The sequence below is a fragment of the Rathayibacter sp. PhB152 genome (assembly GCF_003751395.1).
GTDB lineage: Bacteria > Actinomycetota > Actinomycetes > Actinomycetales > Microbacteriaceae > Rathayibacter > Rathayibacter festucae.
Genome location: NZ_RJUT01000004.1, coordinates 397,250 through 620,625, shown reverse-complemented (window position 1 = coordinate 620,625; position 223,376 = coordinate 397,250). Strand labels below are relative to the sequence as shown.

Here is a 223,376-nt window from a genome sequence, read left to right as displayed (position 1 = left end):
GCCGTGCCGTCCAACCTGCTGGTCGTCCCCACCGACACCGCCTCTTCTCTCGAGAAGCGACTGGGCCGTATTCGGAACACCACCGTGGCCGTCGACGCCGCGACCGTCCCGCAGGGGGCGGCGGTGCCCGCGCTCGGTGCGGCGACGCTCGGCTACTCGGACGGCTCCACGAAGAAGCTCCCGGTCGACTGGTCTGCCGCCGATCTCGCCGCCGTCGACACGTCCACGCCGGGGACCTACCAGGTCAGTGGAACCGTGCGACAGCGCGACTACGCGGCACCCTTCATCCGTGCCGAGGCCGACCCGAACATCCTCCGCTGGAAGGACCGGTACCTCTTCATCTCCACGGACGACCGCGGCGACAACCAGCCCGGCATGTTCCTGCGGAGCTCACCGACCATCGACGGCCTTCGCACCGCGGCCGACAGCATGGTCGTGGCACAAGGCACAGCCGGCATCGCCGGCTGCTACTGGGCGCCCGAGCTGCACGATCTCAATGGAGAGCTCTACATCTTCTACTCGCCCTGCATCGGCGCCATCGACTGGCAGCGAGTGACGTCCTACGTGCAGAAGCTCAAGACCGGCGGCGACCCGACACGTCTCGCTGACTGGGAGACGCCTCGCCCCGTCCTCAAGCAGGACGGCACGGCGCTCCAGCGCGATGCTCAGCACCCCGGCATCAGCCTCGACATGACGGTCTTCCAGGACGGCGGCCGCACCTACGTGTCCTGGTCGCAGCGCTACGTCACCGGCGGTGTCATCGGCGACGCCGAGCTCTGGATCGCCACCATCGATCCCGCGAACCCGTGGCGCCTCACCAGCGAACCGCGCAAGCTCGTCACCGCCTCCTACGGCTGGGAGACCAACCTCACGAACGTCGCGGAAGGAGCGACGGCCATCACTCACGACGGGAAGGTCTACCTGACCTACTCGGGATCGGGAACCGACCGCACGTACGCCGTCGGCCTCCTGACCGCCCCGTCCGGCGCCGATCTCACCGACCAGACGGTCTGGGCCAAGTCCGACGCTCCGCTCCTGAAGAGCGACCCGGCCGCGAACCTGTGGGGCCCCGGACACAACAGCTTCACGGTCGACGAGGACGGCAACGAGGTCCTGGTGTTCCACGCCCGCTCGAACGGAAGCAGCAACCGCGACACCTACCTCCGCCGGATCCACTGGGCCGCCGACGGGGGACCGGTCCTCGACATGAGCGCCGCGGAAGAGGTACTCACCGCGAATCGCACGGTCCGCACCACCATCACCGTCCAGGCGTCGGCCGTCACCGTGACCGCGACCGCCACGACGCGCTGCATCTCCGGCAGGGCCGTCGTCACGATCACCACCCGCAACGCCGGCGCCGGCACCGCGGACGTCGCCTGGGTCACCCCCTGGGGCGCGCGCAGCCAGCAGATCGGTGCACAGAGGACGGGCACGCTGGCGACCACCACCCGGGCCGCCTCCCTGTCGGCCGGGACGCTCGAGGGAACCGCCACGGTGAACGGAGCCGCCACTCCGGTGACGGCGACCTACCCCGCAGCACGCTGCAGCTGAGACGACCGAGAGGGGGTCCGTCCACGTCGAGTGGGCGGGCCCCCTCTCGGCGTTCCCGGACACCGCGCGCGCCGGTGGCACCGCGCAGCGAAGGACGACTCGGACCGGAGCTGCAGTGACACGCGTGATGATTCTCCGCTCTCCTGTCCGAGTCGGTCGGCGAGGCCCTCTCGAGAGCGGGCAGGAGAGACACCGAGAATCGGAGGACGAGCGTGATCTCGCGTGGATTCTCGGACGGGACGCAATGGCGATGGCAATAGCAAGGCAAATGGCAATGGCGGTGAAGGATGTCGAGCATCCGAGTGATTCCGGAATGCGCCGCGGGCGCGCCCTCGACCATTCCGGAATCGTGACGCGGCAGGAGAAGACGGAAGGCCCCGGCCCGGCGAAGCGACCTCGCGCTGAGGTCGCTCGCCGGGCCGGGGCCCGCAGGTGGATGTCTCGGACTACATTCCGTCGGACAGCATCGACTGCACGAGCTTCACGTGGCGCTCGAAGCCGAGCTCGGTGTACTCGGGGTTGTAGTTCAGGCCGTAGGGCCACATGTGACCGCCGCCGCAGTTGATGGTCGCGGTGGGGCCGTCCCAGGTGCGCAGCAGCGGAAGGGCAGAGGTCCAGCCGTTGTTCTGGCAGCGGTCGACGAAGGCGTCGTAGCCGACTCCGACGGTGTGCGAGAGCTCGTGCAGGGCCGTCCCCTCCTGCATGTAGCCACGATCGGCGCCGAAGCGGATGGTGCCGTTCGGGTTCGCGTCGGCGGTGGGCACGCCGGGCACGTAGTAGACGGTGTAGAACCGGTCGATGTTCGAGAGACGGTTGTAGCGCGCGACCGCCCGATCCATCGCGTCGGTGATCCGGGCGTAGGCGTCGAGCTCGTCGGCGGAGGGGTTCGCCGAGCGGACGAGGGCGTAGGTCATCTTCTGCACGGTCGGGTCGGTGATGCTCCACCGCTGCACCTTCGAACCGGTGCAGGTCCACTGCTGGATCGCGGCGCCGTCGGTCTGAGCGAAGTCCTTGTCGTCGAGGCAGAGATTGCTGTGCCGGTTGAGGATCTGGCTGGATCCGCCGCCGACGTCCGTGATCTGCCACTGCTGGTTGGTGGCTCCCGTGCAGGTCCACTGCCGCACCTCGGCGCCGGGAGTGGTTCCGAAGTTGTAGTCGTCCAAGCAGAGGTTGCTGAAGACGTTCTTGATCTCGGCATAACCGGTCCCGAGATCGCGGATCTGCCAGCGCTGGTTGGTCGCTTCCGAGCAGCTCCACTGGCGGACTTCGGCACCCGGCTGAGTGACGAAGTCGAAATCGTCCAGACACATGCTGCTGTGCTGATTGCGGATCTCCTGGGCCGCGCCGACCCCGACGGGCGCAGTCGCGGCCTCGGCAGGAGCGGCGAAGCCGAGGGTGGTCAGGCTCGCGATCAGCGCGGCCGTCATCGTTCCGAGTAGGCGTGTCTTGATGGTGGACTTCACTGTCCTGGACATGCAATGCCTTTCAGGTTCTTCGGCCGCCCTATCGGGTGGTCGACGTACTGATCCGGTCCACCGCGGATACGGTGAGAAGATCATTGATCCGGCTTTCCGGCGCATTCTTCAGAAGGTCGAAAGACGCGACTCGACGCGATGGAGAGGCCGGCCTCCGGGTCTTTCGAGGACGAGCGGATTGTTATCGTGAACACTCCTCCTGGTCCGATCTTGTGCGTGTCGGACGACTGCTGTCAAGCCGGAATGACGCCCCGACTGGGGGACAAGTCTTCATTCCGAGCGCCATTCGGCTTTGTGGCCGATGGGCGTCCGATACGCGTTCCGAATGCCGACAAGTGTCCGTTATTCGCGGGACGGATATTTAACTTGTTACCGTGAACATTTTGTTGCTACGGTGAAGCCGCCGCCACCGGGACGACACTCCTCCGTCCGCGGCCGGCCGATGGTTCGAAGCAGAGCCCGAGAGGATGCGTCACTGATGACGTCACGACTTCCGCGTCCCGGACGCCCCTCCGCCGAGTCGACCCGCGGCCGACGACGCAGGACCGGCTGGCCGACCCTGGCGGTCGCCGCACTGCTGCTGACCGGGGCGATGACCCCGCTCGGAGCGGCCGGCGCGGCGACCATCGTGCCGGAGCCGCTCCTGCGCTACAGCTTCGACGAGAGCGGGACCTCGTCTGCCGTCGGGTCGGCGATCCCTGACGGGGCGATCGTCGCGGACGGAGCCTCGAGTCCGCACCCCGGAACCGTCGTCGGGTCCGGAGCCCGCTCGGTCGCCGGGCCCTCCGGTTCCGCCTCCGATCGCGCGCTCTCCCTCCCCGGAGGCGCGAGCGGATCGATCGCCGCCTCCCTCCGGATCGCCCCGGGGCTGATCCCGGCCGGCACGGTGGACGTCACGATGTCCGCGTGGCTGCTCTGGAGCGGCTCGCCGGAGTGCACCTGGCCCTTCACCCTGGGGTCGGGCGTCTCTGCGCACCTGCTCGCGACCACGCAGTGCGGCGCGTCCGCCTACGGGGCCCTCACGAACGGCACCGAGGTGCGCGCGTCCGCTCCGGCTCCGGTCCCCGCCGCCCGCTGGGTCCACATGGCCGTCGTCGTCGACGGCGGCGACTCCGTCTCGACCTACCTCGACGGCAGCCTCGTCGGGCGTGGGGTGACGACCTCCACCGCGGTGGCCGCGATCGGCTCCAGCACCTTCTCGGGCTACCTCGGCAAGTCGTTCTACGGCGCCGACGCCTTCTGGGGCGGTGCACTCGACGACGTCCGAGTGTGGTCCTCCGCACTGTCCGCCGAGCAGGTCCAGCAGAGCGCCGCGGATGTCCACTCGGCGCTCGCGACCAAGGACGCGGCGGTGTCGGTCAGCGGCACGTCCGCTGTCACCGCGGATCTCTCGCTCCCTGCCGGCGGTGCGAACGGATCGACTCTCACCTGGTCCTCCAGCGCTCCCCGCACGGTCTCCAGCACCGGAGCGGTCACCCGGCCGGCCGCCGGCAGCTCCGATGCCGTCGTGCAGCTGACCCCGACCGCCACCCACGGGGCGGCGACCGTCATCGGCTCACCGATCACCGTCACGGTGAAGGCGTTCGCCGCCGGCGACAGCGTGCAGGCCGAGCTCGCTCGCGCTGTCGCCGACGCCGTGCGCAGCGACCCGGCGCTGCAGGGGCCGGTCCGCGGCAGTCTCTCGCTGCCCGACTCGGGAGCCGAGCTCGACGCGGTCGCCTCCCGAGCGGGAGCCGCGGACGCGGTGATCGAGTGGTCCTCCTCCGTTCCGACCGTCGTCAGCGCCGTCGATGAGGGCGCGGAGCCGGACGTCGTCCGGAAGGGCTCGGTCACCCGCGGGAGCACCGACACCGCCGTCACCCTGACCGCCACCGTGCGCGTCGCCGGGACGACCCCGGTCACGGTGTCGCTGCCGGTCACGGTGCTCGCCGCCTCGCCTCTGGACCCGACCGACCTGGACGCCTACCTGTTCGTCTACTTCACCGGCGACAGCGTCGAGGGCGAGAAGCTGCGCTTCGCGACGTCCGACGGCGACAACGCCCTGCAGTGGAAGACCCTCAACGACGCCCAGCCGGTCCTCACCTCGACCAAGGGGACCCAGGGGCTCCGAGACCCGTACATCCTGCGCTCGGCTGAGGGCGATCGCTTCTTCCTCCTCGCGACCGACCTCTCCGTCGGCCGCTCGGGCTGGGGAGACGCGACCAGCAACGGCAGCCGCCACCTGGAGGTCTGGGAGTCCACCGATCTCGTGAACTGGGGCGAGCAGCGCCACGTCGAGGTCAACGTCCCGAACGCCGGGATGACCTGGGCGCCCGAGGCGACCTACGACCCGGCCATCGACGCCTACGTCGTCTACTGGACCTCCTCGATGTACCTCGACGACGCGCGCACCCGGCCCGACGGCAACGGGCCGCAGATCGTCACCTCGATCACCCGCGACTTCCGCACCTTCACCGAGCCCGAGCCGTGGTTCGCCTCCGCCGACGTCGCCGGGCTGAACAAGGGCAACGGCCTGATCGACGCGACGGTGCTCAGGGAGGGCGATCAGTACTACCGCTTCACCAAGGCCACCCAGTCCTCCGGGTGCCCGTCGCCGGACATCATCGGCCAGCGCTCCAGCGACCTCCGCGCCACCACCGCCTCCGGCGCCTGGAGCCTCATCGACACCTGCATCGGCCGCACCGCCGGCACCCCCGAGGTGGAGGGTCCCGAGATCTTCCGCGCCAACCCCGGCGACACCAGCGGCTACCGGTACTTCCTCTGGGTCGACAACTACGGGGGAGTGGGCTACATCCCGCTCGCGACGAACTCGCTCGAGGGCGACATCCAGTGGACGTACCCCGCCGCGTTCTCGCTGCCGAGCTCGCCCCGGCACGGCTCCGTGGTGTCGATCACGGCGAAGGAGCGCGACGCGCTCGCGGCGAAGTGGAACCCGGCCCTCCTGGTCACCTCGGTGAAGCCCGTCGCCGCCACCGCCCCGGTCGGCGCCACGACGGTGGCACTGCCCGCCACCGTCTCGGCCGGCTTCCGGGACGGTCACAGCGAGACCGTCGGCGTGACCTGGCGCACGGCCGACCTCTCAGGGCTGAAGAAGGCCGGCGACAGCGTCCAGGTGACGGGACGGCTGCAGAACTCGTCGGCGACCCTCGCCGTGGCGACGATCACGGCTACGGCGCCCCCGGCGGCCCCCGCGATCGCGGCGACGGCCACGGCGTCGACCCGCTGCGTGCAGGGCACGGTCGTCCTCTCGGTCGTCGCGACGAACCCGAACGCCTTCCCGGTGAAGATGGTCGTCACCTCGACCTCGGGCTCGAAGACGTTCGCGGAGGTGGCCGCCGGCAAGAGCGTCACCCACTCGTTCACGACCCGCACCGCTGCGCTGCCCGCCGGCTCCGCGACCGCCACGGCCACCGCGTTCGTCGCGGGCAAGCCGGCCACCGCGACGGCCACGGCGCCGTACGCGGCGGCGAGCTGCGGCTGAACCCTGTTCCTTCCACGACCCGACCGACCACCCGACACCACTGAACCGGACGGCGAAGCTGCCGTCTCGAGAACGGAGAACACCCGCATGCAGAACCACACCTCCACGGCTCGCTCCTTCCTCCTCCGCGGCGCCGCCGGTCTCGCCGGAGGCCTGCTCCTGCTCGGCGTCGCCGGCACCGCCTTCGCCGACGAGCAGCAGGGCGCGGACGACGTCGACGTGAACGTGCAGATCGCCCCGCTGACCGGCGGCGGCGCTCTCTCGATGACCGTCGCGAGCGACTCCACCGCCCTGACCGAGAACGGCTCGAACAGCGTCGTCCGCCAGTTCACCGGCACCCTGCCCACGGTCACCGTCACCGACACCCGCGACGCCGCGGACATCCCCGCCGGCGCCGGCTGGTACGTCCTCGGCACCGCCAGCGACTTCACCTCGTCCACCGGCGACACCATCGGCGCGGAGAACCTCGGCTGGGCGCCGAACCTGATCGACGGCGGCGACTCCGGCCTCGTCGCCGAGGGCGACGTCGTCGACACCGCCCTCGACGGCGGCCCCGACGGCGTCGGCCTCGTCGACCAGGAGCTCCTCGCCATCACCAACGACAGCGCGGGCGTCGCCGAGGAGGGCTCCTGGACCGCGAACGCGGCCCTGACACTCAAGACCCCCACCACCGTCGACGCCGGCGACTACAGCTCGACGCTCACCCTCTCCCTCTTCGAGTAGGCCCCGTCATGCTGGTCGAGTAGCCGCCATGGGCGGCGTATCGAGACCCACCTCGCCCACCACGGTGGATCTCGACCCACCCGCTCCGCGGCCTCCTCGATCAGCACGCCGACGTCCCCGCCCGCCACCGCCCGCCCCTTTCCCCCAGGGATGACCTTGCGCTCACCGCACCCCCGATCACTCGGCCTCCGCTCCTGATGGCAGCCTTCCGCCCTGACGCGGTTCCCATCACCTGCCGCTCCTGCGCCGCCGGCCGGTCCCTCGACGCCCTGATCCTCATCGAGCTCGCGCGAGGCGTGAACTGCGATGAATCGCGCCTGCTGTCGGCTCTGGCGGTTCGAGTGGATCACCGGATCGGCCTCGTGCAGTTGCGGTCACGACTCCGCGAGCTCACGAACCGAGGCATGGTGCTCCTGGAAGGACACCGTCGAACGATGCTGCTGCGCATCGCGCAGTTCTCGATCACGCGTGCCGGGCGGGACTCCCTCGCCGCTCACGCGCGAGCGCTGGACCTCCTCGCGGAGGAGATCCATGTCGCGCTCCTCACCCGGCGCTGACGGCGACGCCGCCGAACCCACGCGCGCACCGAGGTCGGGACGGGGCCCGTGGTCGCCACGGTGCGGTGACAGGGCCCCGCGCGGTCGCCGGTCAGCCCGCAGGGCGGCCGCTCGTGCCCGTCCAGCAGCCACCGATGCGGCCACTCCTGCTGCCACGAAGAGCCACCGAGGCAGCCCATCGTGCTGGTCGAGTAGCCGCCTCCAGCGGCAGATCGAGCGGAGGGAGCGCCTTCGGTGCCGGCGCAGGGCGGGGAAGAGACAGCCGTCCTCACGCTGGGCGGGTCTCGATACGCCTCTTCGGGGCTACTCGACCAGCATGTCTGCGGACGTCTCTTCCCAGTAGACCCACCCGTTGGTCGAGTAGCCGCCTTCGGAGGCGTATCGAGACCCCACATCGCCGAGACATCCGGGAGCGAGTCTCCTCCACACTCGTCGATCCGACGGCGTTGTCCCCGATCAGCCCATGGTTCCGGTCCCGGTGTCGGTGGCTCCTGCTTCAATACGCGTATGTCAGAAGATGAGAATGCGGCAGCACTCGCGGAGGTGCGCGACTGCTTCACCGACGCCGCCGCCACCGAGCGCGCCGCATCCCCGACGCGCCTGAGAACCGCGGAACGCATCCACCGCGTCGCGCTCACCGTCCCGGAATCGTTCGCTCGCGGCACGTCCCGCAGTGAGACCCGGGACCTCGTCGAGCGCTCCATCCGCGCCGAGCTCGCGGTAACGCTCGGCGTCTCCGAGCGAGACGTCTCGCGCCGCCTCGAGACCGCGCAGATGCTGATGGAGCACCTGCCGCTCACTCGCGCCCTGCTCAGGGACGCGCGGATCCTCTGGGAGGCGGGCGAGGCGATCTGCAGAACCGCGATCAGCCTTCCCGAGGCCTCCCGCGCGGCCCTCGACGAGCGCGCGGCCGACGCCGCGCTCACGATGACGACGACCCAGCTGCGCCGCGCCCTGAGTCGCTGGCGCGAGGAACTGCACGAGCAGCCCCTTGCCGAGCGCCACTCCCGCGCCACGCTGGACCGCGCGGTCTGGGTCACACCGGATGTCGACGGCATGGCCACGCTCTGCGTCCACGCTCCCGCGCCGGCGGTGACGGGCGCGTACGACCGGCTGCGCCGCATCGCGCGCACCCTCCGCGATGACGGCGACCCCCGCACCCTGCAGCAGCTCAGCGCGGACGCCGCGGTCGATCTGCTCTGCGACGGCGACATCGCCGGCACCACCCCGGACCCCGAGCACCGACCCGACCCGACCTTCGTCCCCGGAGTGCGGGCCGAGGTGCGCCTCACCCTCGCCGCCTCGACCGCGGTCGGTCTCGACGATGCGCACGCGGATCTCGACGGCTACGAACCGGTCCCCGCACCGATCGCGCGCGAGCTGATCCGCACCGCAGCCTCCTTCACCCGCGTCCTCACCGACTCCGATACCGGCGCGGTCGTCTCCGTGGGCCGCACCTACCGCGTCCCACCGCCGCAGATGCGCCTGCACCTGCAGCTGCGGGACCAGACCTGCCGCTTCGCCGGCTGCACCCGCCCCGCCAGCACCAGCGAGGCCGACCACACCCTCGAGTGGCGCAACGGCGGAGAGACCTCCCTCGAGAACCTCGTCTCGCTCTGCACGTCCCACCACCACATCCGGCACGGCGACCAATGGACCTACGTCACAAGCGGTGACGGGACAATCGTCTGGACGAGCCCGACGGGCCGGCGGATCAGCAGCCAGCCACCGGCACTACCCGGGCGTCCGCCCGACCCGCCACCGAAGCCCCGCTTCGACGACGTACCCGCACCGTTCTGACGACCGTGGATCTCGATACGCCCGCTGCGCGGGCTACTCGATCAGCATGCACCGCGCGGGACGTCGGTGTGAGCCCGTACGTGCTGCACGAACCGCACTCAGGGTGCGCTGGCGCACGTCCGCACAGGCTGGTCGAGCAGCGCGCAGCGCGTGTCGAGACCCACGTCGTGCAGAGCGGTGGATCTCGAGACGCCCGCTGCGCGGGCTACTCGATCAGCATGCATCGCTCGCAGGACGCGTCCGTGTGAGCCCGCACGCGCTGCCTGAACCGCGCGTTGGGTGCGCCGGCGTGCGTCTGCACATGCTGGTCGAGTAGCGCGCAGCGCGTATCGAGACCCACGTCGTGCAGGGCGGTGGATCTCGAGACGCCCACTCCGCGGGCTACTCGATCAGCATGAATCGCGCGCGCAGGACGTCGGTGTGAGTCCGCACATGCTGGTCGAGGAGCCCGAGGGGCGTACCGGGACCCGCCACGGTCAGGCAGGCACCCGCTCAGGCTGCGACACGGGGGACTCGGCGGGTACGGCGGCGGCGGCGACCGACGCCGGGTCCTCGCCGCTCCGCAGGGGGAGGAGGCGGAAATGCTGGCGGTAGGGGCCCTTCTCCGGAGTGTTGCTGTACTTCGCCGGGCGGGTCTGCACGTCCCAGTTGCCGCCCTGGAGGCCCTCCTGGGCGGCGTCGACCCGGACGACCGTCCTCGTCGACGCAGGGACCTCGTGCCAGTGCCGGCGGTCGGCCAGCTCGTCCGGGCTGTACGGCTGAGCGTTGAAGAACATGCTCCCGGCCGACGCGCTGCCGCCGCACGTGCCGTCACCGAGGGTGCCGTCGCCGGCCAGGACGAGCACGCCCGCGCCGCCGCCGTCGACGAGGGCGGCCCAGCGGGTGTCGGCCTTGTTCGCGCTGTCCTGCGGCCGGCTGTAGCGGGTCGGCTGGTCGGCGACGGCACCGCTCCAGCGGCCGAAGAACGCCGACGCCCGGCGGTCGGCGGACGACTCGTGCGGGCCGCGGCCGTGCCAGTGCAGGGTCGAGAGCTCCGGCGCGAGGCCGAACGTGGTGCCGACGACCTGCGGGTTCGGCGTGCCCTCGACCGGCGAGAAGGTGGAGAGCACGTCGACCTGGCCCGTGCCGTGGATCGTGTAGACGATCGACTGCGGAGAGGTCGTCACCCGGCCGCTCGGCCGGAACGGCACCGCCGTGGTCACCGACCCGTCGACCGTGATGCGGACGGCGCCCGGCGTCTCCTCGACGTCCACCCGATCGATCGCCCACTCCTCGCCGACGCCGCGCCAGGGCAGCGACGGCTCCGGGCGCTCCAGCCGGATGTCCGGGATCGAGAGCTCGGGGTCGTTCGGGGTGCGCCAGAAGTTCGGCAGCAGCGGCGCGGCGAGCCGCTCGCGACCGCCGTAGCGGAGCGAGGTCAGGCGGCCGGTGGAGCGGTCGACGGTCGCGGAGAACGCGGGCCCGCGCACGACGGTCGCCGCGCCCTCCTCGGTCGCGGTCACCGGCGGCAGATCCCGCGGTGCCGGGCGGCGGGCGGGCGAGGTGTCGACGGGCAGCTCGAACTGGGCGCGCGCGACGACGTGTCCCTCCTCCGCCCAGGCGGTGGGCGCGGCGAGGGCCAGCTGCACGTCGAGGCGGTACTCGCGCGCCGCGTCCTGCGCAGCCGGCTCCGGCAGCAGGTAGGGCAGCGTGACCCGCCCCTCCTCCTGCGGTCCGATGGCCCACTCCACACCGGGCAGCGAGCCCTGCTGCACCGGATCGCCGTCCGCCGACACGGTCCAGTGCACGACGTAGCCGTCGAGCCCGGTGAACAGGTGCTCGTTCGCGACGAGGAGCTCGCCGGCGCGCAGATCGACCGCGGTGACGGAGACCGGCTGGTAGGCGAGCGCCGCCTCGGCCAGCTTCGGGGTCGGCGTGCGGTCGGCGAGGACGAGGCCGCTCATGTGGGCGCTCTCCTGGTTCGGCTCGTCGCCCCAGTCGCCGCCGTAGGCGAGGAACTCCTCCTCGGGCCGATCGGGGCGCGGCCAGTACAGGCCCTTGTCGGCCCAGTCCCAGAGGAAGCCGCCGGGCATCGAGCGCGGGTCCTCGCGCGCGGCCGCCCAGTACTCCTCGAGGTAGCCGGAGGTGTTGCCCTGGCTGAAGGCGTACTCGACCAGCAGGTAGGGCCGCGGATCCCGGCGCGAGCGCTCGGCGAACTGCGCGACCGGCGGGTAGAAGTCGCCGTCGAAGTCCGAGAGGCCGGCCGGGACGACCCAGGTGCCGGAGCCGACGGGGTCCTGGTAGCTGACGGGGCGGGTCGGGTCGTGCTCCTTCGCCCACTCGTACATCGCCTGGAGGTTCGCGCCGACTCCGGACTCGTTGCCGATCGACCAGGCGATCACGCTGGGGTGGTTCTTGTCCCGCTCGACCATGCTGCGCATCCGCTGGAGCAGGGGCGCGCGCAGCTCCGCGCGGTCGCCGGGCAGGAAGGGCGTCCCGTCGTCATCGATGCGGTTGATGTGCGTCTCGTTGTTCGCCTCGTCGACGAGGTAGAGCCCGTACTCGTCGGCCAGGTCGTACCAGCGCGGGTCGTTCGGGTAGTGCGAGGTGCGGACGGCAGTGATGTTGCTCTGCTTCATCAGCCGGATGTCCGCGATCATGTCGTCGCGGCTCAGCGTGCGGCCGGTGCGCGGGCTCCACTCGTGCCGGTTGACGCCGCGGAGCGAGACCACCCGGCCGTTCACGAGCAGCACGCCGTCCACGATCTCGACGCGGCGGAAGCCGACCCGGACGGCGACGCGCTCGAGGACGGCGCCGGTCGCGTCGCTCAGCTCGACGACGAGCGTGGAGAGCTCCGGGGTCTCCGCGGACCAGAGTCGCGGGGACGAGACGGGGATGCTCGCCTGGTTCTCCGCGCGGCCGTCGGCGTCGAGAACGACCGTCCGACTCTGTCCGCCGACCTCCGCCGCACCCGGCGCGGTGCCGTCGAACAGCCGCATGGTGAGCTCGAGACCGGCCGCGGACGCTCCGGTGCGCGCGTCGATCGCGACCGAGACCTCGACCGACCCGGCGGTGAACGTGTCATCGAGCGGCGTGCGCACCGTGACGTCGCGGATCATCGCCGCCGCGCGCGAGAGCAGCCGCACGCTCCGGAAGATCCCGGAGAGGCGGACGTTGTCCTGGTTCTCGAGGTAGGAGCCCGTGCACCAGCGGTGCACCTCGACGGCGAGGACGTTCGAGCCGGCCCGCACGTGCTCGGTGACCTCGAACTCGCCGGTCGTGTAGCTGTCCTCCCGGTAGCCGAGGCGCTGCCCGTTGAGCCAGACCGAGTATGCCGACTCCACGCCGTCGAACTGGAGGAAGGTGCGGCGCTCGGCCCAGCCGTCCGGCAGCTCGAAGGCGGTGCGGTACTGGCCGACCGGGTTGTAGAGGGTCGGCGCGTTCGGGTAGTCGCCGCGCGGGTCCGGCTGCTCGTGCCGCCCGTTCGCGCCGGTCCACGGCAGCACGAGATTGGTGCCGATCGGGAAGTCGTAGCCGTGCAGCTGCCAGCTAGCGGGGACGGGGACGGTCGGCCAGGCCGAGTCGTCCCAGTCCTCGGCCGCGAAGCCGTCCAGGCGGGCGGCCGGGTTCGGCGCCCAGTGGAAGCGCCAGTCGCCGTCGAGGCTGTGCGCGAGCGGCGTGCTCGCGCGGTCGCCCTCCAGTGCGGCGTCGAGCGTGGCGAAGGGGGTGAGCACGGCGTGCGCCGGCTCCGTGCCCCACTCGAACACGTCGGGGTCGTTCCACTCCTGGGCGAGGGTCATGCGGTGCTCCTTGAGGTGCGTCGTGCGGAAGGCGTGAGGTGCCGAGCGCCGGGCGCCTGGTGCGGCGTGCGGCGTGCTGCGTGCTGCGCGGTGACAGCGGAGTCCCCTCCCGCCGCCCGGGTCGCGGGCGAGGGGAGGGGACGGGTGAGCCGCTACTGGTCGTAGGCGCTCTGCCAGATCTCGGCGTAGCGGTCCGCGCCGAGGCTGGTCAGGGCGTCGAGGTAGGACTGCCAGTCGGCGTCGCTCTCGGGGTCGCGGACGCCGGTGACGAACTCGGCGGTCGCCGTGGCGACGCTGCTCTCGACGTTGGCGGTGAGGGTGGAGAGCTCGCTCGCGTCCTCCGAGGGGACCCAGATGTTCCAGTAGGGGAACATCGCGTCCGACTCCTTGCCGGCGTACTGGTCGGTCGCCTCGAACAGGCGGCGCTCGAAGCCCGCCTCGGTGTAGATGTCGAGCGGCTGGACCTGGCTGGCGCGGAACTCGGCCGTATCGAACACCTGGGCCATCGGGCCCCAGTTGCCGTTGTAGTCGGCCTCGTTCGCCTCGTCCATCTTCGTGTCGACGAGGGACGGCTCGAGGCTCTGGTCGAGCGCGATCTCGCCCTCCTCGGGGGCGCGCCAGCCGATGCCCTCCTCGCCGAACTCACCGCGGACGTGGCCCTCCGGCGAGAACAGGTAGTCCATCATCTCGACGATGACCTTCTGCTCCACCTCGTCGGCCGCCTTGGTCACGACGAAGGTCGCACCGGGGACGCTCGGGAGCAGGAAGGTGGCGTTCTGGCCGCCGGGGCCCGTCAGCGGCGGGAGCAGGTCGTACTGCGTGTCGCGCCCGTCCTCCTGGCCGATGGTCACGGCGAAGCCGGGGTGGATGGCGGTGAAGCCGCCGATGAGCACGCCCTGCGCCGCGTTGCCGGTCGCGGTCATCTGGTCGCCGCCCTGCGAGAAGGTGGCGGGGTCGATCAGGCCGGCGTCCCACAGCTTGCGGAGGAACTTCAGGCCGTCGCGCCAGCCGTCCTGCATGGTCTGCAGCTGGACGGTGTCGCCGTCGAGCCCGAGCGAGACGGGCTGCCCGTTCGCGCCGGAACCGGTGTTGAACGCGTTGTAGATGAAGGCGTTCATGATGTACGGCACCAGCGACTGCTGGGTGCTGCCGGTCAGCGGGATCTCGTCGGCCTGGCCGTTGCCGTTCGGGTCCTGGGTCTTGAAGGCCTGCATCACCGCGAAGAACTCGTCGGGCGTGGTGGGAGCGGCGAGGCCGAGGGTGTCGAGCCAGTCGGTGTTGATCCAGAACTTGTAGGGGTAGGAGCAGTGGTAGCAGTCGTTCCACTGCGGGAGGCCCCAGATCGTCCCGTCCGGGGTCTCGGTGAGCTCCTTGAAGCCCGGCTCCGCGTCGAGGGCCGCCTTGATGTTCGGGCCGTTCTCGTCGATGAGGTCGTTGAGCTGCACGAGCAGGCCCTGGTCGCCGTAGCGCTGGAGCTCGGCGCGGCTGAACTGCGAGGCCCACGGGACGAGCATGTACGCCTCGGGCAGGTCGCCGCCGGCGAGCGAGATCTGCCGCGCCTCGGCCGCCTCGGACGCACCGTACGAGGTGGTCTCGAACTGGATGTCGACGTCGAACTTGTCCTCGAGGACCTTGGTGAACGAGTTGGTGTTCAGGTCGATCTGCGCGCCCTGCTCGCCGAAGATCCGGATGACCTTGCGGTCCGCCTCCGGGCTCTCGCCGGTGCAGCCGGTGAGCCCGATGATCGCGGTGGTGAGGACGGCGCCGAGGAGGAGGTGCTTCCTCCGCGCGGCGACTCTGCCGTGCTGTGTGCGAGAGAACTGCTGTGTGCGAGAGAACAAGGTGTTTCCTTCCATGGGTGAGAGAGCCGCGGGGGAGTTCCGCGCGACCGGGGGGAGTCGGCCCTGTGCGGGCCGTGCTCGGGGTGCTCAGCCCTTGACGGCGCCGAGCATGATGCCCTTGTTGAAGTACCGGGCGACGAAGGGGTAGAGGATCATCACCGGGACCGTCGAGATGACGATCAGCGAGTACTTGAGGAGATCCGCGAGCTGCTGGCGCTCGATCTGCGCGGCCGCGTCCATGCCCGGTGTCGCCTGATTGAGGATCAGGACGTTCCGCAGCACGAGCTGCAGCGGATAGAGGCTCGGATCGCGGAGATAGAGCAGGGCGTCGAAGTAGGAGTTCCACTGGTAGATCGCGTACATCAGCGCGACCACCGCGAGCAGCGGCTTCGAGAGCGGGAGCACGATCGTCCAGAGGAAGCGCAGATCGCTCGCGCCGTCCAGCTGCGCCGCCTCGTACAGCTCGTCCGGGATGGAGGAGCGGAAGAAGACGACGGCGATGATCACCTGCCAGACGCCGACGGCCTGGGGGAGGATCAGCGCCCAGCGGGTGTCGAGCAGGCCGAGCTGCTGCACCACCAGGTAGGTGGGGATGATGCCGCCGGCGAAGAGCATCGTGAAGATGACGCCGAGGGTGATCCCGCCGCGGCCCCAGAAGTCCTTCCGCGAGAGCGGATAGGCGATCGCGACGGTCAGCGCGAGGCTGACGAAGGTGCCGGCGGCCGTGTAGAGGAGCGAGTTGGCGAAGCCGGTGACGATCGTCGAGTCGCCGAGGGCGCGCTCGTAGCCCTCGAGGGTGAAGTCGATCGGCCAGAAGCTCACCCGGCCGGACGAGACGGCCAGCGGCGAGCTGAACGAGCTGGCCAGGATGTAGAGCAGCGGCAGGAGGACTGCGAGCAGGAACGTCGTGAGCAGGACGTAGACGGCGATCATGAAGACGCGGTCGACCATCGGGTCCTTGATCCGGGTCGCGCGCTGCCGGCGGCGCGGCGGCCGGGCGGCCTCGCCGTCCTCGTGAGCGGTGGTCGATGGCGTGTCGAGTGCGGTCACCAGAGCCCCTGTCCCGTGATCCGCTTCGCGAGCGAGTTGACGCCCAGGAGCAGGACCAGATTGATCATTCCGTTGAAGAGCCCGATGGCCGCGGCCTGACTGAAGTCGGCGTTGAGCAGACCCACCTTGTAGACGTAGGTGGGGATGATCTCGGACTGCGAGAGATTGAGGGAGTTCTGCAGGAGGAAGGCCTTCTCGAATCCGATCGCCATCACATTGCCGACGCCGAGGATCAGGATGGTGATCGCCGTGGGCATGATGCCCGGGATGTCGACGTGCCAGATCTTCTGCAGCCGGCTCGCGCCGTCCATCCGGGCGGCCTCGTAGAGCGAGGTGTCGATGGAGGAGAGGGCCGCGAGATAGAGGACGGCGGAATAGCCGGTCGTCTGCCAGACGTCGCTGAAGACGTAGATGTGCCGGAAGAAGTCCGGGTCGCCGAGGAAGTCGATCGCCCCGAGTCCGAAGAACGACGTGACGTCGCTGACCGGGCCGAGCTTGGGCGAGAGGAACAGGATCGTCATCGAGATCACGACGACCGTGGAGATGAAATAGGGCGCGTAGGTGACCATCTGCACGGTCCGCTGGAAGAAGCGCAGCCGCACCTCGTTCAGGGCCAGCGCGAGCAGGATCGGGAACGGGAAGCCGGCCAGCACCACGTACGCGGAGAGCAGGAAGGTGTTCTTCAGCAGCGTCCAGAAGATCGGGTTCGAGAAGAACCGCTCGAAGTGCTTGAGGCCCACCCAGGGGCTGCCCCAGACGCCGTCGATGACGTTGTAGTCCTTGAACGCGATGATCGCGTTCGACATCGGCACGTACTTGAAGACGAGGAAGTAGAGCAGCGGCGGCAGGATCAGCAGGTAGAGCTGCCAGTGCCGCCGGAAGCTGCGCCGGGCGGCGCGGAAGCCGCGGGCGTTCGAGCGGCCACGGATCGACGCCGGGCCGCCGCGGACGGGCGCCTCCGGGCCGGGGGCGCCGGGCACGGTCGAGCCGGGGACGGTGGTCCCGGGCGCGCCGGTCAGCGGCATCACCATGCCGTGCCGACCGGTGTCGGGAGGAGGGGCGGACGGGTCGCCGTGCAGGCGTCGCGTGCCCCAGGTCGGGTCGTCATGTCGAGAGCATCCAATCGCCGGTGATTCGGAACGAGGACGAGACTAAGCAGCCGATAACTCCCGTGTCAATAAGAAAACGAAACGTTTCGTGTACTTCTCGAGCGATGCCTGGAAAAGACGGGGGCGGTGATCCTTTCGAAAGTCGAAGAAGAGGCTATTGCGAAAGTTCTGGCTTTTTTTGCGAAAGCGGGCGAAGGTGGATCCGCGATAATCCGATGAATCCGAGAACGGCCGAGTCTGCGCCGTCCATGCTGGTCGAGCAGCGCGCAGTGCGCATCGAGACCCACGCTCTGCAGGACGGCGGATCTCGATACGCCCGCTCCGCGGGATACTCGATCAGCATGGAGGGGGCCCACGCCGCGGGCTGCGGGGTCGGCATGCAGGGCACGCTGCGCGGGCTGCTGGGTCGGCATGCACGGCGCGCTGCGCGGGGCGAGTGCATCGCAGCCCCTCCATGCTGGTCGAGTAGCGCGGAGCGCGTATCGAGACCCGGGCTCCGGCGGACGATGGATCTCGATACGCCCGCGGCGCGGGCTGCTCGATCAGCAGGAAGGGGCAGCCGCTCGGGCTGCTCGATCAGCGGGCGGGGGCCGCCCCGCGGGCTACGCCGGCGGCTGCTCCGGCATCGCCGCTGTGCCCGTGGCGCGCAGGCGCTCCTTGACGAGCTCCGGGAAGAGGGGGCGGCCGTAGAAGTAGCCCTGGGCGCGGTCGGCGCGCAGGGTCGTCAGCAGCTCGTGTGCGGACGGCGTCTCGACGCCCTCGACGATCGTGTGCATGTCGAGGTCCGAGACCAGGTTGATGATCGAGCGGAGGATCGTCGCGTGCCGGGGGTTCTCCTCGTCGGCGAGGAAGACGCGGTCGATCTTGACGATGCTCAGCGGCACCGTCAGCAGCGCCGCGGCGGCCGCGTGCTCCTGGCCGTAGTCGTCGAGCGCGATCGCGATGCCGTCCGCGGTGAGGGCGCGCACCCGCTCGATGACCGCCTCGTCGACGTGCCCGATCGAGCCCTCCGTCAGCTCCAGGCACAGCTGGATGCCCTGCTCGGCGGTCCGGTGCGCGCCGATCACGTCGGTGACGCCGTCGTGCATCAGCTGCTCCGCCTCGATGTTGACGCTGAGGAACGTGACCGACGGATCGATCGCACGGAACTCGATCATGCAGGCCACCGCCTGGTCGACGATCTGCACCGTCAGCTCGTCGAGCACGCCCAGCGAGCGCGCGATGTCGACGAGGGTGATCGGGCTCAACGCGGTGCCGTCCGTCCGGGTGTAGCGGGCCAGCGCCTCGAAGCCGACGATGCGCCGCTCGGCGACGTCGATCACGGGCTGGAAGGCGACGCGCACGGTCCCGTCGGCGACGGCGGTGCGGACCTCGGCGACGAGGTCCATGCCCTGCGCCTCGGCCCCCTGCGGATCCTCGCCCTTGCGTTCCTTCTTCGTCTCGTACATCCGCTCGTCCGCCTCCTGCATCACCCGGTCGAATGAGCCGCCGTCGACAGCGACCGGGGCGCCGATGCTGATGCGGGGGTGGAGCTCGGCGTCGCCGACGACCAGGGGCCGCTCGACGGCGCGCGCGATCCGGAGCGCGACGGCTCCGGCGGTGATCGAGTCCAGGAGGACGGCGAACTCGTCGCCGCCGATGCGGGCGACGACGTCGTCCCCGCGCACGCTCTCGCGGATGCGACGGGCGACCTCCTGCAGGACGGTGTTGCCCGTCGAGTGGCCGTGGGTGTCGTTGACGGCCTTGAAGTCGTCGAGATCCATGAACAGCACCGCGCGCTCCTCCTGGTCGCTGATCGCCGCGAACTCCTCGTACAGACCGCGGAGGTTGCTGAGACCGGTGACCGAGTCGGTCGTGGCCTGGTCGCGCAGCACGCGAGTGCTGCGGCGATCGTAGAGGGCCTGGGTCGCGATGTGCGCGAGGGCGAGGAGGGTGCGGTGCTCGAGCGCGGTGAAGCCGCCGGAGTCGGGGCGCCGCGTCAGGACCACGTGACGCAGTCCCAGGCCGGGCGTGGCGATCGGCGCCGACAGCTCGAACGCGCGCCCGGGAGTGGCGGAGATCCGCGTGCTCGCTGACGGGATGGCCGTGCGGGCCGCCCGCTCGAGCGTCTCGAAGATCGCCTCCTGGTCGCCCCACGGCAGAGCGAGCGCCGCCTCGATCAGGCCGTTCAGCTTGCGCTCGATCCGGGCGCGACGCAGGTACTGGCTGACCACGGCGACCGCCAGCGCGACGATCAGGAGCGTGTTCGCCGAGCGGATCTCGAGGCCGGCGCCGAGCTCGATGCGCTCGACCCCGGCGGAGAGGTGCGCGCCGTAGGCGAGGGCCACCAGCACGATGTTGAGGCCGAGCGCCAGCAGCACCCGGTCGGGCCGGAGCGCCGGCCGCGGCACGTCGCTGACGTCGGCCAGGGTCAGCCAGGCCTGCAGGTACTCCGCTCCGATCGAGAGCAGTCCGTAGGCCAGCACCGCCGGCACCGCTGCGAGGACCGGCCACCAGCCCGTCTGCGGGAAGAGGGAGAGGACGAGCAGGAACGCCCCGCCCGACAGCGCGGCGAGTCCGGTCCAGTAGACGACAGCGGCCCAGGGGCGCCGCGAGATCAGCTGGAACAGCGCGATCGCGAGCACCCACAGCAGCAGCGCCTGGACGCGCGGCACGTCCTGGGCCAGGAAGGCGAGCACCGACACGCCGACCCCGAAGGTGACGGTGCCGATGCCGGAGGCGAGCTCGAGCCGGAACGAGGCCGTGATCCACATCGCGGCGAGCAGCACCAGGAAGGCGAGCCAGAGCCCGGGGAGCGCCGGTGCGTGCGGGACGAGCAGGACCAGCGTCAGGAGGAGGCCCGCACCGCCGACGCCGAGCCGGAGGGCGCGCACCGAGCGCGGTCCGCTGCGCTCCGAGAGCGCGTCGGGCACCACCACGGGCTCCTCGGCTCGCGCCGAGGAGAGTCCTGCCGCCGTGTCGCTCATGCGTTGGCCACCCCTTCCCGCGCGTCGGCCGTCCCACGACCCGGCGCGTGACCACTGTGGCAGAGCGGCGGTGCCTCCGCCCGCGCGCACGACCAGGTGAGGGAAGACGAGTCCGCGGACCGCCCTGTGGAGGAGGCCGGGTCTCGATACGCCCCTCCGGGGCTACTCGACCGGTATGATCGCCGGCGAACCCGGGTCGGCCGCACCGCATCCCTGCTGATCCAGCAGCGCGCGGAGCGACGCTCCCTGCTGATCGAGCAGCGCGGAGCGATGGCCCATGCTGATCGAGTAGCCCGCGGAGCGGGCGTATCGAGATCCACCCGCGCGAGAAGTCGAGTCTCCGGCCCGCCCCGACCCGCCTTCGCATCCGGGCCGGTCGCTCAGTCGTCCGTGGCGAGGACCCGCACGTCCCACGGGCCGAGCTCGAGCTCGGTGCCGGCGGGCAGCTCGGCTCCGGTCAGCACGTCGGTGGCGGCAGCCGGCAGCGGGTACATCGAGGGCTCCCAGGACCAGTTGTGGACGAAGCGGATCCGCTCGCCGTGGCGGTTGGTCGCGCTGGTGACCGTCTGCGACGCGGTCGCGCGGCGCCACCCCGAGGCGGCGTCGCCGACGGCCCAGGACATCAGGGCCCGCGCCAGCTCGAGGTCGGGCACGGTCCCGACGGTCGTGACCCGGCCCGCGCCGTGCGCGCGCGTCGTCACGGCGGCGAATCGGCCGTGGTGCGGGTGGACGTAGCGCACCAGTACCTCGGCGTCGTCGGGCTGCAGGCCGTCGGCCCAGAGGGTGGCCGTCGCGCCGGCCGGCAGCGGGAAGCCCGATTCCGCGACGACCGGCAGCGGGACCGCGAGGTTCGCGAACTCGTCGTAGTGGACACCGGCGGCCTCGGCGAGGAACGCCGGCTTGCGCTGCAGCCGGGCCCGCGCCTCCTCGTCCTCGTAGCCGGTGCGCACGCCCACGACCAGATGCCCGCCCGCATCTGCGTACGCCTCCAGCCACTGCAGCTGCGCGTCGTCGGCGATGGTGAACGCCGCGGCGATCAGCACGGGATGCGCAGCGGCGAAGGCGGCAGGGGTCGTCTCGGTCAGCTGCGAGGGGTGCACCGTGTTCGACTGCAGCCCCGCGTCGAAGGCGCCGCGCGCGAAGGAATCGAAGACGGTCTGGAAGGTGCGCGTCGACGCCACCGGCACGCCGCGGGCGGCGCCGGTGCCCTGCGTCGGGTCGCTGAACGAGGGGTACTCCTCGAGTGCCCACTTGCTCTCGTTCGAGAACAGGATCGCCACATCGGAGTCGGGGGTCAGCTCGGTCACCCGGTCGCCGGCGGCAGCGAAGTCGGCGCCCAGCGCGGCGATCTGCTCGTAGACGCGGCCCGGCTCCTGCGAGTGCGGCAGGATCCCGCCCCAGTAGGTCTCGGCGCCGTGGTGCAGCGTGTGCCAGTGCCAGTACTCGATCATCGTCGCGCCCCGCGAGACCAGTGCCCAGGCGGCCTGGCGCCACTGCCCGTCGTAGCCGGGCTCGTTCGACCACGGCATGCCGATCGCCTGCGCGTCGGTCTCGGTCACCAGGAACGGCGCCTGCTTCGATCCGTACATGCGGTCCGCGGTGGCGTAGAGCGCCCAGGTGCCCGAGGTCGTCCAGTGCTGATCGAACACCCGCGCGTCCGGCAGCTCGAGCCCGTCCTGCATCCGGTAGTAGGGATTGCCGGCGGCGATGTCGAGGGAGCGCACGAGCTCCTCGTCCTGCACCGTCCGGCGCTCGTAGGAGATGCAGGTGGTGACGAACTGGTCGTCGCGACCGGCCCGCGCGGTGATCTCCCGGACCATGTCGGCCTGCCAGCCGATGAAGTCCGTGGTCAGCGAGGCCTGGAAGCGGCGCCAGGCCAGGTCGTACTGCGGCTGCTGATTGGCGTCCGGGGTCCAGAGGTCGGCCCAGGTCGACAGGCGGTGCGACCAGTAGGTCAGCCCCCACTCGTCGTTGAGCGTCTCGACAGTGTCGTAGCGCGCGCGCAGGTGGTCGACGAAGCGCTGGAAGACCTGCCGGTTGTGGAAGATCTCGTTGCCCGGCTCGTTGTCGACCTGGAAGCCGATCACCGCGGGATGCGCGGCGTAGCGCTCGACGATCCTCCGGATGAGCCGCTCGGCGTGGAAGAGGAAGGCCGGGTGCGAGTAGTCGATCTCCTGCCGGGCTCCCCAGCCCATCGGCCGACCGCTCGAGCGCTCGACGTTGATCTCGGGGTACAGCCGCGCGAGCCACATCGGCGCCGCGTAGGTCGGCGTGCCCAGCACGACCGCGATGCCGTGCTCGTGGGCCGCATCGAGCACCGGCTGCAGCCAGTCGAGCTCGAAGACGCCGTTCTCGGGCTCCCAGGTCGACCAGACCGACTCGCCGACGCGGACGATCGTGAAGCCCGCGGCCTTCATCAGCCGGAAGTCCTCGGCGAGGTCGCGGCGGCCCAGCCGGGAGCTCGGCTGGTACTCGTGGTAGTAGGCCGCGCCGAACAGGATGCGGTCGGTGAGGTGCTGCATGGGAGGGCCTTTCGGACGTTCGGGAGAGGAGTGGCGGAGGAGGGCGGTGGGGGCGTCAGCCCTTGACGGCGCCCGCGGTCAGCCCGTCGAGCAGCTGCTTGCGCAGCAGGAAGAACACCAGGATCGTCGGCACCGAGGCGAGGACCGCGCCCGCCAGGACGAGGTCGTAGGAGCGGTTCTCCGACGCGAAGAGGATGTTCAGGCCCAGCGGGATCGTGTACTGCGACGAGTCCGAGAGCAGCACGAGCGGCCAGAGGAAGCTGTTGTAGCTCTGCAGGAAGCCCCAGACGCCCAGCGCTCCGAGGGAGGGGCGCAGCAGCGGCAGCACCACGCGCCAGAAGGTGCCGAACTCGCTGTTGCCGTCGATCCGGGCGGCCTCGATGATCTCGTCCGGGATGGACTGGACGATGAACTGCTGCATCATGAAGATCCCGAACGCGGGAGCGACCCACGGCACGATCAGCGCGAACCACGGGTTCGAGAGCCCCGCCTTCACGATCAGGATGAACAGCGGCACCAGGATCACGACGAACGGCACCGACAGCGACGAGAACATGATCGTGAAGAGCACCTTCTTGCCGCGGAAGGCGAACTTCGCGAAGCCGTAGCCCGCCATCGCGCAGACGAAGACCGAGACCGCGGTCGCGAGCAGCGAGGTGCCGACGCTCATGCCGAACCAGGCCCAGAAGGGCTGCGTGGTCAGCAGGTTGACGTAGTTGTCGGTGGTCGCCGGGTTCGGGACGAGCGACGGGGGAGTGGAGAAGATGTCGCCGCGGTTCTTGAACGAGCCGCTCAGCGCCCACAGCAGCGGGAACACGAAGACGAGCAGCAGGGCCGAGAGGGTGACGTAGAGCAGTCCGCGGCGGGCGCGCTCGCCGCCGCTCGCCCGGCGCTGCCTCCGCGGAATGCGGCGCTCCGGAGCGTCGGCGGTGACGATTCCCGTGGTGGCGGTCATGAGGTTCTCCCGATGGCGAGGGCGCGGTTGAGGATCTGGCTGACGGCGAAGACGAGCACGAAGAGCACGACTCCGGCCGCGGCGGCGTAGCCGAACTGCTGGCGTTCGAACGCGGCGCGGTAGATGAACATCGAGACGGAGAGGGTCGCCTCGCCCGGTCCGCCCCGCGTGAGCAGGTAGGGCTCGTCGAAGAGCTGGGCGGCGCTGATGAAGGAGGTGACGACGACGAACGCGGTCACCGGGCGGATCGCGGGGAGCGTCACGGTGCGGAACTTGGCGAGCACGCCGGCGCCGTCGAGCTCGGCCGCCTCGTACAGCTCCTTCGGCACGGCCTGCAGTGCGGCGAGGAAGAAGATCGTCAGGTAGCCGACCGTGCGCCAGAGCAGGACGAAACCGATCGCGACCTTGGCCAGCGTCGGATCGCCGAGCCAGTCGATGTCGCCGAACCCGAAGACCGCGCGGATCAGCGAGTTCAGGAGTCCGTAGCTGCGGTCGAAGATCAGGCTGTAGATCAGCGCGATGACGATCGGCGAGAGCACCATCGGGATGAAGAAGGTGAGCCGGAACAGGTCGCGCGCCTTGAGCCCGCGGGCGTTCAGGCCCTGCGCGATCAGCAGCGAGCACGGCACGATGAGGAACACCGCGATCAGCGTGTAGATCAGCGTGTTCACCAGCGCAACGCCGAAGCTCGTGTCGCCGAGCAGGTTCCCGTAGTTGGCCAGCCCGACGAACTCGGGCGAGCCGAGGCCGACCCACTCCGTGAGGCTGAGGTAGATCGCCGCACCGACCGGGACGATCATGAACAACGCGTAGAGCAGGTAGAACGGCGCGATGAAGAGGTACGGGGCCCGGCCGCCGGAGGTGTTCAGGCGCTTCCGCTTCGCGGCGCGCCGGGCCTCGAGCGGGGAGCCGCCGCGGCCGTCCTGAGCGGAGGCGGGCGCCCCGGCCGTGGTGAGAGTCGACATCATCGATCCTTAGCTGCGGGCCTGGCCGCGGAAGTCCTCGGCCGTGGCGCGGAGCGCCTGCGCCGGGGAGAGGGTGCCCTTGTAGGCCTGGAGGAGGTAGCCCGACAGCACGGTCGTGAGGATCTGCTGGTCCTGGCTCTGGAAGAGCGACGGGACCTCGTCGATGATCTCGCCGTAGACGTCGAAGAGCGCCTGGCCGCCGAAGTAGTCGTCGGTGATCGTCGCGAGCTCGGGGTCGTCGTAGACCGAGCGCAGCGTCGGCAGATAGCCGAGGTCGCGGTAGCGCTTCACCTGCTGGGCCGGGTCGAGGTAGGCGGCGAGGACGAGCTCGACCGCGGCGTCGCTGTTGGCCTTGCCGCTGACCGCCGCGAAGCCGGTGCCGCCGCCCACGGCCGTGCGGCTGCCACCGTTCTCGAAGCGGGGGAGCGTCTTCACCCGCCAGAGGCCGGCCTGCTCGGGCACGTTCGGCTTGATGCCGTAGCTCGAGTACCAGGTGGGCATGTCGACCCCGAGGATCGAGCCCTGCTTCAGGCCGCTCTGCATGCTCGGGCCGTAGTAGTCGGCGACGGTCGTGAAGAAGCCGGAGGCGAGTCCGTCGACCGCGAACTGCAGCGCCTCCTCGGCCTCCGGAGTGGCGAGGTCGAGGTTCCCGTCGCGGTCGAAGAGCTGTCCGCCGCGCTGCATCAGCAGCAGCTGATAGCCCTGCACGACCTGCGGCAGATCGCTTCCGACGGAGAGCGCGCCGAAGGACACGCCCTCCCGCGCGCTGATCTCGCCGCCGACACGGGCGAACTCCTCCCAGGTCTCGAGGTCGGTCGGCACGCCGAGGCGCGCGAACTCGTCCTCCCGGTAGTAGTAGACGGCGAGCGGCGTGTCGGAGTCGAGCGCGTAGAGGGCGCCGTCCTTGCTGAACGCGTCGACGCGGGCGGCGATCAGGTCGTCTCGGTAGGGGGCGGTCGCCTCGGTGAGGTCGACGAGCAGCTCGGGCGCGATCGAGCCGCGGAGCGTGCGGGCGAAGTTCGCGACCTCGATGCCGACCAGGTCCGGCGTGCCGGACCCGGCGACCGCCTGCGCGATCAGCTTGGTGACGATGTCGGTCGCGCCGATCTTGGTGACATCGAGCGAGTAGGAGAAGTCGGTGCGCGCATCGGCGAGGGCGAGCGCCTCCGAGAAGAACGTCACGTAGCCGTCGTCGTGCGTCCAGAACGAGAGGTCGACGGCGCCGGACTCGACGGCCGCCTGCGGACCGGTCGCGGCGCACGAGGCGAGCAGGGAGGCGAGGGCCGCCGAGCCGCCGGCGGCGGCGCCGAGACGGAGCAGCCCGCGGCGCGAGAGCGCGGGGGACAGTGGGTGCATGGAAGAGCTCCTTCGGAGAAGGGGGAGGGACGGGCCGGCGGGCGCGCCGGAGGGACCGCGCGGAGGCGGCTCGTGCTGACCGCACGGACGGCGGTGGGAAGGGACGGGGAGGGATGAAAGGGGGGAGCCGCGGGCCGAGAGCCGGGACGGGGAGCTACGGGACGGGGGAGCTACGGGACAGGGGGAGCTACGGGACAGGGACGGGCGGCGCCGGCGCCAGCGCCGCGCGCTCGGGGTTCGCAGGCCCGCTGGACGCGCGGACGATCAGCTGGGCGGGCACCGAGCGGTGCCGCTCGGTCGGCGCATGGCCGTCGAGGGTGCGGATCATCCGGTGCATCGCGATGCGCGTGACCTCGGCGAAGTCCTGCTTGACCGTGGTGAGCGGCCGGTGCAGGAACTCCGAGATCGGGTCGTCGTCGAAGCCGACGACGCTGAGGTCCTCGGGGATGCGCAGGCCGGCCGCCTCGGCGGCGTGGATCGCCCCGACGGCCATCTGGTCGTTGGCGGCGAAGACGGCGGTGACGTCGCGGCGGTGCAGGATCGACGCCATCGCCTCCGCCCCCGAGCGCGGGCTCCAGTCGCCGCTCAGAACGGGCGGCTCGGCGGCGTCGGCGTCGGCGAGGGCGGTCCGCCAGCCGTCGATGCGACGGCGGGTGGCCGACCAGGTGCCGGCGCCGGCGATGTGCCAGACCGTCTCATGGCCGAGGGCGAGGAGGTGCTCGGTGGCGCTGCGGGCGGCCCCGGCCTCGTCGGTGCCCACGACGAGCTCCTCGGGGCGGTGCGCCTCGCTCGGGTGGTCGAAGCTGAGCACGGTGACGTCGGCGGGGATGGTGAGGCGCGGATGCCCGAAGTCGACCGGCTCCGAGAGGATGATGCCGTCGACGCCCTGATCCACGAGGGCGTCGACCGCTTCCTGCAGCTCCGCGCCGCTGTTCTCCGCCGTGCGCACGACGCTGAGGGAGTAGCCGGCGGCACGAGAGGCCTGCTCGACGCCGTCGAGAATCGCGGACGGACCGTAGAGCGAGGTGCTCATCGTCACCATGCCGATCCGGCGGCTCCGCTGGGTGACCAGGGCTCGGGCCGCGGCGTTCGGCCGGAAGCCGAGGGTGCGGATCGCCGTGGCGACGCGCTCGCCGATCTCGGTGGAGACGTGCGCCTCCCCGTTGACGACGCGGGAGACCGTCTTCTGACTCACGCCGGCGGCGCGGGCCACGTCGGCCATCGAGACCCGGCGACCGCGGTCGTCCGGCTGCGGCACGGCCTTCGATGCGTCCACGTCGCAGCTCCTTCGCTCATCCTCTGACCCGAGGTTGACAGCGCAGTCAACTGCGCGGTCCGACGAGTACAACACGGTTTGACTGCGTAGTCAATCGCGCCGTGGAAGGCCGTGCATGCTTCACACGACGAGGAAGGGCGGATGCCTGCTGATCGAGCAACCCGCGCAACGGAGATCCATGCTGATCGAGCAGCGCGCGCAGCGGGGATCCATGCTGATCGAGCAGCGCGCGCAGCGGGGATCCATGCTGATCGAGCAGCGCGCGCAGCGGGGATCCATGCTGATCGAGTAGCCCGCGCAGCGGGGGATCCATGCTGATCGAGTAGCCCGCGCAGCGGGCTTATCGAGATCCACCCGCGTCGGAAGGCGGGTCTGCAGACCACCCCGCTGAGGACGGTGGGTCTCGATACGCCGCCTGCGGCGGCTACTCGACCAGCATGCAACGAGCACGCCCGCATGCGGCCGCCGAGCGCGGATGCATGCTGGTCGAGCAGTCCGCGCAGCGGGCAACCATGCAGATCGACCAGCCCGCGCATCGGGGAACCATGCTGATCGAGTAGCCCGCGCAGCGGGCGTATCGAGATCCAGCAGCGTCAGACGGCGGGTCTGCCCGCCGATCTCGCGGGTCAGCCGCCGAGGGTCACGCGGAGGATCTTCTCGCTGCTGTTGTTCGGGATGCTGTCCTTGTCGCCGGTGTTGGAGGTCGTCATCCAGAGGCCGCCCCGGCCGTCGGGCTCGACGGTGCGCAGGCGGCCGTAGGTGCCGACGAAGGCCGAGGTCGGGGTGGCCAGCGCGTCGCCGGTGATCGGGGCGCGGTACAGGCGGGTGCCGCGGAGGCAGGCGATGTAGACGACGTCGCGGACGACGGTCAGGCCGGAGCAGGAGCCCGCGGAGGTCGGGTACGTCGCCTTCGGAGCGAGGAAGCCGGCGGTGCCGCAGCTGCCGCTGGTGCCCTCGCAGGCCGGCCAGCCGTAGTTGCCGCCGCGGACGATGAGGTTGGTCTCGTCCATGACGCTGTTGCCGAACTCCTGCTCCCACAGGCGGCCCTGCGAGTCGAAGGCGAGCCCCTGGGGGTTCCGGTGGCCGTAGCTCCAGACGGCGTTCCCGAACGGGTTGTCGGCGGGGATGCTGCCGTCCGGGTTGATCCGCAGGATCTTGCCGCTGAGCGAGTTCAGGTTCTGCGCGGTGGCGGTGTTCTGGCCGTCGCCGGTGCTGACGTAGAGCTTGCCGTCGGGGCCGAAGCGCAGGCGTCCGCCGTTGTGGTACTTGTTCCGCAGGATCCCGGAGGCGAGGACCTGCACCGTGCTCGTGTCGAGGCGGTCGCCGACGAGCTTGAGGCGGATCACCCGGTTGTCGGTGGGGGAGGTGTGCATCACGTACAGCCACTGGTCGGTGGCGAACGTCGGCGACACCGCGATGCCCAGCAGACCGCCCTCGCCGTCCGTGCTCTGCACGTTCGGCACGGTCCCGAGGCTGGTCTTCACGCCGGTCGTGGGGTTCAGACGGACGATGTCCTGCGCGTCGCGGCGGGAGTAGAGCACGGTCCCGTCGGGGACGGTGGTCAGCCCCCAGGGGATGTCGGTGTCGGTGGCGACCTGGGTGACGGTGCAGAACGCGGTGCTGCAGGCGCCGCCCGTGGTCACCGCGGCGGCGGCGCTGCGAGCAGAGGTGTTGCCCTGGGCGTCGACGGCCGCGACAGTGTAGGAGTAGGCGGTGTTCGCCGCGAGGCCGCTCTCGGTGAACGTCGTGACCGGCGCCGTCGTGCCGCTGCCGGCGACCGTGCCGACCTGCGCGGAGCCGCGGAAGACGGTGTAGCTGCGCACCCCGACGTCGTCGGTGCTCGCGGTCCAGGTGAGGGTGACAGCGGTGCCGGACGCCCTCGCGGTGAGCCCGGTCGGGCTCGTCGGCGCCTGCGTGTCGGTGCTGCACTGCGGGACCGTGATCGCGACGGTGGCGCTGGCCTGTGAGACGTTGCCGGCGGCGTCCCGGGCGTTCACGTAGAGGCCCCACTGCGCGCCCGGCACCACATCGAGGCCGGTCGACAGGACGTTCCCGGCGACGGACTTCATGAACTGGCCGTCGTGATACACGTCGTATCCCGCCACCCCGACGGCGTCCGTGGACGCGTTCCAGGAGAAGGTCGCCGTGCGGCAGGCGAGGTTCGTCACCCGCGGGCTCCCCGGCGCGGACGGGGCCGTCGTGTCCGCGACGACCGCGCTGGTCCGCCATTTCTGCCAGTCGCCGCCGGCGCAGGCCGCGATCTGCACCGATGAGCGGTTCGCCGTCTTGCGGTCCTTCACGCTCAGGCAGAGGCCCGAGGCGACGGCGCGGATCGTGCCGTCGCTCTCGACCCGCCAGCGCTGTCCGTCCCCGCCGACGCAGTCCGAGATCTGCACGTCGGCGCCGGCCGTCGTCGCGCGGTTGCGCACCTCCAGGCACTTCGCGCCGCCGTAGACGGTGATCTCGCCGGTCGTGGCGATCGTCCACTTCTGGTTGGCGCCGCTGTTGCAGTCGTAGAGGACCACGATCGTCCGATTCGCGGTCGACCCGTTCGGCACGTCGAGGCAGCGCTTCGACGCGGCCCCGGTGATCGGGCCGACGACGGGTGTCGCCGCGGCCGCCGCCTGCGCCGGAGCGGGAGCCGCCTGAGCGGGAGCGCCCGAGACGATGAGCGCGACGGCCAGCACGGCGACGGCGAGACTGCGGGGGACAGTGGATCGGGGGACAGTGGATCGGCGGATAGTGAAACGCATCAGCGGGTTCCTCTACGGACGGAGCGACCGGGCGCCTGCACGACTCGCCCAGTGCCGACCCTGGCACTCGCGATGACCCGCGACAACGGGTCCCGGCCGTCATCTCGCGCCGTCCCTACCCCCCGAACGAGCGAGACCCGTCACCCCACGACCGGAGAACGCGGTCCTCCGCCAGGGGGACGGCGCGGCCGCGGAAGACGGCTCTCGATCGGCTCGCCTCTGCGCCAGGTCCTCGATCGCACGGCGCCGACTGCGCACCGACGACTCCGGCGATGCCGGAAGGCTGCTGGGCACCGTCGTGGGCACCTCCGCGAGAATGAGGGGAACAGGACGGGCGGGAGCCGATGAACGACGAGACAGCGGACGAGGGACGAACGGACGAGGGACAAACGGACGAAAGACGGACGGACGAAAGACGGACGGACGCCGAGGCGCTCCTGCAGGGCGACGGCGGACTCGAGCGGCTGTGGACGGGCGCCGTCTGGAGCGAGGGGCCGCTGTGGATCCCGGCCGAGGGGCGTCTGCGCTGGAGCGACATCCCGAACGACCGGATCCTGCAGTGGGACAGCGCGACCGGGGAGACCTCGGTGCACCGCGAGGGTGTCGAGTTCACCAACGGCCGGCTGCTGGACGCGGACGGGAGCGTGGTCCAGTGCTCGCACGGGCTGCGCCGACTGGAGCGCGAGCGGCCGGACGGCACGGTCGAGGAGCTCGTCTCGAGCTGGAACGGCGGCCGGCTGAACTCGCCCAACGACGTCGCGGTCGCGCCCGACGGCTCCTACTGGTTCACCGATCCCGACTACGGCATCCGGCAGCCGGCCGAGGGGCACCCGGGCGAGCGCGAGTACGGAGCGCGCTGGGTCTTCCGCTGGAGTGCCGAGGACGGCCTCGCGCCGGTCGTCACCGACATCGTGCAGCCGAACGGCATCGCCTTCTCCCCGGACGGCGCGACGGTCTACGTGACCGACACCGCGATGAGCCTCGAGGACGGTCCCGGCCACTGGATCCGCGCCTACGACGTCGTCGACCGGGGAGCGGGCGCCCGCGACGGCCGCCTCTTCGCGGTGATCGAGCACGGCCTGCCCGACGGGATCGCCGTCGACGAGCGCGGCCGGGTGTGGTCCTCGGCCGGCGACGGCGTGCACGTCTTCGCCCCGGACGGCGCCGAGCTCCTGTTCGTGCCCGTGCCGGAGGTCGTGGCGAACGTCTGCTTCGGCGGGCCTGACGGCACCGACCTCTTCATCGCCGCGACCACCAGCCTGTACCGGCTGCGGACGCGCACCCGAGCCGCCCGCACCGTCACCGCCTAGCGAATCCGTCCGCCATTCGACAGGATCTGCTGTTCACCGGGGTTCAGAACAGCACATTTTGTCGAACGGAGCAGCCTGTCGAACGGAGGAGCGCGTCCATCGGATGCTCGCGTCCGACAGGATCACGGCACTCTCAGCTCGTGCAGGGGGTCCCTGCTCGCCGCTCTCTGCGCGGGGACCAGGGCGGCGAGGACGGAGACCACGATCGCCAGAGTGCCCGTGGCGGCCAGGAAGTCGACGCCGGGAAGCGGGTCGCCGCCGGCCACCAGGAGCACGGCGGCACCCGCCGTCCCGAGCACAGCGCCGACCGTCGCGACGAGGAGGACCTGACACACGACGAGCAGGACGATGAGGCCCCTCGTGGCGCCGAGAGCCCTTCGACGTCCGAAGTCCTTGCGCCGCATCAGGACGAGACCGTACTGCGTCGCACCGACCAAGACCGCGCCTGCGCCGGCGATGAGACCCACGAGATCTCGGCCGAAACCACCGAGAGTGCCCTCGAGAACGGCCCGCAGGTCCGCGTACCGCGCGCTGGTGGTCACGGTGACGCCCTGCGGGTCCGTCGGAGCCAGAAGGGAGCCGATCGAACGCGTCAGCGGGCGGACCATCTCGGGCTCCGAAGCGATGACGATCACGTAGCCCACACTCCCGGACGAGGACGGAGGCATCGGGACCAGGACGGACGGGCCGAGGAAGGACAGGTACTCGGACGAGGCGAAGGTCCCGACGACGTCGACCCCGGCTCCACTGCCCGTCGAGACCGAGCCGGTCTCCTCGGCGAAGCCCAGAGCCGCGAGCGCGTCCTCGGACGTCCACGCCGACCCGCCGGGAGAGCGCGCGGCATCGATGCCCAGCTCTGCGAAGTCGGAGGACCACACCGATCGAAGAGCGACCTTCCTCCCCTCCGCGATACGGGAGTTCCCGACGTCACTGGCATCCGAGAACGCGGCCGCCCACTGCACTCCGGAGAGTCGGGAGATCCTCTCCAGTGCGTCCGACGTCAGGCCCGCCTGCGCCTCTGCTCGGACCAGGAGGGAACGGGTTCCCGCCGAGTCCACCGTCGCCAGAACGCTCTGCTCCGCTCCCACGGTCCGCCCGGTCGTCAGAACGATCCCGGCGCACATCGCCACCACCATCACCAGGGTGAGGAGGGAGGTCACGGGTTGCGCGAGCGAGGAGGCGAGGGCTTCCCGGAGCACGGGCAGGACGAATCTCCGCTTCACAGGCGGATCCTCCGATCGCAGGAGGCGACGACCGTCTCGTCGTGAGTGACCACGATCACCGAGGATCCCGATCGGGCGCGCTCTCGCAGTGCGTCGACGACCACCGCCGCGGAGTCCGGATCGAGATTCCCCGTCGGCTCGTCGGCGAGGATGATCGTCGGATCGTTGATGAGCGCCCGGCACAGTGCGATCCGCTGCGCCTGGCCGCCGGAGACCTGATGGGGTCTCGCCGAGGCGCGCAGGGCGACCCCGAAGCGCTCCATCAGCCCGCGCGCTGTGAGCTCCACTGCCGAGTCCCTGCACCCGCGATAGAGAGCCGTCTCGACGATGTTGTCGAGGACCGTTCTCGTGGGATCCAGGGCGGCGTCCTGGAAGACGAACCCGATGTTCTCGGCTCGGTACTCCGACCTCGATCGATCGCTCATGCCACTCACATCGACGCCGTCGATCCGGACTCGTCCCGATTCCGGCGTCGCCATCAGACCCAGGATGTAGAGCAGGGTCGACTTGCCCCTCCCCGACGGGCCGGTGATCGCGACCATCTCGGAGTGCGTCACTGCGGCACTGAAGTCCGTCACTATCCGGGGACCTCGTCGATAGCGGAAGTCGATGCTCTCAGCAGTGATCATCGGGGTGCAGCGTCATCGCCGTGCACGCGCACTTCCGTGCCCTCCACGAGACCGGTCACGACCGAGACGCCCTTCGCTGCAGCGACGACCTCCACCGGATGTCTCTCGCCGGCCGAGTCCGTCACTTCGAGGTCCCCGTTCACGTCGGTCCGGATGCTCGCGGTCGGGACGGTCAGACCGGACGTCTCGGGTGTCGTCGTGATGAGGACGGGGAGGAGGGTGTCCTGCGTCACGTCGAGATCCGCGCACTCCTCGCCGCAGATGATCTCGCCGTCCACGCCGGCGAGCGCTATCGACACTCCGACCTCGGGCTCCACCTCCTGGACCGCCGTGACCGCCCGCCAGGGTCCGTCCGATCCGGTGATCTCCGCCGCGACTCCCACGCCGATCTGGGCGGCCTGCGCCGCTGTCGCCGTGACGGAGAACGTCGGCGTGTTCGGCAGCGTCCTCGCGACGACCTCGCCGCCCGAGACCACTGCTCCTCGAGTGATGAGGGTCTCGTCGACGACCAGCCGGGTCGGCACCTCGGGCACGAAGACCAGGTCGCCCCGGCGGACGACGCCGTCCACCGGAAATCCCGCAGCCTTCTGCCACTCCTTGATCGCGGCCGCGGTGCGCGGTCCCGGTGCACCGTCCGCAGCGCCGCGGTAGAACCCGAGGTCGCCCAGCAGCTCCTGGAGCTGGCCCACGTCCTCGCCCTCGCTCGTCCCGTCGATGTCCCGGAACGCGGGGATCACGCCGCGCGCGAGAACCACCGGACGAAGGTCCACGGTGTAGAGCTCCTCGCCCTGGTGGGCGACTTCGCCGGGCACATGACTCACCGTCGTCACCGTGCCCTGCGCCGAATTGGTCCCCGCGGGGGACTGGGTCCAGTGGGCGGTCGCCACCAGGTTCACGGACGCGCTGACAGCACCGGCTCGAGCGACAGCGGTCGTGTAGTCGGTCCCCGGCACGACCCTCTCTGCAGGCGTGAAGATCACCGCGCCGGCCCACAGACCCGCCGCGCCGGCCAGCACCACCAGGCAGGCGGCGAGAGCCGCGACGGGGGAGAGAAGACGTCTCCGCGGCGATCGATCGTCTTTCACCAGCACAGTCCTTTCACCAGCAGAGGCCTTTCGCCAGCAGAGGCCTTTCGCACGGAGATCGGTCGGAGGACGGCTGTCGCCGGCGGTCGCAGTGATCAGGCGTGTGGAGCAGCGAGGCGCTCATCACTCCCCGAAGTAGCCCGGAGGCGTCTCCGGGCAGTCCTTGTTCACGGCGAGCCACTGCGTGTCCCCGGTGGGTTCGAAGCTGAGGTAGGGGTTCCACGCCTCTCGCGAATCGATGGTGTCGCGGAAGGTCTCGTAGGTGGGCGCCTCCGGCACGTCGATGCCGTGACTCTCCAGGCACTCGGAGAGGTCGTGCGCGTAGTAGTGGTAAAGGAACTCGTACTGCGCCTCGCTCGTTGCCGTGTCGAATCTCGGATCCATCGGGTACTGCGCTTCGCACACGAACAGGGCGATGTCGTGAGTCTGCGTCTGCTCCGTGGGGAAGGAACCGTAGTCGAGGCCGCCGTCCGGAGTGGCCTTGGTCTCCGGGAAGCCGACTGAGACCATGCAGTCCGCGATCGCTGACGTCGACTCCGAGGGATTCACGGTGCGGATCACGTCGACCTCGGGTCGGACCGCGTTCGGATACTTCGCCGCCAGCAGACCCCAGTCGGCATCCTGCTTCTCGGCCAGTGCGCGCTCCACCTCAGCAGCCGGGAGCGGAGCGACAGTGGGCTTCGGCGGCGCGGCGTCTCCCACTGTGCACCCGGAGAGCGAAGCGGCGATGGTGACGATCGAGACGACGGCAAGAGCCCTCGCCGCCGATGACCTCAGCGAGTTCTCAGTACGGATCCTCATGTGTCGACCTCCACCGAGGGACCATACGGGTCTGGTCAGTGTCTCCGCCCGACTGGCGCGAGACGCGGCGACCTCGTCGCGGTCCGACCCCGATCGCGTCAGGAGACCGTTAGGTTTCCGGACAGGCCGCCGAGAATGCGGTAGAGATGCCCCTGGGCTCGCGGCGACGCGGGGCGCCGACGGCGGAGACGCCGCAGCCCCCTCGCCGCCCCGAGATCCGTCCCACCCGGAAACCCTTGATGATCGGACCATCATGTCGACGACGACGACGACCCCCACCAGCCTCCGACGCTCCGTGTCGAACACCCTGAAAGGATCCGCGGGCAATCTCGTCGAGTGGTTCGACGTCTACGTCTACTCCGTCTTCGCGGTCTACTTCGAGTCGCAGTTCTTCGCTCCCGGCGAGAAGAACTCGACCCTCTACATCTGGGCCATCTTCGCGGTCACCTTCCTCATGCGGCCGATCGGGTCCTGGTTCTTCGGCCGCTTCGCCGACCGGCACGGGCGCCGCCTCGCGCTCACGGTCTCGGTCTCGGTGATGGCCGCCTGCTCCCTCCTCGTCGCGTTCGCGCCGACGGCCGAGTCGATCGGCGGGGGAGCGGTGGTCCTCCTGGTGCTCGCAAGACTGCTGCAGGGCTTCGCCACCGGCGGGGAGTACGGGACGAGCGCCACCTACATGTCGGAGGCGGCGATCCCCGGCCGGCGCGGCTTCCTCTCGTCGTTCCACTACGTCACCCTCGTGGGCGGCCACGTCCTCGCTCAGCTGACGCTGCTCGTCATGGTGCTGACCCTGCCCGACGAGGCGATCTCGGCCTGGGGCTGGCGGGTGGCGTTCGGCATCGGCGGCGTCGCCGCGGTCGTCGTGTTCTGGCTCCGCCGCACCATGGACGAATCGCTGGCGACGACCCGGATCGACGCCGTCAGAGCAGGGGAGTCCCGCCGGAGCGGCTCGATGCGCGAGCTCCTCGTCCACCAGTGGCGGCCGCTGCTCCTGTGCTTCGCGGTGACGATGGGCGGCACCGTCGCCTTCTACACCTACTCGGTGACCGGTCCGAGCATCATCAAGAGCGCGTTCGCCGGAGACGACGTCGTCACGGGCACCGTCATCAACCTCATCGCCCTGACGACGCTGATGCTGCTGCAGCCGCTCGGCGGCTGGCTGTCGGACATCATCGGCCGGAAGACCCTCCTCGTCTTCTTCGGGATCGGGGGAGTGCTCTACACCTGGTTCCTCCTCACCGCCCTCCCGCAGCAGACCGCCCCGCTCGCCGCCTTCGCGATCCTGGTCGGCGGCTTCGTGATCCTCACCGGCTACACCTCGATCAACGCCGTCGTGAAGGCGCAGCTGTTCCCCACGCACGTCCGCGCCCTCGGGCTCGGCTTCGGCTACGCGCTCGCCAACTCGGTCTTCGGCGGCACCGCGCCGCTGCTCTACGCCGGCGCGCTCGGCGCCGACCAGGTGCCGGCCTTCATCGGCTACGCGACCGCCGTGATCGCCGTCTCCCTGGTGGTCTACGCGGTCTTCCTCCGCAACAGCGGGCCGAACTGGCTCGACGACGAGGCCGCGATGCGGCTGCGGGAGGAGTCCCGCGGTGCGGAGTCAGCGCGCTCGCGCTCGTGAGCTCGCTTCCGAGCACGATGGTCAAGCAGCAGGGCGGATCTCCTCGGCAGGGACGCCCACAGACCTGAGCGGGCGGGAGTCCGTCACCCCCCGGGCCGCGTCGCGTTGCCCGCCCGGCCCGCGCCCCACGCCGCACCCAGGCCGAAGAGCGTGTCCACGCCGTAGTGCTCCATCGCGGCGGAGATGCGGCGGCGGCCGGTACGGGGGTTGATGCCGAGGCGGTTGGAGGCGCTGTCGAGGGTGTTGCCCTGCTGCATCAGACGCAGGAGCGGCAGCCAGGAGTGCTCGTCGCTGCCCAGCGGGTCCGCGCGCTGCCAGAGCTCGTCGAAGTAGGCGCGGACGATGTTCGCGAGGCCCGCGTGGCGGACTCCGAGCACGCTCGTCGGGGTCGCCTCGCCCCAGACGAAGGGGAGCGCGATGTGGTCGCCGTCGACCCAGAACCAGCCCGGCGGCCGGTCGAGCGAGCGGTACTCCAGACCGACCCGTCCGTAGACGGCCATCCGCTCGAGCACCCGGGGGTCGGCCGCCGCGGACGACGGGACGATGATGCGCACCGCGTCCCTCTCCTGCAGGGCGTCACCGAAGCGGACGGCCCGGTCGATCGGCGCCGTCATCAGCCGGTCGATGCTGGCGAACACCGCGACGAGGGAGCTGGACGGGGTCCCGACGAGCTCCCACAGCAGGTCCTCCGCCGCGTAGGGTCCGTGGCGCAGCACCGTGGGCACCAGGTCGGCGGCCGCCTCGCCCGTCGACCAGGCGCGGAGCACGGTGGGCAGGTTCTCGAGGATCTTCTCGATGCCGGACATGGCGTCCTCGGCCGCGACCCGGACGCGGCGGGTGTGCACCGAGACGGCCTCGTTCGCCCAGTCCGCGGGCGGGGGATACGCCAGGACGTCGCCGGTGCCGCCGATCAGTCCCCGGTCGCGGAGCCGCTGCACGGCCGCCGTGAGCTGCGCGGGCTCGAGGTGGGTCGCGAGCACCGCGTCCTCGAGCGTCGCCGGCCGCCCACGCAGCAGAATGCCCAGCAGGGTCTCGTCGTCCATGACTCCCTCTCGGTGACGAACAGTCCGTCTCGGCACGACAGTGCCGGGACGACGGCGCGCCCACAAGGCGCTCCGGAAGTCGCCCGGACCTGGTAGGGCTGCGGGTCCGCACGGTCAGCGGGCGCGGTCGGCGGCTGCGTCCCGCGTCACGTCCCGCGTCAGGTGCCCCGGGTCGTCCGCTGGAGCAGCCTGGTCGCGCACCTTGCGGTCCCGGCCGCTCGCTGTGCAGACATCCGATAATGCACATTATGTCAGTTTGCTGACATGACGCCCGCTGCCCCCTCATCGGAAGCCGAGCTCCTGCTACCCGGCGAGCACCAGCTGGCCGATCAGGCCAGATGCAAGGGCGCCCGCGCCAGCGTTGGCGGCGGAAGTCAGCACGCCTTTGACCGTTGGCAGGGCGCGCTTGATGGCTGACTCGTCGGGAGCGGGCTTCGACGCCTCCATTAGGACGACTGTCGCGGAGTCGCGAGCTGCTTCCACTTCGTCTGGGTCCACCCCAGCGGTTTCCTCGATGATCGCGATCGCGCGTCCGACAGCATCCGCGAGCTTCTCGAACCCGGCGCTGACTGGCAGCTGCTGCGTGATCGAGCTCCCTTCGACCGCCACGTTCACATTGCTGCCATTGACGATGATCATGTGACCGCCACTTGTGTTGCCAACGCGCTGGCGCGGGGAAGCCGGGGCGTGCTTCGAGTACTTCGCCGAGATGTGCTTCATAAATGCCGACGCCGAGGGCGCATCGAAGACTTCGACGCTGGTGACCTGAGCGGTCTGGCGACTGCCTCGGTCGTCCCACTCCAAGGTGTCGCCGTCGAATACGAGGTCGTCGACCTCAAAATCGATAGCGTCAGACTTCGCGAGCCCGCGAAGTTCACGAACTCCCCTCTCGGGCATCTGTGTTCCCGGCGTAACCGTCACTGTCTTCGCTGATCCCAGCCGGCTCCAGTGCTGTACGAACGACATCTCTTCTTCCCCTCAGCCGATCCACCGGCGTAGCTTCCAGACCCGAACCTCGCATCTGAAGTACCAGTCTCAACGGGCGGTCTGACATCGAGGCAATAGACGCGGCGTTGTCGGGCAGCGATCGGTGCGGCAGCTCGTCAGGCGAGCTCTACGACGAGCCGGTCGGTGGACGACCACTCCGATTCGATGTCAGTCAGGGCGACAGCTCGCACCGGAGCCTCGATTCTGCGCGACGCTGCGAGGTCGAGGATCTTGGGCAGCTCGGTGAGGAGGAGCTGCGGGTTGATGGAGCCGGCGCCGCTGCCGGTGATCGTGACGGAGGAGGATCGCAAAAGTGTCGCGTCGAGTGACACTCGGGTACCTGCGATCGCACCGATCTGCACGTAGGCGGTCGAGCGAGCCTTGTGCGAAAGTCCCGTGCGGCGGAGTGCTTCGAGCGCCCCCTCGGCGACGGGTCCCCAGAGGTAGTCGAGTACGACGTCGATTCCCTCTGGAGCAGCTGCGCGGAGGCTGGCCGTCAGGTTCTCGTCGATGCGCACAGTGGTCACGTGCTCAGTTTCAGCAAGCCTGCTGAGGGAGTGGGCGTCGCGTCCCGCGGCGATCACCAGGCCCGCGCCGAGGTGGAGGGCGATCCTCACCGCGAGCGATCCGGAAATACCGGTAGCGCCGAGAACGAGCACCGTCTGTCCCTGCTGTAGTGAGGCCGCGCCGACGAGCGGCATCCATGACGACATCGCAGGGTTCACGATGCCAGCGGCATCGACGCTGCTCAGCGCGTCGGGGACAGGGATAGCGAAGCCGGCGGGAACGATCGTGCGCTCGGCGAGGGTGCCGAATGGGTCAGGTGAGCCTCCGGTGTAGACGCGCGTGCCGTCCTCGAGGACTCCGACGCCGTCGACACCCGGTACGAACGGTAGCTCGTCCCCCGAACCGTAGTGAGCGCCCGCTGCCAAGGAGCGGACGATACGGTGCACGCCCGCAGCGAGCATCCGCACCGGGACGAAGCCCTCTCGCGGCTCCGGGTCGCGGAACTCGGCGCACCGCGGTGGGGTGGTGAAGCTTTTGACGACTGCTGCTCTCATGATGATCTCCTCAGAAGTTTGAACGCCGTTCAAACCGGCGATACTGGTACTGTTGTTGAACGGTGTTCAAATGTCAAGGAAAAGGCGATGGCGAAACTCACGAAGGACGGGATCGTTACTGCCGCGTTCACCTTGCTGGCCGAGGGTGGCCTGGGTGCCATTACGGCTCGAGCGCTGGCCGATCGACTCGGCGTGCGTGCTGGTGCGCTGTATTACCACCTGCCCGACATGTCGGCTCTCGCCGACGAAATGGCGACCGTGATGATGCGAGAGGTCATTGCAGGCCGTGACATCGCCGTGACTTCGTCCAGCAATTGGCAGCAGTTCCTCCGGGGAAGCGCAGCCCATCTCCGCGATGTGCTGTTGCGATACCGCGACGGCGCACGCCTCTTTTCTGGCACTTACCTCACCGACGACGAGGCGATCGGGTCGATGGAGTTGCCGTTGCGTCACCTCACCGATGCTGGTTTCGAGCTCGAGGAGGCGCTGCGGGCGATGCAGACGCTCACCGCCTTCGTCACCGGCAGTGTCATTGAAGAGCAGCACCGCCTCGCGGCTCCCGAGCGCTACACCGCAGCGCGGCGACACCAACGGGTCGACGCTGAGCGCTTTCCGCTCACCGACGCCGCGAGTGACACCTTCATCGAATCTCGGGAGGCAACGTTCACCTGGGGCGTTGACGTACTCATCGCGGGCCTTGCATCGCGCAAAGGACGCCAAGCGTGAAAGGCCGGTCGTCGGCCACTACTGCATGCAAACGGAGCCGCCCCTTCGGCTACGACAGTGCTCGGCTGGACATGCATTCGACGCGCGCTCTGGGTGCCGAGGGGCGGTCGTGCCCGCACGTTCGAGACATGCTCTTGCAAGGTGTTCGTCGACCAGCCGCGGCAACCGTCGGGTAGCGCTGCTGCTGATAGCCGCCGAGCCCTAGCCGTCAGTTCATCCCGTCCGCGACTCCGTCGTCCTCGCCTCCGGCCCTTGCAGCAGCACGCGCCGCGCAGTTGACACGTGATAAGTATCGTGATTCACTCCGTTATCACGTGGTAAGTCGCTGCGCGCAAGATCTGTTTCCGGCACCCCGAGGCCGGATGACGAAGGAGTCATGATGTCGGACAACCCCCTCGCGTCAGGCGCGCCCGGCGCGTCGCCCTCACCGGCCCAGCAGGCTTCCGAAGCGGAGTCGCACCGCCGGGCCGACGCAGTCGGAATCGCTGCTGGGCTGGGCGGTGGGACAACCTTCCCGATCGCCGCTACACCGACAGCAGCCGAGGCCGGCGCTGGGAGTGAGCGCGGTGTCGTCGAAGAGGACGACCGGCCTCGAGTGTCCCGGCGGTACATCACGTTCCTGCTCCTTGCGCTCTTCGGCGCGAACCTCGCGTTCGTCACGCCGATCGCCATCTCCCTCGCGATCCAGGTGCAGAACCTCGCGCCGGAGAACGTCGAGTACCTCGGGCTAGTCCTCGGTCTCGCCGCGGGAAGCGGCGTCCTCCTCGCTCCCCTGTTCGGAGTGCTGAGTGACCGCACTCGCTCGCGTCTCGGCCGACGTCGTCCCTGGATGATCATCGGCCTCATCGTCGGTCTTCTCGGCCTCACCGTCCTCGCACTCGCACCGAACATCGTCGTCCTGGCGATCGGCTGGATCATCTCCACGCTCGGATGGGGCCAGGTCATCGGTGGCCTGCAGAACTCCCAGGCGGATCGCCTCCCTGCCTCCCAGCGCGGCAAGGTCGCTGGGCTCACCGGAGTCATCGGGCAGGTCGCGCCCGTGGTCGGTGCGGTCGCCGGCGGAGGACTGGCATCGAACTCCTTCCTCCTCTTCCTCGTTCCTGGTGTCGTCGGCGTCGTGCTCGTGCTGCTGTTCCTGCTCTTCGTCAACGAAGCCGACTCGCGCGGGATGGTCCACGAGGACAGGCTCGACGTGCGCGGGATGCTGGGCAAGTACGTGTTCCAGCCCAAGCGCTACCCCGACTTCTCCTGGAACTTCGTCGGACGCTTCTTCTTCTTCTTCGGCCTCACCCTGAACTCGACCTTCACCGCCTTCTTCATCGGCTCCAAGCTCGGTCTCCCCGTCGATCAGATCGGCGGAACGATCGCACTTCTCGGCCTGCTCGGCATCGTCGGCACCATGGGCGGTGCGATCGGCGGTGGCTTCCTCTCCGACAAGCTGCGGCGCAGACGCCTGTTCGTGATGACCGGCGGCGTGATCTTCAGCGCCGGCGCGGTGATCGTCGCCTTCGCTCCCAGCCTCGAGGTCATCATCATCGGCTCCGTGCTCAGCAACCTCGGCATCGGCATCTTCTCCGCGGTCGACCAGGCCCTCGTCCTCGACGTCCTCCCCGAACGCAACACCCAGGCTGCTCGGTTCAACGCCCTGAACAGCTTCTCCTTCACGCTCCCCCAGGCGCTCGCCCCCCTCATCGCTCCGGCATTCCTCCTCATCGGAGCCGCAGCGGACGGGGACAAGAACTACACGCCGCTCTACCTCGCCTCCGCTGTCTTCACGATCGTCGGAGGACTCGTGGTCCTCGCGAAGGTGAAGGCCGTGCGATGACCTCGAGCACCACCTCCGCCACCCCGCCCAGCGCAGAAAGGCCCCTGATGACCTCGGACCTCCCCTACCGGAACTCCGACCTCCCCACCGCCGAGCGCGTCGAGGATCTCCTCTCCCGCATGACGATCCAGGAGAAAGCGGGGCAACTCACCCAGTACTTCCTCTTCGATGTCGGTGAGCTCCCCGACGACTTCGATATCGACTCCCTACCCGAGGAGCACCAGGTCTTCGTCCGGCAGCCGCGCATCGTCCTGGCCGCAGCGAAGAACGGCGGAGTCGGCTCTCTGCTGTTCATCAAGGACCCCGCCGTGGCCAACCGGTACCAGCGGGAAGTCGTCGAGAACAGCCGGCACGGCATCCCCCTCCTCTTCGGATTCGACGTCATCCACGGCCTGCGCACCGTCCTCCCCGTCCCGATCGCTCTCGCCGCCACCTGGGACCCTGCCATCGTCGAAGCCGGACAGCGCATCGCCGCCCGCGAGGCCCGAGCCTCAGGCATCCACTGGTCCTTCGCGCCCATGATCGACATCGCGCGCGACCCCCGCTGGGGCCGCATCGTCGAAGGAGCCGGAGAGGACCCGCACCTCGGATCGGCCGTCGCCGCAGCCCAGGTCCGCGGCTTCCAGGGCGACCTCGGACCGAGCAGCATCCTCGCCGGCCCCAAGCACTTCGCCGGCTACGGCGCCGCACGTGGCGGCCGTGATTACGAGGACGCCGAGATCTCGGAGTCCGAGCTGCACAACGTCTACCTTCCGCCCTTCAAGGCAGCCATCGACGCAGGCGCGGCGAACATCATGAGCGCCTACATGGACCTCAACGGAGTCCCCGCCAGCGGAAACCGGCGACTCCTCACGGAGCTGCTCCGCGACGAGCTCGGCTTCGACGGCTTCGTCGTCTCCGACGCCAACGCCGTCAAATCGATGGAGACGCAGCACTTCGCCGCCGACCCCACCGACGCCGCCGCCCGCGCCATTCGCGCCGGCAACGACATGGAGATGGCCATGTCCGAGCCCGCGTTCGACAACCTGCCGGCCGCCATCGAACGCGGACTCCTCGACGAGGAGCAGCTCGACACCTCCGTGCGTCGAGTCCTCACCGCGAAGTTCGCACTCGGCCTCTTCGAAAACCCCTACGCCGACGCCGAATCCGCCGAAACGGTCCTCACGGACCCGGCTCACCGGCAGGTCGCCCGCACAGCAGCCGAACGCGCCATTGTCCTGCTCAAGAACAACGGCGCACTCCCCCTCGCCGACGACCGCGGAACGATCGCCGTCATCGGCCGCCTCGCAGACAGCAAGCGAGACACGCTCGGGCCGTGGGTCTTCGGTCACCACACCGAGGACACCGTCACCCTCCTCGAGGGACTGCGATCCCGCGCCGTGGACTCCGCCGCAATCACTCACGCGCCCGGCGTCGGAATCCCTGACCGCCTCTTCCCCTCCCCCTTCGATCGGCAGGACCCCGATCCCGGCGAGAACCCGTGGGCGTCCGTCGACGACGAGCAGGAGCTCACGCGAGCAGTGGAGACCGCCGCGGCAGCCGACGTCGCGATCGTCGTCGTCGGAGAGCGGCAGAACCAGATCGGGGAACTCGCATCCCGATCCACTCTCGACCTTCCCGGCCGCCAGCTCGAAATGGTCCAGCAGATCATCGCCACCGGTACGCCCGTCGTCGTGGTCGTCATGTCGGGTCGTCCGCTCGACCTCCACTGGATCGACGCACACGCCGCAGCGGTCCTGCAGGTCTGGTACCCGGGCACCCAGGGTGGAGACGCCGTCGCCGCCGCTGTCTTCGGCGACGTGTCACCCGCGGGGCGTCTCCCCTTCAGCTGGCCGCGTCACGTCGGCCAGGTGCCGATGATCTACTCCCACAACCGCACCTTCTCCCCCGAGAACAGCGGAACCCGGTACTGGGACGAGGAATCCACGCCGCTCTACCCGTTCGGGTTCGGTCTGAGCTACGCGACCTTCGAATACTCCAACCTGCGAGTTGAGAAGACGGCTCGGTCCGCCGATGAGCCTGTCACGGTCTCCGTCGACGTCGCGAACACCTCCGATCGTGACGGTGATGACGTGGTGCAGCTCTACGTGCACCAGCGCTACGGCACCTCCTCGCGCCCGGTCCGAGAACTGAAAGGCTTCGAGCGCGTGCATGTCGCTCGCGGAGACGTCCGAACGGTCCGCTTCGAGCTCGGACCCGACCAGCTGCGCTACTGGAGCGCAGCCACCGGTTCATGGGTGCTGGACAACACCGTCTTCGACGTGTGGGTGGGCGGAGCCTCGACCGCGACGCTGACAACAACGTTCGAGTCGCAGTAGAAGCAGACGAAGAGCAGTGGGCGGCACTCCCTGAAGGAGCGCCGCCCACTGCTCTTCGCGCTTCTCCCACCTGCTGGTGTTCGTGCGCGACTCACTCGCCCGTCGGCTACTGCACCGACCAGCCGCCATCGGAGGCCAGGACGACGCCGTTCACGTTCGCGGAGTCGTCGCTGAGCAGCCAGGTGATCGACGCGGCTATCGTGTCGGCCTCGACCACCGGCGGGATGAGGGTGAAGAACGGCGCGAGGCGCTTGCGCGCGAAGTCGCTCGACATCGTCCCTTCGATCCCCGTGGCGGTGGGGCCGGGAGCGACAGCGTTGGTACGGATACCGGAGGGACCGTAGAGGAAAGCCGAGCTCTTCGTGATGCCCACGACCGCGTGCTTGGACGCTGTGTAGGCGGTGCCGGCCGCGTTACCGCGTAGCGACGCCTCCGACGCAACGTTCACGATCGCCCCGCGACCGGCCTCGAGCATCGCCGGCAGCACGGCGCGGCTGAGCGCGAACGTGCCGTCGACGTTCACCGAGAACACGCGACTCCAGAGGGCGTCCTCCGTCTCGTGTAGCGGCGTCATGCCGTCCATGATTCCGGCGATGTTCGCCAGCGCATCGATCTGCGCGCCGGCCGCGGCGACGATCGACGCGACCCCCTCAGCCGACGTGATGTCGGCGGCGACGGCGACGACGGAGCCTTCCGGGGAGGCGGCAGCGAGGGCTTCGATGCCGGTCGGTACGACATCGACGGCGATCACTCGTCCGCCCTCGCGGAGGATGCGGCGGGCCGTTGCACGTCCGATGCCGGATCCTGCGCCCGTGACGATCACGGTCTTCCCGGTGAAGCGCCCGACTGCGCTCTCCGGCGCGTCGTCGGTCTCCTCCCGCGGGATCACCCCGCCGTTCGCCTGCTCCACCATGGCGTTCACGAGTTCCTGCGGGAAAGCGTCACCGCCCATCTCGACCATGGCGCGCAGGCTCAGGTGCCGAGCGGGCTGCAACGACTCCTCGGAGTGGCCGGCGTGGGTGAGCAGTTCCCGCAGGATGCGGCCGCCGACCGGGTCGTCGAGCCACTGCTGCAGCGTGTTCTTCGAGGTGAGGGTCATCTCTGTTCTCCAGAAAGGGTGTCGTGGTGATTGTGGAAGATCCCCGCAGTCACAAACCTCGCCTGGAAGGTCCGGTGAGACTGCGGTCGACGGGGTGGTGTGCGGATGAGTGTCAGGCCGAGCGGGACGTTGAGGACTCGAGCAGCCGTGCTACCCAGGAGTCCCGGGCGGCGGCCGCCAGCTCTGCAAGTGGTGTTCCGTGCATCAGTGCTTCCCAGCCGTGGGTCATGCCGGGCCAGACGTGCAGCTCCGCGTCGCCGCCGTCGCGCCACAGTGATGACGCGTAACTCACCACCTCGTCGCGGAACACCTCCGCGCTGCCGACGTCGAGGTAGGTAGGCGGGAGGCCGGTAAGGTCCGTCGCCCGGGCAGGGGCGGCGTAGGCGGAGACATCGTCGGTTCCGCGACGGCCGCCCAGGAGGGATTTCCAGGCGACGGAGTTGCTGCCGCGAGCCCACAGCCCGATCCCGTCGAATTGGCGGGTGGAGACTGTGGCGTCGCGGTCGTCGATCATCGGGCACAGCAGAAGCTGACCCAGGAGAGCCGGTCCGCGTCGGTCTCGGGCGAGGAGCGCCACTCCTGCGGCAAGGCCTCCGCCGGCGCTGGCGCCCGCGATCAGGATCCGGCCCTGATCGATTCCGATGTCGTCTGCGTTCGCTGCGATCCACAGCAGCGCGGCATAGCAGTCCTCGACCGGAGTCGGGTCGGGATGTTCCGGCGCGAGCCTGTACTCGACGGTGGCGACGACGGCGTCGTGCTCGAGCACCCATCCGGCGACGAGGGAGATGCCGGTCATCCGGTCTCCCATCACCATCCCGCCGCCGTGGATGTGCAGGATGCCGGGTCCCGCGCCGGCATGGTTCTTGCGCCGGAGCACCGTGAGGGCGAGCTGCGTGCCGTCTGCGCTCGGGAGGGTGTATTCGCGCTGCTCGAGATCCAGGGCGCTGATGTCTTCGGGCACGCTGTATCCGCGCATCGTCGGGATCGACTCGGAAGTGAGTGGCGCGAAGATCGGAAGATCCGCGAGAGCGTTCAGTCCGGCTTGAACCCGCGGGTCGAACGGTGGCCGCGGGATCGAGCGGGCGTTGCTGTCCTCAGTGACGTGCATGGCTCCTCTTTACTGATGGGGTGTGCGGAAGTGGGGCGCTTACGCGCGCATGCTGGTTCCACCGTCGACGCTGAGGATCTGCCCGGTCGTCCATTCGGAGAGGTCCGACATGAGGAAGGCGACGGTGGCGCCGATGTCGTCCGGTTCGCCGAGACGGTGCGACGGAGTACCGCCGAGGATCTGCTCACGGAACTCTTCCGGGAGGTTGTTCTTGGTCTGCTCGGTGAGGACCATGCCGGGCGCGATGCCGTTCGAGCGGATGCCCTGCTTGCCATAGGCGCGAGAGACGTGACGGGTGAGGGCGCCGATTCCAGCCTTGGTGACGGAGTAGGCGACTTTGTCGGCCATGGCGGGGTAGACCGCTCCGGAGAGGGTGTTCACGACGGAGCCGCCGCCGCCCGCGATCATGTGCGGCAGTGCCGCGCGGAGGGTTCGCAGGTAGCCGGTGAGGTTGATGTCCAGGCTGCGGTTCCACGCCTCCAACTCGATGTCGATGACGGTGGTGTCGCGTGCGACTTCGTCGGGGGCGATGTTCGCGGCGACGTTGAAGAGTCCGTCGATGCGGCCGTATTCGCTGATCGCGAGGTCGATGAGTGCTGCGACGTCGGCGTCGTCCGCGATGTCCACCCGCAGGGCGTTCCCGCGGCCGCCGGCGGTCGTTGCGGCTTCCACGGCGCGTTCCGCGGCGCGGACGTCGATGTCGCCGATGACGACGGTGGCGCCGCTCGCGCCGAGGTAGCGCGCTGCGCTGGTTGCGATGCCGCCGGCTCCGGCGAAGACGATGACCTTGTCGGTGAGGCCTTCCATGGCTGACTCCTACTTCTCGTGGTGCGGGCGACGGGTGGTCGTCCGGATGCAGAACGGGGTGACGCGGTTCACGATGCGTCCAAGTGCGCGCCGCCGGTGCGGGCGACCTCTCCCAGCCACGCCAGGCTGGGCTTGGGGGTTCGGGTGAAGGTGGTGCGGTCGACGGCGATGAGGCCGAAGGTGGGTTCCCAGTGGCCCCACTCGAAGTTGTCCAGCGCGGTCCAGTGCAGGTACCCGCGCACGTCGATGCCGTCATCGATGGCGGCGAAGAGGTGCTGCAGCGCCTCGGTCGTGTAGGCGATGCGTCGCGTGTCGTCGTCGGTGGCGATGCCGTTCTCCGTGATGAGGATCGGCACTCCCCCGGTGATGTCCCACGCGTGGCGGACCGCGATGCCGAGCGCGTCGGGACGGTACGCGGTGCCGACGAGGGTGTTGTCCGGGTGCGGCGGGTGCGGGACGAGCCCGTCCTCGTTGACCTCCTGCGTGGAGTAGGCCTGGACGCCGAGGAAGTCGTCCCCGCGGGAGGCCTCGAGGAACACGTCCTCCCGGGCGTACCGTTCCGAGCGGAGTCGTTCCTCGGAGGCGGGGTCGGCGGCGGACAGTGCGAGGCCTGCGATGGTCCAGCCGACCTTGGCGTTCGTGCGTTCTCGCACGATTGCGCGGGCGGCGTGGTGCGCGTCGATAAGGCGTCGGGTGCCCTCGGGAAGCGGAAGCGGGAGCGTGAATCCGCCTTCGGGCTGAACGGTGGGTGTGTCCATCGCCGGGATGGAATCGCTGTTGATGGAGCCGGCCATCAGCATCATGAACGCGAACATGTTCGGTTCGTTGATGGTGCAGACCCACTCGACGCCGTCGAGGATGTCGCAGACCCGCGAGATGTAGGCAGCGAAGCGTTCCAGGGCGGTGTCACCCAGCCATCCGCCTTCCTCGATGAACCAGCGGGGGCTGGAGAAGTGGTGCAGGGTGACGATGGGGGTCAGCCCGAGGTGGAGAGCGGTATCGATCATCCGGCGGTAGTGCGCGAGCTCGGCGAGGGAGAACTGGCCCGGGAGGGGTTCCACGCGCGCCCATTCGACGCCGAAGCGGTAGGCGGTGAGTCCAGCTTCTGCGAGCAGTCGCATGTCCTCTTCGTAGCGGTGGTAGCTGTCGACGGCGTCGCCACTGGGCGCGAACATCGGCAAGCGCTGTTCGTAGACCCACCAGTCGCTGTTGTCGTTGTTTCCTTCGATCTGGTGGGGGGCGCTCGATGCTCCCCAGAGGAACGAGTCGGGCTGTGTGGTCATCGGAAGTCCTTCGTCGGGGTGGCAGTTGTGAGGAGCGGTGCGTCAGCGTGAGACGTGGCCGCCGGGACGGTGCTGGTGGGCACGATGCTCGTACCGGTCCCGCGGCGAAGCGGCGGCGGCGCAGGAGACGGAGCCGGTCGGGACGTTCTCGAGCCTGGGTACAGAGCGGCGGGCGCTCAGCCCCGGGGGGCGGTCGTGTAGGTGAACGACTGGAGCAGCGTCTGGCCGATGAGTGGCTCTACGCCGATGACTCGTCCGGTGAAGCCGCCCGCGACCTCGGTGGAGAGGTAGCGGCCGTCGAATTCGCCGAAGACGTGCTCGCCGGTCGAGTCGGACGCGGCGAGCTCGATGAGGTCGGGTTCCATCGAGACACCGTGAGGGAGGACCTGGGGCGGCTTCGCGCTGATGCGCAGAGCAGGCGTATCGCCTGCCGCGGGTGTCCAGCGGCCGACGAGGTGTTCGAACGGGCCGATGGTGACCGTGGCGGTGACGATTTCCCCGTCGTAGAGCAGCCCGTACCAGTGCCGGTCGTCCAGGCGCAGCGAGAACCGGGCTGTGCCGTCCTCGACCCAGAGGCGGGTGGTTGCGGTCCACACGGCGTCGGTGGTGCGGGTGCACAGCAGTGCACGGCCCTGGTCCGGGTCGGCCTCGAGGAGGAGACCTCCGTCTTCGGTGGGGCGGCTGAAGGAGGAGGGGAAGCGTCCGACTCCGAGCCAGCGCTGATCGAGCACTTCGCTGTCGAACCGATCCTCGAACGAGCGGTCGATGGCGGGGACGGTGAAGCGGTCCTCGTCGAAGACGGGCCATCCGTTCACCCAGTCGATGCCCGCGAGGAAGGTTTCGCGGCCGTTGACGTGGAAGCCCGGGGTCTGGCCGCGAGGGCGGACTCCGAGGTGCACGGCGGCCCAGCTTCCGTCGGGAAGCTCCACGAGGTCGGCGTGACCGACGTTCTGCACGGGGTGGGGCAGGCTGCGATGGCTGAGGATCGGGTTCACGGGGGCCGGCTCGTACGGGCCGTCGATGGTTTGGGCTCGGGCGATGGTGACCGTGTGTCCGCGTTCTGTGCCTCCCTCGGCGAGCAGGAGGTACCACCAGTCGTCTTTGCGGTAGAGGTGCGGGCCTTCGGGGAAGGAGAGACCGCTTCCTTCCCAGAGCTGGCGAGGCGGGGCGAGGAGGGTGCCGGTGCTCGTGTCCACGGGAGCGGATTGGATGCCGGGGTGCTCGGAGTCGAGGGAGCACCAGGTGACGTGGGCGGTCCCGTCCTCGTCCCAGACGATGTCGGGGTCGATTCCGATCGCTTCGGGGATGTGGACCGGCTCGGACCAGGGGCCGGCTGGGTCTTCTGCGTGGAGGAGGAAGTGGCCGCGCCTGAGGGGGATGTCGTTGACGTTGGTGCCGATGAGCCAGAACTGGCCGTCGTGGTGGCGGAGGGTGGGGGCGAAGATGCCGGCGCTTCCGTAGCCGCGATGCTCGGCGATCTGCTCGGGTCGGGTGAGTGCGTTGCCGATCTGGGTCCAGGTGGTGAGGTCGGTGCTGCGATGCACCGGGATGCCGGGGAGGTATTCGAAGCTGGAGGTCGCGAGGTAGTAGGTGTCGTCGACGCGGCAGATGGTCGGGTCGGGGAAGAATCCGGGGATGATCGGATCGGTGGTCATGACTGCTCCTTCGTGCCGAGCACTGCAGTGCCGGCGTGCTCGGGCGGGAGGTCGGTGAGCGCCTCCACGGTGATGGTCGCGCTGCCGTGCTGATCAGAGGCGACGCTGAGGGTGATGAGGCCGGGTTCACCGGTTCCGCGGAGGATGGCGAGGGCTCGGCCGCGGTAGGTGCTGTGCTCGTCGTCGACGAAGCTCTCGCGTGTGGACGGGGCCGCGCTGGCCAGGCTGATCAGCGAGGCCGGTCCTGTGACGGTGACGCGGACGCGATCTTCAGCGACGGTGTCGACGGTGCCGTCGTGGTCGGCGAGCTCGATCCACACGAAGCACAGGTCGTCGGCTCCGGTGATCTGCGTCGACTCGGGCCGGAGGGTGAGCTGGGGTGCTGCGGCGGAGCGGAGTGTGCTGCGTCCGATCTCCGCGCCGTTCCGGTAGGCGATCGCGGTCAGCTCGCCCGGCTCGTACGGTGTGCTGAATTTCGTGAGGAACCCGGTCTTGGCACCGCTGCGGCGCCGACCGAGGGATCGGCCGTTCAGCTGCAGCTCGACCGTGTCGCCCGCGGAGTACACCTCGATCTCTGCTTTTCCGGTCAGGTCACCCCAGGACCAGGAGGACACGGCGTCGGTGAAGAGCCATGGTGTCTTGTTGGGGCGCTGACCGGTGCGGTCGAGGGGGCGGACTGCGATGCCGGGGCGATCGGTGATTCCCCAGACCGCTTGGATCAGGTGGGCGGGCGCTCCGGGTTGTCCGGTGATGTCGAAGACTCCGCAGCCGGCGAGGATGCCGGGGTGCGGTTTGGCGATGCCTCCGGGTTCGGAGCCGTAGCTCCAGTAGCCCAGTCCGACCTCGCCGAGGTAGTCCCATCCGGTCCAGCTGAAGTCGCCGATCACTCCGGGGATCGAGGTGACGCGCTTCCAGATCGCGGGGAGGTCGCCGACCATGGATTCGGTGCCGAGGATGACCCGGTCGGGGGCGCGTCGACGGGCGCCCTTGTAGCTGGCGTAGCCGTAGTTGTAGCCGGCGATGTCGACGACGTCGAATACGTCCCGGGTCGCCCGGTCGGCGGCGGGGATCATGGAGGCGAGGACCATCAGGCGCCCCATCTTCGCGGTCAGCTGATTGGCGACCGTGCTGGTCGCCGGTGAGCGTTCCGGAGGCCCGCCCTCACTGGCGTCTGTGGCTTTCGCCGCCATCATCGCCAGCAGCGGGTTGACGGCGATGGTCGTCGGCCGAGTCGGGTCGAGCTGCTGGAAGCGCTGGTGGAGTTCTTGCGCAGTCTTCACACCTGCCGGGGTCGCCGATTCGGCGATCTCGTTGCCGATGGAATACAGGATGACGCAGGGCCGATTGCGGTCTTCCGCGATCATCGCGGCGACGTCGTCGGGCCAATCCTCATGGAAGCGCGGCGACTCGTCGTGCGGTGTCTTCTTGCGGAACCAGATGTCACTGAGCTCGTCCATGACATAGAGCCCGATCTCATCGCAGGCGTCGAGGAACGCCCGGGAGAGAGGGTTGTGGGCGCTGCGGATCGCGTTGAACCCGGCGTCCTTCAGCAGCCGTGCTCGACGTGTCTCGGCGCCGTCGAAGGTCGCGGCCCCGAGGGGTCCGTTGTCGTGATGGACGGCGGTTCCGCGCAGCAGCACCCGCTGTCCGTTGATGCGGAGCCCGTGCTGCGCGTCGACCTCGATCGTCCGCAGTCCCGTGCGGACGGTGCGTTCGTCCTCGATTCCGCCATCGAGTGCGACCAAGCGAGTGCGCACCGTGTACAGGTGCGGATGCTCGGCGGACCACGGTCGGGCCGAAGGCACGTGCAGTTCCAGATCGACGCTCGCGCCCTCGACCGGGTGCGAGGTGCGGGCGAGGATCCGACCGTCGTCCTCGAGCTCTACCTCGACCGAGGCGAGATCGACGTTATCCCCCTGAATGGCGATGTGGACATCGACGACGGCGGCGGAGGGGGCGGCTGCTCCGATGCTTCGTGTGTGGACTCGGACGCCGTCCGAGGCGATCCGGGTCACAGCGGCGCTGGTCAACCAGACGGGTCGGTAGATACCCGAACCCGTGTACCAGCGACTGTTGGGCGTCTTGGAGTTGTCGACGCTCACCTCGATGAGCACCTTCTCGTCGGGGGTCAGGTCCTTCAGTGGAAGGGTGAACTTCCGGTACGGGCTGCTATTGCGGCCGATCTCGGTCCCGTTGAGGGACACGATGGTCGCGCCGTAGACGCCTTCGAAGCTGAGCGAATACTCGAGCACGTCAGCGTCGACGGGGACGGTCCAGGTCTTCCGGTAGAGGTAGGTGCCGCCGGGGAAGAACCCGCCGTGGTTTCCGGTGCCACCGGTCTCGGTGCGGGGCTCCGCAATCATCGCGTGTGAGGGAGACGGACGGGGACGCCGGTGGTGTCCCCGTTGCGGTGGAAGGTCCAGCCGTCGGTGAAGAGGGTGGTGGTCATGGTGATGCTCCAGGTCAGTGGTCAGGCGTGATCGAAGCGGCGGCTCAGCGGACGCCCTTGACCTTCCACTGGACGATGACACCGGCGACGATCGTGAACCCTGCGGCGACGAGGAAGAGGAGGCCGTAGTTCTTCTCGTCGCCGCTCACGCCGATGAGGATGAGGGGTGCGGCGAGCAGTGGCGCCACGGCCTGCGCGATCGAGGTCGAGTAGCCGTTGATGCCGAGGAAGCGTCCGGCGTTGGTGTCCCTCTCGGGCAGCACGTTGAGTACGAGCGCCTGGTCGACGGAGGAGAAGACGCCGAGCGCGAGTCCGGTGAGGCACGAGCCGGTGAGGAGGATCGCGAGATCGCTGCCGCCCAGGGCGAGGATGACCGCGCCGATCGTGTAGACGATGCCCGAGCCCAGCACGAAGATCCTGCGGCGCTTGAGCTTGTCGGAGAGGAAGCCTCCCAGAAGAGCTCCGGCGCCGGTGACGACGATGCTGACCAGCGACAGGCCGACGATGATGCCGCCGATGTCGGCGACCTGCCCTCCCGCGCTGAGTCGGGACGCGAAGAACAGGGAGGTGAACGTTGAAGAGAACGTGACGCCCGTCATGAACAGCAGGCGAGCGAGCCAGTTCCAGGCGAAGTCCGGGTAGCGGCGCGGATCGAAGACGAGGCTGCCGAACACCTTGCCCACGGTGAGGTGGTCCTCGAAGACGGCGTCTCGCGTGTCGCGCTCGCGGATGAAGACGACCCAGGCGAGAAGCGCCAGCAGTCCGACGGCGCCCGGGACGAGGAAGACGAGGAAATTGTTGCCGATGAAGGCGCTGGCAAGCCCGACGCCGGCGACCGGAGCGACCATCTGAACGAACCCGGTCAGCCCGGCGACGCGGCCGTACTGCGACTCGGGCAGACGGTCCGCCTGGGACTGGATCAGCGAGTTCATGCTGCTGCTCCACCCGGCGGAGGTGATGGTCCACCCGATGAGCAGGACCGGGATGCTCGGCGCCTGCGCGATGATCACCAGCCCGACGAAGCCGAGGAGAGCCGACCCGATCGCGAAGGGGCGCCGGCGTCCGAAGCGGGATCGGGTGCGGTCGCTCCAGATGCCCACGAGAGGGCCCGTGATGGTCGTCACGACTGCTGCGATGCCGATGACGTAGCCGAGCACTTCGACGTTGGACGGGGCGAGCTCCTGAATGCGGAGAGAGAGGGAGAGCCCGATCGGCGCGACCAGAGCGACGTACGCGCCGAACATCGCGAGAAGCAGGAACGAGATGTACTTCCGCGGAACGGGAGTCCGGATGGTACCGGTGGGCGTGCTCTCAGCCTGGGTGTCCGCGGCGAGAGCCTGCTGGGCCGGCGAGGTCGACGCGCCTGGTGCGGCCGACGCGAGGGGGTTGTCCGACATCATGACTCCTTCGTCATCCGGCACGGGCGCCGGAACAGATCTTCGAGGTGGGGTTTACCACGTGATAACGGAGTGAAGCACGATGTTTATCACGTGTCAACAGCAGGATGATGTGGTTAGACTCGCCACCAACGACGGGAGCATCGATGGCTGTGACGAGTGCGGACGTAGCGCGACGCGCTGGTCTCTCGCGAGCAACGGTGAGTCAGGTCCTGAACGGCTACACCGACCGTTTCGCGGCCGAGACGACCGAACGTGTGCTCCGCGCTGCCAAAGAACTCGACTACGAGCCCTCCGCCGTCGGTCGGATGCTCCGGACGGGCTCCAGCGACTTCGTCATCGCGCTCATCCCCAACACGACCTTCGGCGGCAATCTCCAGGACATCTTCGACACCGTCACCGCCCTCCTGGCGGATCACGGGCTGAGTCTCGTCCTGCACCTCTCTACGCAGTCCCCCGGTGCACTCGATCGGATCCTGAGCGGCATCCGACCGCGCGCCGTCCTCTCCCTCCAGCCGTTCACCCCCGACGAGCGCCGCATCCTCGCAGAAAGGAAAGTCCCGGCCTTCGATCCGACGATCGATGGCGACACGAACTACGACATCGGACGGCTGCAGGCCGAGTACCTCATCGGTCGGGGCTACCAGAGGCTCGCTTTCGCGCATCTGCACGATCAGCGCTCCGACCCCTACGGCTCCGGGCGCGAGAGGGCAGTGACCGACGCGTGCGCCGCAGCCGGCCTACCCGTGCCCGAGAGCCTCGGAGTCGCCATCGATCAGCCGTCCGCGGACGCCGCTCTCGCAACGCTTCAGCCCGGAACCGGCGTGATCTGCTACAACGACGACGTCGCCATCGCGTTGATGACCGCAGCTGCACGACGGGGATGGCGGGTGCCCGACGACGTCGGACTCATCGGCATGGACGACACTCCCCTGGCTCAAGTGATGAACCCCCGCCTGACGACCGTGGGATACAGCCTCGCCGCAGCCGCTCACCAGACCACGGAAACAGCCCTGCTCGCGATCGGCCAGGAAGTCACCGCGTCGCCCACGGACATCGGCCTGCGCATCGTCCACGGCGACTCCTGCTGACCCGCCCGCTCCGCTAGCCGACCCTCGCCGACCAAGCCGAACCGCCGCGTCGTGCGGCAGAAATCTTTGGCGCGCCATCTTTCGCACTCGAGGTGCGGCCCCGATTCGGGGACCCACCGCAGTTCGACGTGCCTTCACGTCCTCGGCTTCACCGGGGACCGACCATCACCAAGGAAAGAGAGAACACATGGGAAAGCTCGACGGCAAGACGGTCATCCTCACCGGAGCCTCCTCCGGCCTCGGCAAGCAGCAGGCGATCCGCATCGCCGAAGAAGGAGCGAACCTCGCGATCTGCGCCCGCACCCAGAGCAAGCTCGACGAAACCCGCGCGCTCTGCGAGCAGGCCGGCGCCACCGTCCTCGCCATGCCGGTCGACATCACCGACTACGACGCCCTCGTCGCCTTCGTCGACGCGACCGCCGAGACGTTCGGCACGATCGACGCTCTCGTGAACAACGCGCATACCGTCACCACGCCCGCTCCGTTCCTCGAGAAGACGATCGAGGACCTCGACATCGAGATGCGCAGCTCGGTCTACGCCTACTGGCACCTGATGAAGCTCTGCTTCCCGCACATGAAGGACCACGAAGGCGCGGGCGCCTCCATCATCAACTTCGCCTCCGAAGTCGGCATCACGGGAGAAGCCCTGTACGCGCCCTACGCTGCATCGAAAGAGGCAGTCCGCGCACTCTCGCGCGTGGTCGCTCGCGAATGGGGCGTACACAACATCCGGGTCAACACCATCTGCCCCAACGGTCTAACCGACAACATCGCCCAGGGCATCGACTGGATGCCCACCGAAACCCGCGAGCACATCGAACGGCTCTTCGTCGCCAACCCCTTCGGACGCCCCGGCGACCCCTACTCCGACGTCGCCCCCGTCACCGTGTTCCTCGCCTCTGACGACAGCCGCTGGCTGACCGGGCAGAACCTCAACGCCGCAGGCGGAGGACTCATCACCGCGTAGCGAATCCGATGGTGCGCCCAGACCACCTCGACAGTCCGCCCCCGCGACGAATGTCGACGAAGGAGCGGTTGAGGTGGCCTGGGCGTACGTACTCTCCTCGCTGTTACCGCCGTGGAAACTCGATGCCAGATGCCCGTTGATGGAGCAGAGGTGGCGGGGCCAGGTGAAATCGATAGGTCTAGAAGATCTGTCTGACGACCAATAATCGAGATTATGTCAGTTCGGGTCGACGTGAGATGAGCTGGACTTCGCTCTGAATCGAAGGAGCCGTCCCCGTCGAGGCCGCGCTCGATCGTCGGAAGGCGGGTCAGCCGCCGACGGGCCACTGCACGGGGACCGCCAGTCGTCTCCGCTCGGGCGCTGCGTCACGACGCGATAGCCGGTCGATCAGGAGATCGGCTGCCTCCCGCCCGAGCTGCTCGCCGTCGACATCGACCGCGGGCACCCCGACCAGACCGAGTGCGTCGACGATCGAGCGCTCCGAGCTCACGACGAGCCCCTCCGGCATCCCGCCAGAGGACAGCAGCGCGTACTGCACGCCGAGGCCGAGTGCGGTCGCGTAGGGCACGACGGCTGTCGCTCCGGAGTCTCGCACCGCCGCCGCGGTGCCCACTCCCGCTGCGAACGTGGCCGGGAACGGGCCCAGCACGGTCAGCTCCACTCCCCCGCGCCGAGCCGCCTCGCGGACCGCGGCCGCGCGCTGCCGGTCCTGCCATGACCCGTCCGGCCCGCCGATGTAGAGCACGCGCTCGTGGCCGTCGGCCGCGAAGCGCTCGACGAGCGCGCCGAACGCCGAGGCGGTGTCGGCGACGACAGAGGCGATCCCGTCGACCTCGCGGTCGACCAGTACCTTCGGCTTGTGCGATCCCGCTGAGAGCAGCAGCTCGTCACCGCCGCGCGGCGCGACCACGATGAAGCCGTCGACCTGCCGCGAGAGTCGGTCGAACGCTCCGAGCTCGCGCACCGCCTCGAGGGGATGCACAGCCACCGTGAGCTGCAGGCCGTCCTCGTCGGCGCGGCGTTGCGCACCGCCGATGATCGGGGTGAAGAACGCGTTGTCGAGCGTGGGCACGACCAGGGCGACGACGCCGGTGCGGCCGCGGGCCAGTTGGCGGGCCGCCGAGTTCGGGATGAATCCCAGTTTCGCCGCGGCGCTGAGCACGCGGGCTGCCGTCTCGGGCGAGACGACCTCGGGTCGCGACAGGGTGCGCGACGCGGTCGCCTTGGACACCCCGGCGAGAGCGGCGACATCGGCGAGCGTGGCCACGTGCTCCCCTTTCACTCTCCCCTGATCATAGGGGTATCCCTGCAACCGCTCACATCCGGTGCTGTCGATGGCCCCCGGCCCCGAAACACAGTGTTTACATGCACGAATCGAAGTGGGTGGCTTCGCCGGTCTACTCTCGATGCAACCGGTTACATCCACTCCGCGGCCTCACTGACGCCGCCCGACGCGTCCGATCGGAGGTACTCGTGAGGTCGAGGACCGCTCCCCTCCTGCTCCTGCCCGGGCTGGGCTTCCTGCTGCTCTTCTTCGTCGTCCCCTCGCTGGTGATGCTCTTCGCCCCTCCCGGCACGGGTCCCCTCGAGGTGATCGCCCGCGTCGGCGAGATGCTCACCGACCCCTACGAGCTGCGCATCATCGGCCGCACGGTCGGCATCGGGCTCGTGGTCACGCTGATCTGCGTCGTCCTCGGCTTCCCGATCGCCTACCTGCTGGCGCGCTCCTCATCGCGCTGGTCCGGCGTCCTGCTGGCCCTCGCGATCTTCCCGCTGCTGCTCAGCAACGTCGTGCGCACCTTCGGCTGGCTCGTGGTACTCGGCTCGAACGGCGCGATCGGTCAGCTGCTCGTGGGCCTGGGGGTCGTGTCCGAGGCGCCGCAGCTGCTCTACACGGAGCTCGCGATCGTGCTGGGCCTGACGCAGCTCTTCCTGCCGCTCGCGATCATCTCCTGCTACTCCGCCGTCTCCCAGGTCGACGCCGGCCTCGACGACGCCGCCCGCGGGCTCGGAGCGAGCCCCACCCGCACCTTCTGGGACGTGGTCGTCCCGCTCGCGCTGCCCGGCGTGGTCGTCGCCGCGACGCTGGTCTTCGCCGGCTCCGTCACCGCCTACACCACGCCCTACCTACTCGGAGGGTCGAGCCAGCGGATGCTGAGCACCCAGCTGTTCTCCTACTCCAGCGTCACGATCGACTGGGCCGGCGCCTCCGCCACGGCGATCGTCATGACGGTCCTGGTCTTCCTGGTCTCCGGACTCTCCTCCCTCGTCGCCCGGAAGGGAGCCGTCTCATGAGGACCCGCCGCCCCGTCGCCGCGTCGCTCGCGGTCGCCGGCTACGTGATCATGATCGTGCCGATCCTGTTCGTCGTCGCCACGGCCTTCACCGCCGGCTCGACGCTCCGCTTCCCGCCGGAGGGCTTCTCGTTCCGCTGGTTCGGCGAGGCGCTCTCGTACGACCCGTTCCTGGAGTCGCTGGCGACCAGCGCGCAGCTCGCAGTGCTCTCGACGGCGATCGCCCTGCTGATCGGCATCCCCGCCACCCTGGCGATCTACCGGGGCCGCATCCCCGGGCGCTCGCTGATCGAGGGTCTCTTCCTCTCGCCGCTGATCGTGCCCGAGCTCGTGGTCGGCCTGGCGCTGTTCCAGCAGCTCGTCGTCACGCTCGACGTCGACAACGCGGCCGTGCTGCTGATCGGGCACACGGCGCTCCTGCTCCCCTACGCGGTCCGCGTGACCGGCGCCTCGCTCGCCACCAGCGACCCCGCGCTCGAGGAGGCCGCGCGAGGACTAGGTGCTGGTCCTCTGCGCACCTTCTTCACCGTGACGCTCCCGATCCTGCGCCCCGGCGTCTTCTCTGCCGCGCTGCTCGGATTCGTGACCTCGTTCAACAACGTCCCGCTGTCGCTGCTCCTGCAGAGCCGCGACGCCAGGACCCTGCCCGTCACGATGCTCGACTACGTCCAGCAGAGCTACGACCCCATGGTCGCGGCCACGTCCACCCTCATCCTCGCGGCGACCGTCGTCATCGCGATCATCGCCGAGCGCAGCGTCGGCTTCGCCCAGATCTTCGGAGGCATCAACCGATGAGCGCAGCAGCGGAATTCGTCGACGTCAGTCAGGTCTTCGGTGACTTCACCGCGGTCGACGGCATCGACCTGGCGATCCCGGCCGGGAAGCTGACCACCCTCCTCGGGCCCAGCGGATGCGGCAAGACCACGTCGCTGCGGATGCTCGCGGGCTACTCCACGCCGACCTCCGGCCGGATCCTGATCGACGGCGTCGACAGCACCCGGCTCGCCCCCGAGAAGCGCGGGCTGGGCATGGTGTTCCAGTCGTACGCGCTGTTCCCGCACCTCAGCGTCGCCGACAACGTGGGCTACGGCCTCAAGCTGCGCGGCCTCGGACGCGCCGAGCGAGCGCAGCGGGTGACCGAGAGCCTCGAGATGGTCGGGCTCGCGCATCTCGCGGCCAGCCGGCCGCGGCGGCTCTCGGGCGGTCAGCAGCAGCGCGTGGCCCTCGCCCGCGCCATCGCGATCCGCCCGCGGCTTCTCCTGCTCGACGAACCGCTCTCGAACCTCGATGCGCGGCTCCGCGTCCAGATGCGCTCCGAGATCCGCCGCATCCAGTCCGAGACGGGCCTGACCGTCGTTCTGGTCACCCACGACCAGGACGAGGCGCTCGAGATGAGCGACGAGATGGTGCTCATGCGCGCCGGGCGCATCATGCAGCAGGGCGGTCCGGCCGCAGTCTTCGGCGCTCCGGCCAACCGCTTCGTCGCCGACTTCCTCGGCTACGAGAACTTCCTCGGCCTCGCCGACGGATCGCTCGCGACCGTGCGGCCGGAGCACCTCGCGGTGACGAGCGGCGCGGCCACCGGCTCGTCCGCCTTGTCGCTGCCCGCGGTCGTCGTCGATGTCGCGTACCGAGGGGTCGACGTGCTCGTGACGGTCGAGGCGACGGACCCCTCCGGCGACCGGGTGCGGCTCGTGTCGGACGTGCGCGCCGACTCCGCCGCACGTGTCGCGCCCGGTGACCCCGTGATCGTCTCGGCCGCGGCGTCGCAGATGGTAGCCATCGCCCGCGACTGAGCGCGGGTCCTTCCGCCCCCGCCCCTTCTCCGAAGCCTCCGCTCCCCCGCAGCTCCCCTCCCCAGATCCCCTCGAAAGGAACCGCCATGTCCCGCATCACTCCCCGGCGCGCCATCAGCCTCACCGCCGGCGCCGTCATCGGCGCACTCGCTCTCGCCGGCTGCTCCGGCGGCTCCGACTCCGGCAGCGCGGAGGGCGCCTCCGACACCCTCGTCGTCAGCACCTTCCCCTTCGGGGTCGAGCAGTTCCAGGAGGCGGTCATCGACCCCTTCACCGAGGCGACCGGCATCGAGGTCGAGGTCGAGACCGGCTCCAACTCCGACCGGCTGTCGCAGCTGCAGCTCGCCGGCGGCGACGACCCCGGAGTCGACGTGATGCTCATCAGCGACTACTACGCCGCGCTCGGCCAGGAGGACGACCTCTTCGATCAGGTCGACGCAGACGCCGTCCCCGCCATCGCCGACATCGCCGACTTCGCGAAGGAGGACGTCTACCTCGGCCCGGCCTACAGCTACCAGCTCAACGGCACGCTCTACTCCACCGACGCCTTCTCGGCCGAGCAGGCCGCCGACTGGGAGCTCTACGGCGACACCGCGAACGCCGGCCGCGTCGCGCTGCCCGACATCTCGGTCACCGCGGGCCAGCTGATGATCAGCGGAGTCGCGGCCACCTACGGCGACGGCCCCTACGACATCGACACGGCGCTCGACACCCTCTCCGGCTGGGCGCCCGGCGTGCTGCAGTTCTACAGCTCCTCCACCGAGGTCACCAACCTGCTGACCCAGGGCGAGATCACCGCCGCCGACGCCCTCAGCGGTTTCGCCACCGACCTCGTCGCCTCGGGCGAGCCGATCGGCTGGACCCCGCCCGCCACCGGCCGCTACATGGCGACCAACCGCGCGATGATCCCCGCTGGAGCCGCGAACACCGACGCCGCGGAGCAGTTCATCGACTACCTGCTCTCCGTCGAAGCGCAGACCTCCTCCGCCGAGATCGTGGGCGACCTGCCGGTGAACCTCGCCGCTCAGGTCCCGGAGTCGATCACCGCCGTCGTCGGCGACATCGCCGCCGACCCCACCGCCGCCGGCTACGAGACCCTCGACCCCACCGAGCTCGTCCCCACCCGCTCCGACTGGGTCGACCGCTTCGCCCGCGAGGTCACCGCCCAGTAGGCAGTGCGTCCGGGCGCGGCCGCCGCGTCGCGCCCGGACACCCTCCCTCCCCGCACCACCCGCACCACCCGGAGAGATCGCCATGAGCACCGAGACCGCCGCCACGACCGCCTCCGTCCCCGACGAGTGGATCCGTCGGATCCCCAAGGTCGATCTGCACTGCCACCTGATCGGCACCGTGCGCGCGAGCACGTTCGCCGAGCTCGCCCGCCGGGAGGGCCTCGCGCTGCCATCAGACCCGGAGCGGATCTTCGCGGACATCAACTCCCTCCCGCCCGACCCGGCGCTCTACCGCGACACCGTCGTCCCGGTGCCGCAGGACCGCTCGGCGGGCGAGCCCGACGTCTCCTACTCCCTCTTCCAGGTCTCGGAGTGGGTCGTGCAGGTGCTCCGCTCCGCGGAGGATCTGACGAGGATCGTCTACGAGGCCTTCGAGGACGCGCACCACCGCAGCGGCACGCGCCACCTCGAGCTCTTCTTCGACGGCGTGCCCGAGCACCTCGCGGGGCTCGGGTACCGCGGCAGCATCGAGGCCTACGCCGACGGCATCCGCGCCGCCGAGCGCGACTTCGGCATGACCGGGCGGATGATCGCCGGCATCGACCGCAGCCGCAGCGGGGAGGAAGCCCTCGCCCTCGTGCAGCAGGTCGTCGACTCCCCGCACGAATACGTCGCCGGCATCGGCCTCGACAACCTCGAGACCGCCGGCCCGCCCGAGCGCTTCGCCGAGGCGTACGCGCTCGCCGGCCGGGCGGGACTGGGCCGCACCGCGCACTCCTCCGAGCACGCGCCCACCGCCGCGAACACGATCACCTGCCTGGACCTGCTGGGCTGCGACCGCATCGACCACGGCTACTTCGTGCTCGAAGATCCGGCGGTCGTCGAGCGGATGCGCGAGGACGGCGTGGTCTTCACCGTCGCGTCGACCACCTCCCGCCGCTCCTGGCGCCCGTGGCGCCGCGCCTCCATCCGCGCGATGCTCGACGCCGGTCTGCGGGTCACCCCCTGCTCGGACGACCCGGGCATGTTCCCGACCACCCTCGTCGACGAGTACCGCATCGCCGCCGGTCCGATCGGGGCGACGCCCGCCCAACTGCGCGCGATGGCACTGACGGGAGTCGACGCGTCGTGGCTGCCGGCGGCGGAGAAGGCCCGACTGCGCGAGGACTTCACGACCGAACTCGACGCTCTCGCCGCGGAGTTCGGTCTCGAGCCGACGGATGCACGTGCCCGGGACGCTTCCGAGAACGACATCACGAGTCCGGAGGGACCCTGACGGCTGGGCGGCGCGGTCGGCGGACGGGAGCCGTGCGGCGCACACCGAGCACGCCCTCGCGATCACAGAGGCCGGACCACTCGTGCCGACCGCGTGACGTGCGGGCCGGTGTCTCGCTCGTCCTGAGCAGTCGGGGAACGGCGAATGCCCTGCCGAGGACGGCAGGGCATTCGATGGCGCGGGCTTACGGGCGGATCAGCACCTTGAGGGCTTCGCGGGAGTCCATCAGGCGATAGGCCTCCGCGATCTCCGCGAGCGGCATCTCCCGGTCGAACACGCGTCCGGGCTCGATGGTTCCGTCCAGGACCTGCGGGAGGACCTGCTCGATGTATGCGCGGACGGTGGCGGGGCCGCCGGTGAGCGTGGCGTTCTTGCCGAAGAGCGACAGGAAGCCGACGGCCGCGTCCTCGTACTGCGGGACGCCGACGCGGCTGATGGTGCCTCCGGGGCGGACGACCCGGTAGGCCTGCTCGTAGGCAGGCATGTGGCCGACGGCCTCGAGGACGACGTGCGACCCCTCGCCATCGGTGATCTCCATCACCTTCGCCACTCCCTCGTCGCCGCGCTCAGCGACGACGTGGGTGGCACCGAACTCGCGACCGAGATCGGTGCGGGCCGTGTGCCGGCCCATCAGGATGATCCTCTCGGCGCCGAGCTGCTTCGCCGCGAGGACCGCGGACAGACCGACGGCGCCGTCACCGATGACCGTGACGGTCTTGCCGGGCCCGACGTCGCCGCGCAGGGCTGCGTGATAGCCGGTGAGGTAGACGTCGGACAGCGTCAGCAGGCTCGGCATGAGCGACTCGTCGGTGCCCGCCGGGATCACGACGGCGGTGCCGTCGGCCTGCGGGACGATGAGCTTCTCCGCCTGGGTCGCGGAGGGGGCTCCGTCGAAGAACCCGCCGTGGACGCAGGAGGTGGTGATGCCGTCGCGGCAGAAGGGACAGGTTCCGTCCGACCAGGCGAAGGGCACGATGACGGTGTCGCCGACGGAGAGGGTCGTGACGTCGTCGCCGATCTGCTCCACCACTCCGATGGCCTCGTGGCCCATTCGGCGGCCCTCGGGAGTGTCGCCGAGGTCGTGGTAGGGGTGGAGGTCGGAGCCGCAGACACAGGCGTAGGTCACTCGGATCAGGGCCTCGGTCGGCTGCTGGATGACGGGGTCCGGGACCTCTTCGACGCGGACGTCGCCGGCGCCGTACATGACAGTGGCTTTCATGGTGTTCCTTTCGGGAGGGGGGTCAGTCGGTGACGCGCTCGTAGGGCGTGGCCTGGCGCGAGTTCGTCGTCATGTGAAGCTCCTGCTCTGCTGGATCGCCGGGTGTCGCATCAGCGCGCGTCGAGGTGGTCGACGGTGAACGCGGTCCGGCGGCCGTAGAAGGTGATGATGAGGGCGACAGCGCCGAGGACTGCCATGAGGGCCGCCAGGACCAGTGCGGGAAGGGCCTCCAGGAGAAGAGCGCCGATGATGCCCGCCGCGAAGATCGCGAGGTTGAACGCGACGGGCAGGAACGAGTTCGCGATGTCGGAGTTCTCGCGCCCGGAGCGGCTGAGTGCCGACTGCAGTTGCGCGGAGGCGCCGCCGAAGCCGATGCCCCACAGCACGCCGGCCAGCAGGACGGCGGCGGGTGCGCCGCGGCCCACGAGCAGGATCAGACCGGCGAGGACGAACACCGCGAGGCTCGAGTGCAGCAGCGCCCGCGGGAAGCGGTCGATGGTCGCGGCGGTGATCGCGACGCCGAGGATCGAGGAGACGCCGTAGACGAGGAGCACGAGGTCGGGTCGGAGTCCTGATCCGCCCTCGCGCAGGAACGGCGCGATGTAGGTGTAGATGGTGTTGTGCGCGAGCATCCAGACGAGGATCGTCAGGCAGACGATCGCCACTCCTGGCATGGCGAAGACGCGCGCCAGCGGGAGGCTTCCGGCTGCGGCTCGCGGCTGGCCTGGGGTGTCGGGGACGAAGAGGGCGATCAGGACGAACGCGAGCAGCGCGAGAATGCTCAGACCGCCGAACGACCAGCGCCAGTCGAGGGCCGTGCCGAGCCACGCTCCGAGTGGCGTGCCGAGCGCGAAGCCGACCGGGGCGCCGACCGACACGATGGACAGAGCCAGGCCCGCTCTGCGGGGCGGGCTGATCCGGCGGCCGTACGCGGCGAGCATCCCCCAGATGATCCCGGTGAATGCTCCGGCGACGAATCGTGAGACGAGGGAGACCGCGACGTCGCTGGAGAGCGCGGTGACGGTGTTCGCGACGATCAGGCAGGCGATGCTCCCGAGGAGCAGCGGCTTGCGGCGGAATCCTCGGGTGAGGCTGATCGCGGGGATGGTGACGATGACGGTGACGATGACGGTGCCGAGCGCCCAGACGCTGATGAACTGTCCGACGACTCCTTCGCTGGTGTCCATTCCGTCAGCGATGATCGGCAGCAGGCCCGCCGGCATCGTCTCGGCGGCGACGAGGAGGAAGCCCGTCATGGCGAGCAGAGCGAGCGCGAACCAGGGCATCGTCCGCGGTTCGACGCGCTCGCTCCCGTCGGGGAGGCGTACGGGCGCAGTGGAGGTCATGAGGTCCTTCGAGGGTTCGTGCCGGCGGATGAGGCCGTACCCACCGTGAGGCGGGGAGAGGAGAAAGGAAGAGGAGTCAGCTCGCGGAGCCGGCGGTGAGGCGCGCGATGTCCTCGGTGGCGGCCCAGGTCGCGAGCATCCGGAGCTTCTCGTCGGAGGCGCTTCCGGGAACGGCGGGGTAGACCGTCATCGAGTGACCAGGGTCGTCCTGCAGCTCGCTCACCTGGAAGGTGAGCTCCAAGAGCCCGACGACCGGATGCTCGAACTGCTTGAGACCGCTGTAGTGACGCCGGACGTTGTGCTCGGCCCACCGGGTCCGGAAGTCGTCGCTGCGCATCGACAGCTCGCCGATGAGAGCGGCGAGTTGCGCGTCGTGGGGGTTGCGGCCGGCGTCGCGGCGGAGGATCGCGACGTTCACGTCGGCCGCGCGCTCCCAGTCGGGGTAGAAGGTGTGCGCGCGGGGGTCGAAGAAGATGAACCGGGAGTGGTTCGCCGGCCGCGCGGTGTTGCGGTACATCTCCGAGTAGAGGGCGAAGCCGAGCGCGTTGGCGGCGACGAGATCCATCCGTGTGTTCGACACGAAGGCGGGCGCGCCCGTGATCGCGTCGAGCAGGTACTGCACCTCCGGCCGCACGGTCGCGACGGTGCGGGACCGCCTCGTGCGGACTCCGGCCTCGTTCGCGGTCCGCGCCAGATCGCAGAGGTGATCGTGCTCGGCACGGTCCAGGTGCAGCGCCCTGGCGATCGCATCGAGGACGGAGTCGGACACGCCGGCCAGGTTCCCGCGCTCCAGGCGGGTGTAGTAGTCGACGCTCACGCCCGCCAGCCGTGCAGCCTCGTCGCGACGGAGGCCTGCCACCCGGCGGCGGCCGCCGCCCGGCTCGACCCCGGCCTGCTCCGGGGTGAGGCGCCCCCGACGTGATGTCAGGAACTCGCGTACCTCTGCTCGGTGATCCATGCTCGCAACGGTAGGAGGGGCTGATGTCGCCGTGAAGGGTTCTGTCAGAACCTCCCTCGTAGCGCGGGGCCGCCGGAGTCGGCCGCCGAGCACCGGCGCGGAGGATCGAGGCGAGGAGCGGAGGCGCCGGCACCGGTAGCCTCGCGGCATGACCTTCGCGAACGTCGGCACCCTGGGAGCCGCACCCGGCAGACGCGACGAGCTCGTCGCCCTCCTCATCGAGCACAACGACGCCCTCGTCGACGCCGGCTGCCTGGCCTACGAGGTCGGCGTCGACGACGAGCAGCCGGACACCGTCTTCGTCGTCGAACTGTGGGAGAGCGCCGAGGCGCACCGGGCCTCGCTGGCCCTCCCGCAGGTCCAGGCCGCGATCGAGCGGGCGCGCCCGCTGCTCAGCGGCGCCTTCGGCGGCCACCGCTTCGACGTCGTGGGCTCTCCTCTCCGCAGCTGACCTCCGGCGCCGTCCTCGGCGCTGACCGCCGGGGTCGACCTCCGGGGCCGACCTCCGGGGCCTGCCTCCGAGGCCTGCCTCCGGGGCCGACCTCCGCCGAGGGCTCGATTCGGGCTGCGCGGACGTCTCCCCCGTGCGTCGACGCCGTCGGTGATCGCGCGTCCGTCCCTCCGCCCGCTGATTCCGATCACGCCACCCCGCCACCCGAGAGCAGAGCGCCATGATCAGCACCTTCCTCGTCGAGCACGCCGCGCTCGTGCCGATCGGCTTCTGGATCGCGGTCGCGCTGGTCACGGCGCTCACCTGGCTGCTGCACCGGCGCGGCGCGAGGAGGACCCTCCTCGTCCTCGCCGCGGTGGCCTTCCTCGCGGGCATCGCGCTGACGATGTACCCGCCGGACGGCACGCCGCTGATCTTCTGCACCGTGCAGTTCTCGTTGCCGTTCGACGGCATCGACACCCTCGCGAACATCGCCCTCCTGTTCCCCGGGACCCTGCTGCTCGCGGTCGCGGTCGGCCGCCGCGTGCTCGTCGCCGCCGCTGTCTCCGGCCTGTCCGCCCTGATCGAGCTGGTCCAGGCGAGCGTCCCGGCGATCGGCCGCTCCTGCGACACGAACGACTGGTTCATGAACACCATCGGCGCCGTCCTCGGCGCGCTCCTCGCCGCCGTGATCCTCGCGGTCGAGAACCGGCGGGCCGGTCGCCGCGTGTCGCGCTGACGCCGCCTCCTGTCGCGTCGCGCTCGACGTCTCGACGTCGGGTCAGTGCGGTGGGCGCAGCGACTCGGCCGGGCTCAGAGCCGTGTCGGCGGTGCAGCCGAGCTCGCCCGGCTGGAGCAGCACCGGGGCCACGACGACGCGGGTGACGGCGCCCGCCTCGCGCTTGACGAGGACGCAGTCCTCGGCGTGCCCCATCGCCACTCCGACGTCCGTGCCCCGCAGCGCGACCGTCGGCTGCGCGGCCACCTCCCGAGGTCCCGTCGGAGTCGCCAGACGGTCGCTGATCGCGGCGGTGATGTCCTCGATCGTGCCCGGGTCCTCGGGCAGCGCGGTCAGCACCTCGACCGCGGCCTCCTCCGCGTTCGCGGCCGGCACGACGACCTCGCGCGTGTCGGGCGGCGCAGTGACGCTCGGGGTCGACGCGTCGCACTCGACGTCCTGCACGCCGGTCGTGGTGCCGAAGACGGTGACGCCGTCGACGCTGTGCCGGCCGTAGAAGTCGAACTCGATCCGGAAGCAGTAGGACTCGCCGTCGACGCCGACCGTGCGCGTGGTGAGGGCGCCGAACGCATCGTCGAGCTCGGGCGCGTCGAAGGACTCGATCCCGACGAGGTCGGCGCCCTCGGCGGCGGCCTCCCTCGCGACCTCGTCGATGTCGTCGGGCCGGTCGGTGCCGATCCGATCCGCCAGCGCGGCGGCACTCTCGCGCGCGGTCGTCTCGGCGACCTCCGTGGTCGCGTTCCCGGGGCCGGAGGGAGTCGGGGCGCAGCCGGTGAGCAGTGCCGTGGCCGCGAGGCCCGCCACAAGCGGCACGGTGCGAGAGCTGCGCGTCACGATCGATCCTCCCCGGTGGCGAGCGGTACCGGCGAGCCTAGACGGGCTTGCGTCTCCCCCGCCGTCTAGTGTCGGCAGCGATGGGGGCACGCCGCCCCCGCTGAGGGGATCACATGTCTTCGCTCTCGCGCGCCGCCGTCCGGCGCACGCTCGCACTCGCCGCCGCCGTCCTGGTCGCCGCCTCCGCACTCGCCACTCCCGCGTCCGCCGCCGATCAGGGGCCCACGGGCACGATCACCGGGCGGGTCCTGCTCGAGGGGACGCCCGACACGCCTGCCGCCGCCGGCACGGAGGTGCTCCTGCGCCCGACCAGCACCAGCGAGGTGAAGCCGCTCGTCGTCGCGACGACGGACGCCGCCGGCGCCTTCGAGGCCGCCGTCGTGCCCGACGAGACCTACACGGTCAGCGCGCTCGTCGAGGACGGCCTCCACGTCCAGCGCAACCTCGGCTCGGACCGACCTAACGCCTCGGGCACCGTCTTCTCCGTGAGCGCCGGCAGGACCCTCGCCCTGCCCGAGTACGTGCTCCCGCTGGGAGCCACGATCAGCGGCCACGTCGACACCGACGACGGGGTCTCCGTCCCCGTCACCGCCTTCAACCGGCCGCCGTACGGCAGCTACGTCGAGACCCGTACGGACGCGAACGGCGACTACACGATCCGCGGCCTCGACCTCGACTTCTACACCGTCTCCTTCGACGACCGCACCGGCGACCCGAAGGAGTGGTGGCCCAACAGCCCGACCCAGGACGGCGCCGCGCGCATCGTCATCACCAGCCTCGACCAGGCCGTCACCGGCATCGACGCGGACCTCCGCACGGCGCGCGCGAACCCGCTCGACTCCGCCCCCTGCCTCGACCGCTCGACGCTGACCGTCGCGAAGGCCACCGCGGCCGTCCGCGCGTACCTGCGCTCCCACGACCTGGACGCCCTGAAGACCCTCACGCGCGCCGATGTGAAGCAGTACCTCGCCCGCTGCGCCTGAGCACGACCCACCCGAGAAGCGGCCGCCCTCGCTCCGCGGCGCCACGACGGTGTCGAGCCCTGGTCGGGACGACGCTGCCGCCGGAGCCGGCGTCCGCCGGGCGGAGCATCGCCGACAGGCCGCAGAGGGTCGCGCGCGCAGGCGCGTGAGGGAGCCCCGGCTGAAGCTACTGAGCCGTGAGCCCTGCGGCGGGCGAGCTCCACAGCGGGCCACCGAATGCCGCTCCTCCTGCGGGCAGGTCGATCCGTGTTCGCAGCGCCTCGCCATACCCTGCGAGCCGGAGTATGGCGCGGGGATGGAGGAGATCCGAGAGCCGCGGTTGTGGATCATGACGGTCCTCGCGCTCGGCAGAACCCACGGGTACGGGATCATCGCTGCGGCGCGGGAATTGTCAGACGGCGCGATGGTCCTGAAGATCCCGACCCTGTACTCGGCACTCGACCGCCTCGAGCGGCAGGGGCTCATCGCCGCCGACGGCGATGAGGAGGTCGACGGCCGAAGGCGCCGGTACTTCCGCCTGACCGATGCCGGCGAAGCACGTCTCGCGGCCGACGCGGAACGTCTCGCGCAGATGGAGCGGGCCGCCTCGAATGCTATGCACCGACTCGGACGGAGCGCCACGGCGTGAGCTCCTCCGCTGCGGACTACCGCCGAGCCCTTCGCTGGTACCCCGCCGCCTGGCGCGAGAGGAACGGCGAGAGTGCGGTGAGCGCGTACCTCGACCGCGACGACGCGATGGGGGTATCGGGCCCCACCCGCTCCGACCGGGCAGGTCTTGCGAGAGCCGGGATGATCGAGACCTTCGTGGCCGCGATCCGGCGACGAAGGCTGGGCACCACCCTCATCGGGGCCCTCTTCCTGCTCGCCACCTGGTCATTGACGGCCGTCGCCCTCGAATACGGCGAGCGGGCGCTCTTCGTCCTGATCACCGGAGTCGTGAACTTCGATTCGCGACCCTCGACCGGTCCGGTGCTGATCGTCACCACGCTCGTCGCACTCGCCTGGCTGTCCGCGGCCGGCGTCGCCCTGTTCCGTGGCCGGCCGCTGTCGGCTGCTGCGATCGCACTCTGCGGGCTGGCCTCCGCGGGCACGCTCGGTCTCTTCTGGTGGTCCGGACCGTTCACAGCGTTCCAATACCGGGTGTATCCGGTCCACCTGATCCTGCTCAGCTCCGTGGCGTCATCCGCACCCATCATCGCCACCGCGGCCGCCGTCCGCGCCGGGATCCTCGAAAGCCGAGCGCTCGGGTTCGTCGGCGCGGGTGCTGCAGCACAGGTCCTCGGCATCTGGGGCCTCTCCCCCATGGATCCACCGTGGACCATCGCCGGAGTACTCGTCTCAGTCGCCCTCATGATCCTGACGCCCGCGGCGATCGCCGTCGTCGGCACGAGCTTCGTGTTCCTGAGTGCGACGGATCGATCCCGACCGCGGAGTCTCGATCGAGCCGACCAGCTTTCACGCCTGTGAATCGTCCGCTCAGAGAGCTCTTCAGCACGCTGTGCAGTGCACGTCTTCGAGGTGATGCCGAGGTCTCGAGTCGGGCCTTCCGCGTCCCGCTCACTCCTCACCCGCCCTGGAGAGGACGAGCTGCATCGCCGGTGACGGGCTCGGTCATCCCGGAACCCGCGCGCGATCTCCCCGGGGCGGCGAGTCGAGATCAGACGGTGCCCGGAGGTGCCGTGCCCTCCGGCGCGGGGACGACGTCGCCCGTCCGGCGGTCGACCAGAGGAATGCCGACCGGCCAGGGTGAGCCCGTGATGCGGTAGCCGGCGGAGGTCTCCTCCTCGAGGCGGACGGTGCCGTATCGACCGAGAACGAGGGCCGCGACGACGCTGACGATGAAAGCGGCCAGCAGCCCGTAGACCGGCACGCCGACGGAGGGTGTTCGGAGGGCCTCGGGCGGCAGGAGCGACACCAGCAGGAGGAACAGGACCGCGCACGCCGTCCCGGCGAGAGACACCCAGCCGGCCCGGACCGCGTAGGCCGTCGAGTCGGTTCCGGGGAGCAGCCGGACGGTGGTGGGCCTGACCTCCGCCACGTCCTCCGCCATCCCGACGGCCGACGCCAGGAGGCGGAGTCGGTTCGCCAGCACCGAGACCGTGATCGCCGGAAGGTGCTGATCACAGACGCCACCCGGACGCAGCGGGATCTCCACGGTGAGCGCTCGCTCTCCGTGTCGAACTCGGATCCGCAGACCGCCGAGCCTCGACGTGGGGCCCGGACCGTTCATCGCGACCACGCGGCTCCACGGCAGCACGGCACCCGGCTCCGCCTGGCGGCGGTCGTCCCAGAACTCCAGGCCCTCTGCGGTCCCGAGGATCAGCGGGTGCTGGCTGCGGCTGAGGCGGGGATAGCCGGGTGCGATCGCTCGGATGGCGACCTCGGCCCGGTAGTCGACGGCGGGGTACAGCACGATCGCCTCGGCGCTGCGCTTCGTGAATTCTGCCGATGCCACGGAGCGATCCTACGAGCGGGTCCGAGCCCGAGGCGGCGATGTCGCGTCTCACCTCCGCGGGCGGAACGCTGTCCCGCGGGCCCGGGCTCACCGGCACCTAGCTTGGGCGGATGGACGGCACGGTCGATCTGCTCACACGGCGACTCCGGCTCCGGCGACTCACCCGGGAGGACGAGGCGGCGGTGACGGCGTACCGCGGTGACGCCCGCGCCTCCCGGTTCCTCGGTCACGGTCCGCTCGCGGAGGGGCAGTACGCCTCCTGGTTCGAGGAGCGGGACGCCGAGTGGGAGCTGCGCGAGCCGGGTCACCGCCGCTTCTACGGCGTCGAGGTCCGAGCGACGGCGGCGCTCGTCGGTGACGCCGTCCTCGTCCGATCGGCGGACGGGCAGCAGGGCGAGATCGGCATGTTCCTCCACCCGGCCACGTCCGGCCTGGGCTACTCGCTCGAAGCAGGCGGCGCTCTCCTCGACGTGGGGTTCGGGTCGTTCGGCCTGCACCGCATCATCGGACGCGCCGCGGCCGACAACCGCGGCTCCGTGCACGCGATGGAGCGGCTGGGACTGCGGCGCGAGGCCCTCTTCCTGCAGAGCGAGAGACGCGGCGAGACCTGGATCGACTCAGCGGTCTACGCGACCCTCGCGGACGAGTGGAGACGCAGGAGACACGCAGCGGAATCGACTGGTTGACGGTTCTTCCACGGGTGCGGGGCGCGCCCTCTCACTGCCGCGAGGAGACGGAGAACGACGTCCCCGTGCAGGTGTAGGTGGAGCCGCCCACGACGTGGACTCCCTCGCCCAAGCGCGAGCACGTCTGTGCCGCATCCACGAGGATCGGGACCAGGACGGCGAGAAGCACCGCGATGAAGGCCACTCCGACTGCCGCGATGATCACACCGGCGAGGGCCAAGCCGTTCCTCTGACCCGCTCGCCGAGATCGGTTGAGCGCGATGAGACTGAGGATCAGCCCCGCCACATTGAGGAAGCCGATGAACGCGAGGACGAATCCGACGATCGTCACCACTCGATTCGAGCGCTGCTGGCTCTCGGTCATCGTCCTCCGGCCGCTGGGAGAACCGCTCTGAGCGGGAGGAGAGCTTTCTGTCGTCACTCGGGGAACCTAGCGGAGACACGGTCCTCCTGACCAGATTCCGGCCGTCTGATTCATCGAGAGCACCGAGCTCGATCGCCAGCGAATGTCCGAGTTCGCTCGACCTCGCCGCGAGTCGACGACCGACAGATATTGCTCATCACAGGTCCACTCACCACTCCGCTGAAAGGAGCGCTCGCACGAGCGCCCGGTCCGAGAACCGGTGACGGCGACCGGCTCCACTCCTGGGGAGGACCATGCTGATGTCCGCTCCTTCGGCGGGACGCCGCTCCCCCGTCAGGTCGCTTCGCGCAGGCCGGTCCGATCGTGGAGAAAGGTCGCAGGAGGTAACGGTTGGGCAGTACGGTCCAGGTACGAGAGACGTCGACCGGCTCTTCGCCTTCGCGAAGACGGAGTGGCTGAGCCGGGACGTATCTGTCGGACGGACGGCGAGCCCGCGTGCGGCGTCGCTCTGGGAGACGGGGTACTGATGAGAGTCGCGAGGATCACGCTCGGCATCGTCGGCGTCGTGCTTGCGGCGGCGGCAGTGTCGACGACGATGGGCGTCTCGGCTGCGCAGGCCGGCGGAGACGGTCCGAGCACTCCCGTGGAGACCGCTCACATTGAATCCGCCGATGCTCAGCTCGCCATCTCGCCGGAAGAAGCATCCGCAGAACGCGTGGAGAACTTCCCTGTACTGCAACCGTACGACGCCTCTCAGCCTCTCGTACCCGTCTCCGAGCTGGTCGGCTCCGCCCGAGCGGTCGTCGACGTCGGCGCCGAGAAGAGCCCTGTCTACGCTGCCCTCCTGTCCTACGGAGATCTGCGGGTCGCCTTGCCGAGTCTGGCCTCGGACCTGCAGATCTCTGCCGACCGTCCGGTCTACCTACTGACGGTGCACCACACGATGCAGAACTGGGGCGCGCTCCCCGGCACGGCGGCCAAGACCTGGGACGTCTACACACTCGTCTGCGATGGACCCACGGGCGACATGATCGCTTCCGGTACGGGGACGGACATCGAAGCGCTCGGGATCGAGGGAGAGTACGTCGAATAGCGCCGACGAGCGCGCCCTGCGATGCAGTAGCGCCTCGGCTTCTCCTCAAAGGGAACGAGCGATGATCGCCTCCCGTCGCTGGCGCTCGCCCTCAGCCCGCAGGGGCGGTCACGAGCAGGTACTGTGCCGCGCCTCCAGCGTCCGCCGGCACCGACCAGCGGTGCGGGCGTGACATCTCGATCGTGATCGACTCGCTGGCCGACACCGCGTGAGACGATGCGTCGGCGAAGGTCAGCACTGCGGTGCCCTCGGTGACGAAGACGAACTCCTCGCCCTCATGCACGAAGTTGACGTCGTCGGACTGCCCCGGCTGCGCAGTGAAGAGGTACGCCTCCGTCCGCCAGCTCGGGCCGCCCGCCATCAGCCGAGCGTGCGCGGGGGTGCGGCTCAGTCGTCTGCCCTGAATTACATCCATACAGCCGAGCGGGTCGCAGCAGAAATCCGAGCAACGGCGGCAGAAATCCGGGGGGCGACAATCCGGGGTTCGAATCTTAGAAAGCCCGTCGGTCCCCTCAGCGGAGGTGAGGTGTGAGCAAGAGGAAGACCCGGTCGAGGACCCAGCCGACGAGGTGATCGAGCAGCAACATCGCGTTCTCCCCATCAGACGTCAAACCGGGGACGTTGAGGCGAATTGTCGCATGCCGGAGGACGGCGACATTGTCGAGATCTACGTCATTGGCGAATTCGAGAACAACGGCAGATCCGATGCCGGCTACCGTCTGGCCGGTGACGTGGGCTTCAGAAACATGCAGCATTACGCCGTCTGCAGGCGAGAAGCCCTGGGTGCCGGTCGTGGATGTCGTGAGCAGCTCTGAGTGATGGCGCTGGGTCTTTGCGAGCTCCGAGAGAAGAGCCAGTACGTGAGTCTCGGGAGCCTCCGGTGTTCCGGCGTAGGGCTGAAGGGAAAGGACGTCGGCGCGGGCGCTCTCGCTAAGCAGGTGTACCCGGCGCCGGACCCAGCCTTCTTCCTTCAAGGCGGCCGGGAAACCAACTCCCGTCTTCTGCGCGGCGGTGAGCCCGCCCTGCTCGTGGACAGCGAGGGCCATCGCGAGATGTTCGAGAGAGAACTGGAGATTGATGAGGATGTTCTGCACCAGCTCGCCGGCTCGGTCTGGGAGGTCCTCGGCCACCTCAACTATGACCTGGGTCATATCGTCTCCGCGCTCGAAGCGGATACTGCTAGCCCGTTCGTTCCAAGAGACGATGATGTCGCCGAGCTCAGCGAAGTCCCGCCGCGCCCGCTCGTAGAGGCGCATGAAGCTCTCGCCCTTGAACTCGTCCCGGATGACATCCAGCCTCGCCTGATTCACCTCGGCACGCCGTTCGTCCTCTGCCTCCCACTCGGCCTGCTCCCGAAACATCTGCTCGTACGCGGCCACCCCATCCCGCTCAGCCCGGGCCTGGGCGTTCCTCTCATCCCGCTCCGCGCGCCGCCGAGTGGTACGCGCTTCCCTCGCTGCTTTGCGCGGATCCACCACAACGACACCCCTTCGTCATGCCATCCGTCCGACGGCGGCACGACACTACCGGCCGAGCGGCCCATGAGCCACCGGGGGGCGCACCCCGCCGCGGTCCGCGGGTGGGACTGCTGCAGGCGGAGCCCTCGGTCGGTTATCAGTCAGGCAGGCTCTGCCAGATCACCGACTCGACGGGGTCGCCGTCCGGCGTGCACTCGTCGGGAGTGTCCTCGAGCGTGAGGTAGCCGCCGCCGCCCTCCACGACGTCGCCCGTCGTCAGCGCTCCCCGACCGGGGACGTCGATCGTCCGGCCGTCGCCACTGAGGCGCGAGCCGACCGGGAACACCAGCGGGAGGGCCGTCCCGTCGTTCTGCACGGCCAGGCAGCCCTCGTCGGTCGTCGTGAGAGTCCCGGCGATCGACGCCTGCATCACCAGGTCCGGGGCCTCGGAGGCGACCATCGCGGTGACGCCCTCGCTCCGCTGCACCGCGGCGTCGGAGTTGGAGCACGCCGTGAGCGTCATGGCCGAGGCAGCGCACAGCAGCACCGTCAGTGGGCGGAGTCGTCGACGCGGAATCATGAGAACAGCCTACGAATCCCTCCTCGGCGGAGTCGTACCGCTCAGCACTCCCCCGCTGGACACTGCATCGCGGGGCGGGTGACCGGTAGCCGAAGGGTCGCTCACCTGCCCGCACAGGGTCGCTCTACGGGCCGACGGCCGGCAGGGTCAGCACGGCGCTCACCGCTGTGACCGCCGCGAGCAGGACGCCGACCGGGACAGCGACACGGGGACGGTAGGCACCGATGACGAGGGTGGAGAAGGTCAGGAGCGCGCCGACTCCGACGAATGCGAACCATTGGACGAGAGGCCAGGCCGGCCCGGCGAGGCAGTCGAGGGGCGGGTCGTTCACCTCGAGGAACGTGCTGCGGTAGTCGGCCGCGCACCCGAGGAGGATGAGCCAGTTCGTCACAGCGCCGAGCCCCGCGAGGACGACGCTGGAGACGGCGCCGACGACTCCGACGAGCGCGAGGATCGACGCGACGGCGTCGGAGGCTGCCGTCGTGGTGATCCGCCGGCTCATGGTCCTCCGCGCGGGAACGTCGCGGCCGAGGCCGGACCGGAGGAAGAAGGCACGCGCAGGCCGATTCCGGGTCGACCCGTGTGCCGATCCTGAGGGCTCACCGCTCGACCGAGCGCGCGGGCAGGTCGGAGGCCGCTCCGCGCCGCCGGCTCAGTGCCCAGACGAGCGCGCCCGCGAGGAGCACCGCGCAGGTCAGCCCGGCGACGTGCAGGACGAGCGACGGCACTCCGTTCTCGGGGAGCAGGAAGCCGTACGGCACCCACCCGTCGGTCGCTCCGCGGACGAGCACGACGACGACCCAGACGATCGGGTAGGGCAGGACCACCCACAGCCGGCGCCAGGAGAGCGGCCCGCGGTCGGCGACGACGATCCAGTCGAGGAGGACGAGCGCGGGGAGCACCACGTGCAGGACCGCGCTGACCCAGGGCGGGGCCGTTCCAGTTCCCGGGACGAGAGTGTTGTAGATCACGGCGACGACGATGAGGTAGGCCGTCGCCGCACCGCGGACGTGGCTCAGCCACACCGGGGTCGGACGGCGGGCGAGCGCGATCGAACCGGCGACGATCAGCACCGCGCTGGCGAGGAGGCTGGTCTGGTTCGTGAAGTAGCCGAAGTAGTCGAACGGATTCGGCTCGCCGGCCGCGATGCTCAGCGCGTAGGTGTGGAGGATCACCGCGCCCGCGGCTGCACCGACGGCGATGCGCGCAGCGCCCACGAGCGGGCGGATCGATGCCGGGGTAGCCACCGGCTCAGCCTAGGAGCCGTCGCGCTCACTGCTGACCCGCGACAGAGTTCTCCCTTTCGGCATGACGGCCGAGGACCTGTTCCACCTCACTGCGTTCCGCTTCCCTTCGAACGAGATTCTGCACGTCGGTGAAGAGCTGAACTCGCCAGCGGCGAGCATTCCGTCAGAGCGCCCCGCACAACCCCCTCAGCAGTGGGCGTGCTGCACTTCGCGCGGCTCGCAGGGGACGGGAGGGCTTGCCTGATCGCCCCGATCCCGGAGCCCGCCGCGCCCGCGTCGAGTGAGAACATCGCGGCCGACGCGATCCAGCTGACCGCCGACCAGATCGAGCGCTTCGACCCGTCTGCCGAGACTTCACTCGTCGGGTACTGCTCTCCCGCGATCGCAGCTTCGGACACGGGACAGAGGGACGACCTCGAATCGACGGAAACGCGCCCCGCCAAACGACGAACTGACGCGGCGCGTCCGGATCGCTATCTTGCTTGGCAATGTTCCATCGTGGAACTGGAGATGAGGGGTTTATGTTCGGATTCAAAACCAAGCTGGTGGCGGGGGTCGCCATCGCTGCGGTCTTCTTCCTCGGCGCCACGCCGGCCAGCGCAAGTACGACCTCGGAGACTCCGGAGGTCGCCAGCGCCCGTGCGTTCTTCTCGGAGTACAGGGTTGCGCCGCAGACGCAGGACGCGCTGATCGAGGCTTATCTCGCCGGCGAGGAGTGGGACTCGTTCTCGAGCTCGAACCCCACCGTCGACGTGGTCGAGGAGACGCGGGCGGACGGCGAGTACACGATCTCGACGTACGAGGACGGGTCGATCAGCGTCGTTCGCATCGGAGCGGATGCCGTGAGCGCAGAAGCACGCGGCATCACACAGTGCTCGGTGCGCGGTCCGGAACGGAACGCCTGCAAGATCGACACCTGGGTCGGTGTGGTGCAGATGAGCTTCTACACCTCTTTCAACCTCTCGAGCAACACCGTGACCGCTGACCCGTGGGGTCCGGCTTGGACGATCGGCGGCGCGTGCAGTTCGACGATGACCTACCTCGGCAGGCCGCTAGCGAATCGCGCCCAGATGAACATCAACGCGCAGATGTGCATCATCGGCTACACGACCACGTTCGAACTGCGCTTGACGGTCTCGGGAGGGGTCGCAACAGTCAGCTGGAACTGATGACCGCGGCTCAACGAGCCTGCATCATCGCCTCGTGCGCCCGCCGCGTTCTCACGTAGCGGGCGCACAAGCGCGATCCCAGGATCAGACTCACCACCCCGCCGACGAACGTGGCTGCGACCACGACCGTCCAGGTCGTCATGGTGGAACTCGGAGTGAGAGTGAACCAGTAGAAGAGCCCGGTGCCACCGCCGACGACTCCAGCCGTGACCAGCGGTGCGATCACAGCCGCCTTCTTCTCCGCGAGAGTCCACGAGGAGCAGAGCAGCAGCGCAACGATCCCGATCAGCCAGCCCGCGCCGGGGATCAGCAGCCAGCCGAACGCGTACGACAACGAGCTCGCAACAGCGAACCACGGGCGATCGAAGACGAGTCCACTACTGCTGGACGACCCGCCGGCCGCCGAGGCGATACGCGCAGGGGTCCCGAGCTCGGAGATGCGCTCTCGCGCAGCGTCGTCATCGAGGCCGTCCAGTTCCTCCGCTATCCCCCCATAGATCTCCTCGCGAAGTTCAGCGCGCACATCGGCGAGCGCGACCTTCAACTCTTCCAGGTAGCGGTCAGCTACCCGCGAGGTGGAGGCAGTCATGGGGTTCCCCTTCCGATCGTCTGGTTCACCTGACTGACGAACGACGGCCACTCCGCTCTGAAACGGCCGAGTTCGATCTTCCCCACGTCAGTCAGTGAGTAGTACTTCCGCGCGGGGCCTTGGTCGCTCGGCACGACGACAGCAGCGATGGACCCGCGATCCCGCAACCGCCCCAGAAGGGGATACAGCGTCCCGATGCTCCCGATGACCCCCACCTCCTGCAGGCGTGTCGACAGCTCCCACCCGTACATCGGCACACTGTCCAGGAGCCCGAGGATGCAGAACTCAGCAACGCCCTTTCGAAGCTGAGCGCCGACGCCTTCTATCATGCGTCACAGGTTACCCGCGCCGGGGCCCGAGTCGCCGGACGCCGCATCGATCGGCCACGTCGAGACGGACGACGGACCTCCTCCGGTAGCTGGACGGCGACGTCGGTGGCCGTCGGGCTGGGTGCCGCGGGCATCACTATAGTTCTCTCTCCGGCGTCCTCTCGAGGTCGAACTCGTGGAGTCGCATCTGATCGAGCACGTGCCGGGGACGGACGTTGGAACCGCTGACCACTCGTGGCGGTGATCGACCCGCTGACGGCACGGCCCCGGCCTGAGCGGTCTCCCGTGAGAGGGTGATCCGCATGCAGCCCACGACAGCGGTCCGGATCTCGGTGGTCGCGTCGGCCGTTCTCTCGTCCGCTCTGCTCTCCGGCTGTGCAGGAACTCCCGCGGAGCCGATCGTCGAGCGGACGTCGCAGATGGCCGTCGACTACCCCTCCTACGACCTGCCGCAGCTCGTCGGGCAGGCCGATCGCATCATCGAGGGCACCGCCGTCTCGACCCGCGACGCCGTCGTGTACCCGACCTTCGAGGGCACCGATCCGCTCCTGAATCCGCTGAGCGAGGCGTCGGAGGAGGAGCAGCGCGCCGCCAGTCTCGAGGGCGCCATCGCCGCCACGGAGGTCGAGCTCGAGGTGACCGCCGTCCACAAGGGCGAGGCGGGTGACCGCCTCACCATCACGCAGACCGGCGGCGTCCTGGACGGGGTCCGCTACACGACCGTGCAGGAGCCCCTGCTCACCCCCGGGAGCTCCTACCTGCTCTTCCTGCACGAGGGCGAGCGTCCCGCCCTCCTGGGTGGGGGCGCCGGCAGCTATGAAGCGGGGGACGGCGGCTACCTCGCCATGGCCGCGCACGCACCCGTCGAGTCGTTCAGCCGCGACGAGCTGGCGCTCCTCCTCGCTGAGGACCGCAGCCTCACCGAGTGATTCTGGCGCCCGCCGGACTGCAGCGAGGGCTCTCGAACACGCGGTGGATCTCGATACGCCCGCGGAGCGGGCTACTCGATCAGCATGAACGGCTCAGGCCCTGGAGACCTCGACCAGATCGATCCATGCGGGTCGAGTAGTCCCGAAGGGACGTATCGAGACCTGCCCACCGACCCGCCGCGACCCGGTGCTGCGGTCTAGTGCGCTCGAGCCGGGAGCGCGACCGGGAGGGTCAGCTCGCCGCGCTCGACGAGGCTCTCGAGGGCCTCGAGGACGGCGGCCTCCGGCTCGTACCGCGGCGCATAGCCGAGCAGCGTCGCCGCCTTCTCGATGGAGAAGCACTGGCTGCGGTGCAGGTGGCCCCAGCTCGCGTCGGCGAGGTCGTCGCCCGCGCTGCGGCGGAACTCCTCCCAGCCGATGCTCTCCAGCACGGCCTCCTGCCCGAACCAGCCCGCGGCGATCTGCGCGAACCCGCGGACCGTCAGCGCCGAGGGGGCCACGATGTGGAAGTCCTCCCCCGCGGCCGCCTCGGGCCGGGCCACCGCGAGCTCGAACGCCTGGGCGACGTCGTCGGCGTGCACATGGTGCAGGGACTCCGCGCCCGAGCCCGGCATGCGCAACGTTCCACCGGTGGCCAGGGTCTCCCAGACGACGGGGTCGAGGTTGCCCAGCGGCCCGATCGGCGCCCAGCCCGGTCCGCTGATGTGGCCGGGGTGCAGCGTGCTGGTGCGCAGGCCGCCCGCCGCGGTCTCGGCCTTCAGGAGGATGGCGATCGCCTCCTTCTGGCGGCCGTACTCGTCGATCGCGGGCGTCCCCTCGCCCTCCCGGATCGGGAGCTTCAGGGTGGGCCCGTAGCGCCAGACCGATCCGCAGCTGATCAGGTGGCCGACGTGCCCGCGGAGCCCCTCGACGAGGGCCTGCGCCGAGTCGACGGTGAAGCAGACCAGATCGATCACCACGTCCGGAGCCAGATCGCGAACTCGGGTCGCGAAGACGCCGTCCTCGTCCTCCTGCTGCCGATCGGCGACGACGTTCCGCACCTGCTCCCACTCCGGGCCGGCGGTGTAGGGGGTGCTGGTGCCGCGGGTGATGTTCGTGACCTCGTGCCCGGCGCGGACGAGCCGGGGGACGAGGAAGGAGCCGATGTGGCCGCTCCCGCCGATGACGACGACGTGCATGGTGGCTCCTCGGGGGTGGTGACGGGCGGTTCGCTCCACTCCACCACACTCGCGACCGGCGGCGCTGGTGCCCGTGGCCTGCTCCGAGCCCCGCTCAGCGCACCGGTTCGGCCGGGACGTCTCGAGCGAGGGCCGGAGACGCCTGCCGCTCAGAGGGCGGCAGGTGGCACCGGTAGTGGGTTCGGGATCTCGAACACGGCCGAGCGCGGCCACATCAGCGTCGGCGTGCGCTTCCGCTCGGGCCCGCCGAGGATCAGCGCGGCGTCGAGCAGGTCCGCGGCGTGCGCGAGGACGTGCTCGACGTAGGCGGGGTGCACCCAGTGCGGTCCGGAGAAGGCGGAGATCAGGTCCTGGAGGGCACGGACGGAGTCGTGCTGATTCTCGTCCCGCGGGGTCATGGCGGCTCGGATCGGTAGGAGGAGCCCTCTCGACCGAGCGGTGTCACCGATCGGCGGGAGAGTTCGTGCACCTCCGCGACGCGGCCGGCATCCGTCACAGTACGCCTCGGACGACCCCGGAGAGGTGTTTCGCGAACATCCCGGTGACACGGCAGAAACCGCCCTGCGCGTCTCCGTCCGGGCGGCCGCGCGACCGATCGTCTCGGATCGGAGCGAGCAGTGCGGAACGGGGATGGTCTCAGAGCCCATCCGAGACCTCGCGTGGCGAACCGCACCCTTCCCGGGCGCACGCGACGGCGGGACCCCCATGGGCAGGCTGCACGGCGACTCCGGAAGCGGTGCCCGCTTCGACGACGGGCTCGTCACTCCCCCGCAGCTCGTGATCGGGACGAAGCCCGGCACAGGCGCGTGCACGCGCGTACCCGGCTTCCTCCCGTGAGCACCGGTCAGCCGGGAAGCGGCGCCTTCGGCGAGGAGATCGACCGGCTCCTCGCGTCCTTCATCGACCTGCTGCCCGGCGAGGACGCTGCCACGTCCGTGCTCGGCGCTCCGTTCGACATGCAGACACTGGCGGCGACCAGCCGCCGAGCGGCGACCCTCGACGAGACGCAGATCGACCTCGGCGAAGGGCCCGCCTGGAGCGCGTACCGCGCCTATCGCCCTGTCGAGCTTCAGGTCGGCGACGAGCGGCACTTCGCCGCCTGGCCCGTCTTCTCACTCTCCGCGGAGGCGGCAGGAACGAGGACGGTCCTCGCCGTTCCCCTGGTCATCGGCACCTCGAGCATCGGCGCCGTCAGTCTGTACAGCAGCACCTCGATGCGGCTCGACGCCGAGCAGCTGCAGCTCGCGGGCCGACTCTCCGGAGCGCCCGCCAGGGCCGTGGTCGATCAGGCGATCACCCTGCCGGAGAACGGGAGTCTCGCCCGCGATCCGGCGCTCTCACGCCGGGGAGTGCACCAGGCGACCGGGATGGCGATCGGCCAGACCCGGTCGACCCCGGCGGACGCCCTCGCGATCATCCGCGCCTACGCCTTCGCAGAAGGCGTCGGAGTGCGCGACGTCGCCGCACGGATCCTCGGCGGCTCGCTCGACTTCTCCCACGATCCGCCCGAGTGATCCCCCACTTCGGAGGCTGTCGACTGCGGGCCTGGTCGGCGGTGATCAGTGCGCCCGGCGCGCCCAGGATCTCGAGATCGATACCGCCTCTCGAGACGGTCGCGGGATGGTCTTTCCAGCCCATGGGGCGGCCAGGGCGCCATCGCCGATCCTCTCCGAGATCGTCTACCTCGCGGTGATCACCTCACCGCGCATCCCGAGCGCCTGGAGGTCGACACCCGTCGAGGAGACGATCACCTCTCCGGTCTCGCCGTCGTAGACGACGGTGTAGACGTCCCACTTCTTGGCCACAAACCCGTAGGGCGCGTCGTTCACGACAGGGGCGTGCACGCTCAGAGCCCACATCCGCGCCTCCGGGGAGATTCGAGTGTCGCCGCCGAGTCCCGGGGCGCAGGAGGACAGCTCCGCAGACGTCGCCCGCACCGCGTAGATCGGGTACTGCTTCTTCTCCTCCGCGCTGAGCGTCGAGAGGCGACTTCCCGCGCCGTCGGCCAGGTCGAGCGCCGGGTTCGTCAGCTGCTGGACGTCGATCATCGGCCCGTACGCGGCGTCAGCAGTCGAGGGGCACGGCGGGGCTTCCGTCGGGAGTGAAGACGGCCGGGGGTCCCGCGGCGACGCCGGTGCTGCCTGTGTCTCCGTCGAGGTGGGCGTCGTCTTCGCGGTGGCGTCGATGGTGACGGGGCCGGAGCGGATGCGCATCGTCGTGGTGGTCTGCGTGAGGCTGACGTCCCCGGCGCCCAGGACGCCCATCAGCCACTGCTCTCGTTCTCCGGCGGCATCGAGGCAGCCGACGGAGGTCGTGGCGGGGCCCCCGGTGACGACCCGGACGGACCTCTGCAGACCTGCGTACTGGAGGTCGTAGGTGAGGGTGTTGCAGGGCCCGTCCACGCTGAGCTTGGACCGGCCGTCGATGTCGATGATGCGGAGGCCGACCGGGTGATCGAGCAGCCAGTCTCCTGATTCCTGAGCAGCGACGACCGCGGTGGTCTCGTAGACGGACTCGGTCGCTTCCTCGGCGCTGAGCAGATCTCCCGCGACCGGCGACGTCGGCGGTGAGCCGGGGCCGGTGGCGCTCGCCGCGCAGCCGCTGAGGACGAGCGCCGCGGAGAGGCAGAGGACGCTGAGGGGAACTCTTCCCGCTCGTGTGCCGGTCACTGGTCGACTCCGTTCTGCGTCGTGGGCGGGTCGGCGCAGTCGACCCTGGTGCTCAGCCCCGTGAAGATCCGGAGGCGCCCGCTCTCCTCGCAGACCTGGCTTCCGGCGAGGGAGTACTGGGCGGCGTCCGTCCCGTCGGTGCTCCCGCCGTCGGCACCCGATCCGGTGAGTGCAGCGCACGCCGCGGCGAGTGCCGCGGTGGACCGGCCGACGGGCGTCCGGATCTCGCCCGACAGGGCGACGCCCCGCCCGTCCGGCTCCCAGCAGGTGACGGGCGCCGCGACCGGAGTGCCGCGCTCCGTCGTCACCGCAGTGAGGACCGCCGCGCTGAGGACCGCGCCCGCGATGCCGGCGAGGGTCACCGCCGCGGCCTGGCCGAGACGTCGGCGGCGGCGGATGCGGTGCGCGAGGCCTGCGCTGATGCGCTCGAGCTGCTCGTCGCTCAGATCACGACTGTCCATGGTCCTCTGTCCGTTCCGTCAGGGTTCTCGTCAGCGATGCCCGCACCCGCGAGAGGCGGTTGCGGACCGTTCCGTGGGACAGGCCGAGGGAGCGGGCGGCGTCGCTGTAGCTGAGGTCGTCCTCGATGCACGCCGTCCAGATCGCGCGGTCCGTCGCGCTCATCTGCTCGACCAGACGCCGCACGTCGAGCAGCCGGTCGCTCGCCTCCGCGTCGATGCCGCGAGAGGTGGTGTCGTCCGAGAGGGGCAGGTGGCGTCGGCGCTGCTCGCGGCGGTTGGTCGAGGAGCTGAGGTTGCGCGCCGTGACCAGCAGCCAGGGCAGCACCGACTCCCCCACGATGCGCACGCCCGAGCGGCGCTTCCAGAGCAGGAAGAAGGTCTCCTGCACGACGTCCTCCGCCTGGCTGGCGTCCACGAGGAAGCTGGCTGCGGCCCGGTGAACCGCGCGGCCATGCATCCGGAAGAGAGCATCCAGCGCCGAAGGGTCGCCGCCGCGAAGCCGATCCACCAGCATCACCTCAGCCGCACCGACCACCGACATCACCCCCCTCAGTAGTGAATGCCCTCAGAGCACCGTTTCGTCTCAGACTTCAGCGAGCTATTGAAGACGACTCGGCGATAGGTCCGGGCTCATCCCCTGAGGGGAGGCCCGGTCGCCCGACCGGCGGCGTTGCATTCGCTGATCGGGCGTGTTCGACTGAACCGACGTCAACGATCGGAGATCACGATGTCCGAAGCACTGCTCATCATGGCCCTCGGCCTCGTCATCGCCGTCGGCTTCACTCTGGGACTCCTCCGACGCCGACGCTTCCGAGAAGCCGTGGCTCCCGCCGGCGCCGCAGCCAGTGTCCTCCGCGACGCCTATGCGGGCCGTGGAACCCAGGAGCGCTCAGCAGACGAGTTCGCTGGCGACCCGAGCACGTCCATCACTCTCGACGGCCCCGACCCCCTCCGCACCTTCGGCCTGGACTCGGCGTCGCGCATCGAGCACCAGTAGAGGCGCAACGGCGGGAGCTACCGTCAGGACATGGCTGCACGAGAACGGATCGACCTGCTGACCACGACCGGAGCGGTTCTCGCTCCCCTCGGAGTGATCGTGGCCGTCGTGTTCCTCCTCCAGCCGTGGCGCACTTGCGCAGACGACGACGTGGCCGCGGCCTGCGCGATGCACCCCGCGGACGCGACGGTGATGGCACTCGGAGTCGTCGCGGCGATCGTCGGAGTGCTGCTCCTCTGGATCGGCGCTCACCGCGGGCGCCGGTGAGCCGTTGATCGATACTCAGGCGAGACGGCCGATGCGCTCGTTCCGGCTCGAACCGATCGCGACAACGGTGGCACCGCGGTCACGGCAGCGGAAGACTTCGGCCATGTGGTTGGAGGGGACGGCGCTCGAGCGCCGCTTGCGTGAGCTGGACGGCCCTGGGCGTGACGAGCCGGTCGGATTCGACGGTCCGCGGCTGGCGGCGAAGGTGAACGCGCTCGCTGCGCTGCTCGAGGAGAGCTTCCCCGGCGCCGTGTCGGTCGACGATCCACTCCGGGACTGGCAGGACTCCGCGACCTTCACTCACGTGACGGTGAACGGAGCGGCGAACCGCACATCGGCGAACCTCGTGGTCTGCATCAGTCGGCACGGGGACCTCTGCTTCCTCGCGCTCGAGACGCCGGGCGCGTACTCGCAGGAGGAGTTCGATGCGCTGGTCGAATCGGAGGACCTGAGACCGATGACCGCAGCTCTCGAAGCCCTGGACTTCACGGTCGCTGCCGAGGAGTCGTTGTGGGACCGGTACGACGGGCCGATCGTGATGAGCCATCCGAGCTGGCTCGAACGCTATTTCGGATACCCGCTGTGAGCGCGAATGGCTGACGACATCGGATTGCTCTACGACGCCGAGACGGCTGACCGCGCCCTGCAAGCTTTCGTGGAGAAGATGGTCGGCTTCACGGGACTCGACATGTGGACCTTGTTCTGCAGTATGGAGCGCGACTCGAACATCGAGGGAGTTCCCGACGACTCGGCGTTGTGGACCGACTGGATGTTCGAGCTGTGGACCGCGAGCGGATTCACGTACGACGTGACCGCAACAGAATTCTTGAGCTTCGCCGCCCCACCGAGACGACCGGACGTCACGAACTCCTACCACCCCGTCACGGTGCAGGTCGGCGCCAGAGTGCACCCCGTGAAGATGATGCTCGGCACCGACTCGCTCTGGCCCGCCGAGGCCTCGTACCTCTCCCACCCCCGAGGTCGGACTGAGGGTGAGTACTTCGACCTCATCGTCCGAGATCTGCACCTCCTCCTGACCCGGAACCCCGAACTCGAGGACAAGCGCGCGATGCTCGGCCTCCTGTCCGCCTGGGACGTCCCCGGCGCCAGCACGCACCGCGGACCGACCCGGGTGAGGTGACGCGCCGGCGGGGAGCCCGGTCCGCGTCTCCCGATCAGGCCGACGTGCCGGCGATCACCAAAGTCGGACGCGTCGAACTCGAGAGAAGAGCCTGAGTCATCCCATTCGACCGTTGCTCAATCTATGTCCACGGTTTCTTCCAAGGAAGAACCAGGCGACCGACCCGAGGAAGGGAGCGATGATGACTACTGCCACCCACATGGCCTTACGGATCAGCTCGTTCGGTGAGCGAAGAATTTGCACGAGAGCGAGTATCGCAATTGCAACATAGGCGGCACCGATGAGGGCGACCAGGATACTTGTGAGCAATGCTGACATGTCCATTGCCCGACCATACTCGCGTCGAGTGCGTCTCAGATCCCCCACGAGGGCGCCAAGACCTCCTCGCCGAGAAGCTTCGCGGCACCGTCGACCCCATCGGCGTGATCGGAGAACCTTCCGACGTCGTCCTCGACGTTCGAGCAGCGCTGAGCAAACTCACTCCGGAGCTGGCAGAGCTCGTGCGACTGGTGCACTGGGAGGGCTTCTCTCTCAGCGAGGCGGCCCAGATCCTCTCCGTCCCACCGTCCACGGCACGCAGTCGATACCAGAAGGCGAAGCGCCAACTCGGTGGCCTGCTGTCCCCGCTGCCCTCGGAACGGGCGCTCGGATCTGCAGAGAAACGCCGGGTCTGACCCAGAGGCGATTCGCTTTCGGGACGGCGGACGACGCATCGTCGGCGTTCCCTGGATATGCAGGGTTTCTGATCGCGTCGAAACCGCTCAGCGCGTAGCGGCACCGGCGCGAGCGTGCTTTGCTCAGCCGAACGGAGCGTCGCTCCACCCGCCGGGAGTCCACATGCCTCGCACCATCTCACTGCTCCTGCTCGCCGCGACGATCGCCGGCGCACTGGTCGGGTGCACCTCCGGCAGCGAGCAACCGGTGCCGGTCGCGACGCCGACGCCGACGCTGGTCGCAGAGTTGGAATCAGGTCAGTACGAAAGCACTTCCTTGACCAGCATCACGACCGACGATGTCCAGGCACCGGCGGATCGGCTCGACCTCACGATCACCATGGACGGCGCCGGAGCCGGCGAGTTCGCGTTCGACGACGGCTGCAACGTGCAGACGGATTCGTTCGCCTTCGAGAACGGCGTCCTGACCGTCACTCATACCATGACCCTGCTTCGCGGGTGCGTTGCTCCCGCCGGCGCCGCCGGACATCTCTTCGACGAACTTCTCGGCGAACCCGTCACTGTCACACGCTTGGGCGACGACATGAGGTGGACGAATGCGGTCGGCGAGATCGTCTTCATCACGGCTGCGTGATCAGTCGGCCCAGCCCACCGCGCACTGTGAGAACCGAGCCCTGGAGGGTGTTGAGAGGTTGGTCCGTTCGATGCGACGAAAGGCTGTGGCGGTCACAGCGCTCGTGGTCCTGGCGGTAGCAGCGCCGATCACTGCCTGGAGCGTCCTCTGGGAGAACACGATCTCGTCGGCTCGGTGCACAGTGACGGAGGTCGTCGACATCCACGCCCGCTACACCCCGAAGTTCGAGGTCGAGACGACCGACTGCGGGACCCTCTTCCTCTCGGGCGGGAACGGTGCGTCCGATCAATGGGTGACGGAGCAGGCGCAGGCGTTGACCCCCGGTGTCGGCTACGACTTCGTGCTGAAAGGATGGAGCTGGTGGACTTATCAGCGTTCCATCGTTTCGATCGCATCAGCGTGATGGACATCGACGGCGCAACGACGACGATCGACCCACCTCGAGCGGGACAGTCGGGGCGGGACGGTCGGGGCGCCGGCACCGTCAGCTCGAGAACGCTGCCCGTCCCCAGGGGGCGTACTCCTGGGACCAGTAGTCGGCCCCTCGAGAACGCTGCCCGTCCCCAGGGGGCGTACTCCTGGGACCAGTAGTCGGCCCGCACCTTCAAGAGGGGCCCCTCGACACTGGAACTGACCGAAAGCAACGACGACGCCCACTGGACCCACTAGGAGAACCCGTGTTCCTTGCGCTCCTCGCCGGCGCTCCCGCCGTGATCGGAATCCTCTGGCTCGTCAACCTGTCAGGAGACGGGTCCCAGGAGAAGGTGCGGCGAGACACCTGCATCGGCGCCCTCGTCGTCAGCGTGCTGTTCGTCGTCGGAGCCGTCGTCTACTGGTTCGTGCCGGTGGACACGAGCAACGATGCTCAGGGGTCGTTCGGCGCTTCCGCCCTCGTCGTCGCCGCGCTTCTCCTCAGCGGCATCCTCGGCCTCGTCCTCACCCTCATCCTCCGGCTCACGATGCCGGGAGAGGCCCGCGTCGATCGCAGGTGACGCTGAGCTCGGACGATCGGCTCGCCGCAGGCCGCGCAACGCGGCTCAGCGCGCCGTCTGAGCGCAGGTCCGGGCCGGGAGCCATTGCGGGATCCGGTCGGCGCTCCGCCCTACTCTCTCCCTCATGACGGACTACACCCGACCCGCTGTCGAGGACCGCGTCTTCACCGACGAGGCCGGCCGGCCGATCCCCTACGGGAACCGCTGGAGAGGAGGACCACCTCCGGACGAGAGCTACTCCGTCACCCGCGACACCGAGCGGTTCCGACCCGTCCACACGATCGCGGACGCCCTGCTCGAGTACCTCGCTCGCAGCTACGACGTCACGGTCGAGGACGACCCGGCCCTCGCGGCCCGGGACGAAGCCGAGATCTCCTGGGCCGCCCGTGCCGTCCGCGTGACCCCGCGATCGGTCGACGCCGCCCCGCTCACGATCGTCTGGACCGTCTTCCCCGGTGTCCTCCTCCACGCCGGAGCACTGCAGCGGTTCAACTACCCCGTCTGCGGCTGCGACGCCTGCGACGACGACTGGACCGCCCTCGCGGACGACCTCGAGCGAACCGTCCTCGACGTCGTCGCGGGACGCTACGAGGAGAGCATCACCGCTCACGACGACGGCATCACCGTCGCCTACCGCATCGGAGGCGGTGGTGAGCTGGGCATGTCGAGCGGCTTCACCAACGAGGAGGGCGTGCATGAGGTGACCAGTCACGATGGGCAGCAGCTGTCCGCGCCCTGGAGCCGGGCATGGCAGGCCTGGCCGGAACGCAGGCGTTGACGGACGCTCCGCACGGAGTCACCTCAGCAGGAGCGCGCCGGTCGGGCGACCGCGATCCCGCGCCGCCCTTGACCTCCCTCCCCTATCTTCCTATTCTTCGGTCATGCCCAGACGGAAGCAGGGAGCGGTCCTCCCCCTCGAGCTCGACCTCCTGGACGCGCTCATCGATGCGGGCGAGCCGACGCACGGCTTCGCTCTCGCCGCATCGCTCGCCAGTGGAGACGGCCGGCCGCTCACCGCGCACGGCACGCTCTACAAGGCGCTGGGGAGGATGCAGGAGCGCGGTCTCGTCTCATCGTCCTGGGAGGACAAGGCGGAGGCGAACGCGCAGGGCCGCCCTCCACGCCGCCGCTTCGAGGTGACCGGCGAGGGACGCGCCGTCGCCCACGCGGCCTCCGCTGCCCGCTCGGGCGCTGCCGGTCGTGCCCCGTTCGTCCTCGGTGGAACGGCGTGAGCGCCCGATCGTCGGCGGCGGTGCGCCGCTCCACGGTCGCCGCGCTGCGCTGGTGCCGCTTCTACACCCGCGGGCTGGATCCGCACTTCGCGACCGAGCGGGCGGAGGTGATCGCGTCCGACCTCTTCGAGCACACCCGGTGGGCCGAGGAGAGGGAGCAGGCTCCCCGCCGCACGGCTCGGCAGATCGCCTCGCGCACGGTCCGGGGCGCCGGGGCGGATCTGCTGTGGCGCCGCGCCCGACTCCACGAGGGAAGCGCGGAGATGCTCTTCGACGCGCGAGTGGGGTCGCTCTCCACCGCCCTCTGGGCTGTCGTGTTCGTGCTCGTCCTGGCCTCCGTCGTCGTCGGCGGGTGGGCGAGCATCCGCCTCATCACGGAGAGTCCGGTGCCGTTCGCGACGACGGCACCGGTGTTCGCGGCGACCGCCGTCGCCGCGCTGGCTCTGCTGCTGCTCCTGCACCAGCGGACACGCCGTGCCGGCGCCGTGCTGGGAGCGGTCGCCGTCTCGGTCCTCCCGACGGTCGGGGTCGACGCACTCTGGTACGTCAGCGCCACGGTCCCCGTGCTCGTGTCCTCGGTGCCCTCTCTCGACCTCCTTCTCCTGCTGCTGGGGAACGCGCAAGGACTCGTCCTGCTCGCCGCCGCCCTCTGCTGGTCCATCGCCCGACGCCCCACCGGAAGCCAGGTCACGACATGACGGATCCCCGCCCTCGAGGCACCACCCGGCTGCGCGCCACGATCGCCCTCGCCGCGGGAGGACTGCTCCTCACGGCAGGCCTCGGCGCCGTCCTCGCCGCCACCACGGCGTCGGCCGTCCAGGACTACGACGACCGCTTCGCCGCCGCGCGGGCGGCCGACCCGCCGGTCGTCGAGGAGGACGTCGCCTCGTCGCCGCTCCCCTCGATCACCCCCGCCGCCCACGAGCCAGACACGCCGTTCGAGGAGGCGACGCCGACCGCCGCCCCCGACGGGCACCGGTACGACCAGTGGGGCGTCCGCCTCTACGACGTCTCCGACGCACCGGACGACATCACCTACCCGGCGAGCCTCGTCGGCGACGAGCTCGGCAATGCGGTCAGCTGGGTCGACATGCAGCTGCGCATCGCCGGCTGCATGCGCGAGGAGGGCTTCGACTACACCTTCAAGCTGTGGTGGGAGCGCTCGCCCGAGGACCGGGGCTCCGAGCCCCTCGCGGAGGACAGCGAGGCCATGGCCGCCCTCTACGGCACGAACCTCACCTCGACCGGCCCCTACGACTGGACGCAGGCCGGCTGCCATGGCCGGATCGTGCACGAGATGGGCAACGACGACGCCCACTGATGCTCCGACGTCGGAGTCCCGCGACGTGCGTGTCCTCGCGGATCCGCGCCGACCGTGCGCCGCTCCCGTGGTGCGCTCAGACCTCGTCCTGCCGCGTCGTCCAGGCGATCAGGCGGCGGAGGATCTCGCGGTGCTCGGGCGACTCGAAGGAGCGGGCGTCGTGGCCGAGGGCGTCGTAGGCGACGCGGCCGTGGTCGTCGCCGGCCTCGCGCAGCCAGATGAGTGGGTGCTCGACGCCGTCGTGCTCGTGGACCGCGACGACCTCGTTGTCGGCGGCCGTGCGGAGTGACGTGTAGCGCTCGTCCTGCAGGACGAAGTCGCCGATCCCCGCGGTGAGCGGGTGCCCGAGGAGGCGGACGCGGGCCTCGCCGTGCTCGGGGTGGAAGGACGTCCCCCGCTCCCACCGGCCGCCGATCGCCTGCTCCCACTCCGGCGCGTCGACGAAGCTCGTCGAGGAGGCGTGCAGCGCGAGCACGGGGGCACCTGAGGCGAGCAGGTGTCGGAGGCCGGCCCGCGCGGTGGCGGCGGGCGACGGTGACCCGTCCCGGGGCAGCCCGACGTTGACGACGACGAGATCCGGAGCGTCCTCGAACCGCCGCAGCGCGTCGTCCACGTCCGGCGCGACGGTGAGCGCGAAGCCCGACGCGCGCAGGAGGCCGGCCACGCACTCCGTCGTCTCGTCGAAGGGATGCCAGGGGTCGTCGTAGCGGCCGGCACCAGCGCGGCCACTACCGGCGAGGACGAGGGCGGAGAGCATTCGCGACACGCTCGGGAGCCTAGGCGGCGTTCCTCAGCGCGTGCGTCGACGCCGCCCGGAGGCGCGGCGCTCCTGGCCGTCACTCCCCACTGGTCTGGACGCTCGCCACGCCGTCGCAGGTCACCGTCATCGCGGCGACGACCGCGGGGTCGTCCTGCGCGAGGGCGTCGCCGCCGCTCGTGACGGCGCCGTTGGTCGCGGTGCGCCCGTCGGCCGAGAGCTCCACCTGCGTCGAGGTGATGCTGTACCTCCCGTCGGCGTCCCGCGCGGCGAGGACGCCGGAGATCGAGTGGTGGCCGTCGGCGTCGGCTGTGCCGCAGGTGACGCCCGTGCCGGCGTCACCGAATCCGGCGAGGACGAACCGGTAGGGCTGCCCGTCGACGCCGATCGGCGTCACGAACGCGCAGTCGGTGAAGGCGAAGAGCGCAGCGGTCCTGCCGTCGCTGAGGACCGTCGCCGCGAGGGTCGGGCTCACCGCGACCGTCCAGCCGCGGTGGGTCGCCGGGCCCGCCAGCGTGTCCTGCTGCAGGAAGGTCGCGCCCGAGGCGGTGCGGATGCCGTAGTCGAAGCCGCCGTCCTCGTCGTAGAACGCCTGGTCCGCCCGGCCGTCGCCGTCGACGTCCCCGATCTCCGCCGTCGCGACGCCGGCCGGGACGGGGGTGTCGTTCGGGGTGCAGCCGGCCGACGACGCGGGCGGTGCGGACGACGGTGCCGACGCGGAAGGGCTCGCCGGTGCGGCGGTCGCGCTGGACGCGGCCGTCGACGTGGACGCCGAGGGCGGCGTCGAGGGCGCCGTCGACGCCTGCGTCTCCTCAGCCGCCCCCGTCGAGCAGCCCGTCACGCCGGCGAGTCCGCCGATCACCGCGACGGAGAGCACGAGCAGACGGGGCGTGAACGGACGGGACTTCCTGCTTGCCGAACGGACCATGACGACCTCCTCGTTCACGATAGGACTGCCGCGCCGCTCGCGCCTCCTCGGGATCTCCGCCTCGCCGTCTCCCGGTCTCCCGGCGCCGGCTCAGCGTCCCGGCAGGGCGTCGAGCGACCGGGAACGGGCGGCGAGGAGCTCGGCGTAGGTGCCGTCCCGCTCCGCCCAGCGCAGCCGCTGCGCGGCCCGGACGACGATCTCGTCCGGGGTGGGCTCCTGGGTCAGGAGCTCGAGGACCTCGTCGAGGTAGGCGTCGAGGGGCAGGGCCGCCGGATTGACCGCCTCCTGGCCCGCGGTCGCGACGGCCGGCGGGACGAGCTCGGTCACCCGGACGCCCGTGCCGGCGAGCTGCGCCCGCAGCGACTCGGTGTAGGCGTGGACGCCCGCCTTCGACGCGCCGTAGCTGGGCATCAGCGGGAACGGCAGGAAGGCGATGCCCGAGGAGACGGTGACGATGTCGCCGCCGCCCCGGCCGAGGAGGTGCGGGGTGAAGGCGTCGACGGCGCGGATCGTGCCGAGCAGATTGACCGCGACGGTCCGCTCCGCGGTGGCGAAGTGAGCGGGGTCGCGGAGGTCCTCCTGGAGCAGGACCCCGGACATGGTGACGACCGTGTCGAGGCCGGGATGCGCCGCCAGCACCTCGTCCCTGGCGCGGGTCACGGAGTCGGCGTCGGTGACGTCGATCCGGACGGTCTCGAGGTCGTCGACCCGGTCGGTGTCGCGCCCGCCGACGACGACGGTGCTGCCGGCGGCGGCGAAGCGGCGGGCGAGGCCGAGGCCGATGCCCGAGGTGCCGCCGATGACGAGGACGGTGCGGTCGGTGATGTCCATGGCGTCTCCTCCTGGGGAACGGGTCCGTGCTGAGCGGGCCCGCAGGTGACGGGTCCGTGCTGAACGGCTCGGCTCGATGGTCGTCGGCGCCGCCGGAGGCAGCCAGGTCCCGGCGGATCCGGGGAGTGGCAGGGCCTCTCTCCGCGCGCGACGGGGTGGGTATCGTCGGCCCCATGGATGTCGACGCACCGGCGAACGCGCTCGGCGAGTACCTGCAGGCCCGGCGTGCGCTCGTCGCTCCCGAGCGGGTGGGCCTGCCGTCGGGGACGCGGCGGCGGGTGCCGGGCCTCCGCCGCGAGGAGGTCGCCCTCCTCGCCGGCATCAGCGCCGACTACTACGTCCGGCTCGAGCGAGGCCGCGACGACAACCCCTCCGCGCAAGTGCTCGAGGCCCTCGCCCGCGTCCTGCAGCTGGACGACGTCGAGACCGCCTGGCTGCACGACCTCGCCGCGCCGAAGCCCCGCGTGCGGCGGCGCGCACGGCCGACGGAGCAGGTCCCCGCGCGGCTGCACCACCTCCTCGCCGCACTCGAGGTCCCCGCGTTCGTCGAGGGCCGCTACTTCGACGTCCTCGCCTCGAACCGGGCGGCCGTGTCGCTCTCGCCGCGACTCGCCCCCGGCCACAACCGCCTGCGGTCGCTGCTGCTCGATCCGGAGGAGCGCCTGTTCCACCGCGACTGGGAGACGGCGGTCGAGTCGTTCGTCGGCGTGGCCCGGCAGACCCTCGGCCAGGACGCGAGCGACCCCCGTGCGGTCGAGCTCGTCGGCGAGCTCTCCCTCGCCAGCGCCCGCTTCCGCACCCTCTGGGCCCGGCACGACGTCCGCCCGCTCCGCGGCGGTACCGCGACGATCGACCACCCCCGCGTCGGTCCCCTCGACCTGCACCGCGAGAAGCTGCCGGTCGACGGGCTCGTCCTGGTGATCTACTACCCCGACGAGCACGGCGACAGCGCCGACCGCCTCCGCCTGCTCGCGGCCTGGGACGGCAGCACCCCCGAGTCCGCCCTCGGGTCCCGCGACTGACGGTCCCCGGGAGCGGACGACGTCAGAGCCGCGGCGCCCGCGGGGACGGTGCCGGAGTCACGGTCCGCGGCGGACGCTCCCCCTCGGGCTCCGGCTCGTCGGTGAGGCGCAGCCCGCCCGGGGCGTAGGAGTCCGCGATCCAGCGCCGCACCCAGGCCCGGTTGAGGACGACGCGATCGGCACTGGCGTACCGGAACCGGAGCACGCTCGCGGGATGCAGCCAGATCGAGGTGCGACCGCTGCCCACGGCCGGCAGGTCCTTCCAGGAGAGGTAGAAGCTCTCGCCCCGGCCGAGCTTGGTGCCGATGACGACCTGGAGGTGACCGAGGAGGCGGTCCTCGAAGTCCACGTCGAGCCGCGAGTCGTAGACGAGTCGTCCCATGGGGATCCTGACGTCGGGTGCATCCGGAATGGATGCTGTGGCCACGCGAAAGGGGTCCGGATGGGGTCGGAACGGAGGCTACGCCCGAACGGGCCGGAATCCTCACGCTTCGTCGATATCGGTGCGACATCCCCCTCCTGGGTCCGCCGAGCGCTTCCCAGAGCGACTCGCGAGGTCTAGGTTGCAGACACACGGGGTTCCGGATCCGAACCGGAGGCCGCGAGGAGGGGGCTCACTGTCCTGGCGGCGCCGCCTCTGCGCGGGTTCCCGTCGGCTGCGCGCACTCCGGCGTGACCGACGGGCGCCGCAGTGCGGAGCCGACCCGACCCGCGCGGCAGTGCGAGCGCCTCGCACCGCAGGACGAGCGGCGGGTCCGCGGCACGGCTCCCCCGGCACTCCTGTCCGCAAGCGGACATGTCCGCTAGAGGATCTTGCCGCGGGCACTCCCCCACTGCGACACTCGCCCCGATGAGCACACACGGCGTCCGCGACCCCCGCCCCTCCGACGTCGCGAGGCGCACCGTGCTCGGGGCGGCCTGGTCGACCCCGGTCGTCGCGGTCGCGACCGCCGCGCCGATGGCGGCGGCCAGCACCGCCGGGCTCACCGCCCGCCTGTCCTGGGACGGCCCGAGGGGCGTCCAGACGGAGTCGTCCCTCCTCTTCCTCACCCTGGAGTCGCCCCCGCGCGGCACTCCGGTCGTCCGCGGGACCGGCACTCTCACCCTGACCGTCCTCGAGGAGTACGCCTTCTCCCCCGCGAAGTCGGTCGTCGCACCGACGGGGTGGACGGTGATCAACGACAACGGCCGGACGATCACGATCCTCGCTCCCGACGGCGTGAGCGCGGGGACGAAGGGCTTCAACGTCGAGTGGGGCGAGCTGTCCGGCAACTGGACGACCACGGCCACCTGGACCGAGAGCGAGGTCACCGGCTCCGTCTCGTCGACCATCGAGGTCGGGCCGCGGGGCTTCCCCGTGCTCGAGTGGCTGACGAACCCCGCCGTCTTCGGCGGGACATCGACGCTCCGGCTGCTGGTGCCCGCCGACTGCTACGCGATCGGCTACCCCGGGCTCCTGCTGATCCCCGCGGAGTTCTTCGACGCGTCGACGATCGCCCTGCCCGCGGGCTGGACCGTCGTCGACGAGGACAGCGCCGCGTTCGCCTACCTCACCGGTCCGACCGTCGCCGGCGCGGCCGACTTCGCCTTCACGTTCGGCCCGGGCTCGACCGCGACCAGCCCGGTCGTGCAGTGGATCTCCCCGACGGCACCGGGGACGACGCCGATCCAGCCCCGCCCGCCCCTCCGGCTCACGCCCGCCTGACGCGCCGCCGCCGGCAGCGCACCCATGCTGATCGAGTAGCCCGCGAAGCGGGCGTATCGAGATCCACCATCACCGACACGTCAGGCGACAGCGGGTATCGACACGACCCTGCGGCGCTGCTCGACCGGCGTGCAGGGGGCGCCGGCTAGGCCGGGTTCGACTTCAGCAGCCGGGTGACCGCGATCATGGCGCCGCCCACCACCGCGGGGATCCCGCCGCCGGGGTGCACCGACGCTCCGACCCGCCACAGCCAGGGCCGCAGGCGGTCGTGGTACGCGGGCCGGTGGAAGGGCCCGCTCTGCCAGGAGGGCCGCGCCGCGCCGTAGAGCGCGCCGTGCGGTTCGCCGCCCTCGCCGTAGTACTGCGGATCGAGCACCGTCTGCTCGTCGAGGAGGTCGGTGAGGAGCCCGTCGAGCCCCATCGCCCGCGAGACGCGCTCGACCTCGCGCCGGACGAAGGGGTGCTCGGCGGTGTACCGGCCGCCGTCGGCGGGCGCGGTGAGCAGGACGCCGAGGGTGCTGTGCGGATTCGGGTACACCTCGCCCGCGCGGTACTGGTTGACGAACACCATGGTGTCCGCCGGCTCGTCGCCCGCCTCGAGGCTGCGGTGGAGCGCGGCGGGCCGCGTCGGCAGCACCACGCTGTGCGTCGCGATGCTCGCCGGCAGCTCCTCCCGCAGCACGCCGTACAGCGCGATCGCCGAGCAGGAGAGGGTGCGGGGGCGCAGGCGGGGCAGCGCCGAGATCCGCGAGGGCCCCGTCAGCGCCTCGAGCCGGTCCGCGTCCAGGGCGCTGACGACGAGGTCGGCGGAGTAGTGCCCGGCGTCCGTGGTGACCGACCCGCGCTCGATGCGGACGACCGCCTCGCCGGTGCGCACCTCGACGCCGGCCGCCTCGGTCAGCCGGCCCAGCGCCAGCACGATCTCGTAGACGCCGCCGCGGGGCACCCAGGCCCCGGTCTCCGCCATGATCGCGGGCATGCTCGCGTAGAGGGCGGGGGTGCGCGCAGGCGAGACACCCGCGTTCAGGGTGTGGATCGCGATGATCTCGCGCAGCCCGTCCGGCAGCCAGGGCAGGCCGTCGAGGTAGGCGCGCGTGGTGAGGCGCGAGCCGTAGACGGCCAGCAGCCGGCGCAGCGCCGGGAGGGCGGCCCGGTCGAGCGGATCGGCGAGCAGCAGCTCGGTCACGTCGTCGGCGAGGGGCGCGTGCAGCTCCGAGAAGCGCCGCCAGGCCGGGTACCAGGGGTGGTCCGGCGCGACCGGCAGCGAGGTCTCCTCGCCGTCGTAGTAGTAGCGGCCCACCTCAGGCATCCGCACCAGGTCGAGCCGGCCGGCGTCCCGGACGCGCTCGGGGGCGCGCTCGCCGTCGCCGAGGCGCCGCCGCAGCTCGTCCCACACCGCCGGGAACGTCACCAGGGACGGCCCGGTGTCGATGCGGTCCTCGCCCAGCTGCAGGCGGCGGCTCTTGCCGCCGAGCTCGGCGGAGGCCTCGAGGAGGGTGACCCGGTGGCCGGCGTGCGCGAGCAGCGCGGCCGCGGTGAGCCCGCCGATCCCGCCGCCGACGACGACGATGCGGCTCATGCGGAGCCTCCCAGCACGATCGAGACCAGCAGCAGGACCCCGGCGAAGGAGCCGGCGATGTACGGGAAGGCGACCGACAGGCGGTACAGCCGGTGACCGGTCTCCGGCGTCGGGTCGCGCAGCAGGCGCACGACGAGGACGCCCGCGATCACGAGGTTGACCGCGGCGACCGGCACGCTCACCAGGGCGAACAGCACCGTGGAGACGATCCACCACGCCCCGCTCCACAGGGCCGTCCCGCGCGCCCCGAGCCGCACCGCGGTGGTGGTGATGCCCGCGTCGCGGTCCTCCACGATGTCCTGCACTGCGTCGAAGGCGTGCTTGGCCACGCTCCAGGCCATCAGCCCAATGGCGGCCGGCCAGACCGGCGACACCTCGAAGGCGGCGGGCACGATGACCAGCGGCAGCGCGTAGGCCGCGTTGCTCAGCGAGTCCAGGAAGGGTCGCGCCTTGAAGCGCAGCGGCGGTGCGGAGTAGAAGACGAAGACACCGGCGTAGAGCAGGATCGCGGCGTTCGCGAGCGGCGGCAGCGCGAGGAGGAAGTAGACCAGGAACGGGACGTTCGTCGCCCCGACGGCCCAGGCGATCAGCCGCACCTCGGACTGCCGGATCCTGGCGCCCTCGATCGAGCCCTTGCGGGGATTGGACGCGTCCGTGTCCTGGTCGTAGACGTCGTTGACGCCGTAGATCAGCAGATTGAACGGCAGGGTGAGCCACAGGATGATCGGCAGGGCGCGCAGGTCGAACAGCGCGCCGGTGAGCCAGACGGCGACGAGCCCGGAGCCGATGGTGTTGATCCAGAGCACCGGGCGCGAGATGTGCACGAGGCGGCGCACGACCGCGCCGATCGCGAGCGGTGCGGTGCTCGCCGTCCGCTCACTGCCATCAGTCACTCGCCCGAGGCTACCCGGCCCCTCGACGCCGGGTGATGACTTGCGGGCCACACTGGGGGGATGCGTATGATGCTCGCCACCGCCGGCACCCGAGGCGATGTGGAGCCGTTCGCGGCCCTCGCCCGGCACGCCGTCGCCCGCGGTCACGAGGTCCAGCTGGCCCTGCCCGACGACGCGGACGCCCCCCAGGGCGTGGACACCGTGGCCCTCGGCCTGGACGCTCGGCGGGTGCTCTCCCCCGCCGGCCGCACCCCGTGGGCGCTCGCGAACCACCTGCGCCGGGAGGTGCGGCCCGCGATGCGGCGGATGCTCGCCACCGCGGTGCGGGAGACTCTGGCCTTCGAGCCCGACGTGGTGGTCCACCATCCGCTGATCCTCAGCGCGCCGATGGCGGCGGACGCGCTCGGCGTGCCCCGCGTGCTGGTGGAGTTCGCGCCGGTGGCCACCCCGAGCGAGCGGTTCCCCGCCGCCGGCGGTCCGACGGCCACCCGCGACCTCGGCACCTTCAACCGGCACACCTACGCCGTGCCGCGCAGCGCCGCCCGGCTCTTCGAGGCCGACGTGGCGCGCGCCGCCGCCGAGCTGCCGGGCGGGCGTCGTCCGGACCGGCGGTCGCCGTCGCGCGCGACGCTCATGGCGGTGAGCCCCGCGCTGCTGCCGCGCCCCGACGACTGGCCGGAGCGGGTGCACCAGACGGGAGCGTGGTTCGCGGAGTCGGCCACGTCCATCGACCCCGCGGTCGCCGAGTTCCTGGCCGGCGGACCCTTCCTCGTCGCGTCGTTCGGCTCGATGGCGACCGGAGACGCCTCGGCTCGCGGCGACGCGATCGTCACGGCCGCCCGCGCCCACGGCCTGCGGGTGCTGCTCGTCACCGGGTGGGGCGGACTCGCGCTGCCGGCCGAGTGCAGCGGCCCCGACGTGCTGGCGGTGCGGTCGGCGCCGTTCGACGCGGTCCTTCCGGGTGCCGCGCTCGCCGTGCACCACGGCGGGGCCGGCACCTCGCACGCCGTCGCCCGGGCCGGCGTGCCCGCCGTCGTCGTGCCCGTCACCGCCGACCAGCCGTTCTGGGCCGCCCAGCTGCACCGGCAGGGTCTCGCCGCCGCACCGGTCCCGCTGCGCCGCCTCTCGGCCGCGACCCTCGTGCCCGCGATGAGCGACGCCCTGTCCCGGCGGGAGCGGGCGGCGGAGGTGGGCCGTCTCCTGCGGACCGAGCACGGGGTCCAGCGAGCGGTCGAGGTGCTCGAAGCGCTCTGACTCGAGGCGCTCTGTGGCGGGCTCTCGACCCGTCGGCAGCGTCGTCCCGCGGGGCGTGCGGCACAATCCCGTGGCCGAGGAGGAGGTCGAGATCGTGCTGATCGAGACCGTCACCACCGCGCACACCGGCGACGTCGTCGTCGCCGGCACCGTACCGATCGCCGCGCAGCTGAACCGCTCCTCCGAGCCCGGGGCCTAACCGCTCACTCGACGCCGGAGCCGCCCTGCTCGACGCCGGGTTCCGATCGCCGGGCCTCCGCCCGGGTGTAGTCTCTCCTCATCTGAGGTAAAAAGCAGTCCGCGCTCGTCCGCGGTCTGTGCGCACACGCGGCATCGAGTGATCCGCCACTTCTTCCCCGTGAAGGAGTGCGCCCATGGTGCTCGACGCCCCCGATCCGCCCCGCGAGGCACGGCCCCACGCCGCCTGCGCGAGGAGCGGATCGCCCTCACCGGCCGGTCGGCCGCGTCCCTGCTCGGGATGCTCGACAGCTCGATCCTCATCGTCGCCCTGCCCACCCTCGGCCGCGACCTGCACGCGTCGACCGCGGGCCTGCAGCGGGTGACCGGCGCCTCCTCGGTCGCGACCGGCGGCCGCCGTCCTCGCGGGGACCGGCTTCGTGATCCGTCAGCGCGCCGCCCGACCTCCTCCGCTTCCAGGACGCGACCACCGTCGCCGCCCCGACCCTCGCTCTCGCCGCCGCGGTGCTCGTCGCCGCCGGCGCCCTCCGTTCCCGCACCACCTCGACCCAGGAGACCACCGATGTCCGACATCCTCACGCCGCCGCCCTTCGACCCCGAGCTCGCGACCTTCCTCGACCGGCTGCAGGAGCGCGGACCCTTCACCCTGACCACGGCGATGCTCCCGCGCATGCGCGAGCTGGAGACGACGGAGCAGGAGCTCGACGACGCACTGCGCGCCCGCGGCCTCGAACGGCGCACCATCACCGTCCCCGGGCACGACGGTGATCCGATCGACCTCGGCATCCTCCAGCGCGCCGGTCGCACCGGCACCGCCCCCTGCTTCTTCACCATTCACGGCGGCGGCATGATGTTCGGCCACTACCTCGGGAACCTCGACTCCTACGACGACTGGCTGCTCACCCACGACGTCGTCCTCGTCACCGTCGACTACCGCCTCGCCCCCGAGCACCCCGATCCCTACCCCGTGGAGGACTGCTACGCCGGTCTTGTCTGGACCGCCGAGCACGCCGACGCACTGGGCGTCGACCCCGACCGCATCGTCCTGGTCGGCCAGAGCGCCGGTGGCGGACTCGCCGCGGGCACCGCCCTGCTCGCGCGCGACCGCCGGGGACCGTCGGTCCTGGCCCAGATCCTGATCTCCCCGATGCTCGACGACAGCGATTCGACCGTCTCGACGAGGCAGATCGACGGGATCGGCGTCGCCGGCCGAGCCATGACCCGGTTCGGCTGGGACGCCTACCTCGGCGCCCGGCGCGGCGGCGAGGACGTCTCCGTCTACGCCGCGCCCGCACGAGCGGGCGACCTGTCCGGACTCCCCCAGGCCTACCTCGACTGCGGCAGCGCCGAGGTGTTCCGGGACGAGACGGTCGCCTACGCGAGCCGCCTCTGGGAAGCCGGAGTCCAGGCGGAACTCCACGTCTGGCCCGGAGCGTTCCACGGCTTCACCAGCATGATGCCCGGCGCCGAGCTGTCCCGCGCCGCCGTCACCGCGCTGGCCCGGTGGACGACCCGCCTCCTGGAGGGACGACCGTGAGCGGCGAGCGGGCGGGGCGCTGAGCGGTTCGCGCGCCGCCCGTCCGCCGGGTCGGGCCGCGTCCCGCAGCGCGCGCCCGTCCTCCGCGGGGACTGCGACCTCAGGGGGAGGCTCGCGCCGAGCCCCGCGGCTACCGTGAAGGGATGACTTCGAACGAGAATCCCGCCGCGCCGGTCGCGGTCTGGTACTTCGTGGGAGCGACGTTCGTCGCCGCCCTGCCGATGATCCTGCTCCCGGACCTGCCCTGGCCGCTGCGCCTGGGCAGCATCGCGCTCGCGCTCGCCCTGATCGCGGGCGGCGGTGCGCAGCTGCGCCGCGAGAAGCGCGACGCCGCCCGTCGCGGGGACCAGCCGCCCGAGGCGTAGCGCCGGCCTCCGGAGAAGCCGAGCGCCGCCGCGCCCGGCTTCCCCGGTCGAGAGCGTCGACTCCTCATCCCGGACCCTCTCCACTCCGCTGTGCGACACCGGCGGGGCGGGGCGGATGATGGTCGGATGAACCGCACCGATCGTCTCTACGGGCTCGTCGAGGAGCTGCGAGCGGTCTCGCCCCGGCCGCGGAGCGCACGCCGCCTCGCCGAGCGGTTCGAGGTGTCCGTGCGGACCATCGAGCGGGATCTGTCCGCGCTGCAGCAGTCCGGACTGCCGATCTGGGCGGAGCCGGGCCGGACGGGCGGCTACGTCATCGACGCGTCCGCGACCCTCGGCCCCGCGGGATTCACACTCGACGAGGCCCTCGCCGTGCTGATCGGCCTCAGCGCGCTGGAGCGCAGTCCCTTCCGTCACGCAGCCCGGACCGCCGCCCGGAAGACGCTCGCGGTCCTGCCGGACGGGGAGGCCGCCCGTGTCGGCGCGGTTGCCTCGCGGGTGCACTTCCTCGAGAGCGAGGAGGAAGCGGTCGTTCCGGCGGAGTTCGCGACAGCCCTTCGAGCGGAGCGGGTCGTCCGGCTCCGCTACCGGGACAGCAGCGGTGCGGAGTCCGTGCGCGACATCGAACCGCTGGGCTCGATCGGAAAAGAGGAGCACTGGTACCTGATCGCCTGGTGCCGGCTGCGCGAGGGGGTCCGCGCGTTCCGCGGCGACCGCATGCTGTCGGTCGAGATGACCGAGGAGCGGACCCCGCAGCGGACCCTCCGAGCCGAGGACCTCGCGCTCCAGTACGGACGGCTGCGGTCCGTCGTCGACGGCTGATCCGGCGTGCGGATCTCCCGGAGACGCCGACGATCTCCGGAAACACCGACAGGACGGTGTCGCGACGACCGGCGAGCCTGGTGCGACGGCCTCACCCTCACCGGCCGCACCCTCACCCCTGAAGGAGCTCCATGTCGTTCACCTCCCTCCGCATCGTCACCGACGACCTCGAAGGCCTGGTGGCCTTCTACGAGAAGGTCATCGGCCGACCAGCCGAGCGCCCGGCGCCGGTCTTCGCGCAGTTCACCGGAGCGGGCGCGACCCTCGCCATCGCCCACACCGCGACGGTCGGGATGCTCCACGGCGCCGTCACCCCTGCGTCGAACCACTCCGTCCTGCTCGAGTTCGAGGTGGCCGACGTGGACCGCGCCTTCACCGAGCTCGGACCCGGGAGCGAGGACGTGGTGCTCGCGCCGACCACCATGCCGTGGGGCAACCGCTCCGCCCTCGTCCGCGACCCGGACGGCAACGTCGTCAATCTGTTCAGCAGCCCCGCCCGCCCCGGACCTCCTCCGACGCCCTCTTCCGGACATGACCGCTAGAGGACGTTGCGGCCCGGATCGGGCAGCTGTCACGGTTCGAGAGCGACCGATGACGGTCGGCCCCACCCGACCTGAAAGCCGCCCATGCGCTCCGCTTCCCTCCCGACCACCGCCGACATCCCTCCGTCCCGCACTCCCCGGCGACTGGCAGCCGTGCTCACCACCGTGACCACGACGGTCGCACTGCTCCTCACCGGCGTCGGACCCGCCGCCGCCGCGGAGACACCGCCGACGGCGCCCGCGGGCGGGATCGCGATCTGGGGCTGGAACTACTACGGCCAGAAGAACGTCCCCGCCGACGTGGGCGGCCTCGTCGCCGTCTCGGGGGGCGGCTTCCACAGCGTCGGCCTGCGGGACGACGGGACGGTCGTCTCCTGGGGGAACGACCGGTCGGGCCAGACCGCGGTCCCCGGCGACCTGAAGCCGGTCATCGCGGTCGGCGCGGGATGGATCCACAGCCTCGCCGTGCAGAACGACGGGACCGTCATCACGTGGGGCGGCCAGGGATCGGGAGAGATCGTCCCTCCCGCGGGCCTGACCGATGTCGTCGCCGTCGCCGGCGGCGAGCAGTTCAGCCTCGCGCTGCAGAAGAGCGGCACCGTCGTGGGCTGGGGGCAGGATGCGACGACGAGCAACGCCGTCCCGGCGGGCCTGACCGGCGTCACGGCCATCGCGACCGGCTTCGATCACAGCCTCGCGCTGAAGGACGACGGCACGGTGGTCGCCTGGGGCACCGGACCGCAGGTCACGGGCATGCCGGCCGGCCTCAGTGGCGTGGTCGGCATCTCGGCCGGCTGGTACCACAGCCTCGCGGTGAAGAGCGACGGGACCGTCGTCGCGTGGGGGTCGGACGAGTACGGGCAGACCGATGTCCCGGCGAACCTGACGGACGTCGTCGCGGTGTCCGGCGGCGCGCGACACAGCCTCGCCCTCCGGAAGGACGGGAGCGTCGTCGGCTGGGGCAGCAACGAGGACGGGCAGCTCGATCAGCCCATCGGCGTCGTCGGTGCCCGCCCCACCGCGCTCGTCGCTGGCGGCTACCACAGCATGGCGCTCGGCGCCCGACCGGCCCTCACGGCGGACGCTCCCCCGGCGACCACGGAGGTCGGGGCCCCCTACTCGTACACGTTCACGGCGGACTCCGCCTCCGCCACCTTCTCCCTCGCCTCCGGCAGCCTCCCGCCCGGCCTGACCCTCGATCAGGCGGGCGAGCTGTCCGGCGCGCCGACCGAGCCGGGCGACTCCACCTTCACCGTGGCGGCGAGGACGAGCTTCGGCAGCACCAGCGGCGCCCAGCACACGATCCGCGTCGCCGCGACCGCGGTGGTTCCCTCGCTCTCGGGAGACGCCCCCGCCGGCACGGTCGGAACCGCCTACGACTTCGGCTACACGATCACCGGCACGCCGGCGCCGACCGCCACCCTGCTGTCCGGCAGCCTTCCGCCCGGCCTGTCCCTCAGCTCGAGCGGTCGCGTCACCGGCACCCCGACCGCGGCGGGGACGTCCTCGTTCACCGTCCAGGTCTCGAGCAGCGCGGGCTCCGCGCAGCTCGCCGACTCCCTCACGATCGCGCCGACGGCCGTCGCGCCGAGCATCTCGGGGACGGTCGCGGCCGGCATGGTCGGCTCGGCGTACGACTACACCTACACGGTCACCGGCTCCCCCGCCTCGGCGGTGTCACTGAAGTCCGGGACGCTCCCGCCCGGACTCGCCCTCGAGCCGACCGGCCGCCTCTCCGGCACGCCCACCACGGCGGGCACCTTCGTGTTCACCCTCCAGGCGACCAACGCCGCCGGGAGTGCGACGGCGACCAGCACGCTGACCGTGTCGCCGCAGAAGGTGACCGCGCGCGCCGATCTGCGCGTCGACCTCTCCGGGCCGACGTCCGCGGTCAAGGGAAGGACCGCCGTCTACACCCTCACCACGACGAACGCCGGGCCGTCCACCTCGAGCAGCGTCTTCTCGAAGGTCGTCCTCCCGCCGAACACGCAGTTCGTGTCCGCCACCGGCACGTACACCCGCGTCGGGAACCTCGTCGTCTTCCAGCGCTCGAAGCTCACGAACGGGCAGAGCGTCACCGAGAAGATCACGGTCACGGCGACCGCCACCGGGAAGGGCACCGCGCTCGCGACGACGTTCTCGGTCAGGACCCCCGATCCGTCGATCCGCAACAACGCCGACACCGCGGCCACCACGGTGCGCTGAACCTCGGCGGACGAGGGAGGCGGGCGGTCCTCGCCGACCACCCGCCTCCCTCACCGTCCTCCCTCGGAACCGCCGGAGCACCTCGACGCTCAGGGCCGGAAGACCGCCCGCACGCACCCGTCGGTCTTCTCCTTGAACATGGCGTAGCCGGCGGGGCCGTCCTCGAGCGGCATCACGTGCGTGGCGAGGTGCTCGGTGACGATCTCGTCCCGCGCCATCCTCTCGAGGAGCATCGGGATGTACCGGTGCCCGTGCTGCTGAGCGGACCGGAGCGTGAGGCCCTTGTTCATCACCGCCCCCAGGGGGAACTTGTCGACGAAGCCGCCGAAGACGCCCAGCACGAAGACGCTGCCGCCCTTGCGCGCGGCGAAGATCGCCTCACGCACGGCAGTGGGCCTGTCCGTCTGCAACCGCAGCTGCTGCTTCAGCTGGTCGTAGGCGAAGTCGGGACCGTCGCGGTGCGCCTCCATGCCGACCGCCTCGATGCACACGTCGGGGCCGCGTCCGCCCGTCAGCTCGCGGAGCTCGGCCGTCACCTCGCTGGTCTCGTAGTTCATGGTCTCCGCGCCGATGACCTGCTCGACCTGGGCCAGCCGCTCCTGGAAGCGGTCGATCACGATGACGCGCTCGGCGCCGAGCAGCAGCGACGCGCGCGCCGCCATCTGCCCGACACCGCCGGCGCCCCAGACCGCGACGGTGTCTCCGGGCCGGACGCCGCCGAGGTCCGCTCCCATCCACCCGGTCGGAGCGGCGTCGGAGGCGAAGAGCGCCCTCTGGTCGCTGATGCCGTCAGGGACGGGGAAGGCGCCCTGGTCCGCGTACGGCACGCGGATGTACTCGGCGTGGCTGCCGGCCCACCCGCCCAGCGCGTGGGAGTAGCCGTAGCAGCCGCCGGGCGCCTGCCCCCAGAGCATCTCGGGGATCCCCGCGTTCGGGTTGCCGTTGTCGCACAGGGAGTAGAGCTCGTTGCGGCAGTACCAGCACTTCCCGCAGCTGATGAACGAGCAGACCACGACACGGTCACCGACCCGGTGCTTCGTGACGGCCGATCCGACCTCGACGATCTCGCCGATGAACTCGTGCCCGAGCACGTCGCCCGCTCGCATGGTCGGGACGTACCCGCCGAGGAGGTGGAGATCCGAGCCGCAGCTCGTGCTCAGGGTCACCTTGACGATCGCGTCCTGAGCATTGAGGATCCCGGGATCCTCGACGGTCTCGACCGAGAGCTCGTTCACTCCGGTCCAGCACAGAGCCTTCACAGCACACCCTCGCCCTTCGCCTCGTCCTCTGCCTTGTCGACCGCGCCACCGAGCAGGGTGTGCGGTCGTTCTCCGTGCGGTCTCGGGGTCGCCCGCAGGACCTCGCCCGTCTCGAAGATCTGCTTGGCGTCGCGCAGAGCCTCCCGCAGCGCCTTGCCCGGGTCGTCGCCCACCCCGGCATCGGCACCCTCGCGGACCCGGGCGTGCACCTCGAAGCCCTTGTCGCCGGGGGCCGGATCGATCCGGATCTCGAGCGACTCCGCCAGACGCGCCAGCGGCTCGGGATACCCGCCGCTCTCGAAGTCCCGGGCCTCGCCCAGGACGGTGACCGCCTTCCACCCCTCCGGGTGGGCCCCGTCCCCGTCGGACTCCCGTTCCTTCTTCACGAGGGAACGGGCGACGAGGCCGGCCGCGACGCCTGCGAGGCCGACTCCGACAGCCGCAGCCGCTCTTCCCGCCATGATCACGCCGCCTTTCCCGGCTTGAGGACGACCTTGGTCCACCCGTCGTCCCGGTTGTCGAAGTGCTCGTAGGCGTCCGGAGCCTGCTCGAGCGGCAGCTCGTGACTGACGAGGAACGACGGGGTCGCCTTTCCCGCGGCGATCAGATCGCGGAGCCGGCGGTTGTACTTCTTGACGGGCGCCTGTCCGGTTCCCATGGTCTGGCCCTTGAACCAGTGCAAGCCGATGTCGAAGGCGATCCGCCCCTCCTTCGCGAGCTCGTCGGGAGCACCGGGGTCCTGCGGCACGAAGACGCCGACGGTGCCGATCCGCCCGGTGAAGCGCACCGACTGGACCAGACGGTTCAGCGTGAGGTTCGGCTGCTCGTCGCCGCCGGAGTCGTGCGCCTGATAGCCGACGCACTCGCAGCCGTTGTCGGCGCCGAGCCCCATCGTGTGCTCGAGCACGGCCCGCACGGGGTCGACCTTCGAGTCGTCGATCGCGATCGCGCCGAGGGACTCCGCCAGTCGGAGACGATCCGGGTGCCGATCCACGACCATGACCTTGCTCGCGCCCTTGATGGTGGCCGACAGCGCGGCCATCAGGCCGACGGGGCCGGCACCGTAGATCACGGTCTGGTCCCCCGGCTTCACCCCCGCCATCTCCGTCGCGTGATAGCCGGTCGGGAAGATGTCGGCGAGCATCACGTAGTCGGCGGCCTTCTCCTCCGCGTCCTCTCCCAGCCGGAGGCAGTTGAAGTCGCCCCACGGCACCCGCAGCAGCTCGGCCTGGCCTCCGGCCCACGGACCCATGTCGGCGAATCCGTAGGCCGCGCCGGCCCATTCCGGGACGGGCTGAGCGGTGAGGCAGTAGTTGGTCAGCCCGCGCTCGCAGTTCTTGCAGTGCCCGCACGCCACGTTGAACGGCAGGACGACGTGATCCCCCACCGCGACCTTGTCGACGCCGTCGCCGACCTCGATCACCTCGCCCATGTTCTCGTGACCGAACCACCGCCCGGTCTCGAAGCTGGTGCGCCCCTCGTACATGTGCAGGTCGGACCCGCAGATGTTCGTGGTCGTGATGCGCACCAGCACGTCGGTGGAGCGCTCGATGCGCGCATCCGGGACGTCTCTCACCGCGACTCTGCGCGGCCCCTCGTACACCACTGCTCTCATGCTCGTTTCCCTCCCGTGCGTGACGTTCCGTGGAAGCCGCCGCAGGTCGGTCGACCCGGCGACACCTCGATCTCACGCCCTGCGGAACGGAAGGCACCATCGGCAGGACTGCCGATGCGGTCTTCCGTCGAGGGGGTCCCCGTGAAGGGGCTCCCGGTGGTACCCCAGTAGCAACGGTCTTCGGACAATCCCTTCGCTTCCCCTGCCCCCGGTCCTGAGGTGGTCGAGTCCCGTGTCACGCACTGCTGCGCTCCAGCTCGCCGAGACGGCCGCGCGCCCCGGCCCGGTCCGCGAGCGGGCGCAGGCGATGCTGGACGAGCTGCACCAGCACATCCCCTTCGACGGCGCGTGGCTGGCGCTGGCCGAGCCGAACGGCACGGGGTACCGCTCGGTCGCGAGCACCGACCTCGACGAGTCCTGCGTCCGCTACCTCAGCGGCCCGCAGATGGCGCTCGACATCGAGAGGACCGGCGCCGATCGCGAGCGGCCTCCCCTCAGCCTGTCGGACGTGCCCTACTCGCCGAGGGACCTGCAGACCTGGGCGGAGTGCCTGCTCCCCGCGGGATTCCACGAGACCCTGTCCGTCGCCCTGTTCGAGGACGGGGGCCGGCACGTGGGCTTCATGACGGTGCTGTTCCGGAGCGCGGCATCGCCGTCGCAGGCGGTCCGCCGACGCCTCGCTCGACTCCTGCCGACGCTCACCTCGGGCATCGACCCCGTCCGCTCGCTCGCCGCGTCGGCCTCGGTCGTCGGCGGAGCCGGAGCAGGCGTGGTCCTCCTCCCCGACCACGGCGTCGCCTCCCTTCCGGGCCTCTCCGCGGACGAGCTGCTCGCCGCCGATTCGGCTCTGATCGACGCCGCGAGGGACGCCCTCGCCGAGGGGCGGAACTACGCCTCGTTCCTCTGGCCCCGCGGACGCCGGCAGTCGCCGGACGGCTACGTGCGGGTGACCGTGCTGGCCTGCGAGAGAGAACTCACCGCAGTGACCCGCGGAGTCGTCGTGCTCTCCCCCGCGACGCGCCTGCGGGGCCTGACACCGCGGGAGCTGGAGGTGCTGGGCCACGTGATCGAGGGGTGCTCCAATCTCGAGATCGCCCGGGCGCTGAGAGTCGCTCCCCGCACGGTCGCCGCTCACCTCGAGCACATCCTCGTCAAGCTGGACGCCACGTCGCGCACGCTCGCGGCCGTCCGCGCCGAGCGCGCCGGCCTCTACGTCCCCCTCTCGCGAGCCCGGGCCGGGTGAGCCCTCCCCGGACGAGTTCCGCGCGGAGCATCGCGGCACTGCGCGACCGGACGACGAACCACCGATCAGAAAGGAACCGTCATGTCCCACCTGTCCGTCAAGGCCGGTGTCGCCGCACTCGTCGGGGCAGCCGCCGCGGCGATCACCGCGCTCCTCGGTGTCCCCGATCTGTCGCCTCTGCTCGGCTGGGCGATCGCCGCGGCGGTGTTCCTCGTCTGGGCCTGGTCGACGGCGTGGCCGGCCGACCCCGAGCGCACCCGCGAGCTCGCCCGCCACGAGGACCGGTCCCGGAAGCTGGTCGACTCGCTCATCATCGCCGCCACCTTCCTCAGCCTCGTCCTCGTGGTCGTCGCGCTCCTCCGCAGTCAGCAGAAGGACCCCGTCGGATCCGCGGCCGCGATCCTCGCGGTCGTCGGGGTCGTCGCGGCCTGGGCGCTCATCAACACCGTCTACGCCTTCAAATACGCGCGCATGTACTACCTCGACGACCGCCACCGCTTCGACTTCGACCAGGACGAGGACCCGTCCTACAGCGACTTCGCCTACACCGCCTTCTCGATCGGCATGGCCTACAGCGCGAGCAGCATCACCCAGTCCTCCACCCCGTCACGTCGCATCGCCCTGGCCCACGCTCTTCTGTCCTACTTCTTCGGCACCTTCGTCGTCGCCGTCGCCATCAACCTGATCACCGGCCTTACTCAGGGAGGGTGAGGAGCGCGGCACATCGTCCGTCTCAGGGCGCGTCCGCGAACCTCGTCAGAAGCAAGTACCGGATTCCACACGGTGAGCAGGACCAGACCGAGCAGTGGCAGCCACTCACGGACGAAACACGGAGCCAAGCCGCAATGAGCAGCACAGCGGAACGGTTTGGTCGATCGGCTCGGACGTGCCGCGTTCCAGAATCGCGGCTCAGTGCGCGCGATGTAGCGGATGGGCCTGCCACAGAAGGCCCTGTTCCTGTAGAGCGAGAAACGCGGCGAGACCTGGATCGACTTCGCGGTCTCTAGGATCCTCGCGGAAGAGTGGGAGCGGAAACGGCACCCCTCGACACCGACCGGCTCGACATCACCTAGGGGACGGGTCGCACGCCCCCGCTCGCACCGTTCTTGTCGAGACTGCGCGTTCCGGGTTCCCGTCGAGCGCCCGCCCAAGGCCTCTCTATCCGGTAAGGGGACGTCCTGGCCGCAACAGGGTGAGGGTGGCAGCCCGTTCGAGCCGGGCCGGGTCAGAGGAGCCTCGCACTGCGGGTGCGCGGCTCCTGCTCCTGCACGCAGGGGCAGCAGAACGGCGGTACCCGGGCAGGACGGCACGACTGCGCCGCAGCGTCCGCTTCGAGGACCGGCAACGCCGCGTGCCAACCCAAAGACCGATCCCGACACGGGACGCTCGTTCGAGGCAGGCGCAGACGCCGGATCATGGCGCGCGGAATCGCTGAGAGCGCAGGCCCGCGGTGCTGATACGCCTCCCGACGAGGTTGGGCCAGGGGAACGAGCGGGCCCTCTGCCCAGCGGATCGCGGCGATCGAGCTCTCACAGCACGGCGCTGGGTGACCGCAGACACAGGACGTGATGTCTCGCCGCGCGAACTCGACGTTGTGCCTCCAGGAATCTCATCGCCATAATGACCGCATGCGATCACGCACAGCCGGTGCGTCCGCATCGCACTCGACGCCCGAACCGCGTCTGACCCTTCTCGGATTCGACGAGTTCATCCACCACACCTCTGCCCACGTGTCGACTATTCGGTGCCGAGCGTGAAGGGCCGTACCCTCGCGTTGACGATCGGGGCGATTGTGCTGATCGGCGCAGGCGCGACTTTCGTGGTGGATCCCTTCCAGTGGCGGTCGGGACAGGAAACGTCGGCCAGTGCCCCCGAGGGCAGCGCGACGCCGACTCGATCGCCCGATGCGACCGACCCGACCGCAGAAGCCGTTGCGAATGCTCTTCGAGCGCTGCCGGAGGATCCTGTCGCGGGGGCATCCGAGGCCCTGCGCCCCGCTGTTCAGGCCGCACCGGACGTCGCCGTGCCGCCGGGCGCGACGATCGACGCGGACTCCTCCACCTGGGTGGCGACCGACGAACAGGCAGGCACGATCGCGATGTCGATGTCGGTCCCCGGAGAGTCGGACCCGAGGGTCTACCTCGCGTTCGTGGTCGTCGAGAACGGCGGCTGGAAGCTGGACGGCACGATCGAGAGCGAGTTGCAGCAGTGAGACGCATTCGAGTCGCTCTGGTCATGCTGCTGCTCGCAGCATTCCTCGTCGCCGCGCCGCCCGCCTTGGCCTCGCCGACCGAGAACTCGTACCCGGATCTCTCCGCCGGCTGTGCGCCCGGAGGGCTCGAGCAGGCAAGCGTCTGGATCAGTGACTACGAAGCCGACGGCGAGGCGAGACCGGATCCGGAATCGGGCCGAGTCGTTCCGGTACTGATGGTCCACGGGTGGACCGGGAACTCAGCACATCTCTCAAATCCGCTCGGCAACTTCTCGCGCGCGGCCGACCTCGGCACGATCGGCGAAATGATCACCCCGTCCTCTCGGACCGTGGTCGGCATCCTGCAGTACCTCGGGAACACCGACGTCTACACCTTCGACTATCACGACGCGTCGGCGCAGTGGGTCACGTCCGATCGGATCGCGGCACCGCTAGCGGAATCGATTCGATGCCTGGCTCAGAACTCCGGCCAGAAGGTGATCGTCGTCGCGCACTCCATGGGTGGCCTCGCTATGCGCCAGGCACTGGCCCAGGATCCTGACCTGCTCAAGGACCTGAGCCAGGTCATCACCTTTGGGACGCCGAATACCGGATCCGACTTCGCTCGTTTACTCTCCGAGGGAAGCTCGGGCGGGTCGGTCGGTGCCGCGACCAGCCGCGCCTTCGCGGCGCTGCTGCGGAGCGCACTGAGCAGCTGCGGTTCCGCCGCGACCACCTCGCTAAGCACCGGGACCCCGTGCGACTTGTTGCCCGTGCATGCAAGCGCCTTCCAGGCAGACGCCGGGCGCGCGCTCCAGACCGGGTCGACGGAGCTAGACGAGTTGGCGTTGTCGGCACCGTGGCCGACCGGACTGCCCGTGCACGCGCTCTTCGGCGATGTGACGCTGACGATGCCGCGGTCGGGATTCCTCGGTCTCTCCTTTCAGACAGAGGATGTCCGCGTCGGGGACGTGGTGGTCGGCCACGAATCGGCCATCGCAGAAGCGACGACTCGGGACAGCGCCAACTGCCGCTACACCATCAGTGCGGTACACAGCCTCGGAGAGCAGCTCCTGCGCGGCATGAAGCTGAAGACGGTCGACGAAGTCGGTCGTGACCTGATGGAAGGCGGCGATTCGCCTTGCTACCACGGGTCTCTGATGCGCACGCAGCAACTCGTGAACGCCATGACCGGATACGTCGTCGACGACGTCGACAGCCGTGGGCCGATCGAGGACGTCGTCGGCGAGCTGCTCATCCCCGCCGGTGCGTGCACCCAGTGGGAAGGAACCCGGCCCATCCAGTTGTCCGGCGGTCAGGGCGAAAACTTCGACGACGGAGGAAGTGGGACGGGTATCCTCGAAACACGGCTCGTCGGCGCCACGGATCTCACCGGGGACAGCAGAGACGACGCCGTTCTCGTCGTCCAGTGCACGGGTACACCGGCCGCGCAGTGCTGCGCTGGGCGCTCGTCGATCCTGTCGACGGTGCTGGCGCTCGACCTTAGCGGCACGACTCCAGTTCTGATCGGAACGCCGTTCTCCGGCGGCAGTATCTTCTCCTCCGAAGGCGACGTCGACGCCGAGATCTACGACGACGGGAGCGACTCTCCGCGCCTCGAGGGCACGGATGTGCTGGCGTACGAATACCCGATCTACGAGCTCGAGGACCCGGACGAGGCCGAGACGATCGCCGGCTGGTTCCGCCACACGCTGAAGAACGGGGAATGGATTCGAGTGAGCGAGTAGCTCGGGTCCCCCGCGTCCGCCCCCCGCTCAGCCACCACTAAGGACCTATGACTCCTGTGCACCGACGGCACCCGAATGACCGCGACCACGTCGAGGTTGGGTACACCCTAACTGGACGTCAGATGACATCCCTAAAGTGCGTCCGCCGAGGGCCAAATCGGAGCTTGTCTGACACTTGCCATCGCCCCTTTTAGGTTTTAACTGCGTAAGTTTTAGCGCTTCGTTGCGAAATTCTTGCACCGTCCCCATATTGCAGCACCCAAATCCGTCAACGAGCGAGCACAGCTCTAACGTCGACAGTCGGCCATCCGCTACGCTCCGTACCAAGATCGTGTCCATCACATCGGGCGCGCGACCGACCTTCTTGACAGGGAGCCTCCCATGGACGGCGACGACCGATCGCACCTCGACACCCTTTTCACCGATCGTGTCGACGAAAGCGTCGCTTTCGCTCGATCGGTGCAGGCATTACGACGCGGCTTGCTCGAGGCAACGCCGCCGACGATCGAACGGCGCAATGTGCTCGCATTTTTTGGCGTCGGCGGGGCGGGTAAGACGACCTTGTCGAAACGTTTGCAGCACTGGGTGAAGAGCGGCCTGCCGGCTGAAGCCGAGTGGGGAAGTTCTCCACCGACTGAAGTCGACGCGACGGCTCGTGTGGACCTACACGATAGCTTTGGCCGGATTGATGTCGCGCGCGTCGCCGCTCGACTGCGCCTGGCGTACGCCGAAACCGACGTTGGAGGTTGGCACGCATTCGACATTGCGTTTGCCCGCTGGTGGGCACTCGCGCACCCGGGTGAACCGCTCCCGCGAATGTCAGGAGCGACGGGCTTCGGTGCCGCAATTGCTGAAACGCTTAGCAACGTTGCTGGTGACACGGTTGATCTACATGAGGTCGTGATGGCGGGCACGATGACCGGGGTCGCGACGCGAGGCTTCGCTTGGATTGCGAAACAGGCCATTCACAGCTTCAGGATGACGCAAGCTAGTGGAGTCGGCGACTTCAGTGCGATTATCGATGAGATTGAGGAGATATCGGCGGACGATCCGCGCCCCTCGCTCGTCGTGCGAATCATCGGACTGCTAACCGAACGCCTCATTCAACTTGAGCCGGAGCGGCGGCCTCTCGTCGCCGTCTTCGTGGACGCGTTCGAGAAGCTTGCCGACGATCCGATGCGCTCAGGCGAGGGTCGGCTCAACGACATCGTCTTCGCAATGCCGTTCACACTTTTCGTATTCACAGGGCGCGAACACATTGATTGGGCCGAACGCACGTCCGTCATGCGGCATCGAGGACGTCGTACCTGGCCGGGGCTCGTGCTGAGGCGCCTTGACGAACCCGAGGTAGACGTTGAACCACGCCAGCATGCGTTCGGCGATCTAGGCCCCGGAGACCGTCGGCGATTCCTCAAGGCGGCCCGCGAAGAATACGGCCTCGCCGTATCTAACGAAGTACTCGAAGCCGTCGCGGATGCGTCCGGTGGTCATGCTCAATATCTTCGACTCGCAATCGACGTTGCACTTGATCTCACGAGGGACGAGGAACCGATCACAGCAGACGCGATGACCGGAGGAACGGACGCCCTCGCCATCCGCGTTCTGAGCAACTTGCCAGCGGATGAACAACGCGCCATTCGAACCGCGTGTCTATTACCCAGTATTGACACGAAATTTGTCGCTGCAATCGCTGAAATGGACGAGGGCCCGGTGCTGCGCGCAATGCGGCGCAGCCTTGTCGCGCCCGATCCCGCTGGCGGTATCGACGAGAAGGGGGCGCCTCGCCGACACCGCATCCATGACGCCATTCGAGCTGCAATTCGAAATCAGAGCCTTGCCGCACCGGGCGCCTGGTCGCCTGGCGACTGGAGCGCCGCCTATGATCGCGCATTCATTGAGGCAAAACGAAGGTGGGAACTCGCGTCAGATACACGCATCCCATCGGCCGTGCTCGAACCTGCTGGAATCGGCATCCGGCTCGTTTGCGAAAGCGGCCGGTGGGCTCCCTGGATCCGCGCAGCGATCGTGAAAGCGCCGTCGATAGGCGCGCTCTTGCCATACATCCCGGCAACTTCGCGTTTCAGTATCGGCCAAGCGCTAATCGATTACATCATCTCAAAAAGTTACGAGTTTGCTCTTGACTACAGAATCGATTTGCTCGATTCCCTTCAGGGTGTTGAACATCCAATCAACGACATATTCCGACGACACCGCGCTTACCGACTACGGGACAGTGGCAACTACGATGAAGCGCTCGCCATCCTTGATCAACTGGCCGCACGCTCGAACGCAACCGAACGAATCCGTAACGTGGATCGATTCCAGGCCGCGAACACCTTGGTGATGGCTCGACGTTTCATTGACGCAACCGCGCGAATAGACAACCTGACCGAAGACAGAAGAACCGGACTTCGCGCAGTACACGAACTTCCCCGTGGAATCCTCGACCTCTACGTTTCAGTCAGAACCCGAAGAGTCGAGGAACTGACTATCTCGGGCAATTACCGCGAAATGCTAGAACAAGCCTCCACACTGATGCTTAACTCTGTTTTGGCAGGAGTAGTCCCGCTGGAGAAAGAGGTACTGGAAGCCGTCGAGCGGGCGAAGCTCGTTGGCCATCAGGTTGCGCAGAAGAACCATCTTGCCGTTCTCGCCTACCTTCACGCCGGCGATCAGGCGGCGACGGAGGCTGTCTGCGCCGAGCTGAACAGGCTCGATCACGGCTCGGTCATCGACCCAATCAATCCACGTGGAACCTTCCCCCTGGTGATCGACGCATATGTTAGATCCGACCGCGAACGCGCCCGCGAACTCGCCGACCGGATCGACTCAAAACCGACCGCTCGCGGTGTCGGTTGGATTAAAGTGGAGGCCGTCCTCGAAGCACTTGGAACTCCACTTCTCGAGACGCCGACGCAGTGGCCAGAACCGTGGAGTAAAATTCGTGACCGCTGGATAGGGCATGTAGACCTTTTTTGGCAGCAATTGCAACTACAACGTGCAACGTACTGACAATCGACTCATGGCAGGCTCAATGGTTCTGGCTTTGGCATAAGGAGCGCCCGCTTCGAACTTTGTTCGCCGACTGCCATCCGCGCCTCGGGAAGCAGCTCGATGGACCATCGAGTTGCCATCAATAAGGCGAGGTCATCCGGCTGGGCTGCGAGATGGCGCCTTACTTTATTGAGGCCGATCCAATAGCCGGCGTCTTTGCTGAACGCGCCGGGACGGTTCGGATCAACCAAGCCGCGCTTGACGCGTACAGCGATGGCAGCGGCTTCGCCGAGGGGCAGGACCTCAGACAATCGCCGCGCTACTTCTACGATCCCAGCTTCAGCCGCCCACCCCACAGCCAACGTCCGCGCTGCGTAGCGGCGCACGACGCCGGGGTGCGCGGTGCCCAGGTACTCTTCTATCCACGCCGCGAGACCCTCCTCCGTAGGCATCGCGTCGCCAAGGGCCAGGAGACACCGCGGGTCTGTTTGTCGAGCGGCGTTCTCGGCACGGAGAGCATGGCCGCCGATTTCGTGCGCGACCAACCGCCGCCACTCAGTAGGTGTTGCCGCGATCGAACCACTCACTTTGACCACTTTCGAGACGGCTTTGACCGCCATGTTCGCAGCCATCGCGTTGTCCACCACGACCGACCACTGATCTAAGTCATAGGCATCGAGGGCAGCCCGTGCTCGATCAGCAACTTCAGCCGCATCGAGGATTTCCTCTTCTCCACCCATGTCACTAGGCGCTTCATTGAAGGCCTTCGCGGCTAAATCACGGTCGTCCGCGGACGGCGAGCCGTAACGGCGCTCGCTCCACACGACTGTTTCTGTATCGTCGCGCCTGCGCACGATGCGCAGCACAGCCTCAGCCTCATCGATCAATGTAATGAGAGCACGGTCCAACCCACGCGGCTCCAACCGGTCGGTCGCTGCTCGAGCTGCTGTCGCTAGAGCTATACGAGCCCGGAGGTCGACGTCGGGAAAGCTCCAAGCGCTGATGGCGTCGCGACCTGATCGCACCGCAGCTGCAACCTCGGCCCGGCAGCCGCTGACATCCATTGGTGTCAACCAGCTGATCGTATTCAACGACGCGCTCAGGCGGACGATCGCTGCTACAGCTTCAGGAGTCATCGAAAAGATCTTGCCAGTTTTCATCGGCACAAGCCCGTTCGATCTGTCGATGCGCAACAACGCCGACACTGCAGCCACCGCGGTGCGCTGAACCTCGGCGGGCGGGGGAGGCGGTGTCGGAGCGCACGAGCCGGACCTGGCGGGCCGTGTTGTGTCACCAGCGGGCCCGTTCGCGATGGAGGCGACCTGCTCAGAGCCATGGACTGCTTCTCCGCCGCGGGCGCCTCCCACCCGAGCGCGGCGAAAAGGAGCGACTGTCGGCCGCCGACCGCGATTTAGGCCTTGCCCTCCACCCCCGGCATGGAGCAGGATCTGGGCGTGACCGATGAGCACGAGGCGCTGGCCGACTTCCTCGGAGACTCAAGCGCCACCGGAACGGCCTACGGCGCCGATCTCACCGGCACCGAGTGGCGCAGCGTGTACTCCGCCCGCTGGCACTCGGGCGAGTAATTCGTCGTGCAGGACGAACCGGCGAACGGCCCGTTCGACACTCTGAGCTTCCTCGGTTGGAACACGGAGCGCGGCACGTACCTCTCGTGGAGCATCGAGAACCACGGATCTCAGGCGAATACCTGGTGACCCGCGACGGGGCGACTTGGACCCTCACCGGAGCCACCGAGCGCGCCACGATCCCCTTGAATGGTTACGGTCGCGCCCAGAACCGCCACTGGGAGTTCACGCCGAACGGCGAGTGGATTACCCTCTGCGATCGAGTCGCACCCGCGGCGACCGATCCCCCCGGCGTACCGACCGCGGACGCCTCCGCTTCCGGACGCCCGCTGAACCGGGTGCACTCCTCCGATATCGATCACGCGGCACCGAGAGATCCGCCGCATCGAGCGAGGTCGCAGCCCCCTCCGCCCTCGGCCGTCTTGAGCGACACAGAACTACGACACTCATGCCGCAGAGGACCCCCGGCGGAGGAGGACAAGCAGGGTCTGGGACATGACCGTCGAGTCGTGCTGGTCGATCAGCTCGATGCCGATGCGGACGAGGCCCCTGTCGGGTCGTGAGGTGGACGGGCGCGCGGAGAGGACGACGAAGCGCCCGTGCAGCCGGTCGCCCGGGCGGACCGGGAGGTGCCAGCGCAGGTCGTCCACTCCGGGTGAGGCGATGCTGGCGCGCTGGTTGAGGAAGGTGTCGACCAGGAGCCGCATCGTCATCGCCGTGGTGTGCCACCCGCTGGCGATCAGGCCGCCGAAGTCACCCGCACGGGCGGCCTCGGGGTCGGTGTGCATGCTGTGCGGGTCGAACGCCGTGGCGAAGGCGATGATCTCGGCCTCGGTCACCTCGATCGGCCCGGAGGTGCCTCCGAGTCCGGCACGGTAGTCGTCGAAGTACCGCTCGGCGAGGGGAACGGTGAAGGGCTCCATCGTCCGACCGTACCGCCCGGCACCGGACGCCCTGTCGACGACCGGGGCGCCTTCCCCTCCCCGACCGCTTCGCGTCACGCGGGCTCGGACCGGTCGGCGCGGCGGCGGCGTCCGATCAACAGCGTCCCGATGAGCCCTGCGAGCGCGAGGATCCCGCCCGTCATGAAAGCGGCCTGCCCCGCCGAGACGGTAACGGCGACGCTCAGCTGCCCGGCGTCCGCGGCGCTCGAGCCGATCGTGGAGGCGGAGATCAGCACGGCCCCGCCCGCGGCGCCCGCGAGCTGCTGCACCGTGGTCCCGCTCACCCGAGCAGGTCGAGGCCGCCCTCGGTCACGACGGCCCGCACCTCGGTCAGGTAGCGCCGGGCCTGCTCGGTGAGAGGGATGGCGGAGTGCCCGATCCAGCCGATCTCGATGCGCTCGTCGACGTCGAGCGGGACGGCAACGATGGCCGGGTCGAGGTCGTCGCTGATGATCCCGGTCGAGATGGTGTAGCCGTCGAGGCCGATCATGAGGTTGAAGATCGTCGCCCGGTCGGACACCCGGATCTCCCGGTCGCTCGACAGCGTGGACAGGATCTCCTCGGCGAAGTAGAAGGAGTTGTCCGCCCCCTGGTCGAAGGTGAGCCGCGGCAGATCGGCGAGATCGGCGAGGGTGACCCGCTCGCGCGAGGCCAGCGGGTTCCTCCGCGAGACGAAGATGTGCGGCAGGGCGAGGAAGAGGGGATGGAAGGCGAGCCCCGCGTCCCGGAGGATCTTGTCGATGACGTCGCGGTTGAAGTCGTTCCGGTACAGGATCCCCAGCTCGCTGCGGAGCGTGCGGACGTCCTCGATGATGTCGCGGGTGCGGGTCTCGCGCAGCGAGAACTCGTACTTCTCCCCCTCCGTGCCCCGGACCATGCGCACGAAGGCGTCCACGGCGAACGAGTAGTGCTGCGTGGACACCCCGAGCAGGCGACGCGACGGAGGCCGCCCCAGGTAGCGCTGCTCGAGGAGCGCCACCTGCTCGATGACCTGCCGGGCGTAGCCGAGGAACTCGGTCCCCTCGGTGGTGAGCGTGACCCCGCGCGCGACGCGGACGAGGAGGGCACGTCCCACCCGGGTCTCGAGGTCCTTCATCGCCGCGGACATGGTCGGCTGGGCGACGTAGAGCAGATCGGCGGCGGCGGAGATCGACCCCTCGGAGGCGACCTCGACGAAGTAGTGCAGCTGCTGGAGCGAGATCCCGCCGGTTCTTCGTGCCATAGGACGGGACTATACCTCGGCATAGTCGCGCCGGATTCTTCGATGCCTCCCGGTGACGGGCACTCTGGTCCCGCACGCTTCCACCAGGGCCGGTGCGGCCTGCTGATCACCGGATTGAGCGCTCATGGCGAACGACGTCACCTTCAGGATCACCACGACCTGCTTCGACGAGCACTACACGCCGTCGGCCGGCTCGCGGGCCACCACGAACTTCGCCAACCTCGCCCGGGGCGAGCACCGCCGGCAGAACCTCCGCAACGCCCTGACGATGATCGACCGCCGGTTCAACGACCTCGCCCACTGGGACAACCCCGGCCGGGACCGCTACGCCGTCGAGCTCGAGATCGTCTCCGTCGAGGTGCGGTTCCCCGCCGAGGAGGCGGTCCGCGACTTCCCTCTCCTCGAGGTCCTCGACGTCACGATCTGCGACAAGCTGACCGGCGTGCGCCACCGCGGGATCGTCGGCAACAACTTCTCCTCCTACGTCCGCGACTTCGACTTCAGCGTGCGGCTGCCGGCCGCGAACAAGGGGGCGGCGGAGTTCACCGTTCCGGACGACTTCGGCGATCTGCACGGCGCCCTGTTCCAGAGCTTCCTCTACTCCGACGCGTATCGGGAGCGCTTCTCGGCGCCGCCCGTCATCTGCATCAGCGTGTCGACGAGCAGGACCTACCACCGGACCTCGAACCACCACCCGGTCCTCGGCGTCGAGTACCGGCAGGACGAGCGGTCGTTGACCGACGAGTACTTCGGCCGGATGGGGCTGCAGGTCCGGTACTTCCTGGCGCCCGGCTCCGTCGCGCCCCTCGCTTACTACTTCCGCGGCGACCTGCTCAACGACCACTCGAACCTCCAGCTGGCCGGCACGATCAGCACGATGGAGACGTTCCAGAAGATCTACCGGCCGGAGATCTACAACACGAACTCCGCCGCGGCGGACGTGTTCCGGCCGACCCTGCAGCAGCAGGACTACTCGCGGACGCAGATCGACTACGACCGTGCCGAACGCGATCGGCTCGCCGTCGAGCAGGGCGCGTACACGGCGGAGCACTTCATCGAGCCGCACCGGGAGCTGCTCGACGCCTGGGTGTCGAGGCACCGGACCCCCGCCCGCTGATCAGAGAAGGATCGCTACCCGTGAACACTCTCCTGCCCACCTCCATCGCCGGCAGCCTGCCCAAGCCCTCCTGGCTCGCCGAGCCGGAGACCCTGTGGTCTCCCTGGAAGCTCGAGGGCGACGAGCTGGTCGAGGGCAAGCAGGACGCCCTGCGCATCGCCGCCCACGAGCAGCACCGGCGCGGCATCGACATCATCAGCGACGGCGAGCAGACCCGCCAGCACTTCGTCACGACCTTCATCGAGCACCTCGCCGGGGTGGATCACGTGAACCGCGAGACGGTGCGGATCCGGGACCGCTACGACGCGAACGTGCCGACCGTCGTCGGCGCCGTGAGCCGCGAGCGGCCCGTGTTCGTCGACGACGCGACGTTCCTCCGCCGGCACACGTCCCAGCCGATCAAGTGGGCCCTCCCCGGGCCGATGACCATGATCGACACCCTCGCCGACCGCTACTACGGGAGCCGGGAGGAGCTGGCGTGGGAGTTCGCGGCGATCCTCAACCAGGAGGCGCGGGAGCTCGAGGCCGCCGGCGTCGACATCGTCCAGTTCGACGAGCCGGCCTTCAACGTCTTCCACGACGACGTCCGGAACTGGGGGGTCGCCGTCCTGGAGCGGGCGGCGGAGGGGCTGCGCGCCCAGACGGCCGTGCACATCTGCTACGGCTACGGGATCAAGGCGAACACCGACTGGAAGCAGACCCTCGGACCGGAGTGGCGCCAGTACGAGACCTCGTTCCCGCTGCTGCAGCGCTCCACGATCGACATCGTGTCGCTGGAGTGCCACCACTCCCGCGTCCCGATGGAGCTCATCGAGCTCCTCCGCGGCAAGAAGGTCATGCTCGGCGCGATCGACGTGGCGAGCGAGACCGTCGAGACCCCGGACGAGGTCGCCGACACCCTCCGCAAGGCCCTCCGGTTCGTCGACGCGGCGGACCTCCTCCCGAGCTCGAACTGCGGCCTGGCTCCCCTGCCCCGCGGGGTCGCGCTCGGGAAGCTGAGCGCGCTGACCGCCGGTGCGGCGATCGTCCGCGCGGAGCTCGCCGGCTCGGCGGCCTGACCGCCGGCGCCTCGAAGGGGAGGAGCGACCCGGGCGGTGACTCAGCGGGCGATCTTCTCCTCGAGGACGGTGCGCTCCGCCGCGTTGGTGCAGAGCGCGAGCGCCCGCGTCCACTCGGCGCGCGCGTCGGCGGTGCGACCGAGCCGGGCGAGCAGCTCTCCGCGCACAGCGGGGAGGAGGTGGCTGCCGGCGAGCTCCCCGCGCGCGTCGAGGTCCTCGACGAGGGCGAGCGCGTCCTGGGGTCCGGTCGCCATCGCGACGGCGACCGCCCGGTTGAGCTCGATGATCGGCGAGGGCGTCAGCCGCCCGAGCGCTTCGTAGAGCAGTACGATCCGCCGCCAGTCGGTCTCCGCGACCGACGGGGCGACGGCGTGGCACTCCGCGATCGACGCCTGGAGACCGAAGGCGCCGAGACCGCGCGGCGAGACGGCCTGCGCGAGAGCGGCGCGCCCGCGCCGGATCGCGCTCCGGTCCCAGAGCCGCCGGTCCTGGTCCTCGAGCAGGATCGCGCGCCCGTCCGCCCCGAGCCGGGCGGGGAACCGGGCGGCGGTGAGCTCGAGCAGGGCGAGGAGCCCGAGCACCTCGGGCTCGGGTGCGAGGGCGACCAGTCCCCGCGCGAGGCGCCTGGCCTCGTCGGCGAGGTCGGTGCGCATCCAGTCGTCCCCGGCGGTGGCGGACGAGCCCTCCGTGAAGATCAGGTAGACCACCTGCAGCACCGAGCCCAGGCGGGCGGGGCGCTCCTCCGCATCGGGGACGGCGAACGGGATCCGGGCGGCGGAGAGGGTCTTCTTCGCCCTCGTGATCCGGGCCTGGATCGTCGCCACCGGAACGAGGAACGCCTGAGCGATCTCCGTCGTGGTGAGCCCGCCGACCAGCCGCAGCGTCAGCGCGATCCGGGCCTCCTTCGCCAGCAGCGGATGGCAGGCCGTGAACATCAGCGCGAGCACGTCGTCCTCGATGGCGTCGGGATCGAAGAGCGCATCCGGACCAGGTCCCGCCTCGTCGAGATCACGGGCGAGCAGCGCGTACCGCTCATCACGCGCCCCGCGCCGACGGAACGCGTCGATCGCGCGGCGCCGGCCCGTGGTCAGCAGCCAGCCGACGGGCTCCACCGGCACGCCGCCGACCGCCCAGGAGACGAGCGCTTCCGCGACCGCCTCCTGGGCGAGATCCTCGGCGAGATCCACGTCGCCGGTGTAGCGGGCGAGGGCGCCGACGATGCGGGCGGACTCCATCCGCCAGACCGTCTCGACGGCGGCCCTCGCGTCAGAGCTGGCCGGTCTGCTCACGCCAGGCGCGCTCCCGCTGCACGTACTCGTTGTCCTGCGGGAACTCGTCGATCGAGGGGATCCGGCGGATCTCGGCCTTGCCGCCGCCGGTCATCGGCGCGCGCTTGGCCCACTCGACCGCCTCCTGGATCGAGGCGACGTCGAGGACGTAGTAGCCGTTGAACAGCTCCTTCGTCTCCCCGTAGGGCCCGTCCGTGACGACCGGGGTCTCGCCGCTGAAGTCGACGACGACCCCCTGGCTCGGATCGTCCAGCCCCTCCGCCGCCAGCAGCACGCCGGCCCGGATCAGCTCGTCGTTGAAGCGACCCATCGACTCCAGCATCTGGCTGAAATCGGTGTTCATCATCGCGGCCAGCGACTCGTCGGTCGCGCGCCAGATCAGCATGTACTTCGGCATGAGGGGATTCCCGTCTCTCGGTGATGGAAGGAGCGTCGTGCGACCTTCTCACCCCAAGGTCGAACGGCGCGATCCCGGATCGACACCCGTCCCGAAGAAAGTCCGGCCGGCCCTTCAGTGGTGTCGATTCTCGAGGGTCAGCGGCCGCCGCGCATGCCGCCACCTCCGGCGGCGGCCGTGCCCGCGGTGACGGTGGCGAGGGTCGTGCCGTCGGCGGTGAGGGTGTAGCTCTCGCCGGAGGCGATCTCCGGGCCGGCGTAGACGACGCCCGCGATCGTCTTCGACGTCGTGAACGTCGTGACGGTGGTGCCGTCCGCGTCGGTGATCGTCACGTCGGTGCCCGCGGGGAGGGTGCTGCTGAGGGCGGAGGAGATCCAGCCCTGGGTCGAGGACGCGTCGGGCGAGACCATCATCCCGGCGCTGCCGGTGGCGAGCACCTCTCCGCCGGTCACGACGAGGGTGCCGTTGACGTCGAGTGCGCCGTTGCCGCTCTGCTCGGGGCCGTTCACGACGAGGCTGCCGCCGCTGATCGTCGCACTGCCGTTCGAGTCGAAGCCGTCGCCCTCGGCATCGATGGTGACCGTGCCGCCGCTGAGGGTGATCACGGAGCCGTCGTCGCCCTCGCCGCCCATGCCTCCGCCGGGGCCGCCCGTCGTGCCGGTCGCGGCCCCGTCGGAGTCCGTGCCGGTTCCGCCGGAGGCGTTCAGGCCGTCGTCGCTGGAGACCACGGAGACGTCGCCGTCGGTGATCCGGATGTCGGCGCTCTCGATCCCCTCGACCGAGTCGGTCACGGCGATGTCGGCTCCATCGAGGAGCAGGGCCGAATCGGCGTGGACGCCGTCGTCACCGGTGGCGAGCGTCAGGGTTCCGGCGGTGGTGTGCACCCAGGTGTCGGAGTGCACGGCGTCGTCGGCGGAATCGATGGTCACGTCGCCGCCCTCGAGGTCGACGATGATCCCGGCCTTGAGACCCTTGGCGGAGGCGTCGGTCGCGAGCTGCGCGCCGCTGCCTCCTCCCGCGGTCAGGTCGAGCGCTCCTCCCGTGATGACGATGTCCGTGACGGCGACGACCGCGTCGCCCTGAGCGTCGACGGTGATGTCGCCGCCGGTGATCGAGACGAAGCCCGCGGTGGCGTCCTCCTCGTTGTCGGAGGTGAGTCCGTCGCCGCCGGCGGTGACGGCGAGGGTGCCGCCCCGGACGACGAGGTAGTCCTTGCCGCGGATGCCGTCGTCGACCGCGTCGACGGTGATGGTGCCGGAGAGGACGACGAGGCCGTCCTTGCCGGTGATGCCGTCGTTGCCGTTGCCCTGCACATCGAGGGATCCGTCGCCCGTGATGGTGAGGTCGGCGGCGCTGTAGAGCGCGGCGTTCGACTCCGCGTCCTCGGCGTAGGAGGCGGTGTCGCTGAGGGTGTTCGTCGATCCGGTGGCGAGTTCGACGACGACGTCGGAGGCGGCGGTGACCGTGATCGCGGAACCGGTGGAGCTCGTGATGTCGACGCCGTCGAGCACGAGCCGCACGGTTCCTTCAGCGGTGGTGTCCACCACGACCTGGCCGTCGGTGAGGGTGCCGCTGAGGACGTAGGTGCCGGCGTCGGTGATGGTGACGGTCGAACCGTCGACGCGCACGGCGTCCCCGTCTGCCGCGGCGCTGTCGCCGGAGAGGGTGATGCTCGTCGAAGCGGCGTCCGCGGCCTGGTCGGTGGCGTGCACGGCGGTGTTCGCCGCGAGGATCTGAGTGGCGGTGGAGTCGAGGGAGGTGCCGACGGCCTGGACGGTGGTGCCCGCCTCCGTGTCGTCGGTGCTCGTGCCGGTGGGGGCGGTGGAGCTCGAGTCGGTGGTGGTGCCGAAGGCGGAGCCGGCGACCGCGGCGGCGCTGCAGCCGGTGAGGAGAGCGCCGGTGAGACCCAGGACGGCGAGGACGGACAGCGGGCGGGAGCGGTTGTGCATGGTGGTCCTATCGGGGAGAGACGACTCGGGCGGGGGCCCGGTCGAAATGACGGTCGAGGGTGCGCGTCCACTTGTTGGCGGGGAGCTCGGAGCGGAACGCGGCCATCCCGGTCCCGTACTTCGAGAGCGAGACGGGGCGGTGACCTTCGGCCCAGAGCGCCCGGTCGACCTCGGACGGGCGGGAGGCCGACTTGGTCTCGACGACGACCACGGCCGGTCGATCCAGCACTCGGGCGGGTGCGCTGCGCAGCCGCCAGACGAGGCGGGTGTCGATCGTGGCGCGGGTGGCGGATCCGGGAAGGAAGAGCGTCGTCCGGGCGTACTCGGTGGACAGCACCGGGGCGAGTTCTCGGGAGTCCAGGGCGATTCCCGTCGCCGCGAGGGTCTCGTCGATGTAGGCGAGACCCTCCGCGGTGAGCTCGTCGCGCCGGCCGGCCGGGTGGTCGATCCGCTCCTTGACGGTGCTGCTGCGGGATCCGCGCGTCTTCACCTCGAGGTAGCTCGTCGCGGAGTCCAGATAGGTGCGGGTGCGGATCTTGAAGCGCCGCCGGCGGCCGCGCACGGCGAGGTGGTAGCTGTCCAGCTGCGGGGTGTCGAAGTAGACCGATTCGTAGTCGCAGTCGCGGCGCCCGCCGAACTCGAGCACGCGCGTGCTGTCGTCCAGCCGGGCGAGCACGGCGTCCAGGCTGCCGGCGGGAATCAGGTACTTGCGGTCGATGCGGGACTGCAGCGACGCCTGGTCGACGAGCTCGGGGAGGCTGATCGCTTCGAAAGACTGCAGACGCGACATCGTCACGGCGGTCATCGCGAGACCGGGACGCCGACGGCGGAGGTGGCCGGGGCGAGCTCGTCGTGCTGCCCGCCGCGGGCGCGGCGCTCCGCGACGTCGAAGCGGACGTCGACCTGTGTGGTGTCGTTGACGAGATCGAGCTGACGGACCTGCACCGACCGGATGCGGCCACCGAGCAGCGCGGCCAGGTGAGCGGTCAGGGCGCCCTCGTCGGTGAAGGCGCTGTCCAGGGTGATCGTCTGCTGACGGGTGCGCGGGAACAGCCGCGGGTGGTCGGCGATGAACAGGACCGCGATGATCAGCGCGATCAGACCGACCGTCAGCGCGGACGGCGCGGTGCCCAGGCCGCTGATGAGGCCGATGGCCAGAGCGGAGAAGTAGTAGGCGACCTCGTGCTGCTCGATCTCGTCCGAGCGCAGACGGATGATCGAGAGGACCCCGAAGAGACCCAGCCCGAGACCGGCTCCGACCGTGCTGGAGGCCAGGACCAGCGAGACGGCGAGGACGCCGACGTTCACGCCGAGGAACGCGGCGACGAGGTCCCGACGCCGGTGGCGGGGGAAGTAGATGCCGAACGTCAGCAGAGCGATGGCGACGAGGTCGATGGCGACGGTGGCGAATGCGAGCACGAGAACTCCTGAAGACGGGCCGACCTGAGGTCGGCGAGCGAGGTGCTCCCATTCAGCCGCCGCGTCCTTTGCGCTTCCTATGACCCGTCTATGACGCTCGCCTGCATCGTCGGGCGGGCGCTGATCGCCGCGCGGAGCCGGTCGGAGACCAGCAGGTCTCCCCCGGTGCCGCAGGCGAGGACGTCCACGTCCCAGCGGGAGAGGACGCGGTCGAGGGTCGGCTCGCCGCCGGCGAGGACCGCGGTGGCGAGGACGTCGGCGGTGAGGATGTCGCCCGCGAGGACGGTGACCTGGCGGAAGCGCACCCCGTCCGCGTCGTGCGGGCGCCGCCAGACGTGCTTTCCGCGCTCGGCGGTGCCCGACGTCGCGACGGCGCGCCGGTCGCCAGCGATCGGGACGGCGCACAGGAGCGATCGGCGGTCGTCGGGGTCGACGATCCCGATCCGGACCGGATCGACGTGGGCGTGGGAGTCGGCGTGGGCGTCGACGGCGCAGGATCCGAGGACGTCTCCCCCGACGGTCAGGAGCCACGGCGCGTCGCCGCCGCGCTCCAGCAGCCTCCCCGCCGCCGCGATCGCGCGGGCCTTGACCGTGCCGGCGAGGTCGAGCACGCCGTCCGGGCGGTGCGGGGTGAAGGCGCCGTCGGTGGCGGTCCGCCACTCGAGGGCCCCGGCGTAGGCGTCGCGCATCTCCGCGCTCGCGTCGGCGAGGCGGAGGCGGCCGTCGGCGATCCTGCTCGCCTCCGACTCCGGCCGGTACAGGCTGAACCGCTCGTCCGCGGACCGGAAGACCGCCCGGATCGCCGCCAGCGGCGCGTCGGCCTCGGCCCGGAGGCTCGCGACCGTTCCCATCGTGGGGAAGGTCGAGATCACAGGCCGGCCTGGTCGATCGCGGACTGCAGCGAGTCGAGGTAGGCGTCGCTGGTGTAGGTCGCGCCGCTGACCGAGGCGACGTCGGCGCTCTGGGCGGCGAGGACCTCGCTGCGCAGGATCGGTGCGGCACGGTTCGAGATCGAGACGGAGCGGTTCTCCTTGTCCGTCAGCTGCAGCGCGGTCACGTCGGTGATCGCGCCACCGGCGACGGTGATCGCGACCTGCACGTCGCCGTAGCGGGTCGAAACGGCGGTCCCCGTGTAGGTACCGTCCGTTCCGCCGGTGCTGTCGGTGCCGCCGGTGCTGGTGGTGCCGGCGGGCGCCGAGGGCGTCGACGGGGTGGAGCTCGGCGTCGGGACCTCGAACGTGCCCGAGCCGCTCGAGCCGCTCGAGGAGGTCGGAATCGGAGTCGGAGTCGAGACGGCCGGCGCTGCGGCCTCCGGCGCCGGTCCGGCGGGAGTGCTCCCCGCGGCGCCGAGGTCCCAGCCGATGACGAGGACCGCCGTGGACGCGACGATGCTCGCGAGGGCTGCGCGTGTTCTCACCAGCTGAAGCTCTCGACGTGGATCCGGTGCTCGGGGAGGCCTGCGCTGCGGGCGTCGCGGAGGACGAGCTCGCTCCAGGCGTCCAGTCCGCAGACGTAGAGGTCGGAGTCGAGCAGCCGCGGGAACACCGAGGTCAGCGTGACGCCTCGCGAGAGAGCCTCGGCGGACAGCCAGGTGTCGCTGCCGGACGGGCGATGCCCCTGCATCCAGTAGAGCGTGCCGCCTCCGCGGCGCACGAGCTCGCCCGTCTCGTCCCAGAGGCGGTCCTGCGCGTGGTCCGCCCCGCGCAGGAGGACGGTGGCCTCGCCCGGCTGCAGGGCAGTGTGCTCGAGGAGTGCGCGCGCGGGGGTGATGCCGATGCCCGCGGCGACGACGGCGAGGAGTGGAGCGGTGCGCGCCGTGTCGGCGAAGATCCCGTAGGGGCCCTCGATCGACACGGCCGTGCCCGGCCGCAGTCGAACGAGGCGTTCGGTGCCGGCGCCCAGCACGCGGACGGTGATCCTGGCGGTGCGGTCGGTGGGGACCGCGGAGAAGGAGACGGGGTGGGCGTGCCACCAGGTGCCGGCGCTCCAGAACCGCCAGATCGCGTACTGACCGCCGACGGCGCCGAGGGAGCGCATCCGTCGCCCGGTCAGGTGCAGCGAGAACACCCCGGGTGCGATCGTCTCGACCGCCTCGACCCGGATGCGGTGGCGGAGGGTGCGCACGACGGGCACGGCGAACCGGAACCACGCGACGGAGCCGAACGCCGCGACGTAGAGGGCGATCCAGTAGGCGCGCTGCACGGACCCCTCGGCGAGGACCTGACCGGCGGAGAGCTGATGCGGCACCGCGACGAGCACGGCCGCGTAGCTGAGGAGGTGGATCGCGTGCCACGCCTCGTAGGCGAACCGGCGGCGCACCGCGACCAGCGAGGTGACCACGACGAGCAGCAGCAGCGCGGTCGCGAGCAGGGCGAGGAGCATGTCGCTGCCGGAGTACAGGGCGAGGCTCTCCTGCACGAGGTCGAGCCCGTCCGTCATGGCGTAGCCGACCGTGAGGAGCAGGCCGTGACCGAGGATCAGCAGGAGGGCGGGCTTGCCGAGCCGCCGGTGCAGCGCCGTCGCGACGTCCTGACCGAAGGTGCGATCGATCCACGGGATGCGCGCGGCGAGCACCAGCATCAGCAGGAGCAGATCGGTCCCCACCAGCCCGGCGACGATCCCCGCCGCCGACAGCGCAGTCGGGAGGTCGGTCACGGCCTCCGGACCACCGGAGGCGAGGAACAGCGCGATCGCGACAGCGACCGAGACGACGCACGCGGTCACCAGCGCATCGGCCGAGCGCCTCCGTCTCCGGAGGGCCCGGCGGCGGCGCTCACCCGAAGAGACGTCCACCCCCGGGCCATCCGCCGCTGTGGGCGCCGGTCGAACTGTTCGCAGCACCGTGCTCATCGCATCGACCTTCCCTGAGTGTCACCCTTCGCGGGGTCCCCGCCGGGAGATCAGGGTCGGCGACGACGCTATGCACTCCCGATGAACCCGCCCTGGCCCGCATCGGAGTAGGCCCGCGCCCGGGCCGGCGCCGTTGCGCGCCGACGCTGAGGTGCTCCGCGATGCCGCTGCCGGCGACCTCGACGACGGTCTGCCAGGCGGGGAGGAGGTCGTCGTCCGCCATGTCGACCGTCAGTGCCGCGCCTGCCATTCCCGCCTCAACTCCGCCAGTGCCTGCAACCCACCGCTGCGCTCACGGGTGTCCGTGCCGACTGCGAGATCCGCGGCGATGACCGCCACGGGCATCACATCACCGTCGTAGTCGAAGGGAAGAGTGTTGGCGTAGATCGTGTCGCCCCCGGAAGGCGACGCGACCATGAAGCTCTTCCGGGCGTAGTCCTCGACGCTCCCCTGTCGCGTGTACCCGGACACCTGCCGAGCATCATCCATGAGGCCGACGTTCAGAGCGCTGCCGACGGCGCGGCCGGTCGCGATCAGGCCGGCGGCCGCCTTGGCCGGGTTGGCCGCCGTGAAGGAGTAGGCGCGCGTCCGATCGGCGACCGCGCGCGCGATCTCGTCGGGAGCCATCTCTCGAATGCGCGCTCCCACGCGGGAGCGAGTGCTGGGCTGGAGCCACGTCGCCCTGAGACCGCTCAACTCCCACAGCAGCCCCCAGGCGGTCGCCGGATCCATCTTCCGGCCCTTGCCGCGGCGGGCACGGGCCTCGTAGCGAACGACTGAGTCACTGTGGGCCAGCCACACGCCCGTCGAGAGTCGACGGCCACCGATGGCCCCGGAAGCCACGAGGTCCGTGGCGTGGCGCCGCGAGATCTCGAGGCGCGCGGCGAGCTCGGATGTCGTCAATTCGGCCATTGCAGATAACCTCCCGTCGAGGAACTATTCTGGCATGCAGCGGTGACGGCAATCCGGCGCTGCACGCGACGACGCTCAGCGCGATCCCGTCCCCCACCGTCGCTCACCTGCCCGCGCACCGTCGTGGACACCCGGTCGAGCCGGACGAAGCGGATCACCGCGCGTGCGCCGTCGCCAGCTCCCCCCAGTGGGTCGTCGCGCGCAGCGAGAGCGCGCCGCGCTTCATCGTCCAGACCGGTCCCTTGCGGATCCCCGCGAGTCCGAGGCCGACGGCGGAGCGGCCGTGGCGCTTGGTGACGGCGTCGATCGTCGCGCCGAGTCCCTTGGCGTCGAACGCGGTGTCGAACACCTCGAGGAGGGCGTGCGAGTCGCGCGGCGACAGGTTCGTGAGGATCACGCCCGCCCGGACATACCTCGCCCCCTCGCGCAGCCGCGGCCGCAGCGTGCCGATCGCGGCCTTGACGATCGCCACCGGGTCGTCGGTGGGCACGGGGAAGCCGGCCAGTCCGCCCGCGGACTCGTACGGCGCGTCCGCGAACGGCGACGTCGACGCGAAGACGCTCATCGTCTTCGTCACCGACCCCTGCGCGCGCAGGCGGTGCGCGACACGCTGCGCGTAGACGGAGAGCACCTGCTCCATGTCCGCGGTCGTCGTCACCGGAGTGGCGAACGAGCGCGAGAAGATCAGCTGGTCCCGGACGGTCCGGGCCGCCTCGAGCGGGATGCAGTCGACCCCGCGCAGCTCGTAGACGGAGCGCTGCAGCACCACGGAGAACTTCTTCCGGATCAGCGCCGGGTCGGCATCGCGGAGGTCCCGGATCGTGTGGATGGACAGCTCCGCGAGGCGCTTCCCGGTGCGGCCCGCGACTCCCCACAGCTCGGTCACGTGCTGCGAGGCCATCAGCGCGTCGAGCTGCTCGGGCGTGTACCAGTCGGTGTCGCAGACCCCGCCCAGGCGCGGGTGCTTCTTCGCACCGCCCTTGTTGACGAACTTCGCGAGCGTCTTGCTCGGCCCGAACCCGACGCACACCGGCAGGCCGACGTTCTTCGCGACGGCCGCCCGCATCGCCCGGCCAATCCTCGCCCGCTCCGCCACATCCCCGTCGACGCCGAGGAAGCTCTCGTCGATCGAGTACACCTCCTGCCACGCCGAGTAGCGGCCCAGCAGCTCCATCACCCGCGCGGACAGCTCGCCGTACAGCTCGTAGTTGCTGGAGCGGGCGATCACCTCCGGGAGGCGCCCCGAGCGGATGAGGGGCTCGACCTTGAACCAGGGCGTCCCGTTCTCGATCCCGAGCTTCTTCACCTCGTCCGAGCGGGCGACCACGCAGCCGTCGTTGTTCGAGAGGACGACGACCGGCCGCCCCTGCAGCTTCGGGTCGAACAGCCGCTCGCAGGAGACGTAGAAGCTGTTCACGTCCACCAGGCCGATCCGCCGCTCAGAGCGCACGGTGCAGCCGGTGCAGGCAGACGGTGACGACGCCCCAGATCTGGAGGTCGCTCAGCTCCGCGACGAGGATCGGCGGATAGTCCGGGTTCTCCGCGCGCAGCACCACTCCCCCGGGGCCCAGCTCGAGCCGCTTGACGGTCAGCTCACCGTCGAGGATCGCGATCACGACGCTCCCGTTGGTCGGCGTCAGCGAGCGGTCGACCACGAGCTCGTCGCCGTCGCTGATGCCGGCGCCGGTCATGCTCTCGCCCGAGACGCGGACGATGAACGTCGAGGTCTTGTCCCGGATGAGGTGGTCGTTGAGGTCGAGCGAGCCGTCGAAGTAGTCCTGCGCCGGCGACGGGAAGCCCGCCGCCACCGCGTCGGCGGGGACGAGGAGGGAGACGGCCACGGCGTCCCGGGCCGGGGTCGCGATGCGGTCCACCACGGTCACGCTCATTCTCGGCCCTCCTCACGGGATCGAACATGTGTTCGAATACGTCCGAGTGTAGGTCGACCCCACCGACATCGGCACCGGAGGCTCCTCGCTCGCGCCCGCCCCCGATGCGCGAGGATCGGACCCGTGGATGCGGAGCGGGTACTCGGAGACGGTCGTGCCGACGGGGTGTGGTGCCGGCTCGGCGAGCCGCTGACGGTGGCGCAGATCGCGCGCGGCGGACCCGCCTGGCTCTGCCTGGACGCGCAGCACGGCGCCTTCGACGACGCCGCGGTGCTCGCGACCATGCGCGCGCTGGCGACGGTGAGCGAGCGGCCGCCCGTCGCCGTCCGGGTCGCCGGGCTCTCGGACCCGCTGATCGGGCGGGCGCTCGATGCCGGAGCGGACATCGTCGTCGTCCCGATGATCGAGTCGGTCGAGGACGCGGCCGCGGCGGTCCGCGCCGCGCACTACCCGCCGCTCGGCCGTCGCAGCTGGGGTCCGATGACCGACCTCTGGGGCGCCGCGCCGCCGTCGGCCCCCGAGGCGCGGCCGGCCCTGTGGCTGATGATCGAGACGCAGTCCGGCCTCGACGCGGTCGAGGAGATCCTCGCGGTGCCGGGGGTCGCCGGCGTCTTCGTCGGCCCGTTCGACCTCGCGATCGGACTCGGCCGGGAGCTGCCCGACCTGCTCGCCGCGGACGGACCCGAGGACCCGCTGCCCAGGATCGCCGCGGCCGCCCGACGCGCAGGCAAGGGCGCCGGTGCCTACGCGGGCGACCCGGAGCGCGCGCGGCAGCTTCGCAGCCTCGGCTTCCCGCGGGTCGCCGTCGCGACCGACCAGTCGCTGATCGCGCTCGGCACGGCGGCGGCGCTCGGCGCGGTGGCGGACGGCTTCGGCTGCTGAGCCTCCGAGGGATGCGACGACGGCGATGACGACGACTCTCGAGCGGCTGATCCAGCGGACCGCCGACGCCGCAGACGACGACCTTGCCCCGGGCGCTCGGGCCGACGCGCGCCGCACGCTGACGGCGGCGCTGGAGGCGCATGTCAGGGACGACCACGAGGCCGAGGCCGCGCTGCTCGCCCCTCTCGTCCGCCGCATCTCGGACTCCTGGCCGCACACGTCGGCGCTCGGCCGGGACGTGCTCGGTTACGTGCAGGCCGTTCGGCGCTGAGGCGCGAGCGCGGGCGGAGGCTGAGACGAGTCCGACGTCAGCAGCCGGGTCCCCGCGATCTGCAGCAGCGTGCACTGGAGCAGGGGGCCCTCCCGCAGATGCAGTTGCAGCACGCACTGAGCAGCCGCGTCGCCGTCGAGCAGGCCAAGGGTGCTCTCGCCTACGAGCTGGACATCACGGTCGAGGAAGCGTTCGAGCTGCTCCGGAACCGGTCGCGGGCAACGTCCACGCCGATCACGGCGCTCGCTCGGCAGATCCTCGACAGTCATCAGTAGCGGCGACGGGATGGACGGGGCGGCGGGGCGGAACGTGGGGGCACCGCCGACCCTCCACGAGGTCGCGGCCGGCCTCACCGGAGCGGTCTACACCTTCGCTCCGCAGCACCACCTCGAGCCGTTCACCGCGTCCTCCGACCTGGCCAGCGGCCGGGTGGTCGCCGTGAGCGTGTCGTACACCTACTATCAGCACCCCTCACGGCCGGAGGACCCGCGCAACTTCGTCGATCTCACCCCGCAGCAGCGCACGGCGATCGCGCGCGCCGAGACGTCGGCGCTGCCCGACTGGCTGCGGGATCAGATCCGCCGCATGCGCTACCCGACCCTGTTCGACGCGGTCCGGACGTCGCTCCCCTTCCCCGCAGAGCGTGCGCACCCCGTGGAGGGCCGGCTCGAGGCGCACCTCACGGACTCGCTGCGCACCCTCTTCCCGGGCCAGCACCTCTCCACCCGCCTGCGCACCGTCCGCGGCGCACCGCTCGCGGAGTACAAGGTTCACCGCGGGGTCCCCCTCTCCGTCGACGGAGAGATCCACCGCAGCACCCGCGTCGAGATCGCGCCGCACGTGTTCGCCTTCGGCACCCGCCTCGACGACCGCTACGTCACCGCCGTCATCCCCTGGGACCTGCGCGCCGACATCGTCCCGGCGCTCGTCATCCTCCGCACGGCGGGCACGCCCCGCGCCTAGGCTCGCGAAACGGCGAGTGCCGGAGTGCAACCCGGCGCTCCTTCTCGCCCGAGATGTACGAGAGGAGATTGCAACGATGGGACTGTTCTCCCGGCGCCGCCCCGAGAGCGGCGATGTGGATGCGGTGGCGGTGGTCGCCGATCCGGCCGCGAAGCGAGCGCGAGTAAGTGCCGACGCCGTGCGGATCCTCCCGCTGGTGCTGGACGACCGCTCCGTCGCGGCGCTGCTCACCCGATCCGCGCCTGCCGACGCTCCGGTCCTGGCGCCGCACGCGTCAGGGCTGACCATCGCCCACGTCCTCGACCGGGACGGGGCGTGGGAGTACGTGACGGCGTCGACGGCGTCGCGCCTCGGGCACACCGCGCAGTCCCTCGCCACGGAGGCGCTCGCCTGGCTGGCGCGCATCGACCCCATCGTGTCCGGCGGCGACGGGCGATTCCTCCTCGAGACACCGCCCGGCAGCGAGGACCTCGCGGCGTCCCTGATCCTGCGCGCGGGGTTCCTGCACGCCCTGTTCGACGAATTCGTCGCCGGCGACCCGGTGATCGCGATCGGTCAACGCGTGTCGATGCACGTCTGCGGCCTACAGGACGCCGATGCGGTGGCGGGCCTGCGCGAGCTCGCCCGCGGCCTCTACGACGGCGGCGACGCGGCCCCGGTCAGCACTACCCTCTACCGCCTCGGCGCTGACGGGTCGGCCACGCCCTACTGACGACTCATCGCCCGCACTGCTGAGACCGACGGGTGCTGGCTCTCTCGAACGCGGCAAGCTCACCGCGGTCAGAAAGAGACAGGCGTTAGAACGCCTGCTTGTCGAACCCCTCTGGGGCAGAGATCATCGGATCCGTCCACTGCAGGCCGGCGGCGACCGCGCGAGCCAAGCTCTCCAGGCCGGTACCGAAGTAGCAGTACCCGTGAGTCGTCTCGACCTGCTGATGCGGTGGCATCACCACGAGGCGCCAGTTGAACAGCATCTTCCACACCTCGACCGTGAAGGTCTCCGTCTCCTGCAGCCGAAAGCCGTTCTCCGTCCGCACGACCCGCTCCCCCGCGACGTCGGCCTCGGAACGCGGTTGCTGCTCGAGGTCGTCGAGCGCCTCGGCTCGGGTGCGCAGCATCGTCTCCTGATCCACCCTCCCAGTGTCCCGATAGCCGCCCCGTCACCGGGCAGTTCATCGGGCGGGTCTTACGGGACTGTGGAGTTGATCGCTTTGTGGCGGTGTTCTGCGATCGCATCATGGCGACCGCGCATGCCCGTCTGGAGTACACCCCAACCGGACGTCAGGCACCATGACCGAAGCGCGTCCGAATAGGGCCGTGTCGGGCCTTGTCTGACACTTGCCCCTGCGGCTCTCAGACTTCAACTGGACAAGTAGCGGTCGGAGGCGGCATGTCGGGTCAGAGGGTCGGGTACGTGCGGGTGAGCACGTTGGATCAGAGCACGGTGCGCCAGCTCGACGGCGTGACGCTGGATCGGGTGTTCGAGGACAAGGCCTCCGGCAAGGACGTGAACCGTCCGCAGCTCGAAGAGATGATCGGGTTCGTCCGCGACGGAGACACGGTGCTCGTGCACTCGATGGATCGGCTCGCAAGAAACCTCGAGGATCTTCGCCGGCTCGTTCGCAGACTGACGGACAAGCGGGTCCGCGTCGAGTTCGTCAAGGAGCAGCTCACCTTCACCGGTGAGGACAGCGCGATGGCGAACCTGCTGCTGAACATGATGGGCGCGTTCGCGGAGTCCGAACGCGAACTCATTCGAGAACGTCAACGCGAAGGCATCGCCCTGGCCAAGCAGCGCGGCGCCTACCGCGGCCGCGCCCGGTCCCTCTCCCCGACCCAGATCGCTGAGTTGCGCGAGCGTGCCAGCGCCGGCATGCCGAAGACGACGCTGGCGAAGGAATACGGCATCAGCCGAGAGACCGTCTATGCCTCCTTGCGTGTCAGCGAAACGCCTTCCGCCTAGGGTGGCGCGGTGCTGGTTACCCTGGCCGGGTGGACTTCACTGGGTTGGCGCCCCAGCACTTTGACACCGCGCTCAGCGCGGTACTGACCACAGCTATGCAGGCGCAGGGCTGGAGCGCACAGAAGGTCGCCGTGTTCGCACGGCTCCGACCGCGCACCGTCTGACGCATCCTGACCGGTAAAACTTCGGCCGGCACCGTACAACTGCATCGCCTCCTGCGAGTCCTGCAACTCGACCATGACGCCACTATGCGCACTTCGTCATGAACCGGGTGGAGCCGGTGTCGCACGAGGCAAGGGACGCGCGTAGCGCGGGCTGCTCACGGTGCGACCCGATGCGACCGGCGCCGATGTAGATCCGGTCGACCGATACACCGCGGCGAGGAGCGCGACACGTTGCGCCCGAGCACGCTGCCCATCGGTCGAGGCGCGCGGGATGAGTGCCGTCTGCCTGGCGACAGACCCGTCGGGCGCTGCCGAGGTCTGCCCAACGTGCGACCGAGCGCTCTGCACCTAGTCAGATGTACCCCGTTTTGTCCCCAGAAGAGACCACACAATCCTGTGAGGATTTTCAGTAAGTTCTGAGTGCGAGCATCGCAGGGCTGAGGAGTCCTAGGCACGTTAGCCCTCTTTTACTCCGAAGCGCGACAGTTCAACAAGCCACCTTGATAACGAAAGGCCATGCTGCCGTGTCTAATATAAAACTTCGCACTCTTGCCGCCGTGACGACAGCCCTGTTGGCGGTTTCTGTTGTGAATGCGACGGCCGCGCACGCTGCCGACTCGGATGCAGACGATGTCGTCAAGGTACTTGAATCGGTCCCCACGGAGATTCCACTCCTGCAAGGAGTGACTACCGGTTCCGCAACGGACTTGGTCGAAGCTGGAAATTCTTCAAGCGAGCGCGCAGCCATTCGAGATGTGGCAGATGTGTTCGTGTCGGGAGCCGGAAAAAAGCCGCTCGCCGTCGAGTTCTCGCAGCTCAAAACGCGACGGAAGTGAGCGTGTCGAGTGAAGGAATCGAAGTAATTGACAATGGAAATGGCTCGTCGACAGTTCCGCTGAAGCACGCCGACGGGTCGCTGCAGATCGTAACGGTGATCGAAAGTTCAAATGCGCCGACGGAGTACGCGGTGGACGTTGAATTGCCTCTCGGCGTCGTCTTGACTCCGACCGACGACGGAGCGCTTCTCGCAACAGATTCGAATGGTGCATTGATGCTCGGCGTAGCACCCGCTTGGGCCTACGACGCTGACGGCGTCTCCGTACCCACTCGCTACGTCGTCCAAGATACGAAAATCGTCCAGATCGTCGATCACGCTTCCGGAAACTTCAGCTACCCGGTCTCCGCCGACCCCTGGCTTGGAGTCCGCTTCTTCGACCCCATGACCGTCAATCGACAGGGAACCTTCAACGGCCGGAACGTCTACTCCGGTCGCCTCACGCCATGGGGAGTCACGATGGGACTCTCTGCTCAGGGACACGCCATCATGGCGGGCGCAGGATGGGAGGAGTTCGCCTCTCAATGGTCCGCGGTGAGGAGCAGCACGAGCCTGTATCAGCAGTACCAGTGCCACGCCGCATATGGACGTGCCATCATCGGCGCAGGTTTCCACTGGGACCTTGAGGCCTCTCGCCCTGCCAACGGAAACTGGCCCAACGTGCTCGCTCACAGGTGCAACTGGTGAGTCCTACTACAGGTAGATTGCGGCGCAAACCTTTCTCGTTCCTCCTCGCCGGCTTCATCGTCGGATGTCTTCTCACCGGCGGGATCACCGTCGTAGCCGGCATGCTTACCGACGATTCACGGTCCGGAATAGCGCTTCAGGACATCGTCCGCGAGAACGTACCGGGCTTCACGGGCGTTGATAATTCAAACAACGACGCGTGCGGCGACAGGAGGGGTTGCGAGGAAGGCATCGAGGGGTCTGGTGCGTCGTTGTACCGCTACAGTTCCCTCGATCTCGCGCGACAAGCTGTCATCTACAGCACTGCTGATTTTTATCGTTCCGATCGGCTTGTCATTGAGTTTGAAGAGAACATGACAGCCGACGAGCGCTACCGACTGATTCAAGTCGTCGAGGGAACCTGGACTGGCAGCGACGACTAAGGTTTAACAAGGTGATTAAAGCGGTGAGGCTCTCAGCAGTTGGTCGAGGGCCGGCCCGTCCCCGGATGGAGAAGCTCTGGTCTTCATCGCCGACCGGCTGCGCTCAGGCGTACTCCCCGCCGACGTGCGGGCATCCCTCTACCAGGCGGCAGCACTCATCCCCGGTGTCGAGTTCATCGAAGACCAGGCCACCCTCGATGCCCGCACGGGCACCGCGATCGGCCGAGTCGAGACCAACGCCAACTTCCGCCAGGACATCATCATCGACCCCGACACGGGTCTGTTCATCGGTGAGCGGGACAACGCAGCTCACTGCTGAAGACGGGATCCCCGCCGACACGATTACCGGGTGGTCCGCGGTAACGACCACCGTGGTTCCCGACGCCCCCGCCGGCGGAACCCAGAATGGGACATTTGACGAGATGGGGTGCACGACGACGAACGGCGCCTCCGTCTGCCCGCAGTAGAACCGAGTGGATGCGGCGCCCTAGCACGTCAACGTGGCGCGGCGCCGCAGCCCCCTTCGTTCGTTGCCGAGGGGTGGGCGAACAGAGCAGGGCCACTGTCGCCGAACTGCGACACGGAGCGCTGTCAGGACGCCGCCTCGGAGCTCTGCAATCCACAACACTCAGCCCCGCGGATTTTCGCGGCGCTCGGTGTCGCGTCTGCGTGTACCGGTCAGCGATCGGCTATCGGGACATGCGTGGGACCTCGCAACCGGACAGGCGATCACGCGGACGAGGCGGCCCGGCCGCGCATTTTCGCGCAGGTCGGGCCGCTTCGTGGTGATGTTGGGAGCTGGTGCTCAGAAACCGCCGGCGCGGCGCACCTGGTAGTGCTCTTCGAGCGCGGTGACCTCGTCCGGGGTGAGGTCGATGTCGACAGCGGCGGCCGCGTCGTCGAGGTGGTGGGGCTTGGTCGCGCCGATGATCGGTGCGCTGACGACGGGGTTGTTGAGCACCCACGCCATCGCGATCTGCGCCATGGACACGTTCCGCGCCTCCGCGATCTTCTGCACGGCGTCGATGACGGGGCGGTCGCGTTCGGTGTCGGCGAAGAAGCTGTTGCCCACGGGGTCGTCGGAGGAGCGCTGGGTCTGCTCTCCGGCGGGGCGGGCGACGCGGCCCTTCGCGAGGGGGCTGTAGGGGATGCTGCCGACGCCCTGGTCAGCGAGCAGGCCGAACATCTCGCGCTCTTCCTCGCGGTAGAGGAGCGAGTACTGGTCCTGCATGGACACGAAACGGGTCCAGCGGTGCAGGTCCGCGGCGTGCTGCATGGTGGCGAACTGCCACGTCCACATCGCGGACGCGCCGAGGTAGCGGGCCTTCCCGGCCTTCACGACATCGTGCAGGGCTTCCATCGTCTCCTCGATCGGGGTCTCCGGATCGAAGCGGTGGATCTGGTACAGGTCGACGTAGTCGGTGCCGAGGCGGGTCAGCGACGCGTCGATCTGCTGCATGATCGCCTTCCGCGACAGGCCGGCCACGCGCAGCCCCGGACCACTGCCAGCGGTGTCGCCGAAGTGGGCCTTGGTCGCGAGGACGATCTCGTCACGGTGGGTGAACTGGCGCAGCGCTTCACCGACGATGCGCTCGGAGTCGCCGTAGGAGTACACGTTCGCGGTGTCCCAGAACGTGATGCCGAGCTCGAGCGCCTGCCGGAAGAACGGCAGCGCATCGTCCTTGGGGAGTGACCACTGGAGGTGGCCGCTGGCCGGGTCGCCGAAGCTCATGCAGCCGAGCGCGATGCTGCTGATCTTCAGGCCGGAATTGCCGAGGCGGGTGTACTTCATGGCGTGAATCCTCTCGATGGGCGCGACGACGACAGCCGGGGCGGCTGGGGTGTCGAGCGGGTGCAGTGACGCGGGCGGGGTGAGCCCGCCGCTGTCACTGGGTCGTGGTGGGGGCCGTGGTCGGGATGGGGCTGGCGGTCCAACTGGCCAGGACGCGGAGACGTTCTTCCGACACGGAGGCGGGTTCGGTGACGTAGGTGATGATCGTGATGTCCGGTTCGCTGGCGAGGGTGAGCGCTTCGCCGGTGACCTCGACCTCACCGACAGTGGGGTTGTGCAGGGTCTTCGTGGCGCTGGTGTGCAGGCGCACGTTGTGGGAGGCCCACCAGGTGCGGAACGGGCCGCTGCGGGTGCTCAGCTCACCGATGAGGTCGGTGAGGGACCGGTCGAAGGGGGTGCGGCCGGCTTCGATGCGGAACGCGGACACCATGTCGCGGGCGACGCGCTCCCAGTCGCCGTAGAACTCCTGCGAGGACGGGTCGAGGAAGAGGTACCGGGCGAGGTTCGCCGGCTCGTCCCCGTTCGGGACCAGGCCCGGCATGAGGGCGGCGCCGAGCTGGTTCATCGCGATGATGTCGGTGCGGCCGTTCCGGGCGTACGCGGGCAGTCCGCTCATCCCGTCGAGGATGCGCTGCACACGGTTGCTGGCACGAAACTTCGCGGGGGTGCGCTTGGGTGCGGGTCGGGTCAGGGCGTGCTCGGCGTTCGCGGCCCGCGCGAGGTCGAACAGGTGCTGCTCTTCGGAGTCATCGAGCTGCAACGCCCGTGCGACGGCGAAGAGGACGGACTCGGAGACGCCGGCGAGCTTCCCGCGCTCCATCCGGTTGTAGTACTCCGCGCTGACCCCGGCGAGGGTCGCGACCTCCTCGCGGCGCAGGCCCTTCACGCGCCGACCCGTCGCGGAGGCGGTGAGGCCGGCCGCTTCGGGGGTGATGCGGTCGCGACGGGTGCGGAGGAAGTCGCTCGCTTCGGTTCCGGTGTCCATGTGGGTCAGCGTAGGCCGGACCCGGACGGGTGAAACAGACACTGCCAGTACACCAAACGCCGCTGCCTGTTCCATCAGAAGGGGCCGCTGTTGGATGGGATCACCGGCGGAACCGCACCCGGTCCGCTTCTTGGAAGGAACGCTCGTGAGCACCATCCCCACCGTCACCCTGAACACCGGCGCTGAGATGCCGCAGCTCGGCTTCGGCGTGTTCCAGATCCCCGCCGAGGACACCGAGCAGGCCGTCATGGACGCGATCACGGCCGGGTACCGCCTCATCGACACCGCCGCCTCCTACGCCAACGAGGAGGCTGTCGGCCGCGGCATCGCCGCCAGCGGCGTGCCGCGCGAGGAGCTGTTCATCACCTCGAAGCTGTGGATCCAGCGCCGCGGCGAGGAGGGCGCCCGCGAGGCGATCACCACGTCCCTGCAGAAGCTCGGCCTGGACTACCTCGACCTGTACCTGATCCACCAGCCCTTCGGTGACTACTACGGCGAGTGGCGTGCGCTCGAGCAGGCCCACAAGGACGGCCGGCTCCGCGCGATCGGCGTCTCCAACTTCGCCTCCGACCGCCTCGTGGACCTCATCGCGTTCGCCGACGTCGTGCCCGCGGTGAACCAGATGGAGACGAACCCCTTCCACCAGCAGGTCGACTACCAGGAGCTGCTGCACGCCGAGGGTGTGCAGCTCGAGGCGTGGGCGCCGTTCGCCGAGGGCAAGAACGACCTGTTCACGAACCCCGTCCTGACCGAGATCGGTGATGCGCACGGCAAGTCCGTCGCTCAGGTCGTGCTCCGCTGGCTCGTGCAGCGCGGCGTCGTGGTCGTGTCCAAGTCCGTCAAGCCCGAGCGCATGCAGCAGAACCTCGACGTCCTCGACTTCGAGCTCACCGAGGAGCAGATGGGGAAGATCGCCGAGCTCGAGGCGGGCGAGTCGCTGTTCTTCTCCCACGTCGACCCCGACATGGTCCGCTGGCTCACCGGCCGCGCCGAAGCGTAGGCATGCCCGTCCACCAGCCCACCCGCAGGCAGCTCCTGCGCAGCGCCGCGGCCGGCGCGATCAGCGCCGCCGCGGCCGGGCTGCTGGCCGCTTGCACCACCCCGGCACCTCTTCCCTCCCCGTCCACGCCTGACGCCGCCGCGCCGGCGCCTTCGAGCTCGACAGGAACCTCCGTGTCTCCCACCCCCAGCAGCCGGATCCTGATCGCCTACTTCTCCCGCCCGGGCGAGAACTACTGGAACGGCGGCCGCCGCACCCTCGACGTCGGCAACACCGAGGTCCTCGCCGGCCTGATCAGCGACCGCATCGACTGCGACGTCTACCGCATCGAGGCCGCCGACCCGTACTCCGACCGCTACGACCCCACCGTGGCGCGCAACATGCAGGAGCAGGACACGAACGCGCGACCCGCGATCGCGAACCCCCTCCCCGACCTCACCGGCTACGACACGGTGCTGCTGGGCAGCCCGATCTGGAACGTGCAGCCGCCGACGATCCTCGCGACCTTCGCCGAGGGCGTCGGCCTCACCGGGAAGACGCTGCTCCCCTTCGTCACCTACGCCGTCAGCGGCCTGGGCTCCACCGACTCCTTCTACCGAGGCCTCGGCCCCGGTGCGCAGCTCGGCGACGGACTCGCCGTCCGCGGCGAAGACGTCGCCCAAGGCGCCCCCGACGTCGGAACCGACGTCGACCGGTGGCTTACCGCCTCCGGCCTGGCCTGAAAGGCACCCTCATGACCGACCCCACCCTCACCGTCCTCCTCGTCGGCGCCACCGGCAGCGTCGGCCGCCACGTCGTCACCGCCTCCCTCACCGCAGGCCACCGCACCCGCGCCCTCGTGCGCACCCCGTCCCGCGCCAGCGACGTGGATCCCCGTGCGGAGACCGTCGTCGGGGACCTCACCGACGCGGCGACCCTCACCAAAGCGGTCGAGGGGATCGACGCGGTGATCTTCACCCACGGCGACAACGCCCACGCCGAGGCCGTGAACTACGGCGCCGTCCGCAACGTCCTCCAGGCGTTGAACGGGCGCCCGGTGCGCATCGCGCTGATGACGACCATCGGCGTCACCGTCCGCCACCCCAGCTCAGAGTGGAAGCGCCGCGGAGAACGCCTCGTCCGCGCCAGCGGCAACCGGTACACGATCGTCCGGCCCGGCTGGTTCGACTACAACGACGCGAACGAGCGCAGGATCCTGATGCTGCAGGGCGACACCCGCCGCAGCGGCTCCCCCGCCGACGGTGCGATCGCGCGCGACCAACTCGCCCGCGTCCTCGTCGCCACCCTCACCGATCCCGCCGCCGAGGGCCGCACCTTCGAGCTCTTCGACGAGCGCGGCCCCGAGCAGGACGACCTCAGCCCCCTGTTCGCCGCCCTCGACACGGACCCCGCCAGATCCGTCGATGGAGTGCTCGACCAAGCGAACCTGCCGCTCGAGCAGGAACCCGCGCCCGTCCGCGCGGACCTCGACCGCGTCCGCGCCACCCGCTGACCATCACCACCGACGGGAGAAGCATCACGACACGAAGCCCCGTGAAAACACCGCCACGAAGCGCCGAGATCCACACCCCTACGGGGTGAACCCCGCTCGTCGACCTGACGCGGTGAACGACCCCCGTACGGGACGGGCGCGTCGCCTCCCTTGCCGTCACTAGCGTGACATTTTGACAGCATGGTGACGTATATTCGTCGCATGCACCCTCCGCAGCTCGCCGAGCACGACCCGCCCTTCCAGGATCTGGTGCTCAGCGTCTTCCACCTCAGCAACGTGCTGTCCGCGTCCGGGGACCGCCTCGTTGCGGATCTCGGGTTGACCTCGGCGCGCTGGCAGATCCTCGGAGCCCTCGCCGCGGGTGCGCCGCGGCCGGTCGCGTGGCTCGCCCGCGACCTGGACGTCTCCCGGCAGAACGTCCAGCGGATCGTGAACGACCTCGAGCGCGACGGCTTCGTGGCCTTCCAGCCCAACCCGCACCACCGGCGGGCGCAGCTCGTCACCCTGACGCCGGAGGGTGACGCCGTGCTCGCCGCCGCCGCCGCCCGCGCCGCGCCCTGGGCGGGGAACGCCGCCGCGGGCCTCGATCCGGCCGACGTCGACACCGCCCGGCGCGTGCTCCACGCGATCGGCACCGCGGTCCAGGCCCACGACACCGACTCCCGCCCGAAGGACACCGAATGAACGACCGACCGGACCTCCCGCCCCTGCTGAAGTACGGCAACGCGGCGGTGAAACTCCTCAACCGACTCGGCGTCCCGGCCGGACCGCCGAGGATCCTCACCGTCCGCGGACGCATCAGCGGGCAACCCCGCTCCACGCCCGTCTCGATCGTCACCCTCGAGGGCGCCCGCTACGTCGTCGCCGGGCAGCGGATGGAGTGGGTGAAGAACGTCCGCGCGGCAGGCGAGGGCGAGATCCAGCGCGGCCGACGACGCGAGAGCGTGACCTTCACCGAGCTCCCCGAGGAGCAGCGCGGCCCCGTCCTCCGCGCCTACTGGCACCAGCACAGCCAGGGACGCAAAGTCGCCGCGCGCATCTTCGAAGCCGGCGAGAACGCCGGTCCCGACGACTTCGCAGCGGCCGCCCCGCGCTGCGCCGTGTTCCAGCTCGCGACTATCGAGCTCGATCGCTGACCCGAGAACCGCTTCGCCACTTTGTACCGGTGAACGATCCCCTATCGGGACTCGGACTCGACCGCTGACACCGTGACGTCGCAGTCGCGGACGCAGTCCAGCAGATCGGCGAGTCCCGACCGGACCGTGCCGACCCGGACGAGCGCGGCGTCGCCCACCCCCGCGCCGTCGTGCGTGAAGACGACGAGCTCGCGGCGGTCCGGCGACCAGACGACGTCTCCCGCCCGGTAGTCGGCGACCGGCTCTACTGAGGCGAGGGCCCCCGCCACGGCGACGTCCTCGGCGACGAGCGCGGCGCCCATCCGGTCCTCGAACATCAGAGAGGCGGGGAGCTCGGTCGCGATCGAGCGCGCGGCGGGCGAGTCGTCGACCTGGATGATGATCGTGGTCCCCTCCGCAGTGGCGAGGGGGACCGGAACGGTGAAGGCGAGAGCCGGAGCGAGCAGCGCGACGAGCCGCGCCTGGGCGAGAGCACCGAGGAGGACTCCCGGGCGGCGACGCGACGGCGCGCCCGTCGTGCGGCGGATCGGGGCGCCGTCGGTCTGGCGGTCGTCGGTCGTGCTCAGGGCGGGTCTCATCCGTGCCTCCGTGGTCGAATCGAGCCGGTGACCGCGGTGGTCGACCTGTGCTGCCTCCGCGGTACGACCCAGCGAACCGCTCGGTGCCGGCCCCCGGGAGTCCCGTCGCTGACGCGCCCTCTCAGGGCGCCCCACTCCGGCCGAGGGTCGACCTACTGTTGCCGCATGGTCGATCGATCCGAGATCCGCGAGTTCCTGGTGTCGCGCCGCGCCCGCGTCGAGCCCGAGCAGGTCGGCCTCCCGCGCGGAACGGACCGGCGGGTGCCGGGCCTGCGCCGAGGCGAGGCCGCCGCACTGGCCGGCGTCAGCGTCGAGTACTACGCCCGACTCGAGCGGGGAGCGATCGGCGGCGCCTCCAACGCGGTCCTCGACGGCCTGGCGCGCGCCCTGCGGATGGACGACGCCGAGCGCGAGCACCTCGGCCGACTCGCCCGCGGCGCCGGAGACGCACCGACGACCCGGAGCCGGGCGAGACCGACGCCCCGGTGGACCCCCTCCCCCAGCGTCCAGTGGCTGCTCGACTCCGTCGGCACCGCCGCCGCCCTCATCGGGAACGGCCGCACCGATCTGCTCGCCGGGAACCGCCTCGGCCGCGCCCTGATGTCGGACCTGATCACCACCGCGACGACGCAGCCGCCGAACTTCGCCCGCTTCCTCTTCCTCGAGCCCGCCTCCCGCCTCTTCTACCCCGACTGGGACGCCGCCGCACGGATGAACGTCGCCCAGCTGCGCACCGAGGCCGGCCGCGACCCGCACAGCAAGGAGCTGCACGACCTCGTCGGCGAGCTCTCCACCCGCAGCGACCACTTCCGGCACCTCTGGGCCCGGCACGACGTCTGGCAGCACGACTCCGGCACCAAGCGCTACCACCACTCCACCGTCGGCACGATGACGCTCCACTTCGACGGCCTCGACCTCGTCGGACACCCCGCGATTCAGCTCACCGTCCTCACCGCCGAGCCCGGCACCCCCGACCACGACGCACTGCAGCTCCTCGGCTCCCTCTTCACCACGCCGGCGGAAACCGACCGCACGGTGGACACGAAGAGAAGGTGAAGAGCGGTTGCTCCGCACCTGTACCGAGGCGGAGGACAGGGGTCAGCAGGAGTGCGACTGCTCTCGCCGGAGGTGGGTTTCAGTCGAGTGCGCCTGTTGCCGCCCAGCTGCTGAGGAGGGTGAGTCTGTCCGCGGTGTCGGAGCCGTCATCGGCGGTGTAGGTGGTGATCGACAGCCCGTTCTCGCCAGGCATCTCGAACACGTCGTAGGTGAGGTCGAGGTCGCCGACAGCGGGATGCCGGTAGATCTTCCGTCCGGTGCGGTGCTCGTGGACGTCGCGGTCGGCCCAATCGATCCGGAACTGCGGGCTTCGCGTGGCTAGGTCTCCGATGAGTGCTGTCAGTTCGGCGTTCAGGGGATCTCGACCTGCTTCGAACCGGAGCATCGCGGCAGTGAGGCTGCAGGCGAGGGACCAGTCCTCGTAGAAGTCTCGTGCTCGGGAGTCGAGGAAGATGAAGCGCGCCAGGTTGGGGTGCTCCGCTTCGAAGTGCGGGGCGAAGAGGGCGCGGCCGGCGAGGTTGGACGCGATGAGCGACTGGGCGGCGTCGATGACGACGGCAGGCACTGCCATGTTGTCGAGGACGCGCTGGACCGACTCGCGAACAGCGGGGGGCGAGGAGGCGTCGCCGTGCTGAGCCGCGAGGGCGAGTGGGGCTGTCCGAGCGAGATCGAACAGGTGCTCCCGTTCGACGTCATCGAGGTGCAAGGCACGCGCGATCGCATTCAGGATGCTGTCCGAGGCGCCTTCCAGCCCGCCTCGCTCGAGCCGGGTGTAGTAGTCCGCGCTGATTCCCGCGAGCATCGCCACTTCCTCGCGGCGCAGACCAGGAACGCGGCGTTCACCGCCGAGGACAGGGATCCCGGCGTCGGCCGGCGTCAGGTTGCCGCGGCGGGAGATGAGGAACTCCCGGATGTCGCTCTTCCGATTCATGATCGCTCCAAGCTAGGACGCCGAGGCGCCGAGGTCTGCAGGGGGGCACCTCGGCGCCTCGGGACGGTGGCGGCTAGAGGGTGAGGAGGACCTTCGTCGCGCGGCGCTCGTCCATGGCCTTGTAGCCCTCAGACGCCTGCTCGAGCGGAAGGGTGAGGTCGAAGACCTTGCCCGGGTCGATCGCGCGATCCCAGATCAGCTGAATCAGGTCCGGCAGGAACCGGCGGACAGGAGCCGGCCCGCCCTGGGTGTGGATGCCGGCCATGAAGAGGTCGATGCCGGGGAGCTGCACGCCGTAGTTCACGCCGACGAAGCCGAGGTGGCCGCCTCCGCGAGTGGCGCCGACGGCCTGCATGAAGGACTCCTGCGTGCCGACCGCTTCCACGACCGAGTGGGCTCCGAGGCCGCCGGTGAGCTCCTTGATCCGTGCCACTCCCTCGTCGCCGCGCTCCTCGACGATGTCGGTCGCTCCGTAGAACCGGGCGAGCTCCTGCCGGTCCTTGTGCCGCGACATGGCGATGATGCGCTCTGCACCGAGCTGCTTCGCGGCGAGGATCGCCATCAGTCCCACTGCTCCGTCGCCGACGACGGCCACCGTCTTACCGGGTCCGGCCTCGGCCGCGACCGCGGCGTACCAGCCGGTTCCGAGGACGTCGGAAGCGGCCAGCAGCGACGGGATGAGGTCCGCGTCCGGCTGGCCCGGGGTGGCGACGAGGGTCCCATCGGCGTAGGGAATCCGAGCTTTCTCCGCTTGCGTGCCGATGGTCGACGCCACGAACTCAGCGTGAACGCACTTGGACTGGAAGCCCGCCTGACAGATCTCGCACGTGTTGTCGGAGATGACGAACGAGCCGACGACGAAGTCCCCCGGCTTCACGGTCTTCACGTCCGCGCCGACCTCCTCGACGATGCCGGCGTACTCGTGACCCATCGCCTGATGATCCGCCGGCTCCACCCCGCGGTAGGGCCACAGGTCCGATCCGCAGATGCACGTGGCGGTGAGCTTCACGATGGCATCGGTCGGGTGGACGATCGTCGGGTCCTCCCGCTCCTCCACTCGAACATCGCCGGCGGTGTGCATGACCACTCCACGCATGGGTTTCCTCCTTGCTCTCGGCATCCGTGATGCCGTTACGAACGATGGGCGTCCTCGCGACCCCACACGTTCATAGAACGACGACGCACCGCGGAAGTGGGAGACCCGATCCGGTCCCCCCAGCGCCCCACAGCCCTCGAGAGCGCTCGTAGAGAGCCGAGCGCTCTGAGAGCAGATCCCAGGGCATGCGCGTCCGTTCAGCGATCTCCATATGGGACGCGTGCCGACGCGCGGATCCGGATGCCGTGCGACTCAGAGTGCTCTGTCGACGACGAGGGTCGTGACGGCGGTGTACTGCTGCTCGGTCCCCGCAGGGATCGCGCCCTGATCGGAAGAGGTGAGGGTCCGCTCCCCAATGAAGAGTCCTGTCGCAGGGTCGATGACGATCTCGGGGACGTCCGCGTCGGCGTCGAGGCTGAAAGCGATGCCAGTCCGTCCGTCGAGGACGGCGCTCCCGTCCGCGATGCGAATCCCCGGGATCATCGCCATAGCACGGTAGAGCGTAGAGCGCTCGGCACCGGTCAACGTGCCGGACCGGAGAAGCTCCGCCGCGCCCGACAGTGCACCCGCATCGGTCCCATCGCCCCACGGGAGGCGGCGCAGCGCAGCCAGCGCCTCCCCGGGATCGGTCGGCAGCGACTCCTCGGCGACCTCGCCGCCGAGCTCGGCGGCGTGCACGAAGTCTCCCTCGGGATCCTTCGTGATCTGCACCACTCCACTCTGCACGGTCGAAGCCCAATCGCGCTCGGCGGCCGCTCGCGACGCCTCGCCGTAGAACGCGGTGGCCGGCTCGGCAGTGACCCGCTGCACCCAGTCGGTGCCGGCGTCGGCGGGAATGAACACCTCGGTGATGCTCGGGGAGAGGTAGGCGGTGTAGTCGCCATCGGCGTCGACCTCGTAGGCGAGGTAAGCGGCCTCCGTCGTGATCTTGAGGTACTGACCGGCACCGACGATCGGATCCTCGACGGTGATGGTCGCATCGGCCGCGCTCCGCAGCGCCTCGGATGCCTCCGCACTGCCCGCCCCCGGATCGAGAACGACGACCCCGAGAACCAGGGCGGCGGCGAGAGGAACGGCGACGAGCCCGGTGATCAGCGCGCCTCGCGCCCGAGCCGGCCTGGGTGCGGTGCTCTGCTCGACCGTCTCGACGAGGAGGCTGCGGAGAGCCGTGGTCTGGTCCTGTCCGGGGGATGTCATCGTCGTCCACTCGTTCCTGTCGGGCTGATCGCGCTGGTCGTGTTCGTCGGGAGGGAGGGTGCTCGCAGGCGAGCGGCGAGAGCCTTCTTCGCGCGGTGCAGCCGCGACTTGATAGTCCCCTGAGGCACGCCGAGCGCCTCCCCGGCCTCGGTCTCGCTCAAGCCCTCAATCACGCAAAGGGTGATCACGTCGCGATGGTGCGGCGCGAGGTTCCGAAGCGCAGCCACCGCGGGGCCCTCGTCGAGCAGCTCCTCCGGGCTGGCGAGCCCTTCCGATCGGGGAACCCGCTCGAGGAGGGCTCGGTACCGGCGAGCCGACCGGGAGACGTTACGCGAGGAGTGCGTCGCGGTCACCAGCAGCCACGGCAGCAGCGACCCCTTCACGAAGCGCACACTCGCGCGCTTCCGCCACGCCTCGAGGAACGTGATCCCCACCACGTCCTGCGCGTCATCGATGCTCGGCACGAGCGCGAGGCTGTGACGGAAGACCCGGGACTGGTGCCGGTCGAAGACGCGCGCGAACGCTTCGCCGTCTCCCGATCGGGCCGCGCGCCACTCATCGGCGTCGCTTGCGGGGATGCTCATACCTGAAGTGTCCGGGACCGCCAGGAAGGTTCCCCTCCATCGAGAATGACCCACAGAACGATCCCTTTACGGGACGGGTGGGTTGCAGGGCATCGCGCTGAAATCTGTTTGCGGCGTCAATCGCATAGCTCCTGAGTGGGGGCGCGATCTCGCCCGTGGATCTAGGTGTCGTTACGGGCGCCCTCTGGTTGCAATGACGACCTGAGAAGGGGCGTGCGGGGCGAGTTCCATCGCGCGGGATCCGCAGGAGCAGAGCAGATAGGTCAGCCACCCGTCGCTGACGACGTGAGAGGAGAGAGGGATCCAGGTGTGCTCATGCATGATGCGATGCTCGCGTAAGCCATCGGAGGCGTTCAACCATTACAGTCGCGGCATGTCCTTCGACCACCGGCACCAGGTCGGCCCCCGTCTGGCCGCCTCGCTCGTGAACGCCCGCTCCAACGACGCGATCGAGCCGCTGCTCCGCGAGCACGGCGTCCGCGAGCCCGCACTGACGTCCTTCGAGGGCGAGGAGCTGCGCGGGTGGGCACAGCGACTGCGCGCCGTCTTCACCGCGCCCGACGTACAGGAGCGCTGCGACGAGGTGAACGAGCTGCTCGCGACGGTGGCGGGGTCGCTCGTCGTCGCGACCCACGACGGCATGCCGCCACACCTGCACCTCGTGCCCGACGACAGCGACGTGGTGACGCGAGTGCGGTCGGTGACGACGGGCGGCCTGGCTTTCTTCCTCTCCTGGGCAGCCGGACGGCGGATGGGCGTCTGCGCGCGGGAGCACTGCGAGCAGGTCTTCGTCGACGAGTCCCGAGCGGGCCGGCAGCGCTACTGCTCCGCGCGATGCGGAAACACCGACGCGGTCGCCCGGCACCGCCGCCGGTAGCAGCGCTCGGCGCACCCGCGCCTTTAGGAAGCGCACACCAGGCGTGCCCGATTGCTGCCACTCACCATCGGAACGGCGAAAGGAACCTCGATTGATCTCGGACGGCCATCCGCTCTTGAAGTGGGCACCACGTTGCTGAGAAAGTGCATCATTTTCCCGAGTCGTCCGCCGTGAATAGCCGCGAGCCCTCGCGAGTAGGGTCGCTTTCGTCCCGTCGAGGTCATTGATGAGTTCGATGCATGTGGGACGAGATGAGAGGAACACTGTGGTGAGTCGCACCGAAGAAATTGACACTCTTGCGAAGCTGTTGAAGGACTTCCAGTTCGCGATGCTGTCGACGATCGACCCGGGTCAGAACATCGTCGGTCATCCCATGACCGTGCAGGAGAGTGAGTTCGATGGGGATCTCTGGTTCATCATCGGCCTCGACTCCTCAGCGGTCGAGCATCTGCGAGCGACGAACAAGGTCGGGGTGACCTTCAGCTCGAACGACTCCTGGGTGTCCTTGGCTGGTACCGCGACCGTGGTCGATGACCACGCGAAGCTCGAAGACCTCTGGAATTCGCGTGTGGAAGCGTGGTTCCCCGACGGACCGACGGATCCGAACGTGGGCCTGGTCAAGTTCACTGCCGAAAGCGCCGAGTACTGGGACACCCCGGGCGGCAAGGTGTCCGCACTCGTCTCGTTCGTGAAGTCCAAGGTGACCGGCGAGACGCTGCAGGCGGGCAACGAGAAGATCGACCTCTGAGAACCGCCCTCGAGAACCGACACTGAAGGTCGGCCGCGTTCACGCGGCCGACCTTCAGTGTTCCTGGCCTATTCGTTCCACACTCCGGTGGCTGCGGTGGCGTCGGCGTAGTCGCGGAAGTCGCGGGCGGGGCGGCCGAGCACTGAATCGATGTCCTCGGACGTGTGATCGAGCGCTCCGGTGCCGATCTGGTTGTAGAGAGCTGCGAGCATCTGCGCGAATTCCTCGGGCACACCCGTCGCCTGCTGCTCTTCGATGTAGGTGTCGGTGCTGATGGGTTCGTAGCGGATGCTTCGTCCTGTCGCGCGGGAGAGCTCGTCGGCGATGTCGTGGAAGGACAGGCTTCGAGGACCGGTGAGGTCGTAGGAGCGTCCGATCCGCGTCGTCTCGGTGAGTGCGGCCAGGGCGACCTCGGCGATGTCGTCGGCGTCGACGAACGCCTCCCTCCCGGATCCGGCCGGTAGTCGCAGGACTCCCTGACGAACGGAGTCGGTGAGGAAGTCCTCGCTGAAGTTCTGGTTGAACCAGCGAAGACGCAGGACCGTCAATGCGAGGCCCGCGTCGGTGAACTGCTGTTCCGTGGTCGCGACGACGTCCGTTTCCATTCCGCCGGTATCAGGGAAGGACACCATGACCGCGGTTCTCACGCCCGCCGCGGAGGCTGCTCGCGCGAAGGAGCGGACCTGATCGACGGTGGAGGCGCTTCCCAGGTCCGGGAGGACGACGTAGACCGCGTCGATGTCTGCGAGTGCGGCCGGCCAGGTCGCGGTGTCGTCCCAGTCGAACGGGGTCGCGGCGCGTCTGGATCCTTCGCGGACGGTGTGGCCTGCTGCGCGCAGCAGGGGCACCAGGCGGCGGCCGGTCTTGCCGGTCGCTCCGGTGACGAGGACTGTCGAGGTGGTCAAGAGGATCTCCTTCGTAGCGTTCGTGAAGTGGTCAGGTTGGAAGGCGCGCGCCTGCCTGTCTCCAGTGGAGGTGGCGCGGCTGTCGGGTGGTCGTTCCGATCGCGGCGGCTCGGGATCAGTGCCCAGAGCGCTGGCAGGAGCAGGCATGCTCCGACGGAGTAGGCGAAGTCCTCGATGGGGGCCAGCCAGAGTCGGAGCCCGAGGATCAGATCGGGGTTGTAGTCGACGATTCCTGCGGCGATGAGCACGTTGTCGAACACCGCGGTGTCCATGATGAGCAGGACGAGGGCGATGGCGAGCGCTCGCCTGGAGGGGAGCGCTCGTCGACGGTGGATGCAGGCGAGCAGGAGCGCGGCGACGATGGGGAGGAAGAACACGGTGTTGAGCGCGAGATACGTCATGAGGCGGCTTGTTCGCGTCGCGAGATCCAGCCGAGGACGTTCAGGGTCACGTAGCACATCAGTGCCAGGAAGAAGGGTTCCTCCAGGGGGAGCTCGGGGGCGAGGAGGACACCGGTCATCACTGTCGTGGTGCCGCGGAAGAAGATGCCGAGTCCGATCCCGACGACATCCCAGACGAGGAAGAACGCTATTCCCAGGGCCATGACCCAGGTCGCTTTCGTTGGGTCGCGCCAGAAGGTCAAGGAGTACTTCCGATCGAGCACCACCTGCCCTGCCAGCGAGAACAGCAGCGCGCCGAGAGAGAGCAGACCCATTTCCGTCACCGTCTTTCTCGACTGGCTGTCGCCGTCCGGACGCTCGTCACGGGGTCAGAGTTTCGGAGCTGCTCCCGGTGCGGGCCGGCTCCTGCTGGTGATCGGTGACGACGTCGGACCCTGGGCCGTGACGGCGCAGCAGGACCCCGGTGGTGACGGCGCCGAGGGCGAGGACCACGGCGACGACGATCATGACGGCGGTGTAGCCGCCGTCGTACGCCTGTCCCGCTGCCTGCACGAGGGCGTCCCTGATCGCGGGGTTCTGCTCGGCGACGGTCAGAGCGCTGTCGATGCTGTCCCGGGCCGCCCCATCGGCCCCGTTCGGCAGCTGCAGAGTGGTCGTGAAGACGGCGGTCGCCAGGCTCCCCAGGAGGGCGACGGCGGTGAGGTTGCCGAACTCGTAGGAGACCTCCTCGATGGAGGACGCCATTCCCGCGCGACTCGCGGGCACGTTGCCGATGATCGCCGCAGACGCGACCGACATCGTCGCCCCCAGGCCCAGACCCGTCAGGACGAGTCCAGCGACGAAGATCGGCACCGCGGAATCGAACGAGACGACCGCGACAGTGACGCCGAGCAGCGCAGTTCCGAGGCCACCGCTGACCAGGGGCAGCAGGCCGGTGCGGTGGACGAACGCGCCGCCGAGGATCGAGGTCGGCAGGGAACCTGCCGCGATCGCCGCGACCATCAGTCCCGCCTCGAGTGGAGTGAATCCCTCTACGAGCTGGAATCGCTGCGTGGTGACGAGCTGGACGCCGGCGACCGTGAACATCGCGAACCCTGCGGCGAGCGTGCCCGCGAGGAACGCCGGGTTGCGGAAGATGCTGAACACCAGGAGCGGATACGGGAGGACGGCCTGGCGTCGCACGAACAGCACCGCGCCGACGATCGCGATGGTCAGGGCGACCACGATCACCCACACGGAGCTGTCGACTTTCGCGGTCTCCTTGATGGTGATGACCAGAGCGACCAGAGCGACCAGCGCCAGCACCGAGGAGAGCAGATCCCACTTCTTCGTCGGATCCGCGTCGTTGTGCGGAGCGAGGAGGACCGTCGCGATGAACGCTGCGATGACGACGGGCACGTTGACCAGGAACACGGACCCCCAGGAGAACTGCGAGAGCAGCAGACCACTGAGAATCGGCCCGAGGGAACTTCCCACGACGGCCATGCTGCCCCACACCCCGATGCCGATGTTCCGCTCTCGCTCGTCCTCGAAGGTCAACCGGATGAGGGCCAGCGTCGCCGGCATCATCGCCGCCGCACCGACGGCGAGAACGGCGCGTGAGGCGATCAGGAACTCCGGAGTCGGAGAGAACGCGGCGGCGAGCGAAGCGGCGCCGAAGACGACCAGACCGATGAGGAACATGCGACGGTGCCCGACACGATCCCCTAGCGTCCCCGCCCCCAGCAGGAGACCGGCCATGACGACCGGGTACGCGTTGATGATCCACAGACTCTCGGAGCTGGTCGCGCCGAGCTCGTCCACCAGCGTCGGGAGCGCGGTGTAGAGGATCGAGTTGTCGAGGCTGATCAACAGCAGCCCTGCCGCCACGGTGGCGAGAACAGCCCAGCGCTTGCGTGAATTCAATGTCCTACCTCGGTTCCTGGAAGCGCGCGCTTCGTTCACAACCTTACCGTACAAAAGGTATAGTTTGAGGTGTGGGTGTGACCGACACGTCACGGAGAGAGCGGAACAGCATGAGAGAGAGCAAGCGCACGCAGATCCTGGATGCCGCTGCGCGCGTCGTTCAGCGCGACGGTGTCGGCAGCGTCACCTATGACACGGTCGCCGCGGAAGCCGGCCTGACCAAGGGCGGCCTCGTCTACCATTTCCCCTCCCGCGAGGCGCTGATCCTCGCCGTGCACCAGCGCCTCGCCGACGAGTGGGAGGCGAGCATGGCTGCCGCGATCGACGTCGGCGCCGACGAGGCCACCGAGACGCAGAAGCTGCAGGGTTACGCCCGTGCGGCGACGCAGAGCTCGACCCGTGCGGAGCTGCTGATGATGCTCGAGGGCGCGACGACGGCCGAGCACGCCGCCCCTTGGAACGCGGTTCTCGAGCGGTGGACTCCCGCGCCACCCGCAGCGGACGCCGACGAGCGGACGCTCGAGCGCTTCATCACGCGCCTGGCCGCAGACGGGTTGTGGGCGTACGAATCCCTGGCGGACCGGCCTCTGGACCCCGTCGTTCGCGGCCGCCTCGCGGACCTGCTCGCCGCGCGCTTCACCGACTCCGACACCGGACGGGATGCCTTCGATGAGTGACCCCGCTCGCCTCCCCTGGATCAGCCGCATCTTCATCATCGCCGCGATCCTGGAGGCGTTCACCTGGGCGGGCCTGCTCGTGGGCATGCTCCTGAAGTACGTCACCAAGACCACCGACGTCGGAGTCAGCATCTTCGGCGCCCTGCACGGCGGCATGTTCCTCGTCTACGCGGCCGTCGCCATCATCACCGCGATCACCCTGCGATGGACCTGGCGCCTTACCGCCATCGCCCTGATCGCCGCTATCCCCCCGCTCGTGACCATCCCGCTGGAGCTGGCGCTTCGGCGAACCGGACGTCTCACTCCGCGAGCAACTCCGCAGGCGAGCAGCACGAACACCCCGCAGGTCACCTCTCGAGAGGACCACCGGAGCATCCGATGACCAACGCCGGCCCCCCGCAACACAGCCCCTACCTCCCCTTCGACCCGACCGTCGCTCTCTACAGCAGCTCGCTGGGCAGCTTCACCCCGTACGAGTTCAGCGACTTCCGCACCGAGGAGGAGTCCTGGAAGCGCACCGCCTACCTCCATGCAGGCCTGAACCCGCCGATGCCCCACCGCCTCACCGGACCTGACGCTCTCCGCCTGCTCCGGGACGCGTGCATCAACGACTTCACCCGCTTCTCGATCGGCGCGTCCAAGCAGGCCGTGCTCTGCAACACCGCCGGCCGGATCATGGCCGACGGCACCGTTCTGCGAGTGGGCGAGCAGGAGTACATCAGCTACTTCCTCACGCCCTACCTCGACTACCTCATTGCCTCCGGCCGCTACGACGTCACCGGCACCGACCTCACCGGACAGGTGTTCCTCCACCAAGTCGGCGGACCCCGCTCCCTCGACGTCATCGAAGCCGCGACCGGCGAGGACTTCTCCGACCTGCCCTTCATCTGGCACCGACCCGCGACCATCCCCCACCCCGAAACCGGCGTCCTCCTGCAGGTTCGGATCTACCGGCTGGGCGTCGCCGGCACTCTCGCCTACGAGGTGCACGGCGACGCCTCGGATGCCCCAGCCGTCTACCAGGCGCTCCACGACGCCGGCCGCCCGCTCGGGATCGTGAAGCTCGGGCTGCGCGCCTACGGGATGAACCACACCGAGAATGGATTCGCCCAGTCGTTCCTCCACTTCCTCCCGGCCTGGACCGATGACCCCGACTTCCTCGACTGGATGGGCGTCACCGCGAACACCGCCTTCTCCTCACTTCCCGGCAGCGCCGGCACCGACCCGTCCAAGCGGTACGCGACTCCCCTCGAGCTCGGCTGGGGTCACCTCATTACCTACGACCACGACTTCACCGGCCGGGCCGCCCTCGAGAACACATCAGCGCAGCGCACACCCGTCACCCTCATCTGGAACCCGGACGACGTCACCGACGTCTTCGCCTCCCAGTTCCGGTCGGGCCACGAGCATCCCTTCATGGACCTCGCAGCGAACCCGATCTGGACCGGAGACAACAGCGTCGTCCACACCGACGACGTGCTCCTCGACGGCGAGCTCGTCGGGACCAGCAGCGGCCGCATCTTCAGCAGCAGCTACCACTCGATGATCTCCCTCGCCCTCCTCGACGTCCGCCACACCACCCTCGGAACTCAGCTCGACATCGTGTGGGGCGACCCAGGCACGCGACAGAAGCAGATCCGCGCAACCGTCGCCCGCTACCCGATGCTCGACCTCCCCCGCAACAAGGACATCGACACCACCGGCTGAGAAGCGTTCCGATCAGCCGTCCCTCTACGGAACGGTCCTACGCCGGCCGATGACGACCGCAGAGCTCACCGACTCAGCCAGGCGATGATCCGGTCAGCTGTGCGTCGCGCGCTCGGCAGTGACGGATCGTCGAGGTGCCCGTGAATGGTGCCCGCCTCCACGACCGATTCCACATCGACGCCGGCCGAGGCGAGTTCGGTGGCGAAGGCTTCTCCGGAGGCGCGGACGGTGTCGATGTCGCAGTCGATGATCAGCGTCGGCGGGAGTCCGGTGAGGTCGTGTCCGCCGGGGAAGGCGTAGGGGTCGTGGAGAACGTCGGGTGCGTTGCCGACGTAGTTGAGGGCGATGAGGTCGACCACGTCAGGGGTGAGCGGTATCCCCGCGGTCGGTGGCATCTGCTCGAGTCGGGTGGCGAGCTCGGGAGAGGCTTCGGGGAGGGAGTGGTGCAGCAGGGGGCAGACGAGGACGAGGCGTGAGGGTGCGGTGGCGCCCTGGTCGCGCAGGCGCACGGCTGCTCCGGCGGTGAGTGCGCCGCCGGCGCTGGCGCCGCCGAGCGCCCAGCCCTGAGGGCTGAGGGGGCGCAGCGCGTCGTCTGCCCAGGCGAGGACGGTGTCGACTTCGTGACTGGCCACGGGGAAGTGCGACTCGCCTCGTCCGGGCTCGGCGCCGAGGTCGAGCGCCCACTGCGGGACGGGGGCGAGGCGGTAGTCGACGGCGACGACGGCGATGCCGGCTTCGGCGAGCCGGGAGGCTGTGGTGTCGCTCTCGGCGGTGTCGAGTCCCCCGTAGACGAACGCTCCGCCGTGACACCACACGAGTCCGATCGGCTCGGGGAGGGGCGTCATGGGGAGGTACAGGCGCACGGGGATGTCGCCGTGCGGGCCGGGGATGCTGCGCTCCTCGGTCTGGAACGCGGGTTCGGCGGTGCCGCGAGTGGTGGTCGCGGTCTGGTGGTCGGCGGTCATCGGGTGGCCGCCTCGTCGCGGCTGCCGGCGTGCAGGAGCTGCTCCTCGATGGAGAATTCGCTGCGGCTGCGGTGGCGGAAGGTGAACCAGAGCAGGGTGACGGAGAGCGCGGTGATCACGGCGAGGCCGGCGTAGAAGAGCTGTCCGTTCGCGAGGAGCAGGGAGGGGGTCACGACCTGCACGAGGACGGGGATCAGTCGGGCGATGGCCATGATCGTGCCCTGTGCGGTGCTGCGCAGCTGGGTGGGGAAGGACTCCTGCATCCAGACTTTCAGGAGCGTCTCGAAGGCGAAGCACATGCCGATGTTGCTCAGCAGGGTCCCGGCGATGAGGGTGGGCAGGCTGAAGCCGAGGATCGCGACGAGGGCGTAGCCGGCGGTCATCATCACGGCGCCGACGGCGAAGTAGGTCATTCGCCAGCGGGTGTCGACGACGCGCATGAACCAGAGCGTCGCGCCGATCGCGAGGACAGAGATTCCCAGGAGCACGGCCGAGAACAGGGCGACGTCGACGCCGGCGAGGTTGACGGCGATGAAGGCGCCGAAGCCGCCCAGGGTGCCGGCGCCGATCGCGAGCAGTGAGTAGGAGACGGCGAGGACCAGGAACGGGACGAGGTAGGAGCCGCGGAAGAGGTCGCGGACGCGGGTGCGGTCGGCGGTGATCGTGCTGATGCCGCGGGTCTGCAGCCAGAGGGTGGACTCGGGGATCAGCAGGCGCAGGATCAGCACGATGACGGCGATGACGGCGATCTGGCCGAACAGGATCTGCCCCGCGATGAGGCCGAGGTTGCCGACGGCGGTCGAGATCGCGAGAGTGACCAGGATGCCTGCGGTCCAGAGCACGTGCGAGAAGACGACCGCGCCGCCGCGGTTGCGCTCGGTGGCGGCTTCGGAGATGGTCGCGAGCGAGACGGGGAGGTCCGCTCCGATCCCGGTGCCCATGATGATGATCCCGGCGATGAGCAGCGGAAAGGATGCGCCGAAGGTCAGCATTGTCGCGCCGATGATGATCAGGACCATCGTGACGGTGAAGACGCGGCGGCGCCCGAACCGGTCACCGAGCCTGCCGCCGATCGCGGAGCCGAGTCCGACGAACAGGGTCAGCGCGGCGATGAGGACGCCGAACTGGTCGGCCGTGATACCGAGCTCGGTCTGGAAGATCGCGAGCGCGAGGCCGGTGGACACGAGTCCTGCGGCGTCGAGGTAGGAGGCGAGGCCGCAGACGACCGCGACGAATTTCAGGGACGGCTCGCGGCGAGCCGGCGTTGCTGACATGGGATCTCCTTTGATCGGGGGGTGTGCCGGGGAGGGGTTAGCGGAGTCGGTCGGTGAGGTAGGCCTCAGCGATGCTGAGGTGTCCCTGGCTGCCGAGGGAGTTCTTCGCGAACTGCGGGTAGGCGTGGTTCGCGAGAGGGATCGGCACGGTCGTCACGTCCACTCCGAGGGCGCGGGCGGAGTCCGCCCAGGCGAACTGATCGGCCGGATCGATCAGGTCATCGCGCATCGGGGTCATCACGAGGGTCTGCGGGACGGCGGCCGAGAGAGAGGTGGCGGCGTTCACCGCGGCGTAGCGCTCCGGGAACTCCTCGGGGGTGCCGCCGGTGTAGCTGGTCGCGAAGTCGCGGGTGCTGATCCCGGCGACGTCGAAGGTGTTCTCGTAGACGCTGGTCACGTCCACTGCGGGGAAGTCGGCGACGATCGCGGCCGGCACCGGGACGGTGCCGCCGCACGAGGACACCGCGGTGCCCTGCGCTGCGGCGCTGGCGACGTTGATGACGAGGTTGCCGCCAGCGCTCTCGCCCCAGAACGCGAGGCGATCGAGGTCCGCACCGAGAGAATCCGCGTTCGACTGGATCCAGGTCGCTGCGCAGGCGACCTCCGAGGGCGCGGACTGCCACGTCGCGTTCTCCGCCGTGGCGAGTTGGTACTCGACGGACACGACGAGGTAGCCGTGATCGGCGAGGGTGCGCAGCTCGGAGCTCAGCGTGTCGGGCTCCCCGGAGATCCAGCCGCCGCCGTGCGCGAACATGATCGTCGGAGCCGCGCCGGTATCGGCGGAGGGTTCGTAGAGGGACAGGGACAGGTCCTCCCCCGAGCTCGACGTCGCGTACACCTCGGTCCGGTCGGGAGCCGCTGCTCCCATCGCCGAGAGCCCGAACGTCGCCGTCGCGACGTTCACCGTGCCTCCGGCGGAGACGACCGCGGCGACCACGACCACGACAGCGGCGATGTTGGTCGCCGCACCGATCCCACCGAGAACCGCCGCCGCGGCGCCGGTGCGCCGAAGACCTCGGCGGAAGGCGAGGACCCCGACGACGAGGGCGATGACGCCCAGCATCGCCAGCACCGGGGCAATCGTCGGCGCCAGCAGCGCCGCTGCCATGCTCAGCAGCCCGACCCCCGGGACCAGCGTCGCGAGGCCGACCACAGCAGCCGCCACACCCAGCAGGAGCGCGAGAACAAGAACCACCGACCAGAGCGCTTTCGCAACCCCTCCTCGACCGTGATCCGGTGTTGTTCTCGTCGCTTCGGCCATCTGTCGTCGTTCCTCCAGGTCGTCGGCACCTCGAAGGAGCGTGGTGACCGATTCGGTCAACTGTAGATCGAATCGGTCAAAGCTGTAAAGTGGGGCCGTGGGCCGCATCCGGATGACGAAAAACGAGATCGACGTCGAGATCCTCGACGTCGCCGCCGGCCTGCTCGCCAGCCAGGGGATCAAAGGCACCTCGATGCAAACCCTCGCGGCCGCGACCGGCTACTCGAAGGCCGCGATGTTCGCCCGCTTCGAGTCCAAGGAGCACCTGATCAGCCGCGCTATCAGCCAGTGCGTCGCGCTGGGTGAACGGGCCCTCGCCGCCGTCGACTCTGTGGAGGAAGGGCCCGAGAGGGACCGCCGAGCCGTCGAGGAGCTGGCCGCGATCGGGCTCGAGCGTCCCGGGTTCATGGCGCTCGTCATCGCCGCGGTCACGACCATCCACGATCAGACCCTCGACGCGCTCCTGCTCCCCATCGGCGACTCCCTCTTCCGGATGTTCGGACTGCCCACCCCGCCCGCGCCGATGAACGTCGACCGCGGTCTCGCCGTCGCGGCGACCCTCGGCGGCCTCTCAGTCCTCGTCCTCAACTACCGCGCCTTCACGGACGAGGCGACCGCCCGCGCCAGGATCGCGCAGATCGCCGGCGCGCCTCTCGGCGTCCACTCGGCAACCTTTTGAAACTGCCGCGTTCCTTTGCGATGACCACTCCCCCCTGCCGGACACCTGCAAAGGGCTAGGGTCAGTAGGGCCAGCCCGAACCCCGCTGGCGGGGACAGGTCGCTGGCTTTCCGCTGGCGGCCTGTCGTCAATCGAGCAGGTTGAATCCCAAACACTGCCTGACTGGGACGTAGCCTCGTCGCTTTGGCACCTCGGACTCATTCTGCCTTGAATGTCATTCTCCGCGCGTGTTAGCGGCCTGCAACGATCGTTGGATGCAGCAGATGACTCATGCTTCTGCGACGTTCACAGTGACCGATGACCTGCGAGTGATCGGAATGGACGAGGACGTTAGGCGGAGGAGTCGCCGGTGCTTGAGGTCGCGCGGTCGAGTTCGGCCTCGGTGAGAATGACCAGCCCGCGATCGTTGTGGGAGGTCTCGAGCATGGCGACGACCCACGCCTTGTTGATGACGGGGGGCCGGCTGCCGGAGAAGCGGAACTGCAGAGGAATCGACGGCGCTATCCACAGCGAGGCACGTCCGGAGCCCTGCTCCACGCCGATCGGCCAGGACAGCAAAAAGCTCTCCTGCCGGCGGAGCTTCGCGGTCAAGGCGAGCTTCACGTGCGCGAGTGTTCGGTCGTCCATCTCGTAGACGGTCCCGGGTCCGTCGATCAGCTGTCCCACGCCTGCAGTTCTCCACATGCCGTACTCGATGGATGCCGACGGGTCAACGAGGTCGCCCGCCGACACCCCGCTCCGTAACGTGGTAGTGCCGGCTCACGTTGCGACGCCCCGGCATGAACGGGGAACCATGCTGCAAGTCACGATGGCGGACAAGACCTATCTCCTCGCTGCGGAGGCGACGATGGAGCAGACGAAACAGGCTGTTCTCGACGCCGTTCGCGCCGCACCCGCCTTCCTCTCCCTGCGCACGGTTCTGGACGCTCAGGTCGAAGTGCTGGTCACGCCAGCGAGCACGGTGGTCCTCGCGCAGCACGACGACGCCCCACTGCTGCCCGCGACTTCACGTGATGGTTTCGCTGAGAACGAGTACGAAGACTTGTACGGGCTGGACTACGTCTAGGCGGGCGCCTCAAGCCGTCACTCACGTCCAGGCACTCCGTCCCGATGACTGCGCCAAGAACCTCGTCGAACTCGTAAGGCGTCGCATGCAGCCGGCACGTCCGTCCTGGAGCGAGGAAATGACCGACATTCCGCCGCTCGATTTTCTTGACTTCGCGGATGCCACGGACCTCGAGTCGGCGCAGCAAGATCCCTTCGGCTGACGAGCGCAGCGAACAGCGACACCGAGGACGCCGGACCCGAAGAACGGCGGCGTGAGGCGGGGCAGCTGCCCCCTGGGCGCGTCCTCTCGCCTTCGTTGGCGGCGCGCTCGTTGTCCTCGTCCGCGACTGACAGGAACCACCGCCCGCCCGCCGATCGCTACTCGGGCCGGCATTCAGCATGGGTGCTGACCTGATTCGTCCCCTGAGTGGGGGTGTCGCGCATACTCGCCATGAGGAGAGCGGAGCAGGTCGCTCTGTCACGATGACCGAATGCTCACTCGCCGGTCGGGTCAGCGGTGACCGACGACGACGCCGCTGAGCTCTGCGCTCTCATCTCGCGCGTCGCGGACGGCGATCATCGCGCTTTTGCGCGGTTCTACGACCTCACCATCAGAGATGTACTCACGGTCGTCGTTTCTGTCCTGCGCGATCGCTCTCTCGCACAGGAGGTGACTCAAGAGGTCTACCTCGAGGTGTGGCGTCAGGCGCGGCGCCTCGACCCTGCTCGAGCTCCGCACCACCTGCTGCGGCAGATGGCGAAACGGCGCGCGATCGATCGCATCCGTTCGGTGCAGTCCGATCGCGTACGTGATCACGAGTACGCCCTGCGAAGCCAGGAGTCGCCGTACGACCAGCCGGCGGAGAACAGCGAGATCCGCCTCTCCTATGCCCCGGTCGCGGAGGCGATCCGGCAACTCCCCCGCATCCATCACGACGTCCTCTTCCTCGCCTACGTCCGCGGATACAGCCACACCCAAATCGCGGAAGAACTGCAGCTCCCCCTCGGCACAGTCAAATCGCGCCTGCGCGACACCCTCCACCGGTTGCGCCGCCAGAATCCCGGCCACGGCGACGGCCCCTGCGTGCCGTGCCGTCCACACACAACGGGCGGAGCCTAGGGGCGTGCTCGTGTTCGAGGAACCACCCAAGACCTCTTCGTCGCGGGGAGGTCCGGGGACCGTAGGTTCCTGGCATGGCCGGTTCTGACCGCGAGGTGCGTCTCGCTGAGGTGTTCGTCGCTCTCGCGCGATCGCTCGAGCCCGACCACGACGTCATCGACACGATGGACGTCCTCGTCCAGGCCGCGACGCTGTTCACGTCCGCCGCGGACGCGGGCATCGTCCTCGCCGACGAGAACGGGACGCTGCACGTGCTCGCGTCCACGAGCGAGCGGGCGGCCGACGTCGAGGAGGAGCAGCTCGGCGTTCGGGAGGGACCGTGCCTGGAGTCCTTCCGCACCGGCGAGCCCGTCGATCTCCCGGACCTCGCGGACACGGAGCAGTGGCCGGCATTCACCCGCGTCGCCCTGGAACAAGGCTTCCGCTCCGCGCATGCCACTCCCCTGCGGCTGGGCAGCCGCACGCTCGGCGCCCTGAATGTCTTCTCCGAGAGCAGCGGGTCCCTCAGCGACGGAGAGATCGCCCTCCTGCAGGCGTTCACCGACGTCGCGGCCCTCGCGCTCGTGCACAGCGAGAACCTTCAGCAGCAGAACGACCTCGCCGCCCAGCTGCGGCACGCCCTCGACTCGCGCGCGCTCATCGAGCAGGCCAAGGGCGTCATCGCCGAGCGCAACAGCATCAGCATCGACCGCGCCTTCACCCTCATCCGCGCTCACGCCCGCGAGAACAGCGCTCGTCTGCACGACGTCGCCCACCGCATCGTCACCACCACGACCAGCCTCTGACCCTCGATCCGGCCCGGCCGATACCGGCTGGCCCCTCGTCAGCCGTCGCGCCCGCTCGGACGCCGCAGTGACCGAAGGAGCGCAACCCCCTCGCTCCACCGCCGGGCTCGACGTAGCGTCTATTACCCCGCATCCCGGTCCCTGGTGTCGGAACACTTCTCGTGCTCGGACTAGAGGATCTGATGAACACCTTTTTCTACGCCGGTATCGCCGCCCTCATCGAGGACGCGACCGCCACTGCCGTCATGGACTACTCCAGCGCTCTCGCCCGGCAGGGGCGGGTCGACACCGTCACGCTCCTGGATCACGCCTCGCCGGCGGAGCAGGCCCACGTGCTCGTGACACTCGGCGCAGGAGTTCCCCTTGCCGTGCGAAGCGCAGCGGATTCCTCGCTGGCCACGACGAGTGAGGATCTTCGGCAGCGTCTGGATGCTCTGCGCGCACCGGCCGTCGCGCCGTCGGACACCGATCCCCGGATCATCGACGATCGGGACGTTGACTTCCCCTGGCCCGACATCGAGCCCACGGTCACGAGTTACTCCGGCGATTGAACCGTGGTCGATAGCGACCGGAGCCGCAGGGATACGCGAGTCAGACGGTCTCGTCCTCGTCGTGGTTCTGGGCGTCGTAGTCGTTGGTGATGATCGTGAGCGCCGTGTACGGGGTGATGAGGATCTGAGCCGTGTTCGCCCGACCCTCCCCGTAGTTGACGGTGAGCCACTGCGGGGTCGAAGCAGCAAGAGCCGCGTCGACCTCCGCACGAAACTCCTCGACAGTGCGATTGCTCACGGTGTGCGCGACACCGTTGTAGATCAGGTCGATGCGCTTCACAGATGCTCACCGTGGGAGGCCGGGCGGACGGAGTCCATGGGCTCGGCCGTGACGTAGAGGCCGCCAGCGGAGTTCGCGAGATCGGTCAGCGCGCCGATCCACGCCGGGTTGATACGGGGCATCCGCCCGCCGAAGTACTTGTAGCGCAGGGCGTGGGAGGGGTGGAGCCAGATGGCGCTGCGGCCGTCGCCCATGCTGTGGTCGTCGCGCCAGCTGAGCAGGAACGATTCGTTGCGGCGCAGCTTCGCCGTGATCACGATCTGCAGGTGCGCGAGCACGCGATCCTCGAAGTCGATTTCGGTCGATCCGTCGTAGAACAGCTTTCCCATCGGCGTCTCCAGCCCTCATCATCGGCGGCAGGCGCGCCTTCCCACAGCATCTTCCCGTTCGGTCCAGTGACCATTTCGGGGGAAAGAGAATCGCCGGAACTCCTGGTAGCGACTCGTGTGCACCACGGTAGTTGCAGTGGCCCGCAGTCGCCATCACCCGCCTTGGACCAGCCCTGTATGGGCAGGCAAGCCCTACTTGCGCGCGGACTGCTCGGCAGCGATTGACCGTCGAGCGGCTTCCGCCTGATGCGATAGAGCGTTGCCCGGCTCCACCCGACGAGACGAGCAGCGTCCTCTGCGGTGCGGCCGCGTCCGCGTGCGTCCGCAGCGATGGCCAGCTTCTCGGCTACCACCACCGGGTCCGACAGAGCCCGCGCCCGTCCGCGCGGACCTCGACCGCGTCCGCACCACCCGCTGACCGTCACCACTGACGGGAGGAGCATCCCGACACGAAGCCCCGTCAAAGCACCGCCACGAAAGAATGGCGAAATAATCGACGTCGACCTCGCACTGAGCCGCTTCGTGGGCGGAGTCGACGCAGAGGGGCTCCGCGCCCTGGGCGTCGTCGTACGGGTCGGTGATCAGCAGAGACAACACCGCTGGCGCAACGACGACCGCACGAACATCTACTCGGTCTCCAAGGGCGTGTCGGTCCTGGCCGCTGGACTCGCCTTCGATGAGGGACTGCTGACCCCTGACTCGCGGTTCGGACAGCTGCTACCAGCCGCCTCCCTCGGCGCGGACGTCGACGGAGTGACGATCGAGCACCTGCTGTCGATGACCAGCGGTATCGACTTCCCGTGGTTCGAGGGCGACCCCTGGCCGGAAGCCGACCTCGCACACGCCGTGCTCAGCACGCCTTCCCGCGGGCCCGGCCTCGTCTTCCAGTACTCCGACGCCAGCACGTACGTCGCGATGCGGATGCTGGGCGCGATCGTCGGCGACGTCCGGGACTGGCTGATCCGCAGGCTGTTCACACCGCTGGGCATCGACGATCCCGAGTGGCACCGCTGCCCGCACGGATGGATCATCGCCGGCAGCGGTCTCGAAATGCGAACGGAGGAGTTGGCCCGCGTCGGCCGGCTCCTCCGCGACCGCGGGATGTGGAACGGCCGACAGTTGATCAGTGCACAACGGATCGACCGCATGCACAGTTCGTGGATCGACACGGGCGGCCCCGCTCCGTTCACGCGCTACGGCTCAGCGGGCTGGGACGGACCGCGTGACTGCTGGCGACTCGACGGTGCGCGCGGACAGTACGTCGTCGTAGACGCTGCACGCGACGCCGTCATCACCATCACCGCCGACGAGCCAGAACGCGACCACCGGCTCGCTGAACTCGCCGCGGACGCCCTCCTCGGATGACAACGCCGGAGGGGCACAGGCGCCCGGCGGCTCCCCGCACGATCACCGTTTCGGTGGACGATCCCCACACGGACGCAGGCCGCGGAACGAGCAGAGATACTCTTCTCGGATGTCGTCCCCGTCCATGCCCCACGAAACCGTCGATGCTGCCGAGGATCGATTGCTGGACGCGATGCGCGCAAGCGACGTCGATGCGCTTGGTCGACTGCTCGCACCCGAGTTGATCTTCACGACACCCGAAGGCTCGATCATCAGCCGGGACGAAGATCTCGGAGCACATTCGTCGGGCACGACGAAGTTCGAGTCGATTGCTGAAATCAGTCGCAGCACACTGGCCGTCGCCGGCGGCGCCCGGACCAGGTCCGTCGTGGACGTCGTTGTGATCGACCACGGCAAGCGGATTGAGGCTCGGCTTCACTACGTCCGCGCATGGCAGCGAATCGCCGGGCGCTGGATGGTCGTCTCCGGAAGCGCAACACTCGCACCCGCACCGAACGCCTGATCGTTCCGCTGAAGGATCCCCATAAGGCACGACTGCCGGGACCCTGCAACCCTTTGATGAAGCATCACGGACGCGGAGTGCGCCTGGAGGATCGATGCGCGATGTCCGTTCAGTCGTCGGCCGGCCGCTCATTCCAGACGCCGGCTCAGGGGGTGAGCTCGTCCTCGACCTTGTTCTGGAGACCGCGGGATTGTCCCTCGATGCGGCGCAGGCGGCGGAGGTACTGGTCCTTGTCGGAGATGCAGCCGTGGGTGCCGGCGGTTTCGTCGTGCTCGATGGTCTGCTCGGTCACGGTGTCCTCGTCCCCCTGGTGCCCGGTGCAGCTCGACCGCCGGCGGCGTGCGGCGGGCGGGTGCGGAGGGGGTATTCAGCCGCCCCGGCTGCTTTCTGAATACTCTGGGGGGGGTATGCCCGGGTGTCCCTTTCGGATGCCCGTGAAGGTGTGGTGTGCGGTTTCGGAGGTGTGGATCATGAGCGACAGCGTCGTTTCCAGGCTGTCCACGCCGCTGACGCGCGCGATTGTCGTGGTCCTGACGTCGGCGGCGCTGCTGCTGGGAGTGTCCGCGATGCACTCCATGATGGGCAGCCACTCCGACGCCTCCCTGTCCGCGGGACACACGCATGCGGAGTCGGGGCACGCCGACACGGTGGCCGCCTCGACCGGCGGAATGTCACCCGCGGCCGGCACCGATCACGGCGCGGTCGTACCGATGGTGCCGTGTGATGACAGTTGCGCGATGGGGTGCGCTCTGATGGCCGCGACCTGCGTCCTCGTCTTCTTCCTCGCGTCCCTGATCCTCCTGGCCCGGGTTCCGGCGATGTTCGCTCGGGTGCTCGACGCCGGTCCGCGCCTGCTGCGCCTGGTGCCGCGCGCGAAGTTCCACGTGTATCTGCCGTCGTTGACGGTCTTGTCGATCAGTCGCACCTGATTCGCCCCGTCGTCGCAGCCTCCGCTGCGACCTCATCACCGCGCCCGAAGGGCGCGATTCCGGCGACCTCTGCAACCTAGTGAATGGACACGACGACTCATGAACACGAAGCGCACTCTTCTCGCCTCGACCCTCGCTCTGGCGACCGCGATCACCCTCTCCGCCTGCTCGAACAGCTCCTCCGGGACGGGCGGCTTGGAGGGAATGGACCACAGCAGCTCCTCCGCGTCCGCGTCCCCGTCTTCTACCGCCGCGGCGGCGGCGGACTTCAACGATCAGGACGTGACGTTCGCGCAGATGATGAAGCCCCACCACGAGCAGGCGGTGGAGATGGCCGACATGATCCTCGCGAAGGACGGCATCAGCACGGACGTGACCGGCCTCGCGACGCAGATCAAGGAAGCTCAGGGCCCGGAGATCTCTCAGCTCGGGGAGTGGATCACCGCATGGGGTGCTGAGGACTCGATGTCGGGCATGGATCACAGCATGGACGGGATGATGTCCGACGAGGACATGTCGGCGCTGGAGAGCGCGACCGGCCCTGAGGCGGAGAAGCTCTTCCTCGAGCAGATGACGATGCACCACGAGGGTGCTGTGGAGATGGCGCAGACCGAGGTCGACGAAGGCCGGAACACGGACGCGATCGAGATGGCGAACACCATCGTGCAGACGCAGACGGAGGAGATCGCGACCATGCAGGATCTCCTCGCGTCCCGCTGACCCGGTCGCCAGCGGCGGCTACGGACGCACCTGGACGGTGCTGCGGCCCTTCTCGTGAGGGACCGGGCTGCTGCCACGCTCGCGCGCGGCGCGGGTGCTGGCCTGCGGGGACAGGTCCAGGCGCCGCAGCAGCTGCGCGTTCACGGCGACGACGACCGTGGACGCGGACATCAGCAGAGCCCCGACCGACACAGGCAGCACGAACCCGATCGGCGCGAGCACTCCCGCGGCCAGCGGGACGGAGAGCAGGTTGTAGCCGGCCGCCCACCACAGGTTCTGCTTCATCTTCCGGAAGCTCGCCCGGGACAGCTCGATCACCGACAGCACCGACCGGGGATCATCCGATGCGAGGATCACCCCGGCGGACGCGATCGCGACGTCCGTGCCGGCACCGATCGCGATCCCGACATCGGCCTGCGCGAGAGCGGGAGCGTCGTTCACGCCGTCCCCGACCATCGCGACGCGGCGACCCTCCTTCTGCAGCTCGATGACCTTCGCGGCCTTGTCCTCGGGCTTCACGCCGGCGAACACCCGGTCGATGCCGAGCTCGTCCCCGACGGTGCGGGCGACGGCTTCGGCGTCACCGGTGATCATGACCACCTGCACGCCGATCGCGTGCAGCGCGTCGACCGCCTGCCGGGACTCCTCCCGCACCTCATCCGCGAGCCCCAGAGCCCCGATGACCCGGCCGTCGCGGAGCACGTGCAGGATGATCATCCCGTCCGCCTCCCACGCCCGCGTCTGCTCGAGCGGCGCCGCGTCGTGCGCGCGGAGCATCGACGGACCGCCCACGCTCACCTTCACGCCCTCGACGCTCGCCGTGACACCGACCGCTGTCGACGCCTCGAAGCCGGTCGCCTTCGCCACCGTGACACCCCGCGACGCAGCGGCGGTGACGATCGCGCGAGCGAGGGGGTGCTCGCTGTCCGCCTCGACCGCCGCGGCGATCGCGAGCAGCTGCTCCTCCGACAGATCCCCGGAGACGTGCACCGCCGAGAGGGTCGGCTCGCCCTTGGTGAGGGTGCCCGTCTTATCGAACAGGACCGTGTCGACGGTGCGCATGCTCTCCAACGCGAGACGGTCCTTGACCAGCACGCCGCCCTTCGCGGCGCGCTCGGTCGCGATGGACACCACCAGCGGGATCGCCAGGCCCAGCGCGTGCGGGCACGCGATCACCAGAACGGTGATCGTGCGGATCACCGCGTCGTCCGGGCTGCCCAGCAGCGACCACACGATCGCGGTGATCACCCCGGCGCCCGATGCGAACCAGAACAGCCACCCCGCCGCGACGTCCGCGATCCGCTGCGCGCGGGAGGACGAGTTCTGCGCCTCGGTGACCAGGCGCTGGATGCCGGCGAGAGCAGTGTCGTCGCCGACCGCTGTCACCTCGACCCGTAGCGCGGTGTCCGTGGCGACCGTGCCCGCCACGACCATCGATCCCGGACCGCGGCTGACGGCGCGCGACTCCCCGGTGATCATCGACTCATCCACATCAGCGGTGCCCTCGATCACCCGGCCGTCCGCCGGCACTCGGCCGCCGGGACGCACGATCACGACGTCGCCCTGCACCAGATCCGCGGGAGACACCTTCTCCACCTCGTCGTCGCGCACCCGTTCCGCCTCATCCGGCAGCAGCGCCGCGAGAGAGTCCAGCGCCGAGGACGTCTGCGCGAGAGAGCGCATCTCGATCCAGTGCCCGAGCAGCATGATCACGATCAGCAGCGCCAGCTCCCACCAGAAATCGAGCTCGTGATCCAGCAGCCCGGCGCTCGCACCCCACGACGCGAGGAAAGCGACCGTGATCGCCACCGCGATCAGCAGCATCATCCCCGGCGTCCGGGAGCGCAGCTCCGACACCGCACCTTCGAGGAACGGCCGGCCGCCCCACATGTACATGACCGTGCCCAGTACCGGCGAGATCCACGCGACCCCCGAAGCCTCGGGCAGCGGATAGCCCAGGATCATCGCGAACATGCTGCTGAAAGCCACCACCGGCACGGCGAAGACCACCATGATCCAGAACAGACGCCGGAACTGGCCCACGTGATCACCATGACCCGCATGGCCGCCGTGCCCCCCATGGCCGCTGTGCCCCGCGTGACCGCTGTGATCGTGGTGGCCGGCGTCACTGTCGTGCTCGCCGTGACCCGGGTGACCGGCGGGGTCCCCGTGCTCACTGTCGACGGGGTGACCGGCGTGACCATCGGGAGCTGTGCTCACGGCCCGACCGTGCGAGGACCCGTGATCCTCCGGCATCGCGTGGCCGCTGTGCTCGGACTGCGCCGGCACCGACGCCGCACCGTGATGTTCACCGCGCCCGCTGGAATGCCCCTCGTGCTTGACCATCGTGACTCCTTCCGGCCTGAACCGATCTCACCGAACCGTATACCCCCCGGGGGTATCTGACAACGGGTTGAAAGCGGTGTTCATTCCCTGTGCGTGCGCCCTCAGTGGCCGGGCTCCAGCCGCCGTCGACGTCCTCTTCCGGCTCGCGCACAGACGCGGGACGCACCGCGTTCACCGCCTGGTCCCCCGGAACGCGGTCTCGCCCTGAAGAACGACAACGGACGATCAGGGTCGCGGGGAATCGCCGCCGTCCCGACGGGGAGGGCTCGATGGGCCCGTCTTCGGCGGTCGCGCTACCGAGTTGCCGACCGGCACTTGGACCGGCTCGCCCCGGTGGAGCAGCTAGGGCTGCGGGGTCGCTTCGCCGGCGATCTCGGCGAGGGCCGCCACATGCCCGTCGAACGCGCGCTGTCCGCTCGGGGTGAGCGTCAGCCAGGTCAGCTGACGGCGGTCGCTCCGTCCGGCCGACGAGGCTTTGCGGGAGGACACGTAGCCGTTGTCGGCGAGGGCGCGGAGGTGCTTGGAGAGGCTCGCGTCCGCGATGCCGAGGGTGTCGCGGAGCACGGTGAAGTCGATCTGATCGACGCGGCGCAGGATCCCGCAGATGCGCAGGCGGGCGGGAGCGTGGATCAGCTCGTCGAAGGCGGCGTCAGCCACGGCGGGCGATCTGCCGGACCGCCGCGCGGAATGCGAGCGTCGACAGCCAGGTGACGAGGAGGAACGCGGCGATCGCGGTGATCGCCACGGCCCAGCCGAGTCCCTGGGCGACGAGCCCGAGCGAGACCGAGAACAGGAGGAGGCACGAAGCGAGGGCCGCGCCGACGAGCAGCATCGCTTCGACGCCGACCCGCCGGAGCCGGATACCCGTGGCGCGTCGCAGGAGCACCACGAGCACGACGGCCGCAGCGATCACGAGCCACGACGTGGTGGGCGGCTCGTAGTCGGCGCCCGGTGAGAGCGCGGCGGCCTGCGCCACCCAGAGCAGTGCGAGGACGCCGAACCCGGCGAGGTGCCGGCGCGGTGCGGAGATTCGGGCGACGAGGGCCTCCCGGTCGGACCGGAGGCCGTCGAGGGCGGAGGACGCGTCGGATGCTCGATCGTTTTCCATAGGGGAAAACTACACATCGTTTTCCTATCAGGCAAGTGATGTGGCGGTGCTCGATCACGCCTCGGCTGCACACGGCTCAGGCCGGACGGGTCTGACCGGCGCGAACGGCGCCGGCAGGACCACGCTGCTGCGGCTCCTCGCGGGCGAGCTCGCGCCCACGTCGGGCTCGATCAGCCGCTCGGCGGCGGTCGGCGTGCTGCCCCAGCACCTCGCCCGCCTCACTGCGACATGCGATTGACGATGGAGGGCATCGCCGGCCGCGCGGGGACCGGAAAGCAGACGCTCTACCGGACCTGGCCGTCGACGGCAGCGATCGTGTTCGACGCTCTTCTCGCCCGGAGCGAGACTCCGGAGGGCACGGTCTCCCTACCGGACACCGGCGATCTGAAGGCCGACCTGCTCCTCCTGATCGAGGAGACGGTCCAGGAGCTCACCTCACCCGCGACCGAACCTCTGCTGCGGGCAGTCACCGCCGCGATCCAGACCGACCTCGAGCTCGCTCGCCAGTACCGCGAACGGCTGCTCGAACCCCAGATGGCCGCCGTCGCTCGGCGCTTCGAGCTGGCGGGCGCCGCCGAACCGGCCGCGGCGGCGGAGCTCCTGCTCGGCCCCGTCCTCCACCGCTGGCTGCTCCGAAGCGGCGACTTCGACCGCGAGTGGATGCAGGGGCACACCGACCGGGCCCTGCTCGGCGCGCACGTGCACGGAATCATTGAGCATGACCGGTGAACGATCCTGGTCGCTGAAGGCATTCGGCGAACGCGGTTGCTGACGATCGAGCGAAAGCAGCAGCACACGTCGTCGGCGCTCGAGAAGCCGCCGACGAGCTCGAGAGAACTGCGATCGCTCTTCTCGCCCGCTGATTCCTGCCGCTCCCGCGCGCGTTCACCGCGCAGCAGCCGATCTCGAGCACGACTGGCGAGCGGGCATCGAACGTGGATCAGTCGGGCCGACGTCGTTCGATGAGGACCGTGTCGCGCCAGGTGCCGACGGCTGGTCCGTAGGTCATCAGGGCGATGCGTTCGCGGGTGCCGACGCGGCGGAAACCGGCGCGGTCGTGCAGGGCGAGGCTGGCGGAGTTCTCCGGGAAGACGCTCGACTGAATGGTCCAGAGTCCGGCGTCGTCGGCGGCCTCGATGAGCGCCTGCACGAGCATCGCGCCGATGCCGAGGCCACGAGCGGCAGCGGCGATGTAGACGGAATGCTCGACGACTCCCCGGTACACGGGGCGGTTCGAGACGGGCGAGAACGCCGCCCAGCCGAGGATCTCGTCGCCGTCCGTAGCGACCAGGCGCCCGACGTCGAGCTTCCCCGCATCGAACGCCTCCCAGGACGGCGGCTCCGCCTCGAAGGTGGCGTGCCCGGTGGCGATCCCTTCGCGGTAGATCGCCTCGACCGCCGCCCAGTCCTCGGGGAGCATCGCCCGGATCGCGGTCATGAGCAGCAGCTTCCTCCGGCGGATCCGATGTCGGTGGAGCACACGCCGGTCTCGGGGAGCACGAGCTGCACCCGCCGGGCCGCGGCGTGATCGCCCGCGAGCTCGTCCGCGATCGAGCGGACCTGCTCGTAGCCCGTGACGAGGAGGAACGTCGGGGCGCGGCCGTAGGACTTCATGCCGGCGATGTAGAAGTTCGGCTCGGGGTGGGCGAGTTCCGCGACGCCGTGGGGGTCGACGGTGCCGCAGGAGTGCAGGTTCGGGTCGATCAGCGTCGCGAGCGCGCGCGGCGCCTCCACGATCTCATCCAGGGAGACGCGGATCTCGCGCAGCATGCCGAGGTCGGGCCGGAACCCCGTGGCCTGCACGACGACGTCGGCCTCCACGCTCTCGCGCTCCTTCCGGCGGCGTCCGAGGACGGCGACCCGGCCGGTGGCGGTCTTCTCGAGGCGGTCGATCTCGAAGCGGTCGAGGAGGGTGATCGCGCCGGCGCGGACGAGCTGGTGGACGGTTCCGCCGAGCCTGCCTCGCTCCTCGAGCTCGTCGGCGCCGGAGCCGAAGACGCGCAGCGGGCTGGTCTCACGGATCGCCCAGGTGATCCGCGTGCCCGGTTCTTCGCGGGCGAGGCGGGCGAGCTTGATCAGAGTGTTCGCGGCGGAGTGGCCGGCGCCGACGACGAGGACGCGTTTTCCGGCGAAGCGGGCGCGGTCGGCGCCGAGCACGTCGGGCAGCGCGTGGCTGAGGTGCTCGGCGACGTCGGCGGCGCCGATCGGATCGAGGCCGGCCGAGGCGAGGGCGTTGGGCGTCGAGTACGTGCCCGAGGTGTCGATGACGGCGCGAGCGGTGACGTCGACGGCGCCCTCCGGGGTGTCCAGGCGCAGCAGGAACGGGGTGCCCGCGCGGCCGACCGAGCGGGTGCGGTCCATGCCCTCGCGGGTCACGGCGGTCACACGTGAGCGGTACCGGATGACCGGGGCGAGCTGCGGCGTCGCGGCGAGGGGCGCGAGGTAGTCGCGGACGAACTCGTATCCGGTGGGCAGCTTCTTCGCCGCGGGCGCCTCCCAGCCGGCCGCGTCGAGCAGACGTGCGGCGGCGGCGTCGACCAGGTACTCCCACGGCGAGAACAGCCGGGTGTGACCCCACTGCTGAACGGCAGCCCCGGCGCTGTCCCCGGCCTCGTAGACGAGGACGTCGATGCCCCGCTCGAGCAGCTGCGCGGCAGCGGCCAGGCCGACGGGGCCGGCGCCGATCACCGCGACGGGCAGGCCGGTGAGGCGGCGCTCGTCGGTGCGGGGCGGGACGGTCAGCAGCATGGTCACGGCGGGATCCTCGGCTCGTCGGGTCAGCGGCCGGCGGGCAGCAGCTCGGCCAGCAGCGACTCGACGCGCGCCTTGATGTCGTCGCGGATCGGACGGACCTCGTCGAGCGACTTGCCCTTGGGGTCCGTGAGCGACCAGTCCTCGTAGCGCTTGCCGGGGAAGATCGGGCAGACGTCGCCGCAGCCCATGGTGATCACGGCGTCCGACTCGCGCACCTGCTCGGTGGTCATCAGCGTGGGCACGGCCTGCGAGATGTCGATGCCCTCCTCCGCCATCGCGGCGATCGCCATCGGGTTGATCTGGTCGCCCGGCTCGGACCCGCCGGAGAGCACCTCGACGGCGCCGTTCGAGAGGGCGCGCATGTAGCCGGCGGCCATCTGCGAGCGCCCCGCGTTGTGGATGCAGACGAAGAGGACGGTGGGGGCGGTCATCGGAACTCCTGGGCGTCGACGGAACAGGGCTGCTGCATCGATCTCCGTCGATGCAAGCACGGCCGACTATATCGACACGCGTCGATCCATGGGAAGATGGGGGATGGCCGTTCTCGAGATGCTCCCCCTGACGGACGTCGCCGCCTGCTGCGCACCGCTGACCCGCGAGGCGATGAGCACGGAGAACGCCGAGAAGCTCGCCCGCTCGCTGCGCGCGATCGCGGACCCCGCGCGGCTGCGACTGATCTCGATGATCGCCGCTCACGACGGCCAGGAGGCGTGCGTGTGCGACCTCACCGAGCCGCTCGGGCTCGGCCAGTCCACCGTCTCGCACCACCTGAAGGTCCTCGTCGACGCCGGGATCCTGACCCGCGACAAGCGGGGGACCTGGGCCTACTACCGCCTCGTCCCTGGTGCCCTCGAGTCCCTGGCCGGGCTCATCGCCGCCGTCTGACACGACCCGCAGCGGCGGGAGGATGCCGAGCTCGCGCGGAGGGGCGTCAGCCGTGTCGTCGTCGGCGGAGTCCGCGTCATCGGTGATGAGGCACTGACGCATTGCGGTGGAGATCATCGCGAAGCCGGCCCGATCCAGAGCGCTGGAGACGGCGGAGAGCTGCGTGACGACGTCTCGACAGTCGCCGCCGTTCTCGACCGCAGTGAACACGGCGGTGAGCCGCCTCGTTGCGAGAACGTCAGCGGGTGAGGAGTCCCGCGATGCTGACGGACGCGACGAACACGGCGACGAAGAGCAGCATCAGCACGTCCGGGCAAAGGCGGTGCAACACCGACGGGAGTGGGCAGGCTCTCCTGGCTGGCGCTCCCGAGGGGTGGGTGCTTGCATGGCCCTCATGTCGTCCCCGCCCACTCCTCCGCCCCTCGCCGCGACCTTCCTGATCGGGTCGCTGCTCGGTACGTCCGGCGCGGTCTGATGTCCCGGATCCTCGTCGTCGAGGACGACCCGCAGATGGGCGCCCTCGTCGAGCGCGGGCTGCGGGAGGACGGCTACGACGTGCAGCTCGTCGACAACGGCGTCGATGCGCTGATCGCCTTCACGGCGGGGGACGTCGACGTCGCCGTCGTCGATGTGATGCTGCCGGGGATGACCGGGTTCGAGGTCTGCCGGCGGATGCGGGAGTCGGGCAGCACCGTCCCGGTGGTGCTGATCACGGCGCGGGACGCCGTCGAGGACCGGATCTTCGGGCTGGACTCGGGCGCGGACGACTACGTCACCAAGCCGTTCCACTTCGGCGAGCTGAGCGCCCGGATCCGCGCGCAGATCCGCCGCCGGGCCAGCGGCCCGCAGCCGGTGGTCCAGATCGGAGCGCTGCGCCTGGACGCCCTGTCCGTGCGAGCCACGGTCCGAGAGCGCCCCTTCGCGCTGAGCGTGAAGGAGTTCACGCTGCTGCGCTTCTTCGCGGTGCATCTCGATGAGGTGCTGAACCGGACGGAGATCCTCACCGAGGTGTGGGGATCACCGGAGACGTTCGAGCCGACCCTCGTGGACCAGTACGTCAGCTATCTCCGCAAGAAGCTCGCCCTGGCCGACGCGGGCCTGCGGATCACGACCGTCCGCGGCGCGGGGTACCGGCTGGAGCGCACCGAGTGAGGCTGCTGCGCTCCCTGTCGATCCGCTCCCGGATCACCCTCGGCAGCCTCCTCGTCGCGCTGGTCGGCGTCGGCGTGATCACCCTCGTGCTGCACGGGCAGTTCCGCAGCATCGTCGTCGCGTCCGAGGTGACCCTCGCCGAGGGCGACCTCGCCCCGTATCTCGCCGATCTGGGATCGGATCCGACCGAGACCCCGGACCCGCCGGCCGAGGGGATCCTGGTCTTCGCGCGCGCTCCTGGCGGGGCGGTCCCCGTCGACACGATGCCGCACGACGTCCACGAGGTTCTGGAGCGCAGCACCGGCAGCGACGGCACCTCGACGGTGATCACCGACGAGGACGTCCGGTTCACGATCGTCTCCCGGACCCTGGACACGAGTGCGGGCACGTGGGAGCTGTGGGCGGCGCGCAGCGGCGCCGGCAGCGACCTCACCGTCTCGGCCCTGGACCGGACGCTGCTCATCAGCGCCGCGGCCCTCGTGATCCTGTCCGCTCTCGCCGCATGGCTGCTCACCGGGGCTGCTCTTCGTCCGGTCGAGCGGATGCGCCGCACCGCCGCGTCCCTCGGCGACCGGGGCGGCGGCGAGCTCCCTGTCGGGCCGGCGACTGATGAGCTGTCGGATCTGGCGGAGACGTTGAACGCGTTCATCGCCCGGATGCGGGACACCGCGGATCGGGAGCGGCAGATGGTGTCCGCGGCCAGCCACGAGATCCGCACCCCGCTGGCCGTCGTCATCACCCAGCTCGAACTCGCGCACCGGCACTTCGGTGACGCGGACGCCCTCGCGAAGGAGATCCGCGCCGCCGAGGGATCCCTCGCCCGCCTGTCCCGCCTGGCGACGAACCTCCTCGAGCTCTCCCGCCTGGACGCCGCCCCGCCCGTCGCCGCGCGCGCGACGGCGAGCGAGCTGGAGACCGAGCTGATGGACTCCGTGGACCGGCTGAGGACGATCACGGGCGGCGGCGGCCCCGAGATCGAGCTCGACACCGCGATCGAGCGGGCCGATGCGCCCTATCCGCTCTCGGTGAGCGCGTTCTCGCGGATCCTCGACAATCTCGGCGCGAACGCGATCGCCGCGACGCCTTCTGCAGGACGCATCACCCTCCTCCTCGAGCAGCACGACTCCACCCTCGAGCTGCGCGTGGAGGACACCGGGCACGGCATGCCGGAGGAGTTCGTGCCGCACGCGTTCGAGCGCTTCTCCCGGCCCGACGAGGCGCGCACCAGCCGCGACGGCGGCAGCGGGCTCGGGCTCGCCCTCGTCGCAGCCCTCGTCGACACCGCCGACGGATCGGTCACCCTCGAGAACCGCCGCTCCGACGGAGTGGCGGTGACGGTCGTGCTGCCCGAGCGGTGACATGTGAGACCTCGAACACGAATCGGACTCCGGCGGGGAATCGGCACGCATCCCTCATAGCCGGCACCAAGACTTCCCCGCGACGGTGAGAGCGCGCCCCCGAAAACCCCGGGTCGGCGCACTCGACACCGACCGGAGGGCGCCGCCGTGAGCACCACGATCCGACCGACCAGGGCACCTGCGCCCCACGCCCCGACCACGCTGCGGCGGTCCCAGGCCGACCGCGAGCGATCCCTGCGCCGGCGCCTGCGTTCCGCGGACGCGCTCGTCACCGCCGGCTGGGTGTCGGTCGCCCTCGCCATCGCGCTCTACCTCGCAGCCGGCGGACCCGCGCAGGTCACCGACCTCTCCGGAGCCCTCACGGCCGCGGGGATCGTCGCCGGTCTCGTCGGCACCGACCTGATCCTGGTCATGCTCGTCCTGGCCGCCCGGATCCCCTGGATCGATCGCACCTTCGGCCAGGACACCGCGATGGCGCTGCACCGTCGCCTCGGCAAGCCCGCGTTGTCTCTGATCCTCGGGCACGGCGCCCTGCTCACCGTCGGCTACGCCCTCACCGACGGGCTGACGCTGTGGAACGAGACGCTCGCCCTGTACTCCGGCGCCGACATGCTCCTGGCGCTGCTCGGCAGCACCCTGCTGGTGCTGGTCGTCGTCACCTCCCTCGTCGCCGTGCGCCGCCGCTTCGCGTACGAGGCGTGGCACGCGATCCACCTGCTCAGCTACGCCGCCGTCCTCGTCGCCGTCCCCCACCAGCTCTCCGCCGGCCAGGTCCTCGCCGAGAGCACCCCGCAGCGCGTCTACTGGATCGCCCTCTACGTCCTGGCGTTCGGCGCGATCGCCTGGTTCCGGTTCGCGGTACCGGTCCTCGCGACGCTGCGGCACCGGATCCGGGTCGAGGCCGTCGAGACGATCGCCCCCGGCGTCTTCTCGATCCACCTCTCCGGCCGCGACCTCTCACGCCTCGGCGTGATCGGCGGGCAGTACGCGATCTGGCGGTTCTGGAGCCGCGGCACCTGGTGGCACGCGCATCCGATCTCCTTCTCCGCCGTCCCGACCGGCACCCGCGCGCGGATCACCGTCCGCGCACTCGGAGCCGGGACCGACCGTCTCGCACGCCTGCGCCCCGGGACCACGGTCTCGATCGAGGGCCCTTACGGGATCTTCACCGACGTCGCCCGCACCGCCCCGCGCCTCGCGATCATCGCCGCCGGCATCGGCATCACCCCCGCCCGAGCACTCCTCGAGCACGGCGGCCTCCGACCCGGCGAGGCCACCGTCCTGCTGCGCGCCACCGACGACTCCCAGACCTACCTCTGGGAAGAGACGCAGACACTGGTCCGCAGCAGCCGCGGCGCGCTGTTCGGGATGATCGGCCGGCGGCCCGCAGGGCTCGCGACGTGGATGTCCGCCGAGTCCATCGCCCGCGGTGTGACGATCACCTCGGCGCTGCCGGGCCTGCTCGAATCCGACCTGTTCGTCTGCGGTCCCACCGCCTGGGCCGACCTCGTCGTCCGCGACGCGCGAGCGGCAGGCCTGCCCGACCGGCAGATCCACGTGGAGAGGTTCGACTGGTGAGAACACGAGCAGCAGCCGCCAGCGTCCTCGCCTCGCTCGCCGTCCTCGTCGGAGGCTGGCAGATGGGATCCGCCGGAGCCACCGGGTCCCCGCTCGCCACCGGGACCAGCGCCACCACGGCCACGGACCTGACCGCCCCCGCGGCGACCACGCCGACCCCGGCCGGCACCCCGGCCCCGACGACGCCCGCAGCACCCTCCACTGGCGCGACCACCGACCCGTCGGCCGGTGCGAGCTCGACGGCCACCGCGAGCCCGTCCGCCTCGACCGACGCCACCTCGACCGACGGCACCTGGACCGGCTCGTCCGTGGCGACGCGCTTCGGCGCGGTGCAGGTCGCGATCACCGTCGCCGGCGGGCAGATCACCGACGTCACCGCCGTTCACCTCACGGACAAGGACGGCCGGTCGGTGTCGATCTCCGACCGGGCCGCGCCGATCCTGCGTCAGGAAGTCCTCGCCGCCCAGTCCGCGAACGTGCAGGCGGTCAGCGGAGCGACCTACACCAGCGACGGCTACCTCAGCTCCCTGCAATCGGCGATCGACCAGGCCGGACTCTGACCGTGCACACGTTCACGACGATGGGCACCGTGGTCAGCCTCCGCGCCGCCGACGACACCCCGGTGGGCGACGTCGAGGCCGTCTTCGCCGACGCCGACGCCCGCTTCAGCCTGTACCGGCCGGAGTCGGAGGCGTCCCGGATCGCCCGCGGTGAGCTCGCGCTGACCGCCGCGTCCGAGCAGATGCGGACCGCGTACACCGAATCGCTCCAGTGGCGCACCGGGACGGACGGCGCCTTCACCCCGCACCGGCCCGACGGGGTCGTCGACCTCGCCGGAACCGTCAAGGCGACCACCATGGCGCACGCGGCCCGGCTGCTCGGAGACGGCGAATGGCTCCTCGACGTGGGTGGCGACGTCCTCACCTCGCCCTCCGGCAGCTGGAGGGTCGGCATCGTGGATCCCGGCGACCGGCGGGCGCTGCTCTGCGTCGTCCCGCTCGGCGACGGACGCCGCGCAGTCGCCACCTCCGGGATCGCCGAACGCGGAGAGCACGTCTGGCGCCGACCTGTGGAGCCCGGCGACGTCCCCTTCGTGCAGGTGTCCGTGATCGCCGAGGACATCGTCACCGCCGACGTCCTCGCGACCGCGATCCTCGCCGGCGGCACTCCGACGCTCGACACCGTCACCGACCGCTTCGACGTCGACGTCCTCACCGTCGACGCCACCGGCGCCCTTCTCGTGACCGACCGGCTCCGCCGCCTGATCGCACCGGCGAGCGAGCACACGCACTGACTCCGCCCGGTCGGCACCTCGCATCTCGGCGGTGAAGCGGGGAGTCGGCTCCGAGGACGAGCGAGCGATCGTTCGAGGGCTCACACGAACCCCTCTGTCGGAACGGCGCACCGGATCCAGCGGGTTAGCGTCACGAGGACACCACTCCTCGACCGAAGGCGCCCCGATGAACGACTGGCAGATCAACGGCCTCCCCCTCCATCCGCTCCTCGTGCACGCCGTCGTGGTCCTGCTCCCCCTCGCCGCACTGATGCTCATCCTCGGCAGCGTCTGGCCCGCCGCCCGCCGCAAGTTCGGGATCCTCACCCCGATCATCGCCCTCGCCGCGCTGATCGCCGTCCCGCTCACCACGCAGGCCGGCGAAGCCCTCGAACGCCGGACGGAGCCGTCCGCGATCCTCGAGCAGCACACCGAACTCGGCGACCACCTGCTCCCCTGGGCCGCCGGCCTGTTCCTCGTCGCCCTGGTGCAGTGGCTCTGGTTCCGCCGCACGCGACGAACCGAGGACCGACCCGCCACCCGCCGCCCCCTCGTCGGGATCGTGCTCGCCGTCGCAGCGATCGCCATCTCCGTCGGAGCGACCATCGACGTCGTCCGCATCGGCGACTCCGGCGCGCAAGCCGTCTGGTCCGACTCCACCTCGAGCACCGGCACCGACCAGGCACCCGCGCCCGGCGACGACGAATGACCCACCCGCTCTCGGGGAGTGCCCTCTCCGGCGGACACCGGAAACACTCGCGCATGCTCTTTCTCGCCCCCGCTCCTCGTCCGGACGATGGCAGGTCCTGTCTTCAGGACGGAGTTCTCCAACGCCGTGGCGGCGAACTCCCCGTCAGCCGCGGACAGGACTGACGCCGGTACGGCTGATCACGACCCCGCTCGAACGTCACGGGACGCTTCAGCAGCGATGGCGGGTGCCTGAGTCGGAGCTCCTGCTCGGATCTGCACGAGGGTGAGGTCGAGGAGCGGCGTCGGGACGCTCAGCTCCCGCGCTCGGCGAGCGAGGTCGCCGAGCAGGTGCTCGGCCTCGGTGGGCAGGCCGGCGACGAGATCGCGGTAGAGCGAGGTCGTGAAGGCGGACCCCTCCTCGGTGAGGATCGCGAGGGACTGCTCGTGCGCCGCGGCGGACACCGGCAGGCCGGCCGCGTCGGCGACGGTCTCCGCCTCCTCGATCGCGTCGAGGATCCACGGGAGGGCCCCCGCCTCGAGGGCCGGGCCGATCGCGCTTCGGAAGAGGCAGGTGGCCACGCCCGCTGCGGCGATGAAGACCCACTTCTCCCACAGCGCCGAGAGCACGTCATCCGACACCCGCAGGTCGATGTCGGGGACGTCGAGCGCTTCGACCACGTGAGCCGGCACCGGTGCGTCCGTCAGCGAGCCGATCGTGAGCACCGAGAGCCCGGTCATCTGGCGGACCGCGCCGCCGTCGAGAGTCGCGACGATCTTGGCCGAGCCGCCGAGCACTCGCCCGGGGAACTCGGTCTCCAGCAGGTCGATGTGCGCCATGCCGTTGAGGATCGGCAGCACGAGCGTCTTCTCGGTGACCCAGGCGCGAACATCGGCTACGGCGTCGTTCAGCGCCGACGCCTTGACCGTCACGAGCACCAGATCGAAGGCGGACGCCGCCTCCCCCACGACCAGTGTCGTCACGTCGAGGGTGCGGTCCTCCGAAGGCGAGAAGAAGCGGAGTCCGTCTCTCCGAAGCGACTCGGCCCTGCCTGCACGCACCAGGTAGGTGACGTCGCGGCCGGCTTCCTGCAGGCGGCTCCCGAACGCACCACCGGTCGCGCCCGCTCCGACGATGAGAATCCGCATGGCGATGCCCTTCTGTCGCGACCACGAGTCCTCCGAGAGTAGGACGTGGCCGCCACCCTCACGACCAGCCGCAGCGCACTCAGGAGCAGACCTGACCTTCCGCAACTCCTGGGGAGAGATGGTCTTCACGCCGGGTGAGTGATGTCCGACCGCTCGGCAAGTCCGGTCGACCGACGCGACGGCACCCCGGCCGACGTCACCGGGAGTGCGGCGCTGAACGATCCCGCTACGGGACGCCCGCCGCCCATAGCCTGTGGGCATGCGGCCACTGAGGAGACGACTGCCCGGCTGGGCGCTCGTGCTCCTGTCGGTCCCGCTCGGTCTCGCCTCGATCACCCTCGGATGGACCTTCGCCGGGAGGGATCTGATGAGCGTGCAGTGCTCGCGAGGGCCGTTTCCCGAGGTGGGCGATCCGTCCGACGAGTCCGTCCGCATCACCGGTGATCCGACGCTCCTGCCCCTGGGGGTGGACTGCACCTACGACGCCGACGGTGATGACGTCGGCCCGCAGACGATTCGTCACTACGACTTCCCTGCGACGGTCGGCCTCCTCGTGAGCGTCCTCGCTCTCGGCGGAGGCGGGTCCCTCGTCCTCGTCCGCGACCAGGGGCCGTCAGCGCCCGCCAGAACATTCCTCTGCGGGACACCACCTCACGTCGGCTCGTCGCGCGGGCGCCCTCATGCCAGGATCGGGCCATGGGGATCAGCAGAATCGGAATCACGCTCTCGATCACGGCTCTAGCCGGCGTACTCGTGCTGTCCGGCTGCACCGCGGACGAGACCGCCGGCGACGAATCGTCGACAGTTGCTGTCGAATCGTCGGGCGCGGATTCGGCAGGCTCGCCGGGTCCGGCCGCGTCGGAAGACCCTCAGCTCAGTGCATTCGAGCAGCAGCTCCCCCTGAGGGGCGAGTTCGTCAGTCAGCAGACCGAGACGACAGGATCGGTCCTGATCGAGCGCCACGCGGACGGTTCGACCTGGGCGACCGTCACCGGATTCTCGACGGGTGACGCCTCTGATCTGAGGCTGGAGCTCAAGGAGGGCGCGCTCGAGCAGGACAGCTCGGGCGCCTGGGTCGACACTGCCGGCTACTCCTTCGACATCGGTCCCCTGGACCCGGAACAGCCGGACCAGGAGATCGCAATACCGGGAGCACACGCCATGCCGGCGATCAGAACCCTCACCGCCATGAACTACGAGGGCCCCGATTACCCGTCCTTCGGGTCCGTCTCCCTGGAGAGGTAGCCCATCGCGCACTCGTCGACGCCGAGACGGAGCGCGGCTTCGGAGGACATCGCAAAGCAGGCGAAGGGATGAGCCAGTGACACGACCGCGATCAGACGCGAGAACGGTCCGCGCGAGGATCCGTCTGCGTCCGACCAGCGACGGCGGCCGGCAGGCGCCCATCGGTCTCGACGGACGGTATCGACCTCATGCGGTCGTCGTCGGCGGCGACGGAACGCGTCTCGGCGTGATCGTGCGCAGCAGCGAGGCTGCGGAAGTCGAACCCGGCGAGACGAGCGAAGTGACCCTTCAACTTCTGTACGACATCGACTACAGCTCCCTCAGCGCCGGAGCGGACTTCACCATCGTTGAAGGCACCACGTCCGTGGGCGACGGACGAGTCCTGTGAAACAGCCGCCTGAGGAGGCCGCCGTGCTCGGGAGGCACGGTCGAGCGTTCCGCCTGATGACGCACGAGAAGGAACCCCGTACCGAACGGCCAGCGCATCGATCCTCAGCGCAGCGGTAGCGGTAACCGCGATCCGGCGCTTGCGTCGGAGATCTGGCCGCAATTGCTCGGTCAGCGCGCTCCGGGGCCTCGGCCACCGCCGTGATGGCGAGACTGCGCGTGACGATCGGTCACTCCTGAAGAAGGGCCGTGTCGATCAGCGGCCCTCCGAAGGCGGTGCGGGACTTGTCGACGTCGACGGTGCGCGGGTCCCCTTCGATCCGGTCGCGCAGGCGACGCCGGGGTGTCGTCTGCTGCGATTCGCCGTCCGCAGCCGCCCCGTCGGCAACGCCGTCGCCGGCTCGCCTGCGGTCGCCCCGCCCGCAGCAGGCTCACCCCCCGAAGCCCCCTGTCTAGGGTCGAGTCACGGACTCCGTCTGGCCTGCCGCCGTCGCCCTGCTCGGGGGATTCGTGCTCGCGGTCGTCGGCCTGGTGCCGTGGGCGGCGCTGCAGTACCGGCGGCGCGGCGAGTTGGGGCTCGGGCCGGCGGTCCTCGCCTTCCTCACCGTCGTGTACGCGCTGGCGCTCGTCACCTACACGCTGCTGCCGCTGCCGGACGCGAGCACGGTGGAGGCGCTGTGCCGCACCCCGTCGTCGCCGCAGCTGCGGCCCTTCACCTTCCTCGCCGACATCGCGAAGGAGGGCGGGCTGAGCGGACCGCTCTCGATCGTGACGAACCGGGCGTCGGCGCAGGTGGTCTTCAACGTGATCCTCTTCGTGCCGCTCGGGATGCTCGTGCGCCAGGTGGTCCTGCGGGGCCGGCTCGCGTCGGGCGTCGTCGCGGGCGGTCTCGCCGGGCTGGCGGTGTCGCTGCTGATCGAGTTCACCCAGCTCACGGGCGACTGGTTCCTCTTCCCCTGCGCCTACCGCCTCTTCGACGTCGACGATCTGCTCGCGAACACCGCCGGCGCCCTGCTCGGCACGGTGCTCGCTCCCGTGCTCGTCCTGCTCACCGGGCGGCGCGGCGAGCGCGACGCCGGGCAGCCGCGGCCGGTCACCCTGCGGCGCCGGCTGTTCGGGATGCTCTGCGACGCCCTCGTGCTGACCCTGGTGTCGGGAGCGCTGGCGTCGGTGACCGCGCTCGGCCTCGCGCTCCTCGAGCCGGGCGTGCCGGCGGGGCTCAGCCCGCTGGTGCTGGGCGTCCTCGCGTTCGCAGCGCCGGTGCTCCAGCTCGTGCTCGTGCTGCGCACCGGGCGCACGATCGGCGAGGCCGTCGTCCGCCTGACGCCCTCGACGCCGCCGGCGCTGTGGCAGCGGCTGGTCCGCTGGGCGCTGGGATCCGGCGGATGGGCGGCCGCGCTCGCCTCCCCGCTGCCCGGTTCCGGCACCGGCGCGACGCTGCTCGTCCTGGCGGCGCTCGTCGGAGTGCTCGCCACCCGGGATCGACGCGGGTTCGCGAGCGCGGTCGCGAAGCTCGGCGTCGTCGACGACCGGGCGGCGGCCACGGAGGGACCGGCGAGCGGCACCGACGCACCCTGACCACGAAGATCCGCACATTTGACTGGAGTGTCGTTATAGTGAGAATTGCGGGGCGAGGCGGGGCCACCCCGAGCGGTCTGCCTCCCCCCGCTCCCGCCTCCCGACTCCCCTTGGATGCCCCGTGATCACAGCCACCGCCGTCCGCACCGCGACCTCGCGCCCGTTCTGGAGCAGAGCCGCCGGCGCCGGCATCACGCTGGGCGGCACCCTCCTGCTGCTCGCGACCGTCCTGGAGTGGCGGCAGGCCCGTGAGGGCACCGCCGCGCTGCTGCCCGCCATCACCGCCCTCCTCCTGGTCTCGACGGCGGCGCACGCGGCGGCGATGCTCCCGCTCGCGTTCGGCCGCCGCGGTGGCGACGGCGCCGTGGCGGGGTCCGTCGTGGGCAAGGCGGCTCTCCTCGTCTTCGGGGCGGCGTTCCTCGCGAATCAGCTCAGCTATCTCGCCGCCGCCTACGCACTGCCCTCGCAGGTCGACTACGCGGCGCTCGGCGACTTCCAGCTCGCGGCCGGAGTCGTGCAGTCCGCGGCGCTGCTGATCGGCGGCATCGTCATCGCCCGCCGGGGCGTCGCGACCGGAGCCGCCCGCTGGGCTCTCCTCGTGCTGGCGATCCTCTCGATCGTCCTCGGCGTCTCGACGCGGAGCGCCCAGGATCTCGACGCGCTGACCGCCCTGCTGCTCCTGTCCACGGTCGCGCAGATCGTCACCGGGGTCGTCTTCCTCCGTCACCGCCGACGGTCCCGCAGATGACGGCCTCCACCGGGCGCGCCCGGGCACCCGCCTCCGTAAGCTCGTCGGGATGAGTGGCGGCGACGAGCAGAAGGCGGCCTCCCGGCCCTACGACGCCCGGCGGCGGCGCGAGCGCGGGGACACCGATCGCGCGCAGACCCGGGCGCGGATCCTCGACGCCGCCGCGGGCCTGTTCCTCAGCCAGGGCTACGCGGGGACGACGATCTCGCAGCTGGCCCGCGCGGCCGGGACCTCCGTGCAGACCATCTACCTCGCGATCGGCGGCAAGGCCGACGTGCTCCGCGCGCTCACGGCGGCGATGACGACCGGGGCGGACTCCGAGGCGGGCGTCACCGACCAGGACTGGGTCGCGGCGGTCGCGGTGGAGTCCGATCCCGAGCGGCAGCTGCGGCAGCTCGCGCACCACTCCGTCGCCCTGGCGCAGCGGGCCGCGCCGCTCTGGAACGTGATGGCCGCCGCCGCGCAGGACGACCCCGCCCTCGCCGAGGATCTCGCCCGGCAGAGCGCCGGCCGACTCGCCGACCAGCAGGCGTTCGCCCGGCTCGTGCGCGCTCCGCTGCGCGACGACATGACCCCGGAGCAGGCGGGCGACATCCTCTACGCCCTCGCCAGCCCGCAGCTCTGGAACCTGCTCGCCCTCGACCGCGGCTGGAGCGCCGAGCAGCTCGAGCGGTTCCTCGGCGATGCGCTCACCCGCCTGCTCCTCCCGCCACGCGCCGAGAGCACCGAGCACCACCCCGAAGACCCCGAGCACCACCCCGAACCGACCTGACCGAGGAGCCGTCGTGGCCACCATCCTGCTCTGCAGCACTCCCCTCTACGGCCACCTCGCACCGCTGCTCGCCCTAGGCAGGCATCTGGCCGAGCGGGGGTACCACGTCATCGTGCTGACCGGCTCCGCCTTCGAGGAGCGCGTGCACGACGCCGGCCTGCACCACGAGGCCCTCACCGGGCGAGCCGACTTCGACGAGCGCGACGAGGCGGGCTTCCTACCCGACCTGCACCGGCACCGCGGCCTCGCGCTCTCGCGGTACCAGGTCGAGCAGACCTTCGTGGTGACCCTCGCCGAGCAGCATCGCGCCGTCCGGGCGATCCTCGACCGGGAGCGGATCGACGCCGTCGTGACCGACTCCTTCTTCGCCGGGATCCTGCCGCTGCTCGAGGCGGACCCGGCCTCGCGCCCGCCGATCCTCGGCGTCGGCATCGGCCCGCTCGTGCAGGTCAGCCGCGACGTCGCCCCGTTCAACACGGCGCTCCCGCCTTCCGCGACGACGCTCGGGCGGCTGCGGAACCGCGCGCTGAACCTGCTCGTGGCCCGCCTGCTCTTCGCGAAGACCCAGCGGCTCGCGGAGCGGCTGGTGCAGGAGGCGGCAGGCGTGCCGCTCCGCACCTTCGTCCTGGACTTCACCGCGGCGTTCGACCGCTTCGTGCAGCTGGGCCCGGCGGAGTTCGAGTACCCCCGCTCCGACCTCAGCCCGAACGTGGTCTTCGCCGGACCGATTCCGAGCGCCCCCTCTCCGGCCGCCCTGCCCGACTGGTGGGCCGACCTCCACGACGGCCGCCCGGTGGTGCACGTCACCCAGGGCACCCTCGACAACCACGACTTCGGGAAGGTCGTCCGCCCCACCCTCGAGGCGCTCGCGCACGAGGACGTGCTCGTCGTCGTCAGCACCGGCCGCGCGCCGCTCGCCTCGCTCGGCCCGCTGCCGGCGAACGCCCGCGCCGCGGAGTTCCTGCCCTACGAGCAGCTGCTGCCGCTGACCTCCGTGATGGTCACCAACGGCGGCTTCGGCGGCACCCTGCTCGCTCTCCGTCACGGCGTCCCGCTGGTCGTCGCCGGCGCCGCCGAGGACAAGCCCGAGGTCGCCGCCCGCGTCGCGCACTTCGGCGTCGGCGTCGACCTGCGGACCGGGCGGCCCTCCGCCGAGGCGCTCCGCACGGCGATCGGCGCCGTCCTGCGCGACCCCGCCTACCGCGCCCGAGCCGTCGAGATGGCGGCGGCCATCGCCCGCTGCTTTCCGCTGGCCACGATCGACGACGAGCTGAGCCGTCTCCTGCGGCGGGAGCGGACGGGCTGAGAGCGCTCCCGGGCGACGGGCCCCCGCCTGACCCCCGAGGGGGATCACGACCAACGCCGGCGCCTCCCCCGCCGCTAGCCTGGGGCCGTCGGCTCCGCACCGGGCCGGCTCGAGGGGGGTACTCGTGGACGATCAGCGGACGGCATCGGCGTGGCGGCGGTTCTGGGAGCGCGGCGGGGGCTGGCGGGCGCTGCTGCTGGCGGCCGTCTACTACGGCCTCTACGAGCTGATCGGCTACCTCCTCGGCTTCGTGGTCGGCGACACCGGCAGTCCCCTCCGCGGCGAGGAGGGATCGGCGACCGATGTCTTCTTCTCGATCGGGCTGCCGATCCTGCTCGCGTGCGTGCTGCTGGTGCTCTTCGCGCTCTCCCTCGGCTGGCTGCGCGAGCTGTTCGCCCCGCAGCGGATCCGCGGTCGCGGCTGGATGTGGATCGGCATCGCCGTCGTCCTCGCGATCAACGTGTCCGCCCTGCTCGATCTCGACTACGCCGGCGCGGGCGGCGCGCTCATCGCCTCCTGGCTGCTGACCGGCCTGTTCGTCGGCTTCGCCGAGGAGACGCTCACCCGCGGCTTCGTCGTGAACCTGATGCGCAAGCGCGGCCACGGCGAGATCCGCGTCGCGCTGGTCTCGGCCGGGATCTTCGCGGCCCTGCACATCGGCAACGTCTTCACCAGCGACCAGGGCGTCGCCGTCACCGCACTCCAGGTCGCCTACACCTTCGGCTTCGGCATCGTGATGTACCTGGCGCTCCGGGTGACCGGCACGCTGCTCGGGCCGATCCTGCTGCACGCCTCCACCGATCCCACGCTCTTCCTCTACGGCGCGCACCCGGCCGGCACGATCGCCGGTCTCCTGCCCGCCCTCAGCACCTTCCTCGTCATCGCGACGGGGCTGGTCCTGCTGCTCGTCCTCGTCCTCGGCGAGCGCCGTCGGACCCGGAGCGCCGTCTCGGAGGGAGCACTCGCATGACCGCGAGCACCGATCAGCGCCCGGTCCCGCGCACGATCCCGGTCGGGATCGCGGCCGCCGTCCTCTACGTGCTGATCGCGGCCGGCGTCGGCACCCTGCTCGATCCGCTCGCCGGCGCCGACGACACTCTCGACTTCGTGATCGGGACCTGGCTGCCCGTCGGCGTCCTGATCGTGATCGGGCTGCTGTTCGCGCGGCGCGCGGGCTGGCTGCGGGAGGCGTGGACGGCGCCGTCGCCGTTCACCGAGCGGCGGCGCTGGTGGCTGCTCGCGATCCCCGTCGTGCTCGCCGTCCAGACCGTGCAGCTCCTGCTCGCCGTGCCGTGGGCGGAGCGGGCGCTGCCGATGGTGCTGGTCTACCTGGTCGGCTGCCTGCTGATCGGCTTCGGCGAGGAGCTCTACTTCCGCGGTCTCTTCCGGGTCGCCGTCCGCGGGCACCACGGCGAGCTGGCCGCGCTGCTGATCACCTCGGTCGCGTTCGGCCTCGGGCACGTCGCCGGCTACCTCCTCAACGGCGTCCCTCTGCCCGCGACCGCGGTCGCCGTGGCCTTCCTCGCCATGGATGGCGCGATCTTCTACGGCGCCCTGCGCGCGACGGGGACGCTGTGGGTGCCGATCCTGCTGCACGGCCTCGGCGACTTCGCCCGCTTCCTGCAGCAGGGCGGCGACGACCAGTCGGCCGCCCCCGAGGTCAGCGGCGACGCGTTCACCGCGCTCGTCGAGTACATCCTGATCGGCCTCTCGATCGCGCTGGTGGTCAGCGTCGCCCGAAGCGGCCGTCGCGAGCGGAAGGCGAGGAGGGCCGCCGCCGTCCCGGAGTGACGCGGCGTCCGGGGCTCCCGACGGCAGGCGCCCGGGCCGCGGTCGTAGGGAACCCGTGAGGTTCCGCCGGTAACCCGTATGGGAACCGTGAGCACCGCCGAGCGGCGGGCCGCGGAGGTGTCTAGTGAGTGCTCGTGCCAGCTCTGGCACGTGCCCGCGGATCCGCGGTCACGATCCGCCTCCGGATGGAGTCCTCCCGTGCTCGACCTCGTCTCCGTGATCGGCGTCCTCGCCGTCTTCACCCTCCTCGGCGTCCTCGCCAAGGGTGTCGAGAAGCTGAGCCCCCGGGCCGGCGTCGCCGACCCCCGCGACGCGCGGAGGGGAGGGGACCGGCCGTGATCGTCCTCGACACCCTCGCCGCGGTCCTCGCGATCGCCGCGATCGGCTACCTCGTCGTGGCCCTCGTGAAGCCGGAGCGCTTCTGATGGCCGCCGTCCTCGCGATCCTGCAGGTCGCCTCCGCCGCCCTGATCCTCGTGCTGGTGCACCGCCCGCTGGGCGACTACATGGCGCACCTCTACTCCTCGCCGAAGGACCTCGCCGTCGAGCGCGGCTTCTACCGGCTCATCGGCGTGGACGCCCGCGCCGAGCAGAGCTGGCAGGCCTACCTGCGCGGCGTGCTCGCGTTCTCGCTCGTCAGCGTGCTGCTGCTCTACGCGATCCAGCGGGCGCAGGCCGTGCTGCCGTACTCGCTCGGCTTCCCGGCGATCCCGGAGGGGCTGTCCTTCAACACGGCGATCTCGTTCGTGACCAACACGAACTGGCAGTCGTACTCCCCCGACGTGACGATGGGCTACTCCGTTCAGCTGATCGGCCTCGCCGTGCAGAACTTCGTCTCGGCCGCGGTCGGCATCGCCGTCGCCATCGCGCTCGTCCGCGGCTTCGCCCGGCGCGGCAGCGGCACGATCGGCAACTTCTGGGTCGACCTCACCCGCGGCCTCCTTCGGCTGCTCCTGCCCCTGGCCGTGCTGAGCGCGGTCCTGCTCCTGGCCGGCGGCGTGATCCAGAACGTCACCGGATTCGCCGAGGTCACCACGGTCACCGGCGCCACGCAGAGCATCCCGGGCGGCCCGGTCGCCTCGCAGGAGGCGATCAAGATGCTCGGCACCAACGGCGGCGGCTTCTTCAACGCCAACTCGGCGCACCCGTTCGAGAACCCCACCGCCTGGACCAGCCTGCTGCAGGTGGTCCTCATGCTCGCGATCCCGTTCTCGCTCCCCCGCACCTTCGGGCGGATGGTCGGCGACGCGAAGCAGGGCTCCGCGATCCTCGCGGCGATGGCCACGATCTTCCTCGTCTCCCTCACCGCGCTCACGCTCCTGGAGCTCGGCGGGAGCGGCGGCGCCCCGCAGGCCGCCGGCGGCGCGATGGAGGGCAAGGAGACCCGGTTCGGGATCGCCGGCTCGACGCTCTTCGGCGCGACCAGCACCCTCACCTCCACCGGCACCGTCAACTCGATGCACGACTCCTACACCGCCCTCGGCGGGATGCTGCCGATGCTGAACATGATGCTCGGCGAGGTCGCCCCCGGCGGCGTCGGCTCCGGCCTCTACGGGATGCTCGTGCTCGCGGTCCTCGCGGTCTTCATCGGCGGACTGCTCGTCGGCCGGACGCCGGAGTACCTGGGGAAGAAGCTCGGCCCGCTGGAGATCAAGCTCGCCAGCATCTACATCCTGATCACGCCGACCCTGGTGCTCGCGGGCACCGCGCTCAGCTTCGCGATCCCCGCGGTGCGGGCCGACGTCGAGAGCACGTCGATCGGGAACCCCGGCCTGCACGGCCTCTCCGAGGTGCTCTACGCCTTCACCTCCGCGGCCAACAACAACGGCTCGGCGTTCGCCGGGCTCACCGCGAACACGCCGTGGTTCAACGCCGCTCTCGGAGTCGCGATGCTGCTCGGCCGGTTCCTGCCGATCGTGATGGTGCTCGCCCTCGCCGGCTCGCTGGCCCGGCAGGGCGCCGCACCGGCGACCGCGGGCACGCTCCCCACCCACCGGCCGCAGTTCGTCGGCCTCCTCGTGGGCGTCACCGCCATCGTGACCGCCCTCACCTACTTCCCCGTGCTCGCACTCGGACCCCTCGCAGAAGGACTGCAGTCATGACCGCCACTCTCGACCGACCCGCCGCCTCCCCCTCCCCCGAGAAGACCCCGCGGCGCGGCGCCTCCGCGTTCAGCCCCGAGCAGATCCTCGCCGCCGTGCCCGGCGCGCTCCGCAAGCTCGACCCGCGCCTGATGGTCCGGAACCCGGTGATGTTCCTGGTCGAGGTCGGCGCCGCGCTGACCACGGTCCTCGCGATCGCCGAGCCGTTCCTCGGCGGCGCGCAGGAGTCCGGCGGCTCCCCGGTCCCCGGCTCCTTCACCTGGGGCATCGCGCTCTGGCTCTGGGCGACCGTCGTCTTCGCCAACCTCGCCGAGTCGGTCGCCGAGGGCCGCGGCAAGGCGCAGGCCGACAGCCTCCGGCACACCCGCACCAGCACCATGGCCCGCCGCCTGCTGGAGTACCGCGCCGGCGACGGCGCCGCGGCCCACGGCCAGGTGCGCGAGGTCTCCTCGGCGGACCTACAGCTCGGCGACCACGTGATCGTCGAGGCGGGCGACCTGGTCCCCGGCGACGGCGACATCGTCTGGGGCATCGCCTCGGTCGACGAGTCCGCGATCACCGGCGAGTCGGCCCCCGTGGTCCGCGAGTCCGGCGGCGACCGCAGCGCCGTCACCGGCGGCACCCGGGTGCTCTCCGACCGCATCGTGGTGCGGATCACCTCGAAGCCCGGCGAGACCTTCGTCGACCGGATGATCGGCCTGGTCGAGGGCGCCTCGCGCCAGAAGACGCCGAACGAGATCGCGCTGAACATCCTCCTCGCGAGCCTCTCGATCGTCTTCCTCGTCGTCACCCTCACGCTCAACCCGATCGCCTCCTACGCCGCCGCCCCCGTCAGCGTCCCGGTGCTCGTCGCCCTGCTGGTCTGCCTCATCCCGACCACCATCGGCGCCCTGCTCTCCGCGATCGGCATCGCCGGGATGGACCGGCTCGTGCAGCGCAACGTGCTCGCGATGTCCGGCCGCGCCGTCGAGGCCGCCGGCGACGTCACCACGCTGCTGCTCGACAAGACCGGCACCATCACCTACGGCAACCGCCGCGCTACCGATTTCGTCCCCGTCGGCGGGACCGGCGAGGACGAGCTGATCCGCGCCGCCGCGTCCTCCTCCCTCAGCGACCCGACACCCGAGGGGAAGTCGATCGTCGACCTCGCCGCCGCCCGCGGGATCCGCGAGGAGGCGCTGGCGAGCGAGGTCCTCTCCGCCGAGATCGTGCCCTTCACCGCGCAGACCCGGATGAGCGGCCTCGACCTCCCCGACGGCGCGATGATCCGCAAGGGCGCCGGCTCGGCCGTCACCGCCTGGCTCGCGGACGGCGGCCCCCTCGCCGCCGCCGCGGAGCTCGAGGCGCAGGTGCACCGCGTCTCGGAGAGCGGCGGCACCCCGCTGGTCGTCGCCGTCAAGGACGCGAGCGGCACCGGCCGGATCCTCGGCGTCGTCCACCTCAAGGACGTCGTCAAGGAGGGGCTCAAGGAGCGCTTCGCCGACCTGCGCGCGATGGGCATCCGCACGGTGATGATCACCGGCGACAACCCACTCACCGCGAAGGCGATCGCCGCGGAGGCCGGCGTCGACGACTACCTCGCCGAGGCCACCCCCGAGCAGAAGCTCGAGTACATCCGCCGCGAGCAGGAGGGCGGCAACCTCGTCGCGATGACCGGCGACGGCACCAACGACGCCCCGGCGCTCGCGCAGGCCGACGTCGGGGTCGCGATGAACACCGGCACGTCGGCGGCGAAGGAGGCCGGCAACATGGTCGACCTCGACTCCGACCCGACCAAGCTCATCGACATCGTCCGGATCGGCAAGCAGCTGCTGATCACCCGCGGAGCGCTGACCACCTTCTCGATCGCCAACGACATCGCGAAGTACTTCGCGATCATCCCCGCGATGTTCACCGGGGTCTTCCCGGGCCTCGCCGTGCTGAACGTGATGCAGCTGCACTCGCCGTCCTCGGCGATCCTCTCGGCGATCGTCTTCAACGCGCTGGTCATCATCGCCCTGATCCCCCTGGCCCTCCGCGGCGTGGCCTACCGCGCGCTCAGCGCCTCGAAGGTCCTCAGCCGCAACCTCCTCGTCTACGGGCTCGGCGGGGTGATCGCGCCGTTCGTCGGCATCAAGCTGATCGACCTCGTCGTCTCCCTCCTCCCGGGCTTCTAGCCGGACCCCGCAGTCCTCGGCACTCGCAGCACTCCCAGCACTCTCAGCACTCTCAGCACTCCTCACCACGACTCACCAGGAAGCAGACCACCCCATGACCACCCCCCGCACCGGGCTCCGGCAGTACGGAGTCGCCCTCCGCGCCCTCCTCGTGCTCACCGTCGCCCTCGGCGTCCTCTACCCCCTCGCGATCACCGGCCTCGGCCAGCTCGCCTTCGCCCGCCAGGCGAACGGCTCCCTGCTCACCGAGAACGGCGAGACCGTCGGCTCCAGCCTCATCGGCCAGTCCTTCACCGACGCCGACGGGAACCCGCTGCCCGAGTGGTTCCAGTCCCGGCCCTCCGCCGCGGGCGACGGCTACGACGCGAGCGCCTCCAGCGGCTCCAACCTCGGCCCCGAGAACGAGGACCTGATCGCCGCGATCCAGGAGCGCCGCGCCGCGATCGCCGCGTTCGACGGCGTCGACCCGACCGCCGTCCCCGCCGACGCCCTCACCGCCTCCGCCTCGGGTCTGGACCCGCAGATCAGCCCGGCCTACGCCGCGATCCAGGTGGCCCGCGTCGCCGCCGCCCGCGGGCTCACCGAGGAGGACGTCCGCGCCCTCGTCGCCGAGCACACCCAGGGGCGCGACCTCGGATTCCTCGGCGACGAGACCGTGAACGTCCTCGAGCTCAACCTCGCCCTCGCGGCGCAGGCGAGCTGAGGCGGCGATGAGGACGGGGCGGCTCCGGGTGCTGCTGGGCGCCGCACCGGGCGTCGGCAAGACCTACGAGATGCTCGAGGAGGGCCGGCGGCTGCGCAGCGAGGGCCGCGACGTCGTCGTCGCCTTCGTCGAGACCCACGGCCGCGCCGCGACCGCCGCGATGGTCACCGGGCTCGAGGTCGTCCCGCGGACCACCCTCGAGCACCGCGGCGTGCGGCTCGACGAGCTGGACCTCGACGCCGTCCTCGCCCGGCGCCCCGGGATCGCCCTCGTCGACGAGCTCGCGCACACCAACGCGCCCGGCTCGGCCCACGAGAAGCGCTGGCAGGACGTGCGGACCCTCCTGGACGCCGGGATCGACGTCGTCTCCACCGTCAACATCCAGCACATCGAGTCGCTCAACGACGTCGTCCAGCAGATCACCGGAGTCCCCCAGCGCGAGACGATCCCCGACGCGATCCTGCGCGGCGCCGACCAGATCGAGGTCGTCGACCTCGCCCCGCAGGCCCTCCGCGACCGCCTCGCGGCCGGCCGCGTCTACCCGTCCGAGCGGATCGACGCCGCCCTGTCCAACTACTTCCGGCTCGGCAACCTCACGGCGCTGCGCGAGCTCGCGCTGCTCTGGCTGGCCGACGAGGTCGACTCGGCGCTGAACGGCTACCGCGTCGAGCACGGCATCGACAGCACCTGGGAGGCGCGCGAGCGCGTCGTCGTCACCCTCACCGGCGGACCCGAGGGCGAGACCCTGCTCCGCCGCGGCGCCCGCATCGCCGCCCGCTCCTCCGGCGGCGAGCTGCTCGCCGTGCACGTCACCAGCCAGGACGGCCTGCGCGCCGCCCGACCGGAGGTGCTGGCCGAGCAGCGCGCCCTCGTCGACACCCTCGGCGGCAGCTACCACCAGATCGTCGGCGAGGACGTGCCACGCGCCCTCGTCGAGTTCGCCCGCTCCGTCAACGCCACCCAGCTCGTCCTCGGCGTCAGCCGCAGGAGCCGCCTCGCCGCCGCGCTCACCGGCCCCGGCATCGGCGCGACGGTCATCCGCGAGTCCGGGACGATCGACGTCCACATCGTCACCCACGCCTCCGCGGGCCGCTCCCCGGCGCTGCCCCGGCTCGGCGGGGCGCTGACGCTGAAGCGGCGCGTCCTCGGCCTGCTGCTCGCCCTCGTCGGCGGGCCGCTGCTGACCTGGCTGCTCGCCGCCTTCCGCAGCGACGAGTCGATCACCAGCGACGTCCTCGCCTACCAGGTCCTCGTCGTCCTGGTCGCCCTCGCCGGCGGCCTCGGTCCGGCACTGTTCGCCGCCGTGCTGTCCGGCCTCACCCTCGACTTCTTCTTCGTCGACCCGCTCTACACCGTCACGGTCGACGAGCCGCTGCACGCCCTCGCCCTCCTGCTCTACATCGCCAACGCGATCCTGGTCAGCGCCGTCGTCGACCGCGCCGCCCGCCGCGCCCGCACCGCCCGCCGGGCCGGCGCCGAGGCAGAGCTGCTCGCCACCATCGCCGGCGGCGTCATCCGCGGCCAGGACGCCCTGCAGGCGATCCTCGAGCGCGCCCGCGAGGCCTTCGGGCTGACCGGCGTCCGGCTGCTCCGCGGCTCCGAGCTCGTCGGCGCCGATGGCGAGCCGGGCGGCGAGCACGAGACCGTCCCCGTCGGCCGCACCGCCGTCCTCGAGCTGCACGGCCGACCCGTCGGCGCGGGCGAGCGGCGCCTGCTCTCCGTCGTCGTCGCGCAGCTCGACGCCGCCCTGGAGCACGAGGACCTCAGCGAGACGGCGAGCGGCCTCGCCCCCCTCGCCGAGACCGACCGGGTGCGCAGCGCCCTGCTCTCGGCCGTCAGCCACGATCTGCGCCGGCCGCTGGCCGCCGCGACCGCCGCGATCAGCGGACTGCGCTCCACCGACATCGCCTGGAGCGCCGCGGACCGCGCGGAGCTGCTCGCCACCGCCGACGAGAGCCTCGGCACCCTCGCGGACCTCGTCACGAACCTCCTCGACGTCACCCGGTTGCAGGCCGGAGTGCTCGCCGTCTCCCTCGCACCCGTCGACCCCTCCGACGTCGTCCTCCCCGCGATCGACGAGCTCGGCCTCGGACCGGCGGAGCTCGACCTCGATCTCGACCTCGACCTGCCGCCGGCGCTCGCCGACGCGGGGCTGCTCCAGCGCGTGGTGGTGAACCTGCTCGCCAACGCCGTCCGGCACTCCCCGCCCGACCGGCGCGTGCGGATCTCGACCAGCGGCTTCGGCGGCACGCTCCAGATCCGGGTCGCCGACCACGGACCGGGCATCGCCCCCGAGCGCCGGGCCGACGTCTTCGTCCCGTTCCAGCGCCTCGGCGACACCGACAACACCACCGGCCTCGGCCTCGGCCTCGCCCTGTCCAAGGGCTTCACCGAGGGGATGGGCGGCACCCTCGACACCGAGGACACCCCCGGCGGCGGCCTGACCATGGTCGTCACCCTCCCGCTCGCGCCGCCACCGACCGGCCCGCAGCCCCGGGAGGGAGCCCGATGAAGGGCTGCCGGTTCGTCCCCGGAGAGACACCGGTGGCCGGCTGAGCGCACTCGGCGGCTTCAGCGGACGGCGGCGTCGGGGGCGGGCGGCGTCAGTACTGCGCGAGCGGCGCGACGCCGACGCGCACCGCACCGCTCGAGGCGCGCCGGATCCCCTCGTCGAGATCCGCCAGCGCCACCGTCTCGCCGACCAGGCCGGCGAACGGCCACGCCTGCCAGCGGTCGACGAGGTACGCCGAAGCCGCGGCGAGGTGCTCGGGCGTGTAGTTGTGCACGCCCCGCACGGTCAGCAGCCCGCGCACCACGCGCTCCGGATCCAGCGGCACCGGCTCGGTCGGGAAGACGCTGCCGACCAGGACGACCACGCCGCCGACCGCGGCACGGGCGAGCGCCGAGCCGACGGCCGCCCGCGCGCCGGACGCCTCGAGGACCACGTCGAACTCGCCGCCCTCCTCCTCCGGTCGCCGCGCTCGGGCGCCGAAGCGCTCGGCGAGCGCGCGGCGAGCGGGATCCGGCTCGACGAGGGTGACGACCGCCCCGCGGTCCGTCGCCATCGCCGCCGCGGTGAGCCCGATCAGGCCCGCGCCGCTGATCAGCACGTCGGCCCCGGCGAGCGGACGGACGGCCTCGGCGGCGGCGAGCGCGGCCCAGGCGGTGGCGGTCCCGCAGGACGCGGGCGCCAGGACGGCGGCCGGCACGTCCTCGGGCAGCCGGATGATCGGCGTGCCCGCGACGACGTGCGCGTGGGTCGCGAAGCCGCCGGACAGCGCCCAGGCGTCGCTCATCCGCTCGTGGCCGTACTTGCGCAGCGACCGGCACTTCTGCGGCAGCCCGCCCGCGCAGCGGTCGCAGGAGCCGCAGCTCGCGGCGATCGACCACAGCACGCGGTCGCCCACGGCGAGGAGCGAGCCGTCGAGCGCGCGGGGCCCGCCGGTGCCGAGCTCGACGACGCGACCGAGCTGCTCGTGCCCGAGCACGAGCGGTGCGGGAGCGCTCCGGTCGCCGTGCACGGTGTGCACGTCCGAGCCGCAGATCGTCGCCAGCTCGATCTCGACCAGCACGTCGCCGGGCGCGAGCCGGACCGTGACGAACGCGACGGCCTCGTGCGGGCGGTCGGGCGCCAGCCAGACCATCGCGGTGGCAGAGGGCCGCAGCTCGACGCGCCGCGACTCCGGATCAATGCGCGGCGGAGCGCTCGCCGTCCTCATCGCAGCGAGAGCGTGCGCAGCGCGGTGACATCCTCGATCACGGCGTGCGCGCCGGCCGCGCTCAGTCGGTCGCGGTCGTGCGCTCCGCTCAGCACGCCCACCACGAGCCCGGCGCCCGCACGCAGTCCCGAGAGGACGTCGCTGGCCGTGTCGCCGACCACCGCGACGGCGCTCATCGCACTGACCCGCGCGCGCAGAGCGGCGGTCAGGACGAGGTCGGGCGCGGGGCGGCCCCGGCCGGCGTCGGCCGGTGAGAGGGCGATCCCGACGAGGTCGCGCCAGCCGAGCGCGTCGAGGATCGCGTCGCGGGTGACGGGAGCGAAGCCGGTGGTCAGCGCCACGCCGACCCCCGCGGCGCGCAGCTCGCGCAGCAGCTCCTCGGCACCGGGGATCGGCGCGGCGGCGCCCTCGAGGATCAGCTCGGCGTAGGCGTCCTCGAACGCGGCGGTCGCCCGCTCCGCGGCGGCGACGTCGCCCCCGGCGAGGTGCGTGAACACGTCGATCTTCGACTGGCCCATCGTCTCGCGCACGTAGTCGAGCGCCTCGGCCCACGGCAGGCGGTCGGCGACGCCGGTGCGCTCGGCCGCACGCTGGAACGCCTGCTCGACGACCCCGTCGTCGGTGACGGTGGTGCCCGCCATGTCGAGCACGACGAGCTCGACACCGGCGAGGGCCGGGCCGGGACCGGCGGTGCCGAGGGGAGTGGGAGCGGGGATCGTGCTGGTCATCAGCGGCCTTCCGAGGAGACGAGGAGGGATGCGGTGCTGTCGAAGCGGTCCGCGAGGGTGGTCTCGGCGAGACCGAGCCCGGTGGTCATGCCGATGCCCGTGGTGACGGTGCGCACGAGGACGCCCGGGATCGGCTCGGCGACGAGGAACTCGTCGCGCCCGCTGGCGTAGACGCCCTGCCAGCGCTCCAGCACCCGCGGCGCCGCCCCGAACAGGCGGGCGGTCTCCTCGAGGAGGAGCTCCGCGGTCGCCTCGGACTGGAACGGCTCCGGCGTGATCGAGCGGTGGTGGGAGTCGCCGACGACGACGCTCCCGTCGGGCAGCTGCGTGTACATCTGGTTGAGATCGATCGCCGCGAGGTCCGGCCGCTCGGCGTGCAGGCGGGCCCGCACCGCGGCGGCCTCGGGCAGCCGCGCGAAGCCGCTGTAGCGCACGAGCGACCAGCCCGTCAGCAGCGGCGCGGCCAGCGGAGCGCGCAGCGGCAGCTCCACGCGGAGCATGTCGAGGGAGCAGCGGACGACGTCGTGCGCCTCGGCGAGCTCGGGGAGGAGCTGATCGAGGTCGTGGTTGACCGCGACGACGATCGTGTCGGCGAGGATCGCGCCCCTGCTGGTCTCCACGACGCCCTCGGCGACCCGCCCCACAGCCGTGCGCATCCGGAACTCGACGCCGAGCTCGGCGAGGTGCCGGACGATCGCGGCCGCGGCCGTGCGCGGATCCGCCTGCAGGTCGTAGGGCAGCACCGCTCCCCCGACGACGACCGCGGGGTCGACCGGGGTCGCCGCCGCGGTCTGCCGCGCGTCGAGCAGCTCGATCTCGGGGCCGTCGCCGAAGCCGAACGGCGCCTGCGCGGCCGCCGACTCCAGCAGGGCGAGCTCGTCGGCGTGGCGCGCGACGATGTGCGTGCCGCGGCGGCCGAGCGCGAAGCCGGCGTCCCGCGAGAGCCGCAGCCACGCCTCCCGGGCCGCGAGGCCGTAGCGCAGCGCCTCGCCCGCCTGCGGGGTGAAGCAGAGGTGGCCGAAGTTGCGGACGGTCGAGCCCATCGGCGCGGCGGTGCGATCGAGCACCACGACACTCAGCCCCCGGCGGACGGCGGCGTAGGCCGCGCCGAGACCGACGATCCCGGAGCCGACGACGGCGACGTCGTACCGGGCGCTCATCGGAGCACCTTCCGCAGCCACATCGCGAGTCCCTCGACGACGAGCACGGTCACCAGGATCATCAGGACGATCGCGGTCACGGTCGCGTAGTTCGAGCCCTGCGCGGCGTTCAGCAGGTAGTAGCCGATCCCGCCGCCGCCGACGATGCCCAGCAGGGTCGCCGCGCGGATGTTGGTGTCGAGCAGGTAGAAGGTGTGGCCGAGCATCGCGCGCGCCCCCTGGGGCAGCGTCGCTCCGGCGTAGACCTGCAGCCGGGTGGCGCCGGTCGCGACGAGGGCGCGCTCCGGTCCGGAGTCGACCTCCTCCAGCGAGTCGGCGATCAGCTTGCCGAGCAGCCCGACCCCGCCGACCGCGAGGGCGATCGTGCCGGCCTGGGTGCCGAGCCCCGAGACGACGATCAGCAGGATGGCGAGGATCAGCTCGGGCACGCCGCGGACCGCGACCAGCAGCAGCCGGAAGCCGCTGCGGGCGCCGCGGGTCGGGGCGACGTTGCGGGCGGCGAGCGAGCCGATCAGCACCGACGCGACGACGGTGAGCAGCGCCGCCGCGAGAGCGATGGCGATGGTCTCGCGCATGGCCTCGACCATCGTGCCGGCGTCGTAGCTGCCGAACGACGGCGGCCAGAACTGCGCCGCGACGGCGGGGACGCGGCCCCAGAAGGTGAGCGCGTCGCTCCAGGTGATGTCGCTGACGACGACGCCCGCGACGATCACGAGGGCCGTGACGACGCCGGCGAGGGCGTTGCGCAGGCGCGTCGGCGTCCACGGCCGGCGCAGGGCCGACTCCGGGGTCGACCGCGGCACTGCGGCCGCCGGACGCCGCGCGGGGCCGGTCGCCCGGTCGCCGCGGAACCGGCGCGCCAGCGCGCCGACCGGGCCGGAGCCCGGCGCGCCGGCCCCGGACGCGCCGCGGCCGAGCATCGCCGCGCGCACCGAGCTCGAGACGATCTCCATCGCCACGCAGAGCGCGAAGATCACCAGCGCGATGCCGATGCCCCGCCCGTACTGCAGCGACTTGAAGGCGTAGGACATCTCGAGCCCGAGGCCCGCGACGCCGACGTAGCCGAGGATCACCGAGCCGCGCAGGTTGATGTCGTTGCGGTGCAGCACCGTCGCGACCCAGGACGGCAGCACCTGGGGCAGCACGCCCGAGGTGAACTCCTGCAGCCTCGTGCCGCCGGCGGCGCGGATCGCCAGGCGGGGTCCCTCGTCGATCTGCTCGATCGCGTCGGCGAACAGCTTCGAGATCATGCCGACGGAGTGCAGGCCGATCGCGAGGATGCCGGGCAGCGAGCCGAGCGAGAACATCAGGACGAAGACCATCGCGAGGACCACGTCCGGGATCGCGCGGGCCAGCACGCCGAGGAAGCGCGCGACGGCCCGGGCCGCGTGACCGGGCGTGGTGTTGGCCGCCGCGAGGTACGCCAGCGGCACCGACAGCACCGCGGCGAGCAGCGTGCCCGTGAGCACCAGCCCGAGGGTCTGCGCGGTGAGGGCGAGCAGCTCGGCCGGCTCGGGGAAGCTGATCGCGCCGACCCGGCCGAGGAAGCGCTCGGCGTTCGAGAGCGACTGCAGCATCCGCGGCACCGAGATGTCGACCTCGATCAGCGCGGCGACGGCGAGCCCCGCGAGGGCGAGCAGGGTCAGGACCGCGGCGATCCGCTCCGGGGAGCGCCGCGGCCGCGGAGCGCGCGCGGCGACGGCCGGGTCCGGGCGGCGCGCGGTGCGCGGCGGCAGCACGGCCGTCATCGGGTGGCCTCCGGTGTGAGCAGCTCGTTCTGCACGGCCTCGAGCTCCGAGGTCGTCGTGGCCACGCGGCCGTAGATCTCCATGACCTCGGCCTTGGACAGCCCCGCCGCGGGAGTGTCGAGGACGACCGCGCCGTGCCGGAGGCCGACGATCCGGTCGGCCCAGGAGATGGCGAGGTCCACCTGGTGCAGGCTGCAGAGCACGGTGAGCCCCTCCTCCGCGGCGATCTCGCGGATCAGACCCATGACCTGATCGCTCGACTCGGGGTCCAGGGAGGCGACGGGCTCGTCCGCCAGGAGGATCGAGGGGTTCTGCATCAGGGCGCGCGCGATCGCGACGCGCTGCTGCTGCCCGCCCGAGAGGGTGTCGGCGCGCTGGTAGGCGCGCTCGAGCAGGCCGACCCGCTCGAGGTGCTGCAGCGCGCGCAGCTTCTTCGCCTTCGGGTAGCTCCAGAGGCCCAGACGCGGCCCGCGCAGCTCCGCGAGCGCCCCGGTCAGCACGTTCTCGAGCACCGTCAGCGACGGCACGAGCTCGAACTGCTGGAAGATGAAGCCCACCTTCCCGCGGAGCGTGCGCAGCCGACCGCCCCGCAGCGCCGGCACGTCCTCGCCGAGCACGCGGACCGCGCCGCTCGTCGGCGCCTCGAGGGCGTCGACGTGGCGCAGCAGGGTGGACTTGCCCGACCCGGAGAGCCCGAGCAGGACGACGATCTCCCCGCGGCGCACGGTGAGCGACACCGCGTCGAGCGCGGTCGTCGCGCCGAAGCGCTTGGTGAGGTCGGTGATCTCGACCACGGCGTCGGCCGCGGGAGGGGAGGAAGTCGTCATCGGAGTCTCCAGGTCGGGTCGGTCGGTTCAGCGCTCGACGGCGGGGCGCCGGGTCAGGCCTGGCACTGCGTGGCGTCGGTCGCCTCGCAGATCTCGCGGATCTGGTCGTAGTACGCGTCGTCGACCGGCTTGGTCTCGTAGAAGACGCTGCGGAAGCCGTCGCTGTCGGCCGACTCGACGCCCGCGGCGATGATGTCGTCGATGCTGACGTCGGAGAGGATGTCCTTCAGCTGCTGCTTCAAGTCGTCCGGGAGGGCGTCCGACTCGACGATCGGCGCGCCGGGGACCATGGTCCGCTCGATCACGGTGACGGCGTCGGACTTCTCGACCTCGCTGTCCTCCGCGAAGCCGGCCTCGCACTCGACGTTCTCACCGACCTTCTGCACCGACACGTCGTGCTTGCCGGCGAACACCGGCGTGATGTCGGTCTCGGGGTCCAGGCCCGCCTCGATCAGGTTGTAGCTCGGGAAGAGGTAGCCGGAGGTGGAGGACGGGTCGACGAAGCAGACCTTCTTGCCCTTCATGTCGGCGATCGAGGCGATGTCGCTGCCGTTGGGGACGATGGCCTCGGAGTAGTAGCCGGGCTCCTGCCCCTCGGAGGTCACGATCGAGGAGATCGGGGTGAGCTCGGCGCCGTTGTTCGTGGCGGTGACGTAGGTGAAGCCGGAGAAGCTGGCGACGTCGATCTGCCCGGCGATGGCCGCCTCGATCAGCGCCGCGTAGTCGGTCGACTCGTGGTACTCGACGGTCTTGCCGGTCTCCTGCGCGATGTAGTCCATCAGCGGCTGGTAGTTGGTCTCGGTGTCGACGGAGTCGGGGACGACGCCGAAGACGAGGGTGCTCGAGTCGACGGCGAAGCCGCCCTCGGCGTCGCCGGCGGCGGTCGAGCCGGCCGATGCGGTGCCGGAGCAGCCGGCCAGGAGCGCGAGGGCGCCGGCGGCGGCCAGCGCGGTGAGGGCCGATCGGGAGAAGGGGGTCAGGCGGGCGCGGGTCTGCATGATGGCCTTTCGGGCGGAGGGCGTCGAGGGGGACGACTGGAACTCTGCCGCACCGGGCGCCTACGTATGTACCTATCTCGCCACTGTTCACGACGTGTTCACCCATCTCGCGCGGCCGCCGCCCCCGATACCCGATTCGGTACCCGATTCGGCGGCGGGGCCGGTGGCGCTCCGCTCAGAAACGCCCCTCCGCCCAGTAAGGTGCCTACGTGGCTGATGTGATGTACAAGGCGATCGCCGACGACCTGCGTCAGTCGATCGCGAGCGGCCTGCTGGCCCCCGGCGACGAGGTCCCGACCGAGGGCGAGCTCGCCGCGAAGTGGAAGACGTCGCGCGGCCCGATCCGCAACGCCCTGGCGGCGCTGCGCAGCGAGGGCCTGATCGAGACCACCCGCGGTCGCCCGAGCCGGGTCATCGAGCGCAAGGCCCAGCAGGCCGTCGACGTCTCGATCCCCTTCACCCGCTGGGCGCGGACGATGGGCGCGCGGCCCGGGGCGCTCACCCAGCAGGTCTCGCTCCGGCGCTCGGACGCCGACCAGGCCGCCCTGCTCGGCATCGAGCCGGGCGAGCTCGTCGTCGACGTCCTCCGGCTGCGCTCGCTGGACGACCGGCCGACGATGCTCGAGCGGCTGACCTTCATCGAGCCGGCCGGCCGCAACCTCTTCGACGTCGACCTCGACACGGTCTCGATCACCGAGTTCCTCGACTCGCGCGGCTGGAAGTCGGCCGAGGTCGACCACGAGATCGACGCCGTGGCCGCGGACGAGACCGACGCGCAGCTGCTCGAGCTCGCACCCGGCTCCCCCGTGCTCCGCCTGCACCGCATCACCCGCGACGCCGACGGCCGGACCTTCGAGGCCTCGGACGACCGCTACCGCAGCGACATCGTCCGCTTCACGGTCTCGGCGACCGGACGGCGCCGCGACGGCGCCCACTTCATCCGCCCGGTCGGTCTCTGAGCCGCGCCCTCACACCGAGAGCAGCACGATCCCGCCGGCCACCACGAGCGAGGCCGCGATCCGCCGCACCGCCGAGCCCTCGCGGAGCACCAGCGCGCCGAAGAGCGACACCAGGACCACGCTCATCTCGCGCATCGGCGCGACCAGGGCGACCGGCGCGAGCGTCACCGCCTGCAGCACCAGGATGTAGGAGAGCGGCGAGAGCACCCCGAACGCCAGCACCCGCGGCCAGTGCTGCCGGAGGACGGGCAGCAGCTCCGCCCGCCGCCGGCGCAGCGGCACGAGGTAGACCACGATCTCGACCAGCGTGCAGCCGACCATGAACGCCACCGGCGACAGCCCCCAGGTCCGGAGGGCGTGCGCGTCCCAGATCGTGTACACCGCGATCGCGACACCGGTGAGGACACCGAAGAGGATGCCCGGGTCGACGAGGCGGCGCCCCGAGGGGGCCTGCGCGGTCGGCCGGTCGATCAGCCCGGTGGCGATCACCCCGGTCACCACGACGGCGACGCCGAGCACCGCCACCGGCGAGATCCGCTCCCCGAGCAGCAGCACCGCCAGCCCGGCGCTGAGCGCGGGACCCGTCCCCCGGGCGGTCGCGTAGACCGTCGACAGCCGGCCCCGGGCGTAGCCCGCCTGCAGCACGACCATGTAGCCGACGTGCAGCAGCCCCGAGACGCCCGCGCCGAGCAGCAGCCCGCGCGGCAGGTCGTCGCCCGAGCCGAGCCCTCCCGTGAAGGGGACGAGCGGTCCCCAGACCAGCGTGCTCGCGACCGCCCCCCACCAGAGGAAGGGCAGCCCGATGCCGCTGACCCGGTGCGCGACGACGTTCCACGCCGCATGGCAGAGCGCCGCGGTCAGCACGAGGGCGAGGACGAAGGCAGACATGTTCGGGACCTTTCCGCGCGCGCCGACGCGCGCCGCAGCGGTCCTCCAGGCTTCTGTCCCTTGAGATGACGGACTCCGATGGCGGAGATCCGTGGCGCCGCTCGAACCAGCCGGACGACGTGTCGTCCCGGAACCCTAGGCGCTATCGGGACGACGGTACCGCACGGGCGGAGGCCCCTCGTCGCCGTCGCGGAATCGTTCACCCGGCCTCGTCCGCGCCCGTCCCGCCCGCCGCGCGCGGGGTGAACAGCCGCTGAACGTGTCTGCATATCCTCGCCATCGGCTTCCAGATAGGTACAGACGTGGGCAGTCTGGCGGCGCGCGGTCGTCTCCGCGCTCCACCTCACCCCTCTGGAGTCGTCGATGTCCCTGCCCCTCCGCGCCCTCGGCGCCATCTGCGTCTCGGCGGTGATCGGCGGCCTCCTGCTCGCCGCGCCGTCCGCCTCCGCCGCCGGCACCGCCTACAACGGCCTGCCCTCCGGCACCCGCACCGCGAAGACCCTCGTCGTCGGCATCGACGGCGCCTCCTTCGACCAGCTCGACGCGGCCGACATGCCCGCGCTCGACTCCCTCCGCGCCGAGGGACTCACCTCGACCTCGAACCTCTACGCCGCGCCGATGTCCGGCACCGTGTCCGGGCCCGGCTGGTCGACCATCGCCACCGGTGCCTGGCCCGACAAGCACGGCGTCGTCGACAACGCGTTCACCGCCCCGCGCCTCGGGCAGTACCCGGACTACCTCAGCCGCATCGAGGCCGCCGACCCGTCCCGCTCGAGCCTGGTCGTCGCCACCTGGTCGCCCGTCGCCGAGACGATCTTCGGCTCGGCCGTCGACGTCCGCCGCACCGGCGGCGGCGACGCGCAGACCACCGCCACCGCCGTCGACTACCTGGCGAACGGCAACCCGGACAACACCTTCGTCCACCTCGACGAGGTCGACGGCGCCGGCCACTCGGTCGGCACGAACGGGGCCGCTTACGCCACGGCCCTCGCGCGTGCCGACGCCCAGCTGGGCGAGATGATCGCCGCCGTCCGCGCCCGCCCGAGCTACGCGAGCGAGCAGTGGACGATCCTGGTCACCGCGGACCACGGCCACACCCCCACCGGCGGGCACGGCGGGAACAGCCTCGCCGAGCGGAAGGTCTTCGTCATCGCGTCCGGCCCCGGCATCGCCGCGGGCTCCACGCGGAACGACGTGAAGATCGTCGACATCGCCCCCACCGTCCTCGCCGTGAACGGCCTCGCGAACGACCCCGCCTGGACCCTCGACGGCATCGCCCTCGGCACGCCGTCGACCGACGCCTTCGACACCCTGCGGCCCGCTCTGCAGCCCCGCCTCGACGAGACGCGACCAGCGGCCGGACTGCTCGGCTGGACCCGCACCGCGCCCCAGGGCTGGCGGATCGACGACTCGGCGATGCCCGCGGGCGGCGTGCGGGAGTGGTCGGGCTGGTCCTTCGCGACCGACTCGTTCTTCACGAGCGTCGAGCCCGGCCAGAAGCGCGAGACCAACGTCCGCGCCCGCGACGTCTTCGCCGTCGCGGACTCCGACGAGTGGGACGACAGGACGCACGCCGCGGGGCAGTTCGACTCCACCCTGATCAGCCCGGCGTACCCCGTGAACGGCAGCGCCACCGCGACCCTCTCCTACGCCACCGACTACGTCATCGACGGACCGCAGAGCGCCGTCGTCTCGGTCTCCTTCGACGGCGCCGCCCCCGTCGTGGTGAAGAACTACACCGCGACCACGAACGCGAACGAGACGCTCCGGATCGACGTCCCGGCCGGCGCCCGCACCGCCGAATTCCGGTTCCGCTACACCGGCCAGAACAGCGCCTTCTGGACGCTCGACCAGGTCGCCCTCACCCAGGCCGCCGTTCCCGCGGTCGCCGTCACGGCCACCGCGTCGACCCGCTGCCTCGCCGGCAGGGCCGTCGTCACCGTCCAGGCGCGCAACGACGACGCGGTGCCCGTCGCGCTGACGGCCGCCTCGGCCTTCGGGACGAAGACCTTCGCTCCGCTCGCCCCGGGCCGGACCACCTCGCACGCGTTCAGCACCCGTGCGGTCTCGATCCCCGCCGGAGCGGTCGAGGTCGTCGCGACCGCCACGGTCGACGGCGCCCCCGCGACCACGACCGTGCGCGCCCCGTACTCCGCCACCACCTGCAACTGACCCGCCCGACCCGAGGAGACCCCGCCATGAGAAGACCCGCCCTCGCCGCCCGCTGCGCGGCCGTCGCCGCAGGCGCCCTGCTGCTGACCGCCGTCGCCTCCGCGGCCGCCGCCGACGACGTCCTCGACGACCGGAGCGTCGACATCGGCGTCTCGATCGCCGAGCCCACCGCGCCCGGGGTGCTCGCGATGACCGTCGCCGCCGGCTCGACCGCCCTGACCGAGGACGGCTCGACCGAGCTCGTCCGCCGGTTCACCGGCGCCCTGCCGACGGTGACGGTCACCGACACGCGGAGCCCGGAGGAGATCCCCGCCGGAGCCGGCTGGTACGTGCTCGGCTCCGCGTCCGCCTTCACCGCGCCCGACGGGCAGGAGCCGATCGGCGCCGACCACCTCGGCTGGACTCCCCGCCTCCTGGACGGCGGCGACTTCGGCCTCGTCACCGAGGGCGATCCGGTCGACACGGTGCTGGACGAGGGGGACGACGCGGTCGGCCTCGTCGATCAGGAGCTGCTCGCCCTGGCCCTCGACTCCGGCGCGGTCGCGGAGGAGGGCGCGTGGACCGCCTCCGCGGACCTCGTCCTGAGCACCGAGCCCGACGTCGCCGCCGGCGACTACTCCGGCTCGGTGACCCTCTCCCTCTTCGAGTGAGACCCGGTGGGCGCAGGCATCACGCGCCTGCGCCCACCGCGGTCGGCCGAGTGCCGGCGCGGCAGTCGTGCGTCGGCCCTCGCGATCGATACAGCACTCCGTGTACTGTGGCCGCGTGACCGACACCGCGACCGTGACCGTGACCCACTCCGCCGCCCTCGCGCGCCTGGGCTCCGCTCTGGCGGACGAGACCCGGGCGCGGATCCTGCTCGCGCTGCGCGAGGCGCCGGCCGTCCCCTCCGATCTGGCGGACGCGCTCGGCGTGTCCCGGCAGGTGATGTCCAACCAGCTCGCCTGCCTGCGCGGCTGCGGACTCGTCGAGGCCGTCAAGGACGGCCGCTACACCTGGTACCGCCTGGCCGAGACCCGGCTGGCCGGCGCGCTCGACGACCTGCTGCGCCTGGTCCTCGTGGTCGATCCGGACTGCTGCTCCGGCGCGGACTGCCAGTGCGCATGAGCGCCCTCCCGCTCCGCGCCCCGCTCGCCCCGGCCCGCCGCCTCGTCCTGCAGCGGCGCATCCGCTGGATCGTCGCGGCGACCATCGGCTACAACGTCGTCGAGGCGATCGTCGCCCTCGCGGCCGGGACGGTCGCGTCCTCCGCCGCGCTCGTCGGCTTCGGCCTCGACTCCGTCGTCGAGGTGCTGTCGGCGGCCGCCGTGGCCTGGCAGTTCTCCGGCCGCGATCCGCACGCCCGCGAGCGCACGGCGCTGCGGGTGATCGCGCTGTCCTTCTTCGGCCTGGCCGCCTTCGTCGCGGTCGACTCCGCCCGCGCCCTGCTCGGCTTCTCCGAGGCGCAGCACTCCCCCGTCGGCATCGTGCTCGCGGCGGTGAGCCTGCTCGTGATGCCGGCCTTCTCGCTGTTCGAGCGGCGCACCGGCCAGGAGCTCGGCTCCGCCTCCGCCGTGGCCGACTCGAAGCAGACCCTGCTCTGCTCCTACCTCTCCGCCGCCGTCCTCGTCGGCCTGCTGCTCAACAGCACCCTCGGCTGGACCTGGGCCGACCCGGTCGCCGGTCTCGTCATCGCCGCCTTCGCCGTCCGCGAAGGCCTCGAGGCCTGGCGCGGCGACGCCTGCAAGCAGCCGGTCGGCGCCCTCACCGCCGAGAACGGCCCCTCCTGCACCTGCTGCTGACAGGACCGGCCGGCGCGCGCATTCTCATGCTGATCGAGTAGCGCGCGCAGCGGGCGTATCGAGATCCACCCCGGCAAGGACCTGGGCCGCAGCACACCCGCCGCACCACCCGCGCAGGCCCGCCCCGCGGCTTCCTCCACATCCGGCGGGCGGCGCTGAGAACGTCCATATCTCCGCGGATCCGGCCGATTCCCGCCCGTCGTCGGTGCGACGATGACCGTGGGAGGCCCTGATGCGTGACGCGGTGCTGGTCGTGGAAGACGACCTCGAGATGGGGGAGCTCCTCGTGCGAGGTCTCACCGGCGACGGCTACGACGTCGACCTGTTCCCCGAGGGCGTCGGTGCGCTGAACGCGGCGCGCGGCACCGAGTACGCGGCGGCCGTCCTGGACGTGATGCTTCCCGGCATGAGCGGCTTCGAGATCTGCCGCCACCTGCGCGCGACCGGCGCCACGCTCCCGGTGATCATGCTCACCGCCCGCGACGCGCTGCAGGACCGGGTCTTCGGCCTCGATGCCGGCGCCGACGACTACCTGGCGAAACCGTTCCACTTCGAGGAGCTCTCCGCCCGCCTGCGGGCGATGATCCGCCGCGAGCGCCTGACGAACCGCGCTCCGGTCGTGCTCGGCGATCTCCGGGTGGACCCCTACACGCACACCGCGTCCGTCGACGGCGCCGTGCTGCCGCTGAGTCCGAAGGAGTTCGGGGTGCTCCGCGCGCTCGCGGCGCGGGCCGGCGAGTTCGTGCCGCGGGAGGAGATCCTGCTCGAGGTGTGGGGCTCCGCGGAGTTCGTCGACCACAACATCGCGGAGCAGTACATCAGCTACCTCCGCCGCAAGCTCACTGCCGGCGGGGCGTCGGTCGAGATCACCACCCGGCGGGGTGCGGGCTACCGCCTCGGGGTGAAGCCGTGAGCTGGCGGTCGCTGTCGATCCGCGTGCGGATCACGGTGTCGAGCCTGCTGGTCGCGATGCTGTTCTTCGGCGTCGTCGCGATCGTCGTGCGCGAGCAGCTCGATCACATCCTCGACGCCTCCACGATCGAGCTGGTCCGCTCGGGAGCGTCGCAGGCGCTGATCGAGGAGAGCCGCGACACCGCCGAGGCGGTCGTCGGCGGCGTCAGCACCACCCTGCTGATCGCCCTGGCGATCCTGTTCGTCGCGTTCACCGCCACGTCCTGGGCCCTGGTCGGCCTCGCCCTGCGCCCCGTCGGCCGGATGCGCGCCATCGCCGACCGGCTGCGCCGAGGCCGCTCCACCGAGCTCCTCCCCGTCGGGCCGGCCCGCGACGAGCTCTCCGACCTCGCCTCGACGCTGAACGCGCTGATCGAGGATCTGCGGGAGTCCGCGGACCGGGAGCGGCGGCTCGTCGCCGATGCGAGTCACGAGCTGCGCACCCCGCTCGCCGCCCTGCGCACCCGCCTCGACCTCGCCGAGCGCGTCCGCGACGATCCGGCGGCTCTCTACGCCGACGTCGTCGACGCACGCCGCTCGATCGACCGCCTCCAGTCGCTGACCGACGGGCTGCTGATCCTGTCGAGGATCGACGCCGGCACCGTCGCCGGGGACGCCTCCTCGGCGGCCCTGCGCGAGGAGGTCGCCGACAGCGTCGACCGCGCCCGGATGCTCGCCCGCGACCGGGATCTCGCGATCGACTTCGTCGCCCCCGCCTCGGTCGCTGCAGCCCGCTACCCGGTCTCCCCGACCGACTTCGGCCGGATCCTGGACAACCTGCTCGCGAACGCCGTCACCGCGACGCCCGACGGCGGCAGCGTCACCGCGACCCTCGTCGAGCGCGCCGAGGAGATCGTCCTCTCCGTCGACGACGACGGCCCGGGCGTCCCCGATGCGTTCCTCGCCGTCGCGACCGACCGCTTCACCCGCCCCGACGCCGCCCGCTCCCGCGAGGGCGGTGCCGGCCTCGGGCTCGCGATCGTCGCCGGCCTCAGCCGGGCCGCCGGCGGACAGCTCACGATCCGCAACCTCGTCCCCCACGGCCTCGGTGTCGACGTCCGCATCCCCGCGACGCAGCCCCACCCGACCTCTCGCAAGGAGAACCGATGATCGACCCCCAATCCCTTCTCGACGGTGCCGGCCCCTGGGCGATCGCCCTGGTCTGCCTGATCGCGTTCGTCGAGACGGGCCTGCTGATCGGGTTCTTCCTCCCCGGCGACACCCTCCTCTTCTTCACCGGTGTCTTCGTCGCGACCGGGGTGATCTCCCTCCCCGTGCCGCTGGTGATCCTGATGGTCGCGGCGTCCGCGTTCCTGGGCGATCAGCTCGGCTTCGTCATCGGCCGCGAGACCGGGCCGCGGATCTTCGAGCGCAAGGACAGCGGTCTGTTCAGCCGCTCGAGCGTCGCCCGCACCCAGTCGTTCTTCGACCGCTTCGGCGGCTGGGCGGTCACCATCGCCCGCTTCGTCCCGGTCGTGCGCACCTTCGCCCCCGTCGCGGCCGGCGTCGGGAAGATGCACTACGCCCACTTCGTCGGCTTCAACGCCCTCGGCGCGGCCGTCTGGTCCACCGGCGTCATCCTGCTCGGCTTCTTCCTCGGGCAGATCCCCGGCGTCGCGGACTTCGTCGGGAAGTACATCGACATCGTCCTCGTCGGCATCGTCGTGATCAGCCTCGCCGGCATCGCGCTCACCTACTGGCGGCAGAAGAACCGCGCCCGCCGCGACGCCGCCTGACCGCGGTCGTCAGACGGTCGGCGCCGGGACGGCCGCGCGCGGCCGACGGCCGACCGCGATCACGGCGACCAGCAGCAGGAACACCGCCAGAGCAGCGAGCGTGACCGGGCCCGTGCCCAGGCCGAGCCCGCTGCGGCTCACCGGATCCGCGAGCCAGTCGCACACCGACGCCCCGAGCGGACGGGTGACGACGTAGGCGAACCAGAACGCGAGGACCGCGTTCATCCCCGCGAACCGGTGCGCGAGCGCCGGCACCGCGATGATCGCCGCGAACAGGACGACTGAAGGCAGGTAACCGAATCCCAGGGTCGAGGCGGTCAGGTCACCCGCTGCGGTACCGAGCGCGAACGTCCCGGAGACGGCGAGCCAGTAGAACAGGGCCCGGCGCGGCGTCGTGAGCGAGTGGATCGACAGCGTCCGCTCCACCCGCCACCACACGGCGAAGACCGCCGCGAGAGCCACCGCGAACCCGAGGGTGGAGACGAGGTACGGGACGCCGGCGACCACGTGCAGCACGTCGGCGGCCATCGTGCCGAAGACACTCACCATCAGCACGGCCAGCCAGTAGACCCACGGGATGTAACGGCGGACCGCGAACTGCAGCGCGAGGGCCGCGAGGAACGCGAGCCCGGTCACGCCGACCACGATCACCGGATCGAACGCGGTCGCGAGGAAGTCCGACGCCGTCTCGCCCATCCCGGTGGTCAGCACCTTCAGGATCCAGAACAGCGCCGTCGCCTCGGGCACCGTGGAGGCGACGTAGCGGCCGGCGAGAACACTGCCGCGAGGTCGAAGGGGCGGTGTTCGGCGCGGGGCGGCGAGATGCGTCATCCCGTCATGCTCGAGGAGCGTGCGGCATCGGATGCTGGGGTGTTCTCCGGGGTCGTTGAAGATGCACACAGCGATCCGGTTTCCGGCCGAGCACGGCCGTGACGATGCCTACTCTCGGAAGCGCTCGCGGGATCCCTCGCGACTCCTCTCCGACCGGAACGGACCCGATGGACATCCTCCAGGCGATCATCCTCGGCATCATCGAGGGGCTGACCGAGTTCCTCCCGGTCTCCAGCACCGGGCACCTCACCATCGCCGAGAAGCTGATGGGCCTGAAGGTCGACGACCTCGGGGTGACCGCGTTCACCGCGATCATCCAGGTCGGCGCGATCGCCGCCGTGCTCCTGTACTTCCGGAAGGACATCGCCGAACTCGCCGTCGCGTGGTTCGTCGGGCTGCGGCACCCGTCGCAGCGCAAGCGGACGAACTACCGGATCGCCTGGTACGTGATCCTCGGGTCGATCCCGATCGGGATCATCGGGTTCCTCGGGAAGGACCTCATCAGCGGGGGCCTCCGGAACCTGTGGGTGGTCGTCGCCGCACTGCTCGGCTGGAGCATCGTGATGCTCGTCGCCGAACGCGTCGGCGCCCAGACCAAGGACCGTCGCGCGATCACCCGGAAGGACGCGGTCATCATCGGCCTCGTGCAGTGCATCGCGCTGATCCCCGGCGTCTCTCGCTCCGGAGCGACCATCAGCGGAGGCCTGTTCCGCGGCCTCGATCGAGTGACCGCCACGAAGTTCGCGTTCTACCTCTCCATCCCCGCACTCACCGCCGCCGGCGCCTACGAAGCGGCGACCGCCGCGTCCGCGGTCAGCGCGAGCGTCGGCTGGATCCCGACCCTCGTCGCCACCGTCGTCTCCTTCGTGGTCGCGTACGCGTCGATCGCGTGGCTGCTGCGCTACGTCGCGGGTCACGGCTTCGGTGTCTTCGTGGCTTACCGCGTCGCCCTCGCCCTCGTCCTGTCCGGGCTGCTGGTCACCGGCACGATCGCGGCCAGCTGACCCGATTGCCCGGCGGGGGTCCTGCCGGACACACTGGACAGCGACGCCCGCCACCTCGTCCGCCACCCTCGCGAAAGGCTGTCCCGTGCAGTGGAATCTCGAAGTCGTCCCCGTCAGCGTCGAGGACGTCGACCGGGCGAAAGCGTTCTACGCCGACCAGGTCGGATTCCACCTCGACCTCGACGTGCGGATCAGCGACGAGATGCGCATCGTGCAGCTCACCCCGCCCGGCTCGCACAGCAGCATCCAGCTCAAGGGCGGCTCCCACCGCCTCGAGGGGCTGCAGCTCGTCGTCGACGACATCGACGTCGCCCGTGCCGAGCTCGCCGAGCGCGGGGTGGACGTCAGCCCGGTGACGCACTTCGAGGACGGAGTCCGCCTCGAAGGGCGCGGCGGGGAGTGGAACTCGTTCGTCTTCTTCACCGACCTCGACGGCAACACCTGGGTCGTTCAGGAACGCCCATCGACCAGCTGACCCCGCTAGCCGTGATCGCGGCCGTCGCGATCTGCGCGGCGGCCTCCACGATCGCGCTCCTCGTGTTCGGAGTGGCCTCGTTCGCACGGCCTGCGCTGGCGATCCTGCGCGGTACGGCCCAGCTGGCCGTCCTCGCCGTGATCCTCTCCGGCGTCATCGCGGACGTCCGCTGGGTCCTCCTGTTCCTCGCACTCATGTTCGGCGCCGCGGTGCTCACGGCGTCCGGCCGCCTCGGACGCACCCGGCGCACGGTCCTCGCCGTCACCGCGGCGATGGCGGCCGGGGTCGCGGTGAGCGCCGGGATCGTCTTCGGGCTCGGGGCCGTCCCGTTCACCGGCCGCTACGTCCTCGCGGTCGGCGGGATCCTCCTCGGCGGCGCGATGACCGTCGCCACCGTCACCGGCCGAGCGCTGGCCGCGACGCTCGCCGACCGCTGGGATCAGGTCGAGGGCTGGCTGGCTCTCGGCGCCCGGCCGCGGCAGGCCACGCTCGGCCTGGCGCGGGAAGCGGCCTGGACCGGGCTCGTCCCGCTGACCGACCAGACCAGGACCACCGGTCTCGTCGTCCTGCCCGGCGCGTTCATCGGCGCCGTCTTCGGCGGACTCTCGCCCGTCGCGGCGGGCGTCTTCCAGATCGTCGTGCTCGCGGGCCTGATCGCATCCGGGTCGATCGTCGCCGTCGTGCTCCTGACGATCCTCCGCGGCGACGTCGTGAGGCCTCGACCCTGACGAGCCGTCAGCTGAAGGTCCGCCGTCGGGCGATGCGGCGCCGGAGTGGCGGCGGTGACGACACGCGCTCGGTGTGCAGCCGGACCGCGAGCGGCGCCCAGACGATCAGCGCCACTCCGGCGCCCAGGAGCAGTCCGCCGACGGTGTCGGAGATCCAGTGCGCTCCGAGGTAAGTGCGGCTGAGCATCATCGCGACCGTGTACACGGCGCCGGCGATGCGGACCCACCACAGCGGGAACACGATCGCGAGGACCATCGCGGTCGTCGCGGCGTTCGCGCTGTGGCCGGAGGGGAACGAGCCGAAGTCGGCGCTCACGAGGATCTCCAGCGGCCGCGGACGCCCGACCGCGTTCTTGAGCACTTGCACCAGCAGTCCACTGAGCGGCACGGCGATCGCGAAGTACGTCGCCGCCCACCGACCCCGCCAGATCAGCAGCGCCGCGAACACGACGAGCGGGATCACGATCGTGCCGACGATTCCGCCGCCGAGGCTGTTCATCACCAGCGACGGCACCAGCCAGAACGTCGACCGGTGCTCGATGACCTCGTTCATCCACGCGGTGTCGAACCCGAACGGCTTGTCGTGCTCCCGGTAGAAGATCAGCGCGGCCAGAAGTCCCGTGAGCAGCACCGCGAGGCCCGCCGAGATCAGCGGCCAGCGTCGCGCCGCCCGGTAGGCGATCGCACCGTCTGTCGCGGGTTCCCGGTTCGGCATCGGTGTCGTCCTCGTCTCTCGACGCGGAGCGCACCGAAGGAGTCCACGCTACGAACGCACGTCCACCTGCGGCAGAGGATTCCCCTGCAACCGTTGTGAAAGCACAGAACCTCAGCCCCTCCGCCGGGCATCGACCTGAACGCGTTCGGGAACTCCGGGTCGTTGTGAGCAAACACAACACAGCACGGCGCATCCCGAGCCGCCGCCCCCGTCCCGGCTGCGACTCTGCGGGCATGGACACTTCAACGACGACGACCCGCTTCCCGGTGCACCGGCTGCTCAGCAAGGTCCCCGAGGTCACCATCTGGTTCTGGATCATCAAGATCCTCTGCACCACGGTCGGTGAGAGCTTCGCCGACTGGATCGACATGGTCCTCGGCGTCGGCCTCATCACGACCGCCGTGATCTTCATCGTCGTCACCGCAGTCGTGCTCGCGATCCAGATGCGGCTGCGTCGCTACCTGCCCGCCGCGTACTGGCTGACCGTCGTCGTCATGAGCGTCACCGGCACCCTGCTCACCGACATCCTCACCGACCAGCTCGGCGTCCCCCTCTGGGCCAGCTCGCTCGTCTTCTCCGTGCTGCTCGCGATCGTGTTCGGCGTCTGGTACTCGAAGGAGCGCACCCTCTCCATCCACAGCATCGACACCACCCCGCGCGAGGCGTTCTACTGGCTCACCGTCCTCGTCACCTTCGCGCTCGGCACCGCCCTCGGCGACTGGACCCTCGAACTCACCGGCTGGGGCCCCGGCGTCTCGATCCTCCTGCCCCTCGCCCTGATCGCCATCGTCTCCGGACTCTGGCGCTACGGAGCGAACCCCGTCCTCGCGTTCTGGATCGCCTACATCCTCACCCGCCCCCTCGGCGCCAACATCGGCGACTGGCTCGGCCTCTCCCCCGACGAACAGGGCCTCGGCCTCGGCACCTTCGTCACCAGCATCGTCTTCCTGCTCGCCATCCTCGCCACGGTCGTGTACCTCTCCCTCAGCAAGGCCGACGTCGACAAGGGCGCTCAGGAGCACCACAACCCGCCCGTCGCTCGGGAGCGACGCTCGCTCGTCGCGTTCGCGGTCCTCGCCGTCGCTGTCGTCGGTCTGCTCGCCTTCACGAACAGCCAGCCGCACACCACTCCGGCACCGGAAGGCGCAGCCCCGGCCTGCGACGCATCAGGGACCTACTCCGCGGCCGACGCACAGGCGTCGGTTCAGGCGGACTTCCCGGCCGCCGACGTGCAGAACTTCCAGACGATCACCGCCGACACCCTCGCCCTCGTCACCAGCGGCGACCAGGCCGCCGCGAAAGCCCGCGCCACCGACCTCGAGACCGCCTGGGACGACGCCGAGCCCGCCCTGAGCGGCGCGAACTGCCAGACCTGGACCTATGTCGACCAGCAGATCGACCCCGTCCTCTCCTCCGTCCGCTCCGGCAGCCCCGACCCGGCCGCCGAGAAGACGAGCATCCAGGACCTGCTGACCACCCTGACCGGGAAGCAGTGACCGGCGTCTGCAGCGGCGGTCCCCTCGGCCGGAGTGTGCGGAGGAGGACACGGCTGGGCGCCCGGCTCTAAACTCGCAGCAGGGCGTGTCGAGGATGACGCGCACCGACGGAACGAGTGCCCCGATGGACCTGGACGTCGCGCAGCAGCGCTCCCGCGAGACCGGCGCCCCGGCGTCGACGCCTGAGAGCGCGCGCCCGCTCACCACCTTCGCCGTCCGTCACCGGAGCGGACTCGACGTCGCCTTCCTCCTCGACGGCACCGACGGCGACTTCCAGATCGGCATGGGAGCCGCCTCGGAGGACTTCCGGAGCGTCCTCACCATCGGCGTCGATCAGCAGCGCGGCCGGCTGCGGGCCGTGTCGGAGTGGATGCTCGACGGCCGCAGCATCCACGTCCCGGTCCGGATCCTGCACCGCTCGCCCACCGCGATCCTCGTCGAGGCCGCGCACCTGCCGCTGGAGCGCCGCCCCGCCTCGCTGAAGTGCTGGTCGTTCCTGCGCCGGCGGTCCGTCGACCACTGCGCCGAGGTCATCGCCTGCGTGTCGCCGGAGCTGGCCGGCCTCTCCGCGATCAGGTTCGTGACCGACCCGAGGACGGCCGCGACCCGCTGACCACCCGGGGATCCCGACCAATCCGCCGCGGCCGCCGCTGCGAACAGCATCAGGACGTCCTGGTCCCGCAGGGCGGTGCCGAACCCGATGAGGCTCCGCCCTGCAACGCCGGACGCGCCCCTCCGGCCCCGGAGTCAGGCGAAGTCGGCCGTGTCGCCGACGAGGCGGGTGTTCTCGGCGGGGATCGGCTCCACCGCCGCGAGGGCGACCTCGGCCGCGAACTCGCCGACGTTGTAGAGCTTGCCCGCCGATTCGCGACGCGAGCTGATCGCACCGGGGTTCGAGCGCTCGAGCAGCGTCGCGGTGATGGTGCCCTCGATCATGTCGCCGGAGACGACGACGAACTCGACACCGCGCTCGGTCAGCGCCGGGATCCGCTCGCGCAGGGCGTCCTCGCCCGCGCGCTTGGACAGCGCGACCGGCTCGTACTCCGGCATGGTCGGCGTGGTCCGGATGAAGTGCGCCTGGTGGCTGGTGACGAAGACGATGCGCGAGCCCTCGCCGAGCAGCGGCAGCGCCGCCTCGAGCGTGGCGACCTGCGAGTCGCGGTTGAGGACCATCGCGTAGTCCTCGCCCATGTTGCTCTCCATGCCGCCGGAGGCGTTCAGCACGAGCACGTCGAGCCCGCCGAGCTTCTCCTCGATCTCCGCGAACAGCGCGGTGCGCGACTCCGCGTCGGTGAGGTCGGCGCCCACAGCGAATGCGGAGCCGCCCGCGGCGGTGATCTGGTCGACGAGCTTCGTCGCGCGCGGCGCCTTCGAGCGGTAGTTGACGACGACGCTCGCGCCGGCCGCGGCGAAGTAGCGGACGGTGTCGGCGCCGATGCCGCGCGAGGAGCCGGTGACGAGGACGCGCTTGCCGTCGAGCGAGCCGGGAGCGAGGGGGTTGGACACGAGGAGATCCTCCAGGACGCCGGCGCAGGAGCCGGATCGGGCACGGGTGACGGGCCCACGGCCCGACGCAGGAGCCTACCAAGCCGCCGCCGCCGGCGCCGGTCCCGCGCCGCCCACTCCCCTCCCAGCCCCCCTTGCTACCGTTGTCTCCCGTGCTCGTTAGGGGAAGGAGCACCGCATGGACGCAGTGACTCAGTACGCCTGGATCCTCTGGATCGCCCTCATCCTGATCTTCGTGATCGTCGAGATGATCACTCTCGAGTTCACCTTCCTGATGCTCGCGGTCGGCAGCATCGGCGGCCTCGCGACGGGCCTGGTCGGCGCCCCGTTCTGGGTGCAGG

229 protein-coding genes and 2 pseudogenes (2 of these 231 running past the window's edge) are annotated in these 223,376 nt (G+C 70.3%); 123 read left to right on the top strand and 108 right to left on the bottom strand.

What is annotated here, in order from left to right; genetic code table 11:
* Window positions 1-1,551, top strand: the 3' portion of a protein-coding gene (locus tag EDF36_RS12900) for a family 43 glycosylhydrolase (RefSeq protein WP_123733309.1). 1,842 nt of this gene lie to the left of the window's left edge; only the last 1,551 of its 3,393 coding nucleotides appear in the window; the start codon falls outside the window, past its left edge; it ends in the stop codon at window positions 1,549-1,551.
* 446 nt (window positions 1,552-1,997) lie between these two features.
* On the opposite strand, the gene EDF36_RS12895 is transcribed toward EDF36_RS12900, so the two are convergent.
* Window positions 1,998-3,026 carry an RICIN domain-containing protein gene (locus tag EDF36_RS12895; protein WP_185020468.1) on the bottom strand — a complete coding sequence of 343 codons (1,029 nt, stop codon included), beginning with the start codon at window positions 3,024-3,026 and terminating at the stop codon, window positions 1,998-2,000.
* Window positions 3,027-3,504: 478 nt separating this feature from the next.
* Between EDF36_RS12895 and EDF36_RS12890 the strand changes: the two genes are divergently transcribed.
* The 4 genes from EDF36_RS12890 (at window position 3,505) to EDF36_RS12875 (ending at window position 9,587) form a co-directional block, all read left to right on the top strand.
* Window positions 3,505-6,507, top strand: coding sequence for a LamG-like jellyroll fold domain-containing protein (locus tag EDF36_RS12890; RefSeq protein ID WP_185020467.1), 3,003 nt, complete (start codon window positions 3,505-3,507; stop codon window positions 6,505-6,507).
* Window positions 6,508-6,594: 87 nt separating this feature from the next.
* Window positions 6,595-7,230 (top strand): hypothetical protein, encoded by a 636-nt coding sequence (locus EDF36_RS12885; protein ID WP_123733306.1) that lies wholly within the window; start codon window positions 6,595-6,597, stop codon window positions 7,228-7,230.
* Between the two features lie 197 nt (window positions 7,231-7,427).
* Window positions 7,428-7,787 carry a hypothetical protein gene (locus EDF36_RS12880; protein WP_123703838.1) on the top strand — a complete coding sequence of 120 codons (360 nt, stop codon included), beginning with the start codon at window positions 7,428-7,430 and terminating at the stop codon, window positions 7,785-7,787.
* A gap of 507 nt (window positions 7,788-8,294) precedes the next feature.
* Window positions 8,295-9,587: an HNH endonuclease signature motif containing protein gene (locus EDF36_RS12875; RefSeq protein WP_123733305.1), complete on the top strand. Its 1,293-nt coding sequence runs from the start codon at window positions 8,295-8,297 to the stop codon at window positions 9,585-9,587.
* Window positions 9,588-10,063: 476 nt separating this feature from the next.
* Here EDF36_RS12875 and EDF36_RS12870 read toward each other — a convergent pair whose 3' ends face one another.
* The 11 genes from EDF36_RS12870 to EDF36_RS12820 form a co-directional block, all read right to left on the bottom strand.
* Window positions 10,064-13,366 carry a glycoside hydrolase family 2 TIM barrel-domain containing protein gene (locus tag EDF36_RS12870; RefSeq protein ID WP_123733304.1) on the bottom strand — a complete coding sequence of 1,101 codons (3,303 nt, stop codon included), beginning with the start codon at window positions 13,364-13,366 and terminating at the stop codon, window positions 10,064-10,066.
* 152 nt (window positions 13,367-13,518) lie between these two features.
* A complete protein-coding gene (locus tag EDF36_RS12865) occupies window positions 13,519-15,207 on the bottom strand; it encodes an extracellular solute-binding protein (protein ID WP_185020466.1) in 1,689 nt (562 codons plus the stop codon).
* Between the two features lie 87 nt (window positions 15,208-15,294).
* Complete coding sequence (locus tag EDF36_RS12860) at window positions 15,295-16,257, bottom strand: carbohydrate ABC transporter permease (RefSeq protein WP_260300706.1); 963 nt, start codon at window positions 16,255-16,257, stop codon at window positions 15,295-15,297.
* Window positions 16,254-17,288 carry a sugar ABC transporter permease gene (locus EDF36_RS12855; RefSeq protein ID WP_260300705.1) on the bottom strand — a complete coding sequence of 345 codons (1,035 nt, stop codon included), beginning with the start codon at window positions 17,286-17,288 and terminating at the stop codon, window positions 16,254-16,256. Before EDF36_RS12855 ends, EDF36_RS12860 begins: the two co-directional genes overlap by 4 nt.
* 680 nt (window positions 17,289-17,968) lie before the next feature.
* Window positions 17,969-20,332: a bifunctional diguanylate cyclase/phosphodiesterase gene (locus tag EDF36_RS12850; RefSeq protein ID WP_123733302.1), complete on the bottom strand. Its 2,364-nt coding sequence runs from the start codon at window positions 20,330-20,332 to the stop codon at window positions 17,969-17,971.
* Window positions 20,333-20,712: 380 nt separating this feature from the next.
* A complete protein-coding gene (locus tag EDF36_RS12845; protein ID WP_123733301.1) occupies window positions 20,713-22,854 on the bottom strand; it encodes a beta-galactosidase in 2,142 nt (713 codons plus the stop codon).
* A 55-nt stretch (window positions 22,855-22,909) separates the two neighbouring features.
* On the bottom strand, window positions 22,910-23,809 hold the full coding sequence (locus EDF36_RS12840; protein WP_123703850.1) for a carbohydrate ABC transporter permease: 900 nt from the start codon (window positions 23,807-23,809) through the stop codon (window positions 22,910-22,912).
* Entirely contained in the window at window positions 23,806-24,774 is a 969-nt protein-coding gene (locus EDF36_RS12835; protein WP_123733300.1) for a carbohydrate ABC transporter permease, read from the bottom strand. Before EDF36_RS12835 ends, EDF36_RS12840 begins: the two co-directional genes overlap by 4 nt.
* Before the next feature lie 9 nt (window positions 24,775-24,783).
* Window positions 24,784-26,130: an ABC transporter substrate-binding protein gene (locus EDF36_RS12830; protein WP_123733299.1), complete on the bottom strand. Its 1,347-nt coding sequence runs from the start codon at window positions 26,128-26,130 to the stop codon at window positions 24,784-24,786.
* A gap of 187 nt (window positions 26,131-26,317) precedes the next feature.
* A complete protein-coding gene (locus tag EDF36_RS12825) occupies window positions 26,318-27,406 on the bottom strand; it encodes a LacI family DNA-binding transcriptional regulator (RefSeq protein WP_260300704.1) in 1,089 nt (362 codons plus the stop codon).
* Between the two features lie 626 nt (window positions 27,407-28,032).
* Window positions 28,033-30,159 (bottom strand): PQQ-dependent sugar dehydrogenase, encoded by a 2,127-nt coding sequence (locus EDF36_RS12820; RefSeq protein WP_123733298.1) that lies wholly within the window; start codon window positions 30,157-30,159, stop codon window positions 28,033-28,035.
* Window positions 30,160-30,503: 344 nt separating this feature from the next.
* Between EDF36_RS12820 and EDF36_RS12815 the strand changes: the two genes are divergently transcribed.
* Window positions 30,504-31,469, top strand: coding sequence for an SMP-30/gluconolactonase/LRE family protein (locus EDF36_RS12815; protein WP_123733297.1), 966 nt, complete (start codon window positions 30,504-30,506; stop codon window positions 31,467-31,469).
* Between the two features lie 122 nt (window positions 31,470-31,591).
* Here EDF36_RS12815 and EDF36_RS12810 read toward each other — a convergent pair whose 3' ends face one another.
* The 4 genes from EDF36_RS12810 to EDF36_RS12795 form a co-directional block, all read right to left on the bottom strand.
* On the bottom strand, window positions 31,592-32,692 hold the full coding sequence (locus EDF36_RS12810; protein ID WP_123733296.1) for an ABC transporter permease: 1,101 nt from the start codon (window positions 32,690-32,692) through the stop codon (window positions 31,592-31,594).
* Window positions 32,689-33,321: an ABC transporter ATP-binding protein gene (locus EDF36_RS12805; protein WP_123733295.1), complete on the bottom strand. Its 633-nt coding sequence runs from the start codon at window positions 33,319-33,321 to the stop codon at window positions 32,689-32,691. Before EDF36_RS12805 ends, EDF36_RS12810 begins: the two co-directional genes overlap by 4 nt.
* A complete protein-coding gene (locus tag EDF36_RS12800; RefSeq protein ID WP_185020465.1) occupies window positions 33,318-34,406 on the bottom strand; it encodes a peptidoglycan-binding protein in 1,089 nt (362 codons plus the stop codon). The genes EDF36_RS12805 and EDF36_RS12800 overlap by 4 nt, the downstream gene beginning before the upstream one ends.
* Window positions 34,407-34,529: 123 nt before the next feature.
* Window positions 34,530-35,513 carry a hypothetical protein gene (locus tag EDF36_RS12795; RefSeq protein ID WP_221181651.1) on the bottom strand — a complete coding sequence of 328 codons (984 nt, stop codon included), beginning with the start codon at window positions 35,511-35,513 and terminating at the stop codon, window positions 34,530-34,532.
* Here EDF36_RS12795 and EDF36_RS12790 point away from each other — a divergent pair.
* Window positions 35,503-36,828: an MFS transporter gene (locus EDF36_RS12790; protein ID WP_260300703.1), complete on the top strand. Its 1,326-nt coding sequence runs from the start codon at window positions 35,503-35,505 to the stop codon at window positions 36,826-36,828. The two genes, EDF36_RS12795 and EDF36_RS12790, sit on opposite strands and share 11 nt — an antisense overlap.
* Window positions 36,829-36,911: 83 nt before the next feature.
* Here EDF36_RS12790 and EDF36_RS12785 read toward each other — a convergent pair whose 3' ends face one another.
* The 3 genes from EDF36_RS12785 to EDF36_RS12775 form a co-directional block, all read right to left on the bottom strand.
* Window positions 36,912-37,871 (bottom strand): hypothetical protein, encoded by a 960-nt coding sequence (locus EDF36_RS12785; RefSeq protein WP_123733293.1) that lies wholly within the window; start codon window positions 37,869-37,871, stop codon window positions 36,912-36,914.
* 303 nt (window positions 37,872-38,174) lie between these two features.
* Window positions 38,175-38,837, bottom strand: coding sequence for a hypothetical protein (locus tag EDF36_RS12780; RefSeq protein ID WP_148060043.1), 663 nt, complete (start codon window positions 38,835-38,837; stop codon window positions 38,175-38,177).
* A 137-nt stretch (window positions 38,838-38,974) separates the two neighbouring features.
* Window positions 38,975-39,919 (bottom strand): zinc-binding alcohol dehydrogenase family protein, encoded by a 945-nt coding sequence (locus tag EDF36_RS12775; RefSeq protein WP_123733291.1) that lies wholly within the window; start codon window positions 39,917-39,919, stop codon window positions 38,975-38,977.
* Window positions 39,920-40,006: 87 nt separating this feature from the next.
* On the opposite strand from EDF36_RS12775, the gene EDF36_RS12770 reads away from it, so the two are divergent.
* The 3 genes from EDF36_RS12770 (at window position 40,007) to EDF36_RS12760 (ending at window position 44,788) form a co-directional block, all read left to right on the top strand.
* Window positions 40,007-40,645, top strand: a complete 639-nt coding sequence (locus EDF36_RS12770) for a TetR/AcrR family transcriptional regulator C-terminal domain-containing protein (RefSeq protein ID WP_123733290.1) — start codon at window positions 40,007-40,009, stop codon at window positions 40,643-40,645.
* A gap of 595 nt (window positions 40,646-41,240) precedes the next feature.
* Window positions 41,241-42,470, top strand: a complete 1,230-nt coding sequence (locus EDF36_RS12765) for an MFS transporter (RefSeq protein ID WP_260300702.1) — start codon at window positions 41,241-41,243, stop codon at window positions 42,468-42,470.
* The gene (locus EDF36_RS12760; protein ID WP_260300701.1) at window positions 42,467-44,788 is read left to right on the top strand and encodes a glycoside hydrolase family 3 N-terminal domain-containing protein; all 2,322 of its coding nucleotides are present in this window, start codon (window positions 42,467-42,469) and stop codon (window positions 44,786-44,788) included. The genes EDF36_RS12765 and EDF36_RS12760 overlap by 4 nt, the downstream gene beginning before the upstream one ends.
* A 106-nt stretch (window positions 44,789-44,894) precedes the next feature.
* Here the strand turns inward: EDF36_RS12760 and EDF36_RS12755 are convergent, their stop codons facing one another.
* The 7 genes from EDF36_RS12755 to EDF36_RS12725 all read right to left on the bottom strand — a co-directional run bounded on the left by EDF36_RS12755 (window position 44,895) and on the right by EDF36_RS12725 (window position 54,586).
* Entirely contained in the window at window positions 44,895-45,887 is a 993-nt protein-coding gene (locus EDF36_RS12755) for an SDR family NAD(P)-dependent oxidoreductase (protein WP_123733287.1), read from the bottom strand.
* Between the two features lie 112 nt (window positions 45,888-45,999).
* Window positions 46,000-46,995 carry an alpha/beta hydrolase gene (locus EDF36_RS12750; RefSeq protein ID WP_123733286.1) on the bottom strand — a complete coding sequence of 332 codons (996 nt, stop codon included), beginning with the start codon at window positions 46,993-46,995 and terminating at the stop codon, window positions 46,000-46,002.
* A gap of 39 nt (window positions 46,996-47,034) precedes the next feature.
* Entirely contained in the window at window positions 47,035-47,802 is a 768-nt protein-coding gene (locus EDF36_RS12745; RefSeq protein ID WP_123733285.1) for an SDR family NAD(P)-dependent oxidoreductase, read from the bottom strand.
* 68 nt (window positions 47,803-47,870) lie between these two features.
* Window positions 47,871-49,085, bottom strand: coding sequence for a family 1 glycosylhydrolase (locus EDF36_RS12740; protein WP_123733284.1), 1,215 nt, complete (start codon window positions 49,083-49,085; stop codon window positions 47,871-47,873).
* A gap of 176 nt (window positions 49,086-49,261) precedes the next feature.
* The gene (locus EDF36_RS12735) at window positions 49,262-50,740 is read right to left on the bottom strand and encodes a glycoside hydrolase family 43 protein (protein ID WP_123733283.1); all 1,479 of its coding nucleotides are present in this window, start codon (window positions 50,738-50,740) and stop codon (window positions 49,262-49,264) included.
* Window positions 50,737-53,103: a glycoside hydrolase family 2 TIM barrel-domain containing protein gene (locus tag EDF36_RS12730; protein WP_123733282.1), complete on the bottom strand. Its 2,367-nt coding sequence runs from the start codon at window positions 53,101-53,103 to the stop codon at window positions 50,737-50,739. Before EDF36_RS12730 ends, EDF36_RS12735 begins: the two co-directional genes overlap by 4 nt.
* Before the next feature lie 130 nt (window positions 53,104-53,233).
* Complete coding sequence (locus EDF36_RS12725; RefSeq protein WP_221181650.1) at window positions 53,234-54,586, bottom strand: MFS transporter; 1,353 nt, start codon at window positions 54,584-54,586, stop codon at window positions 53,234-53,236.
* Window positions 54,587-54,693: 107 nt separating this feature from the next.
* Between EDF36_RS12725 and EDF36_RS12720 the strand changes: the two genes are divergently transcribed.
* Both EDF36_RS12720 and EDF36_RS12715 read left to right on the top strand, forming a co-directional pair.
* The gene (locus EDF36_RS12720) at window positions 54,694-55,677 is read left to right on the top strand and encodes a LacI family DNA-binding transcriptional regulator (protein WP_123733281.1); all 984 of its coding nucleotides are present in this window, start codon (window positions 54,694-54,696) and stop codon (window positions 55,675-55,677) included.
* Between the two features lie 187 nt (window positions 55,678-55,864).
* On the top strand, window positions 55,865-56,644 hold the full coding sequence (locus EDF36_RS12715) for an SDR family NAD(P)-dependent oxidoreductase (protein ID WP_123733280.1): 780 nt from the start codon (window positions 55,865-55,867) through the stop codon (window positions 56,642-56,644).
* A 307-nt stretch (window positions 56,645-56,951) separates the two neighbouring features.
* Here EDF36_RS12715 and EDF36_RS12710 read toward each other — a convergent pair whose 3' ends face one another.
* Entirely contained in the window at window positions 56,952-57,911 is a 960-nt protein-coding gene (locus EDF36_RS12710) for a LacI family DNA-binding transcriptional regulator (protein WP_123733279.1), read from the bottom strand.
* Window positions 57,912-58,117: 206 nt separating this feature from the next.
* Between EDF36_RS12710 and EDF36_RS12705 the strand changes: the two genes are divergently transcribed.
* The 5 genes from EDF36_RS12705 (at window position 58,118) to EDF36_RS12685 (ending at window position 63,182) form a co-directional block, all read left to right on the top strand.
* The gene (locus tag EDF36_RS12705) at window positions 58,118-58,939 is read left to right on the top strand and encodes an ABC transporter permease (RefSeq protein ID WP_123733278.1); all 822 of its coding nucleotides are present in this window, start codon (window positions 58,118-58,120) and stop codon (window positions 58,937-58,939) included.
* Window positions 58,936-59,733, top strand: a complete 798-nt coding sequence (locus EDF36_RS12700) for an ABC transporter permease (protein WP_123446479.1) — start codon at window positions 58,936-58,938, stop codon at window positions 59,731-59,733. Before EDF36_RS12705 ends, EDF36_RS12700 begins: the two co-directional genes overlap by 4 nt.
* Window positions 59,730-60,734: an ABC transporter ATP-binding protein gene (locus EDF36_RS12695; RefSeq protein WP_123733277.1), complete on the top strand. Its 1,005-nt coding sequence runs from the start codon at window positions 59,730-59,732 to the stop codon at window positions 60,732-60,734. Before EDF36_RS12700 ends, EDF36_RS12695 begins: the two co-directional genes overlap by 4 nt.
* Before the next feature lie 86 nt (window positions 60,735-60,820).
* The gene (locus tag EDF36_RS12690; RefSeq protein WP_123733276.1) at window positions 60,821-61,906 is read left to right on the top strand and encodes a PotD/PotF family extracellular solute-binding protein; all 1,086 of its coding nucleotides are present in this window, start codon (window positions 60,821-60,823) and stop codon (window positions 61,904-61,906) included.
* 82 nt (window positions 61,907-61,988) lie between these two features.
* On the top strand, window positions 61,989-63,182 hold the full coding sequence (locus EDF36_RS12685; RefSeq protein WP_260300700.1) for a hypothetical protein: 1,194 nt from the start codon (window positions 61,989-61,991) through the stop codon (window positions 63,180-63,182).
* Window positions 63,183-63,366: 184 nt separating this feature from the next.
* Here EDF36_RS12685 and EDF36_RS12675 read toward each other — a convergent pair whose 3' ends face one another.
* The 3 genes from EDF36_RS12675 to EDF36_RS12665 all read right to left on the bottom strand — a co-directional run bounded on the left by EDF36_RS12675 (window position 63,367) and on the right by EDF36_RS12665 (window position 66,855).
* Window positions 63,367-64,401: a zinc-binding dehydrogenase gene (locus EDF36_RS12675; protein WP_185020462.1), complete on the bottom strand. Its 1,035-nt coding sequence runs from the start codon at window positions 64,399-64,401 to the stop codon at window positions 63,367-63,369.
* Between the two features lie 110 nt (window positions 64,402-64,511).
* On the bottom strand, window positions 64,512-65,747 hold the full coding sequence (locus EDF36_RS12670) for an MFS transporter (RefSeq protein WP_260300699.1): 1,236 nt from the start codon (window positions 65,745-65,747) through the stop codon (window positions 64,512-64,514).
* A gap of 76 nt (window positions 65,748-65,823) precedes the next feature.
* Window positions 65,824-66,855: a helix-turn-helix transcriptional regulator gene (locus EDF36_RS12665; RefSeq protein WP_397459901.1), complete on the bottom strand. Its 1,032-nt coding sequence runs from the start codon at window positions 66,853-66,855 to the stop codon at window positions 65,824-65,826.
* On the opposite strand from EDF36_RS12665, the gene EDF36_RS12660 reads away from it, so the two are divergent.
* Both EDF36_RS12660 and EDF36_RS12655 read left to right on the top strand, forming a co-directional pair.
* The gene (locus EDF36_RS12660) at window positions 66,854-67,156 is read left to right on the top strand and encodes a putative quinol monooxygenase (protein ID WP_123703889.1); all 303 of its coding nucleotides are present in this window, start codon (window positions 66,854-66,856) and stop codon (window positions 67,154-67,156) included. The genes EDF36_RS12665 and EDF36_RS12660 overlap by 2 nt on opposite strands.
* A gap of 220 nt (window positions 67,157-67,376) precedes the next feature.
* Window positions 67,377-67,874: a VanZ family protein gene (locus EDF36_RS12655; protein ID WP_123733273.1), complete on the top strand. Its 498-nt coding sequence runs from the start codon at window positions 67,377-67,379 to the stop codon at window positions 67,872-67,874.
* 42 nt (window positions 67,875-67,916) lie between these two features.
* Here EDF36_RS12655 and EDF36_RS12650 read toward each other — a convergent pair whose 3' ends face one another.
* A complete protein-coding gene (locus tag EDF36_RS12650; protein ID WP_148060041.1) occupies window positions 67,917-68,708 on the bottom strand; it encodes a hypothetical protein in 792 nt (263 codons plus the stop codon).
* A 113-nt stretch (window positions 68,709-68,821) separates the two neighbouring features.
* On the opposite strand from EDF36_RS12650, the gene EDF36_RS12645 reads away from it, so the two are divergent.
* From EDF36_RS12645 to EDF36_RS12635, 3 genes are all read left to right on the top strand, one after another.
* On the top strand, window positions 68,822-69,691 hold the full coding sequence (locus EDF36_RS12645) for a carboxypeptidase-like regulatory domain-containing protein (protein WP_123733271.1): 870 nt from the start codon (window positions 68,822-68,824) through the stop codon (window positions 69,689-69,691).
* Window positions 69,692-69,986: 295 nt separating this feature from the next.
* A complete protein-coding gene (locus EDF36_RS12640) occupies window positions 69,987-70,319 on the top strand; it encodes a PadR family transcriptional regulator (RefSeq protein ID WP_123733270.1) in 333 nt (110 codons plus the stop codon).
* On the top strand, window positions 70,316-71,158 hold the full coding sequence (locus EDF36_RS12635; RefSeq protein ID WP_123733269.1) for a hypothetical protein: 843 nt from the start codon (window positions 70,316-70,318) through the stop codon (window positions 71,156-71,158). Before EDF36_RS12640 ends, EDF36_RS12635 begins: the two co-directional genes overlap by 4 nt.
* Window positions 71,159-71,348: 190 nt before the next feature.
* On the opposite strand, the gene EDF36_RS12630 is transcribed toward EDF36_RS12635, so the two are convergent.
* Window positions 71,349-72,146: a hypothetical protein gene (locus EDF36_RS12630; protein ID WP_123733268.1), complete on the bottom strand. Its 798-nt coding sequence runs from the start codon at window positions 72,144-72,146 to the stop codon at window positions 71,349-71,351.
* A gap of 110 nt (window positions 72,147-72,256) precedes the next feature.
* On the opposite strand from EDF36_RS12630, the gene EDF36_RS12625 reads away from it, so the two are divergent.
* Window positions 72,257-72,832 (top strand): GNAT family N-acetyltransferase, encoded by a 576-nt coding sequence (locus tag EDF36_RS12625; protein ID WP_123733267.1) that lies wholly within the window; start codon window positions 72,257-72,259, stop codon window positions 72,830-72,832.
* Between the two features lie 31 nt (window positions 72,833-72,863).
* On the opposite strand, the gene EDF36_RS12620 is transcribed toward EDF36_RS12625, so the two are convergent.
* Complete coding sequence (locus EDF36_RS12620; RefSeq protein ID WP_148060040.1) at window positions 72,864-73,163, bottom strand: hypothetical protein; 300 nt, start codon at window positions 73,161-73,163, stop codon at window positions 72,864-72,866.
* A 559-nt stretch (window positions 73,164-73,722) separates the two neighbouring features.
* On the opposite strand from EDF36_RS12620, the gene EDF36_RS12615 reads away from it, so the two are divergent.
* The gene (locus EDF36_RS12615; protein WP_123733265.1) at window positions 73,723-74,289 is read left to right on the top strand and encodes a hypothetical protein; all 567 of its coding nucleotides are present in this window, start codon (window positions 73,723-73,725) and stop codon (window positions 74,287-74,289) included.
* Window positions 74,290-74,380: 91 nt separating this feature from the next.
* On the opposite strand, the gene EDF36_RS21295 is transcribed toward EDF36_RS12615, so the two are convergent.
* The 5 genes from EDF36_RS21295 to EDF36_RS12595 all read right to left on the bottom strand — a co-directional run bounded on the left by EDF36_RS21295 (window position 74,381) and on the right by EDF36_RS12595 (window position 77,573).
* On the bottom strand, window positions 74,381-74,650 hold the full coding sequence (locus tag EDF36_RS21295) for a cupin domain-containing protein (RefSeq protein ID WP_185020460.1): 270 nt from the start codon (window positions 74,648-74,650) through the stop codon (window positions 74,381-74,383).
* A 151-nt stretch (window positions 74,651-74,801) separates the two neighbouring features.
* Entirely contained in the window at window positions 74,802-75,668 is an 867-nt protein-coding gene (locus EDF36_RS21290) for a hypothetical protein (RefSeq protein ID WP_185020459.1), read from the bottom strand.
* A gap of 235 nt (window positions 75,669-75,903) precedes the next feature.
* Window positions 75,904-76,326: a hypothetical protein gene (locus EDF36_RS12605; protein WP_148060039.1), complete on the bottom strand. Its 423-nt coding sequence runs from the start codon at window positions 76,324-76,326 to the stop codon at window positions 75,904-75,906.
* A gap of 124 nt (window positions 76,327-76,450) precedes the next feature.
* Window positions 76,451-76,828, bottom strand: a complete 378-nt coding sequence (locus EDF36_RS12600) for a hypothetical protein (RefSeq protein WP_123733262.1) — start codon at window positions 76,826-76,828, stop codon at window positions 76,451-76,453.
* A gap of 97 nt (window positions 76,829-76,925) precedes the next feature.
* A complete protein-coding gene (locus EDF36_RS12595; RefSeq protein WP_123733261.1) occupies window positions 76,926-77,573 on the bottom strand; it encodes a Pr6Pr family membrane protein in 648 nt (215 codons plus the stop codon).
* A gap of 521 nt (window positions 77,574-78,094) precedes the next feature.
* Between EDF36_RS12595 and EDF36_RS12590 the strand changes: the two genes are divergently transcribed.
* The gene (locus EDF36_RS12590) at window positions 78,095-78,742 is read left to right on the top strand and encodes a hypothetical protein (protein ID WP_123733260.1); all 648 of its coding nucleotides are present in this window, start codon (window positions 78,095-78,097) and stop codon (window positions 78,740-78,742) included.
* A gap of 10 nt (window positions 78,743-78,752) precedes the next feature.
* Here EDF36_RS12590 and EDF36_RS12585 read toward each other — a convergent pair whose 3' ends face one another.
* Window positions 78,753-79,331, bottom strand: a complete 579-nt coding sequence (locus EDF36_RS12585) for an HAAS signaling domain-containing protein (protein WP_123733259.1) — start codon at window positions 79,329-79,331, stop codon at window positions 78,753-78,755.
* Window positions 79,328-79,660 (bottom strand): PadR family transcriptional regulator, encoded by a 333-nt coding sequence (locus EDF36_RS12580; protein WP_123733258.1) that lies wholly within the window; start codon window positions 79,658-79,660, stop codon window positions 79,328-79,330. Before EDF36_RS12580 ends, EDF36_RS12585 begins: the two co-directional genes overlap by 4 nt.
* Window positions 79,661-79,962: 302 nt before the next feature.
* Between EDF36_RS12580 and EDF36_RS12575 the strand changes: the two genes are divergently transcribed.
* Window positions 79,963-80,589, top strand: coding sequence for a hypothetical protein (locus EDF36_RS12575; protein WP_148060038.1), 627 nt, complete (start codon window positions 79,963-79,965; stop codon window positions 80,587-80,589).
* 197 nt (window positions 80,590-80,786) lie between these two features.
* On the opposite strand, the gene EDF36_RS12570 is transcribed toward EDF36_RS12575, so the two are convergent.
* Complete coding sequence (locus EDF36_RS12570) at window positions 80,787-81,767, bottom strand: NAD(P)-dependent oxidoreductase (RefSeq protein WP_123733256.1); 981 nt, start codon at window positions 81,765-81,767, stop codon at window positions 80,787-80,789.
* A gap of 149 nt (window positions 81,768-81,916) precedes the next feature.
* A complete protein-coding gene (locus EDF36_RS12565) occupies window positions 81,917-82,165 on the bottom strand; it encodes a hypothetical protein (protein WP_123703921.1) in 249 nt (82 codons plus the stop codon).
* Between the two features lie 435 nt (window positions 82,166-82,600).
* Here EDF36_RS12565 and EDF36_RS12560 point away from each other — a divergent pair, with 435 nt between their 5' ends.
* A complete protein-coding gene (locus EDF36_RS12560; protein WP_185020458.1) occupies window positions 82,601-83,281 on the top strand; it encodes a GAF and ANTAR domain-containing protein in 681 nt (226 codons plus the stop codon).
* A 165-nt stretch (window positions 83,282-83,446) separates the two neighbouring features.
* On the opposite strand, the gene EDF36_RS12555 is transcribed toward EDF36_RS12560, so the two are convergent.
* The 3 genes from EDF36_RS12555 to EDF36_RS12545 are packed head-to-tail and all read right to left on the bottom strand — an operon-like array spanning window position 83,447 to window position 85,411.
* A complete protein-coding gene (locus EDF36_RS12555; protein ID WP_123733254.1) occupies window positions 83,447-84,436 on the bottom strand; it encodes a hypothetical protein in 990 nt (329 codons plus the stop codon).
* Complete coding sequence (locus EDF36_RS12550) at window positions 84,433-84,897, bottom strand: hypothetical protein (protein ID WP_123733253.1); 465 nt, start codon at window positions 84,895-84,897, stop codon at window positions 84,433-84,435. Before EDF36_RS12550 ends, EDF36_RS12555 begins: the two co-directional genes overlap by 4 nt.
* On the bottom strand, window positions 84,884-85,411 hold the full coding sequence (locus EDF36_RS12545) for an RNA polymerase sigma factor (protein ID WP_260300711.1): 528 nt from the start codon (window positions 85,409-85,411) through the stop codon (window positions 84,884-84,886). Before EDF36_RS12545 ends, EDF36_RS12550 begins: the two co-directional genes overlap by 14 nt.
* Window positions 85,412-85,624: 213 nt before the next feature.
* Here EDF36_RS12545 and EDF36_RS12540 point away from each other — a divergent pair, with 213 nt between their 5' ends.
* The 4 genes from EDF36_RS12540 (at window position 85,625) to EDF36_RS12525 (ending at window position 87,302) form a co-directional block, all read left to right on the top strand.
* A complete protein-coding gene (locus EDF36_RS12540; RefSeq protein ID WP_123733251.1) occupies window positions 85,625-85,894 on the top strand; it encodes a hypothetical protein in 270 nt (89 codons plus the stop codon).
* Window positions 85,895-85,924: 30 nt separating this feature from the next.
* The gene (locus EDF36_RS12535) at window positions 85,925-86,161 is read left to right on the top strand and encodes a hypothetical protein (RefSeq protein WP_123733250.1); all 237 of its coding nucleotides are present in this window, start codon (window positions 85,925-85,927) and stop codon (window positions 86,159-86,161) included.
* A 103-nt stretch (window positions 86,162-86,264) separates the two neighbouring features.
* On the top strand, window positions 86,265-86,747 hold the full coding sequence (locus EDF36_RS12530) for a hypothetical protein (protein WP_123733249.1): 483 nt from the start codon (window positions 86,265-86,267) through the stop codon (window positions 86,745-86,747).
* 6 nt (window positions 86,748-86,753) lie between these two features.
* Window positions 86,754-87,302 carry a hypothetical protein gene (locus EDF36_RS12525; RefSeq protein ID WP_123733248.1) on the top strand — a complete coding sequence of 183 codons (549 nt, stop codon included), beginning with the start codon at window positions 86,754-86,756 and terminating at the stop codon, window positions 87,300-87,302.
* A gap of 96 nt (window positions 87,303-87,398) precedes the next feature.
* On the opposite strand, the gene EDF36_RS12520 is transcribed toward EDF36_RS12525, so the two are convergent.
* Window positions 87,399-87,626 (bottom strand): PLD nuclease N-terminal domain-containing protein, encoded by a 228-nt coding sequence (locus tag EDF36_RS12520; RefSeq protein WP_123733247.1) that lies wholly within the window; start codon window positions 87,624-87,626, stop codon window positions 87,399-87,401.
* On the opposite strand from EDF36_RS12520, the gene EDF36_RS21990 reads away from it, so the two are divergent.
* From EDF36_RS21990 to EDF36_RS12480, 8 genes are all read left to right on the top strand, one after another.
* Window positions 87,611-87,976, top strand: coding sequence for a sigma factor-like helix-turn-helix DNA-binding protein (locus EDF36_RS21990; RefSeq protein WP_123733351.1), 366 nt, complete (start codon window positions 87,611-87,613; stop codon window positions 87,974-87,976). The two genes, EDF36_RS12520 and EDF36_RS21990, sit on opposite strands and share 16 nt — an antisense overlap.
* A 163-nt stretch (window positions 87,977-88,139) precedes the next feature.
* Window positions 88,140-88,610 (top strand): META domain-containing protein, encoded by a 471-nt coding sequence (locus tag EDF36_RS12510; protein WP_123733246.1) that lies wholly within the window; start codon window positions 88,140-88,142, stop codon window positions 88,608-88,610.
* A 181-nt stretch (window positions 88,611-88,791) separates the two neighbouring features.
* Window positions 88,792-89,013 carry a hypothetical protein gene (locus EDF36_RS12505; RefSeq protein WP_148060037.1) on the top strand — a complete coding sequence of 74 codons (222 nt, stop codon included), beginning with the start codon at window positions 88,792-88,794 and terminating at the stop codon, window positions 89,011-89,013.
* A 274-nt stretch (window positions 89,014-89,287) separates the two neighbouring features.
* Window positions 89,288-89,602 carry a hypothetical protein gene (locus EDF36_RS12500; RefSeq protein WP_123733244.1) on the top strand — a complete coding sequence of 105 codons (315 nt, stop codon included), beginning with the start codon at window positions 89,288-89,290 and terminating at the stop codon, window positions 89,600-89,602.
* Between the two features lie 124 nt (window positions 89,603-89,726).
* Window positions 89,727-90,380: a DUF6226 family protein gene (locus tag EDF36_RS12495; protein ID WP_123733243.1), complete on the top strand. Its 654-nt coding sequence runs from the start codon at window positions 89,727-89,729 to the stop codon at window positions 90,378-90,380.
* A 103-nt stretch (window positions 90,381-90,483) separates the two neighbouring features.
* Window positions 90,484-90,834: a PadR family transcriptional regulator gene (locus EDF36_RS12490; RefSeq protein ID WP_185020456.1), complete on the top strand. Its 351-nt coding sequence runs from the start codon at window positions 90,484-90,486 to the stop codon at window positions 90,832-90,834.
* On the top strand, window positions 90,831-91,532 hold the full coding sequence (locus tag EDF36_RS12485) for a hypothetical protein (RefSeq protein ID WP_123733241.1): 702 nt from the start codon (window positions 90,831-90,833) through the stop codon (window positions 91,530-91,532). Before EDF36_RS12490 ends, EDF36_RS12485 begins: the two co-directional genes overlap by 4 nt.
* A complete protein-coding gene (locus EDF36_RS12480) occupies window positions 91,529-92,155 on the top strand; it encodes a hypothetical protein (RefSeq protein WP_123733240.1) in 627 nt (208 codons plus the stop codon). The genes EDF36_RS12485 and EDF36_RS12480 overlap by 4 nt, the downstream gene beginning before the upstream one ends.
* A gap of 76 nt (window positions 92,156-92,231) precedes the next feature.
* Here EDF36_RS12480 and EDF36_RS12475 read toward each other — a convergent pair whose 3' ends face one another.
* The 3 genes from EDF36_RS12475 to EDF36_RS12465 form a co-directional block, all read right to left on the bottom strand.
* Complete coding sequence (locus tag EDF36_RS12475) at window positions 92,232-92,912, bottom strand: ThuA domain-containing protein (RefSeq protein ID WP_123733239.1); 681 nt, start codon at window positions 92,910-92,912, stop codon at window positions 92,232-92,234.
* Window positions 92,913-92,991: 79 nt separating this feature from the next.
* Window positions 92,992-93,840: a hypothetical protein gene (locus EDF36_RS12470; RefSeq protein WP_148060036.1), complete on the bottom strand. Its 849-nt coding sequence runs from the start codon at window positions 93,838-93,840 to the stop codon at window positions 92,992-92,994.
* 90 nt (window positions 93,841-93,930) lie between these two features.
* Window positions 93,931-94,671 (bottom strand): SDR family oxidoreductase, encoded by a 741-nt coding sequence (locus tag EDF36_RS12465; protein ID WP_123733237.1) that lies wholly within the window; start codon window positions 94,669-94,671, stop codon window positions 93,931-93,933.
* A gap of 173 nt (window positions 94,672-94,844) precedes the next feature.
* Here EDF36_RS12465 and EDF36_RS12460 point away from each other — a divergent pair, with 173 nt between their 5' ends.
* On the top strand, window positions 94,845-95,693 hold the full coding sequence (locus EDF36_RS12460) for a helix-turn-helix domain-containing protein (RefSeq protein WP_123733236.1): 849 nt from the start codon (window positions 94,845-94,847) through the stop codon (window positions 95,691-95,693).
* 22 nt (window positions 95,694-95,715) lie between these two features.
* Here EDF36_RS12460 and EDF36_RS12455 read toward each other — a convergent pair whose 3' ends face one another.
* A complete protein-coding gene (locus EDF36_RS12455; protein WP_123733235.1) occupies window positions 95,716-96,075 on the bottom strand; it encodes an ATP-dependent DNA ligase in 360 nt (119 codons plus the stop codon).
* A 468-nt stretch (window positions 96,076-96,543) separates the two neighbouring features.
* Here EDF36_RS12455 and EDF36_RS12450 point away from each other — a divergent pair, with 468 nt between their 5' ends.
* Window positions 96,544-97,398, top strand: a complete 855-nt coding sequence (locus tag EDF36_RS12450) for a hypothetical protein (RefSeq protein ID WP_123733234.1) — start codon at window positions 96,544-96,546, stop codon at window positions 97,396-97,398.
* A gap of 145 nt (window positions 97,399-97,543) precedes the next feature.
* Here the strand turns inward: EDF36_RS12450 and EDF36_RS12445 are convergent, their stop codons facing one another.
* Entirely contained in the window at window positions 97,544-98,977 is a 1,434-nt protein-coding gene (locus EDF36_RS12445; protein WP_123733233.1) for an NAD(P)/FAD-dependent oxidoreductase, read from the bottom strand.
* The gene (locus EDF36_RS12440) at window positions 98,974-99,870 is read right to left on the bottom strand and encodes a UbiA family prenyltransferase (RefSeq protein ID WP_123733232.1); all 897 of its coding nucleotides are present in this window, start codon (window positions 99,868-99,870) and stop codon (window positions 98,974-98,976) included. Before EDF36_RS12440 ends, EDF36_RS12445 begins: the two co-directional genes overlap by 4 nt.
* 60 nt (window positions 99,871-99,930) lie before the next feature.
* Between EDF36_RS12440 and EDF36_RS12435 the strand changes: the two genes are divergently transcribed.
* The 7 genes from EDF36_RS12435 to EDF36_RS12405 all read left to right on the top strand — a co-directional run bounded on the left by EDF36_RS12435 (window position 99,931) and on the right by EDF36_RS12405 (window position 106,793).
* Window positions 99,931-101,124 (top strand): glycosyltransferase, encoded by a 1,194-nt coding sequence (locus EDF36_RS12435; protein ID WP_123733231.1) that lies wholly within the window; start codon window positions 99,931-99,933, stop codon window positions 101,122-101,124.
* A gap of 13 nt (window positions 101,125-101,137) precedes the next feature.
* Window positions 101,138-101,323 (top strand): hypothetical protein, encoded by a 186-nt coding sequence (locus EDF36_RS12430; protein ID WP_123733230.1) that lies wholly within the window; start codon window positions 101,138-101,140, stop codon window positions 101,321-101,323.
* Window positions 101,324-101,884: 561 nt separating this feature from the next.
* A complete protein-coding gene (locus EDF36_RS12425; protein WP_123733229.1) occupies window positions 101,885-102,859 on the top strand; it encodes an alpha/beta hydrolase in 975 nt (324 codons plus the stop codon).
* Window positions 102,860-103,002: 143 nt separating this feature from the next.
* On the top strand, window positions 103,003-103,224 hold the full coding sequence (locus EDF36_RS12420) for a hypothetical protein (protein ID WP_123703975.1): 222 nt from the start codon (window positions 103,003-103,005) through the stop codon (window positions 103,222-103,224).
* A 126-nt stretch (window positions 103,225-103,350) separates the two neighbouring features.
* Entirely contained in the window at window positions 103,351-104,046 is a 696-nt protein-coding gene (locus EDF36_RS12415; RefSeq protein WP_123733228.1) for a YafY family protein, read from the top strand.
* Window positions 104,047-104,177: 131 nt separating this feature from the next.
* On the top strand, window positions 104,178-104,588 hold the full coding sequence (locus tag EDF36_RS12410) for a VOC family protein (protein ID WP_123733227.1): 411 nt from the start codon (window positions 104,178-104,180) through the stop codon (window positions 104,586-104,588).
* A 153-nt stretch (window positions 104,589-104,741) separates the two neighbouring features.
* Complete coding sequence (locus EDF36_RS12405) at window positions 104,742-106,793, top strand: putative Ig domain-containing protein (RefSeq protein ID WP_221181648.1); 2,052 nt, start codon at window positions 104,742-104,744, stop codon at window positions 106,791-106,793.
* Window positions 106,794-106,882: 89 nt separating this feature from the next.
* Here the strand turns inward: EDF36_RS12405 and EDF36_RS12400 are convergent, their stop codons facing one another.
* From EDF36_RS12400 to EDF36_RS12390, 3 genes are read right to left on the bottom strand one after another with little or no spacing between them, the layout of a single operon-like run.
* Window positions 106,883-108,052 carry a zinc-dependent alcohol dehydrogenase gene (locus EDF36_RS12400; protein ID WP_123733225.1) on the bottom strand — a complete coding sequence of 390 codons (1,170 nt, stop codon included), beginning with the start codon at window positions 108,050-108,052 and terminating at the stop codon, window positions 106,883-106,885.
* Complete coding sequence (locus tag EDF36_RS12395) at window positions 108,049-108,513, bottom strand: hypothetical protein (protein WP_148060035.1); 465 nt, start codon at window positions 108,511-108,513, stop codon at window positions 108,049-108,051. The genes EDF36_RS12400 and EDF36_RS12395 overlap by 4 nt, the downstream gene beginning before the upstream one ends.
* Before the next feature lie 2 nt (window positions 108,514-108,515).
* A complete protein-coding gene (locus EDF36_RS12390) occupies window positions 108,516-109,628 on the bottom strand; it encodes a glutathione-independent formaldehyde dehydrogenase (protein ID WP_397459900.1) in 1,113 nt (370 codons plus the stop codon).
* A gap of 271 nt (window positions 109,629-109,899) precedes the next feature.
* Here EDF36_RS12390 and EDF36_RS12385 point away from each other — a divergent pair, with 271 nt between their 5' ends.
* From EDF36_RS12385 to EDF36_RS20930, 5 genes are all read left to right on the top strand, one after another.
* Window positions 109,900-110,910, top strand: a complete 1,011-nt coding sequence (locus EDF36_RS12385) for a LuxR C-terminal-related transcriptional regulator (protein ID WP_123733222.1) — start codon at window positions 109,900-109,902, stop codon at window positions 110,908-110,910.
* Between the two features lie 81 nt (window positions 110,911-110,991).
* Complete coding sequence (locus EDF36_RS12380; RefSeq protein ID WP_123733221.1) at window positions 110,992-111,621, top strand: DUF1345 domain-containing protein; 630 nt, start codon at window positions 110,992-110,994, stop codon at window positions 111,619-111,621.
* Window positions 111,622-112,663: 1,042 nt separating this feature from the next.
* Entirely contained in the window at window positions 112,664-113,122 is a 459-nt protein-coding gene (locus EDF36_RS20935; RefSeq protein ID WP_148060034.1) for a hypothetical protein, read from the top strand.
* Between the two features lie 23 nt (window positions 113,123-113,145).
* Entirely contained in the window at window positions 113,146-114,849 is a 1,704-nt protein-coding gene (locus EDF36_RS12370; RefSeq protein WP_123733219.1) for a triacylglycerol lipase, read from the top strand.
* 381 nt (window positions 114,850-115,230) lie between these two features.
* A complete protein-coding gene (locus EDF36_RS20930) occupies window positions 115,231-117,861 on the top strand; it encodes a hypothetical protein (RefSeq protein WP_148060033.1) in 2,631 nt (876 codons plus the stop codon).
* An 8-nt stretch (window positions 117,862-117,869) separates the two neighbouring features.
* On the opposite strand, the gene EDF36_RS12360 is transcribed toward EDF36_RS20930, so the two are convergent.
* Window positions 117,870-119,057 (bottom strand): tyrosine/phenylalanine carboxypeptidase domain-containing protein, encoded by a 1,188-nt coding sequence (locus EDF36_RS12360; protein ID WP_148060032.1) that lies wholly within the window; start codon window positions 119,055-119,057, stop codon window positions 117,870-117,872.
* 240 nt (window positions 119,058-119,297) lie between these two features.
* On the opposite strand from EDF36_RS12360, the gene EDF36_RS21820 reads away from it, so the two are divergent.
* Window positions 119,298-119,429, top strand: a complete 132-nt coding sequence (locus tag EDF36_RS21820) for a hypothetical protein (RefSeq protein ID WP_260300698.1) — start codon at window positions 119,298-119,300, stop codon at window positions 119,427-119,429.
* A 446-nt stretch (window positions 119,430-119,875) separates the two neighbouring features.
* On the opposite strand, the gene EDF36_RS12355 is transcribed toward EDF36_RS21820, so the two are convergent.
* The 3 genes from EDF36_RS12355 to EDF36_RS12345 all read right to left on the bottom strand — a co-directional run bounded on the left by EDF36_RS12355 (window position 119,876) and on the right by EDF36_RS12345 (window position 121,595).
* Complete coding sequence (locus EDF36_RS12355; protein ID WP_123733216.1) at window positions 119,876-120,352, bottom strand: MaoC family dehydratase; 477 nt, start codon at window positions 120,350-120,352, stop codon at window positions 119,876-119,878.
* A 74-nt stretch (window positions 120,353-120,426) separates the two neighbouring features.
* Entirely contained in the window at window positions 120,427-120,657 is a 231-nt protein-coding gene (locus EDF36_RS12350; protein WP_123733215.1) for a hypothetical protein, read from the bottom strand.
* A complete protein-coding gene (locus EDF36_RS12345; RefSeq protein WP_123703993.1) occupies window positions 120,654-121,595 on the bottom strand; it encodes a LysR family transcriptional regulator in 942 nt (313 codons plus the stop codon). Before EDF36_RS12345 ends, EDF36_RS12350 begins: the two co-directional genes overlap by 4 nt.
* 124 nt (window positions 121,596-121,719) lie before the next feature.
* On the opposite strand from EDF36_RS12345, the gene EDF36_RS12340 reads away from it, so the two are divergent.
* Window positions 121,720-122,712 (top strand): putative oxygenase MesX, encoded by a 993-nt coding sequence (locus EDF36_RS12340; RefSeq protein WP_123733214.1) that lies wholly within the window; start codon window positions 121,720-121,722, stop codon window positions 122,710-122,712.
* Between the two features lie 20 nt (window positions 122,713-122,732).
* Complete coding sequence (locus EDF36_RS12335; RefSeq protein ID WP_123733213.1) at window positions 122,733-123,770, top strand: methionine synthase; 1,038 nt, start codon at window positions 122,733-122,735, stop codon at window positions 123,768-123,770.
* Between the two features lie 41 nt (window positions 123,771-123,811).
* Here the strand turns inward: EDF36_RS12335 and EDF36_RS12330 are convergent, their stop codons facing one another.
* From EDF36_RS12330 to EDF36_RS12280, 11 genes are all read right to left on the bottom strand, one after another.
* On the bottom strand, window positions 123,812-125,005 hold the full coding sequence (locus tag EDF36_RS12330; protein WP_123733212.1) for an RNA polymerase sigma factor: 1,194 nt from the start codon (window positions 125,003-125,005) through the stop codon (window positions 123,812-123,814).
* Window positions 125,006-125,036: 31 nt separating this feature from the next.
* The gene (locus EDF36_RS12325) at window positions 125,037-125,456 is read right to left on the bottom strand and encodes a YciI family protein (RefSeq protein WP_123704001.1); all 420 of its coding nucleotides are present in this window, start codon (window positions 125,454-125,456) and stop codon (window positions 125,037-125,039) included.
* A gap of 137 nt (window positions 125,457-125,593) precedes the next feature.
* On the bottom strand, window positions 125,594-127,405 hold the full coding sequence (locus EDF36_RS12320) for a carbohydrate-binding domain-containing protein (protein ID WP_123733211.1): 1,812 nt from the start codon (window positions 127,403-127,405) through the stop codon (window positions 125,594-125,596).
* Window positions 127,406-127,412: 7 nt separating this feature from the next.
* Window positions 127,413-128,210: a polyphosphate polymerase domain-containing protein gene (locus EDF36_RS12315; protein WP_260300697.1), complete on the bottom strand. Its 798-nt coding sequence runs from the start codon at window positions 128,208-128,210 to the stop codon at window positions 127,413-127,415.
* The gene (locus EDF36_RS12310) at window positions 128,207-128,824 is read right to left on the bottom strand and encodes a DUF4956 domain-containing protein (RefSeq protein ID WP_123733210.1); all 618 of its coding nucleotides are present in this window, start codon (window positions 128,822-128,824) and stop codon (window positions 128,207-128,209) included. The genes EDF36_RS12315 and EDF36_RS12310 overlap by 4 nt, the downstream gene beginning before the upstream one ends.
* Before the next feature lie 77 nt (window positions 128,825-128,901).
* Complete coding sequence (locus EDF36_RS12305; protein ID WP_260300696.1) at window positions 128,902-129,696, bottom strand: FAD:protein FMN transferase; 795 nt, start codon at window positions 129,694-129,696, stop codon at window positions 128,902-128,904.
* Window positions 129,693-130,241: an FMN-binding protein gene (locus EDF36_RS12300; RefSeq protein WP_123733209.1), complete on the bottom strand. Its 549-nt coding sequence runs from the start codon at window positions 130,239-130,241 to the stop codon at window positions 129,693-129,695. The genes EDF36_RS12305 and EDF36_RS12300 overlap by 4 nt, the downstream gene beginning before the upstream one ends.
* The gene (locus tag EDF36_RS21955) at window positions 130,238-131,548 is read right to left on the bottom strand and encodes a ferric reductase-like transmembrane domain-containing protein (protein WP_311316378.1); all 1,311 of its coding nucleotides are present in this window, start codon (window positions 131,546-131,548) and stop codon (window positions 130,238-130,240) included. Before EDF36_RS21955 ends, EDF36_RS12300 begins: the two co-directional genes overlap by 4 nt.
* Before the next feature lie 357 nt (window positions 131,549-131,905).
* Window positions 131,906-132,586: a hypothetical protein gene (locus EDF36_RS12290; protein ID WP_123733207.1), complete on the bottom strand. Its 681-nt coding sequence runs from the start codon at window positions 132,584-132,586 to the stop codon at window positions 131,906-131,908.
* A gap of 154 nt (window positions 132,587-132,740) precedes the next feature.
* On the bottom strand, window positions 132,741-134,009 hold the full coding sequence (locus tag EDF36_RS12285; protein WP_123733206.1) for a Y-family DNA polymerase: 1,269 nt from the start codon (window positions 134,007-134,009) through the stop codon (window positions 132,741-132,743).
* A gap of 16 nt (window positions 134,010-134,025) precedes the next feature.
* Window positions 134,026-134,475, bottom strand: coding sequence for a LexA family transcriptional regulator (locus tag EDF36_RS12280; protein WP_123733205.1), 450 nt, complete (start codon window positions 134,473-134,475; stop codon window positions 134,026-134,028).
* 123 nt (window positions 134,476-134,598) lie between these two features.
* Between EDF36_RS12280 and EDF36_RS12275 the strand changes: the two genes are divergently transcribed.
* The 5 genes from EDF36_RS12275 to EDF36_RS12255 all read left to right on the top strand — a co-directional run bounded on the left by EDF36_RS12275 (window position 134,599) and on the right by EDF36_RS12255 (window position 137,303).
* The gene (locus tag EDF36_RS12275; RefSeq protein ID WP_185020455.1) at window positions 134,599-135,357 is read left to right on the top strand and encodes an HpcH/HpaI aldolase/citrate lyase family protein; all 759 of its coding nucleotides are present in this window, start codon (window positions 134,599-134,601) and stop codon (window positions 135,355-135,357) included.
* Window positions 135,358-135,382: 25 nt separating this feature from the next.
* Window positions 135,383-135,628: a hypothetical protein gene (locus tag EDF36_RS12270; RefSeq protein WP_123733204.1), complete on the top strand. Its 246-nt coding sequence runs from the start codon at window positions 135,383-135,385 to the stop codon at window positions 135,626-135,628.
* Between the two features lie 98 nt (window positions 135,629-135,726).
* Complete coding sequence (locus EDF36_RS12265) at window positions 135,727-135,903, top strand: ANTAR domain-containing protein (RefSeq protein ID WP_123704022.1); 177 nt, start codon at window positions 135,727-135,729, stop codon at window positions 135,901-135,903.
* A gap of 34 nt (window positions 135,904-135,937) precedes the next feature.
* The gene (locus EDF36_RS12260; protein WP_123733203.1) at window positions 135,938-136,591 is read left to right on the top strand and encodes a hypothetical protein; all 654 of its coding nucleotides are present in this window, start codon (window positions 135,938-135,940) and stop codon (window positions 136,589-136,591) included.
* A 76-nt stretch (window positions 136,592-136,667) separates the two neighbouring features.
* Complete coding sequence (locus tag EDF36_RS12255; RefSeq protein WP_123733202.1) at window positions 136,668-137,303, top strand: hypothetical protein; 636 nt, start codon at window positions 136,668-136,670, stop codon at window positions 137,301-137,303.
* An 85-nt stretch (window positions 137,304-137,388) separates the two neighbouring features.
* Here EDF36_RS12255 and EDF36_RS12250 read toward each other — a convergent pair whose 3' ends face one another.
* Window positions 137,389-137,724: a hypothetical protein gene (locus EDF36_RS12250; protein ID WP_148060031.1), complete on the bottom strand. Its 336-nt coding sequence runs from the start codon at window positions 137,722-137,724 to the stop codon at window positions 137,389-137,391.
* A 257-nt stretch (window positions 137,725-137,981) separates the two neighbouring features.
* Here EDF36_RS12250 and EDF36_RS12245 point away from each other — a divergent pair, with 257 nt between their 5' ends.
* The 5 genes from EDF36_RS12245 to EDF36_RS12230 all read left to right on the top strand — a co-directional run bounded on the left by EDF36_RS12245 (window position 137,982) and on the right by EDF36_RS12230 (window position 140,981).
* Window positions 137,982-138,554 carry a recombinase family protein gene (locus EDF36_RS12245; RefSeq protein ID WP_123733200.1) on the top strand — a complete coding sequence of 191 codons (573 nt, stop codon included), beginning with the start codon at window positions 137,982-137,984 and terminating at the stop codon, window positions 138,552-138,554.
* A gap of 721 nt (window positions 138,555-139,275) precedes the next feature.
* Window positions 139,276-139,554, top strand: a complete 279-nt coding sequence (locus EDF36_RS20925; RefSeq protein WP_148060030.1) for a hypothetical protein — start codon at window positions 139,276-139,278, stop codon at window positions 139,552-139,554.
* Window positions 139,551-140,240 carry a DUF2599 domain-containing protein gene (locus EDF36_RS12240; protein ID WP_221181647.1) on the top strand — a complete coding sequence of 230 codons (690 nt, stop codon included), beginning with the start codon at window positions 139,551-139,553 and terminating at the stop codon, window positions 140,238-140,240. Before EDF36_RS20925 ends, EDF36_RS12240 begins: the two co-directional genes overlap by 4 nt.
* A complete protein-coding gene (locus EDF36_RS12235) occupies window positions 140,237-140,662 on the top strand; it encodes a hypothetical protein (protein WP_133962420.1) in 426 nt (141 codons plus the stop codon). Before EDF36_RS12240 ends, EDF36_RS12235 begins: the two co-directional genes overlap by 4 nt.
* Window positions 140,663-140,786: 124 nt before the next feature.
* Entirely contained in the window at window positions 140,787-140,981 is a 195-nt protein-coding gene (locus EDF36_RS12230; RefSeq protein ID WP_123733197.1) for a hypothetical protein, read from the top strand.
* Window positions 140,982-141,467: 486 nt separating this feature from the next.
* On the opposite strand, the gene EDF36_RS12225 is transcribed toward EDF36_RS12230, so the two are convergent.
* Both EDF36_RS12225 and EDF36_RS12220 read right to left on the bottom strand, forming a co-directional pair.
* Window positions 141,468-142,454, bottom strand: a complete 987-nt coding sequence (locus EDF36_RS12225) for an aldo/keto reductase (protein ID WP_123733196.1) — start codon at window positions 142,452-142,454, stop codon at window positions 141,468-141,470.
* Between the two features lie 94 nt (window positions 142,455-142,548).
* Window positions 142,549-143,439: a helix-turn-helix domain-containing protein gene (locus tag EDF36_RS12220; RefSeq protein WP_123704039.1), complete on the bottom strand. Its 891-nt coding sequence runs from the start codon at window positions 143,437-143,439 to the stop codon at window positions 142,549-142,551.
* 154 nt (window positions 143,440-143,593) lie between these two features.
* Between EDF36_RS12220 and EDF36_RS12215 the strand changes: the two genes are divergently transcribed.
* The 5 genes from EDF36_RS12215 (at window position 143,594) to EDF36_RS12195 (ending at window position 147,067) form a co-directional block, all read left to right on the top strand.
* Window positions 143,594-144,439: an aldo/keto reductase gene (locus EDF36_RS12215; protein WP_123704832.1), complete on the top strand. Its 846-nt coding sequence runs from the start codon at window positions 143,594-143,596 to the stop codon at window positions 144,437-144,439.
* A 173-nt stretch (window positions 144,440-144,612) separates the two neighbouring features.
* Window positions 144,613-145,161, top strand: coding sequence for a flavodoxin (locus tag EDF36_RS12210; protein ID WP_260300695.1), 549 nt, complete (start codon window positions 144,613-144,615; stop codon window positions 145,159-145,161).
* A gap of 11 nt (window positions 145,162-145,172) precedes the next feature.
* Window positions 145,173-145,931, top strand: coding sequence for an SDR family oxidoreductase (locus EDF36_RS12205; protein ID WP_123733194.1), 759 nt, complete (start codon window positions 145,173-145,175; stop codon window positions 145,929-145,931).
* Window positions 145,932-146,132: 201 nt separating this feature from the next.
* The gene (locus tag EDF36_RS12200) at window positions 146,133-146,615 is read left to right on the top strand and encodes a MarR family winged helix-turn-helix transcriptional regulator (protein WP_123733193.1); all 483 of its coding nucleotides are present in this window, start codon (window positions 146,133-146,135) and stop codon (window positions 146,613-146,615) included.
* Entirely contained in the window at window positions 146,612-147,067 is a 456-nt protein-coding gene (locus tag EDF36_RS12195; protein ID WP_123704047.1) for a nitroreductase family deazaflavin-dependent oxidoreductase, read from the top strand. The genes EDF36_RS12200 and EDF36_RS12195 overlap by 4 nt, the downstream gene beginning before the upstream one ends.
* Window positions 147,068-147,108: 41 nt before the next feature.
* Here EDF36_RS12195 and EDF36_RS12190 read toward each other — a convergent pair whose 3' ends face one another.
* Complete coding sequence (locus EDF36_RS12190; protein WP_123733192.1) at window positions 147,109-147,645, bottom strand: cyclophilin-like fold protein; 537 nt, start codon at window positions 147,643-147,645, stop codon at window positions 147,109-147,111.
* 165 nt (window positions 147,646-147,810) lie between these two features.
* Here EDF36_RS12190 and EDF36_RS12185 point away from each other — a divergent pair, with 165 nt between their 5' ends.
* Window positions 147,811-148,701: a helix-turn-helix transcriptional regulator gene (locus tag EDF36_RS12185; protein ID WP_123733191.1), complete on the top strand. Its 891-nt coding sequence runs from the start codon at window positions 147,811-147,813 to the stop codon at window positions 148,699-148,701.
* Window positions 148,702-148,780: 79 nt separating this feature from the next.
* Here EDF36_RS12185 and EDF36_RS12180 read toward each other — a convergent pair whose 3' ends face one another.
* The 4 genes from EDF36_RS12180 to EDF36_RS12165 all read right to left on the bottom strand — a co-directional run bounded on the left by EDF36_RS12180 (window position 148,781) and on the right by EDF36_RS12165 (window position 152,509).
* Window positions 148,781-149,632 (bottom strand): helix-turn-helix transcriptional regulator, encoded by an 852-nt coding sequence (locus tag EDF36_RS12180; protein ID WP_123733190.1) that lies wholly within the window; start codon window positions 149,630-149,632, stop codon window positions 148,781-148,783.
* 73 nt (window positions 149,633-149,705) lie between these two features.
* Complete coding sequence (locus EDF36_RS12175) at window positions 149,706-150,728, bottom strand: zinc-dependent alcohol dehydrogenase family protein (protein ID WP_221181646.1); 1,023 nt, start codon at window positions 150,726-150,728, stop codon at window positions 149,706-149,708.
* A 252-nt stretch (window positions 150,729-150,980) separates the two neighbouring features.
* Window positions 150,981-151,925 (bottom strand): hypothetical protein, encoded by a 945-nt coding sequence (locus tag EDF36_RS12170; RefSeq protein ID WP_123733189.1) that lies wholly within the window; start codon window positions 151,923-151,925, stop codon window positions 150,981-150,983.
* Window positions 151,922-152,509, bottom strand: a complete 588-nt coding sequence (locus tag EDF36_RS12165) for an RNA polymerase sigma factor (RefSeq protein WP_123704058.1) — start codon at window positions 152,507-152,509, stop codon at window positions 151,922-151,924. Before EDF36_RS12165 ends, EDF36_RS12170 begins: the two co-directional genes overlap by 4 nt.
* A 373-nt stretch (window positions 152,510-152,882) precedes the next feature.
* Here EDF36_RS12165 and EDF36_RS12160 point away from each other — a divergent pair, with 373 nt between their 5' ends.
* Entirely contained in the window at window positions 152,883-153,386 is a 504-nt protein-coding gene (locus tag EDF36_RS12160) for a CGNR zinc finger domain-containing protein (RefSeq protein WP_123733188.1), read from the top strand.
* Between the two features lie 268 nt (window positions 153,387-153,654).
* Complete coding sequence (locus tag EDF36_RS12155; protein ID WP_260300694.1) at window positions 153,655-154,134, top strand: pyridoxamine 5'-phosphate oxidase family protein; 480 nt, start codon at window positions 153,655-153,657, stop codon at window positions 154,132-154,134.
* 68 nt (window positions 154,135-154,202) lie between these two features.
* On the opposite strand, the gene EDF36_RS12150 is transcribed toward EDF36_RS12155, so the two are convergent.
* The 4 genes from EDF36_RS12150 to EDF36_RS12135 are packed head-to-tail and all read right to left on the bottom strand — an operon-like array spanning window position 154,203 to window position 157,345.
* On the bottom strand, window positions 154,203-155,039 hold the full coding sequence (locus EDF36_RS12150; RefSeq protein ID WP_123733186.1) for an NmrA family NAD(P)-binding protein: 837 nt from the start codon (window positions 155,037-155,039) through the stop codon (window positions 154,203-154,205).
* A complete protein-coding gene (locus tag EDF36_RS12145; protein WP_123733185.1) occupies window positions 155,036-155,440 on the bottom strand; it encodes a lycopene cyclase domain-containing protein in 405 nt (134 codons plus the stop codon). Before EDF36_RS12145 ends, EDF36_RS12150 begins: the two co-directional genes overlap by 4 nt.
* Window positions 155,437-155,754, bottom strand: a complete 318-nt coding sequence (locus EDF36_RS12140) for a lycopene cyclase domain-containing protein (RefSeq protein WP_123704836.1) — start codon at window positions 155,752-155,754, stop codon at window positions 155,437-155,439. The genes EDF36_RS12145 and EDF36_RS12140 overlap by 4 nt, the downstream gene beginning before the upstream one ends.
* A 46-nt stretch (window positions 155,755-155,800) precedes the next feature.
* Window positions 155,801-157,345 (bottom strand): MFS transporter, encoded by a 1,545-nt coding sequence (locus tag EDF36_RS12135; protein WP_123733184.1) that lies wholly within the window; start codon window positions 157,343-157,345, stop codon window positions 155,801-155,803.
* A 77-nt stretch (window positions 157,346-157,422) separates the two neighbouring features.
* On the opposite strand from EDF36_RS12135, the gene EDF36_RS12130 reads away from it, so the two are divergent.
* The 3 genes from EDF36_RS12130 to EDF36_RS12120 are packed head-to-tail and all read left to right on the top strand — an operon-like array spanning window position 157,423 to window position 159,729.
* The gene (locus tag EDF36_RS12130; RefSeq protein WP_260300693.1) at window positions 157,423-158,022 is read left to right on the top strand and encodes a TetR/AcrR family transcriptional regulator; all 600 of its coding nucleotides are present in this window, start codon (window positions 157,423-157,425) and stop codon (window positions 158,020-158,022) included.
* A complete protein-coding gene (locus EDF36_RS12125; protein WP_185020453.1) occupies window positions 158,015-158,404 on the top strand; it encodes a DUF3817 domain-containing protein in 390 nt (129 codons plus the stop codon). Before EDF36_RS12130 ends, EDF36_RS12125 begins: the two co-directional genes overlap by 8 nt.
* Window positions 158,401-159,729, top strand: coding sequence for an aminomethyltransferase family protein (locus tag EDF36_RS12120; RefSeq protein ID WP_123704072.1), 1,329 nt, complete (start codon window positions 158,401-158,403; stop codon window positions 159,727-159,729). The genes EDF36_RS12125 and EDF36_RS12120 overlap by 4 nt, the downstream gene beginning before the upstream one ends.
* A gap of 65 nt (window positions 159,730-159,794) precedes the next feature.
* Here the strand turns inward: EDF36_RS12120 and EDF36_RS12115 are convergent, their stop codons facing one another.
* Genes EDF36_RS12115 through EDF36_RS12105 form a run of 3 tightly spaced genes read right to left on the bottom strand, consistent with a single transcriptional unit; the run spans window position 159,795 to window position 163,163 of the window.
* On the bottom strand, window positions 159,795-160,694 hold the full coding sequence (locus tag EDF36_RS12115) for an alpha/beta hydrolase (protein ID WP_123733182.1): 900 nt from the start codon (window positions 160,692-160,694) through the stop codon (window positions 159,795-159,797).
* Window positions 160,691-161,968 (bottom strand): MFS transporter, encoded by a 1,278-nt coding sequence (locus tag EDF36_RS12110; protein ID WP_123733181.1) that lies wholly within the window; start codon window positions 161,966-161,968, stop codon window positions 160,691-160,693. Before EDF36_RS12110 ends, EDF36_RS12115 begins: the two co-directional genes overlap by 4 nt.
* Window positions 161,969-162,005: 37 nt before the next feature.
* The gene (locus EDF36_RS12105; RefSeq protein WP_148060028.1) at window positions 162,006-163,163 is read right to left on the bottom strand and encodes an alpha/beta hydrolase; all 1,158 of its coding nucleotides are present in this window, start codon (window positions 163,161-163,163) and stop codon (window positions 162,006-162,008) included.
* Between the two features lie 163 nt (window positions 163,164-163,326).
* Here EDF36_RS12105 and EDF36_RS12100 point away from each other — a divergent pair, with 163 nt between their 5' ends.
* Window positions 163,327-163,908 (top strand): TetR/AcrR family transcriptional regulator, encoded by a 582-nt coding sequence (locus EDF36_RS12100; RefSeq protein ID WP_123733179.1) that lies wholly within the window; start codon window positions 163,327-163,329, stop codon window positions 163,906-163,908.
* A gap of 330 nt (window positions 163,909-164,238) precedes the next feature.
* Here the strand turns inward: EDF36_RS12100 and EDF36_RS12095 are convergent, their stop codons facing one another.
* A complete protein-coding gene (locus EDF36_RS12095; protein WP_123704082.1) occupies window positions 164,239-164,574 on the bottom strand; it encodes a hypothetical protein in 336 nt (111 codons plus the stop codon).
* A 127-nt stretch (window positions 164,575-164,701) separates the two neighbouring features.
* Between EDF36_RS12095 and EDF36_RS12090 the strand changes: the two genes are divergently transcribed.
* The 4 genes from EDF36_RS12090 to EDF36_RS12075 all read left to right on the top strand — a co-directional run bounded on the left by EDF36_RS12090 (window position 164,702) and on the right by EDF36_RS12075 (window position 167,411).
* A complete protein-coding gene (locus EDF36_RS12090) occupies window positions 164,702-164,974 on the top strand; it encodes a hypothetical protein (RefSeq protein WP_123733178.1) in 273 nt (90 codons plus the stop codon).
* A 498-nt stretch (window positions 164,975-165,472) separates the two neighbouring features.
* A complete protein-coding gene (locus EDF36_RS12085; protein WP_123704086.1) occupies window positions 165,473-166,075 on the top strand; it encodes a sigma-70 family RNA polymerase sigma factor in 603 nt (200 codons plus the stop codon).
* A 74-nt stretch (window positions 166,076-166,149) separates the two neighbouring features.
* The gene (locus tag EDF36_RS12080) at window positions 166,150-166,860 is read left to right on the top strand and encodes a GAF and ANTAR domain-containing protein (RefSeq protein WP_123733177.1); all 711 of its coding nucleotides are present in this window, start codon (window positions 166,150-166,152) and stop codon (window positions 166,858-166,860) included.
* A 182-nt stretch (window positions 166,861-167,042) separates the two neighbouring features.
* Complete coding sequence (locus tag EDF36_RS12075; RefSeq protein ID WP_123733176.1) at window positions 167,043-167,411, top strand: hypothetical protein; 369 nt, start codon at window positions 167,043-167,045, stop codon at window positions 167,409-167,411.
* 40 nt (window positions 167,412-167,451) lie between these two features.
* Here the strand turns inward: EDF36_RS12075 and EDF36_RS12070 are convergent, their stop codons facing one another.
* From EDF36_RS12070 to EDF36_RS21805, 3 genes and pseudogenes are all read right to left on the bottom strand, one after another.
* Complete coding sequence (locus EDF36_RS12070) at window positions 167,452-167,691, bottom strand: hypothetical protein (protein ID WP_123704092.1); 240 nt, start codon at window positions 167,689-167,691, stop codon at window positions 167,452-167,454.
* Entirely contained in the window at window positions 167,688-168,020 is a 333-nt protein-coding gene (locus EDF36_RS12065; RefSeq protein WP_123733175.1) for an ATP-dependent DNA ligase, read from the bottom strand. Before EDF36_RS12065 ends, EDF36_RS12070 begins: the two co-directional genes overlap by 4 nt.
* A gap of 248 nt (window positions 168,021-168,268) precedes the next feature.
* A pseudogene (locus tag EDF36_RS21805) lies at window positions 168,269-168,394 on the bottom strand (recombinase family protein); the annotation flags it as partial.
* A gap of 148 nt (window positions 168,395-168,542) precedes the next feature.
* Here EDF36_RS21805 and EDF36_RS12055 point away from each other — a divergent pair.
* Window positions 168,543-169,385: a serine hydrolase gene (locus EDF36_RS12055; RefSeq protein WP_260300692.1), complete on the top strand. Its 843-nt coding sequence runs from the start codon at window positions 168,543-168,545 to the stop codon at window positions 169,383-169,385.
* Between the two features lie 109 nt (window positions 169,386-169,494).
* On the top strand, window positions 169,495-169,887 hold the full coding sequence (locus EDF36_RS12050; protein WP_123733173.1) for a nuclear transport factor 2 family protein: 393 nt from the start codon (window positions 169,495-169,497) through the stop codon (window positions 169,885-169,887).
* Between the two features lie 145 nt (window positions 169,888-170,032).
* Here the strand turns inward: EDF36_RS12050 and EDF36_RS12045 are convergent, their stop codons facing one another.
* Complete coding sequence (locus EDF36_RS12045; protein WP_123733172.1) at window positions 170,033-170,179, bottom strand: metal-sensing transcriptional repressor; 147 nt, start codon at window positions 170,177-170,179, stop codon at window positions 170,033-170,035.
* Window positions 170,180-170,357: 178 nt separating this feature from the next.
* Between EDF36_RS12045 and EDF36_RS12040 the strand changes: the two genes are divergently transcribed.
* Together EDF36_RS12040 and EDF36_RS12035 are read left to right on the top strand one after the other, a co-directional pair.
* On the top strand, window positions 170,358-170,816 hold the full coding sequence (locus tag EDF36_RS12040; protein ID WP_148060027.1) for a hypothetical protein: 459 nt from the start codon (window positions 170,358-170,360) through the stop codon (window positions 170,814-170,816).
* 99 nt (window positions 170,817-170,915) lie between these two features.
* Window positions 170,916-171,536, top strand: a complete 621-nt coding sequence (locus tag EDF36_RS12035) for a DUF305 domain-containing protein (protein ID WP_123733170.1) — start codon at window positions 170,916-170,918, stop codon at window positions 171,534-171,536.
* A gap of 18 nt (window positions 171,537-171,554) precedes the next feature.
* Here EDF36_RS12035 and EDF36_RS12030 read toward each other — a convergent pair whose 3' ends face one another.
* The 3 genes from EDF36_RS12030 to EDF36_RS12020 all read right to left on the bottom strand — a co-directional run bounded on the left by EDF36_RS12030 (window position 171,555) and on the right by EDF36_RS12020 (window position 174,990).
* Window positions 171,555-173,792, bottom strand: a complete 2,238-nt coding sequence (locus tag EDF36_RS12030) for a heavy metal translocating P-type ATPase (RefSeq protein WP_123733345.1) — start codon at window positions 173,790-173,792, stop codon at window positions 171,555-171,557.
* Between the two features lie 432 nt (window positions 173,793-174,224).
* Complete coding sequence (locus tag EDF36_RS12025; protein WP_123704108.1) at window positions 174,225-174,539, bottom strand: transcriptional regulator; 315 nt, start codon at window positions 174,537-174,539, stop codon at window positions 174,225-174,227.
* A complete protein-coding gene (locus EDF36_RS12020; RefSeq protein ID WP_123733169.1) occupies window positions 174,532-174,990 on the bottom strand; it encodes a hypothetical protein in 459 nt (152 codons plus the stop codon). The genes EDF36_RS12025 and EDF36_RS12020 overlap by 8 nt, the downstream gene beginning before the upstream one ends.
* 40 nt (window positions 174,991-175,030) lie before the next feature.
* Between EDF36_RS12020 and EDF36_RS12015 the strand changes: the two genes are divergently transcribed.
* Together EDF36_RS12015 and EDF36_RS12010 are read left to right on the top strand one after the other, a co-directional pair.
* Window positions 175,031-175,228 (top strand): ATP-binding cassette domain-containing protein, encoded by a 198-nt coding sequence (locus EDF36_RS12015; RefSeq protein ID WP_311316376.1) that lies wholly within the window; start codon window positions 175,031-175,033, stop codon window positions 175,226-175,228.
* The gene (locus EDF36_RS12010; protein WP_123733167.1) at window positions 175,219-175,719 is read left to right on the top strand and encodes a TetR-like C-terminal domain-containing protein; all 501 of its coding nucleotides are present in this window, start codon (window positions 175,219-175,221) and stop codon (window positions 175,717-175,719) included. Before EDF36_RS12015 ends, EDF36_RS12010 begins: the two co-directional genes overlap by 10 nt.
* 211 nt (window positions 175,720-175,930) lie before the next feature.
* Here EDF36_RS12010 and EDF36_RS12005 read toward each other — a convergent pair whose 3' ends face one another.
* Genes EDF36_RS12005 through EDF36_RS11995 form a run of 3 tightly spaced genes read right to left on the bottom strand, consistent with a single transcriptional unit; the run spans window position 175,931 to window position 178,175 of the window.
* Complete coding sequence (locus EDF36_RS12005) at window positions 175,931-176,428, bottom strand: GNAT family N-acetyltransferase (protein WP_123733166.1); 498 nt, start codon at window positions 176,426-176,428, stop codon at window positions 175,931-175,933.
* Complete coding sequence (locus tag EDF36_RS12000; RefSeq protein WP_123733344.1) at window positions 176,425-177,738, bottom strand: FAD-dependent oxidoreductase; 1,314 nt, start codon at window positions 177,736-177,738, stop codon at window positions 176,425-176,427. The genes EDF36_RS12005 and EDF36_RS12000 overlap by 4 nt, the downstream gene beginning before the upstream one ends.
* A 29-nt stretch (window positions 177,739-177,767) precedes the next feature.
* Window positions 177,768-178,175: an arsenate reductase ArsC gene (locus EDF36_RS11995; protein ID WP_123704114.1), complete on the bottom strand. Its 408-nt coding sequence runs from the start codon at window positions 178,173-178,175 to the stop codon at window positions 177,768-177,770.
* Between the two features lie 103 nt (window positions 178,176-178,278).
* On the opposite strand from EDF36_RS11995, the gene EDF36_RS11990 reads away from it, so the two are divergent.
* Window positions 178,279-178,629 (top strand): metalloregulator ArsR/SmtB family transcription factor, encoded by a 351-nt coding sequence (locus tag EDF36_RS11990; protein WP_123704116.1) that lies wholly within the window; start codon window positions 178,279-178,281, stop codon window positions 178,627-178,629.
* 84 nt (window positions 178,630-178,713) lie between these two features.
* On the opposite strand, the pseudogene EDF36_RS11985 reads toward EDF36_RS11990, so the two are convergent.
* Window positions 178,714-178,839, bottom strand: a pseudogene (locus tag EDF36_RS11985) (metal-sensitive transcriptional regulator); the annotation flags it as partial.
* A 264-nt stretch (window positions 178,840-179,103) separates the two neighbouring features.
* On the opposite strand from EDF36_RS11985, the gene EDF36_RS11980 reads away from it, so the two are divergent.
* The 6 genes from EDF36_RS11980 (at window position 179,104) to EDF36_RS11955 (ending at window position 184,699) form a co-directional block, all read left to right on the top strand.
* Window positions 179,104-179,781, top strand: a complete 678-nt coding sequence (locus EDF36_RS11980; RefSeq protein ID WP_123733165.1) for a response regulator transcription factor — start codon at window positions 179,104-179,106, stop codon at window positions 179,779-179,781.
* The gene (locus EDF36_RS11975; protein WP_123733164.1) at window positions 179,778-181,139 is read left to right on the top strand and encodes a HAMP domain-containing sensor histidine kinase; all 1,362 of its coding nucleotides are present in this window, start codon (window positions 179,778-179,780) and stop codon (window positions 181,137-181,139) included. The genes EDF36_RS11980 and EDF36_RS11975 overlap by 4 nt, the downstream gene beginning before the upstream one ends.
* Window positions 181,140-181,286: 147 nt before the next feature.
* Complete coding sequence (locus EDF36_RS11970; RefSeq protein ID WP_260300691.1) at window positions 181,287-182,717, top strand: ferredoxin reductase family protein; 1,431 nt, start codon at window positions 181,287-181,289, stop codon at window positions 182,715-182,717.
* On the top strand, window positions 182,714-183,277 hold the full coding sequence (locus tag EDF36_RS11965) for an FMN-binding protein (protein ID WP_260300690.1): 564 nt from the start codon (window positions 182,714-182,716) through the stop codon (window positions 183,275-183,277). Before EDF36_RS11970 ends, EDF36_RS11965 begins: the two co-directional genes overlap by 4 nt.
* Before the next feature lie 2 nt (window positions 183,278-183,279).
* Window positions 183,280-184,011: an FAD:protein FMN transferase gene (locus EDF36_RS11960; protein ID WP_260300689.1), complete on the top strand. Its 732-nt coding sequence runs from the start codon at window positions 183,280-183,282 to the stop codon at window positions 184,009-184,011.
* A 166-nt stretch (window positions 184,012-184,177) separates the two neighbouring features.
* Complete coding sequence (locus EDF36_RS11955; RefSeq protein WP_123733163.1) at window positions 184,178-184,699, top strand: DUF2231 domain-containing protein; 522 nt, start codon at window positions 184,178-184,180, stop codon at window positions 184,697-184,699.
* Window positions 184,700-184,878: 179 nt separating this feature from the next.
* Here the strand turns inward: EDF36_RS11955 and EDF36_RS11950 are convergent, their stop codons facing one another.
* Complete coding sequence (locus EDF36_RS11950) at window positions 184,879-185,826, bottom strand: 2-dehydropantoate 2-reductase (RefSeq protein ID WP_123733162.1); 948 nt, start codon at window positions 185,824-185,826, stop codon at window positions 184,879-184,881.
* A 696-nt stretch (window positions 185,827-186,522) separates the two neighbouring features.
* On the opposite strand from EDF36_RS11950, the gene EDF36_RS11945 reads away from it, so the two are divergent.
* The 14 genes from EDF36_RS11945 (at window position 186,523) to EDF36_RS11890 (ending at window position 201,125) form a co-directional block, all read left to right on the top strand.
* Entirely contained in the window at window positions 186,523-187,071 is a 549-nt protein-coding gene (locus EDF36_RS11945; RefSeq protein WP_123733161.1) for a hypothetical protein, read from the top strand.
* 76 nt (window positions 187,072-187,147) lie between these two features.
* Window positions 187,148-187,459, top strand: a complete 312-nt coding sequence (locus tag EDF36_RS20920; RefSeq protein ID WP_148060026.1) for a hypothetical protein — start codon at window positions 187,148-187,150, stop codon at window positions 187,457-187,459.
* A gap of 509 nt (window positions 187,460-187,968) precedes the next feature.
* Complete coding sequence (locus EDF36_RS11940; protein WP_123733160.1) at window positions 187,969-189,036, top strand: VanZ family protein; 1,068 nt, start codon at window positions 187,969-187,971, stop codon at window positions 189,034-189,036.
* A gap of 121 nt (window positions 189,037-189,157) precedes the next feature.
* Window positions 189,158-189,784, top strand: coding sequence for a hypothetical protein (locus EDF36_RS11935; RefSeq protein ID WP_123733159.1), 627 nt, complete (start codon window positions 189,158-189,160; stop codon window positions 189,782-189,784).
* 49 nt (window positions 189,785-189,833) lie between these two features.
* Window positions 189,834-190,556: a TetR/AcrR family transcriptional regulator gene (locus EDF36_RS11930; protein WP_123733158.1), complete on the top strand. Its 723-nt coding sequence runs from the start codon at window positions 189,834-189,836 to the stop codon at window positions 190,554-190,556.
* 13 nt (window positions 190,557-190,569) lie between these two features.
* Complete coding sequence (locus tag EDF36_RS11925; RefSeq protein WP_185020452.1) at window positions 190,570-191,862, top strand: glycosyltransferase; 1,293 nt, start codon at window positions 190,570-190,572, stop codon at window positions 191,860-191,862.
* Window positions 191,863-191,986: 124 nt separating this feature from the next.
* Complete coding sequence (locus EDF36_RS11920) at window positions 191,987-192,832, top strand: CPBP family intramembrane glutamic endopeptidase (protein ID WP_123733156.1); 846 nt, start codon at window positions 191,987-191,989, stop codon at window positions 192,830-192,832.
* A complete protein-coding gene (locus EDF36_RS11915) occupies window positions 192,829-193,653 on the top strand; it encodes a CPBP family intramembrane glutamic endopeptidase (RefSeq protein WP_123704142.1) in 825 nt (274 codons plus the stop codon). The genes EDF36_RS11920 and EDF36_RS11915 overlap by 4 nt, the downstream gene beginning before the upstream one ends.
* 198 nt (window positions 193,654-193,851) lie before the next feature.
* Window positions 193,852-193,992, top strand: a complete 141-nt coding sequence (locus EDF36_RS21285; protein WP_185020451.1) for a hypothetical protein — start codon at window positions 193,852-193,854, stop codon at window positions 193,990-193,992.
* The gene (locus EDF36_RS11910; RefSeq protein WP_123446358.1) at window positions 193,989-194,078 is read left to right on the top strand and encodes a potassium-transporting ATPase subunit F; all 90 of its coding nucleotides are present in this window, start codon (window positions 193,989-193,991) and stop codon (window positions 194,076-194,078) included. Before EDF36_RS21285 ends, EDF36_RS11910 begins: the two co-directional genes overlap by 4 nt.
* Window positions 194,078-195,754 carry a potassium-transporting ATPase subunit KdpA gene (kdpA, locus tag EDF36_RS11905; protein ID WP_123733155.1) on the top strand — a complete coding sequence of 559 codons (1,677 nt, stop codon included), beginning with the start codon at window positions 194,078-194,080 and terminating at the stop codon, window positions 195,752-195,754. The genes EDF36_RS11910 and kdpA overlap by 1 nt, the downstream gene beginning before the upstream one ends.
* Window positions 195,751-197,910, top strand: a complete 2,160-nt coding sequence (gene kdpB / locus EDF36_RS11900) for a potassium-transporting ATPase subunit KdpB (protein WP_123733154.1) — start codon at window positions 195,751-195,753, stop codon at window positions 197,908-197,910. The genes kdpA and kdpB overlap by 4 nt, the downstream gene beginning before the upstream one ends.
* Window positions 197,911-198,004: 94 nt before the next feature.
* Complete coding sequence (gene kdpC, locus EDF36_RS11895) at window positions 198,005-198,613, top strand: potassium-transporting ATPase subunit KdpC (RefSeq protein ID WP_123733153.1); 609 nt, start codon at window positions 198,005-198,007, stop codon at window positions 198,611-198,613.
* A 7-nt stretch (window positions 198,614-198,620) separates the two neighbouring features.
* Window positions 198,621-201,125 (top strand): ATP-binding protein, encoded by a 2,505-nt coding sequence (locus tag EDF36_RS11890; protein ID WP_123733152.1) that lies wholly within the window; start codon window positions 198,621-198,623, stop codon window positions 201,123-201,125.
* 91 nt (window positions 201,126-201,216) lie between these two features.
* Here the strand turns inward: EDF36_RS11890 and EDF36_RS11885 are convergent, their stop codons facing one another.
* From EDF36_RS11885 to EDF36_RS11860, 6 genes are read right to left on the bottom strand one after another with little or no spacing between them, the layout of a single operon-like run.
* Complete coding sequence (locus EDF36_RS11885) at window positions 201,217-202,332, bottom strand: zinc-binding dehydrogenase (RefSeq protein ID WP_123733151.1); 1,116 nt, start codon at window positions 202,330-202,332, stop codon at window positions 201,217-201,219.
* A complete protein-coding gene (locus tag EDF36_RS11880; RefSeq protein ID WP_123733150.1) occupies window positions 202,329-203,060 on the bottom strand; it encodes an HAD-IA family hydrolase in 732 nt (243 codons plus the stop codon). Before EDF36_RS11880 ends, EDF36_RS11885 begins: the two co-directional genes overlap by 4 nt.
* The gene (locus EDF36_RS11875; RefSeq protein ID WP_123733149.1) at window positions 203,060-204,220 is read right to left on the bottom strand and encodes a TIGR03364 family FAD-dependent oxidoreductase; all 1,161 of its coding nucleotides are present in this window, start codon (window positions 204,218-204,220) and stop codon (window positions 203,060-203,062) included. The genes EDF36_RS11880 and EDF36_RS11875 overlap by 1 nt, the downstream gene beginning before the upstream one ends.
* Entirely contained in the window at window positions 204,217-205,968 is a 1,752-nt protein-coding gene (locus EDF36_RS11870) for an ABC transporter permease (protein ID WP_123733148.1), read from the bottom strand. Before EDF36_RS11870 ends, EDF36_RS11875 begins: the two co-directional genes overlap by 4 nt.
* The gene (gene phnC / locus EDF36_RS11865; RefSeq protein ID WP_123733147.1) at window positions 205,965-206,795 is read right to left on the bottom strand and encodes a phosphonate ABC transporter ATP-binding protein; all 831 of its coding nucleotides are present in this window, start codon (window positions 206,793-206,795) and stop codon (window positions 205,965-205,967) included. Before phnC ends, EDF36_RS11870 begins: the two co-directional genes overlap by 4 nt.
* A gap of 53 nt (window positions 206,796-206,848) precedes the next feature.
* Entirely contained in the window at window positions 206,849-207,793 is a 945-nt protein-coding gene (locus EDF36_RS11860) for a phosphate/phosphite/phosphonate ABC transporter substrate-binding protein (protein ID WP_123733146.1), read from the bottom strand.
* Window positions 207,794-208,002: 209 nt separating this feature from the next.
* Here EDF36_RS11860 and EDF36_RS11855 point away from each other — a divergent pair, with 209 nt between their 5' ends.
* On the top strand, window positions 208,003-208,752 hold the full coding sequence (locus EDF36_RS11855; protein WP_243582754.1) for a GntR family transcriptional regulator: 750 nt from the start codon (window positions 208,003-208,005) through the stop codon (window positions 208,750-208,752).
* Between the two features lie 9 nt (window positions 208,753-208,761).
* Here the strand turns inward: EDF36_RS11855 and EDF36_RS11850 are convergent, their stop codons facing one another.
* Complete coding sequence (locus EDF36_RS11850; protein WP_123733145.1) at window positions 208,762-209,640, bottom strand: EamA family transporter; 879 nt, start codon at window positions 209,638-209,640, stop codon at window positions 208,762-208,764.
* A gap of 363 nt (window positions 209,641-210,003) precedes the next feature.
* Between EDF36_RS11850 and EDF36_RS11845 the strand changes: the two genes are divergently transcribed.
* From EDF36_RS11845 to EDF36_RS11815, 7 genes are all read left to right on the top strand, one after another.
* Complete coding sequence (locus tag EDF36_RS11845) at window positions 210,004-211,812, top strand: alkaline phosphatase family protein (protein WP_123733144.1); 1,809 nt, start codon at window positions 210,004-210,006, stop codon at window positions 211,810-211,812.
* A gap of 26 nt (window positions 211,813-211,838) precedes the next feature.
* Entirely contained in the window at window positions 211,839-212,462 is a 624-nt protein-coding gene (locus EDF36_RS11840) for a hypothetical protein (protein WP_123733143.1), read from the top strand.
* A gap of 115 nt (window positions 212,463-212,577) precedes the next feature.
* Complete coding sequence (locus tag EDF36_RS11835) at window positions 212,578-212,919, top strand: helix-turn-helix transcriptional regulator (RefSeq protein WP_123733142.1); 342 nt, start codon at window positions 212,578-212,580, stop codon at window positions 212,917-212,919.
* Entirely contained in the window at window positions 212,916-213,593 is a 678-nt protein-coding gene (locus EDF36_RS11830) for a cation diffusion facilitator family transporter (protein WP_123733340.1), read from the top strand. The genes EDF36_RS11835 and EDF36_RS11830 overlap by 4 nt, the downstream gene beginning before the upstream one ends.
* A gap of 232 nt (window positions 213,594-213,825) precedes the next feature.
* Window positions 213,826-214,506: a response regulator transcription factor gene (locus EDF36_RS11825; protein WP_123733141.1), complete on the top strand. Its 681-nt coding sequence runs from the start codon at window positions 213,826-213,828 to the stop codon at window positions 214,504-214,506.
* Window positions 214,503-215,654, top strand: coding sequence for a HAMP domain-containing sensor histidine kinase (locus EDF36_RS11820; protein WP_123733140.1), 1,152 nt, complete (start codon window positions 214,503-214,505; stop codon window positions 215,652-215,654). The genes EDF36_RS11825 and EDF36_RS11820 overlap by 4 nt, the downstream gene beginning before the upstream one ends.
* Window positions 215,651-216,280, top strand: coding sequence for a DedA family protein (locus EDF36_RS11815; RefSeq protein WP_123733139.1), 630 nt, complete (start codon window positions 215,651-215,653; stop codon window positions 216,278-216,280). Before EDF36_RS11820 ends, EDF36_RS11815 begins: the two co-directional genes overlap by 4 nt.
* A gap of 9 nt (window positions 216,281-216,289) precedes the next feature.
* Here the strand turns inward: EDF36_RS11815 and EDF36_RS11810 are convergent, their stop codons facing one another.
* Window positions 216,290-217,111: a hypothetical protein gene (locus tag EDF36_RS11810; RefSeq protein WP_123733138.1), complete on the bottom strand. Its 822-nt coding sequence runs from the start codon at window positions 217,109-217,111 to the stop codon at window positions 216,290-216,292.
* A gap of 167 nt (window positions 217,112-217,278) precedes the next feature.
* Between EDF36_RS11810 and EDF36_RS11805 the strand changes: the two genes are divergently transcribed.
* From EDF36_RS11805 to EDF36_RS11795, 3 genes are all read left to right on the top strand, one after another.
* A complete protein-coding gene (locus tag EDF36_RS11805; protein WP_123733137.1) occupies window positions 217,279-218,115 on the top strand; it encodes an undecaprenyl-diphosphate phosphatase in 837 nt (278 codons plus the stop codon).
* A gap of 85 nt (window positions 218,116-218,200) precedes the next feature.
* Window positions 218,201-218,590: a VOC family protein gene (locus EDF36_RS11800; RefSeq protein WP_123733136.1), complete on the top strand. Its 390-nt coding sequence runs from the start codon at window positions 218,201-218,203 to the stop codon at window positions 218,588-218,590.
* Window positions 218,591-218,601: 11 nt separating this feature from the next.
* Complete coding sequence (locus tag EDF36_RS11795; protein WP_260300688.1) at window positions 218,602-219,318, top strand: ABC transporter permease; 717 nt, start codon at window positions 218,602-218,604, stop codon at window positions 219,316-219,318.
* Window positions 219,319-219,325: 7 nt separating this feature from the next.
* On the opposite strand, the gene EDF36_RS11790 is transcribed toward EDF36_RS11795, so the two are convergent.
* Window positions 219,326-220,033: a phosphatase PAP2 family protein gene (locus tag EDF36_RS11790; RefSeq protein WP_123733135.1), complete on the bottom strand. Its 708-nt coding sequence runs from the start codon at window positions 220,031-220,033 to the stop codon at window positions 219,326-219,328.
* Between the two features lie 233 nt (window positions 220,034-220,266).
* On the opposite strand from EDF36_RS11790, the gene EDF36_RS11785 reads away from it, so the two are divergent.
* Window positions 220,267-221,529, top strand: coding sequence for a hypothetical protein (locus EDF36_RS11785; RefSeq protein ID WP_123733134.1), 1,263 nt, complete (start codon window positions 220,267-220,269; stop codon window positions 221,527-221,529).
* 124 nt (window positions 221,530-221,653) lie between these two features.
* Window positions 221,654-222,142 (top strand): hypothetical protein, encoded by a 489-nt coding sequence (locus EDF36_RS11780; protein ID WP_123733133.1) that lies wholly within the window; start codon window positions 221,654-221,656, stop codon window positions 222,140-222,142.
* A gap of 134 nt (window positions 222,143-222,276) precedes the next feature.
* Here the strand turns inward: EDF36_RS11780 and EDF36_RS11775 are convergent, their stop codons facing one another.
* Window positions 222,277-223,035 carry an SDR family oxidoreductase gene (locus EDF36_RS11775; protein ID WP_123733132.1) on the bottom strand — a complete coding sequence of 253 codons (759 nt, stop codon included), beginning with the start codon at window positions 223,033-223,035 and terminating at the stop codon, window positions 222,277-222,279.
* A gap of 178 nt (window positions 223,036-223,213) precedes the next feature.
* Between EDF36_RS11775 and EDF36_RS11770 the strand changes: the two genes are divergently transcribed.
* Window positions 223,214-223,376, top strand: partial view of an NfeD family protein gene (locus EDF36_RS11770; RefSeq protein WP_123704197.1) — the 5' end (the start) only. The gene runs 305 nt beyond the window's last position; 163 of the gene's 468 nt are visible here — the first part of the coding sequence; the start codon lies at window positions 223,214-223,216; its stop codon lies off the right edge, out of view.

Excerpts from the sequence above, each read along its gene's own strand:
- EDF36_RS12895 (WP_185020468.1), bottom strand. The coding sequence starts at position 3,026 with ATGTCCAGGACAGTGAAGTCCACCATCAAGACACGCCTACTCGGAACG.
- EDF36_RS12890 (WP_185020467.1), top strand. The coding sequence starts at position 3,505 with ATGACGTCACGACTTCCGCGTCCCGGACGCCCCTCCGCCGAGTCGACC.
- EDF36_RS12885 (WP_123733306.1), top strand. The coding sequence starts at position 6,595 with ATGCAGAACCACACCTCCACGGCTCGCTCCTTCCTCCTCCGCGGCGCC.
- EDF36_RS12880 (WP_123703838.1), top strand. The coding sequence starts at position 7,428 with ATGGCAGCCTTCCGCCCTGACGCGGTTCCCATCACCTGCCGCTCCTGC.
- EDF36_RS12875 (WP_123733305.1), top strand. The coding sequence starts at position 8,295 with ATGTCAGAAGATGAGAATGCGGCAGCACTCGCGGAGGTGCGCGACTGC.
- EDF36_RS12870 (WP_123733304.1), bottom strand. The coding sequence starts at position 13,366 with ATGACCCTCGCCCAGGAGTGGAACGACCCCGACGTGTTCGAGTGGGGC.
- EDF36_RS12855 (WP_260300705.1), bottom strand. The coding sequence starts at position 17,288 with ATGGTGATGCCGCTGACCGGCGCGCCCGGGACCACCGTCCCCGGCTCG.
- EDF36_RS12850 (WP_123733302.1), bottom strand. The coding sequence starts at position 20,332 with ATGAGCGACACGGCGGCAGGACTCTCCTCGGCGCGAGCCGAGGAGCCC.
- EDF36_RS12845 (WP_123733301.1), bottom strand. The coding sequence starts at position 22,854 with ATGCAGCACCTCACCGACCGCATCCTGTTCGGCGCGGCCTACTACCAC.
- EDF36_RS12840 (WP_123703850.1), bottom strand. The coding sequence starts at position 23,809 with ATGACCGCCACCACGGGAATCGTCACCGCCGACGCTCCGGAGCGCCGC.
- EDF36_RS12835 (WP_123733300.1), bottom strand. The coding sequence starts at position 24,774 with ATGTCGACTCTCACCACGGCCGGGGCGCCCGCCTCCGCTCAGGACGGC.
- EDF36_RS12830 (WP_123733299.1), bottom strand. The coding sequence starts at position 26,130 with ATGCACCCACTGTCCCCCGCGCTCTCGCGCCGCGGGCTGCTCCGTCTC.
- EDF36_RS12820 (WP_123733298.1), bottom strand. The coding sequence starts at position 30,159 with ATGCGTTTCACTATCCGCCGATCCACTGTCCCCCGATCCACTGTCCCC.
- EDF36_RS12815 (WP_123733297.1), top strand. The coding sequence starts at position 30,504 with ATGAACGACGAGACAGCGGACGAGGGACGAACGGACGAGGGACAAACG.
- EDF36_RS12805 (WP_123733295.1), bottom strand. The coding sequence starts at position 33,321 with ATGATCACTGCTGAGAGCATCGACTTCCGCTATCGACGAGGTCCCCGG.
- EDF36_RS12785 (WP_123733293.1), bottom strand. The coding sequence starts at position 37,871 with ATGGACGACGAGACCCTGCTGGGCATTCTGCTGCGTGGGCGGCCGGCG.
- EDF36_RS12780 (WP_148060043.1), bottom strand. The coding sequence starts at position 38,837 with ATGTCGTTCGTACAGCACTGGAGCCGGCTGGGATCAGCGAAGACAGTG.
- EDF36_RS12775 (WP_123733291.1), bottom strand. The coding sequence starts at position 39,919 with ATGAGAGCAGCAGTCGTCAAAAGCTTCACCACCCCACCGCGGTGCGCC.
- EDF36_RS12770 (WP_123733290.1), top strand. The coding sequence starts at position 40,007 with ATGGCGAAACTCACGAAGGACGGGATCGTTACTGCCGCGTTCACCTTG.
- EDF36_RS12760 (WP_260300701.1), top strand. The coding sequence starts at position 42,467 with ATGACCTCGAGCACCACCTCCGCCACCCCGCCCAGCGCAGAAAGGCCC.
- EDF36_RS12755 (WP_123733287.1), bottom strand. The coding sequence starts at position 45,887 with ATGACCCTCACCTCGAAGAACACGCTGCAGCAGTGGCTCGACGACCCG.
- EDF36_RS12750 (WP_123733286.1), bottom strand. The coding sequence starts at position 46,995 with ATGCACGTCACTGAGGACAGCAACGCCCGCTCGATCCCGCGGCCACCG.
- EDF36_RS12745 (WP_123733285.1), bottom strand. The coding sequence starts at position 47,802 with ATGGAAGGCCTCACCGACAAGGTCATCGTCTTCGCCGGAGCCGGCGGC.
- EDF36_RS12740 (WP_123733284.1), bottom strand. The coding sequence starts at position 49,085 with ATGACCACACAGCCCGACTCGTTCCTCTGGGGAGCATCGAGCGCCCCC.
- EDF36_RS12735 (WP_123733283.1), bottom strand. The coding sequence starts at position 50,740 with ATGACCACCGATCCGATCATCCCCGGATTCTTCCCCGACCCGACCATC.
- EDF36_RS12730 (WP_123733282.1), bottom strand. The coding sequence starts at position 53,103 with ATGATTGCGGAGCCCCGCACCGAGACCGGTGGCACCGGAAACCACGGC.
- EDF36_RS12725 (WP_221181650.1), bottom strand. The coding sequence starts at position 54,586 with ATGTCGGACAACCCCCTCGCGTCGGCCGCACCAGGCGCGTCGACCTCG.
- EDF36_RS12720 (WP_123733281.1), top strand. The coding sequence starts at position 54,694 with ATGATGTGGTTAGACTCGCCACCAACGACGGGAGCATCGATGGCTGTG.
- EDF36_RS12715 (WP_123733280.1), top strand. The coding sequence starts at position 55,865 with ATGGGAAAGCTCGACGGCAAGACGGTCATCCTCACCGGAGCCTCCTCC.
- EDF36_RS12700 (WP_123446479.1), top strand. The coding sequence starts at position 58,936 with ATGAGGACCCGCCGCCCCGTCGCCGCGTCGCTCGCGGTCGCCGGCTAC.
- EDF36_RS12695 (WP_123733277.1), top strand. The coding sequence starts at position 59,730 with ATGAGCGCAGCAGCGGAATTCGTCGACGTCAGTCAGGTCTTCGGTGAC.
- EDF36_RS12690 (WP_123733276.1), top strand. The coding sequence starts at position 60,821 with ATGTCCCGCATCACTCCCCGGCGCGCCATCAGCCTCACCGCCGGCGCC.
- EDF36_RS12685 (WP_260300700.1), top strand. The coding sequence starts at position 61,989 with ATGAGCACCGAGACCGCCGCCACGACCGCCTCCGTCCCCGACGAGTGG.
- EDF36_RS12675 (WP_185020462.1), bottom strand. The coding sequence starts at position 64,401 with ATGAAAGCCACTGTCATGTACGGCGCCGGCGACGTCCGCGTCGAAGAG.
- EDF36_RS12670 (WP_260300699.1), bottom strand. The coding sequence starts at position 65,747 with ATGACCTCCACTGCGCCCGTACGCCTCCCCGACGGGAGCGAGCGCGTC.
- EDF36_RS12660 (WP_123703889.1), top strand. The coding sequence starts at position 66,854 with ATGACCTTCGCGAACGTCGGCACCCTGGGAGCCGCACCCGGCAGACGC.
- EDF36_RS12665 (WP_397459901.1), bottom strand. The coding sequence starts at position 66,855 with ATGCCGCGAGGCTACCGGTGCCGGCGCCTCCGCTCCTCGCCTCGATCC.
- EDF36_RS12655 (WP_123733273.1), top strand. The coding sequence starts at position 67,377 with ATGATCAGCACCTTCCTCGTCGAGCACGCCGCGCTCGTGCCGATCGGC.
- EDF36_RS12645 (WP_123733271.1), top strand. The coding sequence starts at position 68,822 with ATGTCTTCGCTCTCGCGCGCCGCCGTCCGGCGCACGCTCGCACTCGCC.
- EDF36_RS12640 (WP_123733270.1), top strand. The coding sequence starts at position 69,987 with ATGGAGGAGATCCGAGAGCCGCGGTTGTGGATCATGACGGTCCTCGCG.
- EDF36_RS12625 (WP_123733267.1), top strand. The coding sequence starts at position 72,257 with ATGGACGGCACGGTCGATCTGCTCACACGGCGACTCCGGCTCCGGCGA.
- EDF36_RS12615 (WP_123733265.1), top strand. The coding sequence starts at position 73,723 with ATGAGAGTCGCGAGGATCACGCTCGGCATCGTCGGCGTCGTGCTTGCG.
- EDF36_RS21295 (WP_185020460.1), bottom strand. The coding sequence starts at position 74,650 with ATGGCGGGCGGCCCGAGCTGGCGGACGGAGGCGTACCTCTTCACTGCG.
- EDF36_RS12605 (WP_148060039.1), bottom strand. The coding sequence starts at position 76,326 with ATGATTCCGCGTCGACGACTCCGCCCACTGACGGTGCTGCTGTGCGCT.
- EDF36_RS12600 (WP_123733262.1), bottom strand. The coding sequence starts at position 76,828 with ATGAGCCGGCGGATCACCACGACGGCAGCCTCCGACGCCGTCGCGTCG.
- EDF36_RS12590 (WP_123733260.1), top strand. The coding sequence starts at position 78,095 with ATGTTCGGATTCAAAACCAAGCTGGTGGCGGGGGTCGCCATCGCTGCG.
- EDF36_RS12585 (WP_123733259.1), bottom strand. The coding sequence starts at position 79,331 with ATGACTGCCTCCACCTCGCGGGTAGCTGACCGCTACCTGGAAGAGTTG.
- EDF36_RS12580 (WP_123733258.1), bottom strand. The coding sequence starts at position 79,660 with ATGATAGAAGGCGTCGGCGCTCAGCTTCGAAAGGGCGTTGCTGAGTTC.
- EDF36_RS12575 (WP_148060038.1), top strand. The coding sequence starts at position 79,963 with ATGCAGCCCACGACAGCGGTCCGGATCTCGGTGGTCGCGTCGGCCGTT.
- EDF36_RS12570 (WP_123733256.1), bottom strand. The coding sequence starts at position 81,767 with ATGCACGTCGTCGTCATCGGCGGGAGCGGCCACATCGGCTCCTTCCTC.
- EDF36_RS12565 (WP_123703921.1), bottom strand. The coding sequence starts at position 82,165 with ATGACCCCGCGGGACGAGAATCAGCACGACTCCGTCCGTGCCCTCCAG.
- EDF36_RS12550 (WP_123733253.1), bottom strand. The coding sequence starts at position 84,897 with ATGGACAGTCGTGATCTGAGCGACGAGCAGCTCGAGCGCATCAGCGCA.
- EDF36_RS12545 (WP_260300711.1), bottom strand. The coding sequence starts at position 85,411 with ATGCTGGTGGATCGGCTTCGCGGCGGCGACCCTTCGGCGCTGGATGCT.
- EDF36_RS12540 (WP_123733251.1), top strand. The coding sequence starts at position 85,625 with ATGTCCGAAGCACTGCTCATCATGGCCCTCGGCCTCGTCATCGCCGTC.
- EDF36_RS12535 (WP_123733250.1), top strand. The coding sequence starts at position 85,925 with ATGGCTGCACGAGAACGGATCGACCTGCTGACCACGACCGGAGCGGTT.
- EDF36_RS12530 (WP_123733249.1), top strand. The coding sequence starts at position 86,265 with ATGTGGTTGGAGGGGACGGCGCTCGAGCGCCGCTTGCGTGAGCTGGAC.
- EDF36_RS12525 (WP_123733248.1), top strand. The coding sequence starts at position 86,754 with ATGGCTGACGACATCGGATTGCTCTACGACGCCGAGACGGCTGACCGC.
- EDF36_RS21990 (WP_123733351.1), top strand. The coding sequence starts at position 87,611 with ATGCTGACATGTCCATTGCCCGACCATACTCGCGTCGAGTGCGTCTCA.
- EDF36_RS12520 (WP_123733247.1), bottom strand. The coding sequence starts at position 87,626 with ATGGACATGTCAGCATTGCTCACAAGTATCCTGGTCGCCCTCATCGGT.
- EDF36_RS12510 (WP_123733246.1), top strand. The coding sequence starts at position 88,140 with ATGCCTCGCACCATCTCACTGCTCCTGCTCGCCGCGACGATCGCCGGC.
- EDF36_RS12495 (WP_123733243.1), top strand. The coding sequence starts at position 89,727 with ATGACGGACTACACCCGACCCGCTGTCGAGGACCGCGTCTTCACCGAC.
- EDF36_RS12490 (WP_185020456.1), top strand. The coding sequence starts at position 90,484 with ATGCCCAGACGGAAGCAGGGAGCGGTCCTCCCCCTCGAGCTCGACCTC.
- EDF36_RS12480 (WP_123733240.1), top strand. The coding sequence starts at position 91,529 with ATGACGGATCCCCGCCCTCGAGGCACCACCCGGCTGCGCGCCACGATC.
- EDF36_RS12475 (WP_123733239.1), bottom strand. The coding sequence starts at position 92,912 with ATGCTCTCCGCCCTCGTCCTCGCCGGTAGTGGCCGCGCTGGTGCCGGC.
- EDF36_RS12470 (WP_148060036.1), bottom strand. The coding sequence starts at position 93,840 with ATGGTCCGTTCGGCAAGCAGGAAGTCCCGTCCGTTCACGCCCCGTCTG.
- EDF36_RS12465 (WP_123733237.1), bottom strand. The coding sequence starts at position 94,671 with ATGGACATCACCGACCGCACCGTCCTCGTCATCGGCGGCACCTCGGGC.
- EDF36_RS12460 (WP_123733236.1), top strand. The coding sequence starts at position 94,845 with ATGGATGTCGACGCACCGGCGAACGCGCTCGGCGAGTACCTGCAGGCC.
- EDF36_RS12455 (WP_123733235.1), bottom strand. The coding sequence starts at position 96,075 with ATGGGACGACTCGTCTACGACTCGCGGCTCGACGTGGACTTCGAGGAC.
- EDF36_RS12450 (WP_123733234.1), top strand. The coding sequence starts at position 96,544 with ATGAGCACACACGGCGTCCGCGACCCCCGCCCCTCCGACGTCGCGAGG.
- EDF36_RS12445 (WP_123733233.1), bottom strand. The coding sequence starts at position 98,977 with ATGAGCCGCATCGTCGTCGTCGGCGGCGGGATCGGCGGGCTCACCGCG.
- EDF36_RS12435 (WP_123733231.1), top strand. The coding sequence starts at position 99,931 with ATGCGTATGATGCTCGCCACCGCCGGCACCCGAGGCGATGTGGAGCCG.
- EDF36_RS12425 (WP_123733229.1), top strand. The coding sequence starts at position 101,885 with ATGTCCGACATCCTCACGCCGCCGCCCTTCGACCCCGAGCTCGCGACC.
- EDF36_RS12420 (WP_123703975.1), top strand. The coding sequence starts at position 103,003 with ATGACTTCGAACGAGAATCCCGCCGCGCCGGTCGCGGTCTGGTACTTC.
- EDF36_RS12415 (WP_123733228.1), top strand. The coding sequence starts at position 103,351 with ATGAACCGCACCGATCGTCTCTACGGGCTCGTCGAGGAGCTGCGAGCG.
- EDF36_RS12410 (WP_123733227.1), top strand. The coding sequence starts at position 104,178 with ATGTCGTTCACCTCCCTCCGCATCGTCACCGACGACCTCGAAGGCCTG.
- EDF36_RS12395 (WP_148060035.1), bottom strand. The coding sequence starts at position 108,513 with ATGGCGGGAAGAGCGGCTGCGGCTGTCGGAGTCGGCCTCGCAGGCGTC.
- EDF36_RS12380 (WP_123733221.1), top strand. The coding sequence starts at position 110,992 with ATGTCCCACCTGTCCGTCAAGGCCGGTGTCGCCGCACTCGTCGGGGCA.
- EDF36_RS12370 (WP_123733219.1), top strand. The coding sequence starts at position 113,146 with ATGCTGCTGCTCGCAGCATTCCTCGTCGCCGCGCCGCCCGCCTTGGCC.
- EDF36_RS20930 (WP_148060033.1), top strand. The coding sequence starts at position 115,231 with ATGGACGGCGACGACCGATCGCACCTCGACACCCTTTTCACCGATCGT.
- EDF36_RS12355 (WP_123733216.1), bottom strand. The coding sequence starts at position 120,352 with ATGGAGCCCTTCACCGTTCCCCTCGCCGAGCGGTACTTCGACGACTAC.
- EDF36_RS12345 (WP_123703993.1), bottom strand. The coding sequence starts at position 121,595 with ATGGCACGAAGAACCGGCGGGATCTCGCTCCAGCAGCTGCACTACTTC.
- EDF36_RS12340 (WP_123733214.1), top strand. The coding sequence starts at position 121,720 with ATGGCGAACGACGTCACCTTCAGGATCACCACGACCTGCTTCGACGAG.
- EDF36_RS12330 (WP_123733212.1), bottom strand. The coding sequence starts at position 125,005 with ATGGAGTCCGCCCGCATCGTCGGCGCCCTCGCCCGCTACACCGGCGAC.
- EDF36_RS12325 (WP_123704001.1), bottom strand. The coding sequence starts at position 125,456 with ATGCCGAAGTACATGCTGATCTGGCGCGCGACCGACGAGTCGCTGGCC.
- EDF36_RS12320 (WP_123733211.1), bottom strand. The coding sequence starts at position 127,405 with ATGCACAACCGCTCCCGCCCGCTGTCCGTCCTCGCCGTCCTGGGTCTC.
- EDF36_RS12315 (WP_260300697.1), bottom strand. The coding sequence starts at position 128,210 with ATGACCGCCGTGACGATGTCGCGTCTGCAGTCTTTCGAAGCGATCAGC.
- EDF36_RS12290 (WP_123733207.1), bottom strand. The coding sequence starts at position 132,586 with ATGGCCGAATTGACGACATCCGAGCTCGCCGCGCGCCTCGAGATCTCG.
- EDF36_RS12280 (WP_123733205.1), bottom strand. The coding sequence starts at position 134,475 with ATGAGCGTGACCGTGGTGGACCGCATCGCGACCCCGGCCCGGGACGCC.
- EDF36_RS12270 (WP_123733204.1), top strand. The coding sequence starts at position 135,383 with ATGACGACGACTCTCGAGCGGCTGATCCAGCGGACCGCCGACGCCGCA.
- EDF36_RS12265 (WP_123704022.1), top strand. The coding sequence starts at position 135,727 with ATGCAGTTGCAGCACGCACTGAGCAGCCGCGTCGCCGTCGAGCAGGCC.
- EDF36_RS12255 (WP_123733202.1), top strand. The coding sequence starts at position 136,668 with ATGGGACTGTTCTCCCGGCGCCGCCCCGAGAGCGGCGATGTGGATGCG.
- EDF36_RS12245 (WP_123733200.1), top strand. The coding sequence starts at position 137,982 with ATGTCGGGTCAGAGGGTCGGGTACGTGCGGGTGAGCACGTTGGATCAG.
- EDF36_RS12225 (WP_123733196.1), bottom strand. The coding sequence starts at position 142,454 with ATGAAGTACACCCGCCTCGGCAATTCCGGCCTGAAGATCAGCAGCATC.
- EDF36_RS12220 (WP_123704039.1), bottom strand. The coding sequence starts at position 143,439 with ATGGACACCGGAACCGAAGCGAGCGACTTCCTCCGCACCCGTCGCGAC.
- EDF36_RS12205 (WP_123733194.1), top strand. The coding sequence starts at position 145,173 with ATGACCGACCCCACCCTCACCGTCCTCCTCGTCGGCGCCACCGGCAGC.
- EDF36_RS12200 (WP_123733193.1), top strand. The coding sequence starts at position 146,133 with ATGCACCCTCCGCAGCTCGCCGAGCACGACCCGCCCTTCCAGGATCTG.
- EDF36_RS12195 (WP_123704047.1), top strand. The coding sequence starts at position 146,612 with ATGAACGACCGACCGGACCTCCCGCCCCTGCTGAAGTACGGCAACGCG.
- EDF36_RS12190 (WP_123733192.1), bottom strand. The coding sequence starts at position 147,645 with ATGAGACCCGCCCTGAGCACGACCGACGACCGCCAGACCGACGGCGCC.
- EDF36_RS12185 (WP_123733191.1), top strand. The coding sequence starts at position 147,811 with ATGGTCGATCGATCCGAGATCCGCGAGTTCCTGGTGTCGCGCCGCGCC.
- EDF36_RS12180 (WP_123733190.1), bottom strand. The coding sequence starts at position 149,632 with ATGAATCGGAAGAGCGACATCCGGGAGTTCCTCATCTCCCGCCGCGGC.
- EDF36_RS12175 (WP_221181646.1), bottom strand. The coding sequence starts at position 150,728 with ATGCGTGGAGTGGTCATGCACACCGCCGGCGATGTTCGAGTGGAGGAG.
- EDF36_RS12170 (WP_123733189.1), bottom strand. The coding sequence starts at position 151,925 with ATGACATCCCCCGGACAGGACCAGACCACGGCTCTCCGCAGCCTCCTC.
- EDF36_RS12165 (WP_123704058.1), bottom strand. The coding sequence starts at position 152,509 with ATGAGCATCCCCGCAAGCGACGCCGATGAGTGGCGCGCGGCCCGATCG.
- EDF36_RS12160 (WP_123733188.1), top strand. The coding sequence starts at position 152,883 with ATGTCCTTCGACCACCGGCACCAGGTCGGCCCCCGTCTGGCCGCCTCG.
- EDF36_RS12145 (WP_123733185.1), bottom strand. The coding sequence starts at position 155,440 with ATGACGTATCTCGCGCTCAACACCGTGTTCTTCCTCCCCATCGTCGCC.
- EDF36_RS12140 (WP_123704836.1), bottom strand. The coding sequence starts at position 155,754 with ATGGGTCTGCTCTCTCTCGGCGCGCTGCTGTTCTCGCTGGCAGGGCAG.
- EDF36_RS12125 (WP_185020453.1), top strand. The coding sequence starts at position 158,015 with ATGAGTGACCCCGCTCGCCTCCCCTGGATCAGCCGCATCTTCATCATC.
- EDF36_RS12120 (WP_123704072.1), top strand. The coding sequence starts at position 158,401 with ATGACCAACGCCGGCCCCCCGCAACACAGCCCCTACCTCCCCTTCGAC.
- EDF36_RS12115 (WP_123733182.1), bottom strand. The coding sequence starts at position 160,694 with ATGACCGCCGACCACCAGACCGCGACCACCACTCGCGGCACCGCCGAA.
- EDF36_RS12110 (WP_123733181.1), bottom strand. The coding sequence starts at position 161,968 with ATGTCAGCAACGCCGGCTCGCCGCGAGCCGTCCCTGAAATTCGTCGCG.
- EDF36_RS12090 (WP_123733178.1), top strand. The coding sequence starts at position 164,702 with ATGCTGCAAGTCACGATGGCGGACAAGACCTATCTCCTCGCTGCGGAG.
- EDF36_RS12080 (WP_123733177.1), top strand. The coding sequence starts at position 166,150 with ATGGCCGGTTCTGACCGCGAGGTGCGTCTCGCTGAGGTGTTCGTCGCT.
- EDF36_RS12075 (WP_123733176.1), top strand. The coding sequence starts at position 167,043 with ATGAACACCTTTTTCTACGCCGGTATCGCCGCCCTCATCGAGGACGCG.
- EDF36_RS12065 (WP_123733175.1), bottom strand. The coding sequence starts at position 168,020 with ATGGGAAAGCTGTTCTACGACGGATCGACCGAAATCGACTTCGAGGAT.
- EDF36_RS12050 (WP_123733173.1), top strand. The coding sequence starts at position 169,495 with ATGTCGTCCCCGTCCATGCCCCACGAAACCGTCGATGCTGCCGAGGAT.
- EDF36_RS12040 (WP_148060027.1), top strand. The coding sequence starts at position 170,358 with ATGAGCGACAGCGTCGTTTCCAGGCTGTCCACGCCGCTGACGCGCGCG.
- EDF36_RS12035 (WP_123733170.1), top strand. The coding sequence starts at position 170,916 with ATGAACACGAAGCGCACTCTTCTCGCCTCGACCCTCGCTCTGGCGACC.
- EDF36_RS12030 (WP_123733345.1), bottom strand. The coding sequence starts at position 173,792 with ATGCCGGAGGATCACGGGTCCTCGCACGGTCGGGCCGTGAGCACAGCT.
- EDF36_RS12020 (WP_123733169.1), bottom strand. The coding sequence starts at position 174,990 with ATGGAAAACGATCGAGCATCCGACGCGTCCTCCGCCCTCGACGGCCTC.
- EDF36_RS12010 (WP_123733167.1), top strand. The coding sequence starts at position 175,219 with ATGCGATTGACGATGGAGGGCATCGCCGGCCGCGCGGGGACCGGAAAG.
- EDF36_RS12005 (WP_123733166.1), bottom strand. The coding sequence starts at position 176,428 with ATGACCGCGATCCGGGCGATGCTCCCCGAGGACTGGGCGGCGGTCGAG.
- EDF36_RS12000 (WP_123733344.1), bottom strand. The coding sequence starts at position 177,738 with ATGCTGCTGACCGTCCCGCCCCGCACCGACGAGCGCCGCCTCACCGGC.
- EDF36_RS11995 (WP_123704114.1), bottom strand. The coding sequence starts at position 178,175 with ATGACCGCCCCCACCGTCCTCTTCGTCTGCATCCACAACGCGGGGCGC.
- EDF36_RS11990 (WP_123704116.1), top strand. The coding sequence starts at position 178,279 with ATGGCCGTTCTCGAGATGCTCCCCCTGACGGACGTCGCCGCCTGCTGC.
- EDF36_RS11980 (WP_123733165.1), top strand. The coding sequence starts at position 179,104 with ATGTCCCGGATCCTCGTCGTCGAGGACGACCCGCAGATGGGCGCCCTC.
- EDF36_RS11955 (WP_123733163.1), top strand. The coding sequence starts at position 184,178 with ATGAACGACTGGCAGATCAACGGCCTCCCCCTCCATCCGCTCCTCGTG.
- EDF36_RS11950 (WP_123733162.1), bottom strand. The coding sequence starts at position 185,826 with ATGCGGATTCTCATCGTCGGAGCGGGCGCGACCGGTGGTGCGTTCGGG.
- EDF36_RS11945 (WP_123733161.1), top strand. The coding sequence starts at position 186,523 with ATGGGGATCAGCAGAATCGGAATCACGCTCTCGATCACGGCTCTAGCC.
- EDF36_RS11930 (WP_123733158.1), top strand. The coding sequence starts at position 189,834 with ATGAGTGGCGGCGACGAGCAGAAGGCGGCCTCCCGGCCCTACGACGCC.
- EDF36_RS11915 (WP_123704142.1), top strand. The coding sequence starts at position 192,829 with ATGACCGCGAGCACCGATCAGCGCCCGGTCCCGCGCACGATCCCGGTC.
- kdpA (WP_123733155.1), top strand. The coding sequence starts at position 194,078 with ATGGCCGCCGTCCTCGCGATCCTGCAGGTCGCCTCCGCCGCCCTGATC.
- kdpB (WP_123733154.1), top strand. The coding sequence starts at position 195,751 with ATGACCGCCACTCTCGACCGACCCGCCGCCTCCCCCTCCCCCGAGAAG.
- kdpC (WP_123733153.1), top strand. The coding sequence starts at position 198,005 with ATGACCACCCCCCGCACCGGGCTCCGGCAGTACGGAGTCGCCCTCCGC.
- EDF36_RS11890 (WP_123733152.1), top strand. The coding sequence starts at position 198,621 with ATGAGGACGGGGCGGCTCCGGGTGCTGCTGGGCGCCGCACCGGGCGTC.
- EDF36_RS11885 (WP_123733151.1), bottom strand. The coding sequence starts at position 202,332 with ATGAGGACGGCGAGCGCTCCGCCGCGCATTGATCCGGAGTCGCGGCGC.
- EDF36_RS11880 (WP_123733150.1), bottom strand. The coding sequence starts at position 203,060 with ATGACCAGCACGATCCCCGCTCCCACTCCCCTCGGCACCGCCGGTCCC.
- EDF36_RS11875 (WP_123733149.1), bottom strand. The coding sequence starts at position 204,220 with ATGAGCGCCCGGTACGACGTCGCCGTCGTCGGCTCCGGGATCGTCGGT.
- EDF36_RS11870 (WP_123733148.1), bottom strand. The coding sequence starts at position 205,968 with ATGACGGCCGTGCTGCCGCCGCGCACCGCGCGCCGCCCGGACCCGGCC.
- phnC (WP_123733147.1), bottom strand. The coding sequence starts at position 206,795 with ATGACGACTTCCTCCCCTCCCGCGGCCGACGCCGTGGTCGAGATCACC.
- EDF36_RS11860 (WP_123733146.1), bottom strand. The coding sequence starts at position 207,793 with ATGCAGACCCGCGCCCGCCTGACCCCCTTCTCCCGATCGGCCCTCACC.
- EDF36_RS11850 (WP_123733145.1), bottom strand. The coding sequence starts at position 209,640 with ATGTCTGCCTTCGTCCTCGCCCTCGTGCTGACCGCGGCGCTCTGCCAT.
- EDF36_RS11845 (WP_123733144.1), top strand. The coding sequence starts at position 210,004 with ATGTCCCTGCCCCTCCGCGCCCTCGGCGCCATCTGCGTCTCGGCGGTG.
- EDF36_RS11840 (WP_123733143.1), top strand. The coding sequence starts at position 211,839 with ATGAGAAGACCCGCCCTCGCCGCCCGCTGCGCGGCCGTCGCCGCAGGC.
- EDF36_RS11830 (WP_123733340.1), top strand. The coding sequence starts at position 212,916 with ATGAGCGCCCTCCCGCTCCGCGCCCCGCTCGCCCCGGCCCGCCGCCTC.
- EDF36_RS11825 (WP_123733141.1), top strand. The coding sequence starts at position 213,826 with ATGCGTGACGCGGTGCTGGTCGTGGAAGACGACCTCGAGATGGGGGAG.
- EDF36_RS11815 (WP_123733139.1), top strand. The coding sequence starts at position 215,651 with ATGATCGACCCCCAATCCCTTCTCGACGGTGCCGGCCCCTGGGCGATC.
- EDF36_RS11810 (WP_123733138.1), bottom strand. The coding sequence starts at position 217,111 with ATGACGCATCTCGCCGCCCCGCGCCGAACACCGCCCCTTCGACCTCGC.
- EDF36_RS11805 (WP_123733137.1), top strand. The coding sequence starts at position 217,279 with ATGGACATCCTCCAGGCGATCATCCTCGGCATCATCGAGGGGCTGACC.
- EDF36_RS11790 (WP_123733135.1), bottom strand. The coding sequence starts at position 220,033 with ATGCCGAACCGGGAACCCGCGACAGACGGTGCGATCGCCTACCGGGCG.
- EDF36_RS11785 (WP_123733134.1), top strand. The coding sequence starts at position 220,267 with ATGGACACTTCAACGACGACGACCCGCTTCCCGGTGCACCGGCTGCTC.
- EDF36_RS11780 (WP_123733133.1), top strand. The coding sequence starts at position 221,654 with ATGGACCTGGACGTCGCGCAGCAGCGCTCCCGCGAGACCGGCGCCCCG.